Source organism: Candidatus Syntrophocurvum alkaliphilum, assembly GCF_009734445.1.
GTDB classification, from domain to species: Bacteria; Bacillota; Syntrophomonadia; order Syntrophomonadales; family Syntrophomonadaceae; genus Syntrophocurvum; species Syntrophocurvum alkaliphilum.
Genome location: NZ_CP046457.1, coordinates 57672 through 288357 on the forward strand (window position 1 = coordinate 57672; position 230686 = coordinate 288357).

A 230686-nucleotide genomic window follows, 5' to 3' on the forward strand; every position below is an offset into this window, starting at 1 on the left:
GTTCTTCATCAAATCACCACCTTTCATAGGAAGATAATGGTGGAACAATTATTAAAGGAGATATCCCAATCTTAGAAGCTGACTGCAACCTCGCATTATTAGCATTCACCTTTGAAAAATACCTTGCTGCTGGCTAGTCAAAGGGATGCAGCATCTGAGTAAGCAGAATATGGCAACTAAGTCAGGAAGCACGCTTTATTGGCAATAACCGTTTAGGTTTTGCAAGGAGAGGAAGAATTTTCCTTCGCCAATCGTTCTTATGAATAGATTAGCACTGGGATATCTTAAATAAAATAAAAAAATATGTTTAGGCCATTTCAAAAGTGGAACTAAACATATTATACGAGGAGGGTTTTTGTGAAAACTGTTCTACAAATAAAGGAAGTAATAAAAAGATACATTACAGAAAAAAAGCAAATTATTCATGCATTAGATAATATAAATTTAGAAATAAACCATAATGACTTTGTATGTTTATTAGGACCATCTGGTTGCGGAAAATCTACACTACTTAGAATGGTTGCTGGCTTAGAGAGTATTACTGGCGGTGAAATAGTTTACCAAGGACGTAAAATACAAAAAACGAATAGAGATATAGGTATGGTTTTTCAAGAGTATTCCCTATTTCCTTGGCGTAGTGTAATGGAAAATGTAACTGTAGGTTTAGAATTTGCTGGTATTAAAAAAGCTGAACGGCAACAGATCGGAGAAAATTATTTAGACTTAGTAGGGCTTAGCGATTTTAGCAATAGCTACCCTTATGAATTATCAGGAGGAATGCAACAAAGGGTTGCAATAGCTCGTTCTCTTGCAACTGATCCTGATTTACTACTTATGGACGAACCATTTGGGGCACTAGATGCCCATACTAGAATTCTATTACAGCAAGAGCTGCTTAATATTTGGGAGAAAAACAAAAAAACTATTATTTTTGTTACTCATAGTGTTGATGAAGCAGTTTATCTAGCAGATAAAATAGTTGTTATGACACATGGGCCAGGAAAGATTAAGGATATTATAAACGTTGATATGACACGCCCTAGAAATAGAGCAAACCCTAGATATGCTCAATTAACTGCTAATTTGCTAGATATGTTGAATTACAAGGCACCTCAGCAGGATAAAGTTGTTAATTTATAAAAACAAGGGTGATTATTATGGATTTAAGTAAAGAAAAATTACTAGATATAGTTGATAAGCATCCTAAAACAATACGGTTGTTTAAAGAGTATGAGAACAAAACAGGAAATTGTATTTTATGTAATGATTTGTTTTTAACTTTAGAGGATATGTCTAGAGTTAATAATCTTAATCTAGATGAAGTTTTAGTTGATTTAAAGGGTCATATAAACAGGAGGTAGTACTGATATTATGAAAAAAGTTATTGATGCTAGGGGGCTTGATTGTCCTGAACCTGTTATCTTAACTAAAAAGGCTATGGATAGTGGTGATGTATCAGATTTGATAGCGATTGTTGATAGAACAGTTGCTTTAGAAAATGTCACTAGATTAGCAAAAAGCCAAGGTTATAGTGTTGATGTAAAAGAAGAAAATGGTTCATATTATATACATATGAATAAAGATAAGCAGGAGCTAGTGACTAGTAAAAAGAATGATGATATTGCTATCTTAATAACTAGTAATCTATTTGGAGAAGGTGAAAAAGAGTTAGGGAAAGTATTAATGAAAAGCTTTCTTTATAGTTTGAAGGAAATAGAAGGTAACTTAACACACTTAATATTTATGAATAGTGGAGTATTTTTAACTACTAAAGGGTCTGAAGTAATCGATAACCTTAAAGCATTGGAAAATGACAATGTAGAAATACTTTCTTGTGGAACTTGTCTTGATTTTTATGGAATAAAAGAAAGTTTAGAAGTAGGTAAAGTAACTAATATGTATACTGCTTTAGAGACATTAACTTTAACTAAAAAGAGTATAACTGTATAATAATAGTTAGTAATGGGCAAAAGGCTAGGAGGTTTTATATGAATACTATCTATATGGATAATGCAGCAACTACATATCCTAAACCAGAGAGTGTATATGAAGCAATCGATTATTTCAATAGACATATGGGAGGTAATCCCGGTAGAGGAAGTAACCAGCGTAGCTTAAAATCAGGGTCAATAGTTGTGGAAGCTAGGGATGCTTTAGCTAGACTGTTTAATATAGAAGATAGTTCCCAAATAGCTTTTACCCAGAATATTACTGAATCTTTAAATATAGTGCTAAAAGGTCTACTTAAACAAGGAGATCATGTTATAACTACTAGCATGGAGCATAACTCTGTTGCTAGACCTTTAAATATTATGTCTCGTGAAGGAATTGAATGGACGCAAGTTAAATGTGAGGATGATGGTAGTTTAAATCCTGAAGATATTAAAAAAGCTATTAAAAATAATACTAAACTAATCTGTATACTTCATGCCTCAAATCTTACTGGTACAATTATGCCTGTTGAAGATATAGGAAAAATAGCACGAGAAAATAATGTTCTATTTGCTATTGATTCAGCACAAACAGCAGGAGTATTACCAGTAGATGTTGTAAAACAAAACATAGATATTTTAACCTTTACGGGTCATAAAGGGCTTCTTGGGCCTCAGGGAACAGGTGGTTTGTATATTAAACCAGGTTTGGTAATAAATCCTTTAAAAGTAGGAGGAACGGGTTCCTTATCAGAGTCTTTAGAGCATCCAGATTTGATGCCTGATTGCTTCGAAAGTGGAACACTAAATACCCCTGGAATAGCCGGATTACTAGCTGGAGTAGAATTTATAGAGAAGACTGGATTAGTAAATATACAAAAGCACGAACAGATTGTTACAGATATGTTAATTGGTGGTTTAAAAGAAATAAAAAGTGTAAATATTTACGGACCTCAAGCTAGTAATAAACAAACAGCAGTTGTTGCTTTTAACATAGAAGGCATGGATTGTGGGGAACTAAGTATGAGCTTAGACATGGAGTTTGGAGTTATAAACAGGTCTGGTTTGCACTGTACCCCACTAGCACATCAAACTATAGGGACATATGAAATTGGTGCATGTCGCTTAAGTCCAGGGTTTTTTACCACCGAAGATGAAATAGCTAAAGTAATTAAAGCGGTTAATGAGATAAGTAAAAGAGTTTAAATAAATATTATAGTAACTTTTTAATAATTAACAATATAAAACTCCTGTCCTATATATGGCAGGAGTTTTATGTTTTTAGGGATTATTTGAATTTTAATAGCATAACTGATAGGAATTAAGAGAATAAAGATTCGAATTTATTTTCTATTTAAGATAAAAAGACACAAATAAAACATAATTAGCAAAAAAATTTATTTTATATATAATAATGACTTTAAATAACTAGGAATTAAATGCATTGGCGCATTATTCCCTATTTGTACAAGGGAATTTTTCTATATTATGTAAAAATATGTCATATTTTAAATATTAAAATTGTTGTTATCAATCTTCCCCTCTCAATACGCAATTTAACTATTTATCTAGCAGCAACCATTTACCTATTATAACACCTGCAGATGGCAATGCACGTCCGCATTGAATGCAATGCATGCTCGCATTAAAGTTTAATGCGAGCATGCATTAAACGACTCAAATCCTTTGCCAAACAACATGGAGAAAATTAAAAAACCCCTATTTAGGCTATTTTCAACAGTTTAGCTTTGTATTTATGTTTGGCATGCTAATTGCAAATTAACATATTAAGAATTTATATATTTGTTTATTTCATATAAGCAAACTTAATAAATGCTAATATACGCTAGTATGTATGTTTTGGTTGATTATTGAATTACTACTGCTCTATGGTAGTGGAATTGAATGCCACTTTTCCATTTAAGCATAATGTTTTATAAAACATCATGGAGCAGTGGAATCCTTTTTTATAAAATGCGAAGCATTATATTAATTGTTTCATGTTGTATAGATTCTATCTTAGCTATTTGACGGTATGCTAAAAAATTTAACTATATCCTATAAAAATATAAATTTTTGAAAAAAGGGGGGAAATGATGAAGATATTAAGCATGTGAAGGGGGTATAACACTTTAAAGTAAAAGATTGGCGGGGTTATGATTTTTAAAAACAGAAAACCAGAGCGATAAAACTTAAGAGAGACGTGCTTAAAGATAATTTTAAGAGGAGGTATAGATAAAATGGCTATAAACAAGGTTGGAGTTTTAGGTGCTGGAACTATGGGGGCTGGCATTGCCCAAGTTTGTGTTGAAGCTGGATATACAGTTGTTTTGGTTGATATAGAGCAAAGTATGGTTGACCAAGGGCTGAAAGGGATATTTAAAAACTGGGACAAAGCAGTTTCTAAAGGTAAGAAAACTGAGGAAGATGTTGGCAAGTTTAAAGGTTTATTAACCAGTGCTACAGATAATAGTAATTTTAAAGATTGTGATATTGTAATCGAAGCAATTATAGAAAATATTGATATTAAGAAAAAAGTGATGAAAGGATTAGACGAGTTATGTAAAGCTGATACCATTTTGGCGACAAATACATCAGCTCTAAGTATAACGGAAATTGCGGCCTCAACTAATCGCCCTGATAAAGTTGTCGGTATGCACTTCTTTAATCCGGTTACAGCTATGAAATTAGTTGAAGTTATACCTGGTGCAGAAACTTCTGAAGCAGTTGTTAATACAGTTGTTGAATTAAGCAACAACATTCGCAAAGAACCAGTGCCGGTTCAAGAATCACCTGGATTTATAGTTAATAGAGTATTAATTCCTTATATAAATGAAGCTGCAATTCTTTATCAAGAAGGTGCTGCTTCTGCTGAAGAAATTGATAAGGCGATGAAATTAGGAGCTAACATGCCTATGGGACCACTAGCTTTAGCAGACTTAATTGGTATAGATGTATGTTTGATGATTATGAACTATTTCTGGAATGAATTTGGTGACTCTAAATATCGTCCTGCATTGTCACTTAAGCAAAAAGAAAGAGCTGGTCATTTAGGTAGAAAAACAGGCAAAGGATTCTTTGATTATAAATAACGTTTATATCGAGAGAAATTTAAAGAGGGGGATGTGAGAATATGACTAAAGAAGTAGTTTTGGTTGGTGCATGTAGAACACCTGTAGGATCATTTGGGGGCACATTAAAAGACGTAAGTGCTGTAGAACTAGGAAAAGTAGTAATGGAAGACAGTTTAAAACGAGTTGGATTAAAACCAGATCAATTAGATGAAGTAATATTCGGATGTGTATTACAAGCTGGTCAAGGTCAGAACGTGGCTCGTCAAGCCTCTATTCATGCTGGTATACCGGAAACCGTTCCAGCATATACAATCAATAAAGTTTGTGGTTCAGGACTAAAGTCAATTAGTATAGCTGCACAAGCTATAAAAGCAGGTGATGCAGATGTTATTCTTGCAGGTGGAACTGAGAATATGTCACTTGCTCCTTATGCACTAGAAAAGGCACGTTATGGATATAGAATGGGACCTGGAAAAATAGAAGACTTAATGATAAAAGATGGTTTATGGGAAGCTTTTAATAATTATCATATGGGAATAACTGCAGAAAATATAGTAGACGAGTGGAATATATCTCGTGAAGAACAAGATGCTTTTGCTTTTAGAAGTCAAGATCTTGCTGCTAAAGCGATAGAGGAAGATAAATTTAAAGATGAAATAGTACCAGTGGTAATTAAGACTAGAAAAGGTGAAACAGTTTTTGACAAAGATGAACATCCTAACTTAGCACCACAGGAGAAGTTAGCCAAAATGAGACCAGCCTTTAAAAAAGATGGTTCTGTTACAGCTGGAAATGCCTCTGGAATAAACGATGGTGCAGCAGCAGTAATAGTTATGTCTAAAGAAAAAGCAGACGAACTTGGCTTAGAGCCTTTAGCTACAATTTCAAGTTATGCATCAGGTGGTATTGATCCTAAGATTATGGGTATTGGACCTGTTCCTGCTACTAAAAAGGCTTTAGATAAAGCAGGATTAAATATAGAAGATATAGACCTTATAGAAGCTAACGAAGCATTTGCAGCACAGTCTTTAGGAGTATCAAAAGAACTTGGTTTAGAAAAGGTTATGGATAGAGTAAATGTAAATGGTGGGGCAATAGCAATTGGTCATCCAATTGGAGCGTCTGGTACAAGAATATTAGTCACACTGCTTTATGAAATGCAAAAGCGTGATTCTAAAACAGGTTTAGCTACTCTCTGTATTGGTGGAGGACAGGGTATAGCTATGGTAGTTTCTAGATAAACAAAAAATGAGGAGGATTTTTAATGAATTTTAGATTATCAGAAGAACATGAAATGTTTAGAAAAACATTTAGAGATTTTGCAGAAGGAGAAATAGAACCATCAGCTGCTGAACGTGATGAAGAAGAAAGATTTGATATGGATCTATTCCGCAAAATGGCTGATTTAGGCATGTGTGGATTACCGTGGGGAGAAGAGTACGGAGGAGTAGGATCTGACTTTCTAACTTATGTATTAGCGGTAGAAGAGCTTTCAAGAGTTTGCGGTTCTATGGGTGTTACTTTATCAGCTCACGTATCACTAGCTTCATGGCCAATTTGGAAATTTGGTACAGAAGAACAGAAACAAAAATATCTAGTGCCATTAGCTGAAGGGACTAAAATGGGGGCATTTGCAATTACTGAACCAACGGCTGGTAGTGATGCAGGTGGAACAAAAACAACTGCAGTACTAGATGGTGATGAATATGTCTTAAATGGAACCAAAGTATTTATAACAAATGCTTATTATGCTGAAACTTATGTTGTAATAGCTAGGACAGGACCTAAGGATCTTGGACATAAGAGTATAAGTGCATTTATAGTTGAAAAAGATACTCCTGGCTTTAGCTTTGGTAAAAAAGAGGATAAGCTAGGTATAAGATCATCAGCTACCTATGAGTTAGTATTCGAAAACTGCCGCATTCCAAAGGAAAACCTTCTTGGTAAAGAAGGAGATGGATTTAAAATTGGTATGATGATCCTAGATGGTGGAAGAAACGGAATTGCTGCTCAAGCAGTTGGAATAGCTCAAGGAGCATATGAATTTGCACTTAACTATTCAAAAGATAGAGTTCAATTTGGAAAACCAATATCTAAACAACAGGCTATCCAATTCAAATTAGCTGATATGGCAACACAAATAGAAGCTGCAAGATTATTAACCTATCAAGCGGCTTGGTTAGAAAGTCAAGGATTGCCATATGGTAAACAAAGTGCAATGGCAAAACTGTATGCGGGTGATGCTGCAATGGCAGTAACAACAGAAGCAGTACAGGTATTAGGTGGGTATGGTTATTCTAGAGAATATCCAGTTGAAAGAATGATGAGAGATGCTAAGATTACACAAATTTATGAAGGTACAAATGAAATTCAACGTGTAGTTATAGCAAGCAATATACTCAAGTAATTACGATATAAATGAACGGAGCTTATGATATTAACTCCGTTCATTGTAAAAAATTGTAGGAGGGTAGATTATGAGTTGGTTAGAAGAATATAAGAAAAAACTAGTAAGTGCAGATGAGGCTGCTAAGGTGGTCAAAACGGGTGATTGGGTAGATTATGGTTGGTGTGTGGGACATTCTTACGATGTTGATAAAGCAATTGCAAATCGAGCATCTGAACTTACTGATGTAAAGCTCAGGGGCGGTGTAACCATGTGGATGCCGGCTATCTTTCAGATAGAGAATCCAGAAGCTCATTTTACTTGGAATTCATGGCATTATTCTGGGGTTGACCGCAAAATAAATGATATGGGTTGTGGTTACTATGCGCCCATTCGGTATTCTGAAGTTCCTAGGTATTATCGCGAAAACGTAGAACCTATAGCCGTCGCTATATGTCAAGTGGCTCCGATGGATGAACACGGTTACTTTAATTTTGGTCCCCAGGCCTCCCATCAGATGGCTACATTTGATGTTTCAACCATTAAAATTGTAGAGGTTAATAATAATATGCCTCGTTGTTTAGGTGGTACTGAGGTAGGGATCCATATTTCAGAAGTTGATTACATTGTGGAAGGGTCTAATCCTCCACTGCCCCAACTAGGTTCTGCAGTGCCTTCGGAAGCAGATGAAAAAGTGGCTGCTCTTATTGTTGATGAAATTCCTAATGGTGCATGTTTGCAATTGGGGATAGGTGGAATGCCTAATGCGGTAGGAATGATGATAGCAAAATCTGATCTTAAAGATTTGGGTGTTCATACTGAAATGTATGTTGATGCCTTTGTAGATATATCTATGGCGGGTAAAATTACAGGACTGAAGAAAAATATAGATCGTGGTCGTCAATCATTTGCATTCGCAGCAGGAACCAGTAAGCTCTATGATTATTTACATAATAATCCTCAAATTATGAGTTGTACTGTTGATTATACTAATGATCCAAGTGTTGTAGGTATGATTGATAATTTTATGTCTATTAACAATGCTGTAGAGATAGATCTGTTTGGTCAGGTTAACTCGGAGTCTTCTGGAACCAAACATATTAGTGGTACTGGTGGACAATTGGACTTTGTAATGGGTGCTTACCGTTCCAAGGGTGGTAAGAGTTTTGTTTGCTTATCCTCAACTTATGGTAAAGCCGGAGAGCCCAAATCTCGTATTGTGCCGACAATGAAGCCCGGAAGCATTACAACTGATAGCCGTACTGTTGTTCATTGGGTGGTAACTGAATATGGCAAGGTTAATCTGAAAGGCAAATCAACTTGGGAAAGAGCTGAAGCATTAATTTCAATTGCTCATCCAGACTTTAGAGATGAGTTAATCCGAGAAGCTGAAAAAATGAAAATTTGGAGAAAGTCCAACAAAATTGTGTAAAGCACTAGTTTAAGTTTTCATTCAAGTTTCCTTTCATAAAGAGCTTGTTGTAGATTTATATCTACAATGAGCTCTTGTTTTGTGTTTTGCGTACTACAGTTGTTTGATTATCTTACTTTCTTTTTTTAGAGCTTCTTCTAATGTATTAATATCTTTATTAATCTGCTCAATTTGTTGGGTTATTACATTTTCATTCGATTGTTTTTGCTTTAGAGCAATCTCTAATTGATTATTTATTTCATTTTTAGCTTCTTCAACCATGTTATCCATTAGTAAGTTTAATTCCTTAGAGGATTTTTTTAGACATTCTAGAAAATGATGTCTTAAAACTCCGCAATTGCGGTCGACATCAATAGAAATTCTATCTATAAATTCCTTGCGAATTAATGGATTAATGATAAAGCTAGGTAGTTTACCAGCAAAAGCAGAGGGGGCTGTTTCAATGAAAAGAGGGGATCTACCCACTTTATAATCTACATTACCGCTTGTATTCATAATGGGAACATCAATTTGTCCATCCCACTTTAATCCAAACATTTCCGATGCTTTTTTATATATATCTTCAACTAAAGCTTTCAGACGTAGCAGAAAACGTTCTCCTGCTTCATTAAAAGTTTTTTCAATCCAGTCAGCGTTTTTTTCACGAAACGGTTTTACTTGATTTAAAACGCTTTCTTCAAGTGCTATATTTAATTCATCAGTTAACTTTTTACTACCTTGTTTATGGTAATTGTTATAAATTTCATCTAATTGCGTATTTATTATTGGTATAGTTTTATCTTGAAACTGTTTTACATTATCATCATATTGGTTTAATATATGCCTTACTTCAGCTTGTAATAAATTTTTAGCTTCTCTTTTAGTGACATCAACATTTTCTAAAAAAAGCTCAAAATCTTTAATATTAGAATTAAGTTTATCTATAGGGGTGATTAGTGTTTCCTTTCTTAAAGTTAATAAATTATATTGATTTTTAGCTATGATGCGCATTCTTGTTTCAATTGAATTAATTAAAATTTCATCTTTTCTATTATTTAATTCTTGGTTTAAAAAATCTAAAAGCTTTTGCATACCGCTTTTTTGGTATTCAATTTCATTACCTTGTATTTTGGCTTCAAGTCCATCGCGAGCAGATACTGGTATTATAGTAATGTTTTCTCTATTTAGCTTATCTTTTAATACTTTGGCTGAGAAGTTAATTAATAAACTTAGTTCCTCTTTATTAACCATATCTAGCTTATTTAGAATAAAAACCGTTGCAGTTTCATTATTTTGTATTTCATTTAAAAAATTTATTTCGGTTTCATTTAAAGGTGTATCACTTGAGAATAAAAATAGTACAACATCAATACTTTCTAAAAAATCACGAGCAGTTTCAGTATTATGCTTATATACAGAACCAACTCCGGGGGTATCATAAAGTTTTATTCCTTTGTTTAACAGAGGATTAGGGTTGTATATGGTAACTAACTTCACTTCTTTTTTATTATCTGGATTTTCTTCTTCTGAAACATAACTACCTAATTCTTTTAGATTAATTTTTTTTTCTTGTCCATCTTTAAACTCTACTAATCCAAAATTATTATTTCCATATTCAATAGCAGTGATAATTGATGTTACAGGAACAACACCTGAAGGTAAAATATTATCACCTAATAATGCATTAATTAAAGTTGATTTACCGCGCTTCATTTGGCCAACTACTGCAATGTTTAACTGTTTGTTACCAAATTGATTTTGTAAACTTATCAAGCTTTCAATTATTGTGTTACTAAGTGAATATTCTTGAGCAATATTTATTAAAGTTTCTAGGTTTTTATTAATTTTTTCCACTGTGTTTTACCTCCCAAAAAACAAAATAGCTCCTGTCCTAAATTAGACAGGAGCCATTAGCCTTATTATTGTTAGGCGTTTAAGCGTAAAGCTATGGTGGGCACCATCACCATATATTTTATTATTCCAATGAACAGTATAGAATAATTTTTTATTTTATACAAGCTAAGATATTTATGTATGTTAATATTTTAACCATTAAGTTCTAAACCTATCAATCAACTGGTTTAGTTTTTCAGCATTTTCAGCTAGTTTATGAGCAGCTTTGCTTACATCTGCAGCAGCTTGTGCTGATACTTCTGTTCCTTTACCTATTTCTTGAGAGCCAGTGTTTGTTTTTTCGATTGTACTTAGAGTATCTTGCATGCCTTTATTTATTTCGTTCATTGCTATAGAAATATTATTAATTTCATTATTAAATGTATCGGTTAGGTTATATAATCTATCAGCGTCTTGCTTATAGCTTTTTCCTATTTCCTCCATCATTTCATAATCTTTAACCACATCATTGTCTACAAACTTAAGCATTTTATTTGAGGCTTTTAAAAGACTTTCTAAAGATGTTTGTACTTGTGAAGTTAGGCCTTGAATAGAACCTACAGTTTCAGAAGAATTTTCAGCTAGTCTTCTAACTTCTTCAGCTACTACCGCAAAACCTTTGCCTTCTTCGCCGGCGCGAGCAGCTTCTATAGCAGCATTTAGAGCTAATAAATTAGTTTGTTCTGCAATTCCGGCTATGGTTTGTGCAAGTGTTGATATTTCTTCTACAACACGAGCCTCTTTTATTGCCTGATTTAATTCATCTTGTATCTCTTGATAAATATTTATTGTTGATTGTTTAGCTTTTTCAGCATCTTTTTGTACTTGTAATGCTTTTTGTTCAATTTCTTTTGCTTCTATATTACCTTCAAGTGCACTTGTGCTTAAAGTATCTAGTTTATTGCCTATTTCTTCACCTGAATCATTAATTTGTTTAGTTGCTGCTGATATTTCTTCCATTCCAGCCGCTATTTCTTGTACAGAGGCACTATTTTGTTGTGTTGTTAAAGCTATTTTATCACTTGAGGTTAACAGCTGTTCACTTGATGCAGCTACTTCTTGAGAATTAGCAGATATATTATCAATGAGGTTTCCTAAGTCATTATGTAATTTTTCAAAAGCTTTAGCTAGTTCACCAATTTCATCATTTCTATTTATAAATTCGTCAGGGATTTTACTAGTGAAGTCTCCATCAGCAATTATTTTTGCTTCATGTGATATGTTTTTTATAGGGTTTGTTATTTGTCTTAATGCTATAAAGAATATAGTTATGGAAATTATAATAGCTAGTATAAGAGCAACACACATTTCTACAATTGTATTAAAATACATTTCTGCTCCTTCTGTGCGTGTTGTTTCCGCAATATGTACATTTATATCTACTAAGTTTTCTACTCTTTCTTGTACTATTGATCTCTGATTTTCTATCATGGGTGCATATGATTGTGCTCTAGATAACCTATCGTCTCTAATTAAATTATTATATCTATCAACCATGGAATAGTAGTTTTCTAATGCTGAATTAACATCATGAAAAGCACTTTCATTATCAGAGTGGTTTATGCGTGACTCACTATACTGAACAGAAAGTGTTTCAAGGGATTCTATGCTTTCCTCTACTGAATTAATAGCTTCTAGTCTATTATCAGCAGATTCTTCAACTAACATATAATAATGGTCACCACGGATAGATAAAAGCTCATTGTATATATCATTTATATACCCAATTGGTAAAAGTGCTTCTTCATACATTCTGTCTAAATTATTATTCATTGAGTTAACTTTGATAATACCGTTTATTCCAATACCTGTAGCAAATAAAATTAAAATTATAAATAGTAGTAAAAATTTAGTACTAATTTTTAAATTTTTATACCACCTCAATAGCTAAACCTCCAATTTATAATCTTTTTCTAATATAATAATATCTAATTTTTTGGTTAAATTTTCTGTAAACATGGTTTCAATTGTGCTTTTTAATGTAGCTATTGTCAAATATGAATATTGACGAATTAATACTGTGTGTGTTGTTTATCTAAAAATATAAGTTTTAGAGTCGAACTTTAGAAGAAAGCTGAAGTATTGTAAATGTTTCGAGAGTTTTCGTATTTCTACTTAAATATTGCACAAAATCTGTGGAGAGTGAAATTATATCTTGAACATAACGATGTGAATTTTTTTATAGAAATTAAGAGAAAATTAACCACTAAAAAAAGTTTCTTTAAAAGCTTAAAAAATTAATGCAGGAGTGCATCCAAATCAAGCAATTTCCATTATTTTCATTTGGCATACTTAACTTGTTTTGGAATATTAAGGGAAAAAGCCCAACAATGCAGATGTGCATTATTTCAAATGCACATCTGCATTGTTGGGCTTTGAAGTTATATTAAATAGAAAATAATAGCAATCACAATTAGCTATTTAAGCTGTTTCTAGTCATATCAGTAAATTTTTATGTTGGCATGTTAATTGCAACTAAACATTATAAGCATTTTTAACCAATAATTGGGTTAGCTGTAAACTGCTGCTCTATGGTAGTGGAAGTGAATGCCACTTTTCCATTTAAACATAATGTTTTATAAAACATCATGGAGCAGTGGGATCCTTCTTTTGAGCATATAAAATACTAAGCATTTATTTAATGTGTTTTTCATATTTAATGAATTCTATCATATATATTTGACTGTATGCTAAAAACTTAAACTGCATCCTATTAGATATAAAGTTTTAGAAAAAGGGGGGAGCATAATAAAGATATAAAGAATATGAAGGGGGGCATACTTTTCAACACTTTAAAGTAAAAGATTGGCGGGGTTATGATTTTTAAAAACTGAAAACCAGAGCGATAGAACTTAAAGAGAGACGTGCTTTAAGATAATTTAAGAGGAGGTATAAATAAAATGGCTATAAATAAGATTGGAGTTTTAGGTGCTGGAACTATGGGGGCTGGCATTGCCCAAGTTTGTGTTGAAGCTGGATATACAGTTGTTTTGGTTGATATAGAGCAAAGTATGGTTGACCAAGGGCTGAAAGGGATATTTAAAAACTGGGACAAAGCAGTTTCTAAAGGTAAGAAAACTGAGGAAGATGTTGGCAAGTTTAAAGGTTTATTAACCAGTGCTACAGATAATAGTAATTTTAAAGATTGTGATATTGTAATCGAAGCAATTATAGAAAATATTGATATTAAGAAAAAAGTGATGAAAGGATTAGACGAGTTATGTAAAGCTGATACCATTTTGGCGACAAATACATCAGCTCTAAGTATAACGGAAATTGCGGCCTCAACTAATCGCCCTGATAAAGTTGTCGGTATGCACTTCTTTAATCCGGTTACAGCTATGAAATTAGTTGAAGTTATACCTGGTGCAGAAACTTCTGAAGCAGTTGTTAATACAGTTGTTGAATTAAGCAACAACATTCGCAAAGAACCAGTGCCGGTTCAAGAATCACCTGGATTTATAGTTAATAGAGTATTAATTCCTTATATAAATGAAGCTGCAATTCTTTATCAAGAAGGTGCTGCTTCTGCTGAAGAAATTGATAAGGCGATGAAATTAGGAGCTAACATGCCTATGGGACCACTAGCTTTAGCAGACTTAATTGGTATAGATGTATGTTTGATGATTATGAACTATTTCTGGAATGAATTTGGTGACTCCAAATATCGTCCTGCATTGTCACTTAAGCAAAAAGAAAGAGCTGGTCATTTAGGTAGAAAAACAGGCAAAGGATTCTTTGATTACAATTAAGATCTAAAATGTGCTAGCGCCTAGAAAGTGCGGATACCTGCGGTATTGTTATAATGATAATTGAACTATAAAAATAAAGTGGAATTTTATATATTGGATAAAACTATTTTCTGCATCTGTGGGGAAGACATAGCTGTAATTATTATTTAGATAAACAAAAAATGAGGAGGATTTATAAATGAATTTTAGATTATCAGAAGAACATGAAATGTTTAGAAAAACATTTAGAGATTTTGCAGAAGGAGAAATAGAACCATCAGCTGCTGAACGTGATGAAGAAGAAAGATTTGATATGGATCTATTCCGCAAAATGGCTGATTTAGGCATGTGTGGATTACCGTGGGGAGAAGAGTACGGAGGAGTAGGATCTGACTTTCTAACTTATGTATTAGCGGTAGAAGAGCTTTCAAGAGTTTGCGGTTCTATGGGTGTTACTTTATCAGCTCACGTATCACTAGCTTCATGGCCAATTTGGAAATTTGGTACAGAAGAACAGAAACAAAAATATCTAGTGCCATTAGCTGAAGGGACTAAAATGGGGGCATTTGCAATTACTGAACCAACGGCTGGTAGTGATGCAGGTGGAACAAAAACAACTGCAGTACTAGATGGTGATGAATATGTCTTAAATGGAACCAAAGTATTTATAACAAATGCTTATTATGCTGAAACTTATGTTGTAATAGCTAGGACAGGACCTAAGGATCTTGGACATAAGAGTATAAGTGCATTTATAGTTGAAAAAGATACTCCTGGCTTTAGCTTTGGTAAAAAAGAGGATAAGCTAGGTATAAGATCATCAGCTACCTATGAGTTAGTATTCGAAAACTGCCGCATTCCAAAGGAAAACCTTCTTGGTAAAGAAGGAGATGGATTTAAAATTGGTATGATGATCCTAGATGGTGGAAGAAACGGAATTGCTGCTCAAGCAGTTGGAATAGCTCAAGGAGCATATGAATTTGCACTTAACTATTCAAAAGATAGAGTTCAATTTGGAAAACCAATATCTAAACAACAGGCTATCCAATTCAAATTAGCTGATATGGCAACACAAATAGAAGCTGCAAGATTATTAACCTATCAAGCGGCTTGGTTAGAAAGTCAAGGATTGCCATATGGTAAAGAAAGTGCAATGGCAAAACTGTACGCGGGTGATGCTGCAATGGCAGTAACAACAGAAGCAGTACAGGTATTAGGAGGATATGGTTATTCTAGAGAATATCCAGTTGAAAGAATGATGAGAGATGCTAAGATTACACAAATTTATGAAGGTACAAATGAAATTCAACGTGTAGTTATAGCAAGCAATATTTTGAAATAATCGATATTAGATTGGTTGAATTAGGCTCAAAATCAGAATGTGTTATGCCGCCAATGCTCTTTTCATAAAGAGAACCCGCTGTAGGACGATTTCCTGCAGCGGGCTCTCATTTTTGTACTTTTAACGTGTTATGCCATATTTATGGACTTTACGAACTATAGTAGATTGGTTGACTTTTAGTGCTTGAGCTACTTGGTAACTTGTGCGGTATCGACTAAATGCATTTTCTAAGAGTTTTCGCTCTGTATTTTCTACTGCCTGTTGCAGAGGTATTATTTGTTTATCATCTTCTAACATGGTAGAAGATGTTTTTATATATGATGATGGCAAGTCATTAATATTAATAGTATTGTCTATGCTAGTGACCACTAATCTTTCTATTAAATTTTCTAATTCTCTTACATTGCCGGGCCAATTATATTCTATCAAATTGTTATAAACTTTATTATCAAGACGTTTTTTCATTCCATATTTCTGGTTAAATTCATTAATAAAGTAATTCATGAGTGCAGGAATATCTTCTCGTCGTTCACGCAAAGGTGGAACTGTTATTGGTATAACATTCAAGCGATAATATAGATCTAAACGAAATAGGTTTTTATCAACCATTGACATTAAATCTCGGTTGGTGCCAGCAATTATCCTAGTATTAACTTTTATAGGCTTTACTCCGCCAACTCGCATAATTTCTTTATCTTGCAAAACTCGAAGTAGTTTAACCTGCAGATTTAGTGGTAATTCACCTATTTCATCTAAAAATAATATACCTCCTTGGGCTAGCTCGAACAAACCTACTTTGCCGTTTTTGTTAGCTCCAGTAAAAGCTCCTGCTTCATAACCAAATAGTTCTGACTCAAGCAAATTCTCTGGGATAGCACCACAATTTAACCGAATAAAAGGGGTGTCATTTCGGTTGCTGTTAAAGTGTATAGTTTCTGCAATTAATTCCTTGCCCACACCAGATTCACCTTGAATCAAAACGGTTGAATCTACATCGGCTACTCGCATAGCCATATTTATAAGTTCTTTCATTTTTGTTGAATTCATAATTAGTTTACGGGAATTTTCGAGTTTCATTTGCTGTAATTCGGTTTTATAAAGTTCTTGTAAACCCTCTACCCTTTCGAGTCTGCGTTGTAGTTCATTTAATTCGGTTATGTCTCGAACGTTGGTAACTACTAAAATAATATTACCTTTTTCATCATAGATGGGATTACTAGTTACCAAAGCTTCCTTGCCAGTGCTAGCAGTCAAGGTGAGGGTAGCGCGATCTCCTGTTTCTAGTGCAACTAGGGTTCCGGATCGAGAAAAGACACCTCTGTCTACCAATTCTTTCATATTACGACCTACACATTGTTCTTGGGTAATTCCCATTATGCGTTCAAAACCTTTGTTGAGGCGCAGAGTATTAGCTTGGCCATCAGTTACATATAGTCCATCAAAGGAAGATTCAATGATAGCTTCTAATTCTCTGTTTAGACGTTTAGTATATTCAGATTTTTGTATCATTGTTTCGATTTCTGATATATCGCGCAGTACTAGTACTCGTCCTATTTGTTCCGAATCCCTATATACATTTTTGCGATAAGGGACATAGCTTAAACCGTTAAATGAAATTTTATTATCGGGATATGATATTTCTCCAGTTAACAGTTCTAGTATTTCTTGATTTGGTATTACATTTTCAGCATGAGAATTTAAAGCTTTTGTTTCATTTATGTTAAAAGCCTTTGCAGCCCATTTATTAAAAATTTTAATAATATTATTATTATTAATAGCTATTACTGGATTATATACTGCATCCATAGTGGCTTTTATATTTTCTTTTTCATCTTTACGACGCTTTATATATACATTTATTATATCTTTAGGTTCAATAACGCCCACAGGCAAACCGTTCTTTAAAACAATACCTGACTCTAATTGTCTATTATTATTAATTGAAAGCTTATCGTCATGGGCAAGAAAATAGCAATCACTTTGCATTATTTCTGGCACTCTAGTTTCTAAAGATGTGCCATTTAACATTGCATGTAGCAACAAATCTTTAGTTATGATTCCTATGCATTCATTACTGGAATCCAAAACTGGTGCTTTGGTTATACCGCGATCTAGCAATAAGCGAGAAGCTTCTTCTATAGTTTGCTCTGAGTATAAAAATACTGAATTAGGATTTACTGCTTCATATGCTTTCATTTTGTATCCTTCTCTCCCTTTTTATATATATTTATACTAGCATAAATTAAATCCTAGCTCTAATGTATATTCTGAGAACTTTTCTATTTTCTATTTTCTAATCTTCTTATGCGGTCTTCTAAGTCAGGGTGTGTAGAAAACAACTCCCTGATTCCAGCTTTTCTTGCATTCTTTTTTCCCCCGTTTATTTTAAAGGTTTGAATTGCCTCTTGGTCAGTATCTACCTTATGAACAGAGCCTTGTAATGATTTTAAGGCTTTGAGCATTTTTTGCTTTCCGGCTAATTGTGCCCCGGCATAATCAGCCGCATATTCTCTGTGCCTTGAAAAAGCCATAACTGCAATACTTCCTAATATAGATAATAAAATTTGGAAAACAATTATTGAAAGAAAATGAACAATGCCAGCCATTTCCCTGCGCACAAAAGTTGATGCAATATAAGCAAATATTCTTGATAAAAATACCACGAAGGTATTAATTACTCCCTGGATTAGTGTCATTGTAACCATATCTCCATTAGCAACATGTGCAACCTCGTGAGCTAAAACTCCTTCAACTGCATCTCGGTTCATGTTGCTTAACAAACCCTGTGATACAGCTATTAATGAATTATTTCTAGAAGGACCAGTAGCAAATGCATTAATTTCCGATGATGGATAAATACCTACCTCAGGCATTTTATTTATGCCTGCCTGTTGAGCTAAACGATGTACTGTATTTACTAATTGGCTCTCCTGTGAATTTAGTCTATCATTAGGGTCAAGAACCCTAACATTCATCATTTTCTTAGCCATCCACTTAGATATAAATAAAGAAATAATAGAACCACCAAAACCAATTACAGCAGCAAATATCAACAACTCATAATACATAATTGCGCCTGTTTGATCGATATAACGATTAACTCCTAAAAGTGATGTGATTATAATTATAGTTGTTAGTACTAACATATTAACAAGTAAAAAAATTCCTATTCTCTTCAACTTGTGTACCTCCTTTTAAAATATTATTTTTATTATTTTAGCATTTTATAGCTTGAAGTTGGAAAGTATGTAACTAATCTATTTTTTATAACTTGTCCCAAGGATAAAAGATTAATATCTGTATAGATTAATATACAATAGAGGTGTACTGCGAATTGAGATGTTTATTAATGTTGGCAAAACTGATAATGGATGATAAAATCAATGTGCAAACTTGGCTGTGATTTGTTTGTATATGGTTAAAATTTAAATTTATAGTTGTTGTTTAATGGTTGGTTGTGTTAGTGGGGGGGAACAGATGAAAATTAAAGAGATCATGACTACTGATCTAATATTTTTAGATCCTAAAATGACTATAAAACAGGTAGCTCAAATTTTTATGGAAAACCATATTGACGGAGCACCTGTAATAAATAACGAAAAAAAGTTAATTGGAGTGCTAACGAAGAGTCATATTTTTAAACTCGTATCAGAAGCTTTGTCATTCGATACTTTAGTCGAAGATCTTATGATTAAAGAAGTAACTTTCTCAAGTCCGGAGGAAGAGATTGAGTATTTACTTAAGTACTCTAATGTTGGAAGACTACCGGTTGTGGAAAACGATGAAGTTGTTGGATGGTGTACAAGGACAGACTTAGTAAAAGCTTTTTTTGAATCTCACAATGAAATGGTTCATGAGCTACAAACTATAATGGATTCTACTCACAATTTAATTGTGGCAATTGATGAATTTGGTACAATTAAAACTTTTAATAAATCAGCTCAGAACGTGTTAGGGATTAGTGCAGAAGATATAAAAGGCAAGAATATTAAAGATGTATTTCCTAATAGTGAACTTTTAAAAGTAGTTGCTACAGGTGAAGCCCAGACTTTACAAAAAATAGAACTTAACAACAGGTGGTTTATATCAAATAGAAGTCCGGTTAATAAAGATGGCAAAATCATTGGTGCGGTAGCAGTGTTGCAGGATATATCAGAAGTAGAGTTGATCTCACAAGAGTTAAAAAGCGTGAGAGAACTTAATAGGGAATTAGATGCAATTATAGATTCTTCATTTGACGGATTATATATTACTGATGGAAATGGTCAGATTTTACGATTAAATAAAGCGATTGAAAGAATATCAGGTTTAAATAGTGAGGATTTTTCGAGGAAAGAGGATGATGGGCTTGTTGAAGATGAAGTTGTATCGAAATCTGTAACAGATGAAGTTTTAAAACAAAAAAAGCTTGTTACAATCATTCAACAAACTAAAGCAGGGAAAACAGCATTAGCAACAGGAAGTCCCATATTTGGAGAAGATGGCGAAATTGTCAGGGTAGTTGCAAATGTTAGAGATATAACAGAGCTTAATGAGCTTAAACAAAAACTTGAGCAAGCTGAAGAGATAAATAAGCATTACCAAAATCAATTAAAGGCATATAAAGGGCCGAAGCATGGTTATGATGACATAATATACTCGTCTCATAAAATGAAAGAGGTTTTGAATCTGGTTTCAGCTTTAGGTGAAGTTGATTCAACTATATTAATTACTGGTGAATCTGGTGTAGGAAAGGAAATTATTGCGGAAGCATTGTACAAAACAAGTAACAGAAGTAATGGTCCTTTTATAAAGGTAAACTGTGGAGCAATTCCGGATAATTTATTAGAGTCAGAGTTATTTGGGTATGAGAGTGGGGCTTTCACAGGGGCTAAAAGAGGAGGGAAAATTGGTCTATTTGAACTAGCTAATAATGGAATGATATTTTTAGACGAAATAGGCGAATTATCTCTGCGTTTACAAGTAAAACTACTAAGGGTTCTTCAAAACAAAGAGATTGTAAGAGTGGGTGGCAATACCTCGATACCTATAAATATGAGAATAATAACAGCAACAAATCGCAATTTAGAAAAAATGGTAGAGGAGAGCACTTTTAGAGAAGATCTCTATTATCGATTAAATGTTATACCTATTCATATTCCACCACTTAGAGAAAGGAAAGAAGATATCCCTATACTTGTAACTCATTTCGTGGAGGAGTTTAATAATAAATATAATAAAAACAAATACTTTAGTCCTGAGGCATTAGATTCGTTACAAAATTACTCATGGCCGGGTAATGTTAGGGAACTGGAAAACTATATTGAAAGACTGCTGGTAATAACACCAGGCAACAGGATAACATTACGTGATTTGCCTAGTAGTATTGGGAATAGGGTTGAGTTGCCATTTTCAAATGTTAGCATTGATGGTCTACCACCCTTAAAAGAAGCGGTTGAAACTGTTGAGAAATGCTTAATAGAACAAGCTTATAAAAAATTTAGAACTACTAGAAAAATGGCACAAGCTCTTCAAGTTAACGCTTCTACTATATCTCGAAAAGCTACTAAGTATAAGATTAACCTTGGATCTGATTAAAAGTTAAGTACATGTTAAATTAGCGTAAATTTTATACAAAAAAATGTTGCGCACATGCAACAGCTGTTGCAGAAACAGAATAGAGTACTCTTAGTGCATTCATAATGCGTTTAATTGTTATAATAAAAAGAAACGACAAGAAGTTGCGTTGCATATTTACAACAGATTGTGAAAGCAAAAACGTGAAAAATTTAGGTAAAGAACAATTATATCCCCTATACTCATTAGCATTAATAATGTATTATATTAATTATTAAAAGTGGCACTAAACTTGCAGTTATTAATTTATATTTAGTGCTGGTATTCTTCGCGAAGACATTACCAATTCTAATCTTACTTAAATAATTACATAAACTCTATCAAGAATAAGGTAACAGGATATGGTTTTTGCTTCTAGATGCGTTTTTGCGAAATAGCAATAATATTTACAATAAGTGAAAAAACTATGTCTAGAGAATCTTAAACATTTGTTTCTTGTCGAGTTATTATTTTTGTTGTTAATTATATTAATATTTTGTAAAATGTAAATTAGGTGGTAATGTCAAAATCAAGAAGATTTATTTAAAGAAAGGAGCTTGAAAAAATGAGAGAAGTTGTAGTTGTTAGTGCTGGTAGAACAGCGATTGGAGCGTATGGAGGAAGTCTTAAAGGATTTAAGGCAGTTGATTTAGGTGCTATGGCTATCAAAGAAGCAGTATCAAGAGCAGGCATTAGCCCAGAGCAAGTAGAGTACGTTTATATGGGACAAGTTGTGCCGGCTGGTTGTGGTCAAGTACCTGGCAGACAAGCATCTCTAAAAGCTGGTATCCCTCAAGAAGTTCCCGCAGTTACTGTAAACAAAGTTTGTTCATCCGGAATCAAAACAATAGACATGGCATATCAAGCAGTACAAGCAGGAAGAGTTGATATTGCTGTAGCTGGTGGTATGGAAAGTATGACTAATGTACCTTTTGCATTACCTGATATGAGATGGGGAGCAAGAATGGGTACTCCAAGTAAAAAGGCATTAGATTTAATGGTATGGGATGGACTATGGTGTGCAACTCATAACAAGCATATGGCAGTATTAGGCTCAGATACCTGTAAAGAATTTGGTATTCCTCGTGAAGATCAGGATAAATGGGCGACTCGCAGTCAAAACAAAGCTGAAGAAGGAATAGATGCAGGCAGATTAAAAGATGAAATTTTCCCAGTAGAAATTAAAGGTAGAAAAGGTGCGGTAAACGTATTTGATACAGATGAGCAAATACGCAGAGGTTGCACATATGAAGCATTAGCAAAATTACCTCCAGTTTTTGATCCAGAAGGAACTGTTACAGCAGGTAATGCACCAAGCATCAATGATGGAGCAGCTGCAGTAGTAGTTATGTCAAAAGAAAAAGCTGAAGAACTAGGGATTAAGCCATTATGGTCAATTCTTGGCTATGCTGAAGTATCTCAAGAACCTAAATATATAGCTACTGTTCCAGGACTATCCATCAAGAAAGTATTAGAGCAAACAGGATATAGTCTAGACCAAATGGATCTCATTGAAATTAATGAAGCATTTGCTGCAGTAGCATTAGTAAGTGGTAAAGGTATACTAGGTATGAGCTATGAGCAAATGGATGAAAAAGTAAATGTTAATGGTGGAGCTGTAGCATACGGCCATCCAATTGGTGCAAGTGGAGCACGTATTGCAATGACATTAGCCTATGAACTAAAACGCCGTGGTGGTGGAATCGGTGTAACAGGCATTTGCTCCGGACAAGCACAAGGTGATGCAATGCTAATTAAAGTAGAAGCTTAAATTTTTAAAAGGATTGGCCCATTATATGTATAAATGGGTCAATCTTTTAATAAACATTATTAAATAAAGGAGGTGAAAAAATGGATTATAACAATATTCTGCTAGAAAAGAAAGATAGAATTGCTGTTCTCTATATAAATAGACCTAAAGCTTTAAATGCGCTAAATAAAGAAACTTTAATAGAAATTAAAGATGCTGCATTAAAAGTCAAAGATGACGATGAAGTAGATGTAATGATAATTGCAGGTAAGGGAGACAAGGCTTTTGTAGCAGGTGCAGATATAACTGCAATGTCGGAATTGTCTGCTATGGAAGGTCGTGAATTCGGGGCTATTGGTCAAGAAGCATTTAGCACAATTGAGTCAATGGAAAAACCTGTTATAGCAGCGATTCACGGTTTTGCACTAGGCGGTGGTTGCGAACTTGCTATGGCTTGTGACATTAGAATATGCTCATTTAAAGCTAAATTTGGTCAACCTGAAGTAGGCCTTGGTGTAACTCCTGGTTTTGGTGGTACACAGCGATTACCAAGAATTGTTGGTGAAGGAATGGCTAAGCAACTATTATATACAGGTGATGTAATAGATGCAAATGAAGCACTACGCATTGGATTAGTAAACGCTGTAGTTACTGAACAAGAGTTGTGGGAGTATGTACTTGATATGGCAAACAGAATAGTAGCTAAAGGTCAACTATCAGTACGTCTATGTAAAGCAGCAGTTAATACAGGAATGCAAACAGATATAGATAGAGCAATGAGTATAGAAGCTGATATTTTTGGATTATGTTTTGCTACTGAGGATCAAAAAGAAGGCATGAAAGCATTTACAGAAAAACGAAAGCCTGACTTTAAAAATAAATAAGAACTTAAGGGAGGAAACCTGAATGAATTTTACGCTAAATGAAGAACAACAGATGTTTAAAGATATGGTAAGAAAATTCGCTGTTAATGAAATAGAGCCTCATGCAGCTGAATTAGATTTAACTCATGAGTTTCCAATGGAAAACTTCAAAAAAATGGCAGATCTCGGATTGTCCGGTATTCCAATTCCTGAAGAATACGGAGGAGCTGGTGGAGACTATTTAATGTTCTCTATCTTTTGCGAAGAACTAGCAAAAGTATGTGCATCCACAAGTGTTATAATGAGTGTTCATACAGGCTTAGGCTGCATGAGTACTTATCTATATGGTAGTGAAAAATTAAAGCAAAAATTCTTAAAGCCATTAGCAACTGGTGAAATTATTGGAGCATATGCACTAACTGAACCTAATGCAGGGTCAGATGCTGCATCACTTAAATTAAGAGCTGAAGATAAAGGTGACCATTATGTACTAAATGGTAGTAAAATCTTTATAACAAATGGTGGAGTTGCGCAAACTTATTGCACATTTGTTAAGAGTGATCCTACTGCACCAGCAGGAAGAGGAATTACATGCTTAATTGTTGAAAAAGATACTCCTGGATTTACCATGAGCAAACCTGTTGAAAAAATGGGTATGAATGGTTCTCCAACTGTTGAACTATATTTTGATAACTGTAAAGTTCCAAAAGAAAACATACTAGGAGAAGAAAACAATGGCTTTGCAGTAGCAATGGGACTATTAGATGGTGGACGTATCACAATTGCCTCCCAAGGACTAGGAATTGGTGAAGGTGCTTTAGAATATACCACTAATTATATTAAAGAGCGTCAACAATTTGGAAAGCCACTTGCCGCACAGCAAGGTGTACAATTTATGGTTGCTGATATGGCAACACAACTTGATGCAGCTCAATTGTTAGTCTATAGAGCAGCATGGTTAAAATCAAATGACCTACCTCATTCCAAAGAAGCATCAATGGCAAAAATGTTTGCAACTGATACAAGTATGGATGTAACTACAAATTGTGTTCAATTAATGGGTGGATATGGTTATTGTAGTGAATTCCCAGTTGAAAGAATGATGCGTGATGTAAAAGTAACACAAATATATGAAGGTTCAAACCAAATTCAAAGACTTATTGTTGGTAGACATACAATAGGCAAATTTTAAACGGGTTTACTCCAGTTTCATTATTTAAAAAAAGGGGGAGTAATTGTGCAAGAGCAAAAAACCATTAATCGTTTATGGGTTTTATTTGGGGCACTTTTAATTCAAACCGTATTAGGTGCTGTTTATACTTGGAGTTTATTTAATGAACCACTAGTACAAAAATTTGGTTGGAGTACAGGTGATGTTGTATTTACCTTCTCCATTACAATGGCAATGTTCGCTGTCGGTGTTCTATTAGCTGGAAGAGTTCAGGATAAGCTGGGACCTAGAAAAGTTGCTATTGCTGGGGGTCTCTTAGCTGGACTAGGTGTATTCTTAGCCAGTCAGGCGACTAGCATAATGCAAATATACCTAACCTATGGATTTATGACAGGTTTAGGTATGGGTGCAGCTTATGTTACACCAGTTGCAACATGTGTAAAATGGTTCCCTGAAAGACGTGGTTTTATTACTGGTTTAGCCCTTGCAGCTGTTGGGGTTGGCGGAATGATATTTACACCTATGATTCTTTCACTAATTGAATCTGTTGGTGTATCATCTACATTTATGTATCTAGGCGTAGGTTATGGTACAGCGATAATCCTAGGTGGTCTATTAATGATCAACCCACCAGAAGGATATAAACCTGCAGGTTGGGAGCCGCCAAAAGCTGGTGAAGCTACAACTGGTGCTGTACAAACAGGTCTAGATTTCACACCAGGTGAAATGATTAAAACACCTCAATTCTATTCATTATTTGTTATGTACTTCTGTGGAATTGCTGCCGGACTAATGGTTATAAGTATAGCGGCTAATATCGGAACTGAATTAGTAGGACTAACTGCTGCAGCTGCAGGAGGCGCGGTTGTAACAATTTCACTATTTAACGCTGGAGGAAGATTTGGTTGGGGAGCAATCTCAGATAAAATAGGTAGAATTAGATCACTATTTCTACAGTTTATCATCTTAGGCGTAGCAATGCTTTACATGAGTTTAGTTCCAATGAGCTATGTTTCATACCTTGTTGTAACCTGTGCTGTTGGATTCTGTTTTGGTGGATATCTGTCAATTTTCCCATCAGTAACAGCGGATTGGTTTGGAACTAAGAATGTTGGAAATAACTATGGATTGGTGTTTATGGGATATGGTGTATCAGCCTTAGTAGCACCAATGTTCGCTGTAGCTGTTGGATTTACAACAGCGTTTATGGTAGCTGCAGTATTATGTGCATTTTCAGCAGTACTTGCATGGTTTACTAAACCACCAACTGCAAAAGCTTAATAATTAAAATGTATAAATAGAGGGGGAAATATTATGGCTAAAGTACAGAAGGTTAGTATTCAAGAGGCTGTCAGTCAAATAAAAGATGGCGATATGCTGACATTTAGTGGTTTTACTATCTGGAGAAGGCCAATGGCAGCAATCTATGAAATGATTAGGCAGGGCAAAAAGGATCTTCATTTAGTAGAGGTAAATGGAGGTACACACAGTGATCTATTAATAGGTGCTGGATGTGTAAAGATCTGGGAATCATGTTGGATAGGACATGAGCTGTTTGGAAAAATAGGTGGAAATCTATCCAGAAAAGCTGAAAATGGCGAAGTTGTAATTGAAGACTACAGTCACGTACAAATACTATATCGTATGATGGCTGGTGCTTTAGGAATACCTTATATGCCAACTTATGCTAGTTTAGGTACAGATATGTTAAATCCAGAGTATGATCACTTAGGTAAATTAGGCTTAAGAGATGGCTCAAATCCAAAAATACCAATGAAAAAATTCGAAATGGCAAAAGATCCATTTTATGGAAGTGAATTAGTGCATGTTCCAGCGTGTAACCCAGATTGGTGTATAGCTTTTGTACAAATGGTGGGTGAAGAAGGAACAGTAAGAGTTGAAGGACAGCTTTACAGTGATGAAGAAGCGATAAAAGCTGCTGATAAAGTAATAATCGTAGCAGAGCAAGTAGTAACTGAAGAATATGTAAGACGTGAGCCAAGCAAAAACTTAATCGCGCCACACCAGATAGATTATATAGTTGAGTTACCGTGGGGAGCTCATCCTACTGGATGCTTTGGTTGCTATGAAACTGATGGAGCATTCTTAAGCAACTTCTTTAATTCTACTAGAACTCAAGAAGGTCTAGATGCATGGCTTGATGAGTGGGTATTTGGTGTAAAAGACTATAATGAATACCTAAATAAAGTAGGATTTGAAAAACTTGAAACTATCAGGGCTAACCCTGCATTTGGTTATTCAACTAAGGTTAAAAGGGGGAAAAGATAATGGCTAATCAAGAATATGCAAAACCAGGCGAATTTAAACCTATCGACCTTTTAGCAGTAGCTGCTGCTAGAGAGGTAAATGATCAAGATGTTGTGTTTGCTGGAACAGGATTACCAATGCTTGCCATAATGGTAGCACAGCTAACAACAGCTCCAAATGCCTGTTGTATATACGAGGCTGGAAGTGTTGATGGAAGACCAATATCTTTACCTAGTTCAGTTGGGGATGCACGTTGTATATATCAAGCATCAATTGCTTCTGGGCTGTCTGATGTTTTTGGTCAGCTACAAAGAGGTGTTGTTGATTTAGCATTCTTAGGTGGAGCAGAAGTTGACAAATATGGAAATGTTAATACAACAGCTATGGGTAAATATGGCATAGTTCCCGAAAAACGCTTAACTGGTAGTGGTGGTAATTCAGACATCAATGGTTTAGCAAAGAAAACTGTCTTTATAATGGTACAAGAAAAACGCCGTTTTAAAGAAAGAGTTGATTATATTACATCACCTGGTTGGAGAATACCAAAATGGCCATCAGGCGAAATGGTTCATAAAAAAGAAGTTTATAACAATGCTTATAGAGGTGGACCAGAAGCTGTAATTACTAACATGGGAGTATTTAGATTTGATGAAAACGGAGAAATGTATCTAGATACAGTTCATCCAGGTTATACTCCTGAAGATGTAAAAGAGAACTGTAGTTTTGATCTAAATATTTCTAGAGTAAGTGGGGAAACAGTACCACCTACCTATAAAGAAATTGAAATACTTTACAATAATATTGACCCAGAAGGAATTTTCTTACCGTAGTGTAATCAGAAGGAGGTTCTGTTTCAAAACAGAACCTTCCCCCTTTTTTATAATAATTTTGTATACTGGATATTGTACTCGCAAACTACATAAAAATAAAAACCATCCCTTGTATCAAGGGATGGTTTATTATTTTTATTATGCTTGGGTGAGCCAGCCACCATCAACTGTTAAACTTTGACCTTGAATAAAGTCAGAATCATTACTAGCAAGAAACAAAGTAGCATTTGCGATTTCTTCCGCTTTACCTACACGACGAGATGGAACATTCATTATTTTAGCTAATAAAGGGTTTGATTCATCACTTAAGGACTCTTCAGGTAACATTCCGGTTTGAATAGCACCTGGACATATAGCATTAGCCTTAATACCTTTAGGTCCATATGAAACCGATATTTGTTTGGTTAGCCCTAATAATCCATGTTTAGAAGTGGTATATGCAGCTCCTCCTGCTCCACCAATCAATCCAGCAATAGATGCTATATTTACAATACTTCCATTACCATTTTTAATCATATGAGGTATTGCAAGCTTACATGCCCAAAAAGGTCCCTTTAAATTTACATCTAGTATCTTATCCCAAAAAGCTTCATCTATTTCAGTTGCCACTTTGGATTCATCAAAAATTCCAGCATTATTTACTAAAATATCTAATTTGCTATATTGTTCAATCGTAGTATATATTAAGCTTTCTATTTGATTTAAATGAGCCATATCAATTGTTAAAGCTATAGACTTCCCGCCATGTTGAGTAATTATATCAGATGTTTCAGCAACAGTTTGTGCATTATAATCTGCTAGAACAACTTTTGCACCTTCTTTGGCAAAAAGTATTCCTATTGCTCGTCCCATACCTGATCCAGCACCAGTTATAATTGCTACTTTTCCTTGTAGTTTCTTGCTCAATGCTTTTGCCTCCTATATGTTTTGATAAAAAGTATCTTTATTATTGTTTTTATTAAAACTTTATTTTATACAATAAGGTTAATTTATAAATTTGATTCTGCTGCAAAAAGTAACTACAAAAAACTTAAGGTTGAGCTAACTTGTTTGCTTTTCACAGTGAAACCAAATTTAAATTTAAAAAGATATGTTATAGATACTAATTTTAATTTATAATGTAATGTGGATTAGTAATTATATAAATTTTGTTTTGTAAAGTAGGAGGTAATTATGGCAGTTATTAAACCCTTTAAAGCAATTAGACCTGACAAAAATTTAGTTGATAAGGTAGCGGCTTTACCTTATGATGTAATGACTAGTGAAGAAGCAAGAGAAATGGTGAAAGATAATCCATATTCCTTTTTATACGTAGATAAAGCAGAAATAAGCCTAGATCCAAGTATTGATCTATACGATAAAAGGGTATATGAAAAAGCACGAGAAAATCTTTATAAAATGATAAATGACGGTATATTCATTGAAGATGATAAGCCATATTTTTATATATACCAACAGGTAATGGGTGATAGAATACAAACAGGATTAGTTGCTAGTGCTTCAATTGATGACTATATAAATAATATAATTAAAAAACACGAGTATACAAGAAAAGATAAAGAACAAGATAGAACAAATCATGTTGATTATTGTGATGCACAAACAGGTCCAATATTTTTAACCTATAAATCAAAAGATGAAATAAATGAAATAGTAGAAGATTGGATTAAAAAAGATCCTATATACAATTTTGAATCTGATGGTGGGGTTAAGCATATAGTGTGGGTTATAGATGATAGTTATATTATAGAAAAATTAAAAAATTACTTTAAAGATATACAAGCTTTATATATAGCAGATGGGCATCATCGAACAGCATCAGCGGTTAGTGTTGGAAAAATGCGAAGAGAAAAATATCCTAATTACACAGGTGAAGAAAATTTTAATTATTTTTTATCGGTTATTTTTCCGGATAAAGATCTTCATATAATGGATTATAATAGAGTAGTTAAAGATTTGAATGGACTAACAGAAGAAGAGTTTATAGAAAAAGTTAAAGAAAATTTTGAATTAATTGAGCATAAAGGTAAAGGTCCTTATAAGCCAGCAGAAAAACATACTTTTGGAATGTATCTTAATAAAAAATGGTATATTTTAAAAGCTAAAGATGGGACATTCAATAAAAATCAACCTGTAGAAAGATTAGATGTATCTATTTTACAAAATAACTTGTTAGCACCAATACTAGGCATTGAAGATCCTAGAACAGATAATAGAATTGATTTTGTAGGTGGAATTCGTGGTCTTGAGGAACTAGAAAGACGAGTTGAGGAGGATATGAAAGTAGCCTTTTCAATGTATCCAACAACAATACAAGATTTAATGGATATATCTGATGCAGATATGGTTATGCCACCTAAATCAACGTGGTTTGAACCAAAACTTTTAAGTGGAATATTTGTCCATAAATTAAGTTAAAAGAGTTATTTATAATAGACTGTGAATAGAAAAAAGCTGATTTCACTAATACTGAAATCAGCTTTTTTGTTGTGTTAATTACCTTTAATTATCTTGATGTTTAAGCTTCTGAAATCTTAGTTACTTTAACATCAGTTCCAGAGGGAACAGCAAATAATTCATAAGGATAAGTTAAGATCATAATTACAGCCTCATCAGGAGCAGGTGACTTATACTCAACATCAACTAAAAACTTTCCATCTTCATTAAATTCCGAATTAGAAATAATTACTTCATATCCACCCGTAGGCTTCTCACCTCTAGCAATCATATATACATCATAGGATTTAAATTGCTTTTTATGAATACCTTTGTCATCTTTTTTTTGTTCTGCCCATTCTATTACTTGTTTAGGCATTTTTTCTTTGCCTATTAATTCTTTTTGATCTGGTTGAGGTTTATCATAGTCATTTTTATTATTAATCTGTGATATATCTATTACCACTGGTGTCCCAGCTGGTACTGCAATTAATTGATATGGATAAGTAATAGCTGTTGTAACTGGTGTATTAGGTCTTGGGGATTTATACGATGCTTCAATAATATGGTGATTATCATTTTTAACTACTATATTGTCAATTACTACTTCATAACCACCAGTAGGCTTTTCTCCCATAGCAATTAAGTAAACATCTTGGTTGTTATACTGCGTGCTATATATTCCTTCAACATTTTTATTTTCTTCTATCCATTTAAGTAGCTCCTCTGATTTTTCAGGAATTTCTAAGCTTACTTTGGATGGAATTTTGAGCTCTGTATTAGTTTGAACAATTTTATCTGTACGGTTTACTATAGCTGCAATTTCAGCTCGAGAAATGGTATCATGTGGTCTGAATTCTTGATTATATCCCTTCATTATCCCTGAATTTGCCATAAATTGAACAATTAAAACATCTGCTTCATCTAAATTATCAATATCTGAATAATTAAACCATACCTGAGTAGTTGGCACATTGATATCAGCAGCTTTAAATGCATTAGAAATTGCTTGTGCTACCTCAATCCTAGTTGCATATGCGTCTGGTTTAAAATTTTTAGAAGAATCAAATATTTCATTATCTAAGCATAATTCAATTGCCTCAGAATACCAGCTATCCATGTTAATATTAATCTCATCAGATGAAGTAATAGTATCAAGATCAAATACCCTAGTTATTAGTACTGCAAGTTGTGCTTTTGTAACCTTTTGGTCAGGGGCAAAAGTTACTAAACCATCTTCATCAACACTAATACCTTTCATAAACTCTTTTTCAAAAGAAGCAACTATTTCTTCTTTAGCCCAGTGGTCTTGAATGTCAACTATGTTTGGTTTTTCTGACTCATCGTAAGATATTGGCATAATTTTAATATCTGTAGCAGCAATAATTGCACTTGCTGGAATTGTGAATAAAAATAATGCCATCAGTGATAAGGTGAAAATTTTTCGCATAACTAAACATTCCTCCTTTTATTTATTTGTTAATTAATACGTTTGAATAAGCAAATAACTTTCAAAACTAAAGACATGAAAATTATGGAATTATTTCTTATAATAAATTCCTTCAGAAAATTTGATTTCGTTTAGTTTAATTAAGCGTTTTAGGTGTACATATAAAGACATTTTTTCTTGTACCTTAATAAAAGGAGTAAATTTAGTGTTTTTTCCATAAATAATTTGTAATTTAGTTAAATTTTCAAGAGTCATAGGTTTTTTTAGTGCATTTAAAATTAGTTGATCCTTTTTATATATAACATTAAGATAATCCTCTAATCTTTGAATTATATTATCAGTAAAAATACCCTTATGAGAAGTTACTATAGTAGAAGGGTTTATTTCTATACACTTTTTAATCGAACAGATAAAATCATCTACATTACTGCATAAATGGCCATACCAAGGACCGAATCTACTTAAGTCAATATCACTTGAAAAAAGAACTCCATCTTTTTCGAAATAAAAACATAGATGACCTGGTGTATGTCCTGGAGTATGTATAACCTGCATAGTTGTACTACCCCAATCAAGTAATTCTTTATCTTTTATATAATTATGTACAGGTGATTCTTTGAGTTGAATTCCATCAACAAAATCATCACCTAGGTTTTCAGCATTAAAATATTTAAAGCCATAGTAATCCTTAAATAATTGTAATGATTTTATTGCAGGAGCATCTAATTCATGTGCCCAAATTTGAGTTTTATCAAAATAATGATTATTGTATATGTGATCTTCATGAAAATGGCTATTAATAATTACATCTACATGGCCTTTTATAAGACTTAATAAATCTTCTTTACCACAGCTTGAATCAATTAATACTTTAGTTTCATCATCTATAAATAAGCAATGACAATAGGGGAAACGACCTCGATTAGGGGCTTCTACAAATTTAATTTTTTTTGTAATAGGGATAATCATTACTAACTCCCTCCCTTTCTGAAATTAAACATAAAGTCTATAAGAGTCAAGTCACGGAAAATATTTAAATATTATTGCAAAATTTGCACTAATGTAAATATCAATATAAAATAAATATCATTATTAAGTACTTATTTTACCATATTAAACCTAGGGAGGAAGTATATGAAAGACAAAATAATTGAAATAGTTAGTCAAGAATCAAACCTACCAATTGATAAAGTGGCTAAAACGGTTTCATTACTAGATGACCAAAATACTGTTCCGTTTATAGCGCGTTATCGTAAGGAAGCTACAGGCGGGTTAGATGAGGTTGAAATAAGGACAATTGAAGAACAGATTAAGTTTCATCGAAATTTAGAGCAGCGTAAACTGGATATTATTCGCTTAATAGAGGAACAAGGTAAATTAACAGATGAACTTAAAACTGATATTTTGAAAACAGATACTATATCTAGATTAGAAGATTTATATCGACCATATCGCCCCAAAAGAAAAACAAGGGCATCAGTGGCGCGTGATAATGGTTTAGAACCCTTAGCTCAGTATCTTTTTTCTTTTCCACATGATGATAAATTAAATAGCATAGCAGAACAATATTTAAATGAAAATGTTACAAGTGTTGAGGATGCTGTAAATGGAGCCCTGGATATAATTGCTGAACAGGTGGCTGATAATGCTACAGTTAGGGGATTTATAAGAAAACTAACTTTAGCTAAAGGTATTTTAGTTACTAAAGCTAAAGATGAAAATAATGATACAGTTTATTCCATGTACTATGACTATAGTGAACCGGTTTCAAAACTACCTCCTCATCGCATATTAGCAATTAATCGGGGCGAGAGGGAGGAAATAATAAAGGTTTCTATTGAACCACCCAAAGAAGAAATACTTAATAGGCTATATAAAGATTTTCTTAAACCTAATACAGCAACAACAGAATTAGTACAAAAAGCTATAGACGATTCATTTAAAAGACTTATAGAACCATCTGTAGAACGCGAAGTTCGTAATGAATTGACAGAAAAAGCTGAAGCTCAAGCAGTTGTTGTATTTTCAAAAAATCTAAGAGGTTTACTATTGCAGGCACCCGTAGGTGGCAAAGTGGTTTTCGGTATAGACCCTGCATATAGAACAGGTTGTAAATGGGCTGTTATAAATGAAACGGGAAAACTATTAAAAACTGGTGTTTTCTATCCAACACCACCACAAAAAAAGATTGCAGAAGCAGAAAAGGTTTTGGATGAAATTTTAGATGAATATTCTGTAGAAGCTATAGTTATAGGTAATGGCACTGCTTCTAGAGAAACTGAACAATTTGTGGCCGAATATATAAAAAAATATAATAAAGAAATATCCTACACTATTATTAGTGAAGCAGGGGCAAGTGTATATTCAGCTTCTGAAATTGCTCAAGTTGAATTTCCCAATTTAGATGTTGCTGAAAGAAGTGCAGTTTCAATAGGACGTAGAGTTCAAGATCCATTAGCCGAATTAGTGAAAATTGAACCTCGTTCAATAGGGGTGGGGCAATATCAACATGATATTGTAGCTAAAAAGCTAAATGAAAACCTATCTAAAGTTGTAGAATCAGTAGTTAATTATGTAGGTGTTGAATTAAATACAGCGTCTCCTTCGCTATTAACTTATGTATCTGGTATTAATTCAACTGTTGCTAAAAATATAGTTAATTACCGTGAAAAGGAAGGAAAGTTTAAATTTAGAAAAGACTTACTAAAAGTAGCTAAACTAGGGCCTAAGGCTTATGAGCAATGTGCAGGTTTCTTAAGAATTGATAGTGCTAAAAATCCCTTGGATAATACAGCAATTCACCCTGAATCATATGATTTAACTCATAAACTACTAGATTATATTAATTCAGATATAACTCAATTAGGGAGTAATTCCCTTAAGCAAAAACTAAATAAACTTAATGTAAAAGAAGTAGCTGAAAAATTAGAAGCAGGTGTGCCAACATTAACGGATATCATTGAAAACTTACAACGTCCGGGAAGAGACCCTCGTGATGAGCTGCCTAAACCTATTTTCAGGACAGATGTATTAACTATTGAAGATTTAAAACCCGGTATGATTTTAAAAGGAACAGTGGCTAATGTTGTAGACTTTGGTGCTTTTGTTGATATAGGTGTTAAACAAAGTGGTTTAGTACATATATCAGAGATGTCTAATAAATTTATAAAACACCCACTTGAAGTTGTAACTGTTGGCGATATAGTTGATATAGCAGTTATATCTGTAGATTTAAAAAATGAAAGAATAGCTTTATCAATGAAAAATGTTTAACGAGTCAAAGGGGACGGTTCCTTTTGACTCGCCCTTTTTTCACAATTTAACATAATGTTTTGATACTTATACCATATTTTTTTCCGATACTGTTAGTGGAGGCACTCAAATAAAAATTGAAAGGAGTGTTTGTTATTAGCAAACTAAAAAAAATAATACCCATTACATTAATATTAACACTATTAATGTCAACTGTAGCATTTGCTGCCACTGACAGCAACAAAAACGAAAACAGAGGAGACTTTTCAAAAGAACGTACAAAAATTAGTGAACGGGTTAAGTTTGAAGGTGAGCGTTCAGGTTTACAAACTCAAGCCACTGAGGAAATAAGAGAAAAGTGTGATGAGTTAAAAGCTAAGCTAAGTAGTGGAGAAATAACAAGAGAACAATTTTGTGAAGAAATGAAAGAGATTAATCCAAATAGGATGAAATCTAATCAAGACAGATGGCAGAATAAAAAAGGAGATGTTCCAGAAGATTTTAAGGATAAATTAGGCGAACTAAGAACTAAACTACAAGATGGTGAGGTAAATCAGGAGCAGTTTAGAGAAAATATAAAGCAGCTAAGACAATAAAAGATTAAATTAAGAGTGCCTCCATTTAGATTTTGCTGGCATTTGCACTAAAACGTGCTTAGAAGGATTTTATGCACGTTTTTTTGTTATACTTAATATTAGGGAGCTGTTTTTTTATGTCAATTAAAATTAATTTGGTTGAAGATGATACAAATTTAAATTTAATTTTAACTTCTTATTTAGAAAAAGAGGGCTGGGATGTTACATCCTTTTTTACGGGAGAGGCAGCCAAAAAAGCAATTACTCCTTCTCCTGATTTATGGATATTAGATATAATGCTTCCTGATATTGATGGGTATGAGCTTATTAAAGAAATTAAAAAAACTTCACAAAACTTACCAGTAATTTTTATTTCAGCTAGAGATGCAGATATTGATAGAGTTGTAGGGTTAGAATTAGGTAGTGATGATTATTTATCTAAACCTTTTCTTCCTAGAGAACTTGTAATAAGAACTAAAAAACTAATTGAGCGTGTTTACCAAAATAAACAAACTATTTTAAGTATATTTCCTTATACAGTTAATGAAATAACTAGAACAGTTTTAAAAGATGACAAAGAAATAGAATTGACCTCAAAAGAGTTTGACCTAGTATTATATTTTGCTAAAAATATTGGAGCAGCTTTATCAAGGGAACAAATACTAAATTATATCTGGGAGGATAACTATATTGGAACTGACCGTGTGGTAGATGACCTTATTAGGAGATTGCGTAAAAAAATGCCAGAGTTAAGGATAGAAACTATTTACGGATATGGTTATCGGATGGTGAAATCTTGAAAAACCTACCATTATCATATCAAATTTGGTTAGTTATAGCAGGAATAGCAGTAGCTATTTCAATTTTTTTAGCTGTTTTGTTGCCTTGGACTTTACGTGATTTTTTCACTACAGAAATCTATGAAACTATAGAAAGTGCTCAATCTTTAATATTACGTGATTTTACAGAAAGTGAACTAACTGATGACATAGTTAACTTTGGTCATATACCTAACAGACAAAGACAACACTTCCAAGATATTCGTACAGTTAATCACTTTTTGGTATTAAAACAAGATAGTAACGTGAGTACTTCTCATCGTCTTCCTGCTGAATTAATTGAAATAATAAAAATAGATATAAGAGAACAGGACCAAACCAGTGAACGATATAGTGCTCAAATAGATGAAAGAAAAATGTTTTATGTTATAACAAAACGTGAAGCAGAAAATCAAGAAATATTTTTAGTTTCATATATGTGGGATACTTACCGAGAAGATTTAGTTACAACACTATTTAATAGATTAGTTTTTCTGGTGGCTATAGTATTTTTACTTAGTTGGATACTATCTTTTGGACTAGCTAGGTATTTATCTAAACCTTTAGAAAGGCTAGAAAAAAAGGTGCAAAAGCTAGCAAATAGGGATTGGCAAGGGAATATACAATTAAATCGCAAAGATGAAATTGGTCGTGTAGGTGACTCTGTAGAAATGCTAAGAAATCAATTGATTAAGCAAGATGAAACCCAACAAACATTTTTACAAAATATATCCCATGAACTAAAAACTCCAGTAATGATTATTCGTAGTTATACTCAAGCAATTAAAGATGGCATTTATCCTAAGGGTGAGCTAGAACCAACGATAGAAGTAATTGAAGAAGAAGCAAAACGCCTAGAAAAGCGAATTCATAACCTTTTGTATTTAACAAAACTAGACTATTTAGCGACACATAATCTTTCATATGAGGTGTTTTCATTAAATAAATTAATTAGTGATATAGTAGAAAGATTTTATTGGCAGCGAAAAGAAATAATTTGGTCTTTGGACTTAGTTTCACTGAAAATTAAGGGTGATAAAGAACAGTGGACAGTTGTACTAGAAAACTTATTAGAGAACCAAATTCGCTATGCAAAAAATGAAATAAAAATATCTATAAAATCTTTAGATGATAAAGTTATATTACACCTTTGGAATGATGGTCCTCAAATTGAGCAGGAAGTTTTGGAAGGATTATTTGACAAGTATAACAAAGGATTTAAAGGCGAATTTGGTTTAGGCTTAACAATTGTGTATCAAATAATTAAACTTCATAATGCCAAAATATGGGCTCAAAATGAAAGTGAAGGAGCATCTTTTTATATCGAGATACCACTTATTAATGAGTAATAACTAAGATTCATTACTTTTGTTTTCATTTGCAGCTAGATTTAAAACTCCTTCATTTCTCAACTCTCTTACAGCTGCCTTTATGGCAAGTTTTATTACAAAATATAGCACTATTATTGGTACTACAAGAAATGCTAAGTATATAAAAACTATTAAAATTTCAAATCCACCCATATTTTATAACCTCCTGTGTCAAAAATAAGATGACAGTCATTTTATTAAGAACGTATCATGATTAGCATCATTTTAAAAGGTTTTAAGGCATCTAATGCATGTGGTTCATCAGCAGGCATTATTAACATTTCACCTTGTTTGACAGTATATTTTTCGCCAGATACAGTTATTTCTGCTTCACCGTCAAGAATATAAACCATAGCATCAAAGGGAGCTGTATGCTCACTTAACCCTTGGCCTTTTGCGAAAGCAAATACAGTTACTGTTCCTGTTTTCTTTCCTATAACGGTTTTACTTACAACAGTACCTTCTTGATATTCAACCATATCACCAACATTAATGTTTTGATTTAATAAACTCATAGATACACCTCCAAATATAATAAGTTTAGTATATGTAAAATATAATTATAACTATACTCAAAGCTTACTATATATTAAAGTAACCACCCCCAAGTTATACATATATTAAAACATAAGTTTGCATATATTACCATATAGAAAAGACCTGACTGCAATTAAATATTTGAGTCAGGTCTTTGTAGTATAGTTTTTAATTTTTACACCTGTCTACTTGACAGTGGGCTATTCATTAAGCCCAACCTTTTTAAAATACAAATTAAGCTGCTTTTCTTTTAGCCATAGCTTGATCTGGAGCTTTAGGTTGTTTTGTAAAGAATGTTAGTATTGTAGCGGTTGCACATAACACTGAAGCGATTAAAAATGCATGTTGAAATGGTACTGCTGTACCAATTATTGGTCCAACTATAGCTGCTGAACCATAAGCTAGAAACATTATTCCGTAGTTAGTGCCAAGATTTTGTGTTCCATAATAATCTGCTGTTAGTGATGGGAATAGTGCTAAGAAACCACCAAAACAGAATCCAATTAAGGAACATAGTATTAAGAATGTTGCAAATGTCATTGTTATATAGCTCATTAAGAACATTGCTGCAGTTGCTAATATGTACATTATGATTAGTGAGGTGATTCTTCCTAATACATCTGATAAAGTGCCCCATATTATTCTGCCGGTAGCATTAAAAATAGCTATAATCATTACGGCAGTACTAGCAGTAGCTGCTGTAAGTCCAACAAGATTTACTCCGATATCTGCTGCAAGTCCAATTACCATTAAACCAGCTAGACATCCAAATAAATACATAACCCACATTAAATAAAACTGTGGTGTGCTTAACATTTGCCCAGTAGAAAAATCTGTTTGATTAGTTCCACTAGTTGTTTCAGGTGGTGTCCATCCTTCTGGTACATATCCATCAGGAGGAACTTTTAAAAATTGAGCACCTATACTAACAGCAATTAGATAAATAATTCCTAAATACACAAATGTTTGAGAAACTCCGGAACTTGCTAGAAATACATTGATTAGAGGAGTAAATATTAATGCACCTGCTCCAAAGCCTGCAACTGCGATGCCACTTATAAGTCCACGTTTGTCAGGGAACCATTTTACACATGTTGCAAGTGGACATACATATGCGGTACCAACACCTGCACCACCAATTAGTCCATAGCATAAATAAAGTTGCCAAAGCGAAGTTGCCTGACTTGCTAAAATTACTCCGAGTCCTAGTAATACCCCACCAGCAGTAGCTACCCATCTAGGTCCAATTTTATCTTGGACTCTTCCAGCTATAATGGTAAAAACTGACATCGTAGCTATGGTTATTGAGAAAGTTAATACTACACCTGATGCTTCCCACCCGTGAAGTTCAATTAATGGTGCATTAAATAGACTCCAAGAATAAACAGCACCTAAACACAGCTGAATTAAAACCGCTCCGAAAACTACTATCCAGCGATTAGTTGCTTTTTCTTCCTGCAAAAGCTTTTAACCTCCCTTCTATTCAATTTTATTAAAAGAGAATACAATATCCTCCTTCCTACAATGTTTAATTATTTACTATAATATATTCGTTCTATATAAAAAAAATCCTTTTAATCTGTGAAAAATTTTGCAAAATATTAATTTATGTTAAAATATTATTTGATTATAACATATAAATTATAAAAAGCTAGGGGAGCTTTATTAAACCGAAGCTGAGAAAGAAGTGGAAACTTCTGACCCTAATACCTGAACTGGGTAATTCCAGCGTAGGGAAGCAAAATCTGTTATTAAGTGAACAGCTTTGCTTGTTCACTTAATGTTTTTTGGGGCATTATACCAATTAATAAATGGTATAGAAAATTAATATATAAACTAATGCTAAAACATGAAAGAGAGGATATAAAAATAATGAAATGCGTACTCACAATTGCGGGCTCTGATTCATGTGCAGGTGCTGGTATACAAGCTGACCTTAAAACAATTTCTGCTTTGGGGGCTTATGGTCTTACTGTTATAACTGCAGTTACTGCACAAAACACCAAAGGAGTAATTAAAGTTCAAGAAATAAATCCAGATATAGTCGAAGCACAGCTCGAAGCACTATTTTCAGACATTAATATTGATGTTGTGAAAATTGGTATGTTAAGTAGTAAAGTTTTAATAGAAAAAGTAGCATCTTATTTAAAAGCAAAGAGTTATAATAATAATCTGCCTATAATACTTGACCCAGTAATGGTAGCAAAAAGTGGTGATCGATTATTGCATGTAGAAGCAATAGAGGCATTAAAAAATAAACTTTTTCCTATTTCTAAGATTATTACACCAAATATTCCTGAAGCTGAAACCTTATTAAATACTAGGATAAACAATATAAATGATATGGATGCTGCGTGTTTGAAATTATTAGATTATGGGTGTGAATGGGCTATTGTTAAAGGCGGTCACTTAGATGGAGAACCTGTTGATGTTGTAGGTAATAATAATAAAACTTACCATATTTCATCAAAAAGAATTAATACAAATAATAGTCATGGTACAGGCTGTTCCTTTTCTTCAGCAATAGCAGTTAATCTGGCTAATAATTTAGATGTAATTGATTCTGTAACTAAGGCTAAAAAATATATTAGTACAAGTCTTAAGACTGGATTTCCTATTGGTAAAGGAGTAGGTATATTAGATCATTTTTGCTTAAGTACAATTAGAAAGGGTGAGCTACAATGATAGAACAATGTGCAAATATATGGGGAAAAGTGAAAAGTCAAAACCCGTTAGTACACTGTATTACTAATTATGTAACGGTAAACGATGTTGCTAATACAATATTAGCTTCTGGTGCATCTCCCGCCATGGTAGAACATCCTGCAGAAGCATTTGATTTTGCAAATATAGCAGGTTCATTATACCTGAATCTAGGAACTTTAACAGGTGAACAAGAAGAAGCAATGATAGAAGCAGTAAAAGGAGCAAATTATAAAAGCGTACCACTAATTATAGACCCTGTTGCTTGTGGAGTTATTCCCCGTAAAGTGGAGGTTATTAATAAAATCAGTGCTAATGGGAAAATATCAGTAATTAAAGGGAATGCCGCTGAAATTAAAAGCTTAGCAGGAGTTGAGGCACAGGCAAAAGGTGTTGATTCATTAGATACGGGTGAAGATCTTGATGAGGTTTGTAAGGAATTGGCTATAAAAAAAGGGATAGTGGTAGCAGCTACAGGTCCAATAGATGTAATAGCAGATGACAAAAAAATGGCTTATATAAGTAATGGTACAAACCTTTTTGGGACAATAACTGGTGCAGGTTGCATGGTAGGTGGTCTTGTTGCAGCTTGCATTGCAGTAAATCCTGATGATGTATTTATAGCAACTGCAACTGCAATATGTGCATTTAATATTGCTGGAGAAAGAGCAATTAAGATAGCAGGAAGAAACCCAGGAACGTTTAGAGTAATATTTTATGACCTGCTATACAATTTAAAATCCAATGATATTATGCGGGAGGCACAAATAAAATGGGTTTAGATTATTCAATATACTTAGTGACTGATAGTGACTTAATAAAAGGAAATGATATTATAACTGCGGTTTTACAGGCTGTAAAAGGAGGAGCTTCTTTAGTCCAACTCAGAGAAAAAGATGCTTCAAGTCGCGAATTTTATAATATAGCAACAGAGCTAAAACGTCACCTAAGTGATTTGCAAGTACCTTTAATAATAAATGATAGGCTTGATATAGCTTTAGCAGTAGATGCTGATGGTTTACACATAGGACAAGATGACCTACCTTTAACAGTAGCTAGAAAAATTCTAGGGGAAAATAAAGTTATTGGCTTATCAGCAAATACTATAGAACAAGCTATAGAAGGCGAAAAACAAGGCGCAACATATTTAGGTGTTGGTCCAGTTTATTATACCGATACTAAAAAAGATACAAAGGAAGTAATTGGCCCTGAATCCTTAAGTAAGTTTAAAACTGCAGTAAATATTCCTGTTGTTGGAATAGGTGGAATTAATCATGATAACATAAGCGCTGTTAAAAAGAGTGGTATAGATGGTGTAGCAGTAGTATCTGCTATATTAGCACAAGATGATATTAATATTGCAGCACAAAGGATGAAGCAACTGTGGATAGAAAGTTAATTTTCTTTGTAGACTTTGATGGCACAATATCAAGTGAAGATATTTGCTATACAATGGTTAAAACCTATGCTCGTGATGGCTGGGAGGAGCTTAATGAGTTATGGGAAAAAGGAGTTTTGTCTACTGTAGGGGTAGCCCAAAAAACTCTTGAATTAATGGACATTGAACTTAACGAGTTAGAAAAATTTTTTAACACATTAAATATAGATCCTACTTTTCCACCATTTGTTAAATGGGCAAATATTAATAACTTTCCTATATATATTTTAAGTGATGGTTATGATAACTACATTAAGCTAATTCTAAACAAGAATAAATTAAATATTCCCTATTATGCTAATCATTTATATGAAGATAATGGCCTAAAAATAAAAGCTCCTTATTTAAATAAGGAATGTGAACAATGTGGAGTATGTAAAACTAATTTAATAAAGAAACACCTACATTCTGGTTTTACGAGTGTTTATATAGGTGATGGATATTCTGATAGATGTGCGATAAAGAACTGTGATTATGTATTTGCCAAAAAATCTCTAGTAGATTACTGTGAAAATAATGGTATTGAATATTATTCATATAAAAGTTTCGATGATATTATTTTTAAACTAAAACAATTAAACTTATCATAATAATTAACAATAATTTAAGGTTTATATAACAATTAATGTCTACTATAATAGTAGACATTAATTGTATCTAGGGGGAGTAAAATTGAATAAACTAGCTGTTAATAAAGTTGCAATTTTAATTGGGATAGTTATTATAGGGCTTCTAATTTATAAACAGTTTGATGAAAGAACAGAACCACAATTATCACAAGAGGGAAGTCCACAAATAGCTATAGAAAATGCTGTAGAAAACAATAAACCCATGTGGCTAATGTTTACTAGTGATAGATGTCCAGCATGTATTGAAATGTATGATGTATATGAACAAGTAAAAAATGAATATAAAGAAGATGTAGCCTTTATTCTTATTGATGTAGATAATGAAGAAAATTATGAGCTAGCAAGAGATTTTGATATACGGTATATACCTGCAATTTTTATTTTGGACTCACAAGGTGAAAAATTATATGAGCAAGTAGGTTATATTCCAGTAGAAGAAATGCGCCTTCAACTCGATAAGGTGGTGGAATAGTTTATGGAAGCGTGGATAAATACTGTTTTACCGCAATTTCTAGGGAGTTTTTCTATATATGGCTATGGACTAGTATTTATAGCTGGAATTATAACAAGTATAGGCCCTTGTAATTTAAGTATGATTCCTTTAATAATGGCATATGTGGGTGGAAATGAAATGGCTAGAACAAAAAGTTTTGCTATGTCAGTAGCATTTACACTAGGTACTGCAACTACATTTATGCTTTTAGGGTTATTTATTGCTTTTGTTGGAGGTCTATTTGGTTTAACCCAAAGTATTATATATTACATTGTAGCTGCAATATGTATAACAATAGGATTAAACCTTATTGGTGCAATCAACCTAAATATAAATTTTGGTGGAGATTTATTAACTCGAGCAGGTGAACAAAGAGGATATTTAGGAGCATACTTCCTTGGCATGGTAATAGGCTTAGTAGGTACTCAATGTGGTACACCAATTTTATTAGTTATATTATCAATTGCTTTTGCAAGTGGACAATGGTTATATGGTGCTACACTTCTTTTCATATATGCAATGGGGAGAGGTATACCCATAATATTAGCAGGTACGTTTACAGGAGTTTTAGCTAGAATGGATCAATTTGCCAAGTGGAATAATATTATGGAAAAGATAGCTGGCTTCATAATTATCATTGTTGGCACCTACTATATTTGGATAGCATAATTATAAATTTTAAATTATGATATGATAAAATAGCTCAGAAAAACAAATAAATAGTAAAACTTAGTAGACTTATACAAACTGGTGTTTATATAAGTCTATTTTTTTTATATCATAGATTACTGATTTACTTGTGTAGATTTGTAAAAAGGTGTAAAATACAAAATGCCATGTACACAAAAATGTGTACAAAGGTGCAAACTTAAATAATTCGGAGGTGAAATATGGGTATAAGACTTTATGCTGATAATGCTTGTGATCTGGATAAGGATTTATTAGATGAGCTAGGGGTAAAACTTTTTTATCTTACTACTAATATTAATGATAATACTTATAAAGACAGATTAGACTTAAGTCCGCAAAAGTTTTATGAATTAATATCAAAGCCGGATGTAATGCCAACTACGGCTCAAATACCCCCGATTGAGTTTCAAAATGAATTTGAGAAGGTAATTAAAGAAACAGATGATGATATAATATATGTAGCTTTTTCATCAGGGCTTAGTGGAACATACCAATCCGCCTACATTGCTGGAGAATCAGTAGATCCTAATAGAATAACAGTAATTGATTCCCAAAGTGCATCTGTGGGGTATGGTCTAACAGTTATAAGGGCAGCTGAAGCACTTAAAGCAGGAAAAAACAAACAGGAAATAATAGAAGAAATAAAAGATAATATAAACCGCATGCAACATCTTTTTATAGTAGGGAATTTTGAGATGTTAAAAAGAGGTGGCAGAGTTAGTGCAACTTCAGCTACAATAGGAAATTTACTTAATATAAAATTAATATTACATCTTGAGGATGGTAAAATATATCCATTAGAAAAAGTACATGGTTTAAAGAAAGCAAAAAGAAGAATGCTTGACATAATGAATGAAAGAGGTTACAACCTAAAAGATCAATTGATTGGTATAAATTATTCGAATGATTATGAAGGGGCTTTAACTATAAGGGACTTAATTCAAAAAAAATTTGGGTGTGAAAAATTTATAATATCAGAAATTGGAGCAACCATTGGCTCACATGTAGGTGCAGGCACCTACTCGATATTTTTCCTTTCAGAATAGGAACATAGAGTCATATAGAGTCAACGGGGACGGTTCCTTTTGACTCAAGTCAGTTGAGTCAAAAGGAACCGTCCCCGTTGACTCGTGTTATCCTTTATTATTTTCTTATAAACTGATATATAGTCATTAACCATTCTTTCTTGACTAAACCTTTCTTCAACCCACAAACGACATTGCTTTCTATCAATTTCAGATATTTGGTTAATTCTATTTACAGCTTCATCAACATTATCTACTAATAATCCTGTGATACCATCTTTAATTATTTCTGGCATAGAACCTTTAGGATAAGCTATTACAGGAGTTCCACAGGCCATGGATTCTACTACACTTAATCCAAATGGTTCATTAAAATAAATGGGGTGAAGAAGTGCGTATGCATTACCTAAAATTTCATCTCTTTTTTCAGGTCCTACAGACCCTATATAGATAATATTTTCATTATCTATATGAGGAAGAACTTCATTTATATAATAGCTTTCATCCTGAATGATACCTGCAATTATTAGCTTCATACCAGTTGATTGTGCTATTTGTATAGCCTCAACAGTACCTTTATCAGGGTGAATTCTGCCAAAATATAATAGATAATCACCTGGGTTATTATTAAAAGTAAAAGACTCTAAATCTATACCATGGTAAACAGTAGAGGTGTATTTAAGTTCAGAGCTACGATCAGCATCACTGATAGAAACATAATAGTTATTTTCGTTATATTTACTATATACAGGTATTATTTTTTTAGAGGAAAAACCGTGTATCGTTGTAACTACAGGAGTTTTTACTAATCTACTATATGAAAGTGGTAAAAAATCATAATTATTATGAATTATATCGAACTTATCAGCTTGCTCAAATAAGTGAGCAATATGTAAGCATTCCCATACCTTAGGATCTATATTTTTGTTTTCTTCATAGGGGGTTGGACAAATATACTCTAGTTTTCCTGATGTTATCGAGTCGCCAGTAGCAAATAGAGTAACATCAAAACCTTTTTCAACTAGTCCTTCAGTTATTAAAGAAACTACCCTTTCCCAAGGGCCATAATGCTTTGGTGGTGTTCGCCAAGCTATAGGTGATAGAAGAGCAATTTTCATAAAATATACCTCCTACTGTTCTAAGTGAAGTTTATAATTTACATACATTTTTATTAGTGTTTCCTTAGTATTATCATAAAAAGTAGCTTAATCAAAGGCTAATAGTATAGGCTTTGTAATGCTTTTTTATAATATACAGATACTTCATATTTAATACATATTGGGTATTTTAATTTTTTTCTACAAGATTACATCATAAAAAAACAGGCTAAATTTACCATAGATAGTTTAGCCCGAAACATTTCTTTTTATTCATTATTTTAAAAAACGAGTAATAGCTGAACTTACTTACTTATCTAAGTTCTTAGTCTTCAAGCTAATTTAGTTTTACTATAGAAATAACTATATAATCACCAAATACATTGGCTAATATTTTAGAAGAATTTTCTAAAATATTTTTAAATTTCAAGTCAGACCAACCCCAAGACACCATGGCATCTTTATTTGTTGGTACATATAATACATTTAGAGAATGTGGATTTCTCTCAACTATTTCCATACCAGATAATAATGCTGCATTATATAAAGTACTAGAGGTTTGACATATACCTCCTCCAATACCACTAGTGAGTTGATTATTAACAATTACTCCTGCTGATTTAAATCCTGCATCTGCTGTTCTTTTTCCAACAGTTTCATTAAAGGAAAACACTTCTCCAGGGCTTAAGACTACACCATTAATTTTTTCTGCAGATAGTTTAATATTGGCTACTCTGCCGGGTGAATTATCTAGCATTTTAGTATAGTAAGCACTTAGCAATTTCTTATCATACCATAAGGGCTCTAAATCTGATAAGGATTTTGCTTTCCCCCAAGTAGGGAGGTCTTTTGGTAAAGATATATTAGATATTTTTTCTTTTCGTTTTTGTTGTTCTATATAATATTCATTATCTTTAAGAATAATTGTTTTAGTAGCTGGATCATATCCAATATAGTAATCTAATTCCTCAGCTACATACCGTAAAGGTACATAAACTGTAAAATTCTCACTCATCTTAGGTGCTATATCTAATTTTTTATCAGTGCAATTAATATAGTAGGTTTTTTGGTCGTTATACATAACAATATCTGTATTAGAAGAACTAATAATTATTTGGTCTGGTTCAACAAACCCTACACTACAGCCAAGTATTTCAGGTAAAGTGTTCAATTTAACCATTGTTCTATTAGCACTAGTCAAGAAAGGACGATTATTAAGATCTAATTTTTGGCTATTAAGCTTAATATTTAAATAAATAATATCCTCAAAAATCTCTAATACTTCATTATCATAAATTTCTTTCTCTTTTTCATCTCGATTCGAATCATCGTTTAATACTTCATTATTTTCTTCTTTTTTACTAGAATTTTTTAATTCCTCTTCATCTTCATTATCTTCAAGTTTCTCAGAACTATCTAATTTATCTTCATATTGAAAACCTTCATAAACGGTATCGGGGATTTCTTCTGCATTAGCAGTTGGTAGTACTAAGAACAATAACATTGCAATAATAAGAGGGCATAAAGTGTAATTATTTAATTTTTTCATTTTTTTACCTCCAAGTATTTATATTTAAATTTGTATTGTAAAATATTTACTCTAGCTATTATTTATTTATGAACATAATTTTTAGTTTTTAAACCTATGCTTAATAGAGAATGGCGGAAATATCGCAAATATGTTATAGTAAAAAGCGGTAGAAGTTAGGAGGAAATGATTTTGGATATTTCTAGTTTTGAAAAAATGGAACTAAAAGGTGATTTAATTAGGGCTATAAAAAATAAGGGGTTTGATGAACCAACACCCATTCAAATAAAAGCTATACCAGTTGCTCTCGAGGGTAGAGATATAATGGGTCAAGCGCAAACTGGTACAGGGAAAACAGCTTCCTTTGGGTTACCAATTTTAAATAAAGTTACTCAAAGAGCAGGATTACAAGCTTTAGTTGTATGTCCTACTCGAGAATTAGCAGTACAAGTATCAAAAGAAATAAACTCACTTGGCAGAAATACGTTTATTAGATCACTACCTATTTACGGGGGTCAATCAATAGAAATACAAATAAAAGAACTTAGAAAAAAACCGGAAATAATTGTTTCTACACCGGGAAGACTATTAGACCATATGGATAGAGGTACAATAAACTTAAAGAATTTAAAATTTGTAGTTTTAGATGAAGCTGATGAAATGCTAGACATGGGTTTTCTTCCTGATATAGAAAAAATTTTATTAGAATGTCCTGCAAAGCGACAAACTATGTTATTTTCGGCTACACTTTCGTCAGAAATAAGAGAACTAGCTCAAAGGTTTATGGAGAATCCTGAATTAGTAGCAATTAAGCCTCAAGATAAAACTGTCTCATTAATTAAACAATTATATTACGAAGTTAATCCTCGTTTTAAACTAGAGACTCTTTGTAAAATTATTGATACTTCAAAACCTTCATTTACATTAATATTTTGTCGTACTAAAAAAAGTACTGATAAGCTAGCAGGATATTTAAAATCCAAAGGGTATGCTGCAAATGCACTGCATGGTGATATGTCACAGCGTGAAAGAGATAGGGTGATGAATAACTTTCGCAAAGGTAATGTGGGGATATTAGTAGCTACAGATATAGCAGCTAGGGGTCTTGATGTTGATATTGTTACTCATGTAATTAACTATGATATACCAGAAGATCCAGATAGTTATGTTCATCGTATAGGAAGAACAGGTCGAGCGGGAAGAAGAGGTGTAGCAATAACCTTAACAGAGCCAGGACAATATAAAAAATTACGCTTTATTGAAGACCATATAAGAAAAAGCTTAAAACGCGAATCACTACCTACTCCAATAGATATGCTAGAAATAGCTAAAGAAAATTTGGTAACTGCACAGAACAATTGTCCTGATTCATACAAAGAAAAGGCAAATGAATTAATTAAAGAACATGATCCTGCCTTAATTGTAGCAGCAGCATTAAAGCTTTTATCTGGCAGTGGTCAAGAATATGAGACAAAAGATAACAAGCCTATAACTTCAACAAGCAAGAACAAAAAAGTAATTGATAGAAAAGACTATGCTGATGTTGAAGTACCAGTTGGTCGTAAACAAGGAATATATCCGCAAAAATTAGCAACCTATCTTGCTCAAACTACTCCTTTATCTGATAATCAGATAGGTGAAATAGAAATAAATACAAATACATCATTTGTAGAAGTGCCTATGGAATATATTGATGAAGTATATAAAGCTTGTAGTAAATTAACATTAGAAAGAAAACCAAAAAAAAATTATAATTCAAAGGGAAATAACATAAAAAAAACGAAAACAAATGTACAATAAAAAAGCGGGGTGCACCCGCTTTTTTATATCATATTTACAAATTCATAAAGTAATAAGTACATAGCATTTATTCATTGTATTTAGATACAATATAGATTAATAAAGTTGGTTAAGTAAAAGAAATGGAGAAAGTTATAAATGGCTTACTTATTTGAATTTGCTAATATAACTAAAAAACTTAACAATGATAACAAAATGTTAAAGATTTCAGGTCAGGTGGACGAAGGTCAAATACTTATTCTAAAAGGTCCTTCTGGTTCTGGAAAATCTACTTTACTTAAAGTATTAGCTAGATTGATAAGAGCAGATGCTGGAACAGTAGTTTTTAAAGGAAATGAGTGGTCTAGTGTAGATCCTATAGAATGGAGAAAGAATGTACTTTATGTAAGCCAAAAGCCCGTACTTTTTAATGGAACTGTTAAAGATAATTTTGTATTACCATTTTCATTTTCCAGCTACAAATTAAATAAAGCTAGATTTAATTTACAACTAGCTCAAAAATATTTAAGTGATGTTAATTTATCAACTGAATTTTTAGAGCAAGATGCTAAAAAAATATCTGGAGGCGAAGGGGCTCGTGTTGCACTAATACGTGCTTTGCTTATTAATCCAAGTATATTAATGCTTGATGAGCCTAATGCTTATTTGGATAAGGAGAGTAGAGAAAAGGTAAATAATTTACTTTTAAAATGGTTGCAAGGAAATACTGGAAAAGCAATAATTATGATAACTCATAATGATGAAGATTTTAAATTATCAACTAATATAAATTATTTAACAATACAGGGGAGTTAAACATTGGCTGATTACTCTTATATTCCTATAACTAATTTTCAACTACTACTAAGTGTAAGCCTTGTTTTTATAACTGGTCTAATATCTGCTCTTTTAAGACTGGGCTTATTAAAATCACTGTTATGGGCTAGTTTTAGAGCATTTCTACAGCTGAGCCTAATTGGATATGTTTTAACCTATATTTTTGATATTAATAAATTAGCAATCATAGTGCCTATTATAATATTAATGTGCTATATTGCTAGTAACGAATCAGTTAGAAGAATTGACAAAGCACCACATAACCCAAAATGGTTAGCGTTTACTTCATTAACAGCTAGTACATTTATTGTTGGCATAATTGTAGTAACAATAATAATCCAACCTTCCCCTTGGTATTCAGCACAGGTTGCAATACCCATATTTGGAATGATATTAGGTAATTCTATGAATGCTATTGCCTTATCTTTAGATAGAATGTATTCAGAAGTATATTCAAGTGCTGATGAAGTTGAAACAATGCTTGCAATGGGTGCTACACCATGGGAGTCAGTTAATAGTTATATGAGAAATGCTGTACGTGCTGGTATGACACCAACAATAAATGCATTAATGGTTGTTGGCCTTGTTAGCTTACCAGGCATGATGACAGGACAAATATTAGCAGGAATGGATCCTCAGGTGGCTGTACGTTATCAATTTGTTGTAATGATTATGATTGCAGCAGCAGTAGCTATAGGATGTCTAATAATTATAGGCTTATCTTACAAAAAAATGTTTACAGATGAGATGGCATTAGTAGAAGATATGAGAAAAAACTAGCTAAGGCAAGTTTAAAGAATTTAAATTAATAAAACTATGGAGCTTTTTGTGCCCCATAGTTTTATATCGTTTTATCCTTGTGTTAATTGTGTTTTAACTTGATTAATTTCCTGTTGGCTAGCTTGTCCTGCTGGTTTATAAAAACCTTTTTGAGTTGCCATTTGTGCAAGTTGAAATTGGAACTGTTCATCAGAATTTCTAATTTGTTGTAGAGTTTGTCTTAATTGCTGATTTTCACTTTGACTGATAACATTTGCATAGCCTGTAAGACTAGAATTAACCATTGATAAAACATCATTTACTATTTCTTTATCTGTCATTTGCATGATTTGTCCTCCTTTAACTTAAAAATGATAATAGTTTTTGACGAGTTTGACTCGCAGCTTGTGCAGATTGTTGTAATAACTGTTTAACCTGAGGATCTTGGCATTGTTGGGCGTAAAAGTTTAATTTTTTCTCAGTTGTCTCATGCGATCCTATTAAGTGTCTTAAATTTTGCAGTTCTTGTTGGTTAAGTTGCATAAAAAAGCTCCTTTCTCAATAGTTTTTTCACACTTATATATTGTGTAAAAAAAAAATAAGTATGCAATATTCAAATTACATACTTCTCTTTTTTGTTTTTTATTAGATTTAGTTTCTTCTACGAGTTTTTCTTTTTGTGTTTGTTGTTTTCTTAGGAGTTGTTTTATTGTTATTATACTCTTTAAGTAAATTTAATTCTTGTTGTACAAATCGATGTGCAGCGACAAGCTTACCATTTTCATCCTTGCCCCAAATAGATACTAGAGCATTAGTAGCATTTTCTAATCTAATTTGTGCTTCGTACTCAAGTAATTCTGAAACATCTACTGTTTCAAACTGTGAAGCTTGTGGGGAAACTGATACTGTGCTTTGAAAGGTTTCACTTTTAACACCATTTAAACTAAATACGGTTATATGAGCAATAGTCTCAATATTTGAATCCATAGGGTTATTATTTTGTACCTTAATAATCAAACCTAACGAAGTTTCAAAACCTGCATTTTCAACAGGGCCTGTGGAGTATAGTCTAATCATCTAGCCAACACCTTTCAAAATATTGTGTTTGTTTATATTTATTCTAAATGACTAGAGAATGTGCTTATTTATAAAACAACAGACAAATATTTATAAAAATTGGGTATAATAATATATTAATAGAAAATAGAAATAGGAGAGTTAAGTTTATGGCAAGACTATCAATAAAGTATATCCTTTTAAAAGCTGTTATTTTTCTTATTGTTTATACAATATTTCATTTTTCATATGATTTTCTGCAACTTAAAATTTTTGCAGTTTCGGAATCAGTATGGCAACATTTAAAAATAGGACTTTTTGCTGCTGTTTTAATAGGGTTAATAGAAGTAATAATTCTTACTATAAGAGGTAATGTTATTTTTATTCAAAACTTACTATTTTCTAGAATAATAAGTTCCTTACTTGTACCATTGATAATATTTTTGTTTTTCTATTTGTTGATAGCATTATTTGGGAAAATAACACCAACTATTGTTGAATTAATAGCTAATATAGCAATAGTATTTTTTGCAGGAATTATAGCTTTTTATATTGAAAACGAAATACTTGAACTACCAGTTTACGAAAAGCCAATCCTTTTGTGGATTTTTATAATAATGCTTGTTATAGCTAGTTATTTATTTTTAGCTTTTACTGAAAATCCACCTTATTACCCATTGTTTGTTGAAAGGTAGTTTTAAAGTAATATAAAATTTTTATTACTAAATTAACAATAATTAAATAATCTTTAAGAAAGCTTTAATAAAATTTAAAGTTCTCTTAAGCCTAGCTAGATAAAATTAATGCTATAATTAAACTAACCTAGCTAGGCTTTTGGGAGATGATTAAATGGAGTTATTGCACAACACGAGGTTTAGCAATAATATTTTTGCAATAAATCACTCAACTAAATCGAGAGATTTTCAGGATAAAGTTGCAACAACTAAAAGCAATATAGAAGACTTTACTTTTGCTGAGTTGGAAAATGATGTAAAAAAAGTTAACGAAAGATTAAAAAGCATGGAAAAAACATTTGAGTATACTATACATCATGATACAAATCGCATAATGGTAAAGATTTTTGACTCTAGGGAAGATAAACTAATTAGAGAGATTCCATCAGAAAAAATGTTAGATATGCTTGCAAATATACAAGAGGGTGTTGGATTAATAATAGATGAAAGCACCTAGTAATTGTTTACTTTGATATAAAAAATTTATAGCCAGCTCCTTTAATCGTATGTATAAACTTGGGATTAGTAGGGTCTTTTTCAATTTTTTTTCGTATGTGACTAATATGAACCATAACGGTTCTATAATCACCATAACTATCTGTACCCCATAATTCTTTAAACAACTCTTCACTACTAAATACTTTGCCTTGGTTTTGAGCTAATAATACTAGTAATTGAAGTTCTTTTCGTGATAAAGTTATAAGCTTTTCATTTGCTGTTACAGAATAATTAGTTAAGTCAATAGTTAATCCTGGATATTTTAATAATTGAGTTGAATTAGCTGAACTCTTTAATATTCTGTTTCTACGCAATTGTGCTTTTACTCTTGCTAATAATTCAATTGTATCAAATGGTTTGCTCATGTAGTCGTCTCCACCTGCAGTTAACCCTATTGATTTGTCTATAGGTTCACCTTTGCAACTAAGGAATATAATGGGAGTGGTTGATTTTTTACGTATTTCTTGACATACTTCTATTCCGTCTAATCCTGGTATCATAATATCTAGTATAATTAAGTCGGGATTAGTAGTAAGTGCATTTAATATTGCCTCATTACCATCAGTAGCAGAGACTACATTATACCCTTCTTTTTCTAAGTAAAGTGTAATAATTTCTCTGATATCTGCATCATCATCAACAATTAAAATAGTTTCTCCTGCCAAAATGAATACCTCCAAAATAAGTAATTATACTATAATGCATTAGATAGTAATCCTTTTTCTATATCTTGTGAACTAACGGGTAATGTAAAGTAAAATTTACTTCCTTGACCTAATTTGCTATTAACCCATATTTGTCCCCCGTGGTACTCTATAATTTCTTTACTAATAGCTAATCCAAGACCGCTATTCTTGGGAACTTGTTGTCGTGCTTTTTCAGCCATGTAAAACCGTTCAAAGATATGCGGGAGATCTTCTGTGCAAATTCCGGTTCCAGTATCAGCAACGGCTATTAATAGTTTTTTATTATCTGCAATTAAATCAAAACTTAATGTAATTTGGTCGTCATTTTGAGTATGAGCAAGAGCGTTAGTAAATAAGTTTGTTAAGACCCTGTCTAACTGCATTATATCTACTAATACAAATAAATTTTCCTTGTATGTAGTTTTAGATTCCCAGTTTAAAGGGTAATTTACTTGAAAGCTACCATTGCTAGTCTTAAAATCGAAACTATATTTTTCTATAATATTTTTCATCAATAAATCAATTGGAACCTGTTTAAAATCTAGTTTTAGCTGTCTAGATTCTAATCGTGAAAGATCCATTAACTGTTGAACCAAATGATCTAAATGACTGGTCTTATCTATAACTTTGTTTAAGTATTTTTGTTGTTTTTCAGGTTCTTTGACTAGACCATCTAAAATTGCACTAACATAACCCCGAATAGAAGTTAAAGGTGTACGTAGATCGTGTGAAATATTTTGCACTAAATTTTGGCGTGATTTCTCTGATTTAGTAAGTGCTTTATAAGCTTTTTCTAAGTCTTTTTTTGAATTTTCCAGAGCGTAAGTTCTATTTTTAACTTTTTGCTCTAATCCTTCATTTAACTGTTGAAGCTCTTCTTTCATAAATTCTGCTCTAGTAAAACTTTGAGAAAACTTACTAGCCAAAACTAATGATTGGGTAAATATAAATATTAATAATCCCCAAGAAGATAGGTTATTGGTTACTATGATGTTTCTTAGAAAATGATTAGCTGAGTCATTAAACACTACACTTAGATAAATTATATCATTAATAGTAAATAGAAAGAGGAAAATTACCCCTAATCCAATTAAATAAGCCCCTTCACGTTTTTTGTAACAAGCAGTAAAGACAGCCCAAGTTGCATAAAATAGTGCAACAATAGAAAACAATTGAAAAATCGGATTGAATTGAGTGAAAATAATTGCTGGTGTTAATAAAACTAAAAAAGAAAAGCTAAATCCAACAATTAAAACAGTATTAACTACTTTAGTTGAAAATTCTTTAGGAAAAATAGATTTTAAGAATAAGAAAATTAAAGGCACTCCCATATAGTAAGCTAGAGTTTGTATTTTATGAGCTATTTCCCAACTAAAATTAGGAAAAACATATATAAAATATATTTCGCCAACTAACAGTGTTCTTAGTGCAATTAGTAATGAAAAAACACCAAAAAATAAAGTGGATTTATCTTTAGTTCTAAATAAAAACAATCCAAAATGATAAAAGGCAATAATAAATAAACTACCAAATAAAAATAACTCAAGTGCTATATTTTTGGTGCGTAAATCGCTGATTTGGGTATCAGTTCCAATCTGTAGACTTTCTAAAATACCTCCACTACGATGGTGAAAATTAGCTACTTGAACAACTAACTCAGTGGTATCTGAGTTAGGTTTAAAGTATTTTACTTGAGGTAAGTATTGTGGTACTGTTTCTTCTTGTGTAGAACCTATAGTTCCATTAGAAGCAACTAACTTATCATCAACCCAAAGATTGTAAGATGTAAAAATTCTTGGAACCTTAATTCCATATAATTTATCACTTGGTGTATTTATTAAAAGTCTATAAGTAGCATAACCTTGCCCTGAGATTTGGTCATTATTAATTTTTTGCTTATTCCAAGACATGGGAACGTTTATATACTCTGTTGCTATTACATTTGTTTTATTTAAATCATCTGGAGTTAAAAGCTCTTGCCAATAAAATTCCCACTGACCATCTAAAGAAAGAACCCCATCTTGCTTAAAATCCCAGTTAGTTAAATCTAGTAAACCACTAATGGCCTCTGGTCTTTCTTTAGCTTCAACCGGGCTTATCATACAGGTGAATAATATAGTTAAACAAATAATGATAATATTTGTTTTAATAATACTTTTTTTCATATCTAAAAATCCTAATTTATAACAATAAAATTAATATTCTAATAATATTTTTCGTTGTCGGTTATAATTATTCCTTTATAAAAGTAAAAACAAATAAATCCCTTTATATATAGCACAGTTATTGTATTCTAACTGTCTATCATAAAGGGATTTTTTATTTGATATATAATACTTTAAGTGGCTGTTTTACCACCGTCTATACTATAATATACACCAGTTATATATACGGAACGGTCAGAGGCTAAGAATAGCACTAGTTCAGCAACTTCCTCAGACTCTCCATATCGTTTCATTGGTATACCAGCTTCTAATTGTTCTTTTACTTGTTCACCTGCACCAGGTGCCCAACCTTCTTCTATTGACCTCATCATTCTATTGTTTATAGGACCTGGGCATACAGCATTAACTCTAACCCCAAATTCAGCAACTTCTAAAGCAGCTGACTTAGTTATTCCTATAACTGCATGCTTAGATCCAACATAAGGGGCCATGCCGGGTGATCCAATAATTCCGGCTACTGAAGCATTATTTACAATAGATCCATATTTTTGTTCAAGCATTATAGGAATAACATACTTTAAACCATAATATACACCTTTAACATTTACATTAAATACTTTATCAATATTTTCTGTTTTAGTATCTTTAATGAGTCCAAACTCACCTTCAATACCAGCGTTGTTAAAGAAGAAATCAATTCTGCCAAAGGTATCTTTGGTTTTTTTAACAAAGCTTTGCACCTCAGCTTCATTACTTACATCAGCGGTAGCAGTAATGTAGTCACCTTCTTTTAAATTTAATTTAGCAACAACATCATCAATAGCTTTTTGTTGTAAATCCACCAAACTGACCTTAGCACCACGCTCTATTAGCAGTCGTATTGTTTCCTCACCAATACCCCCAGCGGCACCAGTTACTAAGGCAACCTTATTCTTAAATTCCATTGAAATCACCTCCATAAATCTAAAGTTATTTTTTCTCTTATGGTATTTATTATTCATTTTTAGTGGTTTAAAAAAATCATATTGTTTAAAACTAATCTAAACAAATAATTGGAGGAAATTTGATATGAATGAAAAATACAATCGATTAATAAATGAAAAATCACCATATTTACAACAGCATGTTTATAACCCAGTTGATTGGTATCCTTGGACTGAGGAAGCATTTAAAAAGGCTAAGGAAGAAGATAAGCCTATTTTCTTAAGTATTGGATATAGTACTTGTCACTGGTGTCATGTCATGGAAAAAGAGTCATTTGAAGATATGGAAGTTGCTAAAATTTTAAATAAAGATTTCATTTCAATAAAAGTAGATAGAGAAGAAAGACCGGATATAGATCATCTTTACATGACTGTTTGCCAAGGATTAACTGGACATGGAGGGTGGCCTTTAACTATAATTATGTCTCCAAATAAAAAGCCTTTTTTTGCTGCTACATACTTACCCAAGAGCACAAAAGGTAGCATGTCAGGATTAATGGAGATATTACCACATATAGTTAGAGCCTGGAAAACTAAGCGTGACCAAATAGATGAATCTAGTATGAGAATATATGAATGGTTAAGAAATGTAGCTTCTCAAGAGGTTGAGGGTGATATCTCACATGATGTATTTAAAAATGCCTTTATAAAATACGAACAAATTTTTGATAGAGAATATGGTGGGTTTGGAAAATCACCTAAATTTCCTTCACCACATAATCTAATGTTCTTATTAAGATATTATACAATTAAAGGTGAAAATAAAGCACTCGAGATGGTAGATAAAACTCTTAATAGCATGTATGAAGGTGGTTTATATGATCATATAGGATTTGGCTTTTCTAGGTATTCCACTGATAATAAATGGTTGGTTCCACATTTTGAAAAAATGCTCTATGATAATGCGCTGTTAGTGTTAGCTTATTTAGAAGCTTACCAAGTTACAGCAAATGAACGATTTAAGAGATTAGCTACGGAAACACTTAACTATATTTTAAGAGATATGACATCATTAGAGGGAGGGTTTTATTCAGCAGAAGATGCCGATTCAGAAGGGGTTGAAGGGAAGTTTTATGTATGGAAACCCGAAGAAGTAATGTCAGTTCTTGGTGAGGATAAAGCTAAAGATTTTTGTAGTGTTTATGATATAACTGAAGAAGGTAATTTTGAAGGAGCAAATATTCCAAATATAATAAATTCTAAAATAACAGAAGAAAAACGACTAAGTTTAGAAGAAAATAGAGAAAAATTATTTAAGTATCGTAAGCAAAGGATTCACCCACACAAAGACGATAAAATACTAACTTCATGGAATGGTTTGATGATATCAGCCTTTGCTTTAGGAGCACGGGTATTAAATCAGCCGTTATATCTTGAAGCAGCTAAGAATTGTGTTAACTTTATTTTTAATAAGCTTAGGAGAAGTGATGGAAGACTTTTAGCTCGCTATAGAGAAGGGGAAGCTATGTATCCTGCATATGCTACTGACTATAGCTGTTTAATATGGGGGCTTTTAGAGCTGTATGAAACAAGTTTAGAAATCAAATACTTACAAAAAGCTTTAGACTTAAATGAGGATTTAATAAAATATTTTTGGGATAATGAAAAAGGTGGTTTGTTTTTGTATGGTAGTGATGCTGAACAACTATTGACTCGTCCTAAGGAATTATACGATGGAGCAATTCCATCTGATAATTCTATTGCCGCCTTAAACTTCCTTCGTTTAGCTCGACTAACAGGCAATGATTATTTTGAAGAGATGGCATCTAAAATGTTTAAATTATTTGGTGGACGCTTACTTGAAGTCCCTACAGCGCACTCATTTTTATTGATTGCTGGCATGTATTATTTATATCCAACCCGTGAAATAGTTATTGTAGGAAGTAGGGCAGATAAAGATAGTAAAGAAATGTTAAGTATGCTGAATAAAAGCTTTTTGCCTCAAACTGTAGTAATTTTTAAAGACGAGAAAGATTTAAATAATATCAATAATTTAATACCATTTGCTGAGCATATGAAAAAGATAAATGATAAAACTACTGCATATGTTTGTGAGAATTTTACTTGTCATGAGCCCGTAGATAATATTAAACAATTAAAAAGTTTATTAAATCATCAATAAAAAAAGTCCTAGTTGCTGCTTATTTATACAGTTGCTAGGACTTTAAAGCTTTATATATCGTAAATTATAGGCTTGCGAGCTTCTTTGATTTGTTCTGCCTGTAAATATAAATCTTTAAGTGTTGTATTATCTAATATAGAAGCTGTAGCTTTTCTTATATTTTCCCACAAGGTTCTAGTTACACAAATTTCTGCTCTTCCACAAGGCTCAGGACAATCTTCCATTACACAATCAGTAGTTTTTAAAGGGCCTTCTAAACAGCGTATTACATCTCCGGCTGTTATTTCTTCAGGGCTTTTAGCTAGCATATATCCGCCTTTAGCACCTCTAATACTACGAATCAACCCTTCTTTGCGCATTATAGTTACTAATTGTTCTAGATAACCCTCCGACAACTCTTGACGTTCAGCTATTTCATTTAAAGGAACAGGCTTAAAATAATCATAGTTTACTGCTAAATCAACCATAAATCTTAGTCCGTAACGAGAACGAGTTGAGAATTTCAATATTTTTCACCTCATGTATAGTCATGCTAACAATATATTATCAAATGATTGATATTTAAGCACGGTATTTTTTGGCTAAACCCTTATTTATTATGCAGTTAAAATTTATTTCATTTAATATAACAAGTATACACTTGGTTGATTTTGGAGATATTGTAAACAACAATCAAATAACTAAAAATCCTATATAGGAATAGTTATTACATAGGAGGTATATCATAATGTCTTATGTTATGGAAAAAATGGCTGCATTGGGCTATAAAATAACACCTCAGCGGAGAATAATTCTTGATATATTACATCGAAGCAATAAACATCTAACAGCTGATGAGATAACTGAAAGGGTAAAGGCTATAGAGCCAAGTGTTTCTTTAGCTACCGTTTATCGCAATTTAAGCATGCTAGTAGATATACAAATAGTTAGTAAGCTTGATTTACATGAAGGCCCTACTCGTTACGAAATAAATGCAGGTCATAATCACCATTTAGTATGTCTAAATTGTGGAGATGCAGTGAAATTAGGAGTTTGTCCAATAGAAGATCGTATACAAAATATTATTGATGACTGTGGTTTCCAAGTTAATAGTCATCATTTTGAAATTACTGGCCTATGTAAGCAGTGCCAATATTAAAAAGATATGAAGGGAGTTTAATGAATGAAAACAAAAAAATCTATTTTAGCTTTGTTATTAATAGTTGTATTTTTAGCAGCAGGATGTACAGCCTATAGTATTCCTAGTGGGGTAGTAACTGATATGCTAAGTAACGAGGATAAAGAGCTAAATGTTTATGTAAGTGTATTGCCCCAAAAAGACTTTGTCGAGCAAATAGGGGGAGATAAAGTAAATGTTTCGGTACTAATTCCTTCAGGAGCATGTCCAGAGCATTATGAGTTTACTACAGAACAATTAAGAAAAATAAGTAATGCAGATTTATACATAAGTATTGGTAATATTCCGGTTGAGGAGGTATGGCTAGAGAGACTCCAACCTGCAAATAAGGATATGGTTGTTGTAGATTCATCTGAATCAATTGAAACAAAACAAAATGATCCTCATATTTGGTTATCTCCTCGTTTGGTTAAAATACAAGCTGAAAACATATATAGAGCACTTACAGAGATTGATCCTGAAAACAAAAGCTATTACCAACATAACAAAAAAGACTTTTTAAAAGATCTTAACCATCTTGATTCATTTATAGAGCAGACCTTAGCTGATATTAATAACCGTATGTTTGTTGTGTATCATCCTGCATGGAGATATTTTGCATCTGATTACAACCTAGAAGAAGTAGGTATTGAAGAACATGGAAAAGAGCCATGTGCAGGAGATATGTGTACTATTATAGATAAAGCTAAGCTGTTTAATGTAAATGTAATATTTGATTCTCCTCAACATAGCTCTAGAAGTGCCCAAGCTGTAGCTGATGAAATTGGTGCAGAACTAATGATATTAAATCCGTTACCAGTTAATTATATTGAAGATATGAAAGAAGCTACTTTGACTTTAAGAAAAGGTATGACTAAATAAATTTAAACAATAGCTAAGTAAGGGAAGATAAATGATGTATAAAAATTCACATGAAGTAGTAAAAACTGAAGACTTATGGGTTGTTTTAAATGATGTAGTAGTTCTTGAAGGAGTTAATTTATCGGTTAAACAAAATGATTTTTTAGGGATTATTGGACCTAATGGTGGTGGTAAAACAACTCTTATAAAAACTATACTTGGGTTAATTAAACCTAATAGGGGTAAAGTGTACATTTATGATGAAAGCGTACAAAAAAATTTCAAGATGTTAGGCTATGTGCCTCAACATCTTGATTTTGATCGTCGATTTCCCATAACTGTCTGGGAAACTGCATTAATGGGTAGATTAGGACATAAAAAAGGTTTAAAGTTTTCAAAAGAAGATAAAGAAATAGTTAAAGAATCCCTAAATAAAACAGAAATATATCATTTACGTAATAGGCCGATGGGCAAATTATCAGGTGGAGAAAAACAAAGAGTGTTAGTAGCTAGAGCATTAGCTTCTAAACCCCGTATATTAATTCTAGATGAACCTACTGCTAGTGTTGATACTAGATTTGAAACTAATTTTTTTGAGCTCCTATCGGAATTAAATAAAGATATTACTATAATTATGGTATCTCATGACTTAGGAGCACTATCTAAACATGTAGATAAAATAGCTTGTTTAAACAGGCATTTACATTATCACAACTCTAAAGAATTAACACCTGAAATGATAGAAAAAACCTATAATTGTCCAGTTAACCTAATAACACCTAGTGCAACACATAATGTTTTAAGCTCATATAAAGAAGTGGTAGGAGAGTAATTATGGATATATTACAATATGAATTTATGCGCAATGCTTTGTTAGTTGGTATACTTGCTAGTATAGCTTGTGGAATTATAGGGAGCTATGTAGTAGTGAAAAGACTAGTGTTTATAAGTGGAAGTATATCTCATACAGCATATGGTGGTATAGGGCTAGGGTATTTTTTAGGATATAATCCTATGCTAGGAGCTGGAGTATTTACTTTAATATCAGCATTGGCTATGGGAGTTATTAGCCAGAAAACGACTCAAAGAGAAGATACTATAATAGGGATGATGTGGGCGGTAGGAATGGCAATAGGTATAATATTTATTAGCTTATCTAGTGGGTATACTTCAGATTTGATGAGCTATCTTTTCGGTAATATCTTAACAGTACCTTCGAGTGACTTATACTTGGTTATTGCTATGGACTTAATAATAATAGCTGTAGTAGTTTTATTTTTTGAAGAATTAAAGGCCTATGCTTTTGATGAAGAATATGCCAAAGTTTCAGGTGTTAAAACAGAACGTCTAAATCTTGTTTTATTATGCTTGATAGCATTAACTGTTATTGTTATGATGAGGGTGGTTGGGATTATATTAGTAATAGCATTATTAACAATGCCGCCAGCTGTTGCCACACATTATACTTGGAGTCTAAAAAGCTTGATGATTATTTCTGGACTATTGGGAATACTATTTACTACATCTGGTTTAATTATTTCTTATTTTTTTAATATACCTTCTGGTGCAACTATAATATTAGTTGCTGGAGCAGTATTTTTAATTTCTTATCTAACAACATATTTTAAACAAACTGTAGAATTAAGAAATAGCATTAAAGACCATAATATAAATATATAAATTAAAAACATTTATATGTAAAAAATGCCCAAATTATAACTTCAAATATGTTATAATTTATTTAATTAACAAAATAAAACTAATTTTCAATTGGGAGGTTTTATATTGAATACTCTAGAATGTATAAAAACTAGAAGAAGCATTAGAAGATTTACAGATCAACCAATACCAGATGATGTACTAACTCAACTTCTTGAAGCTATACGTTGGTCACCCTCATGGGCTAATACTCAATGTTGGGAAGTAGTAATTGTTAAAGAACAAGCTAGTAAAGAAAAATTGGTAGAATTACTTACTGAAAACAATCCTGCAACTAAAGGGGTTTTACAGGCACCATTAGTTGTTGTTGTATGTGGTAAAAAAGGAATATCTGGGTTTAAAAGAGGCGAGGCGCAAACAGTACAGGGAGATAATTGGTATTTGTTTGATGCTGGAATAGCTTGCCAGAATTTATGCTTAGCTGCTCATTCTCTTGGATTAGGAACAGTTAACATAGGAAGCTTTGATCATAAAAAAACAGGCGAATTTTTAGGATTACCTGAAGACATAGAGCCGGTTGAAATAATTCCCGTAGGTTATCCGGCAAAAGAAGGAAAAGCCCCCCCAAGAAAAGAGTTAAGTGAGTTTGTGCATGTGGAAAAATTTGGTCAAACCTATAAGTAGTTAGTTTAAATTTAATAAGGACTAATTTGCTATAACATTTAATTGTGTTAAACAAATTAGTCCTTTTTTAAAACAAATAATTCATGGACAATCATTTTAATTTTTAATAATTTCCAATAAGTTTTAATTTTTCATATCGTTTTATAGGTAGTGTATTAAAATCTTCTACCATTAAGCTATCTAGATGATTAGTTATACAGTTACGAATTGATGATACAAATTCTTGGTCTTCTAAAATGTTTTCGATTGTAGGTTCTTCAATTATTTCATCAATAATTTCTAGTTCTTTTAAATCGCTTGCTGTTAATTTTAATGAAGCAGCTATTTCAGGAGCTTTACTTATATCTTTAAACAAAATGGAAGCACATGCTTCTGGAGAAGCGATAGAAAAAACTGAATTAGAAAGCATAATGGTTCTATCAGCAACTGAAAGAGCTAAAGCTCCACCACTTCCACCTTCACCTATAAAAACAGAAATAATAGGCACTTTTAAGGAGCTCATACAAAGAAGCGATTGCGAGATAGCCCAAGCCTGCCCACGTTCTTCAGCCTTTTCACCTGGATAAGCTCCAGGAGTATTAATAAAGGTGATTACTGGACGTTTAAATTTTTCAGCTTGCAATAAAAGTCGATTAGCTTTACGAAATCCTTCTGGATGAGGCATCCCGAAATTATATTTTATGTTTTCCTTAGTATTTTTGCCTTTTTGATGACCTATTACCGTAACAGGGGTATTATTAAAATAAGCTAAACCCCCAATTATGGCAGGATCGTCTCCAAAATGTCTATCTCCATGTAATTCTACCCAACCATCAAAAAGTACTTTTATATAATCACTAGTCATAGGCCTATTTAAACTCCTTGATATAACAACTTTTTCCCACGCGGAAAGACTTTTTAAATGTTCTTTCTTTATCTCTTTGAGTTTGTTTTCTAAAGCAGTGATTTCATCAGTACAACTATACTGTAAGTTACTAGAAAGCTTTTTTAGTTCTTCTATTTTTTCTTCAATTAATTGATAAGTTAATTCCAGTTCTGTTCTAGTTTGACCCATTTTATCCCCCTTGATGTAACCATAATAATTGCGAAAGTGTTTGTCGCATTTGTTCACGAGAAACTGCTAGGTCGACCATTCCGTGTTCTAATAAAAACTTAGAGCCTTGAAAATGCTCAGGTAGTTTTTTATTAATAGTTTGGCTTATTACTCTAGGGCCTGTAAATCCGACTTGGGCTCCATGCTCAACTATTATAATATCAGCAAGTGAAGCAAAACTTGCGGTTACTCCACCTGTAGTTGGATGAGTAAGTATAGAAATATAAAGTAAGCCTGCTTCATGCAATCGGTTTAAGGCTGCACTAGTTTTAGCCATTTGCATAAGGGATATTATTCCTTCCTGCATTCTGGCACCACCTGAAGAACAAATTAATATTAAAGGAAGTGAATTATCAATGGCATCCTCTATAGAAAGTAATATTTTTTCACCTACTACTGAGCCCATACTTCCCATTATGAAACGTGTATCCATAGCTCCAATAACAACATCACAGCCACCTATTTGTGCTTTCCCAGTAATTATAGCTTCACTTAAACCAGTTTCTTGTTTAGCTTCATCAAGCTTTTCATTGTAATCAGGAAAATCAAGGATATTTTGGGAACAAAGATTGCTATTAGTTTCCTCAAATGAGTTTGAATCACATAGATAAATTATTCTTTGTAATGCATTTAAAGCAAAGTGGTGTTTACAATTGGGGCAGTGGTGATTATTTTTGCTTTTTTGTGCTTCTGACATTAACACTGAACATTTAGGGCAACAAAAATTACCTTGTGATTCATCTGTTGATACTTTTTTTTCTGCTGATGGAACATCTATATATTTAGTTTTCTTACCTAATGGGTTATTAAACTTGACCATATATATACCTCATTAATTTGATTTTTCCATACCAAACATAAGATCACCTTGACAGATTAATTCATCATCAATTTTGATTTGTGCTGAAAATTTACCAAAGTTTCCTTTAACTCTTACAACATTACTTGTAATAACTAAGCGGTCACCTGGAACAGCTAAACGCTTAAACCTCATGTTATCAACTCCAGCCAAAAAGGCTAGTTTGTCTTGGTATTTTTCTTGACCCAAAAGTGCACAAGCACCAACTTGTGCCATGGACTCTATCATCAGTACTCCAGGCATAATAGGTCTACCGGGAAAATGTCCTGCAAAAAAAGGTTCATTTATAGTCAAATTTTTAATCCCTACCGCTTTTTCACCAGGAACTAATTCTATTATTTTGTCAACGAGAAGAAAAGGATAACGATGTGGAAGTATTTCCATTATTTTATTTATATCCATTTATAACTCCCTTACTGAACAAATTTTTTAATGGCTACAACGGCATTATGCCCTCCAAATCCTAAAGATTGAGAGATAGCTGAAGTAATACTTGTTTGTTTAGATTCATTTTTAACATAATTTAAGTCACATTCTGGATCTGGATTATCTAAATTTAATGTTGGGGGAACTAAATCATTTTTACATGATAAAACAGTAGCAAGTAATTCAATTGCTCCTGCGGCTCCCATCATATGTCCGGTTGCTGCCTTTGTTGAACTTATTGCCATATTATAACTATGTTCTTTAAAAACAGTTTTTATTGCTTTGGTTTCCACAATATCATTGAAATGAGTACCAGTGCCATGAGCATTAATATAATTAACATCTTCTGGATTTAAATTTGCATCATTAAGTGCCATTGTCATAGCACGAGCAGCTCCTTCTCCTTCAGGATCAGGTTGCACCATATGATTCGCATCTGAACTACTGCCATAACCAATTATTTCAGCATAAATTTGTGCACCTCTATTTAAGGCATGTTCCAATTCCTCAATAATAAAAACTGCAGACCCTTCTCCCATAACGAATCCATCTCGGTCAACATCAAAAGGGCGACATGCCTTTTCTGGTTCGTCATTGCGAGTAGATAATGCTTTCATTGAGCAGAACCCTGCAATACTTAAAGGCGTAATAGGTGCTTCAGTACCTCCACATATCATTACATCAACTGAATTGTTTTGAATTAGTTTAAAGGCATCTCCTATTGAATTTGTTGCTGTTGCACATGCAGTTACAGAACAACTGCTTGGGCCTCGAGCTCCAAACATAATAGATATTTGACCTGAAGCCATATTAGGTATAAACATAGGAATAAAAAATGGACTTATACCACCTACTCCTTTTTTTTGCAGTATTGAATGCTGTTTTTCTAAGGCTTCTAAGCCTCCTACACCTGCTCCTACTAAAACACCAGTACGATTTGGGTCGAATTTATCAGAGTTTAGATTAGCGTCTTCTAATGCTAGTCGAGTACCTGCACAAGCATATTGGATAAATAAATCCATTCTTCTAGCTTCTGTTCTTGGCATATATTCTTTCGCATTAAAATCTTTTACTTCGGCTGCAATTTTGGTTGGATAGTCTGTTGTATCAAAGCGCTCAATTAAACCAATCCCAGTTTTTCCTGCAGTTAAATTGCTCCAAAAATCTTTTAAATTGCTTCCAATAGGGCATATGGTTCCTAAGCCAGTGATAACAACTCTACGATTATTCAAATTATCACCTCTTATGATACTTGTCCTTCAATATAATCAACTACGTCTTTTACAGTTTTTAATGTTTCAGCAACATCTTCAGGAATTACGATGTCGTATTTTTCCTCTAATAGCATTATCATTTCTACTACATCTAGAGAATCTGCTTCTAAATCCTCTTCAAATTTAGATTCTAAAAGAATCTTTTCAGTTGGAATATCTTTCACCTCTACTATTACTTCTTTAACTGTTTCAAATATTGACATTGAAAATACCTCCTTAATAATTTTTAATTTAATAAATTTTTACTAATATGAGTATAACCAAGTTTTAATATATTTTAAAATTAAAAAATATTATGTAATCTAATACAACTAAAAAGACAACCCTCCATCTACTTGAATGCTCTGTCCGTTTATATAAGAAGCCTTTGGTGATACTAAAAATGCGACTAAATTTGCAACATCTTCTGGTTTTCCTAACCTACCAACCGGAATCTTCTCTATTAATTTTGAGCTTGCTTCTTCAGGTATATTTTTAGTCATATCACTTTCTATATATCCTGGTGCTACTACATTAGCTGTGATTCCACGGGGACCGTATTCTTTAGCTAGTGAATACGTAAATCCTAGCAATCCGGCTTTAGAAGCAGCATAATGAGATTGCCCCACATTGCCAGATAAACCAACAACAGAAGAAATATTTATAATTCTACCAAATCGCTTTTTCATCATATGCTTTATAACTGCTTTTGTACAGTAAAATGCTGAGGATAAATTAGTATCAATAGTTTCCTTCCATTGCTCTTCAGTCATTCTTAAAAATAGTTGATCTTTTGCTATACCTGCATTATTTACTAATATATCTACACTTCCAAAACTATCAATAGTTTGGGATACCAGTGTTGAAGCTCCCTCGGCTGTAGCTACATTTGCTTCACATAGTAAACCCTTACTACCAGTATTTTCAATTTTCTTTAATACTTCTTTAGCTTGTTCAATATCATTACTATCTTTGTAGTTGACTACTACTTGGTAACCATTAGAAGCTAAATTAATAGCAATAGAACGTCCAATACCTCTTGAACTTCCTGTTACTATTGCAGTTTTTGTGCTCATAATTTACCAATCCTTTCCAATGTCTTTTCAAGAGATTTCAAATTATTAATTTGACCTAAAACTATGTTCTTATCTATTTTTTTAATTAGACCTGAAAGACTAGAACCTGGTCCAATCTCTACAATGTAATCAATATTTTTCATCATATTACGTATACTTTGTTCCCAAAGTACAGGACTATAAAGTTGTTGAGCCAAAATATCTACTAAATCAGAATTAGAATTTGTACTAGCATTAACATTAGAAAAAACCATAGTTGATGATTCTTTAAATTTAACTGTATTTAACTCTGCTTTAAAATCTTCTGAGCATTGTTTCATCAAGGGGCTGTGTGAAGGAACACTTATGCTTAGTGGCCTAATTCTACCCCCATTATCTTTGAGTAAGCTTGATACTTCGTCAATAGCTTCTTTTTCGCCAGATAAAACCAGTTGTTTTGGACAATTATAATTAGCAATTTGAACTATGCCTGTAGTATTATTACAAGCTTCTTCAACTATATTGATATCTAAACCCATAACAGCAGCCATTGCTCCTTTTCCTTCTGGTACAGCTTTTTGCATTAATTGAGCCCTTTTCATTACAAGTGGTAAAGCTTCTTCAATAGTTAAAGAGCCGGAAGCTACTAGAGCAGTGTATTCTCCTAAACTAAGTCCAGCCATTGCCTGAGCTGATAATCCATGTTTTTGAGCCACAGCTAAACAAGCTAGGCTGGTCACAAGAATTGCTGGTTGTGAATACTCAGTTTGGTCTAATAATTCTTGTGGTCCATCAAAACATATAGAACTAATCTTATAAGGAGCTAATTTATCTGCTTCTGTATATATTTTTGCAGCTTCTTCAAAATTATCAGCAAGTTCTTTTCCCATACCTGTAACTTGTGAACCTTGTCCTGGAAAAACAAACCCTAATTTTACCATTAAAATTCACCTAATTTCGTTAATAATTCTTTACTTTCTTGAATTATCTCTTTTACAACCTCTGAACTTGGCTGTATTTCTTTTACTAAAGCTGAAATTTGGCCTGCTAGAATAGAACCTTGTTCTACATCTCCGTCAACTGCAGCAAGAGGATATCTACCTTTTCCAAGGGTTTGTAGTTCTTCTTTACCTATGCCATCTTTTTCAGCTTTTATAAATTCTCTACTAAAATTATTTTGTATTGCTCTTACAGGATGACCAGTACCTTGACCACATATTACTGTAGAGCGATCTTTAGCTTTAATAACTTTATTTTGATAAGCTTGGTGTACCTTTGCTTCTGGTGTACATATAAAACGTGTACCTATTTGTACACCTTGAGCTCCTAGTGCTAAAGCAGCTACTAAACCTCTTGCATCAAAGATACCACCAGCGGCAATAATAGGAATTTTAACCTCATCAGCTACCATTGGAACCAAACACATGGTACTCATTTCGCCTATATGTCCACCTGATTCTGCTCCCTCAACTATCAATGCATCAGCTCCTAAGCGTTCAAGGCGTCGAGCAAGTGCTACTGAAGCTACAACAGGTATAACTTTAATTCCTGCTTCTTTAAATGTTTTCATATATAATCCAGGATTTCCGCCACCTGTAGTAACAACAGGTATTTTTTCTTCAATAGTAAGCTGTAAATTTTCTTCTAGATAAGGACTAGTTAGCATTAGATTTACTCCAAAATTTTTGGAAGTAGATTCTCGAGCAACTTTTATTTCCTCTTTTAACCAAGAAGCTGGTGTATTTCCACTACCGATAATTCCAAGACCACCTGCTTCTGATACTGCTCCAGCAAGGCGTCCGCCGGCAATCCAGGCCATTCCACCTTGTAAAATTGGATATTGAATGTTAAGTAAATCACAAACCTTTGTATTTAATTGCATTTTAATTACCCCTCCAGCGAAGCAGTGTACCCCCATAAGTTAGTCCAGCTCCAAAACCAACCAATAAGAGTATATCACCTTTTTTTATAAGCTGCCTTTCTTCTGCTTCCGCAAGTGCTACTGGTATTGAAGCAGCAGACATATTAGCACAGCGATCAATATTTATAAATGTTTTGTGTTCAGGTATATTTATTCGCTTCATAGCAGTTTTGATAATCCTAATATTAGCTTGATGAGGAATGAAAAGATCTACTTGCTCAGGTTTTAAATTTGCCATATCCAATAACTTTGTACTTACATCAACCATTACTTTAGTAGCAAAGCGAAATACTTCATTCCCATTCATTTTCATATAGTGAAGTCGGTCATTTATCGTTTCATTGCTTGCGGGCAAAGCTGAACCGCCTGCAGGAAGGTGTAACAGACCATGACCGCTACCATCGGAACCTATGTAACTTTGTAAAATACTATTATCATCTGTACCTTTAGATTTTCCAATTACTGCAGCACCAGCTCCATCCCCAAATAAAATACTTACATTTCTTTCCGTATAGTCTAAAACTTTGGATAAAGCTTCTGCTCCAATAATTAATATGTATGAATGATCTGGTGATGATAAAAACTTTTCGGCAACTGTTAATGCATATATAAATCCAGTACACGCTGCACTTAGATCAAATGCTGCTGCATTAGATGCCCCTAAGCGATCCTGTAAAATACAAGCAGTAGAAGGAAAAAGCTTATCTGGTGTAGCCGTTGCACAGATAATTAAATCCAACTGCATAGGATCAACATTTGCTTTTGATAAAGCATTCTGAGCAGCTAAAAATGCTAAGTCAGATGTAGCTTGATTATCATCAGCAATTCTTCGTTCATGAATTCCTGTTCTCTCAACTATCCAGGATTCACTTGTATCTAACATTTTTTCTAAATCTTTATTATTTAGTATTTTATCAGGTAAATGGTAACCTATACCTAAGATTTCAGCTCCCATCAGAACCTCCACCCTCCAATTTATTGGGTTTTTAAAAAAACTTCCAAATTATAACATATTTGACTTTGAACGTTACCCTTTATTTTTACACGAGACATAATACCATGTCAACAAATTTTCAGAATATTTTGCTTATTAGGGCAATTGAGATATAAAAAGGAAATGGGCGAAAAATAACAAAAAAACTAATTAAAAAGGTTAAAAAAATACAGTATTATTTGTTATTTATTATTGAATTTGTTATTATTTTAAGGAATGTAAAGACTTTGAAAAGGGGATATAGTATGAATTTTTTAGAAGGACTAAAAATAGGAGATATAAAAACAAAAATTCCAATTGTACAAGGAGGAATGGGGGTAGGGATTTCTTTATCTGGTTTAGCTTCCGCTGTAGCTAAAGAAGGAGGAATTGGGGTAATTGCAGCAGCAGGAATAGGGATGCTTGAACCTGATGGACATTCAAATTATATTGAAGCTAGTATAAGACGTCTTAGAAGTGAAATACGCAAAGCTAGAGAAATCTCTGATGGAGTCATTGGAGTTAATATTATGGTAGCCTTATCTAACTTTTCTGATATGGTAAAAACCTCCATAGAGGAAGAGGTAGATGTAATTTTTGCAGGTGGCGGACTTCCACTTACTCTTCCACAATATTTAAAGGGAAGTACAGGTAAAACTAAACTAGTGCCTATAATATCCACAGCACGAGTTGCAAGTCTTATTTGTAAAAGATGGGTAGAAAAGTATGATTATCTCCCAGATGCCATAGTGGTTGAGGGGCCAGAAGCTGGTGGTCATCTAGGGTTTAAACAAGAGGAAATTGATAACCCTAACTATAGCCTTGAAAAATTAGTTCCTGAAGTTGTAAAAGATGTTAAGAATTACGAAGAGAAATATAACAAATCTATTCCAGTAATAGCTGCTGGAGGGATTTATTCCGGAGAAGATATTGCAAAGGTATTACAATTAGGTGCTTCTGGTGTACAAATGGCCACTAGATTCGTAACTACACACGAATGTGATGCAGCTACCGAGTTTAAAGAAGCTTACATAAACAGTACAGAAAATGATACTGTAATTATTAAAAGTCCAGTAGGAATGCCTGGAAGAGCTTTAACAAATAAATTTATTGAGGATGTCAATAAAGGAGTGAAAACACCTTTCAAGTGTCCATATCACTGTATTAAAACATGTGACTACCAAAATAGTCCTTATTGTATAGCTATAACTTTGATTAATGCCCAAAGAGGAAAATTTAAATATGGATTTGCATTTGCAGGAAAAAATGCTTACAAAACTAATGAAATAATATCAGTTAAAGAATTAATGGAAAATCTTGTTAGTGAGTATAAAAATGCTGTAAGTCAATAATAATCAGCAAGGGCTTTTAACAAAGATTATCTAGTTTTAATAAAAAAGGCATGTATTTTAATGTAAGAGCATGGATTATGCATTTTTACATTAAAAATACATGCCTTTTTTAGTTCATTTATTTAAATTTAATAATATTAATTTGTTGTAACTATTTTTTGCAGTTGAATTAAATGGATATTTTTAACTTAGAAAAAATTACTAATTTTATTTAGCAATATTTAATTCTACTTTTTTGATTTTATATATATTTATAATTAATTAAATATTTTTCATTCTAAGGGGTAAAATATTTAAAGTGATTATTGCAATTATAAAAGGAGGTCAACATGGCTCGTTTAATAACTGCTATAACAATAGCTATATTATGTACATTCATTTTTATAAATGACAGTCATGCTCAAGCAATTGATAGAACAGATTTTCCAGTACTTTCAATAGCAGAACCAGCAATGCAAGGTGATGCTGTATTGTTATTACAAGAAAGGCTAAGTGAGCTTGGTCACGATATTAAACCAACTAGTGTTTTTGATAGTAAAACAAAGGAAAGAGTTAAACTTTTTCAAATAGCTAACTCAATAGAAGCTGATGGTATAGTAACTCAAGAAGTTTGGGAATTAATGTTTGAAAAATCAATGCAACCAAGTGCTGTAATAGCCAGTGATAATATTGAAGAAGAACAAGCAAAAATGCTAATTGAGATTGATACAGTTCATAAAACATTAACAGTTTATAAGAATGGAGAATTTTTTAAAAAATATCCATGTGCAGTAGGAAAAAGCAAGACTCCATCACCCCTTGGAGAATGGAAAATAGTACACAAAGGATTAAACTGGGGAAGCGGATTTGGAACTAGATGGATGGGCTTAAATGTCCCCTGGGGCATATATGGAATTCATGGTACCAATAAACCAGGCTCAATAGGAACAGCTGCATCACATGGTTGTATTCGTATGTTTAATCGAGATGTAGAAGAATTATATCCACAAATACCTTATGGTACAAGAGTTAGAATAGTAGAAGATGGCAAACTTTTTCCTGGAGATTTTAAGCCTAGGAAACTAACTAAGAAAATGTCAGGTCAAGATGTGGTTTACGTTCAAAGTCAATTAAAAGAATTAGGATATGTATTTGATAATGCTGATGGCAGATTTGGAAACATGACAGAATTCACAGTAAAATACTATCAAGCATGGAATGGATTAGATATAACAGGCGAAGTAACAGAAGAAATGTATCGTTCAATGGGAATGATAGACTGAGACAAGGTGACGCCAGACCGAGACAAAGGGGACGGTCTGGCGTCACCTTGTCTCTTATTTATCTAAATTTATATCAAGTTGAATTCCGGATTCTATGTTGTTAATATGTTCTAACATTTTTTGTCTTGCTTTTTCGGCTTTTCTTTCTTTAATAGCTTGAAGTATTTCATGGTGTTCACTAATTATTTTTGGTGCATGTCCTTGTTTGGCATATAGTTTTTCTCTGTTGGTTCTAAAAGTATTGTGCATTAAATCAGCAATTGTATTCATCATTCTTAAGAGAATAGTGTTTTGTGTTGCCTCTGCAATAGCAAAATGAAATCGCAAATCGAAAGCTACAGCTTCAGTAACAGTTTTTGCTGATTTCATTTTTTCAAGACTATCAGAAATATTTTTTAAGTTTTCTTCAGTTGCTCTTGTAGCCGCTAAAGCAGCACATTCTGTTTCTAAAACTCGGCGGACTTCCATCATTTGAGCACCTGGATTTTGTTCTACAGCAAGTACTAATGCAAGTGGACCAAATGTTTCAGAATTACTTGTTTGTCTTACAAAAGTACCTTCTCCAGGTCTTATATCAAGAATGCCTATAGCTTCAAGTGAGGTTAAAGCTTCTCTAACTGAAGCACGACTTACACCCAGAGATTCAACCATTTCTCGTTCTGATGGCAGTTTATCCCCAGGTCTAAGTTGCCCCATGGTTATCATAGCTTTTAACTGTTCAACTATCTCTTCATAGATTTTTTTGGTTTTTATAGGTTTAAAGCTTATGATCAAACACCTGCTTTATGTTATATTTGGGATCATTTAAACAGCTATGTTTTTTTCTTTGAATTCTTTTACATACTTCATTCCTGCTTCTATAGTTGCCATGTTAAGAGGCATTTTGTCAAGATATTTTCCTTTAAATGTCTTAATGAGATAATCATGAATGTTTTCATTATTAATTATATTATTAAGATGAAGTAATGCACCTAGCATAACCATATTTGAACCACGAGCAAGCCCAGCTTCTGAAGCTAATTCTTGTGTAGGAATCATCAAAGATGTTATATCATTTCTTTCAACTTCTCTCTTAACAAGAGATTTATTCACTAGTAAAAGTCCACCTTTTTTTACCTTTGGTTCAAATTTTTCTAAAGATGGATGATTCATTGCTACTACTATTTCTGGATAAGCAACAACAGGAGAACTAATTTCCTTATCAGAAATTATAACAGTACAGTTTGCTGTACCTCCTCGCATTTCTGCACCATATGCTGGTACATAAGAAACCTTTTTCTTTTCACTCATTCCAGCATTAGCTAAAAACAATCCCATTGTTAGAACGCCTTGACCACCAAAACCAGCAAAAGTAATTTCTTTTTTCATACTTTTCACCTCTTATTTATTACATATTATTTATTTTCTTTCGCTGGGATTTTAAATTCTCCCAGAGGGTATACAGGTACCATGTTTTCTTCAACATGTTTAATTGCCTTTAATGGGTTCATGCCCCAGTTAGTAGGGCAAGTTGATAATATTTCAACCATACTAAATCCTAGTCCAGCCATTTGTGCTTCAAAGGCTTTTTTAATAGCTCTTTTGGTTTTTGTAACTTGAGCAGGACTATATACTGCTGTACGTGCAATATATGCTGAACCATCTACTGTAGCTAACATTTCAGCAGCTTTGAGTGGGTATCCAGCTTGCTCACGAGTTCTACCTCTAGGTGTAGTTGTAGTTACCTGACCCATTAAAGTAGTTGGGGCCATTTGACCACCAGTCATACCATAAACAGTTTTATTACAAATATTATAGTTATGTTCTCACCTCTAACTGCAGAGTGAACCATTTCAGTTGTGCCTATTGCGGCAAGGTCACCATCACCTTGATAGGTGAAAACTAATTTATCAGGATGAACTCTTTTTACACCAGTTGCTACTGCAGGGGCTCTGCCATGAGAGGGTCCAATGCCATCAAAATTAAAATAATTATATGAAAATACTCCACAACCAACAGAGCCTACACCAATAGTTGTTTTTTGCATTCCCATTTCTTCTACTACTTCGGCACATAAACGATGTATTATTCCATGATTGCAGCCAGGACAAAAGTGCCATGGTCTGTCTATTAATGTGGATGGTCTCTTATATCCTTTTGCCATTACTTTAGCACCTCCCCGGCTTGTTTCTTAATAAATTCAAATATTTCGTCAGGAGTAGGTACCTGACCTATACGATTAAATAATTCAATAGGTATTTGATTACCTAATGTTAATCGAACATCTTCAATCATTTGACCCATATTTATTTCAGAACTAATTACAAGCTTTGCATTTTTAGCAGCATTTTTTAATGCTTCATCAGGAAATGGCCAAAGAGTAATAGGTCTAAATAGCCCTGCTTTTATACCATTTTCGCGTGCCATTTCTACTGCTGCCTTTGTAACTCTGCTAGCAATGCCAAAAGAAACTAATAATATCTCCGCATCTTCTGTAAAGAAATCTTGTGATCTTTTTTCTTCTTGCTCAATTACCTGATATTTATCAAAAAGCATATTACAATGATCTTCTAATTGCTCAGTTGGCAAATAGAGAGTATGAACAATATTAGGTTTATCTCTATCTCCCATACCTGTAGTTGCCCAAGGTCTATCTATTGGAACAGGCTTTATTTCAGGTATTACCACAGGCTCCATCATTTGCCCAAGCATACCATCTCCAAATAAAACTACAGGTGTACGATATTTTTCTGCTAACTCAAATGATAGTATAGTAAAATCTATAAGTTCTTGTACTGAAGATGGAGCTAGCACTATTAGTTTATAATCTCCGTGACCTCCACCTTTAACTGACTGGGTATAATCAGCTTGTGAAGGATGTATTCCACCTAAACCCGGAGCACCTCTCATTATGTTTACAATTACTGCTGGCAATTGTGCAGAAGCTATATAGGAAATACCCTCTTGCATTAATGATATACCGGGACTTGATGATGCAGTCATAACTCTTGCTCCAGCAGATGCTGCGCCAAATACCATATTTATAGCAGATATTTCACTTTCTGCTTGAACATAAGATCCACCTTCTTCAGGAAGTCTACGTCCTAAGTGTTCAAGTACTTCAGTTTGTGGTGTAATTGGATATCCAAAGAAGTAACGACAGTTAGCCTTTATGGCAGCTTCGCCGATAGCTTCATTTCCTTTCATCAATACTAATTCACTCATTTGTTAATCCCCCTCTACCTCAATAATTACATCTGGACACATCAATGCACATATAGCACATCCATTGCATAACTCCATGTCTTCAACAACAGGGAAATTATAACCCAGACTATTCATTTCATCACTTAGGGAGATAATTTTCTTTGCACAGTACTCTACACAAAGCCCGCAACCTTTACAGCGTTCAATTTGAAATTTTACTTTTGCCACTAGACTTCTAATCCTCCTTTAACTGTTTCACTAACCATTGTGGTGATAAATATATTTCTATGGGCTTTATATCAATATCCATTCTATCTAATTCACTAGAATGTTTTTTATAAAGCTCCTTAAAAATAGCTAATTCATATACTGGTAAATTAAAATTTTTTCCAGCGTCTATTACTACTTGGTGTTTATCTAAAATCTGCTCTAGTTTAGTACCTGGTCCTATATTAGGGTTGCTTATTAGACCATGAATCTTTAATCTAGATGAGTACTCAATATCAACTATCATTTGCTCTATACCTTTTATATCCTTAGTAAAAGGCCTAAATGGATTAACAACCATAAGCATAAGGTGCTCAATTCTGCTAATATCCTCACAATAACTGGCTAATGCAGTAGCTCCCATATCATCTCCACCAACATCCAGTATTAACCGGTTATCAGTATTTTTTATTGTTTCCCTAACACCGGGACCGGCAATAGGTAGATCTGAAAAGAAAACATCATCAGAGGGAACTAAAGCGTTAACTCCATGTTTTGCAAGTAAATCTTTAGCCTCTCGACTTCTAAAATAGGCATTTACCAAATCTAAATCCACTATTGTAGTTTGCAGATCATCTATAGATGCACTTTCAAGCGCTAGGTTTATTGCATACTCACTTTTACCACTACCAAAACCACCTGTTATGATAATTGCTCTGTTGTTGGCTAAAACTGAATGCATTCTTGACCTCACTTTCAACTAAATAGATGTCCTGATGGTCAGACCACCTATGACAAATTTTTATTCGCTATTTATTAATAAATTCCTCTTTTTTTCAAGACAATTTATAAAAATCATTATTGTTATTTTAAATGAAATATGACCGTTTGTGTTAAACTAATTACGATAAGGGGTGAAAAGTTTTGAAAATAACTGTAGATGCAAGAGGGCTATCATGTCCACAACCCGTAGTATTAACCAAAAAAGCCCTTGAAGATAGTGGGACAGAAGAAATAATAACAATTGTTGATAATAAAATTGCATTAGAAAATGTAACAAAATATATAAATAGCTTAAATTTAACAAGTGAAATAAATGAAAAAAGTGGAGAGTATTATATTAACATATTGAAAGAAGAGTTTTCAGCTACTACTGATATGGATGAAATAAGTAATACTGTCATACTTATAACTAGTAATGTTTTTGGAAAAGGTGATGATGAATTAGGGAATATACTAATGAAAAGCTATATGTACTCACTATCTCAAATTGCTAATGAAATAAAGTGCATAATCTTTATGAATAGTGGAGTGCTTTTAACTACGGAAGGTTCTGATTTAATTAAAAACATAGAAATAATGGAAGATCAAGGTGTAGAAATAATTTCTTGTGGCACTTGCTTAGACTTCTATAAGCTTCAGGATAAATTAATGGTCGGAAATATAGGCAACATGTACACCATTTCAGAAAAAATGATAACCGCAGGTAAGGTTATAACAATATAAGTCAAAGGCGAGTCAAAGGGGACGGTTCCTTTTGACTCAGTTTTTGGAATCATTTATTTTTGTAATTAAAAGTCCTCCAAAGATTAGTATTATCCCTATTATCACAGTAGAAAGCGGTATGGCATAGATGTTATTAACAGTATAATTTATAGTATTTATAAGTGCATCTGTACTAATTGGGCTTTCAATACTATGAAAGGTAACTTGCTCTACAACTACGTTTCTAAATAGCATTACTCCTGTAACAAAAATTACTGCTGATATTATAGCTAATGTGCCAAACCATGTTAATACCCTAGGAAAACCTACTATTAGATATAAACCTGCTATAATCAAGGCAAAGAGAATATATGGAACAAAGTTAAAACCACTTTTAAAAAGCTGTACTTTAGATATGGCTTCATTAGCTTCTTGTGTCATACCTTGAGCTTCTATTACCTCACCTAGTACAATCTCATCAGGGATTTCTACAAAAATGTCTTCCACCATATATTTAACCATTTCTGGTTGCATTTCCATTTGTTTAAGTTGCTCAGGAGGAATCTTTTCTAGGTATTGGACCAGGTGTGGCCCCAATTGTTCCTTACCCTCACTTATGCTAATTACAGCTGCTATCTCTTCTTGCTCCCCTTTTATTAAGGCTAACACATCATTTATTACTATTAATAATTGTTCTTCTAACCATTTTTCATCGAATACCTGGGCAAAACCTTGTACTATTATTGAAAGACGTTCTTTTGTTTCTGCTACCATTTCCTTAGATATTTCTTCATTAGCTTCTTCATGCATGCCTTCAAGCATCATTTCTGGCATTACTTCCTGTAAGCCTTGATGAATATGAGAAGAAAGTTGTACTTCATTATTTAGGTTATGATAATAATTAATGTTAAGTACTGTTCTCTCTATTCCCATACCAAGCTGATAAAAAAAGCCGGTTACAATTAAGGTGACAGACATTATCAATAAGGCAAATATTTTTAAAACCCTCAACTCTATTTCCCCCCCTTCTGGTGTTATTATATATTTAAGATTTGGATTTAATTTAAATTTAATTATAAACCATCTATATTTATAATATAGATATTTATTTCATTTAGTGCTTTTATGCTGAGTCAAAAGGAACCGTCCCCTTTGACTCGTTTTGTCTCTCTAGTTATTTATTACTCCACATAAACTATCAATTTTTGGGGAAATATAAAAAAAACTTCTAGGGAGATTTTTATGCGTAAGTTAGGCAAAAAGAATGCAAAAAACCAGCAAGATAATAATACTGATATTATGTTATCTAATGAAGAGATTAAGTTGCCTCTTCCTTTAAATGAAAAATTAGAATTACTAAAACCGTATTTAGAAACTAACCATGATATTATATATCGTGAGTTATATATTAAAGCATTCAATATAAAGGCAGTTATTATTTATATAGAAGGGATAGCAAATGATCAATATCTCCACGACAATATAATTAAACCTTTAATTTTAAACAATAGCTACCAAACACCACTGGATAAAACAATTATAGATCAAATTTCTCATACCACTATAGCGGTAGGAAATATACAAAAGTCTAATAACTTACAAACTATAATTAATCATATATTTGATGGAATGACAGTTCTGTTATGTGATGGACTTGACGAAGCTTTGGTTTTTGATATTCATGGTGGCGAGTTTCGGGGAATAGAAGAACCTACTACAGAAAAATCCTTACGAGGTAATAAAGAAGGGTTTTCTGAAATTCTTGATATAAGCTTACCACTTATCAGAAGGCGTTTAAAAGATCCTAATTTAGTTGTGGAAAAAACCATAGTAGGACAACGTAGCCGGACCCAAGTAGCTATTTTATATATTAAAGACATAGCTGATCCTAAAATAGTAACAGAAGTAAAAAAACGCATTAACAATATTGATATAGATAATGTTTTTGAAGGTAGTTATATAGAACAAATGATAGAAGATAATTCATATTCACTTTTTGCTCAAATAAGAACTACTGAACGACCTGATAAAGCAGCTGCATTACTAGCAGAAGGACGTATAGTTGTATTAACAGATGGTTCACCAACAGCTTTATCTATGCCTAGTTTATTTATAGAATATTTTCAAGCATCTGAAGATTATTATGAAAGAACTTTAGGCGGATCTTTTACACGACTAACTCGTATTTTTGCATTTTTTATTGCTATATCTTTTCCAGCAATATATGTTGCATTAACAGCTTATCACCCTGCATTAATACCTGATGGCCTTATTGTCCCTCTTATTCAGGCTAGAGTCCAAGTTCCTTTTCCTGTTCTTTTAGAACTACTTATTTTTGAACTAATAATACAACTAATAATAGAAGCAGGATTACGAATGCCTACTACTGTTGGGCAAACAGTAGGTGTTGTAGCCGGTATTATTTTAGGGCAAGCCGCTATAGCTGCTAATTTAGCTAGTCCAGCGGTAATTATGGTAGTGGCAATAACTGCTATTGCTACATTTGCTTTACCCACCGGTAGCTTAATATTAGCTAGTCGTATTATAAGACTACCTTTTTTGATACTCTCTTCTTTTTTTGGTATCTTAGGTTATTCTTTGGCTATGTTTCTAATGATAGCTCACCTTATGAGTTTAAATAGTTTTGGGGTTCCATATCTATCACCTATAGCTCCTACCCGCTATAGAGATTTGAAGCAAGATACTTATATTCGTAATTTTATTTGGAGCATAAAAAAGCGTCCTGTAACAATACCTCACCAGGATATAAATGATATAAGAAATAAAGGTAGGGATAAATAGTTGTTGAAAAAATCAGATTTTGTTATAACAAGCAAACAATTAATTTTTATTATTATTGGTTGCATGGTAACTACGGTAAATTACAATCTACCCCAAGTAACATCTACTGAAGTAGGACAAGATGCTTGGATTCCCGTAATTATAGGTGGCCTTGTTCCCTTATTTTCAATTTTTATGATAGAAAGATTACACCGCAACTTCCCTACTCAAAGTTTTGTTCAAATGACTTTTTTAATTTTTGGAAAATGGTTAGGAAATGTAATTATATTGTCTTTTATATTATATATAATTTGTTTACAAGCAATTGTTTTGCGTATTTGTTCCGAAATTACCACAACATTTATTTTACCTCAAACGCCGATTTGGGCCCTTTCTTTATTATTTATCATTGTATCTGGATATGTCGCAATAAAAGGAGCTAAAGTAGTTGGCAGAATGAATGAATTTCTATTTTATTTATCCTTAATAGCATTAATCATGATTATTTTACCAGTTTTTGAACATTCAAATTTAACTAATCTTCTGCCTGTTGCAGAAGCTGATATTAGTGATTTGGTATTAGCTGCACGTGTAACTCTATACTCATATTTTGGTGTAGAAATTCTATTTTTAATTTATTCTATGGTTACAAGAAAGGACGAAGTGTTAAAAGCAGCATTTACTGGTATAACTATAACAATATCTTTTTATATTATAGTGGTTTTAGCATGTCTATTAGTTTTTGGAGCTGAAACCATGCAAGCTTTAATATGGCCAGTAATGATACTTCTAAAAGTTATTAATATTCCGGTTTTCGAACGATTAGAGTTATTTTTTCTTGTTATATGTATGTCTGTGGGAATTCGTGCCATATTTAATTTCGGCTTTGCTGCATCGTTTTCAATAGCTGATTTATTAAACAAAATAAAACTTTATCCTTATATAATAGTAGGCTATTGCTTATTTGTGTATATAGGTGCACAAATTCCCGAAAATATAATAGAAATTCTTAACTGGGCTTATTATGGAGGCTATTTGTTTTTATTTTTTGGTATTGGTTATCCTATTTTATACCATGTAGTTTATGGAATTCGCAAAGAAAAGGTGATGAAAGGTGTACAGTAAGTTATTAATTTGTATAATGTTGCCCGCATTTATCTTTCTCAGTGGATGTTGGGATTATAAAGATTTAAATGAAGCAATAATTCCTATTGTTGCCGCCTATGATATATCTGAGGATAAACGTTTTAATTATACTGTTACAACATTTTCCCCTAATATTGAGCCTGAAGCAGAAAGAGATAATATTATAATTAGTAAGGACTTTTTAAATGCAGGCGAATTTAGACAAAGATTAGCTCACACCTCAGGGCGTAACTATGTTTTAGGACGACTTGAAACAATAATAATAAGTGAAGAACTAGCAAGAAAAGGTGTAGGTGATGTATTTGATACTTTGTTTCGTACTCCCCAAATAAGATATTCCCTACTGTTAGGTGTAGTTGAAGACCGAGCTGATGAATTTATGCATTTTGAAGAGAAGGAAGAAAAAAGTTTAGGAAAGCTTTTAAGTTTAATGTTAAGTGTAAGTCAAATGCATTCTTTTATACCAACTACTACTTTACATGAGTTGGGAATAGGTATTAATGATATAGGTTATAACCCTGTCATACCAACATTAAAAGTACAAAATAATCGGGTAGTTTTATCTGGTGTTGCAATTTTTAAAAGTGATAAACTAATAGACAAAATTGATATGGATGAGACACGATCACTGTCTCTTTTACGTGGTATAGATACATTTGGATATATACGTTTTGTAGTAAAAGAAGATGGCAAAATTATTGATACTGGTACTGTCCGAGGCCAAAATTCAAGAAAAGTTTCAGTAAAACGAAAAGATGATACCTTTATTTTTACTATTGATATTGATTATGAAGAAGCTGAATTAATTGAACATACTGGTACACAAAAGATAAATGAAGAACATTTGCAAAAAATTGAAAAAAATTTAGCTGCTGATATAAAGGAAGAATGTGAACAGTTTATAAAAAAAATGCAAACCGTATATAAGTTTGATTGTATTGATATAACCCGATTTGCTCAGGCAAAATGGCGCAAAGAAATTCGTGACAAGATTGATAATGGTTTTATAGAAGATGCAAAAATCAATGTAAATGTTTCGGTCGATGTACAGCTAAAAGGTGAAACATATTAAAACAAATCTAGAAATAAGATTTATGCTATAATATTTTTAGATTTAAGGCAGGGGACTTAGCCTTAGAACAGAGAACCGTCCCCTGTTCTAGGTCCTGTTCTATAGGTAGGGAGGAGTAGGTTAGTTGCTGGGTGATATTAAGGATACGGTTTTTGAAATTGTTCAGGCTGTTTTGCCTGTTACTATAGTAGTTATAATACTGCAGTTTTCTTTAATAAGTATGCCAATGGATGTTTTTTTACACTTTTTGGCTGGTACAGTTATGGTAACTATTGGTCTTATACTATTTATGTTAGGAATAAAAATTGGATTATTACCTTTAGGGGAGACAGTTGGAGCAGAAATACCTAAATGGGGTTCAGCAGTTATAGTAATAGCAATAGCTTTTATATTAGGATTTGCAGTAACAGTAGCAGAACCTGATGTAAGAATTTTAGCTGACCAAGTGGAATTTGTTTCTCAAGGTGATATTTCAAAATCAATATTAATCTTTATGGTTGCTTTAGGTGTAGGTATATTTGTAGGTTTAGCAATGTTAAGAATAATTTTAGGTATACCATTAGCATATCTCTTAGGAGCAGGCTATGTTTTTGTTTTACTATTATCTTTTATAGTGCCATCAAATTTTGTGCCAATAGCATTTGATGCTGGAGGGGTTACTACTGGTCCATTAACAGTTCCCTTTATATTAGCATTAGGTATAGGAGTAGCATCTGTTTTAGGTGGTAAATCAACTTTAGGAGATAGCTTTGGATTAATTGGTTTAGCTTCAATAGGGCCTGTTATAGCAGTTATGCTTCTGGGGGTGATTCTTCAGTAATATGGATATACAAATTTTTACTGGTTTTGACCATGTGTTACTAGAAGTGTCACAAGCTTTAGCTCCATTAGTAGTGTTGTTTTTAATATTTCAATTTGCTTTTCTTAAGTTAGAAAGAGAACAAATATATAGGATAATAATAGGGCTTATATTAACATTTTTCGGATTAGCCTTTTTTCTACAAGGTGTTTATGTTGGATTTCTTCCTGCAGGTAGGGAGATGGGTACTGTATTAGGTGGATTTGAAAAGTTATGGATAATAATACCTATAGGATTTGTTTTAGGGTTTGTTGCCACGATAGCCGAACCTGCGGTTAGGGTTTTAAGCTACGAAGTTGAGAAAACATCAAGTGGTTATATAAAGGAAATGGTTATTTTGTTAACCCTTGCCTTAGGTGTAGGTGTATTTGTAGCTTTAGGTATGGCAAAGATAATTTATGGTATACCTTTTTATTATATTATTATACCGGGATATTTAATTGTATTATTAATGTTAAAGTTTTCAGCTCCAGAATTTACTGCCATTGCCTTCGATTCTGGTGGGGTTGCTACAGGACCAATGACAGTAACATTTATTATGGCAATGGCTATAGGAATAGCAGATACTATGCCAGGTAGAGATGCAGTTATAGATGGATTTGGTCTTATAGCATTAGTAGCTTTAGCTCCTATAATAGCTGTTATGGCTTTAGGGCTATTATATAAAGATAAGGAGGAATTATAGAAATGCCATATAATAGTCATGATTTAATAGTTACTATCGTTAAAAAGGGCTGGGCAGACAAAGTGGTTAAAGCCTCAAAACAGGCTGGGGCTGAAGGTGCTACTGTAATTTATGGCAGAGGTACTGGTATTCATGAACAAAAAAAATTATTAGGTCTTTCCATTGAACCTGAAAAGGAAATGGTATTAACAATAATATTAAAAGAAGAAACAGAAAAGGTATTAAAGGCTATAGAGAAAGGTTGTAGCTTAGATAAACCAGCAACTGGTATAAGCTTTGTGATTGAACTAAAGAAAGTTGTAGGTATAGTACACCTGTTAGAGCAACTAGGAGTAGATGAATAATCAGAAAGAATACACTGTAAAGTACTTACTAGGAAATAAAAGACATGTTACTATAATTATATAAAAATATAAAAATAACCCTTAAATTTAATTAAAAGGGTTATTTTTTTGTCTAAGATTCTAATCTAGTGACTAAACCCATAAAGGCAAATTTAAAATTATCCAATATTATATTACCTTACCTATCTACAGAGATTGAGTTCTCTACTACGTTGTTTAGATTAGTTGGTTCATTCTCTTACTAACTTTTATAAGATATGATAAATAACCCTTAAGTAAATTTTTAAGTATTGTTTAAAGAAACACACTTTTGCAAAACATAGTAAAAACTTTTGCGCCACTAAAGGGGGGAAAATATGCAAGATTTTAAAAATGAAATTAGAGAACTTATAAAAAATAAAGATTTTAATGGGATTAGAAATCAAAATTGGGAAGAATGGCAGTTGGCAGACTTAGCTGATTTATTGCTAGGGTTGGAAAATCCTAATAGGGCAATTTTATTTAGACTAATGCCTAGAAATATTTCTGCTAATGTTTTTGCTTATTTTGATAAAGAACATAAAAATAGCCTACTTAAGGACTTAACAGATGAAGAAACCAGGCATCTTTTAGCAAATCTAAGACCTGATGATAGAACATCCTTGTTTGAGGAAATGCCTGGGCAGATTACACAGAGATTATTAAACCTATTAAGCCATGAGGATTTAAAGGAAACTAGGTTTTTACTTGGTTACCCAGAAGAAAGTGTTGGGCGTTTAATGACCCCAGAGTATGTAGCAGTTAGACCTAACTGGACTGCGGAACAGGCATTAGAACATATTAGAATAAAGGGTAAAGATAAAGAAACACTTAATGTAATCTATGTAATAGATGATAATTGGAAACTAATTGATGGTCTAGAAATTCATAAATTTATTTTGGCTAATCCTAATGATAAAGTAGAAGACATAATGAATCGTTCTTACTTTGACTTATCGGCTTTTGATGACCGAGAAAAAGCGGTCTGGATGATGCAAAGATATGATTTGTTTGCATTACCTGTTGTTGATTCAGATGGAGTTTTAATTGGTGCTGTAACATTTGATGATGTTTTTGATGTTGCTCAAGAAGAGGCAACCGAAGATTTTCACAAGGGTGCTGCTGTTGCACCATTAAAAACGAGTTACCGTGAAGCTACTGTTTGGGAGTTATTTAGAAAAAGAGTCGGTTGGCTTGTAGTATTAGTCTTTGTAATGTTAGTAGCCTCAGAGGTTATTGCATCATTTGAAGAAGTGCTTGCCTCAGTTATTGCATTGGCTTTCTTTATCCCACTTCTCATAGATGTAGGTGGTAATACTGGTGCACAATCTGCTACCTTAATGGTTCGCGCTATTGCAACTGATGATATAAAAACTAAGGAATGGGCTGGCCCCTTTATGAAGGAGATTAGTGTTGGTGCAGCTTTAGGTATAACAATGGGATTAATAGTTTATGCATTTGGACTATGGCGAGGCGGAATTGAAATTGCAATGATAGTTGGTTTGTCGATGATTGCTATTGTTATTGTAGCTAACCTAATGGGGGTTATACTGCCGTTTATATTATCAAAATTCAATGCTGATCCCGCGGTAGCAAGCAGTCCATTGATTACTTCTATAGTTGATATAACTGGACTATTGATATACTTTGGTATAGCAGCAAGTATTTTAGGTTTTTGATGTTTGAATAGTAAAAAAATTGATAATAATTATGAAAACAAGACAACAGATATAGTTCTGTTGTCTTGTTTTTTGAATATTAGGCAAAAAGCCGTATCAATAAATAAACAATTTACAGGTCTTTAGTCTATTTTTAATTAATTTTTATTAATTAAAAAGGACTTATTAATAAAATATGTAAATCTTACAAGAAAAGATATATAAAATCCCATAAAAAAGTATACATTATCATATACATATGTTAATATTTACCATAAAAGAATATATACTAGTAGGAGGGGAATAATGGATGTAAAAAATATACCTTTTAAAGTAGAATACTATTCTCCATTGCCAGATGTACTAGATAATTGTTTTATAATCATACAAAATGAAAAGATTGTATTTGCCAATGATGCGGCAGCAGATTTATTAGGCTATAAAAAAGAAAGTTTATTAGAAATCGATTTTTGTGAACTAATAGCTCCTTATCATATTGACATGTTTAATGAAATGTATTTATTAAAAGGTATGGAAGATAAAATCCATAGTTTTTGTGAGCTTGACCTAATTAAGAAAGAAAACAATATAATAACCACTGAACTTTCGGTGACTCCAATATTATACAAAGATATATTTGCCCTTCAAATAATAATAACAAAGACAACTGAAAAAAAGGGATTAGAAGAAAAGCAAGAGGAGTTGCAGTATGGCTTATTATCTAAAATAAATGAATGTATTATAGTTGCTGATAAAGATTTTAATATTTTGTTTTGGAACAATGGTGCAGAAAAAATATTTGGTTGGAAACCATATGAGGTCATAAATACCAAATTAACTGCACTTTTTTATTTAGAAAACCTAGATTTTTCAATGCTTTTAAAAACTAATAATGGTTACTGGGAAGGTAAATTAGATGGGGTTGACACTCAAAATGGTGAAAAGAAAGCCGTTAATTTATCACTTACTACAGTTAATGATGAAAACCTAAATGTTAAAAAAATTATTGCTATTGTGATTGATATTACAGAAGTTGTACATTCACAGCAAGAAGCGAGAAAAGCTAATCGTGCTAAAAGTGAATTTTTAGCTAATATTAGTCATGAGATGAGAACTCCACTAATGGGTATTATGGGATTTTGTGAGATTTTAAGTAGTGAAAGCCTTAATAATCAAAATGTAGAACATGTTATAACAATTCAACAATGTGCTGAACAATTATTAGAGTTAGTAAATAATATGTTAGACCTTTCGAAAATTGAAGCACAGCAGGTGGAAATAAGAAACAAAAAATTTAACTTACACCAAATGATTAAAACTACTATTCAGTACTTGAGACCTCTTATGCAAAAAAAGGGGTTAAAATCGCATATACATATTTCTTCAAATGTACCTATTATGATATTAGGGGATGAAGGTAAACTTAAACAGGTTTTAACTAATATAGTTTGTAATGCTTTCAAGTTTACACCAGAGGGTGAAGTGAATATATATGTGTCAAAACATAGCCGCGAATATGCTAATTCGTTATTTCCCCTAAAAATATCAGTTTACGATACAGGAATAGGAATAGATCAAGAAAAATGTAATGAAATTTTCGAGCCTTTTATTCAAGCAAAGAAACCAAAAATCAAAGGATACGAAGGAACAGGTCTAGGTTTAACAATTAGTAAGCAGTTAATAGAATTAATGGGAGGTTATATTTGGTGTAAGCCAAATGAACCTAAAGGATCGGTATTTTCAATAGTAGTTCCAGTAAAAGAAATAACTAATGTGGATATGATTGCAGAGCACAAAAAAGATTATGATGTAAATAAACAAGAAAAAACAAATATTTTTAAGAATGGCATAAAAGTATTACTAGCTGAGGATATAAAGGTGAATCGCAAGTTAATTTCCCATATGCTCTCTGACTTAGGGTATGATGTTTATGCAGTGGCTAATGGTGAAGAATGTGTAAAAGCAACTACAAAATGGAAACCAGATGTTATTTTAATGGATATGCAAATGCCTATTCTCGATGGGTATGAAGCTACTAAAGTGATTCGTCAAAACAGAGAATTAGAATATATACCAATCATAGCTCTTACTGCGTATGCCATGAGTGGTGATATAGAAAAATGTATGCAGGCAGGATGTAATAGTTATTTAAGCAAACCGTTTTCAAAAGAGCAGTTACATCTGACCATTAGACAGTCATGCAGTAAAATCAAAACTGATATTAAGTAGTTATAACTTCAAAACCTAAATCATCGATTAATTCTATAATTTTTTCAATTGATATTTCTTGTTCATTATAACTTATTTCAACAAGCTTGTTATCAAGGTTAACAAAAACTTGGTTAATTCCCTCTAATTTATTTAAAGTAGATTCTATATTTGCTTTACAATGGTTACAACTCATTCCTTCAACAGTCAGTTCTTTTTTCATGGTATTTATACCTCCTTAAATATATATGTACTAGATTATTTGGTTTGTATATTATATAACGAAAATGCATTTTAGAGAAATATATGGCAAAATATGATTTTATCTTAAAATAGGACCATATTATAGAAAATACTATGTTATTATAAGGTAAAATAATATATAGGTAAAAGCAAGTTTTTAGTAGTAAAATTAGCATAATTTACTGGTAAAGGAGGGTAAAATATGGCTGAGGAGATTCAACTAGTAGTTTTTACTCTTAAAACAGATGATATGGTCTGTGAATATGGAGTGCCTATTACTAAGGTTCAGGAAATAATTCCAATGATGACTCCAACGCGTTTACCTCAGGTACCTGATTTTGTCGAAGGAGTTGTAAATCTTAGGGGTAAAATAGTACCAATTATAGACTTGAAAAAACGTTTTAACATAGGGGCTACAGAGATAACTAATGATACCCGCAGTGTAGTTGTAGAGGTTGATGGACAAACGGTAGGTATTATTGTTGATGAAGTAAGTGAGGTTTTATTGCTGTCTGATGAAAATATTGAGCCTCCCCCTGCAGTAGTAGGTGGCATTACAGCTGAATATCTGACTGGGGTAGGTAAATTACAACAACGATTGTTAATACTATTAGATATGGATAAGATCCTAAGTGATACAGAAAAAGCAAACTTAGCAACTGTGAGTGAGTTAGAAAACTAATATAATTTTTGTAGCCCTGAGATCTTTATGGTTTCAGGGCATTATTTTTAGTGACATTAAAATTATGAGGTGAATAAATTGCTAATAGGGATAGATATAGTAGATATACAAAGAATAAAAGAAGTAGTTATTAGAACACCTAGGTTTTTGAAAAGAATATATACTGAAGCTGAACTTGATTATTGTTTATCAAAATCCAACCCTTATCCTTCTTTGGCTGCTAGATTTGCAGCAAGGGAGGCTTTTAGAAAACTAGATTATACTTTTCAAAAAGGTGTAGGGTTTCGTGATGTTGAAGTAAAAATAGATGAATTTGGTAAGCCTTATTTATATTTAAGCAAAATAGTGATTGAAAAATGTGAACACAAAAAAATAAAGGAAATAAATATAAGTCTATCCCATTCAAAAAATCAGGCAATTGCAGCTGTTGTTGCTACAAGGGAGGATTAAAATGAAGCTACTTACTGCTGATGAAATGAAAAATATAGATTTGCGAGCTAGCAACGAATATTATATACCTAGCATTATTCTTATGGAAAATGCGGGTTTAAGAGTAGTAGATTTAATAGAAGAATTATTAGGAGATGTACAGGGAAAAAACATAACAGTAATAGCTGGAAAAGGTAATAATGGTGGTGATGGTTTAGTAGTTAGTCGTCATCTTATTAACCTTGGGGCTAATGTGGATACTTTTTTAATGGGAAAAGCTTCGGAATTGACTACTGACACACTAACTAATTATAAAATTCTTGATAAGATAAGTAATAGAATATACCCATTATTAAATGAAGAAGACCTAGATAATTTGCTAACTATTTTAATGCGTAGTGATGTGGTTATTGATGCTATATATGGTATAGGTTTTAAAGGCAATCTTAATGAATTAGATGCAAAAATAGTAAAAATGATAAACTGGTGTAAAGCTTCAGTTATTGCAGTTGATATTCCATCAGGAGTTGAGGCTGACACAGGCAAAGTGCATGGTGAAGCGGTTATGGCAACAAATACTATAACCTTTGCTCTTCCTAAAATAGGTATGATAATGTATTCTTGTCGAGATTACATAGGTCAATTAACGGTTGCAGATATATCTATACCATTAGCATTGTTAGAAGATAATACTATTAAAAACAACTTAATAACTAATGATATGGTAAAACACTTGGTATTGCCACGTGATCCGGAGTCACATAAGGGGACATATGGTCATGTATTGGTAGTAGGTGGTTCTATAGGGCTTACGGGTGCTGTGGTTTTGACAGCAAATGCTGCATTAAAAACAGGGGTGGGTTTAGTTACTGCTGCACTTCCAGAATCTTTGTTACCAAATGTAGATAATCAGCTTATAGAGGTTATGACTATTCCTTTAGTAGAGACAGGTCATTCCACTATAGCTCTTGAATCTATTCCAGCTATTGAAAATATGCTTGGCACAAGTTCAGTATGTGCAATAGGACCGGGTATGTCTAGATATAAGGAGGCTAATGCAGTTCTTAGTGCAGTTCTTGAAAGATCTGGGATTCCATTAGTAATTGATGCAGATGGTTTAAACGCCCTAGAAAATGATATTGAAGTACTAAAAAATAGGCAGGTGCCAATAATTCTCACACCTCATCCTGGTGAAATGGCACGTTTAACGGGTAAAACAATTAAAGAAATTCAAGCAAATCGTATTGAGATAGCTCGTAATTGTGCAATTGAATGGGGAGTAATTATAGTATTAAAAGGAAATAGAACAGTGATAGCAACTCCTGATGGAGAAGTCTATATAAATATTACGGGTAATCCTGGGATGGCTACTGCTGGCAGTGGTGATGTATTATGTGGAATAATTGCTGGTTTTATTGCACAAGGGCTAAATAGTAAAAATGCTGCTATAACTGGTGTTTATTTACATGGTTTAATTGGAGATCGGGTTAGTGAGTCAAAGGGACAAAGAGGATTAATTGCCGGAGATTTAATTTATGGAATTCCGGATATTTTAAAGCAGTTTGAATAAATTAAAAATATATCATGAAAGAGGGTATTAAATGTTAGCGAAAGATATAATGACTACAGAGGTTATTACTGTAGGTCCAGAAGAAAAAATAGATACAGTTGCTAAACTACTTATAGATAACAAGATAAGCGGTATACCAGTTGTTGATGAACAGAGAAAGCTTTTAGGTATAATAACTGAAAATGATTTAATGGTTAAAGCTAGTGAGTTAAAAGTACCTTTTTATCTTACTTTATTTGACAGTTTTATTTTTCTTGAAAATCCCATAAGATTTAATAATAGTCTTAAGAAATATGTTGCTTCGTTAGTTAAAGATGCAATGACCAAGAAGGTATATGCAGTAGAAGAAAACAAAGATGTGAAAGAAGTTGTTGAAATAATGCAAAAAAGGCGTATCAACCGTGTGCCAGTTGTAAGAGATGGGGAGTTAGTTGGTATTGTTACCAGAAATGACATTTTGAAATCGTTGGTGAGTAATAATGGATAATTTAAAATTAACTTGGGTGGAAATAGATTTAAGTGCAATAAGGCATAATATAAATGAAGTGAAAAGTTTGCTTAAGCCAGAAACTAAACTTATGGTAATTGTAAAAGCTAATGCTTACGGACATGGTATGCTTGAAGTAACAAGAATTTGCCTAGAAGAAGGTGTTGATTATTTAGGTGTTGCATCACTTGATGAAGCTCTCACATTAAGAAAAGAAGGTATTAAATCACCAATATTAGTATTAGGATATATTCCTAATGGCACTGCAGAAACAATAATTGATAATAATATAATACCTAGTGTATTTACAATTAGCTTAGCCGAAGAGTTGTCTAAGGTAGCTGTTAGCAAAGGAAAAGAAGTTAATGTTCACTTAAAAGTTGATACCGGTATGGGGAGATTAGGAATTGTAGTTGAATCCCGTGCTTCAGAATTAGTTGAAAGAGTTAATTTGCTGCCTGGAGTCAACATAGAAGGCATTTTTACACATTTTGCTGTAGCAGATGCAAAAGATAAAACATACACTAAAAAACAGATTGAAGTTTTTAATGAATTTCTAAAAAACTTAGAGGAAAAAGGAATACATATACCGATTAAGCATAGTTCTAATAGTGCTGCAATTATGGATTTACCGGAAGCTCATTATGATATGGTAAGAGCTGGAATAGTAACTTATGGACTGTATCCTTCTGATGAAGTAGATAGAAAAAAAATTGATTTAATACCAGCTATGACCTTAAAAAGTAAAGTAAGTTTTGTAAAAACATTATCTAAGGGTAGTTCAGTAAGTTATGGTAGAACATTTATTGCTAGTAAAAATACTGTTGTTGCAACTGTACCAATAGGATATGCTGATGGTTATACTAGGCTATTATCCAATAAAATTTGGGCTTCAATAAAAGGGAAGAAAGTGCCTTTAATCGGTAATGTATGTATGGATCAATGTATGTTTGATGTTACAGGGGTAGATGGAATAAAAGATGGTGAAGAGATAATCTTATTTGGGAAGCCTGAATTTGGTATTACAGCTGATGATATAGCAGATACATTAGGTACAATAAATTATGAAATAGTTTCTGCGATTAGTTCTCGGGTTCCTCGGTTATATATAGGTTAGTTTAAGACTCATTGAAATTATTGGATTTGCGAGTATATATAAATATATATATAATAGATATATCTATTGTATATATAATGGAGGTGCTCGCATGCCATCCTCTAGAAGGATAATAATAACAGTTCCTGAGAATCTCCTGTCTGAGGTAGATAACGTTATGGCTGATGAAAGCAAAAATCGTAGTGAGATAGTTAGAGAAGCTATAAAATTTTATCTTGGGGAGCGTAAAAAAAATTTGATGAGAGAGCAAATGAAAAAGGGTTATTTAGAAATGGCAGAAATAAATTTAAATATAGCAACAGAGAATTGTTGTGTTGAAGAAGAGGCTTTAGTAAACAGTATAGAAAAATTGTTGGAGTGATAGCATATATGATTAAAAGGGGTGAAATTTATTTTGCCCAACTTAACCCGGTTATGGGTTCAGAACAAGGTGGTATGCGACCGGTATTAGTTGTGCAGAATGATATAGGAAACCAGTATAGTCCTACAACAATTGTGCTGGCAATAACCTCACAAATTAATAAAGCTAAACTTCCCACTCATGTAGAGCTTAAATCTAAAATTTACGGTCTAGAAAAAAATTCAGTAATTTTAGCAGAGCAAATTAGAACAATAGATAAAATGAGATTAAAACAAAGATTAGACATATTAAATGAGGATATGATGGAAAAAGTAGATAAGGCTCTAGCAGTAAGCATGGGGTTAGCCGAAATTTAATATACATAAACAATAGGACAGGTCTTAAAAAAGGCCTGTTTTTTAATGGGGGGAGGAAACAGAATGAAACCAATTATTGGGGTTACAGGTAATTTTATTGAGGCAGATAGAAACTTTGCTTTAAGAGATTATTATATTGATTCTGTTAGTCGTGCTGGGGGTATTCCTATAATACTGCCACCATGTGAATCCGAATTATATATTAAAAGATATGTAGATTTATGTAATGGAATATTAATATCTGGTGGTGGTGACATAGACCCAGTTTATTGGGGTGAAATTCCCGTAAAAGAATTAGGTGAAATTACACCTATAAGGGATGTTTTCGAGATAAAGATGGCCCAGTATTGTATGATGAAAAACATACCTACTTTAGGTATTTGCAGAGGGTGCCAAGTATTAAACACAGCTAGTGGTGGTAGTATTGTACAAGATATTAAAACTAATATGTGTCATACACAGAAAGCTCCCAGAAATTATGCATTTCATGATATATTTATAAAAAAGGATACTATTTTGTACAATATATTAAAATCTGAACGTATAAGAGTAAATAGCTTTCATCATCAAGCGGTTAATCAACTAGGAAACAAAATGGTAGTAACAGCGTATTCACCAGATAGAACAATAGAAGCTATAGAAAGTACAAAACATCGCTATTTTATTGGTGTTCAATGGCATCCAGAATGTTTAACAGATGAGTATTCTGCATTATTATTTAAAAGTCTAGTGGATTTTTCGAGTTAAATTGGTTACTTGTGGCTAGGGTGGAAGATGATTTAGAGAACAGTAATAATACATCATTCATATTATATCTTAGAGGAGGATTTACATGTTTGCTATTAAAGGTGGAAAAGTACTTACTTTAGACGATACTGGGGTTGTTGAAGATGCAGTTATATTAATTGAAGGAGATACTATAAAGGCTGTAGGGAAAAATATTGAAATTCCCCAGGGGTATAAAATTATAGATGCTTATGGTAAATATATTACTCCAGGTTTTATTGATACTCATACACATGTTGGGTTAGATGAAGAAATATATAGAGTTGAAGGTGATGATGTTAATGAAATTACAGATCCTATCACACCTCAGCTAGAAGCTTTAGATGGAATTAATTTATTAGATTTAGGTTTTAAAGATGCTTTGCGTGGGGGAGTAACTAGAATAATGAGCATGCCTGGTAGTGCTAATATTATAGGTGGGCAGGCGGTTTTTTTAAAAACCCATGCTTCTTCAATAAAAAATATGATTTATAAAAATCCTGCTGGTCTAAAAGCAGCATTAGGAGAAAACCCTAAACGGGTTTATGGAGATCAAAAGAAAACTCCAAGAACTAGAATGGCTAATGCAAGTTTATTAAAGGAAGCTTTCTATATAGCTGCAGGATATCTAGAAAAAGATAAAATTGAACCTAAAGAAAAATTTAAGTATAACCCATTAATAAAAGTTTTAAAAAAGGAAATGCCATTATTATTACATGCCCATAGAGCTGATGATATAATGACAGCTTTACGCTTAAAAGATGATTTTGACATAAACTTAGCTATTCAACATGGGACAGAAGCCCATTTGATTAGTGATGAGTTAGTAAAAAGGGATGTAGCCGTATTTTTAGGACCCTTATTAGTAAATCGAGCAAAGGTGGAAATGAAAGAAATATCCTTTAAAAATGCAGATATGCTAGCTGAAAGAGGAGTGAAATTTAGTTTCATATCAGATCATCCAGTTACACCAGTTGAACATTTAAGAGTTTATGCAGCTCTAGCTGTAAGAGAAGGACTTAATGAAAATATAGCATTTCAAGCCTTAACAACAGTTCCGGTTGAAGTGTTACAGGTAGAGCATGAGTTAGGCACTATAAGAAGTGGTAAACGTGCAGATTTAGTTATACATGATGGCCACCCTTTTGATTTCTCTACTAAAACAGTGCAGACCTTTGTAGACGGAGAATTTTTGGGGGGATAGAATTGAATAGGGGAGATACCTTTAATGTTCATGTTGATGGTAAGGTGCTTACTGTATGTGTATTAGGATTTTATAATGAAGAATACTCGGGAGAGGAAATGGTAATCTTAGCGGTTGTTAATCAGGATAACCTTGTTCATGTACCTCTAGATGACATAAATGCCATTATCCCTCAGAATAAATTTCTAAATTAAAGTCTAATTACCAAGAACCTAACGGTTCTTTTTTTTTGGCATTATTTACTTCAAGGAGGTTTGTGGATTAGTTAGAATAAGTAAATATTTAATAAATTTGTAGGAGTGTTTTGTAATGAGAAAAAAAGTGTCCCTGTTATTGATTTTATCTCTAGTATTGTTAAGCTTTGCTATTACAGGATTTATAAACCCTGGACCCTCTATAAATATAAATGGTGAGCAAAGAAGCTACGATCTTCCTAACCATATTGTAGATAATAGAACAATGGTACCGGTTAGATTTTTTGTAGAAGACAAAGTTTTTGATGGTAAGATAGAGTGGAATAATGAGTTAAGAAAAGTAGATATTCAACTTCAAGATACTATCATAGAGTTAATAGTTGATAACAAAAATGCTAAAGTTAATGGAAAAACTATAAACCTTGATGTAGCCCCATACATATTTCAAAACAGAACTTATGTACCTTTAAGATTTATATCAGAAGCCGTAGAAGCAGAAGTAGGGTGGAATGATAGTAAGCGGGAAGTAACCATAGATTTTGAAAATAAATCTAATAATCCAATGGTATTTGCTTATTATTACTTTAGAGCATTTGAAGAGTACAAAGAAAATGCCCACTTATTTACTGATGTGGCATTTAGGTGGTTAGAGACCAATGGTCGAGGAGATCTTTTTTATGAGTATCAAGATGATTATGAGGAAATACTACAATTTTCACATGAACAAGGGATAAATACTCATGCAAGTGTAATGCTTTTTGATCCAGATCAACTAAATCAATTACTTAGAAGTCCAGAAAATAGAGCTAGATTAATTAACAACTTAATTCAAGAAGTGCAAAGTTATAATTACGATGGTGTAAATATAGATTTTGAGTTTCTAAAGCCTGAAGATGCACCTTACTTAAACATATTTTTAGAAGAACTAAAATACAGATTGCCTGCAGATAAAACATTATCTGTTGCTGTATTTGGTAGAACTGCTAATGATAGATGGCCAATAGGTTATGATTATCAAAGGATAGGTGAAATTGCTGATTTAGTTGCAGTAATGTCATATGACTACAGATATAGAACAAGTGAACCTGGACCAGTAGCACCTCTTTGGTGGGTAGCTGAAAATATTTCGTATTTTTCTTCAATTATGCCTGAAGAAAAAATACTCATAGGTCTAGCAACTTATGGTTATGATTGGGGAGCAGGTCAACCTAGAGCCAATGTTGTAAGTGCAAATAGTATGACAGAACTTAGAAGCCAGTATTATATTACTGAGCACTTTAGTGAGGAACACTACAGTCCGTATTTTACATACCGTGACCATAACAATGTCTCACGTCAAATATGGATGGAAAACGAAAGAAGCCTACAAGCAAAATATGACCTAGTAATGGATAATGACCTAGCAGGAGTAATGTTCTGGAGAATTGGTACAGGCTTTACGGACTTATATAACATGCTCGAGAAAAACTAATAATTGCATATCATTGGGGACGCGGTATGCCGCGTCCCCAATGATATACCCCTTATTTTATTATTCTTACCTTAGTTCCTATTTCTACCATATCATATAGTTCATTAATTGATTTATTATACATGCGTATGCAGCCACCGGATTGATGAGTTCCTATGGTGCTTTCATCATTGGTTCCGTGGATACCGTATTTGTCTCCCTTAGGAGCTCTAGAATCAGGGCCACCGTCATCTTTATTTCCTCTTTTATCTTTATCACATGGTACTTTTAAACCCATCCATCTTGAACCCATGGGTGCATGTTCGTCTTTTCCACCAGGGTATTTTGTTTTATTATCTATTACAAAAATTCCTTCGGGTGTATAATCAGGTTTTTCACCAGTTGCAACCTTATAACGCTTTACTAATTCACCTTGATCATAAAAATACAGTTTATTTTCAGACTTACTAATAATTATATAAGGTTTTTCCACGTCTACATTAGGATAAGTAAGGCTTATCTTTGTTTCTGGTTTTATTTCTACTAAATAAGAAAGTTTTTCTCCTTTTAAAATATATGCTTTTTTTATGTTTCTATCTATAAAAGGAGGCTCATTTTCAGGTTTATCAGAAATAACTTTTACTAACATTAAAGATTCCTCAGAAATAGAAACAGTTTGACTTAAACCTGTAGTTTTATTTACTATATAAAGCCGATTATTATTAAAATTTATTATATGCTCTTCATCTTCACCTAAATTTTCACCCAAAATTGTTTCATCAGGTATAGGTCTAGCCGGTGGACTATCATTATAAAAAAATATTTGGTAACTTGCAGTTACAATTATTAACCCTAAAAGAAAAATTGAAGCATAACGAATCATAAGAAAACCTCCTTAAATATCTTCTATTATTATATTGTGCTTTTTCATTAAACTTTTTTCTGGATATAATTACCACATGCTAAAAAAATGCTAATAGATAATGTCTGTTTATATAATATTTTCTAATATATAATGTTTTTATAGAATTTTTAGGCAAAAAAGACTAGAATTGAGCGGGAGGGGAGAAAATGTCTAAAGAACAACCAAATTTATTTTTTGATACTGACTCTAAAAATGAAAAAAATAATTCAGAAATGAATGAAACAATAGCGTATACTCCTTTTCTTCCTAGTATTAAAAGTCATGAAGCATTTTTAGATATTAACTCTTATGACGAACTAAAGAAAATAGCTAACAAATGTGAAAATTGTGGTTTAAGAAAAGGTTGTAAGCAAGTAGTTTTCGGTGATGGAAATAATAAATCAGATATTATGTTTATTGGGGAAGGTCCGGGGCAGGATGAAGATAATCAGGGAATACCATTTGTGGGTCCTGCAGGACAACTTTTAGATAGAATACTTAATGCAGCTGAAATAAATAGAGAAGCAGTTTATATAACTAATGTAGTTAAATGTAGGCCACCTAGTAATAGACTCCCTAACCCAGAAGAGGTTAAAGTCTGTCGAGGATACTTAGAGGCTCAAATAAGGATAATAAACCCTAAAATTATTGTTTGTTTAGGTTCAAAAGCTACCCAGGTAGTCATAAATTCTAAGGCTAGAATTACTAAAATGAGAGGCCAATGGATTCTTCGCAATGGTATTAAGATAATAGCCACTTTTCATCCAGCTGCACTATTAAGAAATGAAGAATATAAAAGACCAACTTGGGAAGATTTTAAGAAAATTAGAGATGAATATAAAAGTTTAGGTTGATAATGAGGTGATTATTTGGAATTGATTATTACAAGTGATGAAGAAATGCAGGTTTTAGGGGAAAATTTATCATCTATCTTAAGTGAAAATGATATAGTTTTTTTAATAGGTGAGCTTGGTGTTGGTAAAACAACACTAGTTAAAGGTTTAGCTAAAGGATTGAATTATAAAGAAAATGTTAGTAGCCCAACCTTTAGTTTAATGAATATTTATGAGACTTCACCTAAGATTTATCATTTTGATTTTTATCGTTTAGAAGGATGTGAAATAACAGATATTGGTATAGATGATTATTTACACAATGATGGTATTGCCATAATTGAATGGGCAAATATCGGAGGTGACCAGCTTCCTGAAGCTGATTATTTGTTATATATTGACCTAATTGATGATGATTATGATAATCCTCGTAAGGTAACAATTAAGGCAAATTCCCAAAAAATTGAGGAGTTGAGTGATATTGTTAGTGTTAGCGGTAGATAGTGCCACACCTACACAAGGAGTTGCATTATTTTATGATAATAGACTTATAAAAGAGGAATTTACTAATATTAAAAAAACTCATTCAGAAACACTTATGTTAGTAATAGATAGAGTGTTAAATGAATGTAGTTATAAGGTGGATGATTTAGATGCTATTGCTATAAGTATAGGTCCAGGCTCATTTACAGGTTTAAGAATAGGATTAGCTACTGTAAAAGGCTTATGTCAAGGTGCTAATATATCCCTTATAGGAATTCCTACTCTTGATGCTATGGCTGAAAATGTTTATTCCGATAATGCTTTAATATGTCCACTTCTTAACGCGAGAAAGCAAGAAGTATATACAGCAATTTATACTTCTGATTCTTATCGTAAAAACAAAATTACAGATTATATAGCTGTTTCTCCAGAGAAATTATGTGAGATTATACAAAACCAACTCCATAATTATAATAAAGATAAAGTAATATTTTTAGGTGATGGATATGAGCCTTATAAAGAAGTTTTTCAACAAAAATTAGATAAAAAGGTGATGTGTGCTCCACTGCATATGATGTATCCTAGAGCTTCCTCTATGGGAGCTATAGCTATAGATAAATATAATAAACAAGAGTTTGATGACCCCTTTGCTATTCGTCCCCTTTACTTAAGGTTATCTGAAGCTGAAAATAGGCTAGGAAGAGGAGCGTTATAGTAAGTGTTAAATCAGGATTTTCTTATTAGGAAAATGACAGAAGCCGATGTTGATAGTGTTAGAAAAATAGAACTAGAATCGTTTACTGCTCCATGGTCTAGGGAGTCATTTCAATTAGAGCTTAATAATAAATTTGCCACTTATTTTGTATGTGACTTTGAAGGAGAAATTATGGGGTACGGAGGCATTTGGATAGTTTTTGAAGAAGCTCACATTACTAATGTAGCAGTTTCTTCTATTTATCGTAAGAAGGGTGCTGGAAAGGCTTTATTAACCCAATTAGTAGAAATTGCTCGCAAAAAAAAGGCTACTCATATTTTATTAGAAGTTAGACCGTCAAATGAACCGGCCTTTAATATGTATAAAAATTTTGATTTTATACCCACGGGAATTAGACATAATTATTATTCAGATAATAATGAAGATGCAATAATTATGACTAAATATCTAACTTAGATTATTGATTTAGAAGGTGTTAATTTATGAATGACGTCGTAATTTTAGGTATTGAAACCTCATGTGATGAAACAGCAGCAGCAGTAGTGAAGAATGGTAGAGATGTAATGTCCAATATTATTAACTCCCAAATAGATATCCACAAATCCTTTGGGGGGGTAGTTCCTGAAGTAGCTTCCCGTAAGCATATAGAAAATATATCAATAGTTGTAGAAACCGCATTAGAGGAAGCTAATGTAACATATAATGATCTTAATGCAGTAGCGGTTACTAATATGCCGGGGTTAGTTGGAGCATTGCTTGTAGGTATTTCTTTTGCTAAATCATTTGCCTACTCAATAAATAAACCCTTGATTGCAATTAACCATATGCATGGACATATATATGCTAATTTTATGGAACATGATTCAATAGAATTCCCTGCTATATGCTTAGTTGTTTCAGGTGGCCATACCAGCTTGCTATTAATGGAAGACATCAATAATTATAAAGTTATTGGGGAGACTCGTGATGATGCAGCTGGAGAAGCCTTTGATAAGGTTGCACGTTTTCTAGGGTTAGGTTATCCAGGAGGCCCAGTTATTCAAAATGCCGCTGAAAAAGGACAAGCAGGCAATTTAAAATTACCAAGGGTATTACTGGATAAAAATGACTACGAATTTAGTTTTAGTGGTTTAAAAACAGCTACTATGAACATGTGGAAAAAACTGGAGAAAACCGGTGGGCAAAATGTATACGATTTAGTTGCAGAGTTTCAAGCAGCAATTGTAGAAGTTTTAGTAGCTAAAACTGCTTTAGCAGCAAAAAAACATAATGCAAAAAGCATACTTATGGCTGGAGGAGTAGCAGCAAATAGTCAACTTAGAAATGAAGTGCAAAATGCTGCAAATGATTTGGGTATTAATGCCTATTACCCATCTTTAAAACTGTGCACTGACAATGCTGCCATGATAGCTGGGAGTGCATACCATGATTACCTAAATCAAAAATTCGCTTCACTTAAACTAAATGCACATGCAAATATAATAAAACTGTGAAAAATATATGTGGATAATGTGGAAAAGTCTGTTGATAATTATTAGACCGAGGTTTTAAAAATTTTTAGTAAATTGATAAGGAATTAAACAATAGGGTGAACTCCCAAAATCATGCAACATTCAAGTTGTGGATAACTATGTAAGAAAGGGATGATATATATGCAGCCGGTTTTATTCGAAATAGGTAGTGTTGAAGTTTATGCATGGGGGACAATGCTTGCAATAGCAGTAATAATTGGAATTACGGGAGTACGCAAGTTATTTGAAAAAGAAGGTCTTGATAAAGAAATAGTTATTGATATGGTAATTGTCATGGTTGTTGCTGGAATAATAGGTTCACGACTAGGATACATTTTACTTTATGAACTAGACACTTTTTTAGAAAACCCATTAATGTTTTTTTATCTTAGTAGTGGTGGATTAATATGGTATGGAGCTTTAATTTTTGGGTTTTTAGCTTTCCTATTCTTTATTATAAGAAAAGGATTAGACTTTTGGAAAACAGCAGATATTTTTGCTCCATTTGTAGCCTTAGGTTATGCAATTGTTAGAATAGGGTGTTTTTTAAATGGTTGTTGTTATGGAGAGGTGACAGAATCAGCTTTAGGGGTAGTTTTTCCATTTGTTGATAATCTTTTGAGGCATCCAACACAGCTTTATGCAACAGTATTAAATTTAATACTATTTTTATTTTTAATTTGGTTTTATCCACGTAGAAGATTCTCAGGACAAGTATTTTTACTTTATCTAATAGGATATTCAATTTATAGATTTACTGTGGATTTCTATAGATTTAACCTTATTGAATATGGAATTTTATCCTTAGGTCATATATATGTTATTTTAATGTTTGTTGTTGTAGTAGGTGTTTACTATGTTAAAAGTATACGTCATAAAGAGGGAGATTAATGGTGTTAAATATAAACAAAAATTTAGAACAAAAACAACAAATAAGAGATGAGATGATAAAAAAAAGAAATCGTCTATCAAATGAAGAGGTTGAAGAATATAGTGCGAACATAAGAAATACTTTAAAAGAATTAGAACCTGTAAGAAAAGCCCAAAATATAATGCTTTTTTCCAACATTAAAAGTGAAGTTAATATAAGACCACTAATAGAGGAATTGAGTACACAAAAAACTGTTCTTTTGCCTAGAGTAGAGAAAAACGGTAATATGGTTGCTGTTGGCTTCACAGGTTGGAAAAATATGAAAAATGGTCCTTTTAGCATAAAAGAACCTATAGGTGAGCCTTTTTTGCCGGATCAAATAGACGTAGTAATAGTACCAGGACTTGCTTTTGACGATAGCGGTAACCGGATAGGATATGGTAAAGGATACTATGATAGATTTTTAAAAAGGGTTAGAGAGGATACCTTTTTGTGTGGTGTTTGTTATGAGTTTCAAGTTGTAGAAAAATTATATCCACAAGAAGCAGATGTACCAGTACATTGGATTGTAACCAATCAATCAGAACTAGTTATAGATTGGGATTATTTCTAATTATGTTCATTCCAAAAAAAAGGCAATTGTGACAAGCACTAATTAGTTGTATAATGTATGGAGCAAATTAAATATAAACTCCGATTTAGTTTAACCTAAGGTATTAAATAGATGCTATGGAAACTAAACGATAGGGTTTATGGGGAAACCGATAGGCCTCCTGGTGGAAAGGAGTAATACAGTCTTTTTGGCTAAATAAACACCCTTTCTAACGGTGTTTATTTTTTTTTTGAAGGAGGAGAATAATGGACAAAGCTAAGATTGTAGAAAAAGTTAAAGAAATTGCAACATCTGGGAAGATAAGCTGTAGTGATGCTAGAAAATTAGCCAAAGATTTAAAGGTTGAGCCCAACGTTGTTGGTGAAGCTTGTGATGAAGCTAATATAAAGATATGTGCATGTGAATTAGGATGTTTTTAATCATTTAAGCAAAGACTTAATAAAGCGTGGGCATTAGGGGAGAGGTGGAAGATATGGCTGATACTTACGGAAGAGAAATAAATTATCTAAGAATTTCAGTAACAGATAGGTGTAATCTAAGATGCAGATACTGTATGCCCGAAGAAGGAATTGATTTAAAAAATAATAATGGAATTTTATCTTTTGAAGAGATTTATAGATTAGTTAAAATAGGTGCTGAGCTAGGCATTCGCAAGGTTAGGTTAACCGGAGGCGAACCTCTAGTGAGAAAAAATTTAACTAAATTAATTAAAGATATAAATAAACTACCACAAATAGATGATATTGCGATTACAACTAATGGAGTACTATTTGCTGATTTAGCTGAAGAATTAAAGCATTCGGGATTAAACCGTGTTAATTTTAGTGTTGATACCTTAGCTGCAGACAAGTTTAAATATATTACTAGGAGAAATGCTTTTGATAAGGTGAAAGATGCACTTAAAAAAGCTATAGAACTTAAAATGGATCCTGTGAAAATTAACACAGTTGTTATAAAAGGTTTTAATGATAATGAAATTAAAGACTTTGTAACATTAGCATATGAATATCCTTTCCATGTTCGATTTATAGAATTTATGCCTATTGGAGATTTATTGTTCTGGCAGAAAGATAAAATGATGACTAATAATGAAATAAAGGACAATATTAAACAAGATTTTGATATAGCACCTGCAAAACAGGTTAGAGGTAATGGACCTGCACAGTATTATGATATTGAAGGTGGCAAAGGAACTATTGGGTTTATAAGTCCAATGAGCAACCACTTCTGTAGCTTATGTAACAGATTAAGAATGACAGCTGAAGGAAAACTAAGAGGGTGCTTGTATGATAAGAGGGAAACCGATTTGAAATCAGCACTACGTACAGGTGTAAGTGATGAAGATTTAAAGCAATTATTTTTAAGAGCTATAAATCTAAAACCAGAAAAACATCAACTTAATTCTGGCTGGGGTTCAGAAAACAACCGCAAAATGTATCAAATTGGGGGTTAAATAATGGAGTTTACTCATATAAACGAACAAGGACGAGCACGGATGGTTGATGTTACTGATAAAAATGATTCAGATAGGGTAGCTTATGCCCAAGCAGTTGTTTGTATGCAACCAGAAACTTTAAAGGCTATTAAAGAAGGAGCAGTTAAAAAGGGTGATGTGTTGGCAGTTGCACAGACCGCAGGTATAATGGGTGCCAAAAAAACTCCCGATGTAGTGCCAATGTGTCATCCTTTAATGTTAACAGGTGTTGATATATCATTTGATTTTGATGAAGACAAATCAACGATATCTGTTTTTGCTGAGGTAAGAACAACAGGAAAAACAGGGGTGGAAATGGAAGCTATAACAGCAGTAAGTATAGCAGCTATTACTATCTATGATATGTGTAAAGCTACTGATAGATGGATGGAAATTACCGATATAAGGCTTAATGAAAAAATCGGTGGAAAAAGTGGACATGTAAAAAGAGATTTTTAAATGGGGGAAGGAAAATGTCACAAAAGGGAACACTTTATTCTATATGTATAAGTGAAAAAAGAGGAGAATTAAAACACCCTGTTCAAGAAGCTAAAGTAATAGAAAACTTTGGAATAGAAAATGATGGACATGCAGGTGATTGGGATAGACAAGTTACATGCTTGGATGCTGCTAGTGTGAAAAAATTAAGCCAAGATAATAACTTAGAGCTTGGACCAGGTCAATTAGCTGAAAATTTATTAATTGAAGGTATTGATTTAAAAAATATTAAACCAGGCCAGAAAATAAAAATAGGTAATCAAGTTATTATAGAAATCGTTCATATAGGTAAAGAAGATCATCCTAGTGTAGTTACTAAGACTTTTGGAGTAAGCTTATTACCTTATGAAGGATTATTTTGCAAAGTGCTAAAAGGGGGAGAAATAAAACCAGGTAATATTGTAGAGGTGATGTAATGTTTCGTGTAGGAATCTTAGTTATGAGTGACAAGGGGTCACAAGGTGAAAGAGAAGATTTAAGTGGCAAGGAAATAATTGAAATTTTAAAACAACAAAATATTTACACCATAGAAAAATATGAAATAATACCGGATGAACAAGATATTATTAGTGATAGATTAAAAAAATTTAGTGATGAAGTTGGATTAGACGTTATTTTAACTTCTGGAGGAACTGGTTTTTCTATGCGTGATGTAACTCCAGAAGCTACTCTTGCAGTATTAGATAAAAATGCCCCGGGAATTGCAGAAGCGATACGCTATTATGGGTTAAGCAAAACCCCAAAAGCAATGTTATCACGAGGAGTTGCTGGTATACGTAAAAGTACTCTAATAATTAATTTGCCAGGTAGTATTAAAGGTGTAAAAGAGTCACTAGAAGCAATACTTCCTGCTTTAGGTCATGGTATAGAAATTTTAAAAGGTTCAGCAACTGAATGTGGCGAATCTAATTAAAAAAAAAAGAAATTTTAAGGTATATTGAGAAAATAGATGGTACATAATATTTAACAAAAATATTAAGGAAATTTTAGCAAGTATTTTAATTTGAATACTTGCATTATATTGCCTAATAATATTATTATTATATTAGCACTCAACAACAGTGAGTGCTAATAAAAAAGAAATATAAATTAAAGGGGGTATAACCTTGAAAATTCAACCTTTAGCAGATCGCATAGTAGTTAAAGTGGTAGAAGTGGCAGAAGAAAAAACAAAAAGTGGACTGTATGTACCAGATACAGCAAAAGAAAGGCCACAGGAAGCAGAAGTTCTTGCAGTAGGTCCCGGATTTTTAAATGAAAAAGGTGAAAGAATAGCTTTAGAAGTATCTGTTGGTGATAAAGTTATCTTTTCAAAGTTTGCAGGCACAGAAATTAAGGTTGATGGTGATGATTATTTAGTTCTTTCAGAGAGAGATATACTTGCAAAATTAAGTTAGTAAAGGAGGATACATAAAAATGACACCCAAAGAAATTAAATTTAGTGAAGAAGCAAGAAGATCGTTAGAAAAAGGTGTTGATACTTTAGCTGATACAGTTAAAGTTACATTAGGTCCTAAAGGAAGGAATGTTGTTTTAGATCGTAAGTTTGGTTCTCCTACCATTACAAATGATGGTGTTACCATTGCTAGAGATATAGATTTAGAAGATCCATGGGAAAACTTAGGTTGCCAATTAGTTAAAGAGGTTGCTATTAAAACAAATGATGTAGCTGGTGATGGAACAACTACAGCTACAGTTTTAGCTCAAGCTATGATTAAAGAAGGTCTAAAAAATGTAGCTGCTGGTGCAAATCCTATGATTATGCGCAGAGGAATTGAGAAAGCTGTTGAAGCCGCAGTTGCAAAAATTCAAGGTGTTAGCAAGCCGGTTGAAACTAAAGAAGCTATTGCTCAAGTTGCAGCAATTTCAGCTGATGACAAAGAAATCGGACAATTAATATCCGATGCCATGGAAAAAGTAGGAAGAGATGGTGTTATTACAGTTGAGGAATCACAATCTGTAGGTACTTCATTAGATGTAGTTGAAGGAATGAGTTTTGACCGTGGATATATTTCACCTTATATGATTACTGATACAGATAAAATGGAAGCTGTATTAGAAGAACCATATATTTTAATTAGTGATAAAAAGATAGCTGCTATAAACGAAGTGTTACCTGTGCTAGAAAAAGTTGTTCAAACAGGAAAGCCTTTGTTAATTATAACAGAAGATATTGAAGGTGAAGCTTTAGCTACCTTAGTAGTTAATAAACTAAGAGGAACCTTTAACTGTGTTGCGGTTAAAGCTCCAGCATTTGGTGAAAGAAGAAAAGCTATGCTAGAAGATATAGCAACTCTTACTAATGGACAACTAATAACAGAAGAGTTAGGTATTAAAATGGAAAATGTCGATATCGAATCATTAGGTAGAGCTCGCCAAGTAGTAGTTAAAAAAGAAGAAACTATTATTATTGACGGTTCTGGCACAGAAGATGATGTTAAAGCTAGAATTGACAACATTAGGAATCAAATAGAAACAACAGATTCTGAATATGATCGTGAAAAGTTACAAGAAAGAATGGCTAAACTGTCTGGTGGGGTAGCAGTTATTCAAGTAGGTGCAGCAACTGAAACTGAATTAAAAGAAAGAAAACATCGCATCGAGGATGCTTTAGCAGCTACTCAAGCCGCTGTTGAAGAAGGAATTGTAGCTGGTGGTGGAACTGCTCTAGTAAATATTGTATCAGCAGTTGCTGAAGTTCAAGCTGAAGATGATGAGTTAACTGGTGTTAATCTCGTTAAAAAAGCATTAGAAGAACCTCTACGTCAAATTGCAAGCAATGCAGGAGTTGAAGGCTCAGTCGTAGTTGAAAAGGTTAGAGAAGCTGAAGTTGGAGTAGGCTATAATGCTTTAACTGGTATATATGAAAATATGATCAATGCGGGAATAATTGATCCGGCTAAAGTAGCTCGCTCAGCTGTACAAAACTCAGCAAGTATAGCATCAATGCTACTTACAACTGAAGCATTAATTACAGAAATTAAAACAGAAGATGATCCTGCCCCAATGCCACCTGGAGGTCCTGGAGGCATGCCAGGAATGATGTAACAAATAAAAACAAGACTATATAAACAAACCCCTCTAAGAGATTCCTTAGAGGGGTTTATTTATGATCAAATTAGTTTTACTAAATTTCTTATAAGTTTATAAATCGTAGTACAATTCAAATTCTTTGGGGTGAGGAATTTCTTCTACTGAATTGGCTTCTTTGCGCTTGGTTTCAATCCATATTTCAATTAACCTTTTGGGGAATACTCCACCAGCTAATAAAAATTCATGATCCTTTTCAAGTGCATCTAAAGCTTCATTAAGTGACTTTGGTAGAGCTTTTACTTTTGCTTGTTCTTCAGGAGTTAAATTGTATAAATTAACGTCATAAGGCCCAAAGCCTTCTTTCATTGGATCTATTTTATTTTTTATACCATCAACCCCTGCCATCAACATAGCAGCAAATGCTAAGTATGGGTTACAGGTGGCATCAGATGATCTGAATTCAAAGCGTTTATGCTCAGGAGCCTTTGCATATGCAGGAATTCTAATTACTGCACTACGGTTAGAAGTGGCAAAACAAATGCTAACAGGTGCTTCATAGCCGGGAACTAACCTCTTATATGAATTTGTACTTGGATTAGTAAGAGCTAGAAGAGCTGGAGCATGTTTAAGTAAACCACCTATAAAATATAATGCTTCTTTACTTAAGTTTGCATAACCGTTTTTATCATAAAATATTGGTTGTTTGTTTTTAAATAAATGCATATGTACATGCATGCCATTGCCAGCCTCTTGATAAAGTGGTTTAGGCATAAAAGTAGCTGTTTTCCCTTCAGAAAATGCTATATTTTTAATTAAATACTTAGCCAACATAGTTTTATCGGCCATTTCTCTTAATCTACCTAATTCTACTTCGATCTCGACCTGACCTGGTCCACCTACTTCATGGTGATGATACTTTACTGGAATATTATTTTCTTCAAATAATAAACACATACGAGATCTAAGGTCGTATAAAATGTCTTGAGGTGGGGCTATGTGATATCCACCTTTACGTGGAATTTTATATCCTAGATTTTCATATTCAGTTTCCCCACTATTCCATATAGCTTGTTCTGCATCAATTGAAAAATTAGTTTGTTGAGGTTTACACTCATAGCTTACATTATCAAATACATGAAACTCGTATTCAGGTCCAATAATCATTTCATCCGCTATACCTGTTGATGTTAAATATTCTTCAGCTTTATTGGCAATAGTTCTAGGATATTGATCAAATGGGTAATTATCAGGTTCAGCTATAATGAAAACATCACCTATCATACTTAATGTAGGAACTTCAGAAAAAGAATCAAAGACTGCAGTAGTTATATCAGGAATAAATACCATGTCGCTTTTTTCTATTGGAGCATATCCATAGTTTGAACCATCAAATCCAATCCCATATTTTAAAGTGTCTGGGGTAAAGCGGGATGCAGGAATAGTTAAGTGTCTCCATCTGCCGAGCAGATCAATCATTTTAAAGTCAATCATTTGTACTTGTTTTTCTTGACAAAAGTTTATTACTTCTTCGTAGTGCTTAAACACAAATACTCCTCCTATTCTTTAATAACGTGGCAATTATAGCAAAACACTCCTTTTAAGTAAAGTATTTTTAAATAGGACATAATGTATTCTATTGGAATAAACTTCTTGCGAAGATATGAGAATATAATAACAAAACTAATAATACAATGTACTACTCAAGTAAAAAAAGAATAATTCCATAAGGGGTGAGAGGGATAACTAGGGGCAAAATATTAATTGGTATACTTATAGTTTTAATTATAGGTGGACTATTGTCTGGTCAACGTATCCACGATTATTATGTTAAATCACAACTTGATGCAGCCATAGAACTTGAGGAAACGATAAAAAATATGGCCGCGGTTAATGATTATAAATACAACATAACATCAACATTTATAGTTGATGGTCGTAAGGAGGTGATCAGTCAGGTAGAAGGTGAGAAATCAGGTGACAATACACACATAAGGGGGGAGATGGTTAACACACCGATTGATATTTATTACTACGATGGGACTATCTACAACTATGATTCCTATTCAGAAAAATGGTTAGTAATAGAAAGTGATACTTCCAATGCTGAGGAACTCCTGATATCAGAACTCAACCCTTTGTCTAATTTGAAATTTAAAGATTTAGGCAATGTTGAAAAACTTGGTTTTGAAGGTGTAGATGGAAAAGAATGTTTAGTAGTAAAGTGTACCCCTTCGATTGAAAGTCAACTATTAGAAAATCTCTGGAAGGACTTTCAATATGAAATTTGGATAGATTATAAAAAACGTTATGTTAAAAAAGCAACACTAAACGCCACGAATATAAACAATGAGAAAACACAGCTAGAAATTTCTTTATCCTTTAAAGATATAGGTAAAAAAACAAATATAAAACCACCAGATAACTAACAAATTGTAAAAGGGGCCTTGAATAAAAGGCCCCTTTTTTAAATGGGAAAGCTGTTATTATTTTTAGAAATGTATTTGTAATAAAATGAGATTAGTTTAAAATAAGGTAATGATGTAAAACTAAACTATTATTCTAAAGATATTTTAATATTGTTAATTATTGGTAAAAATATTTGTGTATAATAAAATTAAAAATAATTAGTAAATTATGCTTTATAGTATAAGGTTTTATTGAGGGGGTAGTACTTTGGTATCTAGAGATGTGGACATACTATTTTCTAAGGAAGAGGTTGAAAATAAGGTTGCCGAATTAGCTAAAAAAATAAATGAAGATTATAAAAGTGAAAATCTTTTGGTGGTTGGCATATTAAAAGGTGCGTTTGTTTTCATGGCTGATATAATAAGGAAAATGGATATAGCTGTTGAAGTAGATTTTATGGATGTATCTAGTTATGGTGCATCATCTGTCTCATCAGGTGTAGTTCGTATAGAAAAAGATTTAGATAGTTCTATAGAAGGCAAAAATGTATTAATTATTGAGGATATAGTCGATACTGGTTTAACATTGGAATATATAGTAGAAGTGCTAAAAAGGAGAGGTCCCAAAAGTGTTAAGGTTTGTTGCTTGTTGGACAAGCCAGCACGCAGGAAAAGCAACATTGATCCTGATTACATAGGTTTTTCAATTCCAGATGAATTTATTGTTGGTTATGGTTTAGACTATGCGGAAAAATATAGAAATCTTCCAGATGTATGTATATTAAAACCATCAGTATATAAGGAGTAGAGGTGTAAAATATTGAATAAAGAATTAGTATTAGTTTTAGACTTTGGTGGACAGAATAATCAATTAATTGCTCGTAGGGTTAGGGAGCTTTCAGTATATAGTGAAGTGGTACCTTATGATATAAAATACGAAGAGATTATAGCAAAAAACCCTAGTGCATTAATATTAACTGGAGGTCCATTAAATATAATGGCCGAGGATGCTATAAAATGTGATCCTCGAATTTTCGAGATGGAAATCCCTATACTAGGCATCTGTTATGGTATGCAACTTCTAACTGAATATTTCGGTGGAGAAATAAACACAAGTATAGCTAATGAATATGATATTAGTGATTTAAATATTTTAGTAAAAGATAAATTATTGGATGGACTAGAAAACGAGTTCTCAGTTTGGATCAATCAAAGTGATTCTATTATTTCAGTACCGGAAGGATTTATTGTTACAGCTTCTAGCAGTAGCAGTAAAATTGCTGCCATAAATGATTCGAAACGTAAAATTTACGGGGTTCAATTCCATCCAGAAGTAAAGCACACCAACAATGGTACACAAATATTAAAAAACTTTTTATTTAAAATTTGCAATTTAAAAGGAGATTGGAACTTAGCCGATTTTATAGATGAAGTAGTAGATGATGTTCGTAAAAAAGTAGGTAATAAAAAAGTTCTGTGTGGACTTAGTGGCGGAGTAGATTCTTCTGTTGCTGCTGCCTTAGTTCATAAAGCTATTGGTGATCAGTTAATATGTGTATTTGTAAACAATGGGTTAATGCGTAAAGGTGAAATAGATGATGTTGTTGTAACCTTTAAGGATAAAAAGGAGATGAATTTAGTTTATGCTGATGCTGAGGAGAGATTTTTATCTAGGCTAAAAGGTGTAAATGACCCTGAAACCAAAAGAAAAATAATTGGTGAAGTATTTATAAGAGTCTTTGAAGAAGAAGCAAGCAAACTAGGACAAATTGATTACTTAGTTCAGGGTACTGTATATTCTGATATTATAGAAAGTGGTACTAAGACCAACCAAACTATAAAGAGTCATCATAATGTTGGTGGGCTTCCCGATGATATGCAATTTGATTTAATTGAACCTCTGCGCTTGTTATTTAAGGATGAGGTAAGAGTAATTGGTGAAAAGCTAGGTTTACCCGAAGAAATAGTCTGGAGACAACCATTTCCTGGTCCAGGTTTAGGGGTTAGAGTACTTGAAGAAGTAACCAAAGAAAAGCTTGAAATATTAAAAGAAGCAGATGCAATAGTTAGAGAAGAAATAAAAAATGCAGGATTAAATAAGGATATTTGGCAGGCTTTTGCGGTTTTGCCTCCGGTTAGAAGCGTAGGTGTTAAAGATAGTGCTAGAACATATGCTTATCCTATCATAATTCGTGCAGTAACTAGTGAGGATGCCATGACAGCTAAGTGGGCTAGGTTACCGTATGAACTATTAGATACAATGGCTAGGAGAATAGTGAATGAAGTAGATGGAATTAACAGAGTAGCATACGATATCACTTCAAAACCTCCCGGAACTATTGAGTGGGAGTAGAAAAAGCAGTGTAAATAAAAATAGATTTAAATACTATTTTTAAAGTTTAAAGTCATTAAATAAAACCGTTATTTATTAATAATAGCGGTTTTATTATTTGAAAAATAACCTACATCTTTTACTATATTAATTTGTTGCCTATACAAAAATAACGTTATAATAAATTATAGAACGTAATAATTAACAATGAATTTTAGATTCCGTGGAGGAAAGGGGTTGTATAATGCAAACTATCAAAATTATTGAAATAAATCTTAGTACTCATAATTCAAAAGTATATTATTTAAACCAAGAACAAAGTAAAAGAACTTTAGGTGGTATGGGGGTAAATGCAGAGCTCATTTATGAACGTTTAAAAAATAAAGCTGTGGACCCATTAGGACCAGAAAATATCTTGGTTTTTTCTGCTGGCACCCTAACTGGGACAGGATTTCCAACGGGTTCACGTACCGAAGCATCAGCTAAATCTCCTCTTACAGGACGTTTTGGCACTTCTAATTCTGGCTTTTTCTTCGGAGGAAATCTAAAAAGGGCTGGTTATGATACTATTGTACTTACTGGTCAGTCAGATCAACCAGTTTATTTAGTCCTTTCTGAACAAGATGTGCAATTCAAGGATGCTACTAAACTTTGGGGAATTGACGCTTGGGAATGTACGGAATTATTAGAAACTGAATATCCGAAGTCTTCAATTGCAACAATTGGAAATGCGGGTGAGAATTTGGTCCGATATGCCTCAATTCAGAATGGTCGAAATGATGCTTGGGGGCGAACCGGATTGGGTGCTGTGATGGGATCAAAAAATTTAAAAGCAATTATTGTTAATTCTAATAAAAAAGTTAGCACTGCTGATCCTGATAAATACAAAAATATTTGCAAAACTGCTCGTCAAATGGTACGAAATTCACCTTTTCATAAACCATTTAAACAGTTTGGAACTCTTGGTGCATCAGCAGCTTATGGAAAATTTGGTGCCTTACCAACGCGCAATTTTTCGGGGCAAACTATTCCGGAATGGGCTGAAAAATACGGTAAAAATTTACTAGAGCTCTATAGTCGAAGTCATATGACTTGTGAGTCCTGTTGGATTGCATGTGGACATATGGTTGATATTAATAAGGGTAAATATCAAGGTGATCAGCTTAAAGCACTTGAGATTACCCCTACCATTACCTTTTGTGCACAATGTAGTTTAAGTGCTGAAGCTAGTTTCAAAGCTACTGAACTATGTCAGCGTTTTGGAATGGATATGGTTAGTGCAGGAAGCACTGTGGCCATGGCATTTAATCTTTATGAAGACGGAAAGTTGAGCAAAGAAGAGATTGGTTATTCTTTACAATGGGGTGATGAGGAAGCATTTATCCAATTACTTACGGATATTGCTTTGGGTAATGGTATTGGCAAAATTCTTGCAAAGGGATCTGCAGAGGCAGAGAAATTATTAAATAGTGATGGATATGCTATGCAGATTAAAAATTTAGAGATTCCCATGATAGACCCACGCGGGCGCTGGTCTACTTATAGCTTTGGTATGTTGAGTAATATTCGTGGTGGTGACCATCTGCGGTGTAGAAACCCATTTGAAAACCTTCGGTTTAATCTTACCTCTTCAGATATGTTATGGGAAGCATTTAAATTCCCAGTAGAATATTATGAGCAAGCAGATATAGTTCCTGCTAGTTTAAAGAAAGAAATTATTGATCTTGAAAACAGTAGGGTAAACATTCCTAAAATGGGAAAATGGTCTGAAGACTTGATTACCGTCTTTAATAGTTTAGGGATTTGTATCCGACCTCCTATTTTAAATGCCATGGGGCCCACTTTTTTGGCTGAAGCTTATTCAGTTGCGACTGGCATTGATATGAGTCCTATTGAACTAATGCAGAGTGGAGAAAGAACATGGAACCTAATAAAACTCTATAATTTAGCAGAAGGGGAACATCCAGATGACTCTAAATTTCCTAAGAAGTTTTTTATACCCGCAGATGGAGTTAAAGATCTAGATGAATCAACGGTCGAAGCGGCACTTAAGAGCTATTATGCAATTAGAGGATGGGATGAGCAGGGGGTTCCTCAACAAGATAAGCTTTCATCATTAAATATTTAGAAAGCTTATCACTTTACTTATTTGCAGCAGAACCAAACCCTTAATATATGTTTACAACATATGTTAAGGGTTTTTATTTTCCCTTATTAGTATATTTTTTTAGAACTTAAGTTTGTAGTGCTATATGGAATATTTTATTCGTCAATAATTAAACAGTCCCTTTCTAGACAGATTTAGTAATATGTAATAACCTTTTTATAAATATTTTTAAATCAGGTAAATTTAAAGGTGTTTTTTGTTGGTTTGGAGGGCAACTTATGAAACCTCTTTACATCCGGATATATGGACTAGTTTTATTATGGACATTTTTAACTATTTTACTGGGTCTGTTTTCACCTGATATTGACATGTTAGTTAGAAAACATGGACAATTTATAATACCCGAAGATTATCCAACACAAATTGCCGATAATTTACTACAAGACAATGAAGGTTTCTCAGGGGAAGAAATACTTTTAGTTTATAAACACGAAAATAATGCTTTAGATTATAAAGATGAAATAGAAAAAACTTTAAGTGATTTAAACCAAGCAGAGTTTCTAGATATTCATAGTATAATCTCTCCATTTGAAGGACAAACCCAAAAAAAATTACTGGTCTCAGAATCACAAAATTTTCTAATTGTAATAATTGAAGTAAATATGGAAACAAGTGAGATTTCTTTTATAAGAGATGATTTAGAAGGTATAAGTCAAATAGATGACTTGGAGCTCTATATTACTGGTTCAACAATTATTGATGATGATGTTTTATCTACTACTGAAGATAGATTAGGTGCTATTGAATACTTTACAGTAGCTTTAGTGTACATAGTTTTATTAATTGTTTTTCGCTCTCCTATTGCCCCCTTAATACCCTAATCACTCTAGGAGCTTCATATTTTTTTAGTGTTTCAATTGTAGCATTACTTATAGAAAATTTTAGTTTTCCTGTATCTAATTTTACTCAAGTATTTATTTTAACTATAACTTTTGCTGTTGGTACTGACTATATAATCTTACTAATGAAACGCTACCAAGAAGAGTTATCTAAAAACAATTCTGACTTTAAAGCCATGCAAAAAACCTTTAAGTATACTAGAAGTACTATACTTTCAAGTGCTTTTACTGGTTTTGTGGGGTTTTTGGCAATAGGTTTAGCTGATTTTAACCTCTACCAATCTGGAGTTGGAGTAGCTATAGCAATTGTCTCATTAGTCATTGCCATTTGGATATGGCTACCTTTTTTCTTAGTTATATTCGGTAAAAAAGTATTTTGGCCAGCAAATGCACAAAAACAAAATATTAACCATAAGCTGTGGGGACAAATTGGTGCATTCTCTACTTCTCAACAATTAAAATCATTAATTATTATAACTATAGTAATAGTACCTTTATTTATAGCTTTTGATAATGAGAGGTCTTTTCATGTTTTAGATGAATTAAACAAAGATTATGCATCAGTAAAGGCTTTTGATCTAATTGAAGACGCTTTTGGAAAAGGGGATTTCTTTTATTCTACTTTATTAGTTGAAGCTAAAAATCCAACATGGGATGATTCAGAACGAATTTCTTATGTAGAGCTTATATCTGAAAATTTGTTAAAGATTGATGATGTTGAAGAAGTTAGAAGCCTTACTAGATTTGAAGGGGAAAAGATAGAGGAACTACAAACAACTTATCATGCTAAAGAAATAGCGAATGAATTAGACTTAATAAAAGATGGGATTCATGAAAGTAGAAATGCTGTTTATAAAATTTCGCAAGAATTAGAGACAGCTGTAGAAGATATAAAAGTCGGTGAAAAAAATCTAAAAAAAATGTTAGAAGGCACTCAAGAAATAAAAAAAGGAAGCCACGAGATAACAAAAGGAATTGCTGAAACTAATGAAGGAATAGAAGTAATAACAGATGAAATAAAACAAGTTAACAAAGAAATTGAATATTATTACCAAAAAATAGATAAAATAAATAGCATTTTAAATACTATTGCAAACATTATACGTGGAGAAGATAATGAACTTTTAAATCCGTTATTAGAAAAACTAGAAGAGTATTTGTATGAAACTGAAAAATTAGTTGAAGGATTAGAGGAGATTTCTCAAGGGCTAGAAGAATTAGAAGAAGGAACTAAAAAGATAAATCAAAACATTAAAAAATTAATTGAAGGTCAGGAAAAATTAATTCAAGAATACCAAGAACTAATAATAGGTTTAAAAAATATGAAAAATGCATTAAATGAAATAAAAACGGGGTTAGATGAAATTAATTTAGGTCTAAATATGTTACAAGATTATATATTAGAAATTTCTAACCAAAAAGAGAATGTATTAGCCGGCTTTTTTGTTCCTGAACAAATATATAAAGAGGATTTCCCTAGTGCTTGGAATGATTATGGGACTCCTAATAAAAAAGTAACTATGTTTCATATTATAAGTGATACTAATCCCTATGAAGAAAGATCTATGGAAATAGTAGATGAAATTGAACAGGTAGCTACATTTACTCTAAAAAACACACCATATGAAAACAGTCAAATTGCAGTAGATGGACTACCAAGCAATAATAGAGATTTGAAAAATTTATCAAGTGAAGATTTTTTAAAAACCTCAATTTTTATGCTTATTGGAATTTTTATTGTACTATCTGTATTATTCAAGTCCTTTATAATGCCGATTTACGCTTTAATTTCATTAGGTGTAACTTATATAGCATCTCAAGCAGTTGTTGAATTTTATTTTTATAAACATCCTTGGTTATCCAGGTATAATGTGGTCGGTACCTTTCTTTGCTTTTGTTATGTTAATGTCACTAGGGGTAGATTACTCAATATTTTTAATGTCAAGATTCAATGAAGAAATAACTAAGCAAGATAAAATAACTAATGAGAATGTTAAAAAAGCAATGTTAATTTCCATGAAAAGAGTAGGTAAACCTGTTTTTTCAGCTGCTACAATTTTATCAGCTAGTTTTGCTGCAATGATGCTATCAGGAATACTATCTTTATTACAAATAGGTGCATGGATTATAATTGGCCTAACATTATATACAATAATATTGTTACCTGTTTTTATCCCTGCAGTTGCAACTTTACTTGGAGAAAATAATTGGTGGCCATTTAATCTAATAAGCAAAAAATAATTAAACCACATAACACTAAGAAGAAACTATAATTCCAACAAAACATGCAAGAATTTTTGGTTTGGAACGCACTTTCTACATTTATGTTATATCTACAAAGAACATATTATAAAGAAAAAAGCGTCTTTATTTTTACCTGTCTTCATCAGTAATTACTACAGAGATATCTGATACAAAAGGATTAGTGCGGATTGCTAGTGAAAACATATAATCAAAATTCTGATTCAAATGTTCAAGATAATTTAACCATACAAAAAGAACAGATATGTAAGCTCTTTTTATATCATTTTCCAAATGTTTTATATCACTTTCAGGTAATTGTTCTAAATTTACTCGATAACCAAGCTCTTCAACCAAATGGTATAACGAGCGAAGCATAAGCGAAAAACTATCATGTTCAAACAAATTAGGGTTTTCTAAAAATCTCTGTAAATGCGGTCTATTAGCATGTAAAAAATCTTTTAAATCCTTTAAGTTTTCTACATTAATATCTACTGGAATGTTGCTGCCTTTTATTTCTCTTCTCACTTTTGTAAAATCACTGCTCTGCCAAGATTTGTTTAAACGAAGTTTTTTTCTAGTTCTTCAGAATTTAAATCAAATTTAGTAAAATGACGTAATAAATCTGTACCTATATCACTAAAAAAAACACCAATTAAAGTGTTTAGTTTTAGAGTCTTTTCCTTATTAGCTATATAAGTCAATAGACGTTCTAAAACAATAGTAAATAGCAAAACACTAATTGATAGGAATCCTAGCTCTACTAGGATAAAACTATAAATAAATTCTAAATCTTTAAAGATTATATAATTTAAAGAAAAGAAAAAAATAGATAACAGAATTAAAAATACTGATAGCCAAAATAGCCAACCTAATTTTTGCATAAAAACCTCCTAAACATAAGCTCACTGTATTTCCTTATTTTAATATTTAACAAAGCGGTTGCCAATTTTTATTTTACATGGTCAAATTCTGTCTATATAACAATTAGCAAATTATCAAGCCAATATTCGATACTAGAAACAGAACTTTTCTAATGTTACATAGCAATAAGCCTATATATTTATTGATATATAGATATAGATGCAGCTTTTTCAGTTAGGAGAAAAGAATAAGTAGATAATTACAAGGTTGAAATTACATACACTAGAGGCGTTTTTTCTGCGATATAGAGTAATTAGAGATACATTAATTGTATAGAAGAAGTTAAAGGGGGGTTAATATGGCTTGAGGTTTAGAAAAAAGTATAGGGTTAGGTAAAGGCGCACGGATTTAAAAAAGGTTTAGGTATTAGTGGTGGTGTTTAAGGCTTTAGAGTAGATAGTTCCTTAAGCTTTACTTGGACGTCTTCTACACTACGACATCCATTAGCAAATTCTTTTAAATTCATGTCTTTAGATTCCATCATAAATGACCAACTCTTTTTTGTTAATTGATGTCATTTACACGGAATCTAAAACATTCTCGAAAAAGTAGGTTTATTCAAAATAAACACTTCTTAAGTATAATGCTTATCGAAAGCCTTTAAAAATGCTTGCTGTAAATCCTTCCTATGGCCTAAGCTACTGCAGGCACCACATTGTGTTTGAATATTATGAACCAACTCCGGATTCTCTGAATATATCATTCGTAAAGCTTCGCCTATAGCTATATTTTTAATTCCCGTATGCCTCGATAGTACTAATAATGAGTGATAAACATTTCTTGTTAAGCTAAAATTCCCATCGTTACTTGGGTTATTAATTCCGTCTATAATAGATACTAGAGATTCTTCATAAACATCACCTACTGGATAAGCATGATTCCCGCATGTATATACTATTCCATCATAATCTATAAATAAATCACCATGATGTTTTCCATCATCATATGCTTTCTCTCTTGGAATAAAATGTGGACATTGAATATCAAATAATTTTTCACCTTTTTTATTCTCTAAAATATTATCATCAAAGTTTTCTGCATCTCCTAGACTAGCTACATTTAAACGTCTTAAGAAGACTTGTCCCTTTTCATTTTTATAAATACTAGCATTAACAGATAATTCTTCTTTCAATTTTAATCCTACTTTACGCATTACATCTTCAACAATTTTATTTGTTGGTTTAGTTAACAAACCACTTGAAGTTGCTGTTACTCTTAGTTGGTGACCAATTGCATCTAAATTATGTTTTTTACCATACCCCTCATCTAGAAAAGCAATTATTGCTCTAGATACAGCTTCTGTAGGAACAACATTATATACATCAGAATAAACACTTTCTAGTGTTGTATGACTACTATCTATACTAAAATACACCCTTATAATACCTGAATCTTTTAATGATTTAACTATCTGACTAGTATCTAAGTCAAACAAACCAGCTTTATTAAGTAGCATCTGATTTTGTTTTTTATAATTGCCATAAGCTCCAATAAGGCCACCATTGGTTATAACTGTTGGAAGTAAACCTTTTTTAGACGAATACTCAGATAAATGTAATAAGTTTTTATACTCCATGAGAGGCTCACCGCCAGTCCAATAAACACCAACCATCCCTATATCAGAAGCTTCATCAATTAATTGTCTTATCTTATTTACTGAAAGGCGCCTATTTGTTTCATCATTCCTAGTTCTTGTCGTTTTATTAAGGCAAATTGGACAATCATTATTGCATTCAGGTGTCAACGATATTTTAAGTTGTGCTGTAGGTCTAAATAGTTCATGTAAAATACTATCACCTCTATAAAATACTTTGAAATTAACTACTTTAATTAGTCTTATTATTTAAGAACATTTCTCCAACGTTGTAGATATCCCCAGCGCCCATTGTAATTATTACATCACCTGGAGATACATTATGTTGTAGATACTTAACTATTGAAGCAAAGTCGGATATGTATGTTGACTTATTGCCCACTAAATTAATCTTATTAGATAATGTACTTGAATGAATATCGCCTGGGTCCTGTTCTCGAGCTGCGTAAATATCAGATACTATAGTTATATCAGCATCACTAAATGATTCTGAAAAATCATCTAAAAAAGCTTTCGTTCTCGAATAAGTATGGGGCTGAAATACACACCAAATTGTTGAATCACAAAAATTTCTAGCAGCATTTAATGTTACCTTAATTTCAGATGGATGATGAGCGTAATCGTCAATAACTTTAATATCATTTATAACTCCTTTTATCTCCAACCGTCTATTAGCTCCTGAAAACTTTAATAACCCTTGCTTAATATATTCAACATCACAACCAAGCACATCTGCTGCAGAAATGGCAGCTAAACTATTGCTCACATTGTGTAATCCAGGTACATTCAAATTAATATTAGTAATCATTGTATTGTTTTTAACAAGATTGAAGCTAGCACAACCCTTGTCATTAAACTTTATATTTGAAGCAGTCCAATCTGCATTTTTAGACTTTATTCCATAAGTAATTACATTGCAAGGTAATTCTTTTAAAATTGAGGCTGTATTATAGTCATCAATACATGCTATAAGATAGCCATTTTTTGATATTTGTAAGGCAAACTTAATAAAAGTATTTTTTATTTCTTCTATATTTTGAAAAAAGTCAGGATGCTCGTTCTCAATATTTAGAATTAAACCTATATATGGATCTAGTTTTACAAAACCCTCATTATATTCACAGGCTTCAGTCACAAAATACTTATTACCACCCATCTTGGTAGTGCCATCAATTAAATTTAGTTCGCCTCCTATATGTATAGTAGGATCAAATGAAGCTTCCAATAATATAGTTGCTATCATTGAAGTTGTTGTAGTTTTACCATGTGTACCAGAAACAGCAATATTCAAATCATAATTTTTTGATAACTCTCCTAGTAAAACACTACGCTCAATAGTAGGGATTTTTAACTGTTTTGCCTTTAATAACTCAGGATTATTTTCTTTAACTGCAGCTGTATAAACAACCAAATCAGCTTCTTTAACATTATCTTCACTATGTGATATATAGACCTTTATACCTTTTTTTTCAAGCTTTTCAGTAATATCAGATTTTTTAATATCAGAACCTGATACTGTATAGTTTGAATCTAACATTATTTGAGCTAAACCACTCATGCTAATGCCACCTATTCCTATAAAATGCAGGTGTTTTATCTGTGATGTTTCAAAAATACTTATTTCTTCCAATTTGACCTCCGTATATTTGTTTTTACAAAATATTTTCTTAATGCTTATAGTTTCATTATATTTTAATAAAGTATTCTTATCAAAATTCATATAATATGTTGATTTAACATACTTGGATGAAGATAGGTAAAGTAGACATATTTAATTCCATTTGACAACCATAAACCAAACAACAATCTTAAAAATTTCAAAAGGTTTGTTTGGCCTAACCTTACTTTTGTCAGGTCAAACAAACCTTTTTTTATTTTATTGTTTATTTAAAGAAGTTAACAAGAGAAAGGAGTGTGAAATATGGCAAATGAGTTATTGAGGGTAAAAAACATTAAGAAGAAATATAAGATGGGTGAAGTAGAGGTTTATGCTCTAAGAGGGGTTGATTTTACACTATATGATGGTGAACTTGTTGTTGTTTTAGGTCATAGTGGTTCGGGAAAAAGTACTTTAGTAAATATAATTGGTGGAATGGATAAACCAAGTGCAGGTGAGGTTTACTTTGGTGATTTAAAGCTTCATAAAGCTAGTGATGATCAACTTATTCAGTATCGACGTAATGAGGTTGGCTTTATTTTTCAATTTTATAATTTAATGCCTAACTTAACAGCTGAGGAAAATGTGAATTTATCAGTTCAAATTTGCAAAGATCCGCTTGATATAAAAGAGTTGCTAGAAAAAGTTGGGCTAAGCGAACGTGGAGACCATTTTCCTTCACAGCTTTCAGGGGGAGAACAACAAAGAGTAGCTATAGCAAGAGCATTAGCTAAAAATCCCACACTGCTGTTATGTGATGAGCCTACAGGTGCTTTAGATTTGCCTACTGGAAAGCAGATTTTAAAGATACTACGTGACTTTTGTAATATTTATAATAAAACAGTTGTTATTATTACTCACAATGCCGATATTAGTCAGATGGCAGATCGGGTGGTGTACTTAAAGGATGGATTGATTGAATGGGTGAAAGTGAATGAAGAACCCATTGATCCGGAGAAGGTGAGCTGGTAATGTTTTGGAAAAAAATGTTTCGCGATATTTTAAGCAATAAAGGTTCATATATAGCGTATTTAGTGCTTATTGTTATTGGTCTTATTACTTTTATGGCATGTTCTATTGCTACTGAAAATTTAAAAATTGCAAAAAACGAATTATATGAAGAACAGAATTTTGCAGATGGTTTTATAGAATTATCATCTATGCCTAAAAGTAATTTAGAAAGACTTTCACGGATAGAAGGAATTGAAAATGTAAGTGGTAGGGTAGTAAAGGAGATCAGACTTAATGAGGATAGTGATAGAAATATATATCTTAGATTAGTTTCTTTAAACCTAGATGCTACCTATAGGCTTAATGATGCTAGGCTACAAAAGGGTGAGAACATTGTAAACAGACAACCATATGTTTGGTTAGATACTGCTTTTGTGAAGGCTCATGAGTTAAAAATAGGTGATAAGTTAAATATTATAACAGGTGGCAGAAACCAAGAAATTATTTTTAATGGTATATCACTAAGCCCAGAGTTTGTCTACATGATAAGAACAGAAACTGATTTACTACCTAATCCGGAACAGTTTGGAGCAGCACATATACCACTAGAAACAATGTGGAGTATGTTTCCTGATACTCAGGGTAGAGTTAATGATGTGGTATTTACTCTAGAACCGGGTGCTGATTTTGATACAGTAAAAGATAAATTGGAATTAGAACTCGAGGCCTATGGGGTAACAAATATTTATCCACGCGCAGATCATACTAGTCACTTTATGCTAATAGAAGAAATAGAAGTTATAGAGTCACTAGCTACATTTTTCCCGCTGGTTATATTTTCAATAGCTGGATTCATCATCTTTATTTTATTAAAGCGTTTAGTTGAACAACAACGTGTACAAATAGGGATTATGAAGGCTTTTGGTTATACAAATCGTGAGATTTTTACTCATTACCTTTCATACGCTTTAGTTTTAGGTTTTGTCGGAGGCCTCATTGGTGGTTTGTTAGGAATGTGGCTTGCTAATCCATTAACTACATTACTATATGACTTTTTCTACTTGCCAGAAATCTATGAAGGGTTTTCTTTATCATATTTATTTATCGGTATTCTTTTTTGTTTGATAGTATTGGGTTTTGCAGGGTATATTGGTTGTAAAAATGCACTTGAGCTAGAGCCTGCGGAGGCAATGAGACCACCTGCACCAGTATCAGGTAAAAAGAACTTTTTAGAAAAACTAAACTTTTTCTCTGAAATGCTTACTATTCAGGGCAAAATGGCAATTAGAAACTTAGGTAGAAGTCGTAGTAGGAGTGCTCTTATTTTTATCGGTATTATGGTTAGTACAGCACTAGTAGCTTTTACTTGGTCATTAGCATTTGATGCAATGCCTAGATTTTTATTCTATCAGTATGAAGAGGTAGAGGTTTATGATGCTAAAGTAAGTTTGGTTAATCCACTAGAAAGAAAAACAGTGCAGCAAGAACTAGAACTATACAATGGGATTACCCTAGTAGAACCGTTAGCTGAGGTGCCAGTTACATTATCTAATAAATGGTTTGAAGAAGATATCCTTTTACTAGGAAATACTAGTGATAGTCAGTTATACAATATTAGGGATTCTGATAAAAATCGAATATATCTAAAAGAGAATGATTTTATTATTTCCGAACGCTTAGCTAGTAATTTGGGATTAAAGGTAGGGAGCACCGTTAAACTTGAAAGTCCATTTATGAGAGATGTTGATGAGTCCGTAAAAATAAGTGTAACTAAGATAATACCTCAATATATAGGCATGAATGCATATATGGAATTATCTGAATTAGAGCAATTAATGGGCCAAGGAAGTTTTGCTACATCATTTATGATTAAGGTTGATGACAGTGAAAAGCAAGTAATATCTAGTCTGCGTAATAGTTATAGGGAAAGTGATTTTATTGCTGGTATAGATACTAGAAGTGAATTAATTCAAAGTTCACATGATACTTGGGAAGCTGCTGGAGGAATTATTTATTTATATGTAATGCTTGGAATGATATTTAGTTTTGCTATTGTTTATATTTCTAACTATATTATTCTTTCAGAACGTAATAGAGAATTAGCCTCAATGAAGGTTTTAGGAATGACCAACAAAGAGGTATTATCAGTTATATCTTTTGAACAGTGGTTTTTAAGTTTCTTTGCAATGCTTGCAGGAGCACCATTAGCTAAATTGCTTCAGGCAGGGTTTGCTACAGAATTTAGTACTGATATGTATGCTATGCCTACAGATATATCTATACAAGCGATTGCAATGGGGATATTGCTAACTGTGTTTTCTATATGGTTTGCACAGCGATTTGCTTTAAAGAAGATAAAAGAGTTGGATTTGGTTGAAGTTTTAAAATCTAGAGAATAACAGACGAAAGGGGAGGTTTAATTATGAAAACTAAGTGGAAAGTTGTTTTGGGGATAATAGTAGGGGTGGTGTTTGTAGCTATTATTGTAGCTCAGGTGACACAGGGGATAAATGTAGATGTTCAAAAAATTGAAAGTGGCGATATAGATGTAAGTTTTAATGAAACTGGAGAATTAGTATCAGAAGATAAAAGAAATATCTACTCAATGTATAGTGCCACCATAAATAATATTATGGTGGCAGAAGGCTCAAAAGTAAGTAAAGGTGAGCTTTTAGCAACATTAGAGGATACAGAGCTAAATTATAAGTTGAATGAATTAGAATCTAATCTTAGATCTATTAGTAATAAAAAAGAATTAAACACTAGGATATTAGAAAATAACTTAGATGTTGCTGAAAAGAATTATGAAAGGATGAAAGCTCTATATGAGAAAGGGGCTATTCCTACTGTAGAAATAGAGGAAGCAGAAGAGGCTTTAAAATTAGCCGAATTTGATTTGAAGCAGAATACAGTGTCTTTAGCCAATGAAAAAGAAGCTATTATAGCAAGAAAAAACATGCTTTTACACCAAAAGAATTCTCATAATATTTATGCTCCTATAGATGGAGTCATAGCAAGTGTAGATGTAAAAGAAGGTGAGATTAGTAATCCACAAACTGCAATTATGAAGCTATTGCCTATTGATGGTCATAGTGAATTGCTAGTGGAAAGTACAGTTCTTACCCAGGATGTAAATGATTTATATAATGGTTTATCAGTAAATCTAACTTTTGAACGTAGGAATGAGGATTTAGTTTTTGCTGGTAAAGTAATTGGAATATCTCCATATGCCAAAGAGAGCTACTCTCCACTTGGACTTGAAGAAGAAAGAGTGAAAATAACAATATTACCAGACATTCCAGAGGGAGCAAACTTAGCACCTGGATATAAGCTAGATGTAGAGTTTATTACCAAGGAAGAATCTGATGTATTAGCAGTTCCTAAAAATGCTTTATTCACGTACGAAGGAGAAGATGCCTTGTTTATAGTGGATAATAACCGAGCTAAGGTGCAAGAAGTTATTACTGGTATCGAGAGTAGAAGAGATGTGGTAATTAAGGAAGGATTAAGTAAAAATGATTTAGTAATAACAAATCCCCAAGTAGATGGTCTTAGTGATGGTAGCAGAGTTTCTTATGAATAATTGGGGATAACTGAAATGGAGGTTTGATTATGGATATCAATGAAGATAAAGAACAATATGCTTGGAAAGTATGTTTGCAAATAAAAGGGCATATTGACTCCTGGATGTTTGATTATTATGAGGGGTTAGATATAAAATATAAAGACGAGGGTAATACCCTCATCGAAGGAAATTTATCAGATATTTCCGCTTTATATGGAATGATATTATACTTAAGGGATACTGGTTTGGAGCTATTATTCTTTAAAGCGGAAAAAGTAGTGGTATAAACTATTATTTATTCAGATGATATTAAGTTTAATTCTCGAGCTCGGGCTACTGCCTGAGTTCTGTTTTTTACTCCTAATTTTCCATAGATATTGCTAGTATGCCACTTAACTGTCCCTAGCGAAAGGTGTAATTTATTAGATATATCCTGATTAGAAAGTCCTGAGTTTAAAAGATTTAACACCTCTAATTCTCTCGAACTTAATTCTTCTATTAGCAAATTTTTATGCTTTGATTTTATATTATCTGAATCATTGCTGTTAGTATTACTTTGATTTTCGCGTTTTAAGTGGTTTAATATTTTTTGAGCATATATTAGCAATTCATAGTCATTATCTATCTTATCAACAACTCTATCTAAAACAGGTATTAGCAAAGCTCCTTCATCTATGAAAGTTTGAAAATAACCACATTCTATTCCTATTTGTAAAGCATTTTCTAGATAAGATTCTGCTTTTATTGTTTTTTTTAATAATTCTTCTAAACATGCTTTTAATAATATCGTTTCAAGTAATAATCCTTTTCTATTTCCAAAAGAAGCATGTTCTTTAATTTGGTTTAAAATTTCATTAGCATTATCATAATTTTTTTCTTTTATTAAAATTCGCGATAATACTAAGTGTCCACATTCTTGTCCACCATAATTTACAGTGCTTTGCAAGATATTATTATCATATATATTTTCTTTTGCTTTATCTATTTTATCCATATCAATTAAAATTCTGGATTTCCATGTAAAAGCAGTAGAAGTTATAAACACTGGTAAATTTACCTCTTGATTGATAATTTCAATATGGTCAATAACCTCTAAAGCCTTTTGATATTCTTTATTTGAATAATAAAATTTGCATAAATGCATATAACTCCAGCCGAATGTAATTTTTTCTGCTTCAGCTAAGGAAATTGCCCAGTCTATATAATCCTTTGCATCATTTAATTGACCTTTTTCACGCAAAAGTTCCCCATATAAAGTCCACGCATAAGCTACTTTAGGTATTTTTGAAAGACCACTATCTTTAGCTAGTCGTAATAGTTTTTCAGTTAGTTGTTCAGATTCCTTTAAATTTCCTTGAGTCCATAAATTAACTATAACCTTTACTCCATTAGATAAAGTAACATAGCTATTATTAAAACTTTGGCCATCTTCATAAGCTTTTTTATAGTATGGGTATGCATTTTTAGGATTGCCAGAAAACTGCTTGGAATCACCTAAAAAGATAGTTGCGCCAAGTCGCCAATAAGTATCAGACTCAGATAGTAACTGTAGTGCTTTTTCTGCATTTTCAAGAGCAGCAGGTATATTGTTAGAATAAGAGAAGTAATATGCTTTTACTACAGCTACAATTCCTAGAAAATATTCTTGTTGAATAGGGTCTTCATAGCTTTTAGTTTCAACTAATTCTATACAAGCTCGTGCTTCATCAAGACCTTCTTTTACTAAAAAAATAAATGCTTTATATAATAATAATCGTGGATAATCTTGTATTGATTCTACTGACAACTCTTCAATCCAGCTTATGCTTTGAATCCAATTTTCGGTCTGGGATAACTTAGATATTAACTGGTCAAATATTTCCATAGCTTTATGGGGACTTTTTCCTTTAAATAAATATCTAATTGCTTCACCGGCTGCCTCATTTTCTAAAAACCATTGACCAGCCCTCTCATGCAACTCTGCTACCTTTTCTGGTTCTTTTTTTCTTAATTGATTAAAAAGTACTTCACCAAAAAGAGGGTGGTATCTATACCACTGTCCATTATTATCTAGTGCAATAATGAAAAGATTGTCTTTTTCTAATTTTTTAATTATATCTAAACTATTAGTCTTACTTGTAACTGCATCACATAGTGAACTACAGAATCTGTTTAGAATAGAAGTTTGCAACAAAAACTCTTGCACGTCTTGGGGTTGTTTAACAAAGACCTCTTCTATTAAAAAAAATAATGCATGACGTTGGCTACCGGCAAAGTTTTCAATAAACTCACTGCTACTTTGTTGACTTGATAGTGAAAGAGCAACTAACTGCAATCCGGTTACCCAACCATCAATTTTATAATAAAGAGTATTTAATTCTTCATTACTTAACTGATGCATCACTAATTTTTCTAGTAAAATATCTGACTCATTTTTTGTTAACATTAGTTCTTTTTGCCTTATTTCGACCAATCTTTTTTTAGCTCTCCACTGTGGTAGTGGCATAGGAGGGTCAGAACGTGTTGTTATTACTACATGCAGTGTAGGGGGGAGGTTTTCGATAAAGTAAATTAAGCTTTTTTGTATTTTAACATCGGTGATTTCATGATAATCATCTAGTACTAAGTAAATGGGTGATGTTATGTCAAATAAATCATTTAAAAGAGGATTTAATAACCCTTCAATGTCTAGTGAATCAACAAGTGTTGAAGATGAACGTAACATCTCTATGATACCTTTTCCTAAATCACTATTAACTGCTTGTAAGGCTGAAATTAGGTGTAACCAAAAGCGTTCTAAATTATCGTCATTTTCATCTATCGAATACCATGCAACTTGCTCTGCGCGGTTACAAAGCCACTCTTGTACCAGAGTGGTTTTCCCATAGCCAGCGGGTGCGGATATAAGCGTCAACGGCCTAGAAAATCCTTGGGCTATGATTAAATGGTTATCTAATTGCTTAGTAATTCTTGGACGAGAAATCAATGTTGGACTTAAGGGTGGCATACTTATTTTTATTTTTAAAATATTATTACTCACCTATATTTCTCCCTTGTTTTTAAAAGCTAATTTTTCATCCCAAGGTTTGTACTGTTTTATATAACAGAATATAATTTAAAATCACACAATTTACAATACTTATAAAGTTTATAGAAAAAATAAATGATTAAATAAAAGATTGATTCTGCTGAAAAAGTAACTACAAAAAACTTAATGCTGAGCTAACTTGTTTATCTAAGTCCTTAAGTAGCAAGGCGTGGTAATGATCACGGCTAAGTATAAATAAATTTCACTTTAGATAACAAGTGATAAGCTAAAATGGTGATAAAGACTGATAAATATGTTTACTCAGCCGATTCCATAGTCTAAGTTTAGCTTTTTGCAGTTAAACCAAGATTTAATTCTATGTTTATATTAGTATATAATGGAGTTAATATTTAGATAATTAAGCACTTATTATATTTTTATTATTAAACTTAAAGGAGTTTGTTTTATTGAATAGATATAAGGAAAGCTTAAAATGGAAGTTATTAACAGGGTTAACATTATTTTGTTGTATTGTAATGATATTAACAATTAATCCTGTTGCTGCTTCACAAACAGCAGCTGTTGATGATGTGGAAGGGCTAAAAGAATTTTTGAATAGTGCAATTACAACTCAGTTAGAAGAGAATAATATTGCTGGAGCAGCTCTGTCTATAGTCAAAGATGGCGAGGTTATTTTATCTGAAGGGTATGGTTTTGCAGACCTTGAAAAACGTACTTCTGTAGACCCTAAAACAACTCTTTTTAGGCCAGGCTCTGTATCTAAACTATTTACTTGGACTGCTGTAATGCAACTGGTTGAATGATAGAACAGGGGACGGTTCTTCGTTCTATGTTTTTGATTTTAAAAAACTTGTTCCTTAACGATGATTAATATAAAATATAGAAGAATTATTACACTTTTTTTGGTACCATATCACTCTGTTTATAGCTAATAAAGATTAGCAAACTATGATTAGGACCTATTTATATTTCAGGTTAGAAGGTGTCCCTTGGATTATTTATATTATTAGATAAGGGAGATAAGGAAAATGGATAATAAAATAGCTGTAGTCGCCTTTGGTGGAAATGCGCTTCATCCGGAGGATCAAGTAGGAACAATTGAAGAGCAAGAGACTAATGCCTCAGAAGCAAGTAAAGCTATTATTGAAATCGCGCGAAATGGTTACGAATTAGTGCTTGTACATGGCAATGGTCCTCAGGTAGGAAATATGCTTATTCAAGTAGAAAGAGCTGTTGATGAAGTACCACCCTTACCTTTATATACTTGTGTTGCTTCCACTCAAGGTTCGATTGGTTTTATGCTAACCAATTCTATGCGAAAGGAATGTGAGAAGCTAGGGTTAAACAAGGAGATTGTCACATTGATGACGACGGTAGTAGTAGACGAAGACGACCCAGCATTTCAGACGCCAACCAAGCCTATTGGACCTTTTTTTAATGAAGAATATGCTCAGCGGATGACGCAAGAAAAGAACTGGCAAGTAGTTGAAGACAGCGGTCGCGGTTATCGGCGAGTAGTACCTTCCCCAGTACCCTCCGATATCTTAGAGAAGAAAGTTATTCAGCAAATGGTTAAGAATCATAATATAGTCATTGCCTGTGGTGGTGGGGGTATCCCGGTTATGTTTAAAGATAATGAAATAAAAGGAGTAGAGGCAGTTATTGATAAGGATTATGCCTCTAGCTTGTTAGCTAATGAAATAGGAGCAGATCTTTACATAATCCTGACTGGAGTTCCGCAGGTTGCGATTAATTTTGGCCAACCCAACATGCAGCACCTAGATACTATTACCGTTAGTGAGGCCAAAAAGCACATGGCCGAAGGGCAGTTCCCGCCCGGTAGTATGGGGCCGAAAATAGAAGCTGCCATAAGATACATTGAAGCAGGGGGTAAAGAGGTACTGGTAACTTCGGCTAGTGAACTGGATAAAGCTTTGAAGCGAGAAAGTGGAACCTATATTGTTCGCTAAGTAATCTTTTAGAATTAATTAGCCATTGTCTTTCATATGCTCATAGGGCACAATACTATTGAGTTAAACTAAATCTTCAGAGTCTAGAACAAAGAACCGTCCCCTGTTATACAAAGAACCGTCCCCTGTTATATGAAGGGTGAATGGATGGTGGTATAAATGAAGCTAATTTGGAAACATCTAACCAGTGGACTTATTTATGCTAGTAGTTTTAAATTAATTCCTATGATGGTAGGAACTATAATCCCTTTTTTTTGGCAATTGGTTAATTTCTATGGTACTCTACCTGCATTATTATTAATATTTGGAGTTTTCCAAATTTTAATTGTAAGTATAGCTGCTATAATATATCCTCTTTTATTTTTAAAACTAACCTTTATTGAGGTATATTTCATAGCGGTTTTTTTTATGGTTATTGCAATTGTCAGTTGGCAGATTGTAAATATATTCATTAACCGCAGAGCTAGTTTCAAATTAATAAAATTGCAACTATCATCACGGACAACATTTATATTGTTAGGATTAATGCTTTGCAATCGTTTAGTGTCTGTGCCAATATCTTCTCGTACTATGTTTTATGATATACATTTAAAACCCAAATTAGCAGGACAACTTAAGTCTAAGAGCAAGGATCAAATTATAACTGCTATTAGTCATGACTATCAACAGCTATTAAACCTAACAGATGATGCTGTATTTTTTGGTTGTTCTCCAGGTTCGTTTAAACAGTTATTAATTGATGCTGGACTTAAGGAGTCACAGTTTATAATTATGGAAACTATTATTCCGAAAAAACATGCACAAATTTTTGGGCTGAGGCGTCATTTCTACTTTTATGTTATATCGACCAAAGACAAAGATAGCTAATTGCAAAGTACATATTAAAATCGATATCGTGTCTATTTAATCTCAACCATATGTGAGAAGTTATTATTTGTAAAATAATATGTAGATAATAAAAAAGCAGCCCTAAAACTAGTCAAAAGCAAAAGGGCTGCTTTTTGTTTTGTTATTAATTTAATAAGATATAATAACTAATCCTTCTTCTACAGTAAAGTGTTGAGCAAAAAGTTCAATTAACTCTGCAGATACCATGGTCGTATCTTCTACGATAACTGCAGGTTGCTGTAATGTTATATACTCATCATTAACTAGAACCTTGTCGTTTCCTATTGTAACTAATACTTCATTTCCTTCGTGTATGCAGGAGACTTGGCGGTTTTTTGCATTCCAGATTACTTCTCCTTCAGCAAGCTCAACCATTTGTCTGAGAGGTAACATTATTACTCCATCTTTTGTATAAGGGTCTATTTGCATCTCTAGTGGTTCTCCATTTAACATGAACATCTCATTTTCTAGATCCATGAAAATATGTTTGCCAGCAGGTGGCATTGGCATTGCAAAGGAATCGAATAATTCACCTAAGAGTCCATCACCAAGCGCTTCGGATTGGTCTGGATCTTCCATAAGTGAAAAGAAGGAGACTGTTTCTTCAACAGCAGGGAAATCAACTGTTATAGGCTGATTAATATCCCAAGTGGTAGCTTTGGAATGAATTACTAATTCAAGTACCGGAATACCAAATTCTTCTACAATTGCTTCATTTTCTATTTCAATATAGTACGTGCTGTCAGTTTTACGAATATAGCCTTCCGAATCAATATAATAATCCTCTATAATCGAAAAATCTATACCATATTCTTCTTTAAGGTATAATGGATTTTTCTCCATAATTTCGTTAACATCTAGTAAAATATCACGGAACATCTGGTAGGAAGTTTCGGCTATTTCCTCCACCTCTTGTATGGTAGGTGTATCTCCTTCGACAGCTTCATTGTCTTTTATTTGTTCATAGGGCAACATTATTGAATTAATAAGATAGTTTTTTAAGTGTTCACTTTCAGCTAGATATTTGCTACTGTATGCAAGTAGGGCCATAACTTCTTCAGAATCAAGTTGTAGCCTATAACCTGTTGTTTCAATAGTTCCATCTGGTAGCTCTAATTCAACGGTTCCTAGGTTTTCAACATTAGATAACTTGAAAGCAAATTCATCAATAAATGGAATCATGAAATCCAACATCATTTGAATCTGCTGTTCGTTATAATCTTGACCAAAAGCCTTTTCAAATTCAAGACTTTCTTCAGCTCCTAACAAGGTAGCATCTGTTGGATCTAAAAGTAAATATACAGGGTCAGAAGAAGTCTTTAGAGCAATACTCTCGTCTTGTACTAAAAATTCTACATTTAAGCGTTCCTCATAAGGCCATAGTCCTATATCCCTGAGTTTATCTTCTCCATTTACGGTCACATCCATGGCCATAGTGGTAAAACTCTCCATTTCTATATCCATGGTTAAACCTTCTTCAAGTATGGATAGTATAAGTAGCAATTCTTCATCAACCTCTTCTGCTTTTATATTGCTACTAATCGTGAAATCTGCAGTACCTCTGCTAGACTCAATTTCCATGCTTTTTTTCATACCATCTTTTAAAACTGCTGCGTCTTCATTACAGCCCATTAGGGAAAATGACAACAATAAAACCAAAGCTAAAACCACATAACGCAAATAATTTTTTTTCATTAATTTTCGCCCTAAGGCTATCCCTCCTTTTTATTTTTATTTGTATTAGTACCTAAACTCCATAATAAGTATATTCCAATGATAAATCCGTGTAGTTATCTAGAGTTTAAGACTTATACTCTAATTTTACTCTATAATTCAAATTATTGCTTTACTATAATTCAGTTTTTTAATAATATAGAAAAGCACTTAATGTAAAAAGCACACCCACATAACAGTAGGGTGTGCTTTTTGAGTTATTTGTTTTTTAGTATAATATTATATTTCACCTTTCCCTATTGTACGGTTATTAAACATAATTCAAGAATAATTAAGTAACTCTTAAAGTAGTATTTTAAAGCATAAAATGAGTCAAAAGGAACCGTCCCCTTTGACTCGTCCCCTTTGACTCTTACTCCTTAACTTGAACTTCTACACTCCCCATAATGGCTCTTGTAAAAATCAACCGGATTTAGGATAAACTTTCCTTCGTATTAACCATCAACTGCGAAGCAAAATTAAGTTATATGATTTTAGTGTAAAAAGAAAAGAAGGTTTTTATCAATATAGTATAATAGTTTCAAATAATGATATTTATTATATAAGACTTAGGGGATAAAAATGGCTTTTTCTATTTCTGTACAACCAGTTGTAATAGGGATTGCAGTTATAGTTGCAATTAACTTCTTTATAAGTTTAGGAAAAAGCAATGTGATGAAAAAAAGCTATATAATTATTTCAACAATTCTTTCTTTAGTTGGAATAATAGGAATTATTTTTACAAGAATTCATTTAATTTCTTCCTTAAATAAAAACATTGGCAACGTCCAATTACCAATAGATAGTGGTGAATTTATCACGTGGGCGATTAATAAATTTGACTTTTTTGCAGCCATTTCAATTAGTGCAACTTGTATAGTTATCATATTTTTGTGCTATCTGCTATTTACAAATAAAAAAGATAGCATTGTCTTGAGTAATATATCAAGTTTTGTAAATATTTTTAGGATAATCATTTTTCTATTTGCGGTATGGTATAGTATGGAGACAATAAATAAGTTCTTTGATTTAGGTTCTTATATATTAGCACTAGCTATTTTTGGAATATTTGTGTTATATATTCCATTAGTAGCTAAAAGGATAATGACTAATGAAAAGTGAGATTTCTAGATTGCTCCTTTCTGCACATTTTCTACTAAGTACGTAGTTGATAGTAACTGCGAAGGAAAGTGTACCCTGAATTCAGTTGATTTTTTATGGAGGTTGTTAATGTCTAAAAGAAATAATAGTGTTTTACTAATAGTAATTTTATATTTATTACTGATGGGTATTTTTTCTGGCACTCGACCCGAGATACAAGAGTTTGTCTTTTTTGCGATGTTATCAGCACTGGTTATAGCCTCTTCTTTTCTTATCCACCGTCACTACCTAAAAGATAAGAATTCTCTTAAACATCGACTTATTTATATCGGTATTTGTTTTGTAAAAATAATGATTTTTTCCGTAGCCGTAAAGGAGCTAACAGGAGTAGCACTTGATCACAGTATTTTAGCCCTGTTTTTTATTGCACTCTCCATTTTTACCTTGTGGGAATTATTAGATTTTAGCTTGTGGGAAAAAGGTGTGCTAGTATTAGTCTTAATCACTATAATTGGAATAAGGGGTTATGAAAGTGCTGAACCCTCTACTGCATACCAACTTTACCGCTCCGAGTTAAGTAATGTCGCTAATCATGAAAAAATACTGGACCTACTTGTTAAAGATTACCGTAATGACTTTACCCCGGAAGACTTTCAGTGCTTAGAGCCCTACTTGGATCCTCTCCAGGAACAGCGTTTTCTGAGATTTTCCCAGCTAACTTTTTTAGAGTTTGAAGATGGTCAGATGGTCATGATGGAAGTGTCTCGCGAAGATTCGGATAACAAACTTAGGTTTAACAATATAGAACTGCTGCCCGAGGAAGTCGGTTCATATTTTAGGTATTATCCTCTGGAAATTGAGCGCAAAGCAGATTATCCTCAAAATATAATAGAGGAAGATAAGGAATTTATTATTGAAACCAAGGGCGCCTTTATTAGTCATGCTAGCCTTTATCAAAAAATGGAATGGTATGATAAATTGATTGAAGTTTTTGGAGAAAAAAAAGCTTGGGATGAGATGCAATATAAACTGGAAGGATTACATGCACCAGAAGGTCCTATGCAGGGAATGGGTATTAGTGATAAAGGATACCTACATTTTAGCTTTTGCACTGAATGGAAAGTAGATAAAGAAGTTTTGAATGAGATATACATCGAGTTCAGGGACTACGCAGCAAAAAACGATATCCCAGAACTCCCTGTGCTATTTAAATTGGCAGATTAACTGAATAAATAATGAGAATTAGTAATAATTACGCATCACCTATTTACTATGCACTAATGTTACTATACAACAGTTCTTTATACTTCTATATTTTCCTCTTATAAGGTTTCAAAAAGCCTAATTATGTGTTGGATTATCTGTGTGATTGATTTCCTCAATAATTAATAATCTAGATATTTTGCGACTTAATTTAATGGCTGTTAATGATTGATTTTGCTATTTCATTACCTTATATGGCCTTTTTACAAAATAGAAGGAAAAACATAAAGCTAATACGAATTGTTAAGTAAGCATATAAAAACAAAGTGGGCATTTATACATTTACATTGAATAATATAAATAAGCATTTGTCTCACTGTACTGTTAGGTAGCAAATCTTACTTGGAAAGGAAAATAAAAATGATTACGAGATATAAAAATCTTACTGTTACGATGTTAATAATAGCTGCAGTAATGATTTTTGGGGGAGGTTGCACTTCCTTGGATGTATTCGAAGAGTCTGAAAAGGGTCTGCTGTCTTATGAGGAGGTAAGAAACATATTAGAAGAAGAAGGTTTAGAGTTAGAGGAAACAACCGCAGACTCACCGGTAAAAGAAAGTGTACAGGCAAATTATGTGGCTTATAAATTAAATAATTTAGAAACAGTATTTGTTTATAGATTTGATTCGACACTTTCAAGAAAACAGGTTTTCCCAAATGCAATTATTCGAGATGATAAAAAAGATCCCCCTTACCATGCGTTTAGTGCCAGAAATATAACTGTAATTTATCCAACAGAATACCTAGAAAAGGAAGTAATTCCTTCTGTTATCCGCGAAAACTATGATAAGGTACGTCAAGCAGTATTGCAGTCCATGGTGGTTTTTGGAGAAAAATTTGAGTTTGTCACAGCTGAACTAGGTGAACCTGTTAAAGGTAATTTTAAATTTGATATGGAGAAAATGGGAGAAGATGTAGTGCTTATGGATGATTTTTCAAAAATAGCTGAACTAGAAGTATATGGAGTTGATACCGATAGACAGCTTCTAGATGAAATAGATTCGGTTGAATATAAATACGCAGCTTTTACAAACCACAACGAAAGGCATGGGGGTGCCCCAAACTCTGAAAATAGAACCAAACCTTGTACTTTAAACCATGTAAGGTTAAAAAATATACACGATGATATGTTCATAAGGTATAGCATAAAAAATCATCATGCATCCAGCTATGTCGCTAATCCAGAGAAAGCATCCTTTTGGGGTAGTTTTGGTGACGATACTCCTGAAGAAGCATTTTCTAGATTATATGATCCTTTAATTATGATGCATGCTGAATATTTCTTAAAATGGATTAATCACTGGGAAAAAAACAGTGGCGAGATAATCATTTATAACCCGGGACAAAAAATCAGATACCATGTTTATGATATTAAACTTAACCCCGATTACCCTGATGATATGTTTGAACCAGACGGGAATTATTATTTTGGCAATTAAGATTATATTAGATAGTAAATGCCACATAGCAGGAAAAAGGTTATAATAAACGTTTTTAATTAAAAGTGGAGGTGAGATAAGATGGAGTATGCTGGTGCATTAGCCCCTATTGCTTTTGTTTTTGCTGTGGCAGCCTTGGTGAAAATAGATTCACTTAAAAAAGAAGTACAACACTTGAAAAGTGAGTTGGACAAACTAAAACGGTAGTAGATTATTTAAGTTATAATTCATATCATCTACTAAGTACGTAGTTGATAGTAAATACGAAGTAGCGAGAAAGGAGATTGTAAAAATGGTGCATTTGGTATATTGCGATGATAAGGAAAAGGAACTTGAGAAAATTCTTGATGGTACAAAAGTAATGGTTGTAAGGGGGGCTGCTGCAAGAAAAATTCCTCACAGTAGAGTTTTTGAAGGTGAAAAATTGTTTTTCATGGAAAAAGGGACAAAGAAAATCACTGCAATGGCTACGGTTGTGAGTGTTCAAAATCATGTCAAATTACCAGAAAATGAAATTGTAAAAGTATTAGAAGACAATCAAAGCAAACTTAATTTAACTGATAAACAAAAAAAGCGATGGCATAAAAAGTGTTTGTGCCTAGTCGAGTTTAAAGACGTTAGTGAAATTGAACCTTTAGAATTTGAGCACCAAAGGAATATGGATGATTGGCTAATACTTGAAAAGATTGAAGATGTAGTAGTGGGGACAAGCATTCCATACAATTATAACAATTCTAAGTTTAAATAAATCATGTTGTATATCTTAATCATCTTCCGCGCATTTTGATACGATTTCAATAATGATTCCACTGCAAAAAGCTAAACTTAGAGTATGGAATCGGCTGAGCAAACATGTTTATCACGCCACTCATCGGTCTTTACCTTCATTTTAGCTTAGCACTTATTATCTAAAATAATTTTTTATTTATACTTAGCCGTGATCTATGCACCACGCCTTGCTATTCGGGACTTAGATAAACATGTTTGCTCAGCCTTAAGTTTGTTGTAGTTACTTTTTGCAGCAGAATCAATAATAAGTTCTCTAAAGTATTTTACTATTTCTAACATCTGCTCCTCCGTTTTTACACACTACTTTCTTTAGTTTTGTGATTAATAGAAGCATTTCTTCTTCTAAATGTTTTTTTCTTTATAATGTATAATTTTACCTTAAAAAAATATAAATTAAAGGAAAATAAGTGAAAATATCCAAATAATATATAATAGAATCGAAAGAAGAGGATGTTTATGGATATAAATAGAAAAATAATTACTGGTATACGTCTAGGGGGAATTATTTTAATTTTTTATGCTTTAATAAAGTTTAGCAATGATTTATATGTACACTACTACTGGACTAACCAATTAATTCTATTTGGGGGACAACAAGGATATTCACCTTTATACCATTTTCCATTTTCCCAATTCCAATTTCCCTGCCCGCACGGTTCATCGTATTTAACTCCGCCTTCATAATACCCGATTCCACTATTTCTACACCCTGCTACAATTATTAATAATAAGAACATAATAATTAGTAATTTAATTGCTCTTTTTTCCACTTTATCCTCCATTAATATTGGATTTGTTTAAATTTTATATTATTTTTTTACCGTATATTGCAGTTTGTATTTTTATATCTTCTTGTGTTGATATATATCACATTGCAAGTTTATGTTTTTTATTATTCATAAAAATATATAAAAATAAAATTATAAAAGAAACAGCTAAGCTAAAATAGAATTCTGGATAGGTTAATTGTAAACTTAATGATAAACTAACCTTTCCTGTCATGGTCATATAATGCCAAAAAATAAATTCATAAATTTTCACACCTATTATACCAAGTATAGCTACTAAAGATATCCAATTTCTATCTTTCTTGAAAGGATACCAAAGTCCTACTACAAATAGAATTATACATAATATAGTAATAGGATTTAATAATACTATAGATCCAGATATTTCCTTTATTCCCCGTGCCCCACCAAACCAACTTAAAAAACATCGTTGAAATATCAATTAGAAGTAATACGGTTAATATAATTTTGTTTTTTACAGTCATTTCACTATCTCCCTCTAAATAAAAATATATTTGTTAGTATTACGCTTTTAGTGAAACAAACTGTCAATTAAGTATAGTTTTATTTAGTCATTGTTATTTATCTTTATTTCAATCATTTCCTCATGTCCATTCCATTTCAGGTTCAACCTAATATAATCAGCAAAGTTAGAGATATCTTGGTTTATAGTACTTCGAGCGTAGAATACTTTACAGTTTTCTTCCCTATATATAATCCTTCCTTGACCTATAGATACTGTAACAGGAGTATGTATGCTAGGAGATGATAATTTAATATTCAAATCTTCTTCACTTACAAACTCAAAATCTTGGTGTATCCAGCGATACTCATATTTAATATCATTAATACCTTTTATATCGGTATAGTCTCCCAAATATAATGTCTCTATATAAGTAATAAAACTATGATCATCTTTATCAAAGGTAGATATTGGCATTACTTCAAACTTAACTTGCCATTTTTCACTTTCCCCTATAAATAGCATATCAGTTTTATTTTCCGTTCCACATGATACTAAAAACAAACTGCAAAAGACACACAATAAGATAATAGAACCAACAATTTTTTTCACTATTCTCCCCTCCGTATAACTGCTTAATCCATTAATCTCCTTTTCATAAATTTTTGATTTTACTATTTATTTAAATATATAGTAGCCTTTATTTGTTATTTCTGATTATTTACCATACTTTTATGAAGAATTTTTCAATACCTAATTGTTCTCGAATATGAGCTGGAATTCGCATTTGGCCATAAGAGACATGATTTTTATTGTTAAGACAATCTTAGCGATTAATATAAAAATTATAGCAAGGAAAGCTAATACAGGAATTACCATCAAAACAATTGAAAACAATGTAGCAATTGTTAAGAATAAGAACTGTTTCCAACGAAGTACTGCTTCATTGCTAATTTCAAGCTCTTCTTGTTGGTCAGCAAGCTCTTTAATCCCCATGAATATTTTGTAAACTACAATCACACTTAAGAGTAAACTGATAATTCCTATCGCGGCACCAATAGGATTAACAGAAAAATCAACTCCAAATTCTTGGGGGGTGGGTGCTTCGTAAATAGTAAATATAGATAGAAAGATTAACACATAAGTAATAGGTTTAGCTGAATTAAAGTTTTCATTCCTAGAAGCTAATGTTCCTAAGGCTAACGCAAACAATATATAACCAATAATATCTGGTAATATATTAAAGCCCTGGAGTCTAAAATCTAGTGAAACAAACAAAAACCCCCAATATAAATACCTGAACGCTTTCGTATCCATGTATAAATTACTCCTTTTATTATAAAAATCTATTATTACTAGACGGTTTTATTTGACTAAAAGTTATTCCAATTTAACTGTTTTTACAACTAACCGACAATTATTATTTCTGACCCCTTTGCCTTATATGCTTACTTATAATTCGTATTATCTTTATATATTCCCTTCTATATTTTGTAAAAAGGCCATATTTGGTAATGAAATAGCCATATATGATCATTAATAGACAATAAAAATATTAGGGGCGCAAAAGATTCATGTAGTAAATAAACTATAATCTATATCAAATTACAGTTAATGCTTAAATATGGCCTTTTCGCACCTCAATATGGTCTTTTCATATAATTAACAGGAAATCATGACATAATATTGTATTCTGTTTTATAGTAATGATTATATATAAGTTTTGAATTATAAATCGCAGTTTAAATACTACAAAAGTAGGATATTGCAATAATAGAGGATAACACCCGTGGTAGTTGATGGTGGAGTACTTGATATAGCCCTTGTTGCAGAAGAAGAAAGAAGAGGGCCGCCAGTTAATGCAATAACACACTACTAATTTGCGTAATTCATTATGGGAAAACCTGAAGAAAATGGAATAGAAGAAGTTGACTGGTTGCTAAATCTCCAAACTGGTGAGCTAGAAATTAAATTAGTTAAGGGAATATAGGCTTTAGTTGATAGAAGTGAGTCAAAAGGAACCGTCCCCTTTGACTCCTTAAAAGTTATTTTACGTCTTATAATTGGTCAAGATTACGAAAAAGCTATTGGATATTTTAAAAATGAAAACGCAGACGACCATATACTCTATGAAGGAGAACAAATTGGAGATGAAAGGATCAGAGGGCGAGCATATTTAGATGAATCTAAAGAACACATTGAACAAGTTCTTTATGTTGATATATATGAAAACCAAAAAGCTAGCATAGTATTGAATTTTAACGAACAAGAAAAGGTAGATGAAATATTCTTATCTAAAGATTTGACTTGGAGTAGCATGAATTAAAAGTTGTAATGTTTGCACTTCATCTATTAAGTACGTAGTTGATAGAAAATGTGACATTGTTTACAATAACCACATAAGGTTATAATGATAATAGATAATCAAGTTAAGCTTGGAGGTGTTAATATGGCAATACACGAAAAACTAGTTGAGGAGCTTGCCCAACTGTCTCCAGAAGATCTAAAAATTGTGCTAGCCTCTCTCGAAGAACGGCTGCAAAAAAATAACCAATTAAAAATAGCTGAAGAAATAATAAAAGAATATAAACCGGCCTTAGAGGAATTAGCGAAATGATAAAATGGATAGATTTAGATACTGTATTAGAAATACATCAGAAAGTCATTAAATCTACAGGTGGAAGCAATGGTGTAAGAGATTTAAATGCTCTGGATAGTGCTATATATTCACCGTTAGCTACTTTTGATAAGCAGGAGTTATATCCTGATATAATTGAGAAAGTAGCTGTTTTATTATATTACATAGTCAACAATCATCCTTTTATAGATGGAAATAAAAGGACTGCATTTGTAGTTGCGTTAACAGTTTTTGTTGCTAACGGCTACTCACTAAAATTTACTCAGGCAGAGGTTATTAAATTTATGTTGAATGTAGCCAGCGGAGGCTCAAACTATCAGCAGATTACCAAGTGGTTTACAGAACATTTAGAAACAAAGTAAATTAATATTTTAAGTGAACATCATCAATATAATGAACCGCTTAGAGTTACTAATATCGTGGTAGAAGAAGCAAAAGAATGTCTCAATGACAGTCAGTATGTTATATCCAAAGAGGAATGGTCAAGTTGGAAAGAACACTCCGAATATTCTCATAATCTCAGAGAAAAATTTAATTGGGATACATTTAAAGATGTTATTAATCATCCAGAAGCAGATCGCATTGATTTAGTATCAGATTCGGCCACTTTTTTAGAAAGTATAAGGAATTTTAATAGAAATAAAGCGGATTACAGTATTTCAGTTGATATCTTTGATGAGTATAACAACCTTAAAAAAACAAACGTTGTTAATGTATACCTAGAACTTGTTGAGGGAGAATGGAAAGTTGTAGGGGGGTAGTTTTAATTATTATTAATAATTCCAGTAATTATTTTAATCTTTTCTAATCTAACGTATCTTACGAATCACCAATTTTGCAAACTATTATAAAAATTATAGCCAATAATTGAACTTATAATTAAACTAATAAGGCCAGCTAAAACAATAGACATAATCATGTATTGCTTATTATTGAAAAAATATATAGAGGCACTTAATAATATTAGCTTATATAAAACAGAAGTAAATCCATAATTAAAATAATATCCTTGAATGTGGCCTGATGGCCAATTATACATAAATTTAATTTGACCTATTAGTCCTAACATATTACTAAGACTTATTATTACGATTAATAAGGTCAATACTTTTAAAGCAATCTTATTATTCGAGTTAATTTCACTTTCCATTTAAACACTTCCAATTCCAATAAAACTACAATTAATACTTATTTTACAGGTTTGAAACAGATAAGTCATTTGTTTTTGTGGTCTTTTATAACATAAAAGGTTTTTAATGACAAATGACTTGTATGATCTAATGTTGTCATTTAAAATATACATACTTGTATATATAAGGGAGTTTCGAGGAGGATACTAATAATGAAAAAGTTTTTAATGGTTTTGATAGTAATGTTTTTGGCGTTTGGAGCTCTTGCATGTGATGATCCAACTACTCAAACTCTTAATGAAACAAATGGTAGTGAAGTTGTTGATACAGAAGAAACAAATGATGAAACAAACTATGACAAAGTAAGTACATATATGAAAGAAGAATGTATAGAAGCTTTTTCTCCGTACTATGAGTTGTTAGATTTTAAAATAACCGATTATCAAGAAGAAGTTGTGAATGGACATGTTGAAGCTGTTTTTTTCTACAAGCTAATAGTTAAAAATTATGATAAAGACCCAGATACAGTTGGATATATTAAAGAGGCGAAGGAAAGAGGCGATAAAAACTATCAACAATTGTATGATGAATATTTACAGCCAAGAGAAATGAACTTTCATTTAAAAGCTATTATTTGTGAAAATGATTCAATAACTTTATATTCAAATATTGACCCCAAAGGGATCGAATGGGAAGAAACGAAAATGACTGATTTTATTCTTGAAGACAGGTAAGGTTATAAAAGGTAGGGAGGCCAAAATGTCGAACAATACTAAAATTTATTTAATAATTATTTTATTATTTACAACTACTATAAGTGGTTTTATGCTTTATCAAGAAAAAAAGAATAATCAGTGGCAGTATGAAGGCTTTTTAAATCGTTTTTACTTTGAGTTGATGGATACAATATCACTTATAGATTCCACAGTATCTAAAGATTTAGATGAGGATAGGCTGACTAAAAATTTAATAAATATTAATAATAATTTAGAAAGATTACATTTATCATTAGACATAGCTAATCGGAGTATTCATACTGATATTCGCCGACATACTAGGCTTTTTGCACATCATCCTGTAACGCAGTTCGCAGAAAATGGTCAATTAGATGAGGATGAAAAACGTTACTTGTTAGGTATAAAAGAATTTCTAGAATCAATTCACAAAGGTTTATATTCTGAAGAAACTAATCAAGAAAATCCTAATATCAGCATAGAAGAGTTTAACGAAATTATTGAAAATAGTACAAATTCAATAGTTAAATAACCCAACCCCCGATTTACGGGGGCTGGGTTTGAGAAGGATTGTAAAAGATTGTTATTTAATTATGTCTTCACTTCTTGTTAATGGTTCAGTTAGATCACTATGTCCTAGAGTTTCTAGCACTTCGTCTTCTACTAATATCTGTACTTTTTCGATTTCACTTAATTCAGTTAGGGAGTTTATTATGGAATATAGTGTCATGGCCTCTCCTGCAGTGCCTCCCCAGTGGTTTGTAACAAATTCTTGTGAGAAGTTTACATAAGCTATGTTTTGTTCAATTTCTACTCCAAGTAGTTTAGTTTCATCTGGAATAGTTTGAAATAAATCCTGCTGTTCTGGGCCGTTAATAAGTTCTTCAACTACTTTACTAGCTACTAAAGAAGTATCCTCTTTGTCTTCAACTTCTACATCTCTTTGTTCTGCAACTAAAAATTGTGCTTGATCATCGGAAAAGTAAAGTGTTAATTCTACAACTGCATTTGTTTCACCATCTGGTTTTGGGTCTGGGTCTCCTACTTGAGTACTTTCTCCACATCCACTTAAAGTAATTATACTAGCTAGGAAAATTGTCAGTACAGCTACGGTTAAAATAGTTTTTTGTTTCATTTGCATCACCCTTTCTTTTATTTGTCTTAATTATAGAACCAGAATGTTACAGAAGTATGACATAAAATAGTGAAATTGTTACAGCATTATTAAAACATAGCCATTTTCTTTGCTTACCTACTACTTTAAGAATTTATTTTATTAAAGTTTAAAATCCCCTGGTTGTGGAAAAAATAACCTTGTAAGAGAGGTGATATTTTGTTTATAGCTAAAAAAGTAGAAGGGATTAAAGATAAGGTGTTTAAATCTAATAGTAGAAGTAAAGCTAATAGTATTGTAGTTAATGTACCTTACCACCGAAGAAAGGATGAAGATTCAGTGGATAATCTTATAAAACAACTTGCAGGTGATATAGTTTCTAGATTAGATAGTCTTGAAGAAGAAGCTGATTTAGACAGATATATTGATATACCTGATACAGAGTTACAAAATGAAGCTTTAAAGTTAAAGTATGAAATTAATAAGCTAAAATCTTATTTAAATAATCTGTAAATATAGATGCCGTGGGGTTAGGTTTATTTTTTTGGGGAGTTGGTTTTTGTGTTTAATCTTTTGTTGAGTAAAAATTTATTTAATATGGATCTTTTAGAAGTAACCCCAAATGTATATCCAACTATTGATGTAGGATTAGTTAATAGTAGTAGGTACTGGGATAAGGTCGAGTTATGTTCAGTACCTGCTCTAAGTGGTATTAAAGAACCATTTTGTACTGTAAATAAACACATCGATTCAGATATTGTTAAATGCTTTGGGACAGATGAACCTGAGGCAGATAATTATATTCTTCATTATTCTTCTGGATGGAATACAAATCGCAATAAATATCCGCTTCTTTTAGTTCATGGAGCAGGTTTGGATGCAAATAGTTATACTAATCTATATGGTCTAGGGTTTGAAGGCTTACAGCAAAAATTAGTAAAACTAGGCTATCGGGTTTTTGCTATCACTTTTTCTCATTCACACGGTAATAATTTTTATCAAGCAGAGCAATTATGTGCTGCTATTAATAAAATTAAAAAAGAAACTAAGTGCGAGCAAGTAGATATTGTAGCTCATAGTAAAGGTGGCATACCGGTACAAATTTATTTATCTTCATTAGGTTATAACTCTTATCAAGGTGATGTTAGAAGTTATCTAATGTTAGGAACGCCAAATTACGGGATTGATTATCTTTTTCGTAATCCTTTACTTAATTATTTTATTTACACATTAGGAGCTAATGGTGTAATTGTGTGGGATAAAATTATGTCATTTGCAACTGTATTAGATGTTACTGAAAGATCTATATATAAGGAAGGGTATTTTCCCGGCCAAGCGCAGATAGCTTATCGTTGGGATGAAACCTATCCTCTTGATACTTTACAGCAGGATTGGTGGACTACCTATTATGGTGGTAGTGGTTTGCTAGGCAATTCTCAAGGAATTGATAAAGCTATTCGTGATGGGGGATTTTTAATAAAAAGGTTAAATAATAAAGGGTTAGAACCCGGTATAAATATTGCAACTTTAGCAGGAAATAATGTTTTTGAAGGAGTTGCTTTCAACGTTTCTGGTCCTAGTGATGGCTTAGTATTTATTGATAGTGCTTTATATACTGATGGTATGACTAAACGAGGAGCAAAGCTGTTAGACAAAACAATTCTTCCTTTGAATCATATGGAATTACTTTATGATAATCGAGTTGCTAGATGGATTGATATGCAACTTTCTAATAAATAATTAAGTGAGATTAGAAATATTTATATACTGCTAATAATGTATACATTATTAAACCCGCCTTAGTTATTGTCACATGCAAAACGAATTTATATAATAAGATGTAGTTTTATGTAAAACGTAATGTAATAGTTAGAGAAAACGGTCTAACGCATTCATTTTCGTTGTATTAATAAAAGATGACAAGGAGGAAGGAAATATGGGAGCTGGGGAATATAACCCTTTAGAAAATGCACAAGAGCAATTTGATGGAGTGGCAGAGATAATAGGTTTAGATGAAGCAACTAGGCAGTTGCTACGTGAACCTATGCGGGAATACCATTTTTTAATTCCTGTAAAAATGGATGACGGTAGTACTCAGGTTTTTAAGGGTTTTAGAGTACAGCATAATGATGCCAAGGGTCCTGCTAAAGGTGGTATCCGATTTCACCCGGAAGAAACAGCTGATACAGTAAGAGCTTTAGCTATGTGGATGACATGGAAATGTGCTGTTGTAGATATACCTTTAGGTGGTGGTAAAGGTGGAATTATATGTGACCCTCGTAATTTAAGTGAAAATGAACAGGAAAGATTGTGTAGAGGCTGGGTAAGAGCAGTAGCAAAGGATGTAGGTCCTTTTGTTGATGTTCCAGCTCCTGATGTTATGTCTAGTGCTAAACATATGCTATGGATGCTTGATGAGTACGAGACTATTCATGGTGGAAGATACCCAGGGTTTATTACTGGAAAACCTGTAGGTATGGGCGGTTCTTTAGGTAGAACTGAGGCGACAGGATATGGTGCAATTTATACTTTAAGAGAAGCATTAAAGGAAGAAAATGTAGACCCAGCAACTACAAGTGCTAGTTTTCAAGGTTTTGGTAATGTCGCTCAATATGCAGCTAGATTATACCTTGAGCTTGGAGGAAAAGTTATTGCTGTTTCAAGTTGGGATCATGCAGATAAAAAAGCATATACATTCCGTAATGCAAATGGAATTGATATTGAAAAGTTAATAGAAGCTACAGATACCTTTGGAAGTGTGGATAAGGATAAGGCTCGTGAACTAGGCTGTGAGATTTTAGATGAAAATGCTTGGCTAGAGCAAGATGTAGACATTTTAATTCCATCAGCTTTAGAAAATCAGATTACTGCTAAAAATGTAGATAAAATTAGTTCCCAAGTAAAATTTATAGTAGAAGGTGCTAATGGACCGACTACACCTGATGCTGATGTAGCAATAAAAGAACGCGGTATATTTATGATTCCTGATTTTCTAGCTAATGCTGGAGGCGTTACCTGTAGTTATTTTGAACAGGTTCAGTCTAATACTAATTATTTCTGGGAAAAAGACGAAGTGTTAGAAAAGCTAGATACAAAGATGACTGCGGCGTTTAAAGCTGTATATGAGCTTTCTAAGAGAAATAATCTATATATGAGGGATGCAGCATATGTGATTTCTATCAATCGTGTAGCTCAAGCTGTAAAGATGCGTGGTTGGGCTTAATAAAAAACTTATGCCTAAATCTTTTTTAATGCTTTAACGCGTTGACACAATTAAAATGCTTTGCTAATATCAAACATATAATAAAATAATTGTGAAACTCGAAAGTGTGTCTAGGGTTCCGCATATTTATGGACTGGTCCAAGTGACACAGATGCGAAAGCATTACACCGTATAGGGATAAAAGCCCAGGCGGATAGGTTTCGAAATGAAACTATCCATCTGGGCTTATAGTTTTTTTGACTATTTTGGTTAAAACTAAACAAAAGAATAAGGAGTGTGTTTTTAATGGCAAAAGTAGGAATAATTATGGGTAGTGATTCAGATTTAGGAATTATGAAGGGTGCATGTGATATTTTAGATCAATTTGGTGTAGAGTATGAAATTAATGTTTCCTCGGCCCATAGGGTGCCTGATAGAACTGCTGAAATTGCATCAACAGCTGTTGATCGTGGAATTGATGTAATAATTGCAGCCGCTGGCGTGGCAGCGCATCTTCCAGGCGTTGTAGCAGCACATACACCAGTTCCTGTAATTGGAGTACCTATTAAATCAGGTGCATTATCAGGAGTAGATGCACTTTACGCAATTGTTCAAATGCCTAAAGGTATACCTGTAGCTACAGTTGCTATAGATGGTAGTGCTAATGCTGCGCTTTTAGCTTTACAGATGATTGGCATTAAAGATAAAGGTATAAAGGAAAAAATGATAGCTTACAAAGAAAAGATGGCTAGTGATGTATTAGCAAAAGATAAGAAACTACAAGAACTTGGAGTGGAAGGTTACTTAAAAGATAAGGAGAAGAAGTAATGATTGCACGGTATACTCTGCCTGAAATGGGTGCAATGTGGTCAGAAGAAACTAAACTTAATAATTGGCTTAAAATTGAAATAGCTGCTTGTGAGGGTTGGGCAAAACTAGGCAAAATACCAAAAGAATCAGTTGAAAATATAAAACAAAAAGCAAATTTTGAGGTTAAAAGAGTAAAAGAAATTGAAGCAGAAGTACATCACGATGTAATAGCATTTTTAACTAATGTTGCAGAATATGTAGGTGAAGATTCGAAGTATATTCATTTAGGAATGACATCTTCTGATATTTTAGATACCGGAATTGCTATGCAAATGAGAGATTCAGCTGATTTAATATTGGATAAGCTTGAAAAGCTAAAAAGCAAACTAGAACAGCAGGCTATTAAACATAAATATACCATGATAATTGGTAGAACCCATGGAGTTCATGGTGAACCTACTACTTTTGGACTTAAAATGGCATTGTGGTATACCGAAATAGAGAGAAGTATTGAGAGATTAAATAATGCAAAGCAAGTAATATCTTATGGAGCCATATCAGGAGCAGTAGGTAATTTTGCTCATTTAGATCCAAGAGTAGAAGAATATGTTTGTGAAAACCTAGGCTTAACTCCATGTAAGGTCTCTACGCAAATAATTCAACGAGATCGTCATGCAGAATATGTATCTACTTTAGCTATAGTAGCTAGCACATTAGAAAAAATGGCTACTGAAATCCGCAATTTGCAAAGAACGGATATTTTAGAGGTAGAAGAACCATTTGCGAAAAAACAAAAAGGGTCTTCTGCTATGCCTCATAAGAGGAATCCAATGATTAGTGAAAGAGTAGCAGGTTTGGCTAGAGTTATTAGAGGAAATGCAATAGCAGCTATGGAAAATGTAGCCCTTTGGCATGAAAGAGATTTAACTCATTCATCTGTTGAGAGAATTATCATTCCAGATAGCTGTATATTGCTTGATTATATGCTAGATAAATTTATAAATGTTGTTGCAGGTCTAGTAGTTTATGAAGACAATATGCTTGATAATATAAATAATACTAGAGGATTAGTATTTTCCCAACAGCTAATGCTTGCACTAGTAGATAAAGGACTTTTAAGAGAAGAAGCGTATGAATTAGTACAAAGAAATGCTATGAAGAGCTGGACAGGAAAACTAGATTTCAAAGCATTAGTACAAAATGATGAAGATATAGCAAAACTTATTTCAAAAGATGAATTAGAAAAAGTATTTGACTTTAATATATATACCGAAAAGGTAGATTTTATTTTGGATAGATGTGATCTTAAAACAGACAATTAATGGTTTCTTAGTAAAGTAGGTGGTAAAATACTACCTTTTTATATAGGAGGAAAACTTAATGTTTAATGAATTAGAAGAAAAATTTAAAGATGAGTGTGGTGTATTTGGCATATACCTCAATGAGCCTGATAGTAGAACAGATGCGGCAAGAAGTACTTTCTATGGAGTTTATGCATTACAACATAGAGGACAAGAAAGTGCAGGAATTGCTGTTTCTAATGGGCACAAAATAATACTTCATAAAAATATGGGATTAGTTTCGGAAGTAATTAATTCTGAGGTTGTAGACGAACTCGAAGGAAATATAGCAATTGGACATGTTCGTTATTCTACAACAGGTGAAAGTGGTCCCTTAAATGCACAGCCTTTGGTTTTTCATTATCTAAAAGGAATGATTGCCTTAGCACATAATGGAAACTTAACTAATACTGTGGAACTTAGAAAAAGGTTAGCGACATATGGTTCGGTATTTCAAACTACTACTGATACAGAAATAGTAGCAAATCTACTTGCTAGATACCCACAGGATGAGATAGAAGATGCGTTAGCAAAATGCTTAGTAGATATGAAAGGGGCATTTGCGCTTGTTATTCTAACAGAAGACAGTTTAGTTGGAGTAAGAGATCAGATGGGTATACGTCCATTATGTATTGGGATTTTAGATGGTAACTATGTGTTATCTTCAGAATCTGCTGCATTTGACACAATAGGAGCTGAATTCATTAGAGATGTTGAACCGGGTGAAATAATAGTTATAAATAAAGATGGCATGAAAAGTATAAAGACAATTGATGCCCCAAAAACTGCCCATTGTGTATTTGAGTATATATATTTCGCTAGGCCTGATAGTGTAATTGATAAGTTAAATGTTTATAAAGCACGTAGAGAAGTAGGTAAACAGCTAGCCCGACAAAATAATATAGATGCAGATTTAGTTATATCAGTACCAGATTCAGGTACTGCAGCAGCTTTAGGATATGCCGAAGGATCCGGGCTACCATTCCAAGAAGGCTTAATGAAAAATCGTTATATTGGTAGAACATTTATACAGCCAACTCAACAAATGCGTGAATTAGGAGTAAGACTTAAACTAAACCCTGTTTATGATGTAGTTGAAGGAAAACGAATTATCATGGTAGATGACTCTATAGTTAGAGGAACTACTAGTAAAAATCTAGTTAACCTATTAAGAAAGGCTGGCGCCAAAGAAGTTCATATGATGGTAGCATCTCCACCAACTAAATACCCATGCTACTATGGAGTAGACACATCTCGCAGAGAAGAGCTAATAGCTAACCTAATGACAAATGAAGAAATAGCAGCTCATATAGGAGCTGACAGCCTAAACTATATTGACCTTAATGGACTATTTGCTGCTTTAGGAAATGATGAAAACTACTTCTGTGCAGCATGCTTCAGCGGCAACTACCCAATCGGTACAGAATCAATAGAAGAAGAATAAAACAGGGGACGGTTCTCTGTTTTACAAAGTATATAATCACGGGGGCGGTTCTTTTGATTATATATTCATATTTTTACTAATTATACTTATGGAGGTTTTTTTATGAATGATGAAGGCTTAAGTTATAAGCAAGCTGGTGTGGATATTGATGCCGCTACTGAATCAGTTGACATGATAAAAAAGTGGGTTAATAAGACTAAACGACCAGAAGTTTTAGCGGAAATAGGTTCTTTTGGTGGACTATTTGAATTAAGCACAAAATATAAACAACCAGTTTTAGTTTCAGGAACTGATGGAGTTGGAACTAAGCTTAAAATAGCTCAAATGATGGGTGTTCATGATACGGTTGGTATTGACCTAGTAGCTATGTGTGTAAATGATATTTTAGTTCACGGGGCTGAACCTCTTTTCTTCCTAGATTATATATCATTAGGAAAACTAAAACCTGAACTAGTAGAATCCTTAGTTAAGGGTATTAGTGAAGGTTGTATTCAAGCTGGATGTTCTCTTATAGGAGGAGAAACAGCGGAAATGCCTGGTTTTTATAATGATGATGAATATGATTTGGCTGGATTTGCCGTTGGTGCTGTAGAAAAATCTAGACTTATAACTGGCAACACTATTGAAGATGGAGATGTGATTATAGGTTTACCTTCATCAGGAATTCACTCAAATGGATACTCTTTAGCTAGGAAAGTCCTTCTAGAAAAAGCAGGCCTTAAATTAGACCAACATATTGAGAGTTTAGGTAAAACATTAGGTGAAGAACTTTTAACTCCAACTAATATTTATGTTAAATCAATTCTTCCCTTACTAGAAAATGATATAGATATTAAAGGAATGGCTCACATAACTGGTGGAGGTATTCCTGAAAATTTTGAAAGGGTGTTACCTGAAGGTTTAGGAGCAGAGATAGACAGTACCGCTATTCCTGTTTTACCAATTTTTGAATTGATTCAACAACAAGGACAGGTGAAAAAAGAAGAAATGTTTAGAACTTTTAACATGGGAGTAGGATTTTTAATTACAATCCCCGCGCTTCACCGTGATAAAGCTTTAAAGCACTTGCGTGATAAAGCGGAAAAGCCTATAGTATTAGGTAGGATTAATTCGCAGATAGAGGGAGTAGTAATAGAATGAAAAAATTAATGGAGCCTAAATGCCTGCGGATTGCTGTTTTAGCTTCTGGAAGAGGGAGTAATTTTGATGCTTTATCTCAGGCTATTAATAAAAATGACTTAAATGCAAATATACATATTTTAATTAGTGATAAAGAAAATGCACCTGCTTTACAGAAAGCAACCCAACAAGATATAAAAGCTGTTTATATAAATCCAAAAGATTACCCCGATAAAATTGAATACGAGAAAAAATTACTTTCACATTTGCAAGAATATAATATTGATTTAATTGTACTTGCAGGTTATATGAGATTAGTAGGAGCGACATTGTTAAATTCTTATAAATTAAGGATTTTAAACATTCATCCAGCATTATTACCTGCTTTTCCCGGGCTAGATGCACAAAAACAAGCTTTAGACTATGGGGTGCGTTATAGTGGGTGTACTGTTCACTTTGTTGATGAAGGAGTAGATACAGGACCAATAATTATGCAAGCAGTTGTACCCGTGAAAGATGATGATACGGAGGAAAGCCTATCTCAAAGAATTTTAGCTGAAGAGCATAAGGTTTATTGGCAGGCTGTACAAGCTATTGCTGAGGGAACAGTATATATAGATGGAAGAAAAGTATATATAAAAGATTAGTGGAGGAGTGTATAAAATGAAGAGGGCATTAATTAGTGTTTCAAACAAAACTGGAGTTGTAGAGTTTGCTCAAGGTTTAGAAAAATTAGGCTTTGAGATTATTTCTACTGGTGGTACTTATAATACCTTAAAGGATGCAGGTATAAGTGTAGTGAAAGTAGCTGATATTACTGGATTTCCTGAAATTTTAGGTGGCAGGGTAAAAACTCTTCATCCTAAAATACATGGTGGAATTTTAGCAATGAGAACAGATGATCATTTAGCAGAATTAAATAATAACAACATTACTCCAATAGATATTGTGGCAGTCAATCTTTATCCATTTAGAGAAACTATAAGTAAATCAGATGTAACCTTAGAAGATGCTATAGAAAACATTGATATTGGTGGCCCGACAATGGTTAGAGCGGCTGCTAAGAATTTTAAAGATGTTGTGATAGTAGTAAAGCCAGAATATTATAACAAAGTATTAGAAGAATTAGAGAAAAATGGTGATGTTAGGCAGGACTTAAGGTTAAAACTAGCATTAGAAGCTTTTAGTCACACAGCAAGTTATGATTCAATGATTTCAAGTTATTTAGCTAGAATTAATGAAGAAGTGTTTCCCGAAAACTATATATTAGCCGGAGAGAAAGTATATGACTTACGTTATGGAGAAAACCCTCATCAAAAAGCATCTTTTTATAAAAACATGAATCCAGGAAGTGGATTGCCAGATGCTAAGCAGCTTAATGGCAAGGAACTTTCCTATAATAATATAATTGATACCGAGGCAGCATGGGAATTAGTTAAAGAGTTTGAAGACACTGCATGTGTAATTATTAAACATACAAATCCTTGTGGAACTGCAATAGCAGAAACATTAAATGAAGCATTTGATAGAGCTTTTTCCGCTGACCCAGTATCAGCTTTTGGGGGAATAATTGCTTTTAACCGTAAAGTTGATAAAACAACTGCACAAAAGGTTGCCGAACCTTTTATGGAGGTAGTTATTGCACCTGACTATGATGATGATGCTTTAGATATTTTGAAAACAAAGCAAAATTTAAGAGTACTAAAACTGCCAATTTTAGAATCTGAGGTTCTTCAGGTGAGAACTGTTGAAGGTGGATTTGTAATTCAAGAAACAGATGAGGCTGTAACTGAAGCTAAAGATTTAGATATAGTAACAGAAACCAAGCCAACTGATGATGAAATAAAGCAGATGTTATTTGCTTACAAAGTTGTAAAGCATGTTAAATCAAACGCTATAGTTTTAGCTAAAGATGGTATGACTATTGGCGTTGGTGCAGGGCAAATGAATAGAGTGGGTTCTGCGGATATAGCTTTTAAAGCAGCGGGAGACTGCGAAGGAGCTGTTTTAGCATCAGATGCATTTTTCCCATTTAAAGATACTGTTGAATTAGCAATCAAAATGGGAGTAAAAGCTATTATCCAACCAGGCGGTTCAGTTCGTGACCAAGAAAGCATTGATGCATGTAATGAACATGGTATTGCCATGGTGTTCACTGGAAAAAGACATTTTAAACATTAAATACTAAGCACGAAGGAAGCGCGGGGACGGTTCTCTTGCTTCCTTCGGGAAGCAAGAGAACCGTCCCCGCGTTTCCCCGATTAAGAATAATAATGACAAAGGCGATGGAGGTATTTATGAGTAAAAAGATACTAATAGTAGGCTCCGGAGGAAGGGAACATGCCTTAGCATGGAAGCTAGCTCAAAGCTCTCAAATAGAAAAACTGTATGTTGCACCTGGTAATGCTGGTATAGCAGAAGTAGCAGAGTGTGTTGATATAGCTGTAACAGACATTGATCAAATGGTGAGTTTTGCAAAAAACAAGCAAATTGACCTTGCCATCGTAGGACCGGAAATACCTTTGATGGAAGGTATTGTTGATAGATTTAATAATGAAGGATTAAAAATATTTGGACCAACTGCTGCAGCGGCAAGGCTTGAAGGTAGTAAGGTTTTTTCTAAAAACCTTTTTAATAAATACAATATTCCAACTGCTAGTTATGAAGTATTTGATGATATTGATAAAGCAAGAGAGTTTGCTAGAAGTTTTGTAACTAGTGATAAATCTGTTGTTATAAAAGCAGATGGTTTAGCAGCAGGTAAAGGTGTAATAATTGCAAATACTGTGAATGAAGCAGATGAAGCTATAGATATTATTATGAAAGATAAAAGCTTTGGTGAAGCAGGCAATGAAGTTGTAATAGAAGAGTTTTTAACTGGTGAAGAAGTTAGTGTGTTCGTAGTTACTGATGGAAAAGACTTTGTTTACTTAACATCAGCACAAGACCACAAACGTGTTTTCGATAATGATGAAGGTCCAAATACTGGAGGTATGGGGGCATATACTTCTCCACCTATATATACCGAGGAAATACATAAAAGAACTATTAATGAAGTAATTATACCAACTATAGATGCTATGGAAAAAGAAGGTAATCCCTACATGGGGGTATTATATGCAGGATTAATTATAACTTCAGAAGGCCCTAAAGTTTTAGAATTTAATGCTCGTTTTGGAGATCCTGAAGCACAAGTTATAATGCCAATGATAAAAGGAGATATACTTCCACTATTTGAAGTAGCAGTAGATGGTAAGCTAAAGGATTACCAGATTGATTCTGAAAATGGTGTATGTATATGTGTTGTATTAGCATCTGGAGGTTATCCAGGTGAATATGAAAAAGGGAAAATAATTAAGGGGATAGATAATATTAAGCCTGATAATATTGTATTCCATGCTGGTACTGCAGTTGAAAATGGTGATTTTATCACCAATGGAGGTAGAGTTTTAGCTGTTGTAAGCAAAGGGAACACTACATTAGAAGCCATAGAAAATGTATATGAAGAAGTTGAAAAGATTTATTTTGAAGGAATGCATTATAGAAAAGATATTGGTAAAAAGGCAGTACGTTAAGAAATTCAAGTAATCGGCAAACTTAATTTAGTGCAAAGGGGGGTTTTTATTGGTTACACTTGATGAAGTTAAACAAAGTCCCATAGTCCAGCAATACATGGATATAGGCAACAAATATATAGGTACTATAGGAGCTATAGAACATAATGTTAAGCATGCAGAATTAGTTGCCTTTTTATGTTATGACATATTAAAAACTCTTGGGTATTCACAAAGAGTAGCAGAATTAGGTGCAATAGCTGGATATTTGCATGACATAGGTAACCTTATCAATAGATATGGTCATGGTTTATCAGGCTCAATTATTGCTTTTAAAATTTTATTTAATATGAAAATGAAGCCCGATGAAATTTCAACTATTATTGGTGCGATAGGAAATCATGAAGAACATGCTAATGGTAATCCAGTAAATCCTGTAGCAGCAGCACTTATATTAGCTGATAAGTCCCATGTACACAACTCAAGAGTTAGAAAAAGGGAAACATCTTTATTCACTCCTCGAGATAGGGTTAATTATGCGGTTTCTAGCTCAAAAATTTTAATAGATCCTATAGAGAGAGTAATTAGCTTGAAAATGGATATTGATACAGATGTTTGTTCTGTTATGGAATACTTTGAAATTTTCTTGACTAAAATGCTGATGAGTCGTCGAGCTGCAGAACATTTAGAATGTGAATTTGAGTTAATTATTAATGACTCAAGACTTTTATAAGGAAGGACAAAATAATATGACATTTGTACCAAAATGGAAGGATAGTAATAGTAAGCTTTTAGCAAAAGCAATTTTAAGCTTAGAAAATGAAGATGAAGTCTATAGATTCTTAGATGATCTTTGTACTATTAATGAGGTTAAAGCTTTATCTCAAAGAATAGAGGTAGCCCGACTTTTGTCTGAAGATATTACTTATAATTCCATTGCTTCAGATACAGGTGCTAGTACAGCAACAATAAGTAGAGTAAGACGTTGTCTTCATCATGGTTCAGATGGATATAAAATTGTACTTAATAAAATAACAAAGGAGTCAAAAGATGAAAAATAAAGAGATTCCTAAAGGAGTAAGAGATTTACTACCTGATGAGGTTAAAGTAAAGAGAAATATTGAACAAAAGGCAGCAGAAGTGTTTTCTAGCTATGGCTATCAAGAAGTCATAACTCCTACCTTTGAGTTTTTGGAGGTTATGGAACAAGGAAGAGGCAAAGATAATCGTGAAGAATTATTTTTATTTATGGATCGTGAAGGCGGCATCCTCTCTTTAAGACCTGAAATGACTGTTTCTATAGCTCGTCTAGCAGCAACTCACCTCAAAGATGTAGAGTATCCTCAGCGACTTTTTTATATAGGAAATGTTTTTCGTCATGTTCAACCACACTTAGCTCAATATAGGGAATTTTGGGAACTAGGAGTAGAACTGTTAGGTGCCGCTACTCCGTTAGCTGATGCTGAAGTAATTAATATTGCTGTAAAAGTCCTAAAAGAATTTGGGTTAAAAGATTTTAAAGTAAGTTTAAATCATGTTGAAATTTTTAATAGTTTACTTGAAGAAAGTGGTTTGAGCGCAGATGAAAAACAACTAATTAGACATCTTGTAGTTATCAAGGATTTAGTTGAACTATCAAATGTTTTAGAAAAATTATCAATTAATGAAGAACTAAAAGAGACTATTGGTATGTTGCCAATTTTGCATGGGGGCTTAGAAATATTAGAAAAGGTTCCCTATATACAAAAAAACCAAAAAGCCAGTAAAGCTGTACAAGAATTAATAAATGTTTATGAAGCTCTAAAAGCTTTCGGAGTAGAAGACAATATTGTTTTAGATATGGGTGTATTAAGAGGTTTAGATTATTATACTGGTATTGTTTTTGAAGGTTATTCACCTGAACTTGGATATGGTCTTTTAGGTGGAGGCAGATATGATAATCTACTTGAACAATTTGGATTTAGTTGTCCAGCAACAGGTTTTGCTTTAGGAATAGATAGGTTAGCTTTAATATTAGACAAAAATGGTTCAGAACCTAAATATTATCTTGTAGCAGGACAAGATATTAATTTAGTAGTTACTAAAGCCGAAGAATTACGCCAAAAAGGGTACAATGTACAAATAGATGTTGAAGGTAGAAGTGTTGAAGAACTTGAAAAAATTGCAACTGCTAAAAACAATTGCACTTTAGTTTATGTAGATAAGGATTAGGAGGATACATATGACACAAGATTATATAACTATAGCTCTTTCTAAAGGAAATCTACTAAAGCCTACTATAAAATTACTTAAGGAACTTAATCTACCTGTTGAAGGTTTAGCAGAAGATAGCAGAGCCATGATTTTTGATTTTAAAGGTAGTCCTAATATTAAATACATAATGTGTAGACCTACAGATGTACCGGCATATGTAGAGCACGGAGCAGCTGATATAGGAATAGTGGGAAAAGATGTTATCATGGAGCAAGCCAAGGATGTTTTTGAGATGGTTGACCTAAAGTATGGCTACTGTCGTGTAGTAGTAGCAGTACCAAACGAATTGCAAGGCATTAATTTAAAAGATATAAATTATAAACGGGTTGCAACTAAGTTTCCTACTATTGCAGAGAAATACTTTAGAAATGAAGGTTTACAAGTAGAAGTGATAAAACTACATGGTAATATAGAACTTGCACCGCTTATGGGTTTATCAGATGTAATCGTAGATTTGGTTTCAACCGGTAGAACCTTAAGAGAGAATAATCTTGGTGAACTGGTTAAAATAATGGATTCAACCACTAGAGTAATTGCAAATAGAGTGAGTTATAGAACTAAACATAAACACATCCAACCAATGATAGAAGAAATGCAAAATGTTGTGAAAGGTGGCTTGTTTGATGAAAATTAGAAAGTTTAATGGAAAGAGCGAAGAGTTTATGGCATTTTTAGAGGCTAATTATGCTGACATGAAAGAATACGAAGCTGGTGTAGCTGAAATTGGTAAACAGGTTAAAGAAAGAGGAAACCAAGCTATTTTTGATTATAATTTAAAATTTGATGGTGCCCAAACTAACAATGAAAACTTTATGGTTTCAGAAGCTGATATTGATGAAGCTTATGAAAAAATTGATGATGAGTATTTAATAGCTATACGTAGAGCTATAGATAATATAACAGAATTTCACTTGAAACAAAAAAGGAATTCTTGGTTAGAACCAGATGAATCAGGAACTATATTAGGACAAGTTTATCGTCCGCTACAAAGAGTAGGAATTTATGTACCAGGTGGCACGGCAGCTTATCCTTCTTCAGTACTAATGAATGCTATTCCAGCGCAAGTAGCTGGAGTAGAAGAAATTGTAATGGTAACTCCACCGGGTAAAGATGGAAAATTAAACCCTTATACACTAGTTGCGGCTGCAGAATTAGGAATTAGCGAAATATATAAAATGGGTGGAGCCCACTCAGTATTTGCCTTAGCTTGGGGGACCGAGACAGTTGAAAAGGTTGACTTAATTAGTGGGCCGGGAAATATTTATGTAACGATAGCCAAGAAGATGGTTTATGGTGACATTGATATTGATATGTTAGCAGGTCCTAGTGAAATTTTAATTATTGCAGATAGCTCTGCTGACCCTGCATATTTAGCAGCAGATTTAATGTCTCAGGCTGAACATGATGTACTAGCAAGAAGCTTATTAGTTACAGATGATGCTTCTTTAGTAGAAAAAGTAGAAGAGGAACTTCAAAAGCAAATACAAACATTATCAAGAAAAGATATTATAGAAAAATCACTAGAATCATATGGAGCCTTCGTTGTAACAACAGATATGGAAGAAGCGTGTGAGGTTTCAAACATAGTTGCTCCTGAACACTTAGAAGTAATGGTGGAGCACCCCTTTGAGCTTTTAAGTAAAATCCACAACGCAGGAGCTATATTCTTAGGTGAAAACACTCCAGAACCTGTTGGAGATTACTATGCTGGGCCAAACCACATATTACCTACTGGAGGTACAGCAAGATTCTATTCTCCGGTTACTGTAGATACATTTACAAAAGCATCCAGTATTATTTTCTACTCTAAGCAAGGACTTATGAATGATGCAGACCAAATAATCAAACTTGCTGAAGTAGAAGGACTGACTGCACATGCTAATTCAGTAAGGATTAGAAAGGAGAAGTAGATGTCTAGAAAAGTGGAAGTGCAAAGAAAGACTGGTGAAACAGAAATTTTATTAGAGCTTGAACTAGATGGAACGGGAAATCATCAAATAGATACCGAGATACCATTTTTTGGTCATATGCTAACTCTTTTAGCTGTTCACAGTCTTTGCAATTTAAAGGTTATAGCTAGAGGAGATATAGAGGTAGATGATCACCATACAGTTGAAGACATAGGTATTTGTTTTGGTAAAGCACTACAAGAAAGTTTAGGTGATAAAAAAGGTATAAAACGCTATGGTGAAGCTACTGTGCCTATGGATGAAGCTTTAGCATCAGTTGTAGTAGATTTATCTGGGCGTTCTTACTTATCATATACAGTAGATATACCAATGCAGACAATAGGAAACTTTTCTACTGAAAATGTTAGAGAGTTTTTCCAAGCTGTTGCGAATAATGCAGGTATGAATATTCATATTGACCTTAGAAAAGGTGAAAATTCACACCATATTATAGAAGCTATTTTTAAAGCATTTGCAAGAGCTATAAAAGAAGCTGTAGAGATTGACCCTAGAATTGGAGGGGTACTATCCTCGAAAGGGAAGCTTTAAATTTTTTTATCTTGAAAAATCAAAACCATTAGGGGTTAAAATTTTTTATAATTTTGGAGAGATGTAATAATGATAATATTTCCGGCTATAGATTTAAAAGAAGGACAATGTGTACGCCTTGTACAGGGGAACAAGGATAATAAAACAGTATACTCTGATTCTCCAGCAGATGTTGCTTTATCATTTCAAAATCAAGGTGCCGAATGGCTTCATGTAGTTGATTTAGATGGAGCATTTTCCGGAAATCCTACTAATCGCAATGCAATAATAAGAATAGCAGAAACAATTAATATTCCCTTCCAGGTTGGAGGAGGTTTAAGGACTTCAGAGGATGTAGAAAAAACCTTAAGTATTGGAGCTAGTAGAGTTATTATTGGAACTAAAGCTGTTTCTAGTCCTGAATTTGTTAAAGAGTTATTAGATAAATTTGGGCCTGAAAAAATAGTGCTAGGTTTAGATGCTAAAGATGGTATGGTTGCTATTGAGGGCTGGGTTGAAACATCTAAGCTATCAGCTTTTGAATTTGGCTTGCAAATGAAAGAGCTAGGAATCCAAACAGCAGTTTATACAGATGTTAGCAGGGATGGACTATTAAAAGGTCCAAATATAGAATCCATAGAAAAAATGGCTTTAGAAACTAGACTTCATATAATAGCATCAGGTGGTGTAACTAGTACTGAAAACATAAAAGATTTAAAACATATCGAATCCTTAGGTGTTAGTGGTGCTATTATTGGTAAAGCACTATATGATGGTAAAATAAGTTTGGCTGATGCACTTAAAGCAGCTAAACAATGAATAAGGGGTGAAGCTGTATTGGCTAAAAGAATAATTCCATGTTTAGATGTACATAATGGACGAGTAGTAAAAGGTATAAACTTTGAAAACTTAAGGGATGCTGGTGATCCAGTAGAATTAGCAGCATTTTACGATAAAGAAGGCGCAGATGAATTAGTATTTTTAGATATTAGTGCATCATTAGAAGAAAGAAAAACCATGGTGGATGTAGTAAGAAAAACAGCTAAAGAAGTATCTATTCCTTTTGCAGTAGGTGGGGGAATAAGTAGTATAGAAGACATCAAAAAGATTTTGGATGCAGGAGCAGATAAGATTTCTATAAATTCAGCTGCAGTTAAAAATCCGGAGCTAATTACAGAGGCTTCTAATAAATTTGGCAGTCAATGTATAGTAGTAGCTATTGATGCTTGCCTTGCTGATGATAATAAATGGGAAGTTTATATTAATGGCGGTAAAAAATCCACTGGTTTAGATGCAATAGAGTGGGCTAAGAAAGTTGAAAAATTAGGTGCCGGAGAAATTCTATTAACTAGTAAGGACAAAGATGGGACTAAAGATGGTTATGATGTAGAATTAACTGCTTTAATAAGTGAATCAGTTAGTATTCCAGTAGTAGCATCTGGAGGTGCAGGAAATTTAGAACATTTATATGATGCAGTAGACAAGGGGAAAGCAGATGCTGTTTTATGTGCATCGATATTCCATTATCGTGAGTACACGGTTAAAGAAGCTAAAGAGTATTTATCAAGCAAAGGAGTACCAGTTAGATTATGATAGGTAAAGTGAAATTTGATGAAAAAGGTTTAATGCCAGCCATAATTCAAGATATTAATTCAGGTCAGGTCTTGATGATGGCTTATATGAATGAAGAATCACTAAACAAAACAATAGAAACCAATAAAACATGGTTTTACTCTCGAAGCAGACAAGAACTGTGGATGAAAGGCGAAAGCTCAGGACATATTCAAGATGTGAAAAAAATAATGTATGACTGTGATGCTGATACCCTTTTAATTCAAGTAGAACAAACTGGAGTAGCCTGTCACACAGGACACTATTCGTGTTTTTATAATGATATTGAAGGTAATGAAATAGAAGAAACCGTTTTTGATGCTGATAACATTTATAGCAAAGAAAGTGCTGCTATACTCTATGAGTTGCAAGAAATAATACAACAACGCAAAGAAGAAATGCCCGAAGGCTCCTACACAACATATCTGTTTGAAAAGGGTATTGATAAAATACTTAAAAAAGTAGGGGAAGAAAATGCAGAGGTAATTATAGCAGCAAAAAATAAAGGCAAAAACGAGCTTATATACGAAACATCAGATCTAATCTATCACTTACTAGTATTATTAGCTGAAAAAGACATAGAACTCTCTCAAATACTAACTGAGCTAAGAAAAAGAAGATAAAACGCGATGAGCAAGTCAAAAGAAAAGGAACCGTCATGAGTCAAAAGTGAGTCAAAAGGGACGGTTCCTTTTGACTCACTAAAGTTAATTGTAAGAATATTTTCCAGATGTCGTAGTTATATATAAAGGGGATAAAAACATAAGGGGAGGGCGAATATGGATTTTAAACCATTAAAACCGATAGCACTTATATGTCTAATAATTTTTTGTGTTAGTGTTGTTATTTTAATTGGATGCAATAGTGACTATGAAGTAAAATTAAAGGCTAACCCAGCAGGCGCAGGGCAGGTAACAGGTGAAGGTAGTTATAAGGCAGGCGAAACAGTTGAAGTTATAGCAGAAGCAAAGGAAGGATATGTATTTAAAAAGTGGACTGAGAATGGTGAGAAGATAAGTGATGATGAAAAATATCAATTTACTATTGATGATAATGTGAACTTAATTGCTGAATTTTCTGCAGTAGAGACAGGAGTGAAGACAAGAACTAAAATTGTGGATAATTGGACTATCTCTGAAACTATTATAGATGAAAACAAGTTGAATCCTGTTGTTAAAAAAGAGGGATGGTATAGTAATGAAGGCAATTATAGTATTGCTGATATAGGAGATAATTACTTAGCTAAATATTCTTATAGTACAGAAACAGTAAAGTTTATGAAAAAAGATAGCTTAGAAGTAGTAGATAAAATGGAACAAGTACTTGTTAGAGGACTTCGCAGCATAGAATTTTTAGGGGAAGACCATTTTTTATTTAAAAGTAGGAATAATGAAAAATCTTATATTTATAAAATAAACGATGAAGGTATAAGTATAGTTAAAGAGTTAGATTTATGGAAATCTGGCTTAACTAAAATTGATGAAGATGAAAGATTGTCGCAAATGTTATCTCAAGAGTTTATTTATATCACCCCTAAGCATAGTAATGTAGGTGAATACCTATTTATTTATGCTGATTATTATGGAATGTTTCAGGTTGAAGAACCTCCACGCTTAAATGAACCCTTTCTTAAGGTTTTTAAGTTTGAAAATGGTGAACTTATAAAGCTGGCAAATGATTTACTAGAAGAATCTTTACTAACAACAGATATTATTAAATATAATGATAAAAAAGCAATACTAGCAACTGGCTGTGAAGGTTTTATACAAATCAACTTAGATGATTTTTCTCTGGAAAAGTTAAATATTGGTGGTAAATATAATCTAGCTAAAGAAAATAGACCCTTTTCAGGTTCAGAACAATACGAAAATCATTATATAGCTCATTCATTCAGAGGAGTATCATCAGAAGGTGCTATATTGGTGCGTACACAGATACCATTACCTAAATGTCATGGATGGGTAAAACAACTGTGGGCTCCTACTAACGATGGTAGTTTTACTATAGTGGCACAAAGTGATGTCTACTCAAAAGGACAGATTGGTTCGAATGATGATTTACTAGGGGAATTTTTTCCTCATACATTACATGACGATAGGTGGGTGTCAATGTACAGAAGTCAAACTGATGTAGAAGGATTTGAAGGTGGGGGTGTTTTTGCCCTCTTAAAATTAGATAATGAAAAGGTTTTACAAGATGCTCAAACTAGTCTTGATAACGAACTTCCAGAAATAAGCCAATACTTAGATATGGAAGTAGACTTAAAACACCTATTGAAAAATGCAGGAATTACAAACTTACCTTACTTTATATCTTGGGAAGCAAATGATGGACAAAAATTTTCTAGTAATGAAAACCCTATAACACTTTCAGGTGAAGAAAAGTTCATTTTTGGTCGTATTACAGAAAATCAAATTGATATAACACAAGTAAACGGGGATATAAACTTAATAGGAGTTGACGAGGCTAAAGAGCAAGTTTACCTCCAGGTAAAACAAGACCTTTATATAGTAAGACTATGAGTCAAAGGGGACTGAGTCAAAGGGGACGGTTCTTTTTGACTCATAGGACAATAAAAATATAGAGAAAAATAGGTTAAAGGATAGAAGTTATGGGATTAGCGATATTTAAAGGAATACTTTTTGTTTTGCTTGTTATTTTAGCTTTGCTGATATTATTAATAGTAGTACCAATAGAGTATAAAATAGCAGGCGGATATAAGAATGCGGGTTTCATTACATTAAGCTCTAAAATAGCAGGAATATTAAAAATACACTTTAGGTATCAACCAAGCGAGTCTAAGCTTTATTTTAGTATTTTGGGCTTAAATAAAGAATTATCTTTAGAGGAAGAACATGAAAAACCAACAATAAAAAAAGAGGAAAAGAATAATAATAAGAAAGTAAAAAAAACCTCTCAAAACTCAAAAGCATCACCACCTAGCGAAATTATAAAATCATTATTAAGAAAGGATTTTATAAAAGAGGGATTTGGTCTTGTGATAAGTATTATCAATATAGTTAGACCTGAGAAACTAAAAATTAACGGCAATATAGGCTTTGATGAACCTCACTATACTGCATGGTTATTAGCCTTTTCATCTGCTTTTAATTCAACTTTTAACAATTTTGATGTAAATATAGTACCTGTTTGGGGTGAAGAATACTTTGAAGCGGAAATAGAAGTTGAAGGAAAAATTACAATTATATTAATAGTTTTTAGGGCTTTAAAATTTGTTATTGCAAAACCTTCGCGCAGAGTTTGGAAAAAAATATATCAACATAAAAAGAAAAGTAAACGTAACAATTTGAACACTAGTGGGGTATAAGATAATAAATAAAGGAGGAATTAAAATGGATTTTAATGAAAACATGAATACTTTGTTAGAAAGGCTGGAGAAATTTTTTAGAACGGAGACAGTAGTAGGAGAACCAATACAGTTAGGAAACATAACCCTAGTGCCAATAATAGGAGTTTCTTTTGGGTTAGGTGGAGGCGGAGGATCTGGTAAGGATTCTAGTGGAAACGATGGCTCAGGTGGAGGAGCTGGAGTAGGTGGAAAAATAACTCCAAATGCAATTTTGGTAATAAAAAATGAGGAAGTCAGTGTAATACCTTTAAATGAAAAGACTTCAATAGACAAAATAGTTAGTATGGTTCCAGAGATAATTTCTAAAATAACACCAGATAAGCAAACACAAGAAACTAATAGTTAAACTTAGATAGCTTAAACAAGGGCAAAGGGAGTTTTGAGTCAAAGGGGCGAGTCAAAAGGAACCGTCCCCTTTGACTCAAAACTCCCTTTGCCCTTGAATTTTTATAATTAAATTGGCACGGGGTTTATGCTATGATTAGGTAGGAATAATTATAGTAAGAATATAAAGGTGGTAAATAATGAATATACTTGATAATTTGAACGAGCAACAGCAACAAGCTGTTTTACATATTAATGGGCCTTGTATGGTGTTAGCCGGAGCCGGGAGTGGGAAAACTCGTGTGCTAACTAGGAGGATAGCCAACCTTATTGATAATGGTGTTTTACCTAATTCGATATTAGCTATAACATTTACTAATAAAGCAGCACAGGAAATGAGGAGTAGGGTGGCTGCTATGATTCCAGATTATGCTGGTCAATGGATTCAAACCTTTCATGCGGCATGTTATAAGATATTAAGAATGGATATTGAGAAAATTGGCTACAACAAAAACTTTTCTATTATTGATGATACTGAAGGAAAGACTCTTATAAAAGGCATTTTAAAAGAGGAAAATGACTATGAAACTAAACCAGAGGATATTCTTTATTCAATTAAGTTTGTAAAAAACGGCTTAATTAATGCTGAGAACTATTATAAGAATATAAATGCTCCCCAACATGTTAAGGAGAAATATTATAGGCTTTATAGAATTTATAATGCTAGGTTAAAAGAATTAAACGCTTTAGATTTTGAAGACTTAATTGGACTATGTATTCGCTTATTTAAAGAACACCCTGATGTTTTAGAAAAATATCAGCAATGGTTTAAATATATAATGATAGATGAGTACCAAGATACAAACTATGCACAATATCTATGGGCTAATTTATTAGCAGATAAAAATAAAAATATATGTATTGTAGGTGATCCTGACCAGTCTATATATAGCTGGAGGGGAGCTGAACCATATAATATTAAAAGGTTCTTAAAGGATTATCCTGAAACTAAAGTTATAAAGTTAGAGGTAAATTATCGCTCAACTAGACTGATTTTAGAGGCTGCAAATTCAGTAATTAAGAATAATCAAGATAGAGAAGAAAAAAATTTATATACTGCAAATGGACAAGGTGATAAAATAGTTCATTTTTGTGCAGGTGATAGTTATCAAGAAGCAAAGTTTATTGCAGATGCAATTAGTGAATTAATAGAACGTGAAGGCAAAAAATACAGTGATTGTGCTATATTCTATAGAACACATGCACAGTCACGTCTTTTAGAGGATTCCTTGTTGTACAAGTATATTCCTTACCGGATTATTGGGGCTAGGAAGTTTTATGAAAGAAAAGAAGTAAAGGATATAATTGCCTACCTTAAGGTGATATGTAACTATAGTGATTTAATTAGCTTTAGAAGAATAATTAATGTACCACGTAGAGGTGTAGGGGATAAAACCCTAGAAAAAATAGAAGAATATGCTGCTGTAAACGAAATAAATTTATTGGATTCACTTGCATATTCAACTTCAATACCTGGAATAAGCAAAAAAATGGGGGATAAACTAGAAGATTTTCATGGAATGATAAAATATTTTTCTACACTAGCAGATGCTAATATGCCATTAAAAGAACTAATAGATCAAGTTTTAGATATGACTGGTTATATAGAAGATTTGAAGAAAAGTAAATTAACTGATATTGAATCGAGAATTGAAAATATACAAGAGATAAAATCCCTTGCAGTTGAATTTGAAGCAGAGGGTGGAGAAGGCTTAGAAGATTTTCTAGCCCAGATTGCATTAGTGCAAGATACAGATGATCTAGACCATTCAGATGCAGTATCTTTAATGACTTATCATGGAGCGAAAGGTCTAGAGTTTCCAGTAGTGTTTATGACAGGAATGGAGGAAGGAGTTTTTCCATCTTATCGTACAGAAACTGCAGAGGAGATGGAGGAAGAGAGAAGGTTGTGTTATGTTGGTATTACTCGTGCTCAAGAACGTCTTTATTTAACGAATACTATATCTAGATTGCTTTATGGTTTCGAAAGAAATAATCCTCCTTCAAGATTTTTAAAAGAAATCCCAGACGAACTACTTCGCTTACCTAGTGAAAGGGTAATTAAGAAAGAGATTTTAAGTGAAGGGGACAAGGTTGCGCATCGAAAATTTGGAATTGGATTTATTACTAAAATAACTGATGATGAAATCGCTATTATTGATTTTGACCGTGCTGGTGTGAAAATGCTTCGGTTAGATATTGCTCCTTTGGAGAAAATAAGCTAAATAAAGTTATTTTAGGAGGGAATTTGTCTTGAGCGATATCGCAGCTCGTATAAATGAGCTTAGACAAAAAATATTAGAATATGATTATTATTATTATGTGTTAGATGATCCTCTAATCCCTGATTCTGAGTATGATAAATTGATGAAAGAGTTAGTACAATTAGAAAGTGTAAATCCTGATTTAATAACTCCTGATTCACCAACTCAAAGAGTTGGAGGAAAGCCTTTAGAAGGATTTGAAACTATAACTCATAGAACAGCACTATTGAGCTTGGATAATGCATTTTCATTAGCTGACCTTAAAGATTTTGACAAAAGAGTAAGAAGAGTGGTTGAAGATATAGATTATGTTGCAGAAATAAAGATAGACGGAGTTTCAATAGCTTTAGTATATGAGAACGGAATTTTACAAAGTGCTGCAACCCGCGGAGATGGGAGTATAGGTGAAGATGTAACTAGTAATGTTAGAACAATAAAAAATATACCGTTGCGCTTGCAAGAACCTATACCGCGTTTAGAAATACGCGGCGAAATTTATATGCCCAAAAAAGAATTTGTTAGGTTAAATAAAGATAAAGAAGAAAAAGGTGAAAAAAATTTTGCGAATCCTAGAAATGCTGCTGCGGGTTCACTAAGACAATTAGATCCTCAAATATCAGCCCAAAGAGCATTAGCCGGATTTTTTTATGATATTTTATATATAGAAGGTTTAAATATAGATTCACAAATTGAAGGATTAGATTTTTTGAAAAAGATGGGGCTCTCTGTAAATCCATCTTTTAAACGTTGTGCTAATATAGAAGATGCATATGAATATTGTCAGGATCTTTTAGATAAAAGACATGACTTGCCTTATGAAATTGATGGTGTAGTCATTAAAGTAAACAGCTATTCACCTAGAGAATTATTAGGACAAACTGCTAAAAGTCCAAGATGGGCTATAGCTTATAAGTTTCCTGCTGAAGAAAAGGAGACTAAACTGTTAGATGTAGAAATAAATGTAGGGCGTACAGGAATTATAGCACCTACAGCTTTACTTGAACCGGTATCACTTGCGGGAACTACGGTTAGTCGCGCGAGTATGCATAATTTTGATTTAGTTAAAGAAAAGGATATTAAAGTAGGAGATACAGTCTTAGTACATAAGGCAGGAGATATAATACCAGAAATAATAAAACCAATAGTAGAAAAACGTACCGGAGAAGAAGAAGAAATTACTCCACCTGAATTTTGTCCAGCATGTAGCAGTGAAGCTCAGCGTACTGAAGGTGAAGTAGCTTATAAATGTGAAAACATTAATTGTCCAGCTAGACTAAAGGAGAGTTTGATATTTTTTGCATCCAAAGCTGCTATGGATATTGGTGGTTTAGGACCTGCTGTTATAGAACAATTAGTTGAAGCTGGTTTAGTTAAAAATATATCTGATTTATATTCACTTAAGGAACAGGATTTAGTCAAATTAGAACGGTTTGGGCCCAAATCAGCTCACAATTTATTAAATGCAATTGAAGCTAGTAAACAAAGGCCATTATATAGACTTATTACTGCATTAGGCATAAAACATATAGGAGCTAAAACAGCAAGTATACTTGCTGAAAATATTCAACATTTAGATGAATTTGAAAAAGTAGAAGTTGATGAATTAACTGCTATTCCAGAGATAGGTGAAAAAATGGCAGAGAGCATAGTTGCCTTTTTTAATGAGCCTCGTAATTTGGATTTAATAGAAAAACTCAAAAAAGCCGGTCTTAACATTGAAGAAGAAAAAAAGTCACAAGAAGGTTCATTAAGTGGGTTAACATTTGTTGTTACTGGTACTTTATCAAGTTTAACTCGTCCTGAAGCAATTAAAAAAATAGAAGATAAAGGTGGTAAAGTTACAGGAAGTGTAAGCAAAAAAACAAATTATTTAGTAGTTGGGGAAGATCCCGGGAGTAAATATGATAAGGCTGTAAAGCTAGGTATAACTATTTTAACAGAAGAAGGGTTTCTGTCGCTTATTGGCGAATAAGAATATTGTATTACACTTATCTTGACATTATTATTTAATGATGAGTACAATGCTAAGAGTAAAGATTCAGTTTAAGGAAAATTCAAAACACCTGTGGGGAAGGTTTCAGGGGTTAGCTTTAGGGGAGGTTTTTATGAGAGAAAATGACCTTTATGTAGAAAAGAATGAAGTATCATTAGACAAGATATCAGTTATAAAAAGTTATATTGAAATAACAAAACCAGGTTCAGTTTTTTTGTTGGTGTTTACAGCTTTAGTTACAATGCATATGGCTTCGGTATATTATGATTTTACTTTTGGTCAGTTTACCATTGCATTTTTAGCAGTAACATTAGCTTGTGCAGGTGTTAATACAGTTAGTTGTTATGTAGATAGAGATATAGATGCGATTATGGATAGAACAAAGCATAGACCTATACCATCAGGAAGAATTTCTCCTGAAAATGCACTAGCATGGGGGTTATTCCAGTTTATTATTGGGATTATTCTTGCTTTAACTTTACACTGGATAGCGTTTGTTTGTTTAGTATTAGGCATGGTAGGTTATGTTGGAATTTATAATATGTGGTCTAAGCGTAGAACTTCTTTAAACATTATACTAGGTGGTTTTACAGGAGGATTACCGGCATTATTTGGTTGGACGGCCATATCTGGAAAAGTTGAGCTTTTACCGGTATTAATTGCTGCTTTAGTAGTTTTATGGATTCCTAATCATATATGGAATTTAGCCATATTTTTCAAAGATGATTATGCTAAGGCAGGAGTTCCAATGTTACCAGTGGTTTCAGATGTTAGTAAAACCATTTTGTATAGTTTAATAAGTACTGTACTAATGTTTGCAATATCTATAGGTATTTATTTTGCTGGTAATATGGGAGCTATTTATTTATATACTGCATTAGTTTCAGGAATAATAGTTGTAGTTGGCAATTTATATTTATATTTTAGACATTCTGATACTAAAGCATGGTTTTTGTACAAGCTTTCTAGCCCGTATTTGTTTGTTATATGTTTGGCTATGATTTTAGATACTATGTATATAATCTAATAATAGTTATTAATTTAATTAAGAAAGGAAAGCATAGCAAAGCTTTCCTTTTTTGTGTATTTCTTTAATTTTGTAGCTAACTTATAAAATCTAATTATGTGCAGGCTATATTAAAAAGGGAAACATTAGTTTAATATTAACGTTTAGATGGTATTTATTTTAGAATTATGATTGAATATGATGCGTATAATTTAGATAGCATATATAGGTTTAATTTGAGGTAAAATTGAAAAACATTAGTTAATTGTGTATCTTTTTGGTATAATATTGTGCGTAAATGTTTGGTGGATAAGTGAAGGAGGTAACAAAGATGGCACTTACTATAGAACAGATTGAACATTTAGCTTTACTTGTTAGATTAAATCTTACAGAAAATGAAAAACAAGATTTTGCTAATCAACTAAGCTCAATATTAAATTATGTTGAAAAACTTAATGAAATTTCAACTGATGATGTTGAGCCACTTACTCATATATTACCAGTTTCAAATATTTTTCGTGAGGATGAAGTTAGACCAGGCACCCCTAGGGAAGAGTTATTAGCAAACGCTCCTCTAGTAGAAGAAGGATGTTTTAAAGTCCCCAAAATTTTATAAACAAGGAGGAGTACTTTATGGAGCTATTTGAATTAACTGTTTATGAACTGCAAGAAAAAATTAAAAAAAGAGAAATAAGCTCTGAAGAAATTGTGAAATCAATATATAAGAGAATAAATGAAGTTGAAAATACCATAAAATCATTTATAACATTAGCTGATGAGAAAAATATATTAGAGAATGCAAAAAAAATAGATGCCAAGAATGAATATAATGGTTTAGCAGGTATTCCATATGCTTTAAAGGATATTTTTTGTACATCTGATTTTAGAACTACTTGTTCTTCTAAAATGTTGGAAAATTTTGTTCCTACCTATAATGCATCAGCTACTGTTAAATTAAGAGAGCAGGATGCTATACTTATGGGGAAATTAAACATGGATGAATTTGCTATGGGCTCTTCAACTGAACGGTCAGCTTTTCATCTTACATGTAATCCTTGGGATTTAGAAAGGGTGCCAGGAGGTTCTTCAGGAGGCTCTGCTGCAGCTGTTGCTGCGGGAGAAATACCGTTTGCATTAGGAACTGATACAGGGGGCTCCCTAAGACAGCCAGCAGCATTTTGTGGTGTTGTTGGTTTGAAGCCAACTTATGGTAGAGTATCTAGGTGGGGAGTAATTGCATTTGCATCATCTTTAGATCAAGCAGGTCCAATAACTAAAGATGTTAGAGATACTGCAATAATAATGAATGAAATAGCGGGGTATGATTCATTAGATTCAAACAGTTTAGATGTAGAAGTTCCAGATTATACACAATTTCTTAACCAAGATATTAAGGGCTTAAAAATAGGATACCCCAAAGAGTATTTCCAAGAATATGTTACCCAAGAAGTTAAGGATGCTGTAATAAATGCACTTAAAAAATATGAAGAGTTAGGGGCAGTGGTTGAGGAAGTTTCATTACCTTATACCGAATATGCTTTGCCTGCATATTATCTTATAGCTCCAGCAGAAGCTAGTGCTAATTTAGCTCGTTTTGATGGAGTAAGGTTTGGTTATCGAGATACAAATGCAGAAAATGTACTTGATATGTTTAAGCAATCAAGGTCGGCTGCATTTAACAATGAGGTGAAAAGAAGAATATTGTTTGGCACAAATAGTTTAAGATCGAATAATTATGAAGACTATTATTTAAAAGCTCAAAAAGTTAGGCGTCTAGTAAGAGATGATTTTACAAGAGTTTTTAAGGATTATGATGTAATTGTTGCACCTACTACACCAACAACAGCCTTTAAGATAGGTGAACAAATAAATCATCCTATAATATTATATTTAAATGATATTATTACTGTACCAGTGAATTTAGCAGGGTTACCTGGTATGTCTATACCTTGTGGATTTTCTGATGGATTGCCCATAGGAATGCAGCTAATTGGCAAACCATTTGATGAGGGTACCCTCATTAAAGCTGGGCATGCTTTTGAGCAAAGCACAGATTATCATAAAGCTAAACCAGCAGTGGGGGTGAAGTAAATGGCTTATGAGACAGTAATAGGGCTTGAAGTTCATGTTGAACTAAAAACTAAGACTAAAATATTTTGTGGATGTTCTACAGATTTTGGAGCTGAGCCAAATACTCAAGTTTGCCCTAGTTGTGCGGGGTTTCCCGGCACAGTTCCAGTACTTAATAAAAAAGCTGTTGAGTTAGCTGTAAAAGCAGGACTTTCTCTAAACTGTGAAATAGCGAATTATTCTAAGTTTGATAGAAAGAACTATTTTTATCCTGATTTACCCAAAGCTTATCAAATATCACAATATGATTATCCTATTTGTGGTAAAGGGTATATTGATATAGATATAAGTGGAGAAAGTAAGAGAATAGGTATAACTCGTGCACATTTAGAAGAAGACGCAGGAAAACTTGTTCATCAAGGTAGTATTACAACAACTACATCATCACTTGTTGACTTAAACAGATCGAGTGTTCCCTTGTTGGAAATAGTTTCAGAGCCAGAAATGAGAAGTGGTATTGAAGCTCGTTTATATCTAGAAAAACTGAGATCGATATTACTATTCGCTGGGGTATCAGATTGCAAAATGCAAGAGGGGTCACTGCGTTGTGATGCTAATGTGTCAGTTAGACCTTATGGTCAAGCAGAGTTTGGAACAAGAGTAGAAATTAAGAACTTAAACTCTTTTAAAGCATTAGAAAAGGCAATTGAGTTTGAAGCAAAAAGACATGTAGATGCTATAGAAGATGGTGAAGAACTTATTCAGGAAACACGAACGTGGGATGATGAAAAACAGGTTACTAAATCCATGAGAACAAAAGAAGATGCTGAAGATTATAGGTATTTCCCTGACCCAGATTTACCACCTATAAAGCTTAACGAGGCGTTTATCAATGATATAAAAGAAAATTTGCCAGAACTTCCTGATGAGGCTCAAAAAAGGCTAGTAGAAAAATATAATCTACCTAATTATGATGCTTCACTATTAACTATGACACCAGATGTATTGACATTTTTTGATGAATGTATGAAAGAATACGAAGATGCAAAAGTTGTTTCTAATTGGATGATGGGAGAATTGACTCGTCTATTAAACCAAAATAATATAGAACTAAGTGAATCAAAAATAAATCCAGAACATCTTATAAATATGCTTCAGCTTATAAACAAAGGAACTATAAGTGGTAAAATGGCTAAGACTGTATTTGAAGAGATGTTTAACTCAGGTAAAGATCCAGAAGCCATTATAAAGGAAAAGGGTTTAGTTCAAATTTCTGATGAGGAAACCCTTTTAGCTACTATAGAAGAAGTAATAAACAATAACCCTAAAGTATTAGAGGATTATAAAGCAGGGAAGGAGAAAGCATTCGGATTTTTCGTTGGACAGGTAATGAAGGCAACAAAAGGCCAAGCTAATCCAGCGATAGTAAATAAACTGCTTAAAGAAAAACTAAACGGGGAGTGATAAAATGACATGGAACACTATGAACAGGGATTGGTTCCTTGAACAAGGATCAAAGGTATATATGGTTGATACAACTCTTCGCGATGGTGAACAAACTGCCGGAGTAGTTTTTGCCAATGAAGAAAAGCTCCGAATAGCAAGATATTTAGATAGTATAGGCATAGATCAGATCGAAGCAGGAATACCCGTTATGGGTGGTGGCGAAAAGGAATGTATAAAGCAAATAGTTCAAATGGGATTAAAATCAAGCATTATGGCATGGAACAGAGCAGCTATCGGTGATGTAAAGGAGTCTATAGATTGTGGAGTTGATGCTGTAGCAATTTCTATATCTACATCCGATATTCACATTGAACATAAACTAAAGACATCTCGAAATGATGTCTTAAATAGAATGTCTGATACTGTTAAGTTTGCTAAAGATAAAGGTCTTTATGTATCGGTAAATGCAGAGGATGCATCCAGATCTGATGTAGAGTTTTTAACAGAATTTGCACTTGTAGCCAAGCATGCAGGAGCAAATAGGTTAAGATTTTGCGATACAGTAGGCACACTAAATCCTTTAACAACTTATCGTTATATAAAGACATTAATAGATGCAGTAGGAATAAACATAGAGATGCATACTCACAATGATTTTGGTATGGCTACAGCTAATTCTTTAGCAGGAGTATATGCAGGAGCAAATTATGTAGGAGTTACTATAAATGGTCTTGGTGAAAGGGCTGGCAATTCTTGCTTGCAGGAAGTTATTATGGGCATGAAATATTTAATGAATTTAGATTTACATTATGATACCAGTCTATTTAGAGAGGTTGCTGAATATGTTGCTCGGGCTTCTGGTAGAAAGCTTCCAGCAAGTAAACCTATTGTTGGTTCAAACATATTTGCTCATGAATCTGGTGTCCATGGTGATGGTGTACTAAAAAACCCGCTTACTTACGAAGTTTTTACACCTGAAGAAGTAGGGCTAGAAAGGCAAATAGTAATAGGCAAACATTCGGGGACTGCAGCTGTACGCTCTAAATTTCTTAATGAATACCAAATAGAGCTTGATGATGAAGAAGCACAAGATATTCTTGCTAGAATTAGGGCTGCCTCAATTAATTTAAAAAGGTCGTTATTTGATAAAGAACTAATATATATATATGAGGAATTTTTGAGAGAGAGGGGAAAAAATGGGCAAAACAATAGCGGAAAAAATATTATCTAAAAAAAGTGGTCAAAATGTTAAAGCAAATGATATAGTCATTGCTGATCTAGACTTTGTAATGGGGCAGGATGGAACTTCACCTTTAGCAATAAGAGCATTTGATGAGATGAAAGCATCTAAAGTATTTGATCCAAATCGAGTAGCGATGGTTATTGACCATAGTTCTCCTAGTCCATTAGAAGGTGTATCTGAATTACATCAGCAAATGAGGACTTTTGCTAATGACAAAAATATTATTTTATATGATATTGGTGATGGTGTATGTCATCAGTTAGTTCCTGAGCAGGGACATGTAGTCCCTGGGGATTTAGTGATTGGAGCAGATTCACATACTTGTACTTATGGTGCGATAAATGTATTTTCTACAGGAGTTGGGTCAACAGATCTGGCTGCTGGGATAATATCAGGTAAAATATGGTTTAAGGTGCCTGAAACATTTAAGTTTGTACTAAATGGTAAACTACCTAAAGGAGTTTATTCTAAGGACTTAATTTTATACTTAATTGGAGATGTTACGGCAGATGGTGCCACTTACATGGCAGCTGAATATGTTGGAGAAGCAATAAAAGAGCTATCAATTGATGATAGGTTTACTATTAGTAATATGGCTATTGAAATGGGTGCAAAATGTGGCTTAATGGAAGCTGATGGTAAGACTATAGAATGGGTTAAGAAACATAGTGATAAAGACTTTGAAACAGTAAGTGCCGATACAGATGCTGTATATGCACAAGTTAAGGAATACGATGTTTCTAATTTAGAGCCTCAGATTGCAAAACCCCATACAGTTGACAATGTTTCACCTATTAGTGAAGTTGCTGGTTTACCAGTGCAACAAGGTGTTATAGGCACTTGTACTAATGGCAGATTGGAAGATTTGCGTATTGCAGCAGAAATTTTAAAAGGCCAAAAAATAAATAAGGATAGTCGTTTAATTGTTGCTCCTGCCTCACGTAATATAATGCTTCAAGCAATGAGAGAAGGGACTTTGGAGGTTCTAATAGAAGCAGGTGCAGCAGTTGTTACTCCTGGTTGTGGACCATGTGTTGGAACTCATAATGGAGTACCATCAGATGGAGAAAATGTTATATCTACTGCTAATCGCAATTTTAAAGGAAGAATGGGCAATAATAAGGCATTTGTATATTTAGGGTCACCAGCTACAGTTGCAGCATCAATGATAACTGGCAAGCTAACAGATCCTAGGGAATTTATTAAGTAGGTTAGGAGGAGAAGAATGGAGTTAAAAGGGAAAGTTCACAAATTTGGTGATGATGTAAATACCGATTATATAATATCGGGAAGATATAAATTTAAAACTCTTGATATGAGGGAATTGGCCAAACATGTAATGGAAGATTTAGATCCAGACTTTTACTCAAAAGTTAGCAAAGGCGACTTTATAGTAGCGGGTACCAATTTTGGTTGTGGTTCTTCTAGGGAGCAAGCACCATTAGCTATTATAAATGCGGATGTTAGTGCTGTTATAGCAAAATCATTTGCTAGAATTTTTTATAGAAATTGTATAAATACAGGTCTGCCTCTTATAGAATGTGATACTGACCAAATAGATCCAGGAGATGAATTAGAAGTGGATTTACATGGAGGTATATTACACAATAAAACTAAAGGGATTGAAATACCTATAACACCACTCCCTGAGGTTATGCTGAAAATACTTTCTGATGGTGGTTTAGTGGAACACTTTAAAAAATATGGTACCTTTAAATTTGATTAAATAAGTTAATATGCAATGTTATGTAAGGAGGTAAATGAAATTGGCAACCGGAGAAAAAATAACTGTTAATAATGGAGTTATAAATGTTCCAAATCATCCTATTATACCTTTTATTATAGGAGATGGCACTGGACCAGATATATGGAATGCAGCTTCAAGGGTGATAGATGCAGCTGTAGCTAAAGCTTATAATGGTGAAAAAACAATTGAGTGGAAAGAAATATTAGCTGGTGAAAAGGCATATAATGAGACTGGTGAGTGGCTTCCTAATGAAACATTAGAAGCAATTCGTGAATACATAGTAGCTATAAAGGGGCCTTTAACAACTCCAATAGGTGGTGGAATTAGGTCATTAAATGTAGCTTTAAGACAAGAACTTGATTTATATGTTTGTCTTAGACCAGTACGCTATTTTCAAGGAGTACCATCACCATTGAAAAAACCTGAAGATACTGATATGGTTATTTTCCGTGAAAACACAGAAGATATATATGCTGGAATTGAGTATGCAAATGGTAGTAAAGAAGTAGATAAGCTTATAAAGTTTTTACAAGATGAGTTTGGTGTTAATAAAATAAGATTTCCAGAAACCTCAGGTCTTGGAATTAAACCTATCTCTGTAGATGGAACCAAGCGTTTAGTAAGAGCAGCCATTGAATATGCAATTAACGAAGGTCGTAAGAGTGTAACCTTAGTACATAAAGGCAATATAATGAAATTTACTGAAGGTGCATTTAAGCAATGGGGTTATGATGTTGCTGAAGAGGAATATGGAGACAAGGTGTTTACTTGGCAACAATATGATAAAATTGTTGAAGATAAAGGCAAAGAGGCAGCAAACAAAGCTGAAGATGAAGCTAAAGCAGCTGGTAAAATAATAATTAAAGATTTAATAGCAGATAACTTTTTACAACAAATATTACTTAGACCTCAAGACTACGATGTAGTTGCTACTATGAACCTCAATGGTGACTATATTTCAGATGCATTAGCAGCTCAAGTTGGTGGAATTGGTATAGCACCTGGTGCTAACATAAACTATATAACTGGACATGCTATATTTGAAGCTACCCATGGTACAGCTCCTAAATATGCTGGACAGGATAAGGTTAACCCATCATCAGTTTTACTATCTGGTGAAATGATGCTACGTCACTTAAATTGGCATGAGGCTGCTGACTTAATAATAAAATCAATGGAAAAGACAATATCCAGTAAAGTTGTTACTTATGATTTTGCACGTGGTATAGAAGGGTCAAAAGAAGTAAAAACATCTGAATTTGCAGATGCCTTAATTAAAAATCTTTAAGTTATTTTAATAAAATTAAAAACTCTGGATAATTGAGTTGTTATCCGGAGTTTTTTTTAATATATTAGTAAATATATGTTTATGTAATAAAGTTTTTGGAGTGGATTATATGAAAATAGTAGAGATGTATGAGAGTAAGAAACCGGTATTATCATTAGAAATTTTTCCTCCTAAAATGGATTATCCATTAGAAACAGTATTTAAGACATTAGATGAACTAAAAAAATTAAATCCAAAGTACATTAGTGTAACCTATGGAGCTGGAGGAAGTAATAGGGGAAGAACAGTTGAAATTGCTTCAAGGATAAAAAATGAATATAAAATTGAGTCATTAGCACATTTAACATCTATTGGACATAGCAAAGAAGAAGTTTATTCGATTTTAAATGAACTGTTAAATGAGAACATAAATAATATTATGGCATTAAGAGGTGATATTCCAGGAGGTGTGCAAGAATTTGATATTAAAAATCAAGAATATATGTATGCTTCAGATTTAATAAAAGATATTAATAAACATAGTGGTGACTTTGGTATTGCTGCTGCTGCTCATCCTGATGGACATCCAGAATGTTCACGATTAAGTTATGATCTAAATAATTTAAAGCAAAAGGTTGATAGTGGTGTAGATTTTTTGACTACGCAATTATTCTTCGATAATCGTATTTACTATGACTTTATTGAAAAATGTACTCAAATAGGCATTAATTGCCCAATTGTCCCTGGAATTATGCCAGTTTTGAATGCAAAGCAAATTAGAAGAATAATTTATCTATGTGGAGCATCAATGCCAGCAAAATTACTAATATTAGTTGATAAATATGAAAATAACCCAGAAGATATGCAAAAAGCTGGTATAGAATATGCTAGTCGACAAGTAGAAGATTTAATTAAAAACGGTGTACCAGGTGTACATTTATACACAATGAACAAATCTCAACAAATTGCTGAAATAGTCCAAAATGTAGGGTTAGAGATAACAACTAAGTAAAAAAATTCTAATAACGCTAAAAAGATATTCACTGTGTTAAGTTGTCAAGCATATGCCGTTAAATGATGTTTCCTCTAGGTAAAAGAAATTATTATCATTATTGGTGGCGTTTGTTATAATTAAATTGCAAATTATATTAGATTGTTATTGGTTATGTAAATTTAGGAAAGAGGCTACGCATGAATAAAAAAATAATTTTAAATATAATTATTTTTTCTTTCTTAGTAATGTTAGCCGGTATTATTTTATATTTTCATATTCCAGATATGACTATAAATTTAAAAGATATAAATTTAGCTACTAGTATTGTTTCAGCATTTTTTTCATTAACAATTATTTTTATTGCTATTACAATATTTTTAGAAAAACATGATTCGAATAAAACGGTAGCATGGTTATTAATATTAGCTGTTTTTCCAGTTGTAGGATTTATATTATATTTATTTTCAGGGCGCAATATTACTAGGCGACACTTTTTTAACAAAAGAAATAGTTATGATTTAGAGGTTCCAGATGAAATACTAGAATATCAATTAAAACATTTGCAGGAAGGTAGTTTGTTTAACCAAATTGAACTTGACAAATATAAAAATTTGCTTACTCTTTTACTAAACAATGGCAGATCACCTTTTACAACTAACAATGCGACAAAAGTACTTAATAATGGTGATGAAGCATTTCCGGAAATATTTAGATGTATAGAGCAAGCAACTCATCACATACATGTTGAATCATTTGTTATAAAAGATGATGAATTAGGTAGACAGTTTAGAGATGCTTTAATTAAAAAAGCAAAACAAGGTGTCAAAGTTAGAGTATTATATGATGGTGCAGGTAGCTGGAAGTTAGGTCGAAAATACATCAAACCACTTGAAGATGCGGGTGCTGAAGCTGTTTGTTTTGCACCGATTTTTATACCGTATCCTGGTTATAGGGTGGATTACAGAAACCATAGAAAAATAATAATAATTGATGGTAATGTTGGATTCGTAGGTGGGCTAAACATTTCTGATGATTATGTTCATAAAGGCCGTTTGGGTTTTTGGCGTGATACCCATTTGAAAATAGAAGGCGAAGCAGTAATGTTTTTGCAAAGAGTATTTGTGAAAGATTGGCTATTTGCAACTGGTGAAAATATACAAAACCTTTGTTATTTTAACACTTATAAATATTATGGTTATGAACTTATACAGATAGCAGACAGTGGACCTGACTCACATTGGGAATCAATCAGTCAGGTTTATTTTGTTGCCATGGCAGCTGCAACTGAAAAAATATATTTTTATACTCCTTATTTAGTTCCAAATGAGTCAATATTAACAGCTTTAAAAACAGCCGCTCTAGGAGGAGTAGATGTAAAACTAATTGTTCCAGGAACACCAGATAAATTTATAGTTTATTGGGCTACAAAGTCATATTTTGAAGAATTACTTGAAGCTGGAGTTAAAATATATCAGTACCAGAAGGGGTTTGTTCATTCAAAGGTATTAATTGTAGATGGGGTAGTAGCTTCAGTAGGAAGTGCTAATATGGATATACGAAGTTTTCAGCTTGATTTTGAACTTAATGCAATAATATATAAAAGCCTACGAATTGAAGAACTAGAAAACGACTTTATTGAAGATATAAAAGATAGTAAAGAAGTTAGTTTATCTGATTATAAAAATAGAAACCTATCAGATAAATTTAAAGAATCAGTAGGCAGATTACTTTCCCCATTATTATAGTAAATAAAGATGAATATGAATATATACGTTAAAAAACAAATGAGGGAAAGCCTATCTTTCCCTCATTAATTGCATGATAAACATGTTTGCTCGGCCGATTCCATAGCCTTAGCTTAGCTTTTTGCAGTTAAACCAAAATTAAATTATTATTAATTATCTAATAATACGCTATACCAACAGTACCTGGACCTACATGTGAACCGATTACTGGACCTGGTTCGGTTACCACTATAGGTCCTGTATAGTGTGCCCTTAAAATTTCTTCTAATATTTTAAGTTCTTCTAAAGCATCTACATGTAATAATGAAATTTTTTCAATTTTATCAATATCAGTAATAAGATAATCCATCATTTTATGATAAGCTTTTTGGCTAGTTCTAACTTTTTCATGTAAACTAATTTTACCATCCTCTAAAGTTAAAATAGGCTTCATTTGTAGTATATTACCTAAAAAACCGCTTAGATGACTAACTCTGCCGCCACGCACTAGGTATTCTAGATTTCCCACAGCAAAAAACAGCTTACCATTCTGCTGAATTTTGTATATTTCATTAATAATATTTTCAGTAGTTTCATTTGAGTCTAACATTTCTTGAACTTTATAAATTTGAAAACCTAAGCCAATAGCTGCTGACTTAGAATCTACAAGATGTATTTTAATATTATCAGTCTTTAATAAATCCTTTGCCATTTCTGCAGATTGATACGTACCAGATAAAGCAGCAGACAAAACAATAACAAAAGCCTCATCACCTGGCTTTAGCTGTTCATATATTTCTAGAAATTCACCTACTGCTGGCTGAGATGTAGAAGGGAATATTTTTTCATTTCTTAATCTATTATAATAAGTTTTGTTATCATAATAACCTTCTTTAAATACTTCATTTCCAAGATGTACATTTAAAGGTACAACTTTAATGTTATTTTCTTTTATATAGTCATCTGGCAAATATGCTGTACTATCTGTAATTACAACCCTCATCATTGCTAACCTCCTTGTTGTCGAAAAATTCTGAATAATAACTAGCTTATAATACATATTTTTATAAACACTGTCAATAAATAATATTATTATAAAATATTTTATATGCTAGAGCTTGTTTAGAAAAGTGTAAAAAATAGAAAAGGAAACTATTGTTCCCTTTTCTATTATATAGTATTTTTACCTTTCTTTTTTCTTTTATAAAATCAGTATTAAGACACTTCTGAATTGATGTTTTCAAAATTGTTTTGTAATCTATTTGCTAATATTGGTAGTTTTGAATAATTGCCTTCAGTTGCTGCATTTTCAATAAATTCTGCGGTTTTTGATAGACTTGTATATCCATACATACCTGCTGTTCCTTTAATATCATGACTTATACTTTTTATTAAGTTTTTATCTTTTGTTTTAACTGCATGATCTAATTCATTTATCATTTCCCTCATTATTTCTATAAACTCAGGTATTAAGCTATCTATTAACTGGTTTGAATCATGATGTGTAGCTTTTTTTCTTAAATATTCGTGATTAGTAAATTTTTTAATTTCTTTAATAAGTTGTTCAGTTTTAAAAGGTTTTGCTACATATGAATCACATCCATAGGATAAACATTTTTCTTTATCTCCTGTCATTGCATTTGCAGTCATAGCTATGATAGGTATATGCTTTAAATTTTTATTTTGTTTAATAATTTGGGTTGCTTCATATCCATCCATTAGAGGCATTTGCATATCCATAAGTATAATATCAAATGAATATCTTTTTAGAATACTGATACATTCTAATCCATTATTTACTGCTTGTACTTCAAATCCATAATTACTTAAAGCCTGTCCTACAATACTTTGATTAAGCTCATTATCTTCTACTATTAAAACTGATATGGGAATGAAACCATTAAACAAATCATTGTCATCATATAAATTAATCTGCTCAGGTAAACACTCATGCATAGTCTCGTTAACTGTATCTACTGGTATTTGGAATGTAAATACAGACCCCTTATTTACTTGGCTTCTAACTTCTATTGTTCCGCCCATTAATTCTATTAATTTATTACAGATATATAAACCAAGACCAGTGCCTCCATATTCTCGTACTGTAGAACTATCGCCCTGAGTGAATGGGTCAAATATGAAAGGCATCTTATTTTCTGGTATTCCAATACCAGTATCGGTTATTGAAATGTATAACCAATTTTTATCGTCTGTAGTAGTTTGCCAATCAGTTTCTATATTTATATATCCTTTATGAGTAAATTTAACTGCATTATATAAAAGATTAGTTATTATTTGGCGCAATTTTATTTGATCTGTATAAATTTGTTTAGGGTCATAATCTATATTTATCTTTAAGTCTAAGCCTTTATCTCTAAGTGATGGCTCAATGACACTAATACATTTTTTTAGTAAATCAGTTATATCAGTTGGTTCAGGGTTTAACTCTATTAGTCCAACTTCAATTTTAGATACATCTAATATTTCATTAAGTAGCTGTAGAAGTTGTCCACCACATTCGCGAATTATTTTTACGTTTTCTACTTGTTCTTCACTTAAGGCATTTTGTTCTAATAAATCAGCACACCCTAAAATACCTATCATAGGAGTACGTATTTCATGACTCATATTTGCTAAAAATTGACTTTTTGCCACATTCGCACTTTCAGCTTTTCTGCGTGTTTCAACAAGTTCTGTGATATCTGTTGAAATAATAGTTATACCAGTAATAATATCATCTTGTCTAAGTGCATCTATTCGATGCATAAATGTTCTATCTTTATTATTTACTAAAAATGATGTTTCCTCTTGCCAACTTTCACCTGAGAGAACTAAGTTTTTTATCATTTCTAGTTTTTCAAGTGGAAGATTAACAATATCCAAAATATTTTGTTTGTATAGGAATTCTGATGATAGACCAAATAATTTTTCAGCTTGTCTATTAATATAAGAAAAATTTCCATCAGTATCCAATACAATTATACTTTCTTGTATATTAGCTAATAAATGAGCTTGATATTTAATTTTATCTTCAGCTAACTTTCGATCATTGATATCTATTATGTTAGTTTCAATTACTTGCATATTAGGATTATAACGTGCATAAAGCTCAAAATACTTTATTGTTCCATCTTTACAAAGTCCTTTCATTTCAAACTGACTTACAAAATGGTTATCTTTTAATAGAGACATTAGATGATCTCGATCTGATTTATTAGCCCAAAAATTTAGCGATGGTTTTTCTATTAGTTCATCTTTTCTACTATAGCCAAACATTTCAACTAGTTTTTGATTTACCATATATGTTATTGAGCCATCAATAGAGGTTGTAATTAATCCTACTTGAGCATTGTCATAGAGTGAACGATATTTTTTTTCAGAATCTTGTAAGAGCTTTTGGGTTATGTACTGCTCTGTAATGTTGTTTGCTATGAATAGCCACCCATTTATCCTATTGTTTTTGTCAAAAATTGGCTGGGCAATTTCACTAATATAAATATATTGATCAGGAAGCTGCATTTTATAATTAAATTTAAATTGAGTATTTTTAAAATTTGCTTGCTTTATTTTTTCTTGACGTTCTTGTTCATCTTTCCAATCTACCCAATCAGATGTATGTGTGCCGATGAATATTTCAGGATCCATTCCTAATTGGTTTTTAACTGCCTGATTAATATAGGTAATACACATGTTCTTGTCGGTTTTATAAATAATGTTATATGAGTTTTCTACTATGTATCTATATCTTTCTTCTGAATGCTTTAATTTTTCTTCCATTTCTATGCGCTCACTTATATTACGGGCAGTTGTAATAATTTTAACTTTTGAGTTTTTGGCAATAGGTGTAGAAGACATTTCTAGGTGGATATAATTGTCGTTTTTACATAGGCACCTTATTGTAATAACTGGTATAGAAAAAAACTTATTTTCTTTTTGCTTTTCAATAAGAGCATGTAGTTCTTTTATTTTTTCTCTATCTTCTGGATGTATAAGCTCAATGAGGTTTTTATGTTTTATTAATTCATCTGTTGTATAACCTAGAATATTTTCAACTGTATTACTAATGAAGGTAATTCTTTTTTTATTGATATCAAATATAAAAATTATTTCAGTTAACATGTTAATTAATGATTGATAATCGTTATTATTAAATCTTAGAGAGCTTGGTTTTACAATATTATAAATGGCTTTTTCATGGAGTGAATTAGTAAGCTCCATATAAATTAAAACTATGGTACTTAAAGTGATTAAAACAAGAGGTATGATAATTATGTCAAAAAATGAACTACTAAGGCCTTGAATTGCCATAATACGTTCAGCTAATACAATGATTACGATTATACTTAGTAATAAAAGTGCTATACTTAATCTATTTCGATTTATAATGTGCATCATTTTCTTGTCCCCCCATTAATCTCCCCATACTGACATCCAAATTAAGCGTAAATATACGATACACTATAAATGGCAAAAATCTTGTCTCCTTATGACTCCATTACAGCGAAATTTTTTAGATTTAATGACGAACACGGTCTAAACTAGTAAAAATTAATAATATTAGTCTATAAATATTTTTAAACACGGTTATAGAGTGTTTGATTTTCAACAGCTGTAAGTTTGTAACCATAATTTTGTAGTATATATAAGGTAATTTTTTCAACAATTCTTGTCGAAAAAAAAGGATTAAGCCATGTTGATAGGGAATATGTTCAATATCTGTAAAAACACTTCATTTAAGGTAAGCTTTTATTATTTGCGGGAGGGATAGAATTGAGTCGTTTTAAGTATTTTAAGGTAATAGCCCTAGTAACATTTTTTGCTTTTATGTTTCCGTTATTAATGTTTTCAAAAAATGTAGATGCTAATTTACCAGTTAAAGTTTTTGTTGATGGTGTAGAATTAGAAACCGATGTTCCACCAACTATAATTAATGATAGGACAATGGTTCCACTAAGAGCAATTAGTGAAGGACTAGGTATGAAGGTGGATTGGTTAGAAGAAGATAGATATGTAATTATTGAAACCAAAAAGGAAGAGACACCTAAAGAGATACTTACAAGTGAAGAAATTTTTGAGCAAACTATTTTTGGAGAATCATTTGCTACTTCAAAACAGATAACGAAGGTAGCTTTAAAAGAAGGTGTGGTCAGAATATATCCTAATATTTCTGATAATGAATTAGATTACTATGTAACTAGGGCTCAAATTAATGTAACTGCTGATAAGAATGAGCTTACTACAGAAGAAGTTAAGCTTTTAAATAAGATAATTACTAAGAATTCAAGTGAATTTAAAAATTTAACATCAGCTAAAAAAGATGAATACCTTAGCTCTATTGCAACTACTTATTATAAACTAGCACAACTTTATTTAGATGTCGGTGAGGACTATGGTATTAGAGGAGATATAGCATTTTTCCAAGCAGCACATGAAACAGGTTGGTGGAGGTTCGGAGGAGATGCCATTGTAGATCAAAATAATTATTGTGGTTTAGGGACCACTGGTAGTGTAAAAACTGAAGAAGATATTGACATTAGGGGAGCGGATCCAAATCGAGTATGGTATAAACCTGATACTAAACATGGAGCATTTTTTGATAAACCTGTTACTGGTGTAGAGGCTCAAATGCAACATTTATTTGCGTATGCTTCAACCAAATCTTTACCCTCAGATAAAGAGCTTGTAAGCCCGCGTTTTAGATTAGTTAATCGAGGAAGTGCTCCTAATTGGATAGATTTAGGAGGTAAATGGGCATTCCCGGGTTATTCAAGAACTAGTTATTCTAGTTTAGAAGAAGCTATGAGTGCTAATGATACATATGGTCATACTATATTGAAGCATTATATGAAAATACCGGATCTTACTAAAGCTGTAAAAGAATTAACACTGGAACAGAGGATTGAACAGTTAGAAAAAGAAAACCAAGAGCTTAAATTGGAAAATGAAAGATTAAGAGGCCTACTCTATAAATAAACCAATAAAAAAGCAGTCTAGAAGAAAACTATATCTAGACTGCTTTTTATATTGTCGAAAAAAGAGATGACAGACACCATACTTAGTGGATAATATTTATTCTTGATATTCCCGAACTTAATTCAATATAAATTTTCGATTCGGCTTTTTCATAATTACTTGATACCACATAATCTTCTTTTTCAAACCACTCTCCAGCCCAGTTTTTTGTGGCAAGGGGGGCATTTACCTTTGCTTTAACACCTGCACTAGAAGGTACCTTGATATCAATATTGGATGCACCTGTATCTATAAATACGTTTGATTCGGTATTTTTTGCAGATAGCTTAATATCTAAATTAGTTGCTCCCGAATTAATATCTAGCTTATTTATAATAAGGTTACTTAGATCTAAATTTGCGTTTGAAGCTCCATTATTTAAAGTGATATCCCATGGGATGTTATCATAAAGGTTTAAGTTAAAAACATTCTTAACGTTATTAGCATATTTAAGCTTCATATAAATTTTGGCTGTATCATTAATATAATCCTCATCTAATATGAAAGAACCTTGATGAGATATAATTCCAGATAATAGTTTACCCTCTGAAGAAGAAGCCATATTTATAGTTCCTTGATCAAAATCAATAACTAATGATGATGTTTCAGCTTTTTTATCATGAGAAACAGCAAAACTTTCACTTTTAGTTGCTGGGTTTGTATAAAAATACCCTATAAATGATGAATTTGGATATGGAAAAAAATTAGCTGTTAGTGGTAATAAAATAACAACCATCCAAAGTATTATCTTGAGAACTATTTTTCTACTAAGTAAAATATTTAGGCCAATAATTATAAATAAAAGGGGCCAGTAGCTTATATAAAATGCAAGTATTGGCCAGTTTATAATATTAAATGTATTTAATAAAAGCATGGTACCTATTACAACGAGAAGAATGCCTGCAAATAAACGATTATTGTTTTCCATAAAAAATGTTCCTTTCTAGAAGAATAAGTAGTTGATTCTGCTGCAAAAAGTAACTACAAAAAACATAAGACTGAGCAAACATGTTTATCTAAGTTCTTAAGTAGCAAGGTGTGGTGAAATGATCACGTCTAAGTGTAAATAAAATAAAAATCATTTTAGATAATAAGTGCTAAGCTAAAATGGAGGTAAAGACCGATGAGTGGCGTGATAAACAAGTTAGCTCAGCCGATTCCATAGTCTAAATTTAGCTTTTCACAGTAAAACCAGTAGTTACTTTCGTGCATTAACTATAATATAAATACCAAGTACAACGATTATAATAGGCCATAACTTAGCTAAAGATATATAATAAAAACTGTTTAAAAGAAAAAGAACACCAATAAGAATTAAAGCTATGCCCATAAATTTTGTTGCATTATTATTGGTATCGACATTACTAGTATCAATATTATTAGCAGTTTGATTTGCTATATCTTCATAAGGGGAAATAGGTACAATAATCCAAGCAATCAAGTAAAAAAGCAAACCTAATCCCGCAGGGGCTAAAATAATCAAAACACAAATAAGTCTAACTAGTGTTACATCAACTTCAAAATATTCAGCTAAACCACCACAAACGCCCCCAAATATTTTTTGACTTGAAGAACGATACAATTTCTTTTGCATATATATAAACTCCTCCCTGCGTTTTTTTAAGTATAACACCCTGAAATATAATAATGGTAAGGTAAACTTTAATTAATATGTTTATTATTATGCATTGAGTGAAGAATTAGTTAATTATATTAGAAGAATTGCTTGAAATGATAATTCTTCTAAAAAGATGGGTTTAACAAAGAAATAAATAATTAGAATTAGGCTTATAACTTAATTACTAATATTATTTTTCAACAATTGTAGCATAGCATATAATTTGAAAAGAGTTGTAGTTGAATGGTTGCTATAGGGCTTTTCTGAATAATGTTCTAATTTATCTATATGTTTTTTAAAATCTTCAAGAAGATTTTGATCGGTATATTTATACTCACTTAATAACTTATAAATATCTTTTTGCTTCTTTATTAAATTTGGAAAGTAGTTAAAATCTTCATGTACTAACTTTATTTCATGACTAACCTGTAGTTTAGATTCGATAAAATTTAAGTAAATATGTACTGTATCAGGTAATTCGTTTTTAGAATGAATGAAATCTAAGACAATATCTTGGCCACTAAATCTTTGTTGTGAAAAATAGCTTTCATCTTCTTCCTCTACTTCATAAATTCTAAATTTGACTTCATCAGAGTAAGGAGATAAATTATATGAACTTGTTTTATCAAGAGATATAATTTTGTAGCTTTGGTTAAAATCAAGCTCTATATTCTTAGTATCAAAAGGTATTTTTTCCAGAGATGAATTCTCATTTTCTAAATCATAAGATTCTATATAGAAATTAAAGGGATAAATACTCTTAATGTTTGAAAAATCATAATCTTTATTCTTATATGCACATAACCCTTTTAATACATTAAACTCTGGTTCTTCTGGTATTACTATAAATACATCTTGAAAAGTATCTTGTATTAGCTCTTTTACACCAGAAGCGAGTGATCCACCTCCAACTAATAATACATAATCAAAATCGAATTTATTATCATCAACTAATCCTAGATGTCGTGCTTTATGTAGAACACGATTATTTAGGTAATTCTCTAACCGGTTATATATTTTTTCAAGACTATTTAGGTATTGATTTTTATCAACAAACATAACTAGTGAATTATGATCATAAAAATCCGCTTCATTCAGGTAGAATTCTTCATTTGCAGTAAAATCAATTTTTAATTTTTCAGCAGTTCTTAACATACGATTAAGAATATAGCTTTGTTTAGGGTTTTTTATTTTTTCTGTGACGATTTCTTCTGGTATAACTTTTCCTGTTTGTATTGTATAAGCAGGAAATAAAATATTTCTTAATATTCCGCGATCTATCTCTGAACCACTAAAAGCATCATGGCCAGCTTGAAATTGAGTTTCTAAAACAACTTGATTATTATCTGCGGCCACTGTTAGAAAACTAAAGTCACTTGTACCACCACCAATATCAATGCTTAAAATATCTCCAGAAAGGGGTAGGTTTGTAGAATGGTTATAACCTATAAGAGCTGCTATTGGTTCGGGTATTAAATAAACATCGTTTATGTTAAAGGCTTTTCTGATACTATGAAGCAATATATGTCTAGCATTTAATCCAAAATAATTAGGAATTGATATACTAATAGATTGAATAGTTGCTCCTAAGGGATGTATGTATGTATTATTTAAATATACAAAAAACTTATAAATAATAGACTTTAAATTATAATTACCAAGCCTAAAATTAAGATTTCTTTTTAACTCTAACTTAAAGTATTGAGCTGTTATTGCATTTGGTTCATTTAAGCGTAAAGCAACATCACCAAAATATAGTTTGTCTTGAATAGGTATATAAGAAACAACGCTAGGTATTGAATTGCCTTCACCTAATATATTAACTATTTTACCTTCTTCAAAATAACCTAATTTAGTATAAGAAGTACCAAAGTCAATTCCTAAATGCATTTATATAGCTCCTTATAACGCTTTGTTTTGATAATATATAATTTATATAGTTGTTAAGCACTAACAACTATATAAGGAACTTCTTCTTCTATATTCTCATCTACTGTAATAATAAAAATGTCTCCTTCTTCATGCAAAACAGTATTAGGTTTTACATTAGGAGATATTTTTGTTTCAATTCGTGCTTTATCCAATAGATATAAATAGTCACTTGGAAATTCTTTATCTTTTTCTATTTGTATTCTTTCTACTCGAATATTAATATCTTTCCAAGTACGATTAATATTCCTTGGGGCTAACAGCCTTTCTAAGTCCCCTCTGATATTAGATAAGGTATTTAAATATACATTAAGGATATTAATAATATTTAAAAATTGATTAGTAACATTAGTAGAGTGGTTAACTTTTTCTTTTAGTAAATTTAATTTCGTTTCTAACAATGAAAGTTCCATATTTACTTTTATTGTTGCTGATGAAATGATTCCAAATGATTTTAACACTGGGTTATTACTAATCATATTAAAAAATTCAGTTACATCACTAAGTTCATCTATAGTGTGTTTGGTAAAAAAATCTAGATCGGGTTCACTTGAATCAGATAAATCATTTATTATATTTTTAATTTTATCCGATGTCTTAGTGTTTTTTGATTGTAATTTTGAAATCATAGCAAAATCTAATTGAATAACTTGGGATATGTTATCTAATAAGAACTTTTTTTCATTTGTTTCATAAACAACTGTTTTTTCAATTAGCTTAACAAAAGAAACTAGCCAATCCTCAAATTCTTGGGATATTTTAATTACTTTATCTTTATCCTTGACTTTAATATACATGGTTAATAACTCTAAGTACATTAAAAACTGATTTTTTAGGTGATGCTCATAAAAAATTTGTAAATTAGCAGGGGTTTTTTCTTTTAATAAGTTTAAGGTGTTTTCTTTAAGCTCACTAATAATTAATGAAGCATTGTCAATAAAATTATCATTTAAAACTTGTATTTTAACTAATAGCTTAATGTTATATTGTAGGTTAATTAGAAGTTTATTAATAGTTTCTGCTTGCTTAGAGTCACTCATATCTATTATATTAAACAGCTTGACAGCTGACACATGACCCGGATATTTATTTAAAATATTAATCAAATCTTTATCTTTATGGAATTCATTAACTAGCTTTATTAAATTATCTAGCTCGATTAAACTGTCTTCTACTTTTTTAAGTGCATATAATAATTCATATGTACGTTTATCCTGTTCGCGAATAATTTTAAGCAAATGACTATTTACACTTTCATAAGACTCAGACAACACAGACGTAATTGATTTAAGTTGGTTATATAATTTAGCATAACGTTTAATATTTGCCATAATATCTTTTTTAATCATATCTTCTTGGCGACTAATGCCATATAAAGTAGATATATCTTTTTCGATTTGTTTTTTATAAAACGGAAAAAATTCTTCATGAAAACTTTTATAGTAGAATGTGTTAATTTCATATATGTAATTATCTATATCTGAATTAGTTAATGAATTAGTTATTTTAGCCTCAATTTCATTACTAAGCTTTTCTATAAAAATGTTTAGATTTTCTATATAATTTTTATTATCTTTTAAATTAGTGTTCATTATATTGCCCCCATCAACTTTGCTAGTACTAGTTCTAGTTTTGCGTTAGCATCTTTTTTAAGAAACAATTTAGGTTTTAATTTAAACTCAGAGAATAAGTCATTCATATTTTTCATGTTAGAAACTAAAAATTCTGTTTCTTTGCGCAAATTATCGTCATCTTGTATTGCTAATTGATCTAAAATTTCTTTGTGTAAAAATAAGTTGCAAGGTATCCATTTCCATAATTGATAGTAATTTTTCAAAAGACTAGAAGCTAAATAAGGGTCACTGATATTCTCTTGTTGAATTATTAATCTTAATAATTCAAAAATTACAAAAGCTTCATTTGGTAACGAGTATATCCTTTGTTCTCCTATATTTTTTAGCTGGAATAAAATATTATTATTTGGTTCATTAATATAAATATTATATAGTTCTACAAAATCATCATGAGGTCTATAGCTATATATTTTGTTTATAATTTCTAAAAACTCATAAGATGCGAATTTGTTTATTTCATATAAATTTGTTCTTACTCTTTCATAAATTAATAAGTAATGCAATGAAGCAGGATCTGGTGAAAACTTCTCAAACAACTTCTTATAAATCATCTGGGCATTATTGTAAGGAGAGGTAGAGCTAGCTAAAAGAGTGTAAGTGGGAACTACTTTGCGTAATAGTTTATTCATATTTTTGTATACGGTTTCTTCGTCAATAAGGTTTACTAAACGATTCTTATTACTAAAGTCTTCATATAGTTCTAACAAAGTAGCAAGAGAATCTTCTATAAGACCAACCATAAAAATATTATCACAAGCATTTAAAAGTGTGTTTACTCTTTCAGGACCATAGGGGTCTTGAAAGTTAGACACTGAACTAGAGGTTACTAAATTAATTGCACTAGAAACAAGTTCTGATTTTTTTCCAAAAGGTGTATCTTCAAATATAGGGAGATCGTTAAGTTCAAGCAAACCATAATGATTGCTTTTAGATTGGTTAATAATATACGATTCTCGTTCTTTTAATAAGTTTTTAAAGTTTTGATTTCCGGTTCGGGATAGTAGATAAGTGCAATTATTAATATCTAATACATTAACAATCTTAGTAAAGCTACTCAAATATTTATCTTGATAAATATTAATTAAGAAATTAAGATCCTTACCTTGTGGATTTGTTTTTATTATATGATAAGGAATAAATTCTAAAAATTCTTTGATAATAAAAGGGGTTTTTTGTAACCATTTAACTGTTATTAAATTATTCATATTATTGTATAAAATTTTATAAAAGATCTCTTTTTTATGAGAATAATAAAGAGATCTTTTTAATAGCTCAATTGTTTCTTCATTTTCAATAACTATATTATTAGGCTGTATATTAGAATTTCGGAGTTTGAGGCGAATATCAAGTTCTTTTTCCCAGATTTCAAAAAGGTTGTCCGATTGAAGAGAGTGTTGAAACTCGGCAAGTATTTTATCCACAATAGATTCTCCTAAAAAATATCTTTTGACTTAGTACTAGAATATAGAGTTCTATTAAGTATTCTACAAGCGTTTTTTGCTTTAGACTCTTCTGCTTCAGTCAAGAATATATAATAGTAGATTGATTTCTGTTTGTTAGTAAAAATTCCTCCTAATAAATCGGGGCGGATGAATTCAACTCGATCATTTTTGGCTTTATTTTTTGTTAAATAACGAATACTTTGCAAACGGGTAACGAAAGAGTAACGCCCAATTCTTTCGAAGTGTGTTTTTAAACCTTGTTCTTTATAAGGGTTAGAATCTTCATATTTATAAACTATTTCTTCTAACCGTGGTCTAGGTATATCTTCAGTTAATGAAGGATGAAATATATCCTTAAGTTGTTCTATTGTTTCATAGTTTATGCAACCACCAAATACTTTAATAATGTATTCGTGCATGTGAGTTGGGAATAAATCATAAGTTATTGAACCATTTGTTATTTTATTTACTAATTTAGGATTAAATAACAAATGATTTATTAAATCATCAAAACCACATGTGAACTCAGTTAAATAGATATTATAATAATCATTTAAAATCTTACTATATTTAAAATAAAAAACTCTATAAGATTCAGGAGAGTTTTCTTTTAAGTCTTTAATATAATTCATTAATTGACTATACTCTAAACTTGATAATTGAACATGTTTATTTATCTTTCTTAATAGACTTCGCAACAAAATCACCACAAGGATTTTATTTTATTGTAACTTACTTATAAAAAGTTTTATAGGATAAATAAAAATGGTTAATTTGAGAAAAAGTATTAACATTAATATAAACATTTTATATCTAGTATTAATTCATCTTCAAGATTAGAAAAAGAAATAATAGTTCCATCATCAAGCATAATAGATATATGTGTTTCAGTAAATTCAATAATTTGAGTTATAGATTTATTGACTATATGTTTAGCGATAAATTTATAGTCATCTATTAAAAAACTAGATATTTTATAGGTTTGTTTCATATTTTTCACCTCTATTTACAGTATAAAAAAATAATTAAAAGTGTTACTAAATAGATTTGGGAAAATGAGTAAAATGTTGATTTAACCTAGAAAAATTTTAATGTTTTATTAAAATAGATATAAAGGGGTGTATTATAATGAAAGTTAAAGATGTTATGCAAACAAATGTTATTACTGTGGATGCGCGTAAATCAATAGATGGTGCATTATGTATCATGAATGAAAATAAAATAAGGAGACTTCCTGTATTAGAAAATGATAAGTTGGTCGGTTTAATTGTTCAACACGATATAGAAAAAGCAATAAGAAGACCTGGTATAATTCCTGAGACACCAGTTGAATGGGTTATGACTAAAAATCCATGGGTAATTGGACCTGATGATGATGTAGTCGATGCTGCCATTCTACTAAAAGAAAAGAAAATAAGTGGTTTGCCAGTTATAGAATCAGATCAGCTTGTAGGGATTATAAGTGATTTTGATATTCTTGAGTTATTTATAAAAATTATGCAGGAAAAATAGATATTGTGGTATAACAATAGAATGAATCAAATTAAGCCATATAGGAATTATTATCCTCATGGCTTTTTTACTTAAAGGAGATAAACAATGTTGCTTAAGAAGTTGAAATTATTTGTATTTCCACTTGTTTTTATTTTTTTAACAACAATAATATTTTTTGATAATATTCATTTATTGAGCAAAAAAAATGACTCTATTATTAATACCTATATCCAAGGGGCTAAAGAAGGTAATTATGGTTATGGAAATCCTACTAATGCTAATAATAATATAAATTTCGAAAAACTTATTCTAGGTGACATTTTATTAGGTGGTTGGGAAAATTGTGCTTATGGTAGATTTTCTCATGCTGGCTTATATATTGGTAATAATATGGTTTTAGAAAGCTATATTGATTATGGTGTAACCCTAAATCCTGTACAACATTATACAAACTATCCTGAGATAGCAATTTTACGTGTTAATGCAGATAAAAAAGTAAGGCAAAACGCAGTTGACTATGCATTGAAGAAAGAGAATAGAATGTTTTTCCCTTTATCATTTAAAAACTCACAGCGGTATTTTAATTGTACTCATATAATATGGTTAGCCTATAATAAACAAGGTGTAAATCTTGATGAAAATAATGATATTTTAGTTGCGCCAGATGACTATTACTATAGCACCCTAACAAAAGTATTAGAAGATAAGGGGCAATTATGATGGGCATAACCATTTTAAGGTTGTTTTTTATACACCTAGGAGCTTTTTTGGCAATTATAGCTGCAACATATTTTTCAATAATTGATATTATCTTATCTTTTCTTTTTGTTTTTTTTATTTGGCATGAGGCTAAACTTGCCAAAAAACGATTAAAAGGATTTAGGTCTTTAATTGCAGTTACTATTTGGCAAATGCCAGGCTTGATAATGTCATTGCTGATTATAACGAATTTAACTGATTTATTTGGGTTTGGTGAATTTATTATTTTTTTATTGCAATTTTGGCATATGCCAATATTACCACTTTTATCAATATTGCCTGCTGTAGCTATTTTTGATAAACCCTTATATTACTATGGTATGCTAGGTTCATCATTATTTATAATTGGAGTATTTATAATAGGTTTAATGAAGAAATGACCTGTAAAATACCCGTTGATCGGTTTTATTGCACCGAAAACTGGATCGCCCAGCAACGATGAAATGAAAACTAACCAACGGGCTATAGTAAAGCCGGAATGAGTTTATATATTAGTATAGCTAAAAAAAATAAACTAGTATGTCCGGCTTCTAATTCTATTTTCTCCAGGTAAAATGGTTTTATTCAGTAAATCTATATAAAACATGACCTTTTAAATAGTGAATAATGTTACAATGAAAACATCAAAAAAATTTAGGAGGGGAATTTTTGCAATATAACTATAGCTTAACGCAACAAACAAAAAGTTGTTAGGAAAAATATTAACATTACAACATTTGGTTTCACTGCGAAAAGTTAAACTTAGGCTATGGAATCGGCTGAGCAAACATGTTTATCACGCCGCTCATCGGTCTTTATCTTCATTTTTGCTTAGCACTTATTATCTAAAGTAAAATTTATTTATACTTAGCTGTGATCTATGCACCACGCCTTGCTATTCGGGGACTTAGATAAACATGTTTGCTCAGCCTTAAGTTTGTTGTAGTTGCTTTTTGCAGCAGAATCAACATTTTTAATAATAGATAATATAAACGGAGGTTTAATAATGATACATATATCAATTCCAGGAAGGGAAAAAAACATAGAAATTAAAAATCTTCTTTTAGACTTAAATGGAACTTTAACTACTAATGGAGTACTGATTGAAGGGGTTAAAGAGCGTATAGATATACTAAAAGATAAGCTGAAAATTTTTTTATTAACCGCAGATACTTTTGGGGTAGGTAAAGATATTGCAGCAGAGCTTGGAATAGAGCTTATTGCTGTTAGTGGTGATAATGGAAGCAATGATAAATTAGATTTTCTAAATACATTAAATAGGGAACATACTGGTGCTATAGGGAATGGCTATAACGATGAATTAATGTTAGGTAATGCAGCAATTTCAGTTGCTGTTATAGGAAATGAAGGTTGTTCTTTTAGAGCTTTAAACAATGCTGATATTATAGTTCATAATATTAACGATGGTTTGGATTTATTCGTTTATCCATTAAGGATAGTAGCTACTTTAAGAGGGTAATAATTATAATAAACCTTTGGTTTCACTGCGAAAAGTTAAACTTAGGCTATGGAATCAGCTGAGCAAACATGTTTATCACGCCGCTCATCGGTCTTTATCTTCATTTTTGCTTAGCACTTATTATCTAAAGTAAAATTTATTTATACTTAGCCGTGATCTATGCACCACGCCTTGCTATTCGGGACTTAGATAAACATGTTTGCTCAGCCTTAAGTTCTTTGTAGTTGCTTTTTGCAGCAGAATCACCTTTTAATATTAGCTTAAACATCATTTAATTCAATAACATTGGCATCAATTAGTAAATTTTCAAATTCATTAACTAAGAAGCTGTCTAGTTTACCTTGAGCAGCTTCTTTTTTTAGTATATCCATAGCTTGTTTAACTGTTAATGCCTTTCGGTAGGCACGATCTGTTGTTAATGCATCAAAAATATCTACAATTGTTATAATACGGGTTTCAAAAGAAATCTGATCAGCTTTTAATCCATCAGGATATCCGCTTCCGTCTAATTTTTCATGATGGCTCCTAATGATTTTAGCAGTACTTTCTAATGCTTTTAATGGCCGACATATTTGTTCTCCCCAGATGGGATGCATTCTTACTTCATCTAATTCTTCTTCATCTAAATGTCCACACTTATTTAAGGTATTGGTGTTGATAGAAATTTTACCTATATCATGGATTAACCCTGCTATTCTGAGTGTTTCAATTTGCGAAGTACTTAAACCCACTCGTTCACCTAAAAACATTGCAAATTGACTTACCCTTTCCACATGTCCTTCAGTATATTTATCTTTAGCATCTAGTGTTCTAGCAAGTGATATAATTACATCTTCCATGTTTTCTGATTCAGCATAAGAAATTTCTTGAGCTTGCAAATTATTTTTATACATATCAATTGTTTTTATATAATCAACCTCAATTGTATAGTAGCCTAGAACTAAGAGGCCAAGTAATACAAACCATATAGTGAAATTAGTTGACTCTGGATGAAAAATAGTTGTTAATATATCGGTTCCTAATATTATTATTGTAATTATACTAATAAGTATTTGTAACAATTTTGTTGATGTATTCGTTGTTAGATAACTGCTTTTAAAAATAATATAGAAGATAAAAAGAACTAAAGTAAGCAAGCAAAGTATGATACCTGCTTTAACAGCTAAAGAGTTTTGGTGCATTACTAAGGCGGCTAATGGAATCAAGGTGATAAGTCCAAGTAAAAGTAAATAAATATTTTTGTTATATTTTATTAAATTATTGATGCAATACATACCTAAAATAAAAACTGCGCCTATGAGAACATAATCGAAAAATGGACTAAATACTTCAACTGGGTAATAAAGTTTAGAAAATGCCCACAAACCTATCAGAATAAAAAAAGGCAATAAATAACCATACATTTTATTGTTTCTAGTAATTATATTATTTGTAAGTAGTCTTATAACTAGCAAAGAAGCTAGAATTATACAAAATGTTAAAATAAAAAGATATATTACATCACTCAAATTCTGAGTAAATAACATTTCATAAAACCTCATTAATTATTACATATTTAATTATTGATTCCACTGCAAAAAGCTAAACTCAGCCTTAAGCGTGTTTGTAGTTACTTTTTTGCAGCAGAATTAATTATTTCTTTAGAATATCAAAAAAAAATTTATAATTCTATAAAAGTTGCCAAAAAAAGATAATGCAATCCGTGATATAGAAATTAAGGATTATATTTCATAAATGTAGTATACATTTATTTTAATAATATCTAATATAGTATGACTATTTACAAATTTTTTACACAGATATGATGAACATTGTATTATAATAGAGTACTAAGCACAGTATATGTTCCATCAAACATGTAGTGACATACTATGTTATTATGTTGCAATTTTCGCTATAGTCTCTTATTATTTTAACGTAAAGTAAGTTTTTTATCTGTGCTAGCCATGAGATAATTGGCTAAAAACAGTTTGGGCGAGGAAAGGAGTGGAGTACGGTGGGAAACGCCATTAACTTAACTACAGCAAATAAAGAAGAAAAATTGTTACTAGCAAAGGTGGAAAAGGAGTCAGGAACCAATATAAAACTTTGCTATCAATGTGGTAAATGTTCAGCTGGATGTCCCGCAGGGTTCGCTATGGACTATACCCCTAGACAAGTTATTAGGCTACTACAACTGGATTTATTTGACGAAGCTTTAAAAGCAGAGAGCATATGGATATGTGCTACATGTGAAACTTGTACTGCTCGTTGTCCAAGAGGAGTAGATGTTGCGTCTTTAATGGATGCTTTAAGAAGAGAAGCTTTAAGTCAAGGTATAGTAACCGATAAAAAGGTTGCAGTTTTTAATAAGTCATTCCTAAATACAGTCAAACAATATGGCAGAGTTCACGAGGGTGAATTACTGTTAAGATATAATACCTTTACTGGTCAGTTTTTCAAGGATGCTGAACTTGGGTTACCCATGATGACAAGAGGAAAAGTACATTTACTTCCGAGTATGATTAAGGGTAAAAAAGAAGTTAAGAAGATATTTAGCAGAATTGAAGAACTAGGAGGTGAATAATTTGAAGTTTGCATACTATCCAGGATGTTCACTTGGCAGCAGTGCTATAGAATATCATTTATCAACTAAAAAAGCTGCCGAATTTTTAGAAATTGAATTAATAGAGCTTGAGGATTGGAACTGTTGTGGTGCAACTTCAGCTCATAATACAAATAAACTATTATCTCTGGCGTTGCCTGCTAGAAATCTAGCTATTGCAGAAGATACAGGTTTAGATGTATTAGCACCATGTGCTGCTTGCTATAACCGCTTTAGAGCTACTGAGCATTCTGTTCGTGAAGATGCTGAAAACAAAGAAAAAGTACAAAAAGCAATAGATATGGAATACAGTGCGAGTAATGAAACAGTATCAGTATTAGAGTTGTTTGCTCAAAAAGCAGGTGTAGATGCGATTAAGCAAAAAGTTAAGAAACCTTTAAATGGTTTAAAAGCAGTTGCTTATTATGGATGTCTTTTAGTTAGACCAGTAAGTCATACTGGTTTTGATGATCCTGAAGATCCACAAACACTGGATGAAATTATTAAAGCCCTTGGGGCTACATCTATAGATTGGTCTCATAAAACTGAATGTTGTAGTGCAGCTTTGGCCACATCTAGGCCTGATGTAGCAGCTCCTATGATGTATGACATTTTAAGAGCCGCAAAAGAGGCAGAAGCTGATTGTATAGTAACAGTATGTCCTCTTTGTGTGATGAATTTAGACATGAGACAAAAATCAATTAAAAACAAGTATAAACTTGATTATGATATACCTGTTTACTATATAACTGAGTTAATGGCCGTTGCGTTTGGTGCAACACCTCAGGAGATAAAAACTGATAAACACTTTGTAGAAGCAGTTAAACTTCTAGAAAGATTACCTTTAGAAGATAATTCTGATATGGGTGATAACAACACTGATAATAAAAAAACTAAACAAGAAGCAGCAGCTTCTAAGGATGAAGATCCTGAAGCTTTACAAAAGAAAATAAATGCTTTTAAAAAAGGGTTTGAAAAGAATCCAGAAAAAATGAGTGCAAGGTTAATTGATGATGAAGAACGGGCTAAAATACTTGCTGAAGTAGTAACTGGTGATGAGAAAAAGGTTACTAAACTAGCTGAATTTATGGCAAGTGATAATGAGAAAGCGAAAAAAGCCGCAGAGGCTTATGTTACTGGGGAAATAAAAAAACGAAATAAGTAATGCGAAACACTTGTTCGGAGGAGGGAGACGGAGATGAAGAAACGAGTAGGCGTATTTGTTTGTGATTGTGGAACTAATATCGCCTCAACAGTTAATACAGAGCAGGTAGCTGAATTAACCAAAAAGATGCCTGGGGTTGTATACTCTACTGTTTATAAATATATGTGCTCAGATCCAGGGCAGGATCTAATAAAGAAAGCCATTCAAGAACAGAATTTAGAACAGGTGGTAGTTGCTTCTTGTTCACCTCGTATGCATGGGGATACATTCCGCAAAGCAACAAAAGCAGGTGGGATTAACCCATATTTATTTGAGATGGCAAATATTAGAGAACAGGACTCTTGGGTACATTCCGATGTAGAACAAGCAACCAAAAAAGCAATTGACTTAGTTAAAATGAGCGTAAGTAAAGTTGTACGTAATAAGCCTTTAGAAGTATCAACTGTACCGGTGACAAAAAAGGCTTTAGTTGTTGGTGGAGGCATTGCCGGTATGCAAGCGGCTCTAGATATTGCTGAGACCGGAAATAAAGTAATTCTGGTAGAAAAAAATGCAAGCATAGGCGGCAAGATGACTCAAATAGATAAGACCTTTCCAACTATGGATTGCTCTGCTTGAATAAGCACTCCCAAGATGGTTGCTGTGGCACAGCATCCTAACATTGAACTGATGACTTATTCAGAAGTAACCAAGGTTGATGGTTATATAGGAAACTTTACCGCTACCATTAAGAAAAAAGCTAAGTATGTAGATTGGGATAAATGCAATGGTTGTGGTGATTGTGAAGAAAAATGTCCATCTAAAAAGGTGGCAGATCCATTTGAAATGAACTTAGGCAAAACAACTGCTATTCGTAAGATGTTTCCTCAAGCCGTACCTGGAAAGCCTTTAATAGAGGCTGAACACTGTACAAAACTTACAAAAGGCAAGTGCGGAGTTTGTGAAAAGATTTGTCAAGCCGAAGCAATTCGTTTTGAGGATAAAGATGAATTTATAACTGAACAAATCGGGGCTATTGTAATGGCTACTGGTTTTGAACAATTTAAATGGGAAGAAACCTATGGTGAATATGGATATGGAAAATATCCAGATGTAATAACAAGTTTACATTTTGAAAGGCTAGTTAGTTCAGGTGGACCAACTGGAGGTAAGATTCAGAGACCATCTGATGGCAAGGTGCCTGAAAGTGTAGCATTTATTAAATGTGTAGGCTCTAGAGATGACCTAAAAGGAAAAAGCTATTGTTCACGTGCTTGCTGTATGTATACTGCAAAACATGCATCTCAAGTTAAGGAAAAACTACCTGATAGCGATGCCTTAGTTTTCTATATGGATGTTAGAACAGCAGGTAAGAGCTATGAAGAGTTTTACCAACGTTCTCTTGATGCAGGAGCTAAATATATTCGTGGTAGAGTAAGTAAGATTTACAAGCGTGGAGATAAATTAGTTCTTAAATCTGAAGATAGTTTAATCGGAAAGCCAATTGAAGCAGAAGTTGATATGGTGGTTTTAGCTGCTGGCATGATACCAGCCGAAGGTGCTAATGAAACAGCTAAGATTATTGGGTTTGGAACAGACAAGGATGGATTCTTCCAAGAAGCACATCCTAAGCTTCAACCAGTAGAAACATTTACTGCAGGAGTATATTTGGCCGGAGCATGTCAAGGTCCTAAAGATATACCTGATTCTGTAGCGCAAGCAAGTGCTGCGGCAGTTAAAGTTGCTGGTATGTTCTCTAAAGATGAACTAGCTACTGAACCAATGATATCAGAAGTTGATGTCTGGAAATGTTCAGGTTGTGAATTATGTGTTCCTATTTGCCCATATAAGGCTATTAGTATAAAAGAATTTGAAGATAGAGGCCATCATGGTCGATTTACTAGAAAAGTGGCTGAGGTAAATCCAAGCCTTTGCCAAGGTTGTGGGGCGTGTCTACCTGCATGTCGTACTATGGCACTAACACTAAAAGGCTTTACCGACGACCAATTAGTATCGGAGGTGGATGCACTGTGTCTGTAGAAAAGAATTGGGAACCTAAAGTTATTGTTTTTGCCTGTAATTGGTGTACGTATGCAGCTGCTGATTTAGCTGGCTTAAATCGCTTACAGTATCCTGCAAATGTACGTATAATAAGAGTTCCATGTTCCGGTAGAATGGATCCTCTATTTGTGCTACGTGCTTTTAATAGAGGTGCAGACGGTGTTCTGCTTTCCGGATGACATCCTGGTGAGTGCCACTATGGTAGTGGCAATTATTATAACCGTCGTCGTCACACGATTATGAAAAGCTTAATGGAATATATGGGTGTAGAGTCTGAAAGATATAAGACTGCGTGGATCTCAGGATCAGAAGGTAATAAGTTTCAAGAAACTATGCAAAATCTTGTAGATGATGTGAAGAAAGTAGGACCAAACAGAAAGCTGAGGGATGTGTAATGAAAGAAATAAATGCAAAAGTAAGAGAAATAGCATCCAAGCTTCTGGGAAATGGTGATATAGATGTATTCATGGCATGGGAACAAGGAGATTATGAATATCAAAGAAAACCTTTTTTTGCTAGAAGCAAGGATGAGGTAGAAAAAATAATATTTGATGAGTATTGCATTCATAACTTATCGACTTCATTGTTAAAGTTCAGAGATAGTCAACAGAAAATTGGTATAGTTGTTAAGGGTTGTGATTCAAGAGGGATCATAAGATTACTCGAAGATAATCAATTTTCTCGTGAAAGGTTATATATAGTAGGAATAAACTGTTCTGGGATGAAAGACCCATTAATTGCTATGAAAAGTGATTCTGGATTCCAAAAAACTTTTGAAGAAGAAGGATTAGCTGCTAAATGTTCATTCTGTGTTTATCCTAATCCAGTAATAGCAGATGAAGTATTAGGTGATGAGCAGACACCGCGCTCAAAAGATGAAAAATATGCTAAAGTAAAAGAATTTGAAGAAAAGTCAATTCAAGAGCGTTATGAATACTTTGAAAGTGTTTTATCAACCTGTATTAGATGCTATGCATGTCGTCAAGCTTGTGTAGCCTGTAATTGCAGAACTTGTATATTTGATGAAACTAAACCACAATGGGTAGGAAGAGAAACTAGTCTAAGTGATAATATGATGTATCATCTAGTAAGGGCCTTGCATATGGCTGGTAGATGTATTGAATGTGGAGAATGTCAAAGGGTTTGTCCGGTTGATATACCTTTAATGCTAATAAATAGCAAGCTTGCTAAAGATGTGGATAATTTCTTTGGACCTTATGAAGCTGGAATTAAGTATGAAGAAGGAAGCAAGCCACCTCTTAGCAGTTATCAAGAATCTGATCCGGATGACTTTATATAAGGGGGGACAAATATGAAGGTATTAAATAAGAGCAAACTAGATAATGTGTTTGAAAAATTATCAAAAGATACTGATCTTTATTTGCCGATGCAAAAAGGTAGGCAAACCGGATATTTTTCTTACAAAACATTAAATGATGATACTGATGATATCGTTCTTGATATATTGAATGTATATTTGCCTCCCAAAAACATTGTCTTACCCCAAACAGAGAGAATGTATAGCTTTAAAACAGAGGGAACCGAGGTTAATATTAACGAAGTATATGAAGTGCGTGAGCCCAAGGTGATTTTTGGAATTCGCTCTTGTGATGTAAAATCAATTGAATATCTAGACGAAGTTTTTTTCACCAAAGGTTATACAGATAATTATTATAAAGCAAGAAGAGAAGAAACAGTTATAATAGCTAATGCATGCTATTTTCCTGGTAAAAGTTGTTTTTGTGAGTCCATGGGAGTAGATCCCCTAAAGCCTGATACAGCAGATGTAATTATTCATGACACTGGTCAAGATGGCTATGTTTGGGAAGCAAAGACAGAAAAAGGGGAAGAGGTTACCAAATCAATTTCTGAGTTTTTAGAGGATAAAAATGTAGAATTACCTAAACCAACTCCTTTAAAAAGGTCAGTTAATTATGACGGTGTAGCTGAAAAGCTTAAAGATATGTTTGATCATCCTATGTGGGAAAAATTATCTGACCCATGTCAAACTTGTGGTATATGCACTTATATATGTCCAACATGTTATTGTTTTGATATACAGGTTAAATCATGGGGAGAAGAAGGGTATCGTTTTCGCTGTTGGGATTCCTGTATGTATGGTGAATATAGTATGATGGCAGGAGGTCATAATCCAAGAGAAGCAGCGAAAGAAAGATTTAGAAATCGCTTTTTACACAAATTACAGTTTTATAAAGAAAGATATGGGTCATCACTATGTACTGGCTGTGGAAGATGTGTAGTAGCATGTCCAACAGGTGTAAGTATAATTAAAATAATTGATGAAGTGAAGGAGGCGAATGCGGGTGAGTAATAATTGTAATTGCGAAAATCCTTTAGTTCCTAGTGTTGTTGAAGTTAAAGATATCGTTGATGAAACACCCGATGTCAAGACCTTCTACGTGACAGGAGAAAATGGTGTTCCTTTCAATGTTATGCCTGGACAGCTAGCTATGGTTTCATTAATGAATATTGGAGAAGGTATGTTTTCAATTTCTTGGCAGGAACAAAATGATCACCTTCAGTTTGCGATTAAGAGTGTTGGGTTAATGACTGATGAGTTGCATAGAATAGAAGTTGGTCAAAAATTAGGTGTTAGAGGTCCATATGGAAACGGTTTCCCGGTAGAAGAATGTAAGGGGAAAGATATGTTATTCATAGGTGGAGGTATAGGTTTAGCTCCTTTAAGATCATTTATAAAATATTGCTTTAAAAACCGAGAAGACTATGGAAAAATAGATATTTTATATGGAAGTCGTAGCTACGCAGATTTATGCTTTAAGGATGAGCTTTTTGACAAATGGCCTAAAGAAGAAAATACTGATGTACATGTAACTATAGACAATCCTGAAGAAGGTTGGAGTGGTAATGTAGGATTTGTTCCAGCATATTTAGAAAATTTAAATCCCGATCCTAAGAATAAAATAGCAGTAGTATGTGGACCACCTATAATGATTAAATTTGTATTAGAGTCACTTGAGAAAATGGGATATAGTGATGAACAGGTTATAACCACATTAGAAATGCGTATGAAATGTGGTATTGGTAAATGTGGAAGATGTAACATTGGTAGTGAGTTTATTTGTTTAGATGGACCAGTGTTTAATTTAGCACAATTAAGAAACCTACCACCGGAGTGGTAAATGTATACCATTGAGGGTAAGTCATAACTTACCCTCTTTTTTTGTGTTGAGAAACTAACTGTTTATGCAAAAAGTTAGGTAGATTTATTGAGTTTTAAACGGGTTAATGTTATCCAAAAATAGCTCCTCCGTACAAGTAACCGAGGTAAAATGTAAGTGCAATAATAATTACGTGAAAAATCCACCATCCTGTTTTTAAAAAGTGAAAAGTACCAATATCCAAACCATCATCTGTTTTTACTTGATTTTCTTCCACTAATTATTCCCTCCTTATATTCGACTTAAAGTTTTAAGTTATGATTCTAATTTTTCCAAATAAATTGTTTTTATGTAAGAAATCAATTTTTTATTTTAGATTTTTATAAGTTTTACTTGGTTCTGTTGCTAAAAGTAACTACAAAAACTTAAGGCTGATTTGTTTATCTAAGTCTTTAAGTAGCAAGGCGTGGTAAACATGTTTGCTTAGCCAATTTATAGTCTAAGTTTAGCTTTTTGCAGTGAAACCTTTACCTATATTTTACTTTATAACGAAATCTTTCTTGTATGTACTAATTATGCAGGTGAAAAATGTCTATACTATTAACTAAGCAAGGTTTATCAATTAAATTCTGATTCTTGCCAAAAGCAACTACAAAAAACTTAAGGCTATAGCTAACTTGTTTATCTAAGTCCATAAGTAGTAAGGCGAACATGTTTGCTCAGCCGATTCCATAGTCTTAGTTTAGTTTTTTTCAGTGAAATTATTTCTTTATTTTAAATATTGTAGTTATGTTTGACTTTTTGCGATATAAAGGTATAATTATTGCATGCAGATACATTGCACAAATGTGTGCACAGAGGAGGAAGGAAAATGTTAGATCACAAAATGGATCTACTTAACCCTACGATATATGAGCTTTTGAAGAATTTTCAATTAGATAAGGTGTATGTAAAAGGTGAGGGAAGTTACCTTTGGGATGATGATAATAATAGGTATTTAGACTTCATAGCACAATATGGTGCTGTGCCTTTTGGCTATAATCCAAAGTTTATCTGGGATGCAATTACTGAAGTTCGTGATAAAGGCTTGCCAAGTATGGTGCAACCATCACTACCTCCTATTGCTTTAAATCTTGCTAATAGGTTGATGGAGATTACACCTGGTGATTTATGTTATACAACTTTTACTCAAAGTGGTGCAGAAGCAGTAGAAGCAGCAGTTAAATTAGCTCGTTCATCAACCAAAAAACCTGTAATAATATCAACAATTAATAGCTTTCATGGTAAAACATTAGGAGCACTTTCAGCTACTGGTAGAGAGGTTTACCAAACTCCTTTTGGTGCACCAGTTAATGGCTTTATACAAATTCCATTCAATGATATAAATGCTTTAGAAGATGTACTTGTTAAGATGGGAGACAAAGTAGCAGCTTTCATAGTGGAACCAATACAGGGTGAAGGTGGAATGCTTACAGCTACTAAAGGTTACTTAAAAGCTGTTCAAGAGTTATGCAGAAAGCATAATGTCCTTTTTATTCTGGATGAAATTCAAACAGGGTTAGGAAGAACAGGTACCCTATTTGCTAGTGATTTTGAAGAAGTAGAACCCGATATATTACTTTTAGCAAAAGCCTTAGGTGGTGGAATATTACCTTTAGGTGTATGTATAAGTTCATCACAAGTATGGAATGATGAATTTGGTTCTCTTCATAGTTCTACATTTGCAAATAATAATGTTACATCTGCAGCTGGACTTGCAGTAATTGAGGAGCTTACTAAGGATAATCAAGCTTTAATTAATGAAATAAGCAAAAAAGGTGACTATTTATTTAACAAAGTTGTTAATTTGAAAGAGAATTATCCTGAAATAATAAGAGAAGTACGTGGTCGTGGGTTAATGATAGGTATTGAATTTAATGATTTTGATGATTGTGGTTCTTATGACATGACCTACTTAACCGATAAAGGTGGCTTTACAGCATTATTGGCTGGCTTTTTACTAAATGTTTATAACATTAGAATAGTACCGTTTCTAAACAATCCTATGACATTAAGATTAGAGCCAGTTTTAACAATAAGCTATGAAGAGATTGATTATGTACTTGATGCACTAGAAACGGTTTGTAAAATTATAGAAAAACAAGATTTTGCTCAATTATACAAATACTTGGTTGGTGACTATTCAAAGCCAAATGAAATAGTAAACTATCGCCTAAAAGGAAATAAAATAAAATCATCACAACTTATGGAAGGGGAAAAGCCATCCAAAAAATTTGCATTTATTATTCATTACCCTGCTCCAGAAGATGTTGTCCTAAATAATCCTTCTTTTGAAAGGTTTTCACGTCAACAACTATATGAATTTATGAAGTGGCAAAGTAATACTACTGAACCTGGTATAGTATGTCATATGCCAGCAATTAAATCATTAGATGGTACAGTAGTAGAAGGGTGGTTAATAGGTGTTCCGTTTGGTGGAAGAGAGATTATGGAACTTCCTAACAATGAAGTTGTTGATGTAATTGCTAAAGCAGTTGATATTGGCAGGGATTTAGGTGCTGATATAGTTGGCCTAGGTGCTCTAACATCTGTTGTTACTCGTGGTGGAAGAGCTGTACAAGGTAGAGGTGTAGCGATAACTAGCGGAAACAGTTATACTACACTTATAGCTATGGATGCACTTTATGCAGGGGCTCAAAAAATGAAAATAGAATTAGACAATGCCCAAGGTGCAGTTTTAGGGGCTACAGGATCAATTGGTAGAGCATGTGCATTAATGTTGTCAGATCAAGTTATTAACATGTCACTTTTAGGTAACCCAAAGCATCCCACAAGTAGCAAAAATAGGCTATCTTCACTCGCTCAAGAAATTTTTGAACGAGGAAAGCGTAGGTATCAAAAACAAAATTATAGTGGTATAAGTCTATGGCTAAATAATCTTGTGGTGATTTTAAGTAATAAAAATAAACAAAAAGCAGATGATTTATTAATAAGAATTAATGATAATAAAGAAGAATTAGAATTAGATTACATTAAATCTTTATGTAAATATGTTAATATTGACTTTCCGATTAAAATGAGTGTTGATATAGCTAACGAACTAGCTAAGTCTGATATGATAGTAGCCGCAAGTAATTCACCTGACTATTTGGTTTATCCTGAGCATCTCAAATCGGGAGCGGTAGTATGTGATGTAGCTCGTCCGGCAGATGTTTCACCAAGGGTTTACGAAGAAAGAAATGATGTACTAATTTTAGAGGGAGGGCTTGTAAGCTACCCAGACAAAATAGCATTTGGTCCTAATTTGGGTTATAGGGAAGGGGTTAGTTTAGCTTGCTTATCGGAAACAGTTTTATTAGCATTAGAAGGTGATAAAAAAGATTATAGTATTGGAATGAAGCTTTCTCTTGAAACAGTTGATTATCTTCGATTTTTAGCTCAAAAACATGGTTTTGGACTAGCTGGTTTAAGGATGGGGAATGAAGAAATAGATGATAAAAAAATAGAAAAAATTTACCAAAACTCATTAAATCTCGATCAAGTAGATAATCTTTAAAAACCTCAAGACTTATAAGCTTTGTTTATTTTGTGATAAAATTTTTGGGTAAGCAAATTTCATGTTATTGTTAAGAAAAGTCCATTCACTTTGCAACTTTGATAGTGAATGGATTATCTATTACTGTCATCCTGTTTATAAAATAATATTAGGAAATGCAGTGATATCATTTATTTAATTTTGAAAAAATAACTGGTACAATATTACAGACAATAAACATAGCCAAAGCAAAATGGATTGTTTTACCTTATGCTTCTAATATATTTAAAGTAATGCATGGAAAGGAATGATAATTTATTATGGATATTAAAGAAATTGTGATAAAAAGTAATGGCAAATGGTATTTTGGTGAATCAGAAATGTTTAGAAGAGAAATATTAAAGCTTTTAGCATCTAATATAACTAAAAACGATGATGGGACTTATAGTATTGTGCTAGGAGAAGAGACTAATCCTATAACAGTAGAAGATGTACCCTTTTATGCTACAGGAATTACTGAAGAGAATGACAAAATCAAATTAAGGTTTCATGACTTGCAAGAAATTATTTTAGATAAAGAAATGAAACTTACTTTAAAAGGGGATGTGCCGTATATAGACTTTAAATGGGAGGCAGATACAAGATTAAGCAGAGGAGTATACTGGAAGCTAAGTGACTATTTCGATTTTAGAGGAGATGAAATCTACATAGTACCTCCTGGAGTTGAAAGTTCTAATTAGTTAACAAGAAAAAATGTGGGAAGGTATAATAGCCCTATCCCACATTTGGTAGATAATTTTTATAATCTAGATGCATCTATCTGTCTAAATCTTGATTCATCGATATCAAAGGCCTTATCTATATGATTAAGCATTGCTTCTTTATCTTGAGGTATAATTCCTTTTACATTCCAATAGTTTGAAACATGGTCACTTAGTACTGTGGCATTTTCACAGGTTAGGTTTTCAACTAAAAGTCTAATTTCACGTAATGCTGTATGGGGGCTTAACAACTCGAATTTACCAACTTTGTAATCATCATATAGAGGTGTTCCTAGTGCGGGAACAAAAGTTCTCAGCCTAATGAAATCAGGTTTTATAGCATTTAATACTTTAGCACTATTAATAGCATGTTCTTTTGTTCTCTCTAAGCCACCAATTCCAACTAAATAGTATTCACTAACATCTATATCAGCTTGCCTTAACTTAATACCTGCCTCGATTAGTTCCTTTGCGGTAGTTCCTTTTTGTATTCTTTCCAGAACTATATCATCTCCGCTTTCCATACCCATATGGAGGCGAGTAAGCCCTGCTTGTTTTAAACGTTTTATATCAGCATCTTTCTTTTTGTTTACATATCTTGCTGAACCATAAACGGTAATTCTCTTAAGGTTAGGAAAAAGAGAATGTGCATATTCAAATATTTCTACAAGCTGATCGGTTTTCATTATTATTGTGTTTCCGTCAGGTAAGAATATTGAATCTATAAAATCACCATAGTAATTTTTTGCAGTAGCAAGATCTTCTTTAATATCTTCTACAGATCTTAATTTAAATTGGGTGCCTTTATATAGTGGACAAAAAGTACATTTGTTGTGTGGGCATCCAATTGTTGCTTGAATCAACAAACTATTTGCTTCACTAGGTGGGCGATAAACTGTGCCTTCATAACGCATTTTTTACACCTCCTTATCAAAATTATGTTACCAGATTAGTTAATTATTTTAAAGGGAAAAATTTTTATCTTAAGTAAATAAAAGTTTAAATCTAAGTTAAATATATTGTTTTAGAAACTAAAACAATATATATTAAGAAAAAGCATATTAATGGGCGGAATATATTGGTATGCAAGCATAGGGGTATGATAAAATGTCGGTGAAAGTTATAATTGTTGATAACGACCAAAAAGAAAGAATTGTGCTTCGTTATGTGTTAGAGCAAATAAAGGATGTTGAAATTACTGATGAAGCAATAACTGGTTTAGAAGCATTATTGTTATGTCAGAAAAAAAAGGTTGATTTAGTACTTCTTGATATAGCTATGCCAGAAATGGATGGTCTAGAAACAGCTAAGAACTTGAATGCTTTAAAAGACCCACCTTTATTTGTATTTGTTACCGTTAACCGAGATTATGCAGTTGATGCATATGAAATTGGTGCTATTGATTACATAATTAAGCCTATTGACCAGGTAAGAATGGAAAAGACTGTTGATCGAGTAAAAAGTAAAATAGCACACAAAGATGTTGTTGATGAAGTGGTACGAAAAAAACTTAAAGAGAAAATTGATTTTATGCTAGAGCGTTATAAAAATCATGAAATCTATTCAAACAAATTGCCAATAAGGGAAAAGGGTAAAATTAGTTTACTAAGCCAAGATTCAATAGTATATTGTGAAAGTCAAAGCAAAAAAGTATATATATATTGCTCAGATGGTGAGGGATTTCTAAGTAACTTTACATTAAGTGAATTAGAACAAAGGTTAGATAACAGTTACTTTTTTCGTGCTCATCAAGCATTTTTAGTTAACTTAAATTATGTTAAAGAAATAATTAACTTTGGAGAGGGATCATATTTGCTAAACTTAGGAATGTCCAATAAAACAATTATTTTAAGTCGATCTAGGGCTAAGATATTACGCAAGAAATTAGGTATACAATAATTAGAAATATAAATAAAACGAACCAAACGCACTGAAAATTCGACAAGGCAACCTATTAAGATAGCAAATCGGTTTAAACCATTTGTGTAATTTTGTATTTTCAAAAACCCCTATATAAGGGGTTTTTTATATAGAATTAATAAAAATTACTATTATAAAAGCTGTGGCTAACAATATGTAAGAAGTTAACCTTTTTACTACAAAGCATCCTACCTTAACAACAAAGTATAACTTTGATAGAGAAAAAAATCACAAAATGCTTTATAGTTAAAGTAGATATAAAATCGGTATAAAAGAATAGAAAGGAGGATAAAAGAGGAAATTAAGTTAAATAATAATTTAAGTACGTATAATAGGCAGTTGAGATGAGGTAAGAGAATAGTTGTAACTATTGGTTTCAACTAAAAAGATTGGAGAGATGCTCATGATACCTTTCTACAAATTAGAGCGTTATGAAGGTAATCAAAATTTATTTGATTTAGTTATGATGTCTATAGCCTCTACAAGTGTTGGGGAACCCTTGCATTTCCATGCTGAAGGACTTAGAGGAACAGGAAAAACAACTATCATGAGAGCTGCTAGAGATATCCTACCAAATATTACACGGATTAAGAATTGTGTATTTAATTGCAATCCACTTGACCCACATTGTCCACATCATAAGAATTTAAGTGAAGCAGAAATTAAAGAGATAGGTACAGAAGAAATACCTATGCCATTTTTAGAGATTTCTCATTCAGCAAAAGTTGGTACTATTTCTGGTAGTATTGATTTAGTAAAGTTAACAGATAATGACACGCCTGAAGCTCGCCTACTTCCAGGTTTAATTCCACAAGCACATAGAGGAATATTATTTGTAGATGAAATAAATCGTCTTGCAGATACCTCACCAGAAATTACAGATATTTTACTTGATGTTATGGGAAACAAACCAGGTCATATACAAATCGAGGAATCAGGTCTTCCGGTAGTAGATATTCCTGTTAGTGTATCGGTTTGGGCGGCTTCAAACCCTGATGAAGAACCAGGGGCACTAGAAGAAATAAGGCGACAATTATCAGATAGGTTTGATATGGTTTGTTATATGGAACGACCTAAGTCGGTTGATGTTTTAGCACATATGTTAAAGGAAAATTCCTATGCCAATAAGATTAGGAAAAATAGAGATATCAAACAAGAAGATTATCAAAAAAATGATGAGTTTCGTAATAACATTGTAGAATGGTCAAGGCGTTATGAGGAAACTGAATTACCTGATTTTTTAAGAAATTATATAGCTAGATTGTATCTTAAACATAATTTAGAAAGCATTCGAGCGATTGAGGCTATGCAACAAGGAGCTATTTTATACAGCATAATTAAAGGTCATGATAAAGCTTTAATTAGTGATGTTACGCAAATGATACCATTAGTTTTGAAGCATAGAGTTGATGGAGATACTTTACTTAAAGTTGTAAATGATATTGAGTCTAGAGGAACTAAAGAAGGAAGATTAGACTTTATGAAAGCACGAAAGAATAAAAAAGAACCTGAACAAGATGAAAACTACTTTCAATCAGGTCGGTCAATGAGAGATATTCCTCGTAACGATCTTATTAATACTGAGAAAACTTTAACCACAGGTGAAAACTAGGGAAAGGAGGGATGCTCCTATGACTAGTAAAACAAATATTGATATAGCGGTAGCTGTGGGAAACTACTTGAATCTGTATTTTGGCCAGAATCAAGGGGTTAGATTAGGAGAAAGTGCGGTTGTAAGTTGTAAAGCTCATGCAAAAATGCCGGAAAAAAAGTTAAAAGGGCAGATTAAAGTTTTAGCTAATCGAGATGCTGGGAAAACATACTTAGATTATGTTGATGCTGATCAAGTTGTTCATATTGATTTATTTCACCAACCAGGATATTTAGATCCAGTTAATATTGCAAAAGCTATTTTTAATAATCTAGATTCTTATATCTTAGAGAAAGATCCCCAGCTCAAATTTGCCGAAGACGAAAAGTTTAAAATATTAATTAATTATGCAAATCAAATTTATATTGCTAATAAACATGGTGCTGGAACACTATATGAATTGTATCAAAATAACGTAAAACCTTTAACTGATGAAGAAGAAGGACATGACCATATTCATATATTAGCTCGCTTAAAAAAAGAGGAATATTACATTGTTTACTTGATAGCTACAGCGGTTGAAGAAATTATATTAACATCTAATATTAACTTAGCAAAGGTCAGGAATATACTTCATGGAAATGAAAAGCAACAGGAAGAGAGTTTTGCAGGATATATAAAATTGCCATGGAAAAACTTTAGAGGCAAAGATGCGGCAGCTTTACCGGACAAAGAAAATGTTAATCAGCTTGTGATGAAATTAGCTGAAAAATTCGGTGGAGTAGACGAAATTGAAGAATTTATGGAGTGTTATTCAACAAACATTTTTAAGCGCAAAGGAATGGAGCAACAAAAGAAAAAATGGGGCGATGTTGAGCATTATGTAGAGCAATTAAAAGAGTTAGATTTAATAAAAGATACACCTTTTGGTCGAGTTGTTACTAATAAAGGTTTGAAATTGAAAAATTATGTAATTAACAATAAATGTGAATTAGAAACAGAAATACGTAGAAATATCCGTAAGGCTCCTAGTGGCGGAAGTAGCAGGTTTCAAAAGCTTGGAAAGAAAGACTCTCAAGTATCTAAAGTAGAATTTACTAATCGTAATAAGACTATAAATAATCCTGAGACTTTCAGGGGGGATTTGGCAGTACCTGAAACAGTAATTCAGGCAAAAAAGAATGCGTTTTTAAGAGGTGAAAATTGTTTAACTATACAAAGGCAAGATTTACACCACTATAAAAAGAAGAGTTATGTTCCTATAGATGTTTGCTTACTAATTGATGCTAGTGGAAGTATGGCGGGTGATAAACGACAAGCTGCGTGCTACTTAGCAGAACATCTACTATTAACTGGAAAAGAAAAAGTTGCAGTTGTTACCTTTCAAGAGCGAGAAAGTAGAATAGTTGTTCCATTTACAAGAAATCATAAATTGTTAAGTCAAGGTCTATCTACTATTTGGCCAGCTGGCCTTACTCCTCTTGCTGATGGAATAATGACTGCTGTTAAACACATTGAAAATAGTAAAGTTAGAAACCCATTACTAGTATTAATTACAGATGGAATACCAAATGCTCCATTATGGACTGTTGATGCGAAAACAGATGCATTAATAGCAGCAGGCCATATTGCTGAAAATAATACTAGGTTTATTTGTATAGGAGTTGAATCTAACAAATTTTATATGGAAAAATTATCTGATAAAGCTGATGGTGCTCTATACCTAGTTGATGATTTAAATAAAGATAACTTAATAAATATAGTTAGGCATGAAAAGAAAGCCATGTTTAATGCTATGTAATTAGTTTGACTTAGTTATACATTTTCAGATAAAATAATATTTATTACAACAAAAAATTTTTCAACTCTTGAGTTTATTATAATTTACTCCTCCTCCATAATTTTAGCACCATTTGGTGCTATTTTTTTTTAGCTTGTCATATTTTTAAGACAAGCATCGTATTCTATAGTATTAAAGTTTTTGTGAGGAGGGTTAGATATGGCAAAAAAAATTATAGTGATTTTTACTTTAATTGTATTAACAATATGCATATTAATTGGTGGTTGTTCAAATCCAGTTGAAGAGGAACTCAAAACTTGGAAAGAGCTTGTAAACATATTGCCTAAAGAAAAAGAAAAAGAAAATGAAAAAGAAAATGAAAATGAATCAAATAATATACCAACAGATTTTGTGATTGAAGAAAGTATTGATGTTACACTTTATTTTGCAACTAGTGATAAAAGTGATTTGAAGTCTGAAAAAAGAACAATTACTAAGGTTGAGGGGCTTGGCAGGAAAACCATGGAAGAGCTAATTGAAGGTCCACAATCCCCTGAGTATGTTTCGGTATTTCCTAGTGGTACTTCTCTTTTAGACATTAATGTTAAAGAAGATGGATTGTGCATTATTGATTTAAGTTCTGAGGCTCGATTTGTAAATAATGCCAATGAAGAGATGCTAATGATATCTGCTATTGCTAATACATTATGTCAATTTTCTACTATTGATGAAGTAGCTTTTATGATTGAAGGTGAATCAGTGAGTGCAATAGGTGGTTTTGTTGATTTATCAGAACCTGTTTCTGCAGAGTAACATAAAATATAATACATATAAATTATAAGTAAATGTTTAGTTAAAATAAAGCGATGTTTTAATAAGTTAACATCGCTTTATTTATTAGAAATTATAAATTAATTTATGTTAAGTATAATAATAAAGAACTTTTTTATAGAATAAAGTCAATAAAAGTGATAAATTATTTATGGATATTGATATGTTATAATTGCAAAAGTTTATATGAATTTATTATCATTAATGGTTCTACTATAAAAAAGTATAATACCTCTTGTGTTTCAATAGTATTGCTAAAATCAGCGAGGTGCAGTGGAATCAACTAATACATTAAATAATATATATTCTAATGAGGTGTATATTTTGAAAAATACCAGACCGATTGGTATATTTGACTCTGGTGTAGGTGGTTTAACTGTTGTTAAGGCTTTAATTGAAAAGTTGCCTAATGAAAATTTTGTATATTTTGGTGATACAGCAAATGTTCCTTATGGTAATAAGACTAAGGAACAATTAATGATGTATGCTGAAAACATTATAAACTTTTTTATAACAAAAGAGGTTAAAGCTATTATTGTTGCTTGTGGTACCCATTCCTCTGTTACCTTACCAGAATTAAAACAAGAATACGATATACCAATCCTAGGTGTTGTCAAGCCTGGTTCAAAAGCCGCGGTTAAAACAACAAAGAATAATCGAATAGGTATATTAGCAACTCAGGCAACTGTAAATAGTAAAGCTTATACTCATAATATTAAAGAAATTAATAGCCACTCTAATGTGCTAGAAATAGCATGTAAATCCTTTGTACCATTAGTGGAAAAAGGAAAATTAAGAGATAATGAAACTTATGAAGCTGTAAAAAAATACTTAGATCCATTAGTTAATAAAAATATTGATACTATAGTATTAGGTTGTACCCATTATCCGTTTTTAGAACCGGCAATTAAGGATTATATAAATGATAATATAAAATTAGTTGATCCAGCCGATGAAACTATTAATGAGCTTATTGAACTTTTTACTGCAAAAGACTTACTTAATAAACACAATGATCCTTTAGCTGAATTTTATGTTAGTGGGAATGATGAATCATTTTACAATGTTGGTAAGCTACTTATGGGTGATATTATTAAAGATGTCAAAAAAATAGATTTTCAAGAGGAATAGATATGAGCAAAATAGGATTTACCACTACTGTACCTGTCGAAATTATTTTAGCTGCAGGTAAAATTCCAGTAGATTTAAATAATATATTTATAGGGCATGATAACCCACAGTCATTAGTAGATGTTGCTGAAGAGGTAGGCTATCCACGCAATACATGTGGATGGATAAAAGGTTTATACGCAGTTTCTATTCAGGATGATTTAGAAGCGATAGTTGCAGTTATGCAAGGAGACTGTAGCAATACTCAAGCATTAATGGAAACATTACAATTAAAAAACATTAAATTAGTCCCATTTGCATTTCCTTTTGACCGTAATAAAAATTTACTTAAAATTCAAATGCAAACATTAATCGATTTTTTTAATGTAGATTTATCTTATGTAGAAAGAATAAGAGAAGAGCTAATTCCTGTTAGAAAATTACTACATAAATTAGACGAAATGACTTGGAAAGATAACAAAGTTAGTGGATTTGAAAACCACTATTATTTAGTTTCTTCTAGTGACTTTAATGGTGATGTTAAAAAATATAATGAAGATTTAAACGATTTTTTAGAAACAGCTAAAAACCGTGACCCTTTTAAAGAAAAAATAAGGCTTGCATTTATGGGAGTCCCACCTATAATAACTGATTTATATCAAGTTTTAGAGTCTTTAGGTGCTAGAGTTGTTTTTAATGAAGTACAAAGACAATTTTCTATGCCTTTTACGGCTTCTGATATTTATGACCAGTATATTCAGTACACATATCCATATGGTGCTTTTGCTAGACTTGAAGATATATTACCTGAACTTGAAAAACGAAAAATAGATGGAGTTATTCATTATACCCAAACGTTTTGTTTTAGACAGATTGAAGATATTATATATAGGGAGAATATTAAGGTGCCATTTATTACAATAGAAGGGGACAAGCCCGGTAAAATGGATGGAAGAACACGTATGAGATTAGAAGCCTTTATAAATATGCTAAAGTAATTTTATAGGTGCTTTTCATCTTTGCTATTTGAAATTTGAACATTATTTAGAATTAATTAAATGGGTGATTTGATGATAGGAATAGATTTGGGCTCAAGAAATGTTAAAATAATACAAATGGAAGAAAAACAAATAATAAATAAAAATATATATAATACTATTGATTTCTATAGAAAATATGGAGAAAAGGGCAGTGGAAGCCTTAAAATCAACTTGCAAGAATTAGGTTTTAAGGAAGATGATATTGTTGCAACTGGTTATGGAAAAATAACAGTTCAAGTTGATGGTGCTGAACATATACCTGAAATACAAGCTCACGTAAAGGGGGCTATATACCAAACAGGGCTGGAAAACTTTACCCTCTTAGACATTGGGGGACAAGATACTAAAATCATACAAGTTAGAAATAGTAAGATTGCGGATTTTATGACTAACGATAGATGTGCAGCGAGCTCTGGTAGGTATATGGAAAATATGGCTCATATTTTAGGTATAACTATGGAGGAATTGTCCAAACACTATAAAGAACCTGTGGAAATAAGCTCTACATGTGCTATTTTTGGAGAAACAGAGATTATTGGTAGAATTGTAGAAGGTTATTCAACTGAAAGGTTAGCAGCAGCGATTAATTATGCTGTATACCGCAGATTTTCATCAATGTTAAAAAAACTTAAAAGTGATTCTATTGTTTTATCAGGTGGTGGTTCACTAAATGATGCTATTGCTAAAATAATTGAGACTGAACTTTCAACTCAAACAGTGTCATTAAGCGAGCCCCAGTTTAATGGTGCTATTGGATGCTGTGTCAAGTGAGTCAAAGGGGACGGTTCTTTTTGACTCACCTTGGACTTACAAATAAAAAAAGGTAGTGGTGTTATGCAACTACAAGTGATTGGTTATTTGGCTCCATATCCTAAGATTAATGAAGCATGTTCGGGTTATTTGATTAAAAATAAAAATACTAATATATTAATAGATTGTGGTCATTCAGTATTTAGTCATTTACAAAAATATATTAAATTTACTGACTTAGACGCAGTTATAATCAGCCATTTTCATCCTGATCATTATGTAGATCTATATGCCCTTAGGCATGCTTTAGGGGGTGCTACAAGATCAGGGGAAATAACATTTAAGCCAAAATTATTTATACCATCTGAACCCTCAGATTTATATAATTATTTTTTAGAAACAGATGAGTTTGAAGTGAACTTAATTGGAGAAAATAAGAATTACCTAGTAGAAGAGCTTGATTTAACATTTCATAAAACTATTCATCCAAAAATGTGTTATGGAGTCAAAATACAAAATGATAATTCTAGTATGTATTATACAGCAGATACAGCCTATGATGAAAATGGTATAAAATTTAGTAAGGATGTCAACTTAATTATTGCTGAAGCTAGTTTATTAGAAGATGATCAACAATATTCTAAACAGTTAGGGCATATGACAGCTAAAGAAGTTGGTTTGTGGGCAACAAAAGCAAATACTAAAAGACTTATTCCATCACATATTTGGCCTGAATTTACAAGTGAACAAATAGTTCAACTAATTAAGCCGGTATATCAAGGAGATTTAGTTGTTCCGTATAGTGGTTTAATTGTAAATTGCTAAAAGGAAGGATTAAATTATGCGTCAAATTAGTGTGAAAAAAATACAAGAGGCTGTTACACAAGCTGTAGGTCAGGTGAATATATATTTACCTAGAGATATAGAAGAAGCATTAAATAAATCATTATTTAATGAAGAAAATGAGCGTGCTAAAAATATTTTAAATATTTTACTTGAAAATGCTAAGATTGCAAGAGAAGAAAAAATGGCGTTATGTCAAGATACTGGGATGGTAGCGGTAGATATTGAACTGGGTCAGCAAGTTATAATTTCTGATGGTGATATTTTGAGTGCAGTAAACCAAGGAATTAGTGATGGTTATGAGAAATACTATCTGAGAAAATCGGTAGTATCTTGCCCATTTGAAAGAAAAAATACAGGTGACAATACCCCTGCTATTATCAATATTAGTCTTTTTCCTGATGATAGGCTAGTTTTAAATATTATGCCTAAAGGAGCTGGTAGTGAAAATATGGGGCAATTAGCTATGCTAAAGCCGGCTGAAGGTATACAAGGGGTAAAAGACTTTGTTATAAATGTTGTGAAAAATGCTTCTTCGAATCCGTGTCCACCTATTATCGTCGGTGTAGGTATTGGAGGAAACATGGAAAAAGCAGCACATCTTGCTAAAAAGGCACTATTTCGAGATATTAATACTAAAAACAATAATAAAGAAATCGCTGTACTAGAACAAGAGCTATTAAGTAGTATAAATGCTCTTGATATTGGGCCCCAAGGATTTGGAGGAAAGACAACAGCACTTGCAGTAAATGCTGAAACATATCCTACTCATATTGCGAGTTTACCAGTAGCAGTTAATATAGGATGTCATTGTATGCGTAGAATTAGATTAGCTTTTTAAGATTTTTAGAGGTGTAAAAATGGCAACACATTATATGGGGAGTCCTGTTGACAATGCAATAATAGAAAAACTACATGTAGGTGATAAGGTAATAATAAATGGAGTAGTTTATACTGCCCGTGATGCAGCACATAAAAGATTAATTAATAGTATACAAAAAAAAGAAAAACCGCCCTTTGATTTGAAAGGGCAAATTATTTATTATACAGGTCCTTGTCCTGCTCCACCAGATAAGATTATTGGCTCAGCTGGACCTACAACAAGTGGCAGAATGGATCCATTTACTCCAACAATGATAGAAAATGGAATTAAAGTTTTGATAGGTAAAGGAAAGAGAGATAATTCAGTTGTAAAGGCAATAAAAAAACATAATGCTGTATATTTAGCTACAATAGGTGGTGCTGGAGCATATTTAGCTAAAAAAATTGCGTCTGTTCAGCTAATAGCTTATCCAGAATTAGGACCAGAGGCAATTTATAGGTTAGAATTAATTAATTTTCCATGTTTTGTAGCAATTGATAGTAAAGGTAATAATATTTATAATAAATTTTGAATTTAAAATTTTTAATTCTTAATTAATGATGAAAAGCAAAGCTTTTCTATATATTATTTAATATCAATAATGAAGGGAAACTTTGTTTCCCAACCTCAATTAAAAATTAAAAATTAAAAATTAAGAATTGATTCCACTACAAAAACATATTTGCAAAGCAAACAATGAATAATTATAAATGGACTTGCAAAAATAGTACTTCCGCAGTGGAATCTTAAGATAACTATCATTTAGCTATCTTTTATTTAATATAGTAAAAAAGAATATTTGGAGGAATAAATTATGATAAGACCTAATGAAAGACGTACTAACCAATTAAGAACCACTAAAATTAAACAGGGTTTTTCAAAACATGCTGCTGGATCAGTAATAATAGAATCTGGTGATACTGTTGTTTTATGTTCAGCAATGGTAGAAGAAAAGGTTCCCCCCTTTTTAAAAGGCACTAATAATGGATGGGTAACGGCAGAATATTCACTATTACCTTCCTCAACTGATACAAGGAGCCAGAGGGAAGTAAATAGAGGGAAGGTTAGTGGAAGAACATCTGAAATTCAAAGACTAATTGGCAGATCTTTAAGAGCAGTTGTAGACATGGAAGCTCTAGGTGAAAGAACTGTTTGGATAGATTGTGACGTTTTACAAGCAGATGGTGGTACTAGAACAGCATCAGTAACAGGAGCATTTGTGGCAATGTACCTTGCCTTTAAAGATTTAAAAGAAAAAGATATTTTGCAGGAAATACCTATTACTGATTATGTAGCTGCAACTAGTGTCGGTATTGTAGAAGGAGTACCAGTTTTAGATTTAGAATATGTAGAGGATTCAGAGGCTCAAGTTGACATGAATGTTGTTATGACTAGCAAAGGAGAATTTATAGAAGTTCAGGGTACTGCGGAAGGAAAACCATATTCGAAGGACGAATTGCAGCAACTATTAAACCTAGCTGAATCTGGAATTATTGAGCTTATTAAAATGCAAAAAAGTTTTTTAGGAGAGTAATAATTGAAAAAACATTTACTAATTGCGTCTAGAAATCAAAAAAAGAAATCAGAACTAGAAGACATTTTATCTGATATAGATGTAGAAATTATAACCTTGGATGATATAAATGAAATACCAGAAGTTATTGAAGATGGTAGCACATTTGAGGAAAATGCCATAAAAAAAGCAGAAATGACAGCAGAATTAAGTGGGTATATAACTTTAGCAGATGACTCTGGATTAGAGGTGGACTATTTAAATGGTGAACCGGGTATTTATTCAGCTAGATTTGCAGGTGATAATGCTACAGATGAGAAAAATAATGAAAAACTATTAGATTTACTGCAAAATATTGAAAAAGAACAAAGAACAGCACGGTTTAAATGTGTTATAGCAATATCTATTCCTAATGGTAAAACCTATATTGCTGATGGTGAATGTAATGGGATTATAGCTGATACACCTCGTGGTGATGGTGGCTTTGGATATGACCCACTTTTTATACCGGATGGTTATAATGAAAGTTTTGCTGAACTTGATAAAGAAGAAAAGAATAGTATTAGTCATAGAGGAAGGGCATTAAAAAAAGCAAAAAAAATAATTGATGATATATCTATTAAATAAAAATTGAAATTGATTAAAGCTGACCCTTCGGGCGCAGATTAACACTGTGTATATCTGAGGTGGTTTTTATGAAAATTTTTGTTGTTGGAGATACCCATGGGTCTATTACAAAGGTACAAAAAAAAATTGAAAATATAAAACCAGATTACATATTTTTTACTGGTGATCATTATAGTGATGGACTTGAGTTAGCCCAGAATAATAATATTGAGTTTAAAGGAGTAGTAGGCAATTGTGATAGGTATAGTAGTGGACCTGAGGATTCTATTATTGACTTAGAAGGGGTTAGATTTTACCTAACACATGGACATAATTATGGGGTGAAATCTAATTTAAATAGACTCTACTATAAGGCAGAAGAATTAAATGCTAATATAGTAATCTTTGGTCATACACATATATCATACTGTGAAAAGATTAATAATATTTGGATGCTCAATCCTGGTAGTGCATCAAGGCCAAGAAAATCACCTAGAGGAACCTTTGCTTTAATAGAAATTAATAACCAAAGTATTGATATAAAAATATTAGATTTAGTGGAATCTAATAAAACTAAATAGTTAGTATTATTTAGAAATTAGTTAAAACAATAATCTATATTAAACATAAGATTACAATTAGTATAAAAAATCTTACAAAACATTGAAAAAGTTATAATCGAGTTGTATAATCTGAAAAAAATTTATTTTAGGGTAGGAGAGGTTATTTCTCTCCTATTTTTATTTATCTACATAAAGTATACACACTTTAACCTAGGGAAACTATTTAAGTTAGATTATAATAACAATGTGAATAATTTAATTTATGCATAGGAGGTTAACTAATGTCTTTAAAAAGAACCCCTTTATTTACAGCTCATCAAAAAAGTGGTGGTAAATTAATAGATTTTGGTGGCTGGGAATTGCCGGTACAGTATGAAGGAATAATAAAAGAACATATGATGGTTAGAAACAAAGCTGGTTTATTTGATGTTTCACATATGGGAGAGATTGAGATTAAAGGAGAAAATGCTGAAAAATTTATTCAGTATTTAATGACAAATAACATAACTACGTTAAAGGATAACCAAATTCAATATACTTTTATGTGTTATGAAAATGGTGGAGTAGTTGATGATTTATTAGTATATCGCTATTCAAATACTCATTATCTATTAGTAGTAAATGCATCTAATAAAGATAAGGATTATGAGTGGATAAAAAAACATGCTATAGAGGGGGTAGAAATAAAAGATACTTCGGATTCCTATGCACAGTTAGCAATACAAGGTCCTTTAGCTGAAGATATACTGCAAAAGCTTACTAAAACAGACTTAAAAACTATAAAGTTTTTTTGGTTTGACCCCGAGGTTGAAATAGCTGGTGCAAAAACTTTAGTATCTAGAACCGGGTATACTGGTGAAGATGGATTTGAAATATATACAAGGAATGAAGATGCAGTTAAAGTGTGGGATGCCATATTAGAAGCAGGCAAAGATGATATAGCTCCTATTGGTCTTGGTGCTAGAGATACGTTAAGGTTTGAAGCTAAGCTACCATTATATGGTCAAGAAATAGATCAAGATATTACACCACTAGAAGCAGGTTTGGGCTTTTTTGTAAAGTTAGATTCTGATGACTTTATTGGTAAAGATGCATTAGTTAAACAAAAAGAAGCTAACCCAGACAGAATTCTAGTAGAATTTGAAATGATTGATAAGGGTATAGCACGAAGTAAATATGAGGTTGAAAAAGATGGAGTGAATATTGGTTGGGTTACAACTGGTTCACATTCACCAACTTTTGAAAAAAGTATTGGTTTAGCATTAATTAAAAGGGAATATTTTACCCCCGGAGAAGAAATAAATATTATAATACGAAATAGAAAATTAAAAGCTAAATTAACAAAAGGTTCTTTTTATAAGAAAAACACTAAAAAATAAATGGAGGGATTATTGTGAACATACCTAAGGATTTATACTACTCTGAGGAACATGAATGGGTAAGAGTAGAAGAGGAGAAAGTATATATAGGAATTACAGATTATGCCCAAAGCCAATTAGGTGATATTGTATTTGTTGAACTTCCAATGGTTGATGAAGAAGTCGAAGTTGGAGGAGAAGTTGGGGTAATAGAATCTGTAAAAGCAGTTTCTGATATGTATAGCCCTGTTAGTGGGAAAATAGTAGAAGTTAATGAAGAATTAGAAACATCACCAGAACTATTAAATGAAGATTGTTATCAAAACTTTATATTAGTTGTACAAATGGATAATCCTGATGACATAAATGAACTAATGAGTGCAGAAAAGTATGAAAAGTATTGTAGTGAATTAGAAGACTAGGGGGTTTTTATTTAATGCGTTTTACTCCTAATCCAAAACCAGTTGTAGAAGAAATGTTAAAATCAATTGGTCTAAACAAAATTGATGATTTATTTGTAGATATACCAAATGACGTTAAATTAAATCGAGACTTAAATATACCTGATGAAATGTCAGAGTTAGAGTTAACCAATCATTTAAAAAAATTAGCATCCAAAAATTTAACTACTGATCAACATGTATGTTTTATGGGTGCAGGTGCATATGATCACTACATTCCACCCGCTGTTGATCAAATGTTATTAAGGTCTGAGTTTTATACGGCTTATACTCCTTACCAACCAGAAATTAGCCAAGGAGTACTTCAGGCAATATTTGAATATCAAACAATGATATGTAATTTAACAGGTATGGATGTATCAAATGCATCCATGTATGATGGTGGTAGTGCACTAGCAGAAGCATGTATGGTAGCAAGTGATTCTACTCGAAGAAAAAAAATATTAGTACCTGATAGTATTCATCCTGAGTATTTAAAAACCATACAAACATATGCTATATCTGGAAAAATGGAAGTAGTGGTTGTACCTTCAAAAGATGGTATAACGGACTCAGAAGCTATTATATCTATGACAGATAAAAGTGTTGCTTGTGTTGTAATTCAACAACCTAACTTTTTAGGCAATATTGAAGATATTACAAATATAGAAAAAGCAATACACGAAAATAAAGGGTTACTAGTTATGGCTGTTGATCCGTTTTCATTAGGTGTATTAAAATCACCTCGTGAATGGGGAGCAGATATAGTAGTAGGTGAAGGACAGCCATTTGGCAATAGTCTTAGTTTTGGTGGACCTCACCTTGGTTTTTTTGCAGCTGATAAAAAATTTATGAGAAAAATTCCTGGTAGAATTGCTGGACAAACCCAAGACCCAGAAGGTAATAGAGGGTTTGTATTGACATTACAAGCAAGAGAACAACATATACGTAGAG

General features: G+C 32.4%; 226 protein-coding genes, 2 pseudogenes and 3 riboswitches (2 of these 231 only partly in view). Of the genes and pseudogenes, 164 read left to right on the plus strand and 64 right to left on the minus strand.

What is annotated here, in order from left to right; translation table 11 throughout:
- Window positions 1–9, minus strand: the 5' portion of a protein-coding gene (locus SYNTR_RS00260) for an IS110 family RNA-guided transposase (protein ID WP_338140459.1). The gene continues 1266 nt to the left of window position 1, outside the view; 9 of the gene's 1275 nt are visible here — the first part of the coding sequence; its start codon is at window positions 7–9; its stop codon lies beyond the left edge, outside the window.
- 348 nt (window positions 10–357) lie between these two features.
- Here SYNTR_RS00260 and SYNTR_RS00265 point away from each other — a divergent pair, with 348 nt between their 5' ends.
- From SYNTR_RS00265 to SYNTR_RS00300, 8 genes are all read left to right on the plus strand, one after another.
- Window positions 358–1140 carry an ABC transporter ATP-binding protein gene (locus SYNTR_RS00265; protein WP_156202620.1) on the plus strand — a complete coding sequence of 261 codons (783 nt, stop codon included), beginning with the start codon at window positions 358–360 and terminating at the stop codon, window positions 1138–1140.
- 17 nt (window positions 1141–1157) lie between these two features.
- Window positions 1158–1361: a hypothetical protein gene (locus SYNTR_RS00270; RefSeq protein WP_156202621.1), complete on the plus strand. Its 204-nt coding sequence runs from the start codon at window positions 1158–1160 to the stop codon at window positions 1359–1361.
- A gap of 10 nt (window positions 1362–1371) precedes the next feature.
- The gene (yedF, locus tag SYNTR_RS00275) at window positions 1372–1950 is read left to right on the plus strand and encodes a sulfurtransferase-like selenium metabolism protein YedF (RefSeq protein WP_156202622.1); all 579 of its coding nucleotides are present in this window, start codon (window positions 1372–1374) and stop codon (window positions 1948–1950) included.
- Between the two features lie 38 nt (window positions 1951–1988).
- A complete protein-coding gene (locus SYNTR_RS00280; RefSeq protein ID WP_156202623.1) occupies window positions 1989–3137 on the plus strand; it encodes an aminotransferase class V-fold PLP-dependent enzyme in 1149 nt (382 codons plus the stop codon).
- A gap of 1034 nt (window positions 3138–4171) precedes the next feature.
- A complete protein-coding gene (locus SYNTR_RS00285) occupies window positions 4172–5023 on the plus strand; it encodes a 3-hydroxyacyl-CoA dehydrogenase family protein (RefSeq protein WP_156202624.1) in 852 nt (283 codons plus the stop codon).
- Between the two features lie 41 nt (window positions 5024–5064).
- A complete protein-coding gene (locus SYNTR_RS00290) occupies window positions 5065–6246 on the plus strand; it encodes an acetyl-CoA C-acetyltransferase (RefSeq protein ID WP_156202625.1) in 1182 nt (393 codons plus the stop codon).
- A 23-nt stretch (window positions 6247–6269) separates the two neighbouring features.
- Entirely contained in the window at window positions 6270–7412 is a 1143-nt protein-coding gene (locus SYNTR_RS00295; protein WP_156202626.1) for an acyl-CoA dehydrogenase, read from the plus strand.
- 70 nt (window positions 7413–7482) lie between these two features.
- Window positions 7483–8823, plus strand: a complete 1341-nt coding sequence (locus tag SYNTR_RS00300) for a butyryl-CoA:acetate CoA-transferase (protein ID WP_156202627.1) — start codon at window positions 7483–7485, stop codon at window positions 8821–8823.
- Between the two features lie 93 nt (window positions 8824–8916).
- On the opposite strand, the gene SYNTR_RS00305 is transcribed toward SYNTR_RS00300, so the two are convergent.
- Window positions 8917–10656, minus strand: a complete 1740-nt coding sequence (locus SYNTR_RS00305; RefSeq protein WP_156202628.1) for a dynamin family protein — start codon at window positions 10654–10656, stop codon at window positions 8917–8919.
- A 40-nt stretch (window positions 10657–10696) separates the two neighbouring features.
- Window positions 10697–10776: riboswitch (Fluoride riboswitch) on the minus strand.
- A gap of 78 nt (window positions 10777–10854) precedes the next feature.
- Window positions 10855–12579 carry a methyl-accepting chemotaxis protein gene (locus SYNTR_RS00310; protein ID WP_156202629.1) on the minus strand — a complete coding sequence of 575 codons (1725 nt, stop codon included), beginning with the start codon at window positions 12577–12579 and terminating at the stop codon, window positions 10855–10857.
- A 1016-nt stretch (window positions 12580–13595) separates the two neighbouring features.
- Between SYNTR_RS00310 and SYNTR_RS00315 the strand changes: the two genes are divergently transcribed.
- A complete protein-coding gene (locus SYNTR_RS00315; RefSeq protein WP_156202630.1) occupies window positions 13596–14447 on the plus strand; it encodes a 3-hydroxyacyl-CoA dehydrogenase family protein in 852 nt (283 codons plus the stop codon).
- Window positions 14448–14625: 178 nt separating this feature from the next.
- The gene (locus tag SYNTR_RS00320) at window positions 14626–15768 is read left to right on the plus strand and encodes an acyl-CoA dehydrogenase (protein ID WP_156202631.1); all 1143 of its coding nucleotides are present in this window, start codon (window positions 14626–14628) and stop codon (window positions 15766–15768) included.
- A 120-nt stretch (window positions 15769–15888) separates the two neighbouring features.
- Here the strand turns inward: SYNTR_RS00320 and SYNTR_RS00325 are convergent, their stop codons facing one another.
- Window positions 15889–17964 carry a sigma 54-interacting transcriptional regulator gene (locus SYNTR_RS00325; protein WP_156202632.1) on the minus strand — a complete coding sequence of 692 codons (2076 nt, stop codon included), beginning with the start codon at window positions 17962–17964 and terminating at the stop codon, window positions 15889–15891.
- Window positions 17965–18047: 83 nt separating this feature from the next.
- A complete protein-coding gene (htpX, locus tag SYNTR_RS00330; RefSeq protein WP_156202633.1) occupies window positions 18048–18947 on the minus strand; it encodes a protease HtpX in 900 nt (299 codons plus the stop codon).
- A 298-nt stretch (window positions 18948–19245) separates the two neighbouring features.
- On the opposite strand from htpX, the gene SYNTR_RS00335 reads away from it, so the two are divergent.
- From SYNTR_RS00335 to SYNTR_RS00365, 7 genes are all read left to right on the plus strand, one after another.
- Window positions 19246–21345: a sigma-54-dependent Fis family transcriptional regulator gene (locus tag SYNTR_RS00335; protein ID WP_156202634.1), complete on the plus strand. Its 2100-nt coding sequence runs from the start codon at window positions 19246–19248 to the stop codon at window positions 21343–21345.
- A gap of 583 nt (window positions 21346–21928) precedes the next feature.
- Window positions 21929–23134 (plus strand): acetyl-CoA C-acetyltransferase, encoded by a 1206-nt coding sequence (locus SYNTR_RS00340; RefSeq protein ID WP_156202635.1) that lies wholly within the window; start codon window positions 21929–21931, stop codon window positions 23132–23134.
- An 80-nt stretch (window positions 23135–23214) separates the two neighbouring features.
- Window positions 23215–23997 (plus strand): short-chain-enoyl-CoA hydratase, encoded by a 783-nt coding sequence (locus SYNTR_RS00345; protein WP_156202636.1) that lies wholly within the window; start codon window positions 23215–23217, stop codon window positions 23995–23997.
- A 22-nt stretch (window positions 23998–24019) separates the two neighbouring features.
- A complete protein-coding gene (locus SYNTR_RS00350) occupies window positions 24020–25168 on the plus strand; it encodes an acyl-CoA dehydrogenase (protein WP_156202637.1) in 1149 nt (382 codons plus the stop codon).
- A 45-nt stretch (window positions 25169–25213) separates the two neighbouring features.
- Window positions 25214–26428, plus strand: a complete 1215-nt coding sequence (locus SYNTR_RS00355) for an L-lactate MFS transporter (protein ID WP_197079130.1) — start codon at window positions 25214–25216, stop codon at window positions 26426–26428.
- A gap of 33 nt (window positions 26429–26461) precedes the next feature.
- Complete coding sequence (locus SYNTR_RS00360; protein ID WP_156202639.1) at window positions 26462–27436, plus strand: CoA transferase subunit A; 975 nt, start codon at window positions 26462–26464, stop codon at window positions 27434–27436.
- The gene (locus SYNTR_RS00365) at window positions 27436–28245 is read left to right on the plus strand and encodes a CoA-transferase subunit beta (RefSeq protein ID WP_156202640.1); all 810 of its coding nucleotides are present in this window, start codon (window positions 27436–27438) and stop codon (window positions 28243–28245) included. The genes SYNTR_RS00360 and SYNTR_RS00365 overlap by 1 nt, the downstream gene beginning before the upstream one ends.
- 138 nt (window positions 28246–28383) lie before the next feature.
- On the opposite strand, the gene SYNTR_RS00370 is transcribed toward SYNTR_RS00365, so the two are convergent.
- Window positions 28384–29151, minus strand: a complete 768-nt coding sequence (locus SYNTR_RS00370; RefSeq protein ID WP_156202641.1) for an SDR family NAD(P)-dependent oxidoreductase — start codon at window positions 29149–29151, stop codon at window positions 28384–28386.
- 267 nt (window positions 29152–29418) lie between these two features.
- Here SYNTR_RS00370 and SYNTR_RS00375 point away from each other — a divergent pair, with 267 nt between their 5' ends.
- Window positions 29419–30663: a DUF1015 domain-containing protein gene (locus SYNTR_RS00375; protein WP_156202642.1), complete on the plus strand. Its 1245-nt coding sequence runs from the start codon at window positions 29419–29421 to the stop codon at window positions 30661–30663.
- 100 nt (window positions 30664–30763) lie between these two features.
- Here the strand turns inward: SYNTR_RS00375 and SYNTR_RS00380 are convergent, their stop codons facing one another.
- Entirely contained in the window at window positions 30764–32131 is a 1368-nt protein-coding gene (locus SYNTR_RS00380; RefSeq protein ID WP_156202643.1) for a protease complex subunit PrcB family protein, read from the minus strand.
- Window positions 32132–32221: 90 nt separating this feature from the next.
- On the minus strand, window positions 32222–33100 hold the full coding sequence (locus SYNTR_RS00385; protein ID WP_156202644.1) for an MBL fold metallo-hydrolase: 879 nt from the start codon (window positions 33098–33100) through the stop codon (window positions 32222–32224).
- A 165-nt stretch (window positions 33101–33265) separates the two neighbouring features.
- Here SYNTR_RS00385 and SYNTR_RS00390 point away from each other — a divergent pair, with 165 nt between their 5' ends.
- The 4 genes from SYNTR_RS00390 to SYNTR_RS00405 all read left to right on the plus strand — a co-directional run bounded on the left by SYNTR_RS00390 (window position 33266) and on the right by SYNTR_RS00405 (window position 38125).
- Window positions 33266–35404, plus strand: a complete 2139-nt coding sequence (locus SYNTR_RS00390; protein WP_197079131.1) for a Tex family protein — start codon at window positions 33266–33268, stop codon at window positions 35402–35404.
- A 125-nt stretch (window positions 35405–35529) separates the two neighbouring features.
- A complete protein-coding gene (locus SYNTR_RS00395; protein WP_197079132.1) occupies window positions 35530–35979 on the plus strand; it encodes a hypothetical protein in 450 nt (149 codons plus the stop codon).
- 116 nt (window positions 35980–36095) lie between these two features.
- Window positions 36096–36758: a response regulator transcription factor gene (locus SYNTR_RS00400; RefSeq protein WP_156202646.1), complete on the plus strand. Its 663-nt coding sequence runs from the start codon at window positions 36096–36098 to the stop codon at window positions 36756–36758.
- A complete protein-coding gene (locus SYNTR_RS00405; protein WP_156202647.1) occupies window positions 36755–38125 on the plus strand; it encodes a sensor histidine kinase in 1371 nt (456 codons plus the stop codon). The genes SYNTR_RS00400 and SYNTR_RS00405 overlap by 4 nt, the downstream gene beginning before the upstream one ends.
- Window positions 38126–38128: 3 nt before the next feature.
- Here the strand turns inward: SYNTR_RS00405 and SYNTR_RS00410 are convergent, their stop codons facing one another.
- The 3 genes from SYNTR_RS00410 to SYNTR_RS00420 form a co-directional block, all read right to left on the minus strand.
- Complete coding sequence (locus SYNTR_RS00410; RefSeq protein WP_156202648.1) at window positions 38129–38299, minus strand: hypothetical protein; 171 nt, start codon at window positions 38297–38299, stop codon at window positions 38129–38131.
- 44 nt (window positions 38300–38343) lie between these two features.
- Entirely contained in the window at window positions 38344–38661 is a 318-nt protein-coding gene (locus SYNTR_RS00415; RefSeq protein ID WP_156202649.1) for a cupin domain-containing protein, read from the minus strand.
- Between the two features lie 256 nt (window positions 38662–38917).
- Complete coding sequence (locus SYNTR_RS00420) at window positions 38918–40144, minus strand: L-lactate MFS transporter (protein WP_156202650.1); 1227 nt, start codon at window positions 40142–40144, stop codon at window positions 38918–38920.
- 182 nt (window positions 40145–40326) lie between these two features.
- Window positions 40327–40437, plus strand: a riboswitch (TPP riboswitch).
- Between the two features lies 1 nt (window position 40438).
- Here SYNTR_RS00420 and thiD point away from each other — a divergent pair.
- The 7 genes from thiD to SYNTR_RS00455 all read left to right on the plus strand — a co-directional run bounded on the left by thiD (window position 40439) and on the right by SYNTR_RS00455 (window position 45682).
- On the plus strand, window positions 40439–41368 hold the full coding sequence (thiD, locus tag SYNTR_RS00425) for a bifunctional hydroxymethylpyrimidine kinase/phosphomethylpyrimidine kinase (protein WP_320411447.1): 930 nt from the start codon (window positions 40439–40441) through the stop codon (window positions 41366–41368).
- Window positions 41365–42168: a hydroxyethylthiazole kinase gene (gene thiM, locus SYNTR_RS00430; RefSeq protein ID WP_156202651.1), complete on the plus strand. Its 804-nt coding sequence runs from the start codon at window positions 41365–41367 to the stop codon at window positions 42166–42168. The genes thiD and thiM overlap by 4 nt, the downstream gene beginning before the upstream one ends.
- Entirely contained in the window at window positions 42159–42785 is a 627-nt protein-coding gene (gene thiE, locus SYNTR_RS00435; RefSeq protein ID WP_156202652.1) for a thiamine phosphate synthase, read from the plus strand. Before thiM ends, thiE begins: the two co-directional genes overlap by 10 nt.
- Window positions 42770–43414 (plus strand): MtnX-like HAD-IB family phosphatase, encoded by a 645-nt coding sequence (locus tag SYNTR_RS00440; protein ID WP_156202653.1) that lies wholly within the window; start codon window positions 42770–42772, stop codon window positions 43412–43414. The genes thiE and SYNTR_RS00440 overlap by 16 nt, the downstream gene beginning before the upstream one ends.
- 82 nt (window positions 43415–43496) lie before the next feature.
- Window positions 43497–43925 carry a thioredoxin family protein gene (locus tag SYNTR_RS00445; RefSeq protein ID WP_156202654.1) on the plus strand — a complete coding sequence of 143 codons (429 nt, stop codon included), beginning with the start codon at window positions 43497–43499 and terminating at the stop codon, window positions 43923–43925.
- Window positions 43926–43928: 3 nt separating this feature from the next.
- Window positions 43929–44615, plus strand: a complete 687-nt coding sequence (locus tag SYNTR_RS00450) for a cytochrome c biogenesis CcdA family protein (protein ID WP_156202655.1) — start codon at window positions 43929–43931, stop codon at window positions 44613–44615.
- Between the two features lie 221 nt (window positions 44616–44836).
- Window positions 44837–45682 carry a DegV family protein gene (locus SYNTR_RS00455; RefSeq protein ID WP_156202656.1) on the plus strand — a complete coding sequence of 282 codons (846 nt, stop codon included), beginning with the start codon at window positions 44837–44839 and terminating at the stop codon, window positions 45680–45682.
- Window positions 45683–45726: 44 nt separating this feature from the next.
- On the opposite strand, the gene SYNTR_RS00460 is transcribed toward SYNTR_RS00455, so the two are convergent.
- Window positions 45727–46779 (minus strand): glycosyltransferase family 4 protein, encoded by a 1053-nt coding sequence (locus SYNTR_RS00460; RefSeq protein ID WP_156202657.1) that lies wholly within the window; start codon window positions 46777–46779, stop codon window positions 45727–45729.
- Window positions 46780–47095: 316 nt separating this feature from the next.
- A complete protein-coding gene (locus tag SYNTR_RS00465) occupies window positions 47096–48307 on the minus strand; it encodes a VanW family protein (RefSeq protein WP_156202658.1) in 1212 nt (403 codons plus the stop codon).
- A 171-nt stretch (window positions 48308–48478) separates the two neighbouring features.
- On the opposite strand from SYNTR_RS00465, the gene SYNTR_RS00470 reads away from it, so the two are divergent.
- From SYNTR_RS00470 to SYNTR_RS00480, 3 genes are all read left to right on the plus strand, one after another.
- Window positions 48479–50086, plus strand: coding sequence for a DEAD/DEAH box helicase (locus tag SYNTR_RS00470; protein WP_197079133.1), 1608 nt, complete (start codon window positions 48479–48481; stop codon window positions 50084–50086).
- Window positions 50087–50224: 138 nt separating this feature from the next.
- Window positions 50225–50881 carry an ABC transporter ATP-binding protein gene (locus SYNTR_RS00475; RefSeq protein WP_156202660.1) on the plus strand — a complete coding sequence of 219 codons (657 nt, stop codon included), beginning with the start codon at window positions 50225–50227 and terminating at the stop codon, window positions 50879–50881.
- A 3-nt stretch (window positions 50882–50884) separates the two neighbouring features.
- Window positions 50885–51682, plus strand: coding sequence for an ABC transporter permease (locus tag SYNTR_RS00480; protein WP_156202661.1), 798 nt, complete (start codon window positions 50885–50887; stop codon window positions 51680–51682).
- Between the two features lie 71 nt (window positions 51683–51753).
- On the opposite strand, the gene SYNTR_RS00485 is transcribed toward SYNTR_RS00480, so the two are convergent.
- The 3 genes from SYNTR_RS00485 to SYNTR_RS00495 all read right to left on the minus strand — a co-directional run bounded on the left by SYNTR_RS00485 (window position 51754) and on the right by SYNTR_RS00495 (window position 52738).
- Window positions 51754–52008 (minus strand): spore coat protein, encoded by a 255-nt coding sequence (locus tag SYNTR_RS00485; protein ID WP_478210244.1) that lies wholly within the window; start codon window positions 52006–52008, stop codon window positions 51754–51756.
- Between the two features lie 13 nt (window positions 52009–52021).
- The gene (locus SYNTR_RS00490) at window positions 52022–52204 is read right to left on the minus strand and encodes a hypothetical protein (protein ID WP_156202662.1); all 183 of its coding nucleotides are present in this window, start codon (window positions 52202–52204) and stop codon (window positions 52022–52024) included.
- Between the two features lie 108 nt (window positions 52205–52312).
- Entirely contained in the window at window positions 52313–52738 is a 426-nt protein-coding gene (locus SYNTR_RS00495) for a hypothetical protein (RefSeq protein WP_156202663.1), read from the minus strand.
- 149 nt (window positions 52739–52887) lie between these two features.
- Between SYNTR_RS00495 and SYNTR_RS00500 the strand changes: the two genes are divergently transcribed.
- Both SYNTR_RS00500 and SYNTR_RS00505 read left to right on the plus strand, forming a co-directional pair.
- The gene (locus tag SYNTR_RS00500) at window positions 52888–53412 is read left to right on the plus strand and encodes a DUF6512 family protein (protein ID WP_156202664.1); all 525 of its coding nucleotides are present in this window, start codon (window positions 52888–52890) and stop codon (window positions 53410–53412) included.
- A 154-nt stretch (window positions 53413–53566) separates the two neighbouring features.
- Window positions 53567–53908, plus strand: a complete 342-nt coding sequence (locus tag SYNTR_RS00505; protein WP_156202665.1) for a flagellar protein FlaG — start codon at window positions 53567–53569, stop codon at window positions 53906–53908.
- Window positions 53909–53915: 7 nt separating this feature from the next.
- Here SYNTR_RS00505 and SYNTR_RS00510 read toward each other — a convergent pair whose 3' ends face one another.
- The 3 genes from SYNTR_RS00510 to SYNTR_RS00520 form a co-directional block, all read right to left on the minus strand.
- Window positions 53916–54614, minus strand: coding sequence for a response regulator transcription factor (locus SYNTR_RS00510; RefSeq protein ID WP_156202666.1), 699 nt, complete (start codon window positions 54612–54614; stop codon window positions 53916–53918).
- A gap of 29 nt (window positions 54615–54643) precedes the next feature.
- Window positions 54644–56800: a sensor histidine kinase gene (locus tag SYNTR_RS00515; RefSeq protein WP_156202667.1), complete on the minus strand. Its 2157-nt coding sequence runs from the start codon at window positions 56798–56800 to the stop codon at window positions 54644–54646.
- Window positions 56801–56973: 173 nt separating this feature from the next.
- Window positions 56974–57744 carry an SDR family NAD(P)-dependent oxidoreductase gene (locus SYNTR_RS00520; protein WP_156202668.1) on the minus strand — a complete coding sequence of 257 codons (771 nt, stop codon included), beginning with the start codon at window positions 57742–57744 and terminating at the stop codon, window positions 56974–56976.
- Window positions 57745–57868: 124 nt separating this feature from the next.
- Here SYNTR_RS00520 and SYNTR_RS00525 point away from each other — a divergent pair, with 124 nt between their 5' ends.
- Window positions 57869–59905, plus strand: a complete 2037-nt coding sequence (locus tag SYNTR_RS00525; RefSeq protein WP_156202669.1) for a thioredoxin domain-containing protein — start codon at window positions 57869–57871, stop codon at window positions 59903–59905.
- A 50-nt stretch (window positions 59906–59955) separates the two neighbouring features.
- Here the strand turns inward: SYNTR_RS00525 and SYNTR_RS00530 are convergent, their stop codons facing one another.
- Complete coding sequence (locus SYNTR_RS00530; protein ID WP_156202670.1) at window positions 59956–60411, minus strand: RrF2 family transcriptional regulator; 456 nt, start codon at window positions 60409–60411, stop codon at window positions 59956–59958.
- A gap of 221 nt (window positions 60412–60632) precedes the next feature.
- On the opposite strand from SYNTR_RS00530, the gene SYNTR_RS00535 reads away from it, so the two are divergent.
- From SYNTR_RS00535 to SYNTR_RS00555, 5 genes are all read left to right on the plus strand, one after another.
- Window positions 60633–61043 carry a Fur family transcriptional regulator gene (locus SYNTR_RS00535; RefSeq protein ID WP_156202671.1) on the plus strand — a complete coding sequence of 137 codons (411 nt, stop codon included), beginning with the start codon at window positions 60633–60635 and terminating at the stop codon, window positions 61041–61043.
- Window positions 61044–61067: 24 nt separating this feature from the next.
- Window positions 61068–61943 (plus strand): metal ABC transporter solute-binding protein, Zn/Mn family, encoded by an 876-nt coding sequence (locus SYNTR_RS00540; protein WP_156202672.1) that lies wholly within the window; start codon window positions 61068–61070, stop codon window positions 61941–61943.
- A gap of 31 nt (window positions 61944–61974) precedes the next feature.
- A complete protein-coding gene (locus SYNTR_RS00545) occupies window positions 61975–62754 on the plus strand; it encodes a metal ABC transporter ATP-binding protein (protein ID WP_156202673.1) in 780 nt (259 codons plus the stop codon).
- Between the two features lie 2 nt (window positions 62755–62756).
- Entirely contained in the window at window positions 62757–63602 is an 846-nt protein-coding gene (locus SYNTR_RS00550; RefSeq protein WP_156202674.1) for a metal ABC transporter permease, read from the plus strand.
- Window positions 63603–63707: 105 nt separating this feature from the next.
- Complete coding sequence (locus tag SYNTR_RS00555; protein WP_197079134.1) at window positions 63708–64265, plus strand: nitroreductase family protein; 558 nt, start codon at window positions 63708–63710, stop codon at window positions 64263–64265.
- Window positions 64266–64368: 103 nt separating this feature from the next.
- On the opposite strand, the gene SYNTR_RS00560 is transcribed toward SYNTR_RS00555, so the two are convergent.
- The 9 genes from SYNTR_RS00560 to SYNTR_RS00600 form a co-directional block, all read right to left on the minus strand.
- Window positions 64369–65319, minus strand: coding sequence for an acetyl-CoA carboxylase carboxyltransferase subunit alpha (locus tag SYNTR_RS00560; RefSeq protein WP_156202675.1), 951 nt, complete (start codon window positions 65317–65319; stop codon window positions 64369–64371).
- 1 nt (window position 65320) lies between these two features.
- Window positions 65321–66178 (minus strand): acetyl-CoA carboxylase, carboxyltransferase subunit beta, encoded by an 858-nt coding sequence (gene accD / locus SYNTR_RS00565; RefSeq protein ID WP_156202676.1) that lies wholly within the window; start codon window positions 66176–66178, stop codon window positions 65321–65323.
- 12 nt (window positions 66179–66190) lie between these two features.
- The gene (gene fabZ, locus SYNTR_RS00570) at window positions 66191–66619 is read right to left on the minus strand and encodes a 3-hydroxyacyl-ACP dehydratase FabZ (RefSeq protein ID WP_156202677.1); all 429 of its coding nucleotides are present in this window, start codon (window positions 66617–66619) and stop codon (window positions 66191–66193) included.
- 11 nt (window positions 66620–66630) lie between these two features.
- Window positions 66631–67875 (minus strand): beta-ketoacyl-ACP synthase II, encoded by a 1245-nt coding sequence (fabF, locus tag SYNTR_RS00575; RefSeq protein ID WP_156202678.1) that lies wholly within the window; start codon window positions 67873–67875, stop codon window positions 66631–66633.
- An 11-nt stretch (window positions 67876–67886) separates the two neighbouring features.
- On the minus strand, window positions 67887–68120 hold the full coding sequence (acpP, locus tag SYNTR_RS00580; RefSeq protein ID WP_156202679.1) for an acyl carrier protein: 234 nt from the start codon (window positions 68118–68120) through the stop codon (window positions 67887–67889).
- 108 nt (window positions 68121–68228) lie between these two features.
- The gene (gene fabG, locus SYNTR_RS00585) at window positions 68229–68972 is read right to left on the minus strand and encodes a 3-oxoacyl-[acyl-carrier-protein] reductase (protein WP_156202680.1); all 744 of its coding nucleotides are present in this window, start codon (window positions 68970–68972) and stop codon (window positions 68229–68231) included.
- On the minus strand, window positions 68969–69892 hold the full coding sequence (gene fabD, locus SYNTR_RS00590; RefSeq protein ID WP_156202681.1) for an ACP S-malonyltransferase: 924 nt from the start codon (window positions 69890–69892) through the stop codon (window positions 68969–68971). The genes fabG and fabD overlap by 4 nt, the downstream gene beginning before the upstream one ends.
- Entirely contained in the window at window positions 69892–70833 is a 942-nt protein-coding gene (fabK, locus tag SYNTR_RS00595) for an enoyl-[acyl-carrier-protein] reductase FabK (protein ID WP_156202682.1), read from the minus strand. Before fabK ends, fabD begins: the two co-directional genes overlap by 1 nt.
- Window position 70834: 1 nt before the next feature.
- Entirely contained in the window at window positions 70835–71827 is a 993-nt protein-coding gene (locus tag SYNTR_RS00600) for a beta-ketoacyl-ACP synthase III (protein WP_156202683.1), read from the minus strand.
- A gap of 284 nt (window positions 71828–72111) precedes the next feature.
- Here SYNTR_RS00600 and SYNTR_RS00605 point away from each other — a divergent pair, with 284 nt between their 5' ends.
- Entirely contained in the window at window positions 72112–73197 is a 1086-nt protein-coding gene (locus SYNTR_RS00605; RefSeq protein WP_156202684.1) for an NAD(P)H-dependent flavin oxidoreductase, read from the plus strand.
- Between the two features lie 329 nt (window positions 73198–73526).
- Entirely contained in the window at window positions 73527–74459 is a 933-nt protein-coding gene (locus tag SYNTR_RS00610) for a peptidoglycan-binding protein (RefSeq protein ID WP_156202685.1), read from the plus strand.
- 54 nt (window positions 74460–74513) lie between these two features.
- Here the strand turns inward: SYNTR_RS00610 and SYNTR_RS00615 are convergent, their stop codons facing one another.
- The 6 genes and pseudogenes from SYNTR_RS00615 to SYNTR_RS00640 all read right to left on the minus strand — a co-directional run bounded on the left by SYNTR_RS00615 (window position 74514) and on the right by SYNTR_RS00640 (window position 78594).
- Window positions 74514–75233 carry a FadR/GntR family transcriptional regulator gene (locus tag SYNTR_RS00615; protein WP_156202686.1) on the minus strand — a complete coding sequence of 240 codons (720 nt, stop codon included), beginning with the start codon at window positions 75231–75233 and terminating at the stop codon, window positions 74514–74516.
- A gap of 30 nt (window positions 75234–75263) precedes the next feature.
- A complete protein-coding gene (locus SYNTR_RS00620; protein ID WP_156202687.1) occupies window positions 75264–75827 on the minus strand; it encodes a 2-oxoacid:acceptor oxidoreductase family protein in 564 nt (187 codons plus the stop codon).
- Window positions 75828–75853: 26 nt separating this feature from the next.
- A pseudogene (locus tag SYNTR_RS00625) lies at window positions 75854–76602 on the minus strand (thiamine pyrophosphate-dependent enzyme).
- Window positions 76602–77663 (minus strand): 3-methyl-2-oxobutanoate dehydrogenase subunit VorB, encoded by a 1062-nt coding sequence (locus SYNTR_RS00630; RefSeq protein ID WP_156202688.1) that lies wholly within the window; start codon window positions 77661–77663, stop codon window positions 76602–76604. The pseudogene SYNTR_RS00625 and the gene SYNTR_RS00630 overlap by 1 nt, the downstream one beginning before the upstream one ends.
- A 3-nt stretch (window positions 77664–77666) precedes the next feature.
- On the minus strand, window positions 77667–77873 hold the full coding sequence (locus SYNTR_RS00635; RefSeq protein WP_156202689.1) for a 4Fe-4S dicluster domain-containing protein: 207 nt from the start codon (window positions 77871–77873) through the stop codon (window positions 77667–77669).
- A 7-nt stretch (window positions 77874–77880) separates the two neighbouring features.
- A complete protein-coding gene (locus tag SYNTR_RS00640; protein WP_156202690.1) occupies window positions 77881–78594 on the minus strand; it encodes a hypothetical protein in 714 nt (237 codons plus the stop codon).
- A 182-nt stretch (window positions 78595–78776) separates the two neighbouring features.
- Between SYNTR_RS00640 and yedF (SYNTR_RS00645) the strand changes: the two genes are divergently transcribed.
- Window positions 78777–79358, plus strand: a complete 582-nt coding sequence (gene yedF, locus SYNTR_RS00645) for a sulfurtransferase-like selenium metabolism protein YedF (RefSeq protein ID WP_156202691.1) — start codon at window positions 78777–78779, stop codon at window positions 79356–79358.
- A 36-nt stretch (window positions 79359–79394) separates the two neighbouring features.
- On the opposite strand, the gene SYNTR_RS00650 is transcribed toward yedF (SYNTR_RS00645), so the two are convergent.
- The gene (locus SYNTR_RS00650) at window positions 79395–80348 is read right to left on the minus strand and encodes a hypothetical protein (RefSeq protein ID WP_156202692.1); all 954 of its coding nucleotides are present in this window, start codon (window positions 80346–80348) and stop codon (window positions 79395–79397) included.
- Between the two features lie 231 nt (window positions 80349–80579).
- Between SYNTR_RS00650 and SYNTR_RS00655 the strand changes: the two genes are divergently transcribed.
- The 8 genes from SYNTR_RS00655 to SYNTR_RS00690 all read left to right on the plus strand — a co-directional run bounded on the left by SYNTR_RS00655 (window position 80580) and on the right by SYNTR_RS00690 (window position 90129).
- A complete protein-coding gene (locus SYNTR_RS00655; RefSeq protein ID WP_156202693.1) occupies window positions 80580–82139 on the plus strand; it encodes a spore germination protein in 1560 nt (519 codons plus the stop codon).
- Window positions 82140–83243 (plus strand): GerAB/ArcD/ProY family transporter, encoded by a 1104-nt coding sequence (locus tag SYNTR_RS00660; protein ID WP_156202694.1) that lies wholly within the window; start codon window positions 82140–82142, stop codon window positions 83241–83243.
- 16 nt (window positions 83244–83259) lie between these two features.
- Window positions 83260–84336: a Ger(x)C family spore germination protein gene (locus tag SYNTR_RS00665; protein WP_156202695.1), complete on the plus strand. Its 1077-nt coding sequence runs from the start codon at window positions 83260–83262 to the stop codon at window positions 84334–84336.
- 124 nt (window positions 84337–84460) lie between these two features.
- Window positions 84461–85156, plus strand: coding sequence for a DUF1538 domain-containing protein (locus tag SYNTR_RS00670; RefSeq protein WP_243140203.1), 696 nt, complete (start codon window positions 84461–84463; stop codon window positions 85154–85156).
- Between the two features lies 1 nt (window position 85157).
- On the plus strand, window positions 85158–85880 hold the full coding sequence (locus SYNTR_RS00675) for a DUF1538 domain-containing protein (RefSeq protein ID WP_156202696.1): 723 nt from the start codon (window positions 85158–85160) through the stop codon (window positions 85878–85880).
- Between the two features lie 2 nt (window positions 85881–85882).
- Window positions 85883–86224 (plus strand): P-II family nitrogen regulator, encoded by a 342-nt coding sequence (locus SYNTR_RS00680; RefSeq protein WP_156202697.1) that lies wholly within the window; start codon window positions 85883–85885, stop codon window positions 86222–86224.
- 356 nt (window positions 86225–86580) lie between these two features.
- Window positions 86581–87921 (plus strand): magnesium transporter, encoded by a 1341-nt coding sequence (mgtE, locus tag SYNTR_RS00685; protein WP_156202698.1) that lies wholly within the window; start codon window positions 86581–86583, stop codon window positions 87919–87921.
- 285 nt (window positions 87922–88206) lie between these two features.
- Window positions 88207–90129, plus strand: coding sequence for a PAS domain-containing hybrid sensor histidine kinase/response regulator (locus tag SYNTR_RS00690; RefSeq protein ID WP_156202699.1), 1923 nt, complete (start codon window positions 88207–88209; stop codon window positions 90127–90129).
- Here the strand turns inward: SYNTR_RS00690 and SYNTR_RS00695 are convergent.
- Complete coding sequence (locus tag SYNTR_RS00695) at window positions 90122–90331, minus strand: copper ion binding protein (protein ID WP_156202700.1); 210 nt, start codon at window positions 90329–90331, stop codon at window positions 90122–90124. The genes SYNTR_RS00690 and SYNTR_RS00695 overlap by 8 nt on opposite strands.
- 222 nt (window positions 90332–90553) lie before the next feature.
- Between SYNTR_RS00695 and SYNTR_RS00700 the strand changes: the two genes are divergently transcribed.
- The 11 genes from SYNTR_RS00700 (at window position 90554) to SYNTR_RS00750 (ending at window position 98987) form a co-directional block, all read left to right on the plus strand.
- Window positions 90554–91033 carry a chemotaxis protein CheW gene (locus SYNTR_RS00700; protein ID WP_156202701.1) on the plus strand — a complete coding sequence of 160 codons (480 nt, stop codon included), beginning with the start codon at window positions 90554–90556 and terminating at the stop codon, window positions 91031–91033.
- Between the two features lie 78 nt (window positions 91034–91111).
- Complete coding sequence (gene acpS / locus SYNTR_RS00705; protein ID WP_156202702.1) at window positions 91112–91483, plus strand: holo-ACP synthase; 372 nt, start codon at window positions 91112–91114, stop codon at window positions 91481–91483.
- Window position 91484: 1 nt separating this feature from the next.
- Complete coding sequence (locus SYNTR_RS00710; protein WP_156202703.1) at window positions 91485–93032, plus strand: NAD(P)H-hydrate dehydratase; 1548 nt, start codon at window positions 91485–91487, stop codon at window positions 93030–93032.
- A gap of 31 nt (window positions 93033–93063) precedes the next feature.
- The gene (locus tag SYNTR_RS00715) at window positions 93064–93519 is read left to right on the plus strand and encodes a CBS domain-containing protein (protein ID WP_156202704.1); all 456 of its coding nucleotides are present in this window, start codon (window positions 93064–93066) and stop codon (window positions 93517–93519) included.
- Window positions 93512–94636: an alanine racemase gene (gene alr, locus SYNTR_RS00720; protein WP_156202705.1), complete on the plus strand. Its 1125-nt coding sequence runs from the start codon at window positions 93512–93514 to the stop codon at window positions 94634–94636. Before SYNTR_RS00715 ends, alr begins: the two co-directional genes overlap by 8 nt.
- Window positions 94637–94727: 91 nt before the next feature.
- Complete coding sequence (locus SYNTR_RS00725) at window positions 94728–94997, plus strand: CopG family ribbon-helix-helix protein (RefSeq protein WP_156202706.1); 270 nt, start codon at window positions 94728–94730, stop codon at window positions 94995–94997.
- 8 nt (window positions 94998–95005) lie between these two features.
- On the plus strand, window positions 95006–95353 hold the full coding sequence (locus SYNTR_RS00730; protein WP_156202707.1) for a type II toxin-antitoxin system PemK/MazF family toxin: 348 nt from the start codon (window positions 95006–95008) through the stop codon (window positions 95351–95353).
- A 63-nt stretch (window positions 95354–95416) separates the two neighbouring features.
- Window positions 95417–96100 carry a gamma-glutamyl-gamma-aminobutyrate hydrolase family protein gene (locus tag SYNTR_RS00735; protein WP_197079135.1) on the plus strand — a complete coding sequence of 228 codons (684 nt, stop codon included), beginning with the start codon at window positions 95417–95419 and terminating at the stop codon, window positions 96098–96100.
- Window positions 96101–96185: 85 nt separating this feature from the next.
- Window positions 96186–97322: an amidohydrolase gene (locus SYNTR_RS00740; RefSeq protein ID WP_156202709.1), complete on the plus strand. Its 1137-nt coding sequence runs from the start codon at window positions 96186–96188 to the stop codon at window positions 97320–97322.
- A gap of 2 nt (window positions 97323–97324) precedes the next feature.
- Entirely contained in the window at window positions 97325–97516 is a 192-nt protein-coding gene (locus SYNTR_RS00745) for a hypothetical protein (RefSeq protein WP_156202710.1), read from the plus strand.
- A gap of 115 nt (window positions 97517–97631) precedes the next feature.
- The gene (locus SYNTR_RS00750; protein WP_156202711.1) at window positions 97632–98987 is read left to right on the plus strand and encodes a glycosyl hydrolase family 18 protein; all 1356 of its coding nucleotides are present in this window, start codon (window positions 97632–97634) and stop codon (window positions 98985–98987) included.
- Between the two features lie 52 nt (window positions 98988–99039).
- Here the strand turns inward: SYNTR_RS00750 and SYNTR_RS00755 are convergent, their stop codons facing one another.
- Window positions 99040–99849: a L,D-transpeptidase family protein gene (locus tag SYNTR_RS00755; protein ID WP_156202712.1), complete on the minus strand. Its 810-nt coding sequence runs from the start codon at window positions 99847–99849 to the stop codon at window positions 99040–99042.
- Between the two features lie 188 nt (window positions 99850–100037).
- Between SYNTR_RS00755 and SYNTR_RS00760 the strand changes: the two genes are divergently transcribed.
- The 14 genes from SYNTR_RS00760 to groL all read left to right on the plus strand — a co-directional run bounded on the left by SYNTR_RS00760 (window position 100038) and on the right by groL (window position 109916).
- On the plus strand, window positions 100038–100724 hold the full coding sequence (locus tag SYNTR_RS00760; RefSeq protein ID WP_156202713.1) for a uracil-DNA glycosylase: 687 nt from the start codon (window positions 100038–100040) through the stop codon (window positions 100722–100724).
- Between the two features lie 15 nt (window positions 100725–100739).
- Window positions 100740–101207 (plus strand): tRNA (adenosine(37)-N6)-threonylcarbamoyltransferase complex ATPase subunit type 1 TsaE, encoded by a 468-nt coding sequence (tsaE, locus tag SYNTR_RS00765; RefSeq protein WP_243140204.1) that lies wholly within the window; start codon window positions 100740–100742, stop codon window positions 101205–101207.
- The gene (gene tsaB, locus SYNTR_RS00770) at window positions 101191–101901 is read left to right on the plus strand and encodes a tRNA (adenosine(37)-N6)-threonylcarbamoyltransferase complex dimerization subunit type 1 TsaB (protein ID WP_243140245.1); all 711 of its coding nucleotides are present in this window, start codon (window positions 101191–101193) and stop codon (window positions 101899–101901) included. Before tsaE ends, tsaB begins: the two co-directional genes overlap by 17 nt.
- 3 nt (window positions 101902–101904) lie before the next feature.
- Window positions 101905–102357 (plus strand): ribosomal protein S18-alanine N-acetyltransferase, encoded by a 453-nt coding sequence (rimI, locus tag SYNTR_RS00775; protein WP_243140205.1) that lies wholly within the window; start codon window positions 101905–101907, stop codon window positions 102355–102357.
- A 26-nt stretch (window positions 102358–102383) separates the two neighbouring features.
- Window positions 102384–103394, plus strand: coding sequence for a tRNA (adenosine(37)-N6)-threonylcarbamoyltransferase complex transferase subunit TsaD (gene tsaD / locus SYNTR_RS00780; RefSeq protein ID WP_156202715.1), 1011 nt, complete (start codon window positions 102384–102386; stop codon window positions 103392–103394).
- A gap of 159 nt (window positions 103395–103553) precedes the next feature.
- The gene (lgt, locus tag SYNTR_RS00785; RefSeq protein WP_197079137.1) at window positions 103554–104303 is read left to right on the plus strand and encodes a prolipoprotein diacylglyceryl transferase; all 750 of its coding nucleotides are present in this window, start codon (window positions 103554–103556) and stop codon (window positions 104301–104303) included.
- Complete coding sequence (locus tag SYNTR_RS00790) at window positions 104303–104896, plus strand: 5-formyltetrahydrofolate cyclo-ligase (protein WP_156202717.1); 594 nt, start codon at window positions 104303–104305, stop codon at window positions 104894–104896. The genes lgt and SYNTR_RS00790 overlap by 1 nt, the downstream gene beginning before the upstream one ends.
- Window positions 104897–104962: 66 nt before the next feature.
- Window positions 104963–105086, plus strand: a riboswitch (molybdenum cofactor riboswitch).
- A gap of 55 nt (window positions 105087–105141) precedes the next feature.
- Window positions 105142–105315 (plus strand): hypothetical protein, encoded by a 174-nt coding sequence (locus SYNTR_RS11490; RefSeq protein WP_197079138.1) that lies wholly within the window; start codon window positions 105142–105144, stop codon window positions 105313–105315.
- A 53-nt stretch (window positions 105316–105368) separates the two neighbouring features.
- Complete coding sequence (gene moaA / locus SYNTR_RS00795) at window positions 105369–106349, plus strand: GTP 3',8-cyclase MoaA (protein ID WP_156202718.1); 981 nt, start codon at window positions 105369–105371, stop codon at window positions 106347–106349.
- Window positions 106350–106352: 3 nt separating this feature from the next.
- Window positions 106353–106829: a cyclic pyranopterin monophosphate synthase MoaC gene (gene moaC, locus SYNTR_RS00800; protein ID WP_156202719.1), complete on the plus strand. Its 477-nt coding sequence runs from the start codon at window positions 106353–106355 to the stop codon at window positions 106827–106829.
- A gap of 14 nt (window positions 106830–106843) precedes the next feature.
- The gene (locus SYNTR_RS00805; RefSeq protein WP_156202720.1) at window positions 106844–107284 is read left to right on the plus strand and encodes an MOSC domain-containing protein; all 441 of its coding nucleotides are present in this window, start codon (window positions 106844–106846) and stop codon (window positions 107282–107284) included.
- Entirely contained in the window at window positions 107284–107781 is a 498-nt protein-coding gene (locus tag SYNTR_RS00810; RefSeq protein WP_156202721.1) for a MogA/MoaB family molybdenum cofactor biosynthesis protein, read from the plus strand. The genes SYNTR_RS00805 and SYNTR_RS00810 overlap by 1 nt, the downstream gene beginning before the upstream one ends.
- 193 nt (window positions 107782–107974) lie before the next feature.
- Window positions 107975–108265: a co-chaperone GroES gene (gene groES, locus SYNTR_RS00815; RefSeq protein WP_243140206.1), complete on the plus strand. Its 291-nt coding sequence runs from the start codon at window positions 107975–107977 to the stop codon at window positions 108263–108265.
- Window positions 108266–108284: 19 nt separating this feature from the next.
- Complete coding sequence (gene groL / locus SYNTR_RS00820) at window positions 108285–109916, plus strand: chaperonin GroEL (RefSeq protein ID WP_156202723.1); 1632 nt, start codon at window positions 108285–108287, stop codon at window positions 109914–109916.
- Window positions 109917–110012: 96 nt separating this feature from the next.
- Here the strand turns inward: groL and glnA are convergent, their stop codons facing one another.
- On the minus strand, window positions 110013–111446 hold the full coding sequence (glnA, locus tag SYNTR_RS00825) for a type I glutamate--ammonia ligase (RefSeq protein WP_156202724.1): 1434 nt from the start codon (window positions 111444–111446) through the stop codon (window positions 110013–110015).
- A gap of 185 nt (window positions 111447–111631) precedes the next feature.
- Between glnA and SYNTR_RS00830 the strand changes: the two genes are divergently transcribed.
- The 7 genes and pseudogenes from SYNTR_RS00830 (at window position 111632) to SYNTR_RS11675 (ending at window position 119885) form a co-directional block, all read left to right on the plus strand.
- A complete protein-coding gene (locus SYNTR_RS00830; protein WP_156202725.1) occupies window positions 111632–112327 on the plus strand; it encodes a hypothetical protein in 696 nt (231 codons plus the stop codon).
- A 247-nt stretch (window positions 112328–112574) separates the two neighbouring features.
- Window positions 112575–113114, plus strand: coding sequence for a hypoxanthine phosphoribosyltransferase (gene hpt, locus SYNTR_RS00835; RefSeq protein ID WP_156202726.1), 540 nt, complete (start codon window positions 112575–112577; stop codon window positions 113112–113114).
- A 12-nt stretch (window positions 113115–113126) separates the two neighbouring features.
- The gene (gene guaA / locus SYNTR_RS00840; RefSeq protein WP_156202727.1) at window positions 113127–114659 is read left to right on the plus strand and encodes a glutamine-hydrolyzing GMP synthase; all 1533 of its coding nucleotides are present in this window, start codon (window positions 113127–113129) and stop codon (window positions 114657–114659) included.
- A gap of 223 nt (window positions 114660–114882) precedes the next feature.
- Window positions 114883–116766 (plus strand): aldehyde ferredoxin oxidoreductase family protein, encoded by a 1884-nt coding sequence (locus SYNTR_RS00845; protein WP_156202728.1) that lies wholly within the window; start codon window positions 114883–114885, stop codon window positions 116764–116766.
- Window positions 116767–117113: 347 nt separating this feature from the next.
- A pseudogene (locus tag SYNTR_RS11665) lies at window positions 117114–118030 on the plus strand (MMPL family transporter); the annotation flags it as partial.
- A gap of 996 nt (window positions 118031–119026) precedes the next feature.
- Window positions 119027–119599 (plus strand): MMPL family transporter, encoded by a 573-nt coding sequence (locus SYNTR_RS11765; RefSeq protein WP_338140460.1) that lies wholly within the window; start codon window positions 119027–119029, stop codon window positions 119597–119599.
- A complete protein-coding gene (locus SYNTR_RS11675; protein ID WP_279285960.1) occupies window positions 119550–119885 on the plus strand; it encodes an MMPL family transporter in 336 nt (111 codons plus the stop codon). Before SYNTR_RS11765 ends, SYNTR_RS11675 begins: the two co-directional genes overlap by 50 nt.
- Window positions 119886–120017: 132 nt before the next feature.
- Here SYNTR_RS11675 and SYNTR_RS00865 read toward each other — a convergent pair whose 3' ends face one another.
- From SYNTR_RS00865 to murC, 4 genes are all read right to left on the minus strand, one after another.
- Window positions 120018–120413 carry a hypothetical protein gene (locus SYNTR_RS00865; RefSeq protein WP_156202732.1) on the minus strand — a complete coding sequence of 132 codons (396 nt, stop codon included), beginning with the start codon at window positions 120411–120413 and terminating at the stop codon, window positions 120018–120020.
- A gap of 32 nt (window positions 120414–120445) precedes the next feature.
- Window positions 120446–120769 carry a hypothetical protein gene (locus SYNTR_RS00870; protein ID WP_156202733.1) on the minus strand — a complete coding sequence of 108 codons (324 nt, stop codon included), beginning with the start codon at window positions 120767–120769 and terminating at the stop codon, window positions 120446–120448.
- Window positions 120770–121383: 614 nt separating this feature from the next.
- A complete protein-coding gene (locus SYNTR_RS00875; protein ID WP_197079140.1) occupies window positions 121384–122553 on the minus strand; it encodes a radical SAM protein in 1170 nt (389 codons plus the stop codon).
- A gap of 82 nt (window positions 122554–122635) precedes the next feature.
- Window positions 122636–123961, minus strand: coding sequence for a UDP-N-acetylmuramate--L-alanine ligase (murC, locus tag SYNTR_RS00880; protein WP_478210245.1), 1326 nt, complete (start codon window positions 123959–123961; stop codon window positions 122636–122638).
- A 363-nt stretch (window positions 123962–124324) separates the two neighbouring features.
- On the opposite strand from murC, the gene SYNTR_RS00885 reads away from it, so the two are divergent.
- From SYNTR_RS00885 to SYNTR_RS00900, 4 genes are read left to right on the plus strand one after another with little or no spacing between them, the layout of a single operon-like run.
- Window positions 124325–125032, plus strand: a complete 708-nt coding sequence (locus tag SYNTR_RS00885) for an ABC transporter ATP-binding protein (RefSeq protein WP_156202736.1) — start codon at window positions 124325–124327, stop codon at window positions 125030–125032.
- Window positions 125032–127410 (plus strand): ABC transporter permease, encoded by a 2379-nt coding sequence (locus SYNTR_RS00890; protein ID WP_156202737.1) that lies wholly within the window; start codon window positions 125032–125034, stop codon window positions 127408–127410. The genes SYNTR_RS00885 and SYNTR_RS00890 overlap by 1 nt, the downstream gene beginning before the upstream one ends.
- A 23-nt stretch (window positions 127411–127433) precedes the next feature.
- Window positions 127434–128594 carry an efflux RND transporter periplasmic adaptor subunit gene (locus tag SYNTR_RS00895; protein ID WP_156202738.1) on the plus strand — a complete coding sequence of 387 codons (1161 nt, stop codon included), beginning with the start codon at window positions 127434–127436 and terminating at the stop codon, window positions 128592–128594.
- A 29-nt stretch (window positions 128595–128623) separates the two neighbouring features.
- On the plus strand, window positions 128624–128863 hold the full coding sequence (locus SYNTR_RS00900; RefSeq protein ID WP_156202739.1) for a hypothetical protein: 240 nt from the start codon (window positions 128624–128626) through the stop codon (window positions 128861–128863).
- Window positions 128864–128871: 8 nt separating this feature from the next.
- Here SYNTR_RS00900 and SYNTR_RS00905 read toward each other — a convergent pair whose 3' ends face one another.
- Window positions 128872–131595: a winged helix-turn-helix domain-containing protein gene (locus SYNTR_RS00905; protein WP_156202740.1), complete on the minus strand. Its 2724-nt coding sequence runs from the start codon at window positions 131593–131595 to the stop codon at window positions 128872–128874.
- A 455-nt stretch (window positions 131596–132050) separates the two neighbouring features.
- Here SYNTR_RS00905 and SYNTR_RS00910 point away from each other — a divergent pair, with 455 nt between their 5' ends.
- From SYNTR_RS00910 to SYNTR_RS00920, 3 genes are all read left to right on the plus strand, one after another.
- Window positions 132051–132407 (plus strand): serine hydrolase domain-containing protein, encoded by a 357-nt coding sequence (locus tag SYNTR_RS00910; protein ID WP_197079141.1) that lies wholly within the window; start codon window positions 132051–132053, stop codon window positions 132405–132407.
- Between the two features lie 225 nt (window positions 132408–132632).
- Window positions 132633–133574 carry a carbamate kinase gene (arcC, locus tag SYNTR_RS00915; protein WP_243140207.1) on the plus strand — a complete coding sequence of 314 codons (942 nt, stop codon included), beginning with the start codon at window positions 132633–132635 and terminating at the stop codon, window positions 133572–133574.
- 159 nt (window positions 133575–133733) lie between these two features.
- Window positions 133734–134441, plus strand: coding sequence for a hypothetical protein (locus tag SYNTR_RS00920; RefSeq protein ID WP_156202742.1), 708 nt, complete (start codon window positions 133734–133736; stop codon window positions 134439–134441).
- A 150-nt stretch (window positions 134442–134591) separates the two neighbouring features.
- Here SYNTR_RS00920 and SYNTR_RS00925 read toward each other — a convergent pair whose 3' ends face one another.
- On the minus strand, window positions 134592–136157 hold the full coding sequence (locus tag SYNTR_RS00925; protein ID WP_156202743.1) for a copper amine oxidase N-terminal domain-containing protein: 1566 nt from the start codon (window positions 136155–136157) through the stop codon (window positions 134592–134594).
- Between the two features lie 600 nt (window positions 136158–136757).
- Between SYNTR_RS00925 and SYNTR_RS00930 the strand changes: the two genes are divergently transcribed.
- The 5 genes from SYNTR_RS00930 to SYNTR_RS00945 all read left to right on the plus strand — a co-directional run bounded on the left by SYNTR_RS00930 (window position 136758) and on the right by SYNTR_RS00945 (window position 140727).
- A complete protein-coding gene (locus SYNTR_RS00930) occupies window positions 136758–137297 on the plus strand; it encodes a hypothetical protein (protein WP_156202744.1) in 540 nt (179 codons plus the stop codon).
- Window positions 137298–137405: 108 nt separating this feature from the next.
- Window positions 137406–138500 carry a hypothetical protein gene (locus tag SYNTR_RS00935; RefSeq protein ID WP_156202745.1) on the plus strand — a complete coding sequence of 365 codons (1095 nt, stop codon included), beginning with the start codon at window positions 137406–137408 and terminating at the stop codon, window positions 138498–138500.
- Between the two features lie 399 nt (window positions 138501–138899).
- On the plus strand, window positions 138900–139979 hold the full coding sequence (locus SYNTR_RS00940) for a hypothetical protein (RefSeq protein ID WP_156202746.1): 1080 nt from the start codon (window positions 138900–138902) through the stop codon (window positions 139977–139979).
- 81 nt (window positions 139980–140060) lie between these two features.
- On the plus strand, window positions 140061–140186 hold the full coding sequence (locus SYNTR_RS11680; protein ID WP_279285954.1) for a hypothetical protein: 126 nt from the start codon (window positions 140061–140063) through the stop codon (window positions 140184–140186).
- A gap of 85 nt (window positions 140187–140271) precedes the next feature.
- Complete coding sequence (locus tag SYNTR_RS00945) at window positions 140272–140727, plus strand: hypothetical protein (protein WP_156202747.1); 456 nt, start codon at window positions 140272–140274, stop codon at window positions 140725–140727.
- Between the two features lie 194 nt (window positions 140728–140921).
- On the opposite strand, the gene SYNTR_RS11685 is transcribed toward SYNTR_RS00945, so the two are convergent.
- The 5 genes from SYNTR_RS11685 to SYNTR_RS00965 form a co-directional block, all read right to left on the minus strand.
- Window positions 140922–141047 carry a hypothetical protein gene (locus SYNTR_RS11685; RefSeq protein ID WP_279285955.1) on the minus strand — a complete coding sequence of 42 codons (126 nt, stop codon included), beginning with the start codon at window positions 141045–141047 and terminating at the stop codon, window positions 140922–140924.
- Between the two features lie 278 nt (window positions 141048–141325).
- Window positions 141326–141538 (minus strand): hypothetical protein, encoded by a 213-nt coding sequence (locus SYNTR_RS00950; RefSeq protein ID WP_156202748.1) that lies wholly within the window; start codon window positions 141536–141538, stop codon window positions 141326–141328.
- Between the two features lie 97 nt (window positions 141539–141635).
- The gene (locus SYNTR_RS00955) at window positions 141636–141998 is read right to left on the minus strand and encodes a hypothetical protein (protein WP_156202749.1); all 363 of its coding nucleotides are present in this window, start codon (window positions 141996–141998) and stop codon (window positions 141636–141638) included.
- A gap of 126 nt (window positions 141999–142124) precedes the next feature.
- The gene (locus SYNTR_RS00960; RefSeq protein ID WP_156202750.1) at window positions 142125–142631 is read right to left on the minus strand and encodes a hypothetical protein; all 507 of its coding nucleotides are present in this window, start codon (window positions 142629–142631) and stop codon (window positions 142125–142127) included.
- Between the two features lie 141 nt (window positions 142632–142772).
- Window positions 142773–143336, minus strand: coding sequence for a hypothetical protein (locus tag SYNTR_RS00965; protein WP_156202751.1), 564 nt, complete (start codon window positions 143334–143336; stop codon window positions 142773–142775).
- 1132 nt (window positions 143337–144468) lie between these two features.
- Here SYNTR_RS00965 and SYNTR_RS00970 point away from each other — a divergent pair.
- Genes SYNTR_RS00970 through SYNTR_RS00980 form a run of 3 tightly spaced genes read left to right on the plus strand, consistent with a single transcriptional unit; the run spans window position 144469 to window position 145418 of the window.
- On the plus strand, window positions 144469–144636 hold the full coding sequence (locus SYNTR_RS00970; RefSeq protein WP_156202752.1) for a hypothetical protein: 168 nt from the start codon (window positions 144469–144471) through the stop codon (window positions 144634–144636).
- Window positions 144633–145019, plus strand: a complete 387-nt coding sequence (locus SYNTR_RS00975) for a type II toxin-antitoxin system death-on-curing family toxin (RefSeq protein ID WP_156202753.1) — start codon at window positions 144633–144635, stop codon at window positions 145017–145019. Before SYNTR_RS00970 ends, SYNTR_RS00975 begins: the two co-directional genes overlap by 4 nt.
- Window positions 145020–145076: 57 nt before the next feature.
- The gene (locus SYNTR_RS00980) at window positions 145077–145418 is read left to right on the plus strand and encodes a hypothetical protein (protein ID WP_156202754.1); all 342 of its coding nucleotides are present in this window, start codon (window positions 145077–145079) and stop codon (window positions 145416–145418) included.
- 65 nt (window positions 145419–145483) lie between these two features.
- Here SYNTR_RS00980 and SYNTR_RS00985 read toward each other — a convergent pair whose 3' ends face one another.
- A complete protein-coding gene (locus SYNTR_RS00985; RefSeq protein ID WP_156202755.1) occupies window positions 145484–145807 on the minus strand; it encodes a hypothetical protein in 324 nt (107 codons plus the stop codon).
- A gap of 192 nt (window positions 145808–145999) precedes the next feature.
- On the opposite strand from SYNTR_RS00985, the gene SYNTR_RS00990 reads away from it, so the two are divergent.
- Both SYNTR_RS00990 and SYNTR_RS00995 read left to right on the plus strand, forming a co-directional pair.
- The gene (locus SYNTR_RS00990; RefSeq protein ID WP_156202756.1) at window positions 146000–146521 is read left to right on the plus strand and encodes a hypothetical protein; all 522 of its coding nucleotides are present in this window, start codon (window positions 146000–146002) and stop codon (window positions 146519–146521) included.
- A 25-nt stretch (window positions 146522–146546) separates the two neighbouring features.
- On the plus strand, window positions 146547–147053 hold the full coding sequence (locus SYNTR_RS00995) for a hypothetical protein (protein WP_156202757.1): 507 nt from the start codon (window positions 146547–146549) through the stop codon (window positions 147051–147053).
- 51 nt (window positions 147054–147104) lie between these two features.
- Here SYNTR_RS00995 and SYNTR_RS01000 read toward each other — a convergent pair whose 3' ends face one another.
- Window positions 147105–147656 (minus strand): GerMN domain-containing protein, encoded by a 552-nt coding sequence (locus SYNTR_RS01000; RefSeq protein ID WP_197079142.1) that lies wholly within the window; start codon window positions 147654–147656, stop codon window positions 147105–147107.
- Window positions 147657–147854: 198 nt separating this feature from the next.
- On the opposite strand from SYNTR_RS01000, the gene SYNTR_RS01005 reads away from it, so the two are divergent.
- The 34 genes from SYNTR_RS01005 to cls all read left to right on the plus strand — a co-directional run bounded on the left by SYNTR_RS01005 (window position 147855) and on the right by cls (window position 184974).
- The gene (locus SYNTR_RS01005; RefSeq protein ID WP_156202759.1) at window positions 147855–148148 is read left to right on the plus strand and encodes a hypothetical protein; all 294 of its coding nucleotides are present in this window, start codon (window positions 147855–147857) and stop codon (window positions 148146–148148) included.
- 63 nt (window positions 148149–148211) lie between these two features.
- On the plus strand, window positions 148212–149375 hold the full coding sequence (locus tag SYNTR_RS01010; protein WP_156202760.1) for an esterase/lipase family protein: 1164 nt from the start codon (window positions 148212–148214) through the stop codon (window positions 149373–149375).
- A 196-nt stretch (window positions 149376–149571) separates the two neighbouring features.
- The gene (locus tag SYNTR_RS01015; protein WP_156202761.1) at window positions 149572–150858 is read left to right on the plus strand and encodes a Glu/Leu/Phe/Val family dehydrogenase; all 1287 of its coding nucleotides are present in this window, start codon (window positions 149572–149574) and stop codon (window positions 150856–150858) included.
- A 285-nt stretch (window positions 150859–151143) separates the two neighbouring features.
- Entirely contained in the window at window positions 151144–151665 is a 522-nt protein-coding gene (gene purE / locus SYNTR_RS01020; protein ID WP_156202762.1) for a 5-(carboxyamino)imidazole ribonucleotide mutase, read from the plus strand.
- Window positions 151665–152969, plus strand: a complete 1305-nt coding sequence (gene purB / locus SYNTR_RS01025) for an adenylosuccinate lyase (protein ID WP_156202763.1) — start codon at window positions 151665–151667, stop codon at window positions 152967–152969. The genes purE and purB overlap by 1 nt, the downstream gene beginning before the upstream one ends.
- 58 nt (window positions 152970–153027) lie before the next feature.
- The gene (gene purF / locus SYNTR_RS01030; protein ID WP_156202764.1) at window positions 153028–154431 is read left to right on the plus strand and encodes an amidophosphoribosyltransferase; all 1404 of its coding nucleotides are present in this window, start codon (window positions 153028–153030) and stop codon (window positions 154429–154431) included.
- Window positions 154432–154533: 102 nt separating this feature from the next.
- Window positions 154534–155571: a phosphoribosylformylglycinamidine cyclo-ligase gene (purM, locus tag SYNTR_RS01035; protein WP_156202765.1), complete on the plus strand. Its 1038-nt coding sequence runs from the start codon at window positions 154534–154536 to the stop codon at window positions 155569–155571.
- Window positions 155568–156197: a phosphoribosylglycinamide formyltransferase gene (purN, locus tag SYNTR_RS01040; protein ID WP_156202766.1), complete on the plus strand. Its 630-nt coding sequence runs from the start codon at window positions 155568–155570 to the stop codon at window positions 156195–156197. The genes purM and purN overlap by 4 nt, the downstream gene beginning before the upstream one ends.
- A 16-nt stretch (window positions 156198–156213) precedes the next feature.
- Window positions 156214–157731, plus strand: coding sequence for a bifunctional phosphoribosylaminoimidazolecarboxamide formyltransferase/IMP cyclohydrolase (purH, locus tag SYNTR_RS01045; protein WP_156202767.1), 1518 nt, complete (start codon window positions 156214–156216; stop codon window positions 157729–157731).
- 116 nt (window positions 157732–157847) lie between these two features.
- Complete coding sequence (gene purD / locus SYNTR_RS01050; RefSeq protein ID WP_156202768.1) at window positions 157848–159125, plus strand: phosphoribosylamine--glycine ligase; 1278 nt, start codon at window positions 157848–157850, stop codon at window positions 159123–159125.
- Between the two features lie 49 nt (window positions 159126–159174).
- Window positions 159175–159837 carry an HD domain-containing protein gene (locus SYNTR_RS01055; protein WP_156202769.1) on the plus strand — a complete coding sequence of 221 codons (663 nt, stop codon included), beginning with the start codon at window positions 159175–159177 and terminating at the stop codon, window positions 159835–159837.
- Between the two features lie 16 nt (window positions 159838–159853).
- Complete coding sequence (locus SYNTR_RS01060) at window positions 159854–160165, plus strand: YerC/YecD family TrpR-related protein (RefSeq protein ID WP_156202770.1); 312 nt, start codon at window positions 159854–159856, stop codon at window positions 160163–160165.
- A complete protein-coding gene (gene hisZ, locus SYNTR_RS01065; protein WP_156202771.1) occupies window positions 160155–161315 on the plus strand; it encodes an ATP phosphoribosyltransferase regulatory subunit in 1161 nt (386 codons plus the stop codon). The genes SYNTR_RS01060 and hisZ overlap by 11 nt, the downstream gene beginning before the upstream one ends.
- A gap of 10 nt (window positions 161316–161325) precedes the next feature.
- Window positions 161326–161991, plus strand: coding sequence for an ATP phosphoribosyltransferase (hisG, locus tag SYNTR_RS01070; RefSeq protein WP_156202772.1), 666 nt, complete (start codon window positions 161326–161328; stop codon window positions 161989–161991).
- On the plus strand, window positions 161981–163267 hold the full coding sequence (gene hisD / locus SYNTR_RS01075; protein WP_156202773.1) for a histidinol dehydrogenase: 1287 nt from the start codon (window positions 161981–161983) through the stop codon (window positions 163265–163267). Before hisG ends, hisD begins: the two co-directional genes overlap by 11 nt.
- Entirely contained in the window at window positions 163268–163855 is a 588-nt protein-coding gene (hisB, locus tag SYNTR_RS01080; protein WP_156202774.1) for an imidazoleglycerol-phosphate dehydratase HisB, read from the plus strand.
- Window positions 163856–163924: 69 nt separating this feature from the next.
- Window positions 163925–164653 carry a 1-(5-phosphoribosyl)-5-[(5-phosphoribosylamino)methylideneamino]imidazole-4-carboxamide isomerase gene (gene hisA / locus SYNTR_RS01085; protein WP_156202775.1) on the plus strand — a complete coding sequence of 243 codons (729 nt, stop codon included), beginning with the start codon at window positions 163925–163927 and terminating at the stop codon, window positions 164651–164653.
- 18 nt (window positions 164654–164671) lie between these two features.
- A complete protein-coding gene (gene hisF / locus SYNTR_RS01090; protein ID WP_156202776.1) occupies window positions 164672–165427 on the plus strand; it encodes an imidazole glycerol phosphate synthase subunit HisF in 756 nt (251 codons plus the stop codon).
- Window positions 165424–166068 (plus strand): bifunctional phosphoribosyl-AMP cyclohydrolase/phosphoribosyl-ATP diphosphatase HisIE, encoded by a 645-nt coding sequence (hisIE, locus tag SYNTR_RS01095; RefSeq protein WP_156202777.1) that lies wholly within the window; start codon window positions 165424–165426, stop codon window positions 166066–166068. The genes hisF and hisIE overlap by 4 nt, the downstream gene beginning before the upstream one ends.
- 156 nt (window positions 166069–166224) lie before the next feature.
- Complete coding sequence (locus SYNTR_RS01100) at window positions 166225–167967, plus strand: InlB B-repeat-containing protein (RefSeq protein WP_156202778.1); 1743 nt, start codon at window positions 166225–166227, stop codon at window positions 167965–167967.
- 89 nt (window positions 167968–168056) lie between these two features.
- The gene (locus tag SYNTR_RS01105; protein ID WP_156202779.1) at window positions 168057–168773 is read left to right on the plus strand and encodes a DUF2953 domain-containing protein; all 717 of its coding nucleotides are present in this window, start codon (window positions 168057–168059) and stop codon (window positions 168771–168773) included.
- Window positions 168774–168798: 25 nt separating this feature from the next.
- Window positions 168799–169161 carry a GerW family sporulation protein gene (locus SYNTR_RS01110; protein WP_156202780.1) on the plus strand — a complete coding sequence of 121 codons (363 nt, stop codon included), beginning with the start codon at window positions 168799–168801 and terminating at the stop codon, window positions 169159–169161.
- A gap of 178 nt (window positions 169162–169339) precedes the next feature.
- Window positions 169340–171424 carry an ATP-dependent helicase gene (locus SYNTR_RS01115; RefSeq protein WP_197079143.1) on the plus strand — a complete coding sequence of 695 codons (2085 nt, stop codon included), beginning with the start codon at window positions 169340–169342 and terminating at the stop codon, window positions 171422–171424.
- Between the two features lie 28 nt (window positions 171425–171452).
- Window positions 171453–173435 carry an NAD-dependent DNA ligase LigA gene (ligA, locus tag SYNTR_RS01120; protein ID WP_197079144.1) on the plus strand — a complete coding sequence of 661 codons (1983 nt, stop codon included), beginning with the start codon at window positions 171453–171455 and terminating at the stop codon, window positions 173433–173435.
- A gap of 133 nt (window positions 173436–173568) precedes the next feature.
- Window positions 173569–174483 carry a heme o synthase gene (locus SYNTR_RS01125; RefSeq protein ID WP_156202782.1) on the plus strand — a complete coding sequence of 305 codons (915 nt, stop codon included), beginning with the start codon at window positions 173569–173571 and terminating at the stop codon, window positions 174481–174483.
- Between the two features lie 310 nt (window positions 174484–174793).
- On the plus strand, window positions 174794–175078 hold the full coding sequence (gene gatC, locus SYNTR_RS01130) for an Asp-tRNA(Asn)/Glu-tRNA(Gln) amidotransferase subunit GatC (RefSeq protein WP_156202783.1): 285 nt from the start codon (window positions 174794–174796) through the stop codon (window positions 175076–175078).
- Window positions 175079–175095: 17 nt separating this feature from the next.
- Entirely contained in the window at window positions 175096–176553 is a 1458-nt protein-coding gene (gene gatA / locus SYNTR_RS01135) for an Asp-tRNA(Asn)/Glu-tRNA(Gln) amidotransferase subunit GatA (RefSeq protein ID WP_156202784.1), read from the plus strand.
- Window positions 176554–177996 (plus strand): Asp-tRNA(Asn)/Glu-tRNA(Gln) amidotransferase subunit GatB, encoded by a 1443-nt coding sequence (gene gatB, locus SYNTR_RS01140; RefSeq protein WP_156202785.1) that lies wholly within the window; start codon window positions 176554–176556, stop codon window positions 177994–177996.
- A 4-nt stretch (window positions 177997–178000) separates the two neighbouring features.
- Window positions 178001–179209: a homocitrate synthase gene (gene nifV / locus SYNTR_RS01145; protein ID WP_156202786.1), complete on the plus strand. Its 1209-nt coding sequence runs from the start codon at window positions 178001–178003 to the stop codon at window positions 179207–179209.
- On the plus strand, window positions 179175–180431 hold the full coding sequence (locus tag SYNTR_RS01150) for a 3-isopropylmalate dehydratase large subunit (RefSeq protein ID WP_156202787.1): 1257 nt from the start codon (window positions 179175–179177) through the stop codon (window positions 180429–180431). The genes nifV and SYNTR_RS01150 overlap by 35 nt, the downstream gene beginning before the upstream one ends.
- A gap of 15 nt (window positions 180432–180446) precedes the next feature.
- Complete coding sequence (locus tag SYNTR_RS01155; RefSeq protein ID WP_156202788.1) at window positions 180447–180947, plus strand: 3-isopropylmalate dehydratase small subunit; 501 nt, start codon at window positions 180447–180449, stop codon at window positions 180945–180947.
- 34 nt (window positions 180948–180981) lie between these two features.
- Window positions 180982–182256 carry an NADP-dependent isocitrate dehydrogenase gene (gene icd, locus SYNTR_RS01160; protein ID WP_197079145.1) on the plus strand — a complete coding sequence of 425 codons (1275 nt, stop codon included), beginning with the start codon at window positions 180982–180984 and terminating at the stop codon, window positions 182254–182256.
- A 109-nt stretch (window positions 182257–182365) separates the two neighbouring features.
- Window positions 182366–183247, plus strand: coding sequence for a methylenetetrahydrofolate reductase [NAD(P)H] (gene metF, locus SYNTR_RS01165; RefSeq protein ID WP_156202790.1), 882 nt, complete (start codon window positions 182366–182368; stop codon window positions 183245–183247).
- Between the two features lie 179 nt (window positions 183248–183426).
- The gene (gene cls, locus SYNTR_RS01170; RefSeq protein ID WP_243140208.1) at window positions 183427–184974 is read left to right on the plus strand and encodes a cardiolipin synthase; all 1548 of its coding nucleotides are present in this window, start codon (window positions 183427–183429) and stop codon (window positions 184972–184974) included.
- A 157-nt stretch (window positions 184975–185131) separates the two neighbouring features.
- On the opposite strand, the gene SYNTR_RS01175 is transcribed toward cls, so the two are convergent.
- Window positions 185132–185959: a DegV family protein gene (locus SYNTR_RS01175; protein WP_197079146.1), complete on the minus strand. Its 828-nt coding sequence runs from the start codon at window positions 185957–185959 to the stop codon at window positions 185132–185134.
- 209 nt (window positions 185960–186168) lie between these two features.
- On the minus strand, window positions 186169–189348 hold the full coding sequence (locus SYNTR_RS01180) for a PAS domain-containing hybrid sensor histidine kinase/response regulator (protein ID WP_156202792.1): 3180 nt from the start codon (window positions 189346–189348) through the stop codon (window positions 186169–186171).
- Window positions 189349–189723: 375 nt separating this feature from the next.
- On the opposite strand from SYNTR_RS01180, the gene SYNTR_RS01185 reads away from it, so the two are divergent.
- Complete coding sequence (locus SYNTR_RS01185; RefSeq protein WP_156202793.1) at window positions 189724–190926, plus strand: stalk domain-containing protein; 1203 nt, start codon at window positions 189724–189726, stop codon at window positions 190924–190926.
- An 82-nt stretch (window positions 190927–191008) separates the two neighbouring features.
- On the opposite strand, the gene SYNTR_RS01190 is transcribed toward SYNTR_RS01185, so the two are convergent.
- From SYNTR_RS01190 to SYNTR_RS01220, 7 genes are all read right to left on the minus strand, one after another.
- Window positions 191009–191893: a LiaI-LiaF-like domain-containing protein gene (locus SYNTR_RS01190; RefSeq protein WP_156202794.1), complete on the minus strand. Its 885-nt coding sequence runs from the start codon at window positions 191891–191893 to the stop codon at window positions 191009–191011.
- Window positions 191894–192163: 270 nt separating this feature from the next.
- Entirely contained in the window at window positions 192164–192559 is a 396-nt protein-coding gene (locus tag SYNTR_RS01195; protein WP_156202795.1) for a PspC domain-containing protein, read from the minus strand.
- A 201-nt stretch (window positions 192560–192760) separates the two neighbouring features.
- A complete protein-coding gene (locus tag SYNTR_RS01200; RefSeq protein WP_156202796.1) occupies window positions 192761–194473 on the minus strand; it encodes an Hsp70 family protein in 1713 nt (570 codons plus the stop codon).
- Window positions 194474–194526: 53 nt separating this feature from the next.
- Complete coding sequence (locus SYNTR_RS01205; RefSeq protein WP_156202797.1) at window positions 194527–196104, minus strand: hypothetical protein; 1578 nt, start codon at window positions 196102–196104, stop codon at window positions 194527–194529.
- On the minus strand, window positions 196104–197567 hold the full coding sequence (locus SYNTR_RS01210; protein ID WP_156202798.1) for a hypothetical protein: 1464 nt from the start codon (window positions 197565–197567) through the stop codon (window positions 196104–196106). Before SYNTR_RS01210 ends, SYNTR_RS01205 begins: the two co-directional genes overlap by 1 nt.
- 11 nt (window positions 197568–197578) lie before the next feature.
- The gene (locus tag SYNTR_RS01215) at window positions 197579–198286 is read right to left on the minus strand and encodes a hypothetical protein (protein WP_156202799.1); all 708 of its coding nucleotides are present in this window, start codon (window positions 198284–198286) and stop codon (window positions 197579–197581) included.
- Between the two features lie 95 nt (window positions 198287–198381).
- The gene (locus tag SYNTR_RS01220) at window positions 198382–198579 is read right to left on the minus strand and encodes a hypothetical protein (protein WP_156202800.1); all 198 of its coding nucleotides are present in this window, start codon (window positions 198577–198579) and stop codon (window positions 198382–198384) included.
- Between the two features lie 137 nt (window positions 198580–198716).
- Here SYNTR_RS01220 and SYNTR_RS01225 point away from each other — a divergent pair, with 137 nt between their 5' ends.
- The 4 genes from SYNTR_RS01225 to SYNTR_RS01240 all read left to right on the plus strand — a co-directional run bounded on the left by SYNTR_RS01225 (window position 198717) and on the right by SYNTR_RS01240 (window position 201300).
- Window positions 198717–199100 (plus strand): CBS domain-containing protein, encoded by a 384-nt coding sequence (locus SYNTR_RS01225; RefSeq protein WP_156202801.1) that lies wholly within the window; start codon window positions 198717–198719, stop codon window positions 199098–199100.
- A gap of 87 nt (window positions 199101–199187) precedes the next feature.
- Entirely contained in the window at window positions 199188–199802 is a 615-nt protein-coding gene (locus tag SYNTR_RS01230; RefSeq protein ID WP_156202802.1) for a YiiX/YebB-like N1pC/P60 family cysteine hydrolase, read from the plus strand.
- 47 nt (window positions 199803–199849) lie between these two features.
- Window positions 199850–200221 carry a hypothetical protein gene (locus SYNTR_RS01235; protein WP_197079147.1) on the plus strand — a complete coding sequence of 124 codons (372 nt, stop codon included), beginning with the start codon at window positions 199850–199852 and terminating at the stop codon, window positions 200219–200221.
- Window positions 200222–200826: 605 nt separating this feature from the next.
- Window positions 200827–201300, plus strand: a complete 474-nt coding sequence (locus SYNTR_RS01240; RefSeq protein ID WP_156202804.1) for an HAD family hydrolase — start codon at window positions 200827–200829, stop codon at window positions 201298–201300.
- A 260-nt stretch (window positions 201301–201560) separates the two neighbouring features.
- On the opposite strand, the gene SYNTR_RS01245 is transcribed toward SYNTR_RS01240, so the two are convergent.
- Window positions 201561–202841, minus strand: coding sequence for an HD-GYP domain-containing protein (locus SYNTR_RS01245; protein ID WP_156202805.1), 1281 nt, complete (start codon window positions 202839–202841; stop codon window positions 201561–201563).
- Window positions 202842–203296: 455 nt separating this feature from the next.
- Between SYNTR_RS01245 and SYNTR_RS01250 the strand changes: the two genes are divergently transcribed.
- Genes SYNTR_RS01250 through SYNTR_RS01280 form a run of 7 tightly spaced genes read left to right on the plus strand, consistent with a single transcriptional unit; the run spans window position 203297 to window position 210250 of the window.
- Window positions 203297–203866 (plus strand): 4Fe-4S dicluster domain-containing protein, encoded by a 570-nt coding sequence (locus SYNTR_RS01250; RefSeq protein ID WP_156202806.1) that lies wholly within the window; start codon window positions 203297–203299, stop codon window positions 203864–203866.
- Between the two features lies 1 nt (window position 203867).
- Window positions 203868–205049, plus strand: a complete 1182-nt coding sequence (locus tag SYNTR_RS01255) for a CoB--CoM heterodisulfide reductase iron-sulfur subunit B family protein (protein ID WP_156202807.1) — start codon at window positions 203868–203870, stop codon at window positions 205047–205049.
- 33 nt (window positions 205050–205082) lie between these two features.
- Entirely contained in the window at window positions 205083–207068 is a 1986-nt protein-coding gene (locus tag SYNTR_RS01260; protein ID WP_156202808.1) for a CoB--CoM heterodisulfide reductase iron-sulfur subunit A family protein, read from the plus strand.
- Window positions 207059–207484 carry a hydrogenase iron-sulfur subunit gene (locus SYNTR_RS11580; protein WP_243140209.1) on the plus strand — a complete coding sequence of 142 codons (426 nt, stop codon included), beginning with the start codon at window positions 207059–207061 and terminating at the stop codon, window positions 207482–207484. The genes SYNTR_RS01260 and SYNTR_RS11580 overlap by 10 nt, the downstream gene beginning before the upstream one ends.
- The gene (locus SYNTR_RS01270) at window positions 207484–208389 is read left to right on the plus strand and encodes a 4Fe-4S dicluster domain-containing protein (protein WP_156202810.1); all 906 of its coding nucleotides are present in this window, start codon (window positions 207484–207486) and stop codon (window positions 208387–208389) included. Before SYNTR_RS11580 ends, SYNTR_RS01270 begins: the two co-directional genes overlap by 1 nt.
- Before the next feature lie 12 nt (window positions 208390–208401).
- Complete coding sequence (locus tag SYNTR_RS01275; RefSeq protein ID WP_156202811.1) at window positions 208402–209421, plus strand: 4Fe-4S dicluster domain-containing protein; 1020 nt, start codon at window positions 208402–208404, stop codon at window positions 209419–209421.
- Window positions 209408–210250, plus strand: coding sequence for an FAD/NAD(P)-binding protein (locus SYNTR_RS01280; protein ID WP_156202812.1), 843 nt, complete (start codon window positions 209408–209410; stop codon window positions 210248–210250). The genes SYNTR_RS01275 and SYNTR_RS01280 overlap by 14 nt, the downstream gene beginning before the upstream one ends.
- Window positions 210251–210359: 109 nt before the next feature.
- Here SYNTR_RS01280 and SYNTR_RS01285 read toward each other — a convergent pair whose 3' ends face one another.
- Window positions 210360–210506, minus strand: a complete 147-nt coding sequence (locus SYNTR_RS01285) for a hypothetical protein (protein WP_156202813.1) — start codon at window positions 210504–210506, stop codon at window positions 210360–210362.
- 594 nt (window positions 210507–211100) lie between these two features.
- Between SYNTR_RS01285 and SYNTR_RS01290 the strand changes: the two genes are divergently transcribed.
- Window positions 211101–213785, plus strand: a complete 2685-nt coding sequence (locus tag SYNTR_RS01290) for an aminotransferase class III-fold pyridoxal phosphate-dependent enzyme (protein WP_156202814.1) — start codon at window positions 211101–211103, stop codon at window positions 213783–213785.
- Between the two features lie 299 nt (window positions 213786–214084).
- On the plus strand, window positions 214085–214504 hold the full coding sequence (locus tag SYNTR_RS01295) for a DUF1285 domain-containing protein (RefSeq protein WP_156202815.1): 420 nt from the start codon (window positions 214085–214087) through the stop codon (window positions 214502–214504).
- 59 nt (window positions 214505–214563) lie between these two features.
- Here the strand turns inward: SYNTR_RS01295 and SYNTR_RS01300 are convergent, their stop codons facing one another.
- A complete protein-coding gene (locus tag SYNTR_RS01300) occupies window positions 214564–215439 on the minus strand; it encodes a radical SAM protein (protein ID WP_156202816.1) in 876 nt (291 codons plus the stop codon).
- A 193-nt stretch (window positions 215440–215632) separates the two neighbouring features.
- On the opposite strand from SYNTR_RS01300, the gene SYNTR_RS01305 reads away from it, so the two are divergent.
- The 16 genes from SYNTR_RS01305 to gcvPA all read left to right on the plus strand — a co-directional run.
- The gene (locus tag SYNTR_RS01305; RefSeq protein ID WP_156202817.1) at window positions 215633–216424 is read left to right on the plus strand and encodes a LytR/AlgR family response regulator transcription factor; all 792 of its coding nucleotides are present in this window, start codon (window positions 215633–215635) and stop codon (window positions 216422–216424) included.
- Between the two features lie 424 nt (window positions 216425–216848).
- Window positions 216849–218057: a magnesium chelatase ATPase subunit I gene (locus SYNTR_RS01310; RefSeq protein ID WP_156202818.1), complete on the plus strand. Its 1209-nt coding sequence runs from the start codon at window positions 216849–216851 to the stop codon at window positions 218055–218057.
- A gap of 19 nt (window positions 218058–218076) precedes the next feature.
- Window positions 218077–219837 carry a vWA domain-containing protein gene (locus tag SYNTR_RS01315; protein ID WP_156202819.1) on the plus strand — a complete coding sequence of 587 codons (1761 nt, stop codon included), beginning with the start codon at window positions 218077–218079 and terminating at the stop codon, window positions 219835–219837.
- A gap of 198 nt (window positions 219838–220035) precedes the next feature.
- Entirely contained in the window at window positions 220036–220629 is a 594-nt protein-coding gene (locus SYNTR_RS01320; protein ID WP_156202820.1) for a GerMN domain-containing protein, read from the plus strand.
- 342 nt (window positions 220630–220971) lie between these two features.
- Complete coding sequence (gene murI / locus SYNTR_RS01325; protein WP_156202821.1) at window positions 220972–221778, plus strand: glutamate racemase; 807 nt, start codon at window positions 220972–220974, stop codon at window positions 221776–221778.
- A gap of 2 nt (window positions 221779–221780) precedes the next feature.
- Window positions 221781–222755: a 2-hydroxyacyl-CoA dehydratase family protein gene (locus SYNTR_RS01330; RefSeq protein ID WP_156202822.1), complete on the plus strand. Its 975-nt coding sequence runs from the start codon at window positions 221781–221783 to the stop codon at window positions 222753–222755.
- 60 nt (window positions 222756–222815) lie between these two features.
- The gene (locus SYNTR_RS01335) at window positions 222816–223568 is read left to right on the plus strand and encodes an acyl-CoA dehydratase activase (protein WP_243140210.1); all 753 of its coding nucleotides are present in this window, start codon (window positions 222816–222818) and stop codon (window positions 223566–223568) included.
- A 30-nt stretch (window positions 223569–223598) separates the two neighbouring features.
- Window positions 223599–224372 (plus strand): MBL fold metallo-hydrolase, encoded by a 774-nt coding sequence (locus tag SYNTR_RS01340; protein ID WP_156202823.1) that lies wholly within the window; start codon window positions 223599–223601, stop codon window positions 224370–224372.
- A 16-nt stretch (window positions 224373–224388) separates the two neighbouring features.
- A complete protein-coding gene (locus SYNTR_RS01345; protein WP_156202824.1) occupies window positions 224389–225231 on the plus strand; it encodes a fumarate hydratase in 843 nt (280 codons plus the stop codon).
- A gap of 19 nt (window positions 225232–225250) precedes the next feature.
- A complete protein-coding gene (locus tag SYNTR_RS01350; protein WP_156202825.1) occupies window positions 225251–225784 on the plus strand; it encodes a FumA C-terminus/TtdB family hydratase beta subunit in 534 nt (177 codons plus the stop codon).
- A 282-nt stretch (window positions 225785–226066) separates the two neighbouring features.
- Window positions 226067–226786, plus strand: a complete 720-nt coding sequence (gene rph / locus SYNTR_RS01355) for a ribonuclease PH (protein WP_156202826.1) — start codon at window positions 226067–226069, stop codon at window positions 226784–226786.
- A gap of 3 nt (window positions 226787–226789) precedes the next feature.
- Window positions 226790–227392, plus strand: a complete 603-nt coding sequence (locus tag SYNTR_RS01360) for an XTP/dITP diphosphatase (protein ID WP_156202827.1) — start codon at window positions 226790–226792, stop codon at window positions 227390–227392.
- Window positions 227393–227460: 68 nt separating this feature from the next.
- A complete protein-coding gene (locus tag SYNTR_RS01365) occupies window positions 227461–227952 on the plus strand; it encodes a metallophosphoesterase (RefSeq protein WP_156202828.1) in 492 nt (163 codons plus the stop codon).
- 263 nt (window positions 227953–228215) lie between these two features.
- On the plus strand, window positions 228216–229313 hold the full coding sequence (gene gcvT, locus SYNTR_RS01370) for a glycine cleavage system aminomethyltransferase GcvT (RefSeq protein ID WP_156202829.1): 1098 nt from the start codon (window positions 228216–228218) through the stop codon (window positions 229311–229313).
- 14 nt (window positions 229314–229327) lie between these two features.
- Window positions 229328–229714 carry a glycine cleavage system protein GcvH gene (gene gcvH, locus SYNTR_RS01375; RefSeq protein WP_156202830.1) on the plus strand — a complete coding sequence of 129 codons (387 nt, stop codon included), beginning with the start codon at window positions 229328–229330 and terminating at the stop codon, window positions 229712–229714.
- Between the two features lie 14 nt (window positions 229715–229728).
- On the plus strand, window positions 229729–230686 hold the 5' portion of the coding sequence (gcvPA, locus tag SYNTR_RS01380) for an aminomethyl-transferring glycine dehydrogenase subunit GcvPA (RefSeq protein WP_156202831.1). It continues 362 nt past the right edge of the window; 958 of the gene's 1320 nt are visible here — the first part of the coding sequence; the start codon lies at window positions 229729–229731; the stop codon falls past the right edge of the window.

Coding starts and splice junctions, on each gene's coding strand:
- SYNTR_RS01105 (WP_156202779.1), top strand. CDS start 168,057: ATGGGATTAGCGATATTTAAAGGAATACTTTTTGTTTTGCTTGTTATT.
- SYNTR_RS01365 (WP_156202828.1), top strand. CDS start 227,461: ATGAAAATTTTTGTTGTTGGAGATACCCATGGGTCTATTACAAAGGTA.
- SYNTR_RS00535 (WP_156202671.1), top strand. CDS start 60,633: ATGTCTTATGTTATGGAAAAAATGGCTGCATTGGGCTATAAAATAACA.
- fabZ (WP_156202677.1), bottom strand. CDS start 66,619: ATGGATATAAATAAAATAATGGAAATACTTCCACATCGTTATCCTTTT.
- SYNTR_RS00640 (WP_156202690.1), bottom strand. CDS start 78,594: ATGCATTCAGTTTTAGCCAACAACAGAGCAATTATCATAACAGGTGGT.
- SYNTR_RS01060 (WP_156202770.1), top strand. CDS start 159,854: ATGACATTTGTACCAAAATGGAAGGATAGTAATAGTAAGCTTTTAGCA.
- SYNTR_RS00455 (WP_156202656.1), top strand. CDS start 44,837: ATGGGTATAAGACTTTATGCTGATAATGCTTGTGATCTGGATAAGGAT.
- SYNTR_RS00385 (WP_156202644.1), bottom strand. CDS start 33,100: ATGATTATCCCTATTACAAAAAAAATTAAATTTGTAGAAGCCCCTAAT.
- thiE (WP_156202652.1), top strand. CDS start 42,159: ATGGGTTTAGATTATTCAATATACTTAGTGACTGATAGTGACTTAATA.
- mgtE (WP_156202698.1), top strand. CDS start 86,581: ATGCAAGATTTTAAAAATGAAATTAGAGAACTTATAAAAAATAAAGAT.
- SYNTR_RS00975 (WP_156202753.1), top strand. CDS start 144,633: ATGATAAAATGGATAGATTTAGATACTGTATTAGAAATACATCAGAAA.
- acpP (WP_156202679.1), bottom strand. CDS start 68,120: ATGTCAATATTTGAAACAGTTAAAGAAGTAATAGTAGAGGTGAAAGAT.
- SYNTR_RS00700 (WP_156202701.1), top strand. CDS start 90,554: ATGGCTGAGGAGATTCAACTAGTAGTTTTTACTCTTAAAACAGATGAT.
- SYNTR_RS00940 (WP_156202746.1), top strand. CDS start 138,900: ATGATTACGAGATATAAAAATCTTACTGTTACGATGTTAATAATAGCT.
- SYNTR_RS00990 (WP_156202756.1), top strand. CDS start 146,000: ATGAAAAAGTTTTTAATGGTTTTGATAGTAATGTTTTTGGCGTTTGGA.
- tsaD (WP_156202715.1), top strand. CDS start 102,384: ATGAATGACGTCGTAATTTTAGGTATTGAAACCTCATGTGATGAAACA.
- icd (WP_197079145.1), top strand. CDS start 180,982: ATGAAATTGGCAACCGGAGAAAAAATAACTGTTAATAATGGAGTTATA.
- SYNTR_RS00755 (WP_156202712.1), bottom strand. CDS start 99,849: ATGATTCGTTATGCTTCAATTTTTCTTTTAGGGTTAATAATTGTAACT.
- SYNTR_RS00920 (WP_156202742.1), top strand. CDS start 133,734: ATGAAGCTAATTTGGAAACATCTAACCAGTGGACTTATTTATGCTAGT.
- moaC (WP_156202719.1), top strand. CDS start 106,353: ATGGAGTTTACTCATATAAACGAACAAGGACGAGCACGGATGGTTGAT.
- SYNTR_RS00500 (WP_156202664.1), top strand. CDS start 52,888: ATGGCAAGACTATCAATAAAGTATATCCTTTTAAAAGCTGTTATTTTT.
- SYNTR_RS00870 (WP_156202733.1), bottom strand. CDS start 120,769: ATGCAAAAATTAGGTTGGCTATTTTGGCTATCAGTATTTTTAATTCTG.
- SYNTR_RS01190 (WP_156202794.1), bottom strand. CDS start 191,893: ATGGAAAACAATAATCGTTTATTTGCAGGCATTCTTCTCGTTGTAATA.
- SYNTR_RS00695 (WP_156202700.1), bottom strand. CDS start 90,331: ATGAAAAAAGAACTGACTGTTGAAGGAATGAGTTGTAACCATTGTAAA.
- SYNTR_RS01230 (WP_156202802.1), top strand. CDS start 199,188: ATGTTGCTTAAGAAGTTGAAATTATTTGTATTTCCACTTGTTTTTATT.
- SYNTR_RS00335 (WP_156202634.1), top strand. CDS start 19,246: ATGAAAATTAAAGAGATCATGACTACTGATCTAATATTTTTAGATCCT.
- SYNTR_RS00680 (WP_156202697.1), top strand. CDS start 85,883: ATGCCATATAATAGTCATGATTTAATAGTTACTATCGTTAAAAAGGGC.
- gatB (WP_156202785.1), top strand. CDS start 176,554: ATGGCTTATGAGACAGTAATAGGGCTTGAAGTTCATGTTGAACTAAAA.
- SYNTR_RS00520 (WP_156202668.1), bottom strand. CDS start 57,744: ATGGAATTTAAGAATAAGGTTGCCTTAGTAACTGGTGCCGCTGGGGGT.
- rph (WP_156202826.1), top strand. CDS start 226,067: ATGATAAGACCTAATGAAAGACGTACTAACCAATTAAGAACCACTAAA.
- SYNTR_RS00995 (WP_156202757.1), top strand. CDS start 146,547: ATGTCGAACAATACTAAAATTTATTTAATAATTATTTTATTATTTACA.
- hisB (WP_156202774.1), top strand. CDS start 163,268: ATGTCTAGAAAAGTGGAAGTGCAAAGAAAGACTGGTGAAACAGAAATT.
- SYNTR_RS00715 (WP_156202704.1), top strand. CDS start 93,064: ATGTTAGCGAAAGATATAATGACTACAGAGGTTATTACTGTAGGTCCA.
- SYNTR_RS00935 (WP_156202745.1), top strand. CDS start 137,406: ATGTCTAAAAGAAATAATAGTGTTTTACTAATAGTAATTTTATATTTA.
- SYNTR_RS11685 (WP_279285955.1), bottom strand. CDS start 141,047: ATGTTAGAAATAGTAAAATACTTTAGAGAACTTATTATTGATTCTGCT.
- SYNTR_RS00475 (WP_156202660.1), top strand. CDS start 50,225: ATGGCTTACTTATTTGAATTTGCTAATATAACTAAAAAACTTAACAAT.
- cls (WP_243140208.1), top strand. CDS start 183,427: ATGAATAAAAAAATAATTTTAAATATAATTATTTTTTCTTTCTTAGTA.
- SYNTR_RS00515 (WP_156202667.1), bottom strand. CDS start 56,800: ATGAAAAAAAGTATTATTAAAACAAATATTATCATTATTTGTTTAACT.
- SYNTR_RS01195 (WP_156202795.1), bottom strand. CDS start 192,559: ATGCAAAAGAAATTGTATCGTTCTTCAAGTCAAAAAATATTTGGGGGC.
- SYNTR_RS00380 (WP_156202643.1), bottom strand. CDS start 32,131: ATGCGAAAAATTTTCACCTTATCACTGATGGCATTATTTTTATTCACA.
- lgt (WP_197079137.1), top strand. CDS start 103,554: ATGCAGCCGGTTTTATTCGAAATAGGTAGTGTTGAAGTTTATGCATGG.
- SYNTR_RS00740 (WP_156202709.1), top strand. CDS start 96,186: ATGTTTGCTATTAAAGGTGGAAAAGTACTTACTTTAGACGATACTGGG.
- SYNTR_RS01225 (WP_156202801.1), top strand. CDS start 198,717: ATGAAAGTTAAAGATGTTATGCAAACAAATGTTATTACTGTGGATGCG.
- SYNTR_RS01345 (WP_156202824.1), top strand. CDS start 224,389: ATGCGTCAAATTAGTGTGAAAAAAATACAAGAGGCTGTTACACAAGCT.
- SYNTR_RS00285 (WP_156202624.1), top strand. CDS start 4,172: ATGGCTATAAACAAGGTTGGAGTTTTAGGTGCTGGAACTATGGGGGCT.
- SYNTR_RS00810 (WP_156202721.1), top strand. CDS start 107,284: ATGTTTCGTGTAGGAATCTTAGTTATGAGTGACAAGGGGTCACAAGGT.
- hisA (WP_156202775.1), top strand. CDS start 163,925: ATGATAATATTTCCGGCTATAGATTTAAAAGAAGGACAATGTGTACGC.
- SYNTR_RS01295 (WP_156202815.1), top strand. CDS start 214,085: ATGGATATTAAAGAAATTGTGATAAAAAGTAATGGCAAATGGTATTTT.
- arcC (WP_243140207.1), top strand. CDS start 132,633: ATGGATAATAAAATAGCTGTAGTCGCCTTTGGTGGAAATGCGCTTCAT.
- SYNTR_RS00735 (WP_197079135.1), top strand. CDS start 95,417: ATGAAACCAATTATTGGGGTTACAGGTAATTTTATTGAGGCAGATAGA.
- SYNTR_RS00845 (WP_156202728.1), top strand. CDS start 114,883: ATGCAAACTATCAAAATTATTGAAATAAATCTTAGTACTCATAATTCA.
- fabG (WP_156202680.1), bottom strand. CDS start 68,972: ATGAGCACAAAAACTGCAATAGTAACAGGAAGTTCAAGAGGTATTGGA.
- SYNTR_RS00665 (WP_156202695.1), top strand. CDS start 83,260: ATGTTGCCCGCATTTATCTTTCTCAGTGGATGTTGGGATTATAAAGAT.
- SYNTR_RS00300 (WP_156202627.1), top strand. CDS start 7,483: ATGAGTTGGTTAGAAGAATATAAGAAAAAACTAGTAAGTGCAGATGAG.
- hisD (WP_156202773.1), top strand. CDS start 161,981: ATGAAAATTAGAAAGTTTAATGGAAAGAGCGAAGAGTTTATGGCATTT.
- SYNTR_RS00325 (WP_156202632.1), bottom strand. CDS start 17,964: ATGAAAGCATATGAAGCAGTAAATCCTAATTCAGTATTTTTATACTCA.
- SYNTR_RS01280 (WP_156202812.1), top strand. CDS start 209,408: ATGCGGGTGAGTAATAATTGTAATTGCGAAAATCCTTTAGTTCCTAGT.
- SYNTR_RS01310 (WP_156202818.1), top strand. CDS start 216,849: ATGATACCTTTCTACAAATTAGAGCGTTATGAAGGTAATCAAAATTTA.
- SYNTR_RS00605 (WP_156202684.1), top strand. CDS start 72,112: ATGAATTTTTTAGAAGGACTAAAAATAGGAGATATAAAAACAAAAATT.
- SYNTR_RS00805 (WP_156202720.1), top strand. CDS start 106,844: ATGTCACAAAAGGGAACACTTTATTCTATATGTATAAGTGAAAAAAGA.
- SYNTR_RS01320 (WP_156202820.1), top strand. CDS start 220,036: ATGGCAAAAAAAATTATAGTGATTTTTACTTTAATTGTATTAACAATA.
- SYNTR_RS00320 (WP_156202631.1), top strand. CDS start 14,626: ATGAATTTTAGATTATCAGAAGAACATGAAATGTTTAGAAAAACATTT.
- hisIE (WP_156202777.1), top strand. CDS start 165,424: ATGATAGGTAAAGTGAAATTTGATGAAAAAGGTTTAATGCCAGCCATA.
- SYNTR_RS00340 (WP_156202635.1), top strand. CDS start 21,929: ATGAGAGAAGTTGTAGTTGTTAGTGCTGGTAGAACAGCGATTGGAGCG.
- SYNTR_RS00600 (WP_156202683.1), bottom strand. CDS start 71,827: ATGGGAGCTGAAATCTTAGGTATAGGTTACCATTTACCTGATAAAATA.
- SYNTR_RS00295 (WP_156202626.1), top strand. CDS start 6,270: ATGAATTTTAGATTATCAGAAGAACATGAAATGTTTAGAAAAACATTT.
- SYNTR_RS01150 (WP_156202787.1), top strand. CDS start 179,175: ATGGGCAAAACAATAGCGGAAAAAATATTATCTAAAAAAAGTGGTCAA.
- SYNTR_RS00655 (WP_156202693.1), top strand. CDS start 80,580: ATGCGTAAGTTAGGCAAAAAGAATGCAAAAAACCAGCAAGATAATAAT.
- SYNTR_RS00390 (WP_197079131.1), top strand. CDS start 33,266: ATGAAAGACAAAATAATTGAAATAGTTAGTCAAGAATCAAACCTACCA.
- SYNTR_RS01205 (WP_156202797.1), bottom strand. CDS start 196,104: ATGAACACTAATTTAAAAGATAATAAAAATTATATAGAAAATCTAAAC.
- SYNTR_RS00890 (WP_156202737.1), top strand. CDS start 125,032: ATGTTTTGGAAAAAAATGTTTCGCGATATTTTAAGCAATAAAGGTTCA.
- SYNTR_RS00410 (WP_156202648.1), bottom strand. CDS start 38,299: ATGGGTGGATTTGAAATTTTAATAGTTTTTATATACTTAGCATTTCTT.
- purF (WP_156202764.1), top strand. CDS start 153,028: ATGTTTAATGAATTAGAAGAAAAATTTAAAGATGAGTGTGGTGTATTT.
- SYNTR_RS00495 (WP_156202663.1), bottom strand. CDS start 52,738: ATGATTAGACTATACTCCACAGGCCCTGTTGAAAATGCAGGTTTTGAA.
- thiM (WP_156202651.1), top strand. CDS start 41,365: ATGATAGAACAATGTGCAAATATATGGGGAAAAGTGAAAAGTCAAAAC.
- alr (WP_156202705.1), top strand. CDS start 93,512: ATGGATAATTTAAAATTAACTTGGGTGGAAATAGATTTAAGTGCAATA.
- SYNTR_RS00985 (WP_156202755.1), bottom strand. CDS start 145,807: ATGGAAAGTGAAATTAACTCGAATAATAAGATTGCTTTAAAAGTATTG.
- purN (WP_156202766.1), top strand. CDS start 155,568: ATGAAAAAATTAATGGAGCCTAAATGCCTGCGGATTGCTGTTTTAGCT.
- SYNTR_RS00270 (WP_156202621.1), top strand. CDS start 1,158: ATGGATTTAAGTAAAGAAAAATTACTAGATATAGTTGATAAGCATCCT.
- fabD (WP_156202681.1), bottom strand. CDS start 69,892: ATGGTAAAATTAGGGTTTGTTTTTCCAGGACAAGGTTCACAAGTTACA.
- SYNTR_RS00970 (WP_156202752.1), top strand. CDS start 144,469: ATGGCAATACACGAAAAACTAGTTGAGGAGCTTGCCCAACTGTCTCCA.
- SYNTR_RS01115 (WP_197079143.1), top strand. CDS start 169,340: ATGAATATACTTGATAATTTGAACGAGCAACAGCAACAAGCTGTTTTA.
- SYNTR_RS01155 (WP_156202788.1), top strand. CDS start 180,447: ATGGAGTTAAAAGGGAAAGTTCACAAATTTGGTGATGATGTAAATACC.
- SYNTR_RS00750 (WP_156202711.1), top strand. CDS start 97,632: ATGAGAAAAAAAGTGTCCCTGTTATTGATTTTATCTCTAGTATTGTTA.
- SYNTR_RS00925 (WP_156202743.1), bottom strand. CDS start 136,157: ATGAAAAAAAATTATTTGCGTTATGTGGTTTTAGCTTTGGTTTTATTG.
- SYNTR_RS00280 (WP_156202623.1), top strand. CDS start 1,989: ATGAATACTATCTATATGGATAATGCAGCAACTACATATCCTAAACCA.
- SYNTR_RS01200 (WP_156202796.1), bottom strand. CDS start 194,473: ATGCATTTAGGAATTGACTTTGGTACTTCTTATACTAAATTAGGTTAT.
- SYNTR_RS00675 (WP_156202696.1), top strand. CDS start 85,158: ATGGATATACAAATTTTTACTGGTTTTGACCATGTGTTACTAGAAGTG.
- SYNTR_RS00885 (WP_156202736.1), top strand. CDS start 124,325: ATGGCAAATGAGTTATTGAGGGTAAAAAACATTAAGAAGAAATATAAG.
- SYNTR_RS00725 (WP_156202706.1), top strand. CDS start 94,728: ATGCCATCCTCTAGAAGGATAATAATAACAGTTCCTGAGAATCTCCTG.
- SYNTR_RS01180 (WP_156202792.1), bottom strand. CDS start 189,348: ATGATGCACATTATAAATCGAAATAGATTAAGTATAGCACTTTTATTA.
- SYNTR_RS00490 (WP_156202662.1), bottom strand. CDS start 52,204: ATGCAACTTAACCAACAAGAACTGCAAAATTTAAGACACTTAATAGGA.
- SYNTR_RS00525 (WP_156202669.1), top strand. CDS start 57,869: ATGAATGAAAAATACAATCGATTAATAAATGAAAAATCACCATATTTA.
- SYNTR_RS00630 (WP_156202688.1), bottom strand. CDS start 77,663: ATGAGTGAATTAGTATTGATGAAAGGAAATGAAGCTATCGGCGAAGCT.
- SYNTR_RS01015 (WP_156202761.1), top strand. CDS start 149,572: ATGGGAGCTGGGGAATATAACCCTTTAGAAAATGCACAAGAGCAATTT.
- SYNTR_RS01330 (WP_156202822.1), top strand. CDS start 221,781: ATGAGCAAAATAGGATTTACCACTACTGTACCTGTCGAAATTATTTTA.
- SYNTR_RS00900 (WP_156202739.1), top strand. CDS start 128,624: ATGGATATCAATGAAGATAAAGAACAATATGCTTGGAAAGTATGTTTG.
- SYNTR_RS00730 (WP_156202707.1), top strand. CDS start 95,006: ATGATTAAAAGGGGTGAAATTTATTTTGCCCAACTTAACCCGGTTATG.
- SYNTR_RS01335 (WP_243140210.1), top strand. CDS start 222,816: ATGGGTGATTTGATGATAGGAATAGATTTGGGCTCAAGAAATGTTAAA.
- SYNTR_RS00460 (WP_156202657.1), bottom strand. CDS start 46,779: ATGAAAATTGCTCTTCTATCACCTATAGCTTGGCGAACACCACCAAAG.
- SYNTR_RS00550 (WP_156202674.1), top strand. CDS start 62,757: ATGGATATATTACAATATGAATTTATGCGCAATGCTTTGTTAGTTGGT.
- SYNTR_RS01300 (WP_156202816.1), bottom strand. CDS start 215,439: ATGCGTTATGAAGGCACAGTTTATCGCCCACCTAGTGAAGCAAATAGT.
- purM (WP_156202765.1), top strand. CDS start 154,534: ATGAATGATGAAGGCTTAAGTTATAAGCAAGCTGGTGTGGATATTGAT.
- SYNTR_RS00485 (WP_478210244.1), bottom strand. CDS start 52,008: ATGCAAATGACAGATAAAGAAATAGTAAATGATGTTTTATCAATGGTT.
- SYNTR_RS00965 (WP_156202751.1), bottom strand. CDS start 143,336: ATGGATACGAAAGCGTTCAGGTATTTATATTGGGGGTTTTTGTTTGTT.
- SYNTR_RS01315 (WP_156202819.1), top strand. CDS start 218,077: ATGACTAGTAAAACAAATATTGATATAGCGGTAGCTGTGGGAAACTAC.
- gatA (WP_156202784.1), top strand. CDS start 175,096: ATGGAGCTATTTGAATTAACTGTTTATGAACTGCAAGAAAAAATTAAA.
- SYNTR_RS00315 (WP_156202630.1), top strand. CDS start 13,596: ATGGCTATAAATAAGATTGGAGTTTTAGGTGCTGGAACTATGGGGGCT.
- yedF (WP_156202622.1), top strand. CDS start 1,372: ATGAAAAAAGTTATTGATGCTAGGGGGCTTGATTGTCCTGAACCTGTT.
- SYNTR_RS00465 (WP_156202658.1), bottom strand. CDS start 48,307: ATGAAAAAATTAAATAATTACACTTTATGCCCTCTTATTATTGCAATG.
- purH (WP_156202767.1), top strand. CDS start 156,214: ATGAAGAGGGCATTAATTAGTGTTTCAAACAAAACTGGAGTTGTAGAG.
- SYNTR_RS00360 (WP_156202639.1), top strand. CDS start 26,462: ATGGCTAAAGTACAGAAGGTTAGTATTCAAGAGGCTGTCAGTCAAATA.
- SYNTR_RS00545 (WP_156202673.1), top strand. CDS start 61,975: ATGATGTATAAAAATTCACATGAAGTAGTAAAAACTGAAGACTTATGG.
- SYNTR_RS00945 (WP_156202747.1), top strand. CDS start 140,272: ATGGTGCATTTGGTATATTGCGATGATAAGGAAAAGGAACTTGAGAAA.
- metF (WP_156202790.1), top strand. CDS start 182,366: ATGAAAATAGTAGAGATGTATGAGAGTAAGAAACCGGTATTATCATTA.
- gcvT (WP_156202829.1), top strand. CDS start 228,216: ATGTCTTTAAAAAGAACCCCTTTATTTACAGCTCATCAAAAAAGTGGT.
- SYNTR_RS00895 (WP_156202738.1), top strand. CDS start 127,434: ATGAAAACTAAGTGGAAAGTTGTTTTGGGGATAATAGTAGGGGTGGTG.
- SYNTR_RS11675 (WP_279285960.1), top strand. CDS start 119,550: ATGTCACTAGGGGTAGATTACTCAATATTTTTAATGTCAAGATTCAAT.
- SYNTR_RS01000 (WP_197079142.1), bottom strand. CDS start 147,656: ATGAAACAAAAAACTATTTTAACCGTAGCTGTACTGACAATTTTCCTA.
- hisZ (WP_156202771.1), top strand. CDS start 160,155: ATGAAAAATAAAGAGATTCCTAAAGGAGTAAGAGATTTACTACCTGAT.
- SYNTR_RS00365 (WP_156202640.1), top strand. CDS start 27,436: ATGGCTAATCAAGAATATGCAAAACCAGGCGAATTTAAACCTATCGAC.
- gatC (WP_156202783.1), top strand. CDS start 174,794: ATGGCACTTACTATAGAACAGATTGAACATTTAGCTTTACTTGTTAGA.
- SYNTR_RS01245 (WP_156202805.1), bottom strand. CDS start 202,841: ATGAGGTTTTATGAAATGTTATTTACTCAGAATTTGAGTGATGTAATA.
- SYNTR_RS00930 (WP_156202744.1), top strand. CDS start 136,758: ATGGCTTTTTCTATTTCTGTACAACCAGTTGTAATAGGGATTGCAGTT.
- SYNTR_RS00610 (WP_156202685.1), top strand. CDS start 73,527: ATGGCTCGTTTAATAACTGCTATAACAATAGCTATATTATGTACATTC.
- SYNTR_RS01240 (WP_156202804.1), top strand. CDS start 200,827: ATGATACATATATCAATTCCAGGAAGGGAAAAAAACATAGAAATTAAA.
- SYNTR_RS11765 (WP_338140460.1), top strand. CDS start 119,027: ATGTTACAAGATTATATATTAGAAATTTCTAACCAAAAAGAGAATGTA.
- SYNTR_RS00400 (WP_156202646.1), top strand. CDS start 36,096: ATGTCAATTAAAATTAATTTGGTTGAAGATGATACAAATTTAAATTTA.
- purE (WP_156202762.1), top strand. CDS start 151,144: ATGGCAAAAGTAGGAATAATTATGGGTAGTGATTCAGATTTAGGAATT.
- SYNTR_RS00350 (WP_156202637.1), top strand. CDS start 24,020: ATGAATTTTACGCTAAATGAAGAACAACAGATGTTTAAAGATATGGTA.
- fabK (WP_156202682.1), bottom strand. CDS start 70,833: ATGCAATTAAATACAAAGGTTTGTGATTTACTTAACATTCAATATCCA.
- SYNTR_RS00540 (WP_156202672.1), top strand. CDS start 61,068: ATGAAAACAAAAAAATCTATTTTAGCTTTGTTATTAATAGTTGTATTT.
- SYNTR_RS00505 (WP_156202665.1), top strand. CDS start 53,567: ATGGAGTTATTGCACAACACGAGGTTTAGCAATAATATTTTTGCAATA.
- SYNTR_RS01305 (WP_156202817.1), top strand. CDS start 215,633: ATGTCGGTGAAAGTTATAATTGTTGATAACGACCAAAAAGAAAGAATT.
- moaA (WP_156202718.1), top strand. CDS start 105,369: ATGGCTGATACTTACGGAAGAGAAATAAATTATCTAAGAATTTCAGTA.
- SYNTR_RS00790 (WP_156202717.1), top strand. CDS start 104,303: ATGGTGTTAAATATAAACAAAAATTTAGAACAAAAACAACAAATAAGA.
- SYNTR_RS01275 (WP_156202811.1), top strand. CDS start 208,402: ATGAAGGTATTAAATAAGAGCAAACTAGATAATGTGTTTGAAAAATTA.
- SYNTR_RS00690 (WP_156202699.1), top strand. CDS start 88,207: ATGGATGTAAAAAATATACCTTTTAAAGTAGAATACTATTCTCCATTG.
- SYNTR_RS00450 (WP_156202655.1), top strand. CDS start 43,929: ATGGAAGCGTGGATAAATACTGTTTTACCGCAATTTCTAGGGAGTTTT.
- SYNTR_RS01175 (WP_197079146.1), bottom strand. CDS start 185,959: ATGATGAGGGTTGTAATTACAGATAGTACAGCATATTTGCCAGATGAC.
- purB (WP_156202763.1), top strand. CDS start 151,665: ATGATTGCACGGTATACTCTGCCTGAAATGGGTGCAATGTGGTCAGAA.
- SYNTR_RS00290 (WP_156202625.1), top strand. CDS start 5,065: ATGACTAAAGAAGTAGTTTTGGTTGGTGCATGTAGAACACCTGTAGGA.
- murC (WP_478210245.1), bottom strand. CDS start 123,961: ATGAGTGGTTTAGCTCAAATAATGTTAGATTCAAACTATACAGTATCA.
- SYNTR_RS00710 (WP_156202703.1), top strand. CDS start 91,485: ATGAAGCTACTTACTGCTGATGAAATGAAAAATATAGATTTGCGAGCT.
- purD (WP_156202768.1), top strand. CDS start 157,848: ATGAGTAAAAAGATACTAATAGTAGGCTCCGGAGGAAGGGAACATGCC.
- SYNTR_RS11490 (WP_197079138.1), top strand. CDS start 105,142: ATGGACAAAGCTAAGATTGTAGAAAAAGTTAAAGAAATTGCAACATCT.
- SYNTR_RS11680 (WP_279285954.1), top strand. CDS start 140,061: ATGGAGTATGCTGGTGCATTAGCCCCTATTGCTTTTGTTTTTGCTGTG.
- SYNTR_RS00760 (WP_156202713.1), top strand. CDS start 100,038: ATGTCTAAAGAACAACCAAATTTATTTTTTGATACTGACTCTAAAAAT.
- SYNTR_RS01125 (WP_156202782.1), top strand. CDS start 173,569: ATGAGAGAAAATGACCTTTATGTAGAAAAGAATGAAGTATCATTAGAC.
- SYNTR_RS00415 (WP_156202649.1), bottom strand. CDS start 38,661: ATGAGTTTATTAAATCAAAACATTAATGTTGGTGATATGGTTGAATAT.
- groL (WP_156202723.1), top strand. CDS start 108,285: ATGACACCCAAAGAAATTAAATTTAGTGAAGAAGCAAGAAGATCGTTA.
- hisG (WP_156202772.1), top strand. CDS start 161,326: ATGACACAAGATTATATAACTATAGCTCTTTCTAAAGGAAATCTACTA.
- SYNTR_RS00560 (WP_156202675.1), bottom strand. CDS start 65,319: ATGGGTCAAACTAGAACAGAACTGGAATTAACTTATCAATTAATTGAA.
- SYNTR_RS01220 (WP_156202800.1), bottom strand. CDS start 198,579: ATGAAACAAACCTATAAAATATCTAGTTTTTTAATAGATGACTATAAA.
- SYNTR_RS00345 (WP_156202636.1), top strand. CDS start 23,215: ATGGATTATAACAATATTCTGCTAGAAAAGAAAGATAGAATTGCTGTT.
- SYNTR_RS01270 (WP_156202810.1), top strand. CDS start 207,484: ATGAAAGAAATAAATGCAAAAGTAAGAGAAATAGCATCCAAGCTTCTG.
- SYNTR_RS01110 (WP_156202780.1), top strand. CDS start 168,799: ATGGATTTTAATGAAAACATGAATACTTTGTTAGAAAGGCTGGAGAAA.
- SYNTR_RS01350 (WP_156202825.1), top strand. CDS start 225,251: ATGGCAACACATTATATGGGGAGTCCTGTTGACAATGCAATAATAGAA.
- accD (WP_156202676.1), bottom strand. CDS start 66,178: ATGGTCAAGTTTAATAACCCATTAGGTAAGAAAACTAAATATATAGAT.
- SYNTR_RS01100 (WP_156202778.1), top strand. CDS start 166,225: ATGGATTTTAAACCATTAAAACCGATAGCACTTATATGTCTAATAATT.
- SYNTR_RS00620 (WP_156202687.1), bottom strand. CDS start 75,827: ATGAAAAAAGAAATTACTTTTGCTGGTTTTGGTGGTCAAGGCGTTCTA.
- SYNTR_RS00375 (WP_156202642.1), top strand. CDS start 29,419: ATGGCAGTTATTAAACCCTTTAAAGCAATTAGACCTGACAAAAATTTA.
- nifV (WP_156202786.1), top strand. CDS start 178,001: ATGACATGGAACACTATGAACAGGGATTGGTTCCTTGAACAAGGATCA.
- SYNTR_RS01290 (WP_156202814.1), top strand. CDS start 211,101: ATGTTAGATCACAAAATGGATCTACTTAACCCTACGATATATGAGCTT.